Source organism: Moraxella sp. DOX410 (assembly GCF_032248735.1).
Classification (GTDB): domain Bacteria; phylum Pseudomonadota; class Gammaproteobacteria; order Pseudomonadales; family Moraxellaceae; genus Faucicola; species Faucicola tetraodonis.
Window position 1 is genome coordinate 862,678 of the sequence record NZ_CP135138.1, and the last position, 230,686, is coordinate 1,093,363.

The 230,686-nt window shown below is 43.0% G+C and carries 184 protein-coding genes, 3 tRNA genes, 2 other RNA genes and 2 pseudogenes (2 of these 191 running past the window's edge); 108 read left to right on the forward strand and 83 right to left on the reverse strand.

Features of this window, described 5'->3' with window-relative positions; all coding sequences use genetic code 11:
- Both RNZ41_RS03940 and RNZ41_RS03945 read left to right on the forward strand, forming a co-directional pair.
- Window positions 1–343: the final stretch of an AMP-binding protein gene (locus tag RNZ41_RS03940; RefSeq protein ID WP_314027625.1), read on the forward strand. The gene continues 1,352 nt to the left of window position 1, outside the view; the window shows 343 of its 1,695 coding nt (coding positions 1,353–1,695); its start codon lies beyond the left edge, outside the window; its stop codon occupies window positions 341–343.
- Window positions 344–429: 86 nt separating this feature from the next.
- Window positions 430–1,194, forward strand: coding sequence for an SDR family NAD(P)-dependent oxidoreductase (locus RNZ41_RS03945; RefSeq protein ID WP_314027626.1), 765 nt, complete (start codon window positions 430–432; stop codon window positions 1,192–1,194).
- Between the two features lie 134 nt (window positions 1,195–1,328).
- On the opposite strand, the gene hemP is transcribed toward RNZ41_RS03945, so the two are convergent.
- Window positions 1,329–1,493, reverse strand: coding sequence for a hemin uptake protein HemP (gene hemP, locus RNZ41_RS03950; protein WP_072092918.1), 165 nt, complete (start codon window positions 1,491–1,493; stop codon window positions 1,329–1,331).
- 152 nt (window positions 1,494–1,645) lie between these two features.
- On the opposite strand from hemP, the gene RNZ41_RS03955 reads away from it, so the two are divergent.
- The 4 genes from RNZ41_RS03955 (at window position 1,646) to obgE (ending at window position 6,282) form a co-directional block, all read left to right on the forward strand.
- Window positions 1,646–2,677 carry an NUDIX domain-containing protein gene (locus RNZ41_RS03955; RefSeq protein ID WP_314027627.1) on the forward strand — a complete coding sequence of 344 codons (1,032 nt, stop codon included), beginning with the start codon at window positions 1,646–1,648 and terminating at the stop codon, window positions 2,675–2,677.
- Between the two features lie 149 nt (window positions 2,678–2,826).
- Window positions 2,827–3,432 carry a lipocalin family protein gene (locus RNZ41_RS03960; protein WP_409950676.1) on the forward strand — a complete coding sequence of 202 codons (606 nt, stop codon included), beginning with the start codon at window positions 2,827–2,829 and terminating at the stop codon, window positions 3,430–3,432.
- Between the two features lie 126 nt (window positions 3,433–3,558).
- Window positions 3,559–4,911 carry a glyceraldehyde-3-phosphate dehydrogenase gene (locus RNZ41_RS03965; RefSeq protein WP_314027629.1) on the forward strand — a complete coding sequence of 451 codons (1,353 nt, stop codon included), beginning with the start codon at window positions 3,559–3,561 and terminating at the stop codon, window positions 4,909–4,911.
- A 150-nt stretch (window positions 4,912–5,061) separates the two neighbouring features.
- Window positions 5,062–6,282 carry a GTPase ObgE gene (gene obgE / locus RNZ41_RS03970; protein WP_159676474.1) on the forward strand — a complete coding sequence of 407 codons (1,221 nt, stop codon included), beginning with the start codon at window positions 5,062–5,064 and terminating at the stop codon, window positions 6,280–6,282.
- Window positions 6,283–6,356: 74 nt separating this feature from the next.
- On the opposite strand, the gene RNZ41_RS03975 is transcribed toward obgE, so the two are convergent.
- On the reverse strand, window positions 6,357–7,238 hold the full coding sequence (locus tag RNZ41_RS03975; RefSeq protein WP_314027630.1) for a DegV family protein: 882 nt from the start codon (window positions 7,236–7,238) through the stop codon (window positions 6,357–6,359).
- Between the two features lie 312 nt (window positions 7,239–7,550).
- On the opposite strand from RNZ41_RS03975, the gene proB reads away from it, so the two are divergent.
- The 6 genes from proB to clpA all read left to right on the forward strand — a co-directional run bounded on the left by proB (window position 7,551) and on the right by clpA (window position 15,595).
- Entirely contained in the window at window positions 7,551–8,699 is a 1,149-nt protein-coding gene (proB, locus tag RNZ41_RS03980) for a glutamate 5-kinase (RefSeq protein ID WP_314027631.1), read from the forward strand.
- 166 nt (window positions 8,700–8,865) lie between these two features.
- Window positions 8,866–9,975 carry a uroporphyrinogen decarboxylase gene (hemE, locus tag RNZ41_RS03985; RefSeq protein ID WP_096489109.1) on the forward strand — a complete coding sequence of 370 codons (1,110 nt, stop codon included), beginning with the start codon at window positions 8,866–8,868 and terminating at the stop codon, window positions 9,973–9,975.
- Window positions 9,976–9,996: 21 nt separating this feature from the next.
- Complete coding sequence (gene argC, locus RNZ41_RS03990; protein WP_007114971.1) at window positions 9,997–11,064, forward strand: N-acetyl-gamma-glutamyl-phosphate reductase; 1,068 nt, start codon at window positions 9,997–9,999, stop codon at window positions 11,062–11,064.
- A 289-nt stretch (window positions 11,065–11,353) separates the two neighbouring features.
- Complete coding sequence (locus RNZ41_RS03995) at window positions 11,354–12,214, forward strand: hypothetical protein (RefSeq protein ID WP_007114972.1); 861 nt, start codon at window positions 11,354–11,356, stop codon at window positions 12,212–12,214.
- 42 nt (window positions 12,215–12,256) lie between these two features.
- Window positions 12,257–12,742: an ATP-dependent Clp protease adaptor ClpS gene (locus tag RNZ41_RS04000; RefSeq protein ID WP_314027632.1), complete on the forward strand. Its 486-nt coding sequence runs from the start codon at window positions 12,257–12,259 to the stop codon at window positions 12,740–12,742.
- Between the two features lie 393 nt (window positions 12,743–13,135).
- On the forward strand, window positions 13,136–15,595 hold the full coding sequence (gene clpA, locus RNZ41_RS04005; protein ID WP_314027633.1) for an ATP-dependent Clp protease ATP-binding subunit ClpA: 2,460 nt from the start codon (window positions 13,136–13,138) through the stop codon (window positions 15,593–15,595).
- A 107-nt stretch (window positions 15,596–15,702) separates the two neighbouring features.
- Here the strand turns inward: clpA and RNZ41_RS04010 are convergent, their stop codons facing one another.
- From RNZ41_RS04010 to RNZ41_RS04040, 7 genes are all read right to left on the reverse strand, one after another.
- A complete protein-coding gene (locus RNZ41_RS04010) occupies window positions 15,703–16,854 on the reverse strand; it encodes an AAA family ATPase (RefSeq protein WP_007114975.1) in 1,152 nt (383 codons plus the stop codon).
- Between the two features lie 261 nt (window positions 16,855–17,115).
- Window positions 17,116–17,200, reverse strand: a tRNA-Leu gene (locus tag RNZ41_RS04015).
- A gap of 111 nt (window positions 17,201–17,311) precedes the next feature.
- Window positions 17,312–18,310: a serine/threonine-protein kinase gene (locus RNZ41_RS04020; protein WP_314027634.1), complete on the reverse strand. Its 999-nt coding sequence runs from the start codon at window positions 18,308–18,310 to the stop codon at window positions 17,312–17,314.
- A complete protein-coding gene (locus tag RNZ41_RS04025) occupies window positions 18,307–20,094 on the reverse strand; it encodes a sigma 54-interacting transcriptional regulator (RefSeq protein WP_314027635.1) in 1,788 nt (595 codons plus the stop codon). The genes RNZ41_RS04020 and RNZ41_RS04025 overlap by 4 nt, the downstream gene beginning before the upstream one ends.
- Before the next feature lie 108 nt (window positions 20,095–20,202).
- Window positions 20,203–21,459, reverse strand: coding sequence for a two-component system sensor histidine kinase NtrB (locus RNZ41_RS04030; protein WP_314027636.1), 1,257 nt, complete (start codon window positions 21,457–21,459; stop codon window positions 20,203–20,205).
- Window positions 21,460–21,753: 294 nt separating this feature from the next.
- Complete coding sequence (locus tag RNZ41_RS04035) at window positions 21,754–23,718, reverse strand: TonB-dependent receptor domain-containing protein (protein ID WP_314027637.1); 1,965 nt, start codon at window positions 23,716–23,718, stop codon at window positions 21,754–21,756.
- Between the two features lie 160 nt (window positions 23,719–23,878).
- Window positions 23,879–24,367: a hypothetical protein gene (locus RNZ41_RS04040; RefSeq protein ID WP_314027638.1), complete on the reverse strand. Its 489-nt coding sequence runs from the start codon at window positions 24,365–24,367 to the stop codon at window positions 23,879–23,881.
- 355 nt (window positions 24,368–24,722) lie between these two features.
- Between RNZ41_RS04040 and recJ the strand changes: the two genes are divergently transcribed.
- The 4 genes from recJ to RNZ41_RS04060 all read left to right on the forward strand — a co-directional run bounded on the left by recJ (window position 24,723) and on the right by RNZ41_RS04060 (window position 31,592).
- The gene (recJ, locus tag RNZ41_RS04045; RefSeq protein ID WP_314027639.1) at window positions 24,723–26,501 is read left to right on the forward strand and encodes a single-stranded-DNA-specific exonuclease RecJ; all 1,779 of its coding nucleotides are present in this window, start codon (window positions 24,723–24,725) and stop codon (window positions 26,499–26,501) included.
- Between the two features lie 291 nt (window positions 26,502–26,792).
- Window positions 26,793–27,863 carry a helix-turn-helix transcriptional regulator gene (locus tag RNZ41_RS04050; protein ID WP_314027640.1) on the forward strand — a complete coding sequence of 357 codons (1,071 nt, stop codon included), beginning with the start codon at window positions 26,793–26,795 and terminating at the stop codon, window positions 27,861–27,863.
- Window positions 27,864–27,915: 52 nt separating this feature from the next.
- On the forward strand, window positions 27,916–28,977 hold the full coding sequence (locus RNZ41_RS04055; protein WP_314027641.1) for a TerD family protein: 1,062 nt from the start codon (window positions 27,916–27,918) through the stop codon (window positions 28,975–28,977).
- Window positions 28,978–29,354: 377 nt separating this feature from the next.
- The gene (locus RNZ41_RS04060) at window positions 29,355–31,592 is read left to right on the forward strand and encodes an NADP-dependent isocitrate dehydrogenase (RefSeq protein WP_314027642.1); all 2,238 of its coding nucleotides are present in this window, start codon (window positions 29,355–29,357) and stop codon (window positions 31,590–31,592) included.
- Between the two features lie 142 nt (window positions 31,593–31,734).
- Here the strand turns inward: RNZ41_RS04060 and RNZ41_RS04065 are convergent, their stop codons facing one another.
- Together RNZ41_RS04065 and RNZ41_RS04070 are read right to left on the reverse strand one after the other, a co-directional pair.
- A complete protein-coding gene (locus RNZ41_RS04065; RefSeq protein ID WP_314027643.1) occupies window positions 31,735–33,084 on the reverse strand; it encodes an adenylate/guanylate cyclase domain-containing protein in 1,350 nt (449 codons plus the stop codon).
- Between the two features lie 32 nt (window positions 33,085–33,116).
- Complete coding sequence (locus RNZ41_RS04070; protein ID WP_138018008.1) at window positions 33,117–33,554, reverse strand: HIT domain-containing protein; 438 nt, start codon at window positions 33,552–33,554, stop codon at window positions 33,117–33,119.
- Between the two features lie 202 nt (window positions 33,555–33,756).
- Here RNZ41_RS04070 and RNZ41_RS04075 point away from each other — a divergent pair, with 202 nt between their 5' ends.
- Window positions 33,757–35,520 carry a mechanosensitive ion channel family protein gene (locus RNZ41_RS04075; protein WP_314027644.1) on the forward strand — a complete coding sequence of 588 codons (1,764 nt, stop codon included), beginning with the start codon at window positions 33,757–33,759 and terminating at the stop codon, window positions 35,518–35,520.
- Here the strand turns inward: RNZ41_RS04075 and RNZ41_RS04080 are convergent.
- Window positions 35,517–35,693, reverse strand: coding sequence for a hypothetical protein (locus RNZ41_RS04080; RefSeq protein ID WP_180949365.1), 177 nt, complete (start codon window positions 35,691–35,693; stop codon window positions 35,517–35,519). The genes RNZ41_RS04075 and RNZ41_RS04080 overlap by 4 nt on opposite strands.
- Before the next feature lie 197 nt (window positions 35,694–35,890).
- Window positions 35,891–38,179 (reverse strand): class 1a ribonucleoside-diphosphate reductase subunit alpha, encoded by a 2,289-nt coding sequence (nrdA, locus tag RNZ41_RS04085; protein ID WP_095356044.1) that lies wholly within the window; start codon window positions 38,177–38,179, stop codon window positions 35,891–35,893.
- 525 nt (window positions 38,180–38,704) lie between these two features.
- On the opposite strand from nrdA, the gene RNZ41_RS04090 reads away from it, so the two are divergent.
- The 3 genes from RNZ41_RS04090 (at window position 38,705) to tadA (ending at window position 40,594) form a co-directional block, all read left to right on the forward strand.
- On the forward strand, window positions 38,705–39,193 hold the full coding sequence (locus tag RNZ41_RS04090) for a MaoC/PaaZ C-terminal domain-containing protein (RefSeq protein ID WP_076774094.1): 489 nt from the start codon (window positions 38,705–38,707) through the stop codon (window positions 39,191–39,193).
- A 118-nt stretch (window positions 39,194–39,311) separates the two neighbouring features.
- A complete protein-coding gene (ung, locus tag RNZ41_RS04095) occupies window positions 39,312–40,028 on the forward strand; it encodes a uracil-DNA glycosylase (protein WP_065264178.1) in 717 nt (238 codons plus the stop codon).
- A gap of 17 nt (window positions 40,029–40,045) precedes the next feature.
- Complete coding sequence (tadA, locus tag RNZ41_RS04100) at window positions 40,046–40,594, forward strand: tRNA adenosine(34) deaminase TadA (protein ID WP_409950679.1); 549 nt, start codon at window positions 40,046–40,048, stop codon at window positions 40,592–40,594.
- Between the two features lie 124 nt (window positions 40,595–40,718).
- Here tadA and RNZ41_RS04105 read toward each other — a convergent pair whose 3' ends face one another.
- The 6 genes and pseudogenes from RNZ41_RS04105 to ilvD form a co-directional block, all read right to left on the reverse strand.
- Entirely contained in the window at window positions 40,719–41,093 is a 375-nt protein-coding gene (locus RNZ41_RS04105; protein WP_099808227.1) for a HopJ type III effector protein, read from the reverse strand.
- Window positions 41,094–41,368: 275 nt separating this feature from the next.
- Window positions 41,369–41,551 (reverse strand): annotated as a pseudogene (gene csrA / locus RNZ41_RS04110) (carbon storage regulator CsrA); the annotation flags it as partial.
- Between the two features lie 318 nt (window positions 41,552–41,869).
- Window positions 41,870–43,153 (reverse strand): aspartate kinase, encoded by a 1,284-nt coding sequence (locus RNZ41_RS04115; RefSeq protein WP_036601295.1) that lies wholly within the window; start codon window positions 43,151–43,153, stop codon window positions 41,870–41,872.
- A 228-nt stretch (window positions 43,154–43,381) separates the two neighbouring features.
- On the reverse strand, window positions 43,382–44,173 hold the full coding sequence (gene yghU, locus RNZ41_RS04120) for a glutathione-dependent disulfide-bond oxidoreductase (protein ID WP_309596052.1): 792 nt from the start codon (window positions 44,171–44,173) through the stop codon (window positions 43,382–43,384).
- Window positions 44,174–44,446: 273 nt separating this feature from the next.
- Window positions 44,447–47,119, reverse strand: a complete 2,673-nt coding sequence (alaS, locus tag RNZ41_RS04125; RefSeq protein ID WP_309596053.1) for an alanine--tRNA ligase — start codon at window positions 47,117–47,119, stop codon at window positions 44,447–44,449.
- Window positions 47,120–47,409: 290 nt separating this feature from the next.
- Window positions 47,410–49,311 (reverse strand): dihydroxy-acid dehydratase, encoded by a 1,902-nt coding sequence (gene ilvD / locus RNZ41_RS04130; protein WP_314027645.1) that lies wholly within the window; start codon window positions 49,309–49,311, stop codon window positions 47,410–47,412.
- A gap of 203 nt (window positions 49,312–49,514) precedes the next feature.
- On the opposite strand from ilvD, the gene RNZ41_RS04135 reads away from it, so the two are divergent.
- Complete coding sequence (locus RNZ41_RS04135; RefSeq protein WP_050325104.1) at window positions 49,515–50,057, forward strand: DUF6231 family protein; 543 nt, start codon at window positions 49,515–49,517, stop codon at window positions 50,055–50,057.
- Between the two features lie 249 nt (window positions 50,058–50,306).
- Window positions 50,307–50,825, forward strand: a complete 519-nt coding sequence (gene pal / locus RNZ41_RS04140) for a peptidoglycan-associated lipoprotein Pal (protein WP_050325105.1) — start codon at window positions 50,307–50,309, stop codon at window positions 50,823–50,825.
- Window positions 50,826–50,898: 73 nt separating this feature from the next.
- On the opposite strand, the gene RNZ41_RS04145 is transcribed toward pal, so the two are convergent.
- Window positions 50,899–51,708, reverse strand: a complete 810-nt coding sequence (locus tag RNZ41_RS04145) for an SIMPL domain-containing protein (RefSeq protein ID WP_314027646.1) — start codon at window positions 51,706–51,708, stop codon at window positions 50,899–50,901.
- 311 nt (window positions 51,709–52,019) lie between these two features.
- On the opposite strand from RNZ41_RS04145, the gene ffs reads away from it, so the two are divergent.
- Together ffs and RNZ41_RS04155 are read left to right on the forward strand one after the other, a co-directional pair.
- Window positions 52,020–52,116, forward strand: an RNA gene (gene ffs, locus RNZ41_RS04150) — signal recognition particle sRNA small type.
- Window positions 52,117–52,856: 740 nt separating this feature from the next.
- Window positions 52,857–54,236 (forward strand): annotated as a pseudogene (locus RNZ41_RS04155) (DEAD/DEAH box helicase); the annotation flags it as partial.
- Between the two features lie 850 nt (window positions 54,237–55,086).
- Here the strand turns inward: RNZ41_RS04155 and RNZ41_RS04160 are convergent.
- On the reverse strand, window positions 55,087–56,103 hold the full coding sequence (locus RNZ41_RS04160) for an alpha/beta hydrolase (protein ID WP_314027647.1): 1,017 nt from the start codon (window positions 56,101–56,103) through the stop codon (window positions 55,087–55,089).
- A gap of 515 nt (window positions 56,104–56,618) precedes the next feature.
- Between RNZ41_RS04160 and RNZ41_RS04165 the strand changes: the two genes are divergently transcribed.
- Window positions 56,619–57,758: an MFS transporter gene (locus tag RNZ41_RS04165; RefSeq protein ID WP_203172593.1), complete on the forward strand. Its 1,140-nt coding sequence runs from the start codon at window positions 56,619–56,621 to the stop codon at window positions 57,756–57,758.
- A gap of 88 nt (window positions 57,759–57,846) precedes the next feature.
- Here RNZ41_RS04165 and RNZ41_RS04170 read toward each other — a convergent pair whose 3' ends face one another.
- The 6 genes from RNZ41_RS04170 to RNZ41_RS04195 all read right to left on the reverse strand — a co-directional run bounded on the left by RNZ41_RS04170 (window position 57,847) and on the right by RNZ41_RS04195 (window position 64,812).
- The gene (locus RNZ41_RS04170) at window positions 57,847–59,340 is read right to left on the reverse strand and encodes an alanine/glycine:cation symporter family protein (RefSeq protein ID WP_314027648.1); all 1,494 of its coding nucleotides are present in this window, start codon (window positions 59,338–59,340) and stop codon (window positions 57,847–57,849) included.
- Between the two features lie 215 nt (window positions 59,341–59,555).
- Complete coding sequence (locus RNZ41_RS04175; protein WP_314027649.1) at window positions 59,556–60,254, reverse strand: VIT1/CCC1 transporter family protein; 699 nt, start codon at window positions 60,252–60,254, stop codon at window positions 59,556–59,558.
- A 168-nt stretch (window positions 60,255–60,422) separates the two neighbouring features.
- Window positions 60,423–61,967 (reverse strand): DUF3482 domain-containing protein, encoded by a 1,545-nt coding sequence (locus tag RNZ41_RS04180; protein ID WP_314027650.1) that lies wholly within the window; start codon window positions 61,965–61,967, stop codon window positions 60,423–60,425.
- Between the two features lie 31 nt (window positions 61,968–61,998).
- Window positions 61,999–62,553, reverse strand: coding sequence for a hypothetical protein (locus RNZ41_RS04185; RefSeq protein ID WP_314027651.1), 555 nt, complete (start codon window positions 62,551–62,553; stop codon window positions 61,999–62,001).
- A gap of 2 nt (window positions 62,554–62,555) precedes the next feature.
- The gene (locus RNZ41_RS04190; protein WP_314027652.1) at window positions 62,556–63,905 is read right to left on the reverse strand and encodes a DUF2868 domain-containing protein; all 1,350 of its coding nucleotides are present in this window, start codon (window positions 63,903–63,905) and stop codon (window positions 62,556–62,558) included.
- Between the two features lies 1 nt (window position 63,906).
- A complete protein-coding gene (locus RNZ41_RS04195) occupies window positions 63,907–64,812 on the reverse strand; it encodes an ATP-binding protein (RefSeq protein ID WP_065252837.1) in 906 nt (301 codons plus the stop codon).
- 228 nt (window positions 64,813–65,040) lie between these two features.
- On the opposite strand from RNZ41_RS04195, the gene RNZ41_RS04200 reads away from it, so the two are divergent.
- Entirely contained in the window at window positions 65,041–67,446 is a 2,406-nt protein-coding gene (locus RNZ41_RS04200; protein ID WP_314027653.1) for a hypothetical protein, read from the forward strand.
- A 121-nt stretch (window positions 67,447–67,567) separates the two neighbouring features.
- Here the strand turns inward: RNZ41_RS04200 and RNZ41_RS04205 are convergent, their stop codons facing one another.
- The 6 genes from RNZ41_RS04205 to RNZ41_RS04230 all read right to left on the reverse strand — a co-directional run bounded on the left by RNZ41_RS04205 (window position 67,568) and on the right by RNZ41_RS04230 (window position 73,621).
- Entirely contained in the window at window positions 67,568–67,912 is a 345-nt protein-coding gene (locus RNZ41_RS04205) for a YbeD family protein (protein ID WP_312384040.1), read from the reverse strand.
- A gap of 228 nt (window positions 67,913–68,140) precedes the next feature.
- On the reverse strand, window positions 68,141–70,045 hold the full coding sequence (gene rpoD, locus RNZ41_RS04210) for an RNA polymerase sigma factor RpoD (protein ID WP_314027654.1): 1,905 nt from the start codon (window positions 70,043–70,045) through the stop codon (window positions 68,141–68,143).
- 271 nt (window positions 70,046–70,316) lie between these two features.
- The gene (locus tag RNZ41_RS04215) at window positions 70,317–70,577 is read right to left on the reverse strand and encodes a 2Fe-2S iron-sulfur cluster-binding protein (RefSeq protein WP_309576837.1); all 261 of its coding nucleotides are present in this window, start codon (window positions 70,575–70,577) and stop codon (window positions 70,317–70,319) included.
- Window positions 70,578–70,617: 40 nt separating this feature from the next.
- Window positions 70,618–71,751 carry a class Ia ribonucleoside-diphosphate reductase subunit beta gene (gene nrdB, locus RNZ41_RS04220; RefSeq protein ID WP_060994288.1) on the reverse strand — a complete coding sequence of 378 codons (1,134 nt, stop codon included), beginning with the start codon at window positions 71,749–71,751 and terminating at the stop codon, window positions 70,618–70,620.
- A gap of 316 nt (window positions 71,752–72,067) precedes the next feature.
- Window positions 72,068–72,661 carry a Dps family protein gene (locus tag RNZ41_RS04225; RefSeq protein WP_409950681.1) on the reverse strand — a complete coding sequence of 198 codons (594 nt, stop codon included), beginning with the start codon at window positions 72,659–72,661 and terminating at the stop codon, window positions 72,068–72,070.
- Between the two features lie 273 nt (window positions 72,662–72,934).
- Window positions 72,935–73,621, reverse strand: coding sequence for a YcxB family protein (locus tag RNZ41_RS04230; RefSeq protein WP_248107992.1), 687 nt, complete (start codon window positions 73,619–73,621; stop codon window positions 72,935–72,937).
- A gap of 293 nt (window positions 73,622–73,914) precedes the next feature.
- Between RNZ41_RS04230 and serS the strand changes: the two genes are divergently transcribed.
- A complete protein-coding gene (serS, locus tag RNZ41_RS04235) occupies window positions 73,915–75,180 on the forward strand; it encodes a serine--tRNA ligase (RefSeq protein WP_314027655.1) in 1,266 nt (421 codons plus the stop codon).
- A 335-nt stretch (window positions 75,181–75,515) separates the two neighbouring features.
- Here the strand turns inward: serS and RNZ41_RS04240 are convergent, their stop codons facing one another.
- The 4 genes from RNZ41_RS04240 to prpB form a co-directional block, all read right to left on the reverse strand.
- Entirely contained in the window at window positions 75,516–76,295 is a 780-nt protein-coding gene (locus RNZ41_RS04240; protein WP_201666170.1) for a hypothetical protein, read from the reverse strand.
- A gap of 91 nt (window positions 76,296–76,386) precedes the next feature.
- A complete protein-coding gene (gene acnD, locus RNZ41_RS04245; RefSeq protein ID WP_314027656.1) occupies window positions 76,387–78,993 on the reverse strand; it encodes a Fe/S-dependent 2-methylisocitrate dehydratase AcnD in 2,607 nt (868 codons plus the stop codon).
- 98 nt (window positions 78,994–79,091) lie between these two features.
- Window positions 79,092–80,264 carry a bifunctional 2-methylcitrate synthase/citrate synthase gene (gene prpC, locus RNZ41_RS04250; protein ID WP_314027657.1) on the reverse strand — a complete coding sequence of 391 codons (1,173 nt, stop codon included), beginning with the start codon at window positions 80,262–80,264 and terminating at the stop codon, window positions 79,092–79,094.
- A 90-nt stretch (window positions 80,265–80,354) separates the two neighbouring features.
- Complete coding sequence (gene prpB / locus RNZ41_RS04255) at window positions 80,355–81,248, reverse strand: methylisocitrate lyase (RefSeq protein WP_173846721.1); 894 nt, start codon at window positions 81,246–81,248, stop codon at window positions 80,355–80,357.
- A gap of 373 nt (window positions 81,249–81,621) precedes the next feature.
- On the opposite strand from prpB, the gene RNZ41_RS04260 reads away from it, so the two are divergent.
- Window positions 81,622–81,981: a hypothetical protein gene (locus RNZ41_RS04260; protein WP_159676441.1), complete on the forward strand. Its 360-nt coding sequence runs from the start codon at window positions 81,622–81,624 to the stop codon at window positions 81,979–81,981.
- Between the two features lie 108 nt (window positions 81,982–82,089).
- On the opposite strand, the gene RNZ41_RS04265 is transcribed toward RNZ41_RS04260, so the two are convergent.
- Both RNZ41_RS04265 and metK read right to left on the reverse strand, forming a co-directional pair.
- Window positions 82,090–82,401 carry a DUF3144 domain-containing protein gene (locus tag RNZ41_RS04265; RefSeq protein WP_065263831.1) on the reverse strand — a complete coding sequence of 104 codons (312 nt, stop codon included), beginning with the start codon at window positions 82,399–82,401 and terminating at the stop codon, window positions 82,090–82,092.
- Between the two features lie 88 nt (window positions 82,402–82,489).
- Window positions 82,490–83,656 carry a methionine adenosyltransferase gene (gene metK, locus RNZ41_RS04270; RefSeq protein WP_095356014.1) on the reverse strand — a complete coding sequence of 389 codons (1,167 nt, stop codon included), beginning with the start codon at window positions 83,654–83,656 and terminating at the stop codon, window positions 82,490–82,492.
- 441 nt (window positions 83,657–84,097) lie between these two features.
- Here metK and uvrB point away from each other — a divergent pair, with 441 nt between their 5' ends.
- The gene (uvrB, locus tag RNZ41_RS04275) at window positions 84,098–86,215 is read left to right on the forward strand and encodes an excinuclease ABC subunit UvrB (protein ID WP_314027658.1); all 2,118 of its coding nucleotides are present in this window, start codon (window positions 84,098–84,100) and stop codon (window positions 86,213–86,215) included.
- Between the two features lie 93 nt (window positions 86,216–86,308).
- Here the strand turns inward: uvrB and RNZ41_RS04280 are convergent, their stop codons facing one another.
- Complete coding sequence (locus tag RNZ41_RS04280) at window positions 86,309–86,776, reverse strand: MgtC/SapB family protein (protein ID WP_072092957.1); 468 nt, start codon at window positions 86,774–86,776, stop codon at window positions 86,309–86,311.
- A gap of 201 nt (window positions 86,777–86,977) precedes the next feature.
- On the opposite strand from RNZ41_RS04280, the gene pepN reads away from it, so the two are divergent.
- The 6 genes from pepN (at window position 86,978) to nfsA (ending at window position 95,008) form a co-directional block, all read left to right on the forward strand.
- Entirely contained in the window at window positions 86,978–89,677 is a 2,700-nt protein-coding gene (gene pepN / locus RNZ41_RS04285; RefSeq protein WP_409950683.1) for an aminopeptidase N, read from the forward strand.
- Between the two features lie 55 nt (window positions 89,678–89,732).
- On the forward strand, window positions 89,733–91,001 hold the full coding sequence (locus tag RNZ41_RS04290) for a YbfB/YjiJ family MFS transporter (protein WP_314027659.1): 1,269 nt from the start codon (window positions 89,733–89,735) through the stop codon (window positions 90,999–91,001).
- Window positions 91,002–91,022: 21 nt separating this feature from the next.
- Window positions 91,023–91,793 (forward strand): nitroreductase family protein, encoded by a 771-nt coding sequence (locus tag RNZ41_RS04295; protein WP_007115726.1) that lies wholly within the window; start codon window positions 91,023–91,025, stop codon window positions 91,791–91,793.
- Between the two features lie 39 nt (window positions 91,794–91,832).
- Window positions 91,833–93,188: a solute carrier family 23 protein gene (locus RNZ41_RS04300; protein ID WP_314027660.1), complete on the forward strand. Its 1,356-nt coding sequence runs from the start codon at window positions 91,833–91,835 to the stop codon at window positions 93,186–93,188.
- Between the two features lie 124 nt (window positions 93,189–93,312).
- Window positions 93,313–94,176: an HpcH/HpaI aldolase/citrate lyase family protein gene (locus RNZ41_RS04305; protein ID WP_314027661.1), complete on the forward strand. Its 864-nt coding sequence runs from the start codon at window positions 93,313–93,315 to the stop codon at window positions 94,174–94,176.
- A 55-nt stretch (window positions 94,177–94,231) separates the two neighbouring features.
- On the forward strand, window positions 94,232–95,008 hold the full coding sequence (nfsA, locus tag RNZ41_RS04310) for an oxygen-insensitive NADPH nitroreductase (RefSeq protein WP_065252820.1): 777 nt from the start codon (window positions 94,232–94,234) through the stop codon (window positions 95,006–95,008).
- Window positions 95,009–95,129: 121 nt separating this feature from the next.
- On the opposite strand, the gene purB is transcribed toward nfsA, so the two are convergent.
- The 8 genes from purB to RNZ41_RS04350 all read right to left on the reverse strand — a co-directional run bounded on the left by purB (window position 95,130) and on the right by RNZ41_RS04350 (window position 102,205).
- Window positions 95,130–96,512, reverse strand: coding sequence for an adenylosuccinate lyase (gene purB, locus RNZ41_RS04315; RefSeq protein ID WP_314027662.1), 1,383 nt, complete (start codon window positions 96,510–96,512; stop codon window positions 95,130–95,132).
- An 80-nt stretch (window positions 96,513–96,592) separates the two neighbouring features.
- A complete protein-coding gene (locus tag RNZ41_RS04320; protein ID WP_156627536.1) occupies window positions 96,593–96,739 on the reverse strand; it encodes a hypothetical protein in 147 nt (48 codons plus the stop codon).
- A gap of 143 nt (window positions 96,740–96,882) precedes the next feature.
- Complete coding sequence (queE, locus tag RNZ41_RS04325) at window positions 96,883–97,605, reverse strand: 7-carboxy-7-deazaguanine synthase QueE (RefSeq protein WP_062330964.1); 723 nt, start codon at window positions 97,603–97,605, stop codon at window positions 96,883–96,885.
- 72 nt (window positions 97,606–97,677) lie between these two features.
- A complete protein-coding gene (locus RNZ41_RS04330; RefSeq protein WP_314027663.1) occupies window positions 97,678–98,073 on the reverse strand; it encodes a carboxymuconolactone decarboxylase family protein in 396 nt (131 codons plus the stop codon).
- A 38-nt stretch (window positions 98,074–98,111) separates the two neighbouring features.
- A complete protein-coding gene (locus tag RNZ41_RS04335; RefSeq protein ID WP_314027664.1) occupies window positions 98,112–99,932 on the reverse strand; it encodes an ATP-dependent nuclease in 1,821 nt (606 codons plus the stop codon).
- 87 nt (window positions 99,933–100,019) lie between these two features.
- Window positions 100,020–100,841: a 2,3,4,5-tetrahydropyridine-2,6-dicarboxylate N-succinyltransferase gene (gene dapD / locus RNZ41_RS04340; protein WP_314027665.1), complete on the reverse strand. Its 822-nt coding sequence runs from the start codon at window positions 100,839–100,841 to the stop codon at window positions 100,020–100,022.
- Window positions 100,842–100,988: 147 nt separating this feature from the next.
- Window positions 100,989–101,678: an LrgB family protein gene (locus tag RNZ41_RS04345; RefSeq protein ID WP_204155915.1), complete on the reverse strand. Its 690-nt coding sequence runs from the start codon at window positions 101,676–101,678 to the stop codon at window positions 100,989–100,991.
- Between the two features lie 35 nt (window positions 101,679–101,713).
- Window positions 101,714–102,205 (reverse strand): CidA/LrgA family protein, encoded by a 492-nt coding sequence (locus RNZ41_RS04350; protein WP_314027666.1) that lies wholly within the window; start codon window positions 102,203–102,205, stop codon window positions 101,714–101,716.
- Between the two features lie 161 nt (window positions 102,206–102,366).
- Between RNZ41_RS04350 and RNZ41_RS04355 the strand changes: the two genes are divergently transcribed.
- Window positions 102,367–103,266, forward strand: a complete 900-nt coding sequence (locus RNZ41_RS04355) for a LysR family transcriptional regulator (protein ID WP_314027667.1) — start codon at window positions 102,367–102,369, stop codon at window positions 103,264–103,266.
- Between the two features lie 223 nt (window positions 103,267–103,489).
- Window positions 103,490–104,506: a cysteine synthase A gene (gene cysK, locus RNZ41_RS04360; protein WP_314027668.1), complete on the forward strand. Its 1,017-nt coding sequence runs from the start codon at window positions 103,490–103,492 to the stop codon at window positions 104,504–104,506.
- Between the two features lie 251 nt (window positions 104,507–104,757).
- Here the strand turns inward: cysK and RNZ41_RS04365 are convergent, their stop codons facing one another.
- Window positions 104,758–106,128: an MATE family efflux transporter gene (locus RNZ41_RS04365; RefSeq protein WP_314027669.1), complete on the reverse strand. Its 1,371-nt coding sequence runs from the start codon at window positions 106,126–106,128 to the stop codon at window positions 104,758–104,760.
- A gap of 208 nt (window positions 106,129–106,336) precedes the next feature.
- The gene (locus tag RNZ41_RS04370; RefSeq protein ID WP_314027670.1) at window positions 106,337–107,377 is read right to left on the reverse strand and encodes a hypothetical protein; all 1,041 of its coding nucleotides are present in this window, start codon (window positions 107,375–107,377) and stop codon (window positions 106,337–106,339) included.
- Between the two features lie 193 nt (window positions 107,378–107,570).
- On the opposite strand from RNZ41_RS04370, the gene hemW reads away from it, so the two are divergent.
- The 8 genes from hemW (at window position 107,571) to RNZ41_RS04410 (ending at window position 115,308) form a co-directional block, all read left to right on the forward strand.
- Window positions 107,571–108,719, forward strand: a complete 1,149-nt coding sequence (hemW, locus tag RNZ41_RS04375) for a radical SAM family heme chaperone HemW (protein ID WP_314027671.1) — start codon at window positions 107,571–107,573, stop codon at window positions 108,717–108,719.
- Between the two features lie 79 nt (window positions 108,720–108,798).
- Window positions 108,799–109,584: a TatD family hydrolase gene (locus tag RNZ41_RS04380; RefSeq protein ID WP_314027672.1), complete on the forward strand. Its 786-nt coding sequence runs from the start codon at window positions 108,799–108,801 to the stop codon at window positions 109,582–109,584.
- 246 nt (window positions 109,585–109,830) lie between these two features.
- The gene (locus RNZ41_RS04385) at window positions 109,831–110,532 is read left to right on the forward strand and encodes a TetR/AcrR family transcriptional regulator (protein WP_159770824.1); all 702 of its coding nucleotides are present in this window, start codon (window positions 109,831–109,833) and stop codon (window positions 110,530–110,532) included.
- A gap of 97 nt (window positions 110,533–110,629) precedes the next feature.
- Window positions 110,630–111,292 carry a pilus assembly FimT family protein gene (locus RNZ41_RS04390; protein WP_314027673.1) on the forward strand — a complete coding sequence of 221 codons (663 nt, stop codon included), beginning with the start codon at window positions 110,630–110,632 and terminating at the stop codon, window positions 111,290–111,292.
- Window positions 111,289–111,711, forward strand: coding sequence for a type II secretion system minor pseudopilin GspI (gene gspI / locus RNZ41_RS04395; RefSeq protein ID WP_314027674.1), 423 nt, complete (start codon window positions 111,289–111,291; stop codon window positions 111,709–111,711). The genes RNZ41_RS04390 and gspI overlap by 4 nt, the downstream gene beginning before the upstream one ends.
- Complete coding sequence (gene gspJ / locus RNZ41_RS04400; protein WP_314027675.1) at window positions 111,708–112,520, forward strand: type II secretion system minor pseudopilin GspJ; 813 nt, start codon at window positions 111,708–111,710, stop codon at window positions 112,518–112,520. The genes gspI and gspJ overlap by 4 nt, the downstream gene beginning before the upstream one ends.
- A gap of 26 nt (window positions 112,521–112,546) precedes the next feature.
- The gene (gspK, locus tag RNZ41_RS04405; protein WP_314027676.1) at window positions 112,547–113,770 is read left to right on the forward strand and encodes a type II secretion system minor pseudopilin GspK; all 1,224 of its coding nucleotides are present in this window, start codon (window positions 112,547–112,549) and stop codon (window positions 113,768–113,770) included.
- Between the two features lie 239 nt (window positions 113,771–114,009).
- Window positions 114,010–115,308, forward strand: coding sequence for an NCS2 family permease (locus RNZ41_RS04410; protein ID WP_062330923.1), 1,299 nt, complete (start codon window positions 114,010–114,012; stop codon window positions 115,306–115,308).
- A gap of 59 nt (window positions 115,309–115,367) precedes the next feature.
- On the opposite strand, the gene ssrS is transcribed toward RNZ41_RS04410, so the two are convergent.
- Window positions 115,368–115,566, reverse strand: a non-coding RNA gene (gene ssrS / locus RNZ41_RS04415) — 6S RNA.
- 286 nt (window positions 115,567–115,852) lie between these two features.
- Between ssrS and gpmI the strand changes: the two genes are divergently transcribed.
- The gene (gene gpmI / locus RNZ41_RS04420; RefSeq protein WP_314027677.1) at window positions 115,853–117,475 is read left to right on the forward strand and encodes a 2,3-bisphosphoglycerate-independent phosphoglycerate mutase; all 1,623 of its coding nucleotides are present in this window, start codon (window positions 115,853–115,855) and stop codon (window positions 117,473–117,475) included.
- 23 nt (window positions 117,476–117,498) lie between these two features.
- Window positions 117,499–119,016 carry a S41 family peptidase gene (locus RNZ41_RS04425; protein ID WP_314027678.1) on the forward strand — a complete coding sequence of 506 codons (1,518 nt, stop codon included), beginning with the start codon at window positions 117,499–117,501 and terminating at the stop codon, window positions 119,014–119,016.
- Window positions 119,017–119,076: 60 nt separating this feature from the next.
- Here RNZ41_RS04425 and cysE read toward each other — a convergent pair whose 3' ends face one another.
- The 5 genes from cysE to dnaE all read right to left on the reverse strand — a co-directional run bounded on the left by cysE (window position 119,077) and on the right by dnaE (window position 126,251).
- The gene (cysE, locus tag RNZ41_RS04430; protein ID WP_314027679.1) at window positions 119,077–120,045 is read right to left on the reverse strand and encodes a serine O-acetyltransferase; all 969 of its coding nucleotides are present in this window, start codon (window positions 120,043–120,045) and stop codon (window positions 119,077–119,079) included.
- Window positions 120,046–120,115: 70 nt separating this feature from the next.
- The gene (locus RNZ41_RS04435; RefSeq protein WP_314027680.1) at window positions 120,116–121,264 is read right to left on the reverse strand and encodes an acyltransferase family protein; all 1,149 of its coding nucleotides are present in this window, start codon (window positions 121,262–121,264) and stop codon (window positions 120,116–120,118) included.
- A 48-nt stretch (window positions 121,265–121,312) separates the two neighbouring features.
- The gene (locus tag RNZ41_RS04440) at window positions 121,313–122,149 is read right to left on the reverse strand and encodes an RNA methyltransferase (RefSeq protein ID WP_314027681.1); all 837 of its coding nucleotides are present in this window, start codon (window positions 122,147–122,149) and stop codon (window positions 121,313–121,315) included.
- Window positions 122,150–122,173: 24 nt separating this feature from the next.
- A complete protein-coding gene (locus RNZ41_RS04445) occupies window positions 122,174–122,518 on the reverse strand; it encodes an Hpt domain-containing protein (protein WP_314027682.1) in 345 nt (114 codons plus the stop codon).
- A gap of 172 nt (window positions 122,519–122,690) precedes the next feature.
- Complete coding sequence (gene dnaE / locus RNZ41_RS04450) at window positions 122,691–126,251, reverse strand: DNA polymerase III subunit alpha (protein ID WP_314027683.1); 3,561 nt, start codon at window positions 126,249–126,251, stop codon at window positions 122,691–122,693.
- 148 nt (window positions 126,252–126,399) lie between these two features.
- Between dnaE and RNZ41_RS04455 the strand changes: the two genes are divergently transcribed.
- Window positions 126,400–126,475 (forward strand) — tRNA-Arg (locus RNZ41_RS04455).
- Between the two features lie 77 nt (window positions 126,476–126,552).
- On the opposite strand, the gene RNZ41_RS04460 is transcribed toward RNZ41_RS04455, so the two are convergent.
- Window positions 126,553–126,954: a hypothetical protein gene (locus RNZ41_RS04460; protein ID WP_060995430.1), complete on the reverse strand. Its 402-nt coding sequence runs from the start codon at window positions 126,952–126,954 to the stop codon at window positions 126,553–126,555.
- Window positions 126,955–127,273: 319 nt separating this feature from the next.
- Between RNZ41_RS04460 and pdxA the strand changes: the two genes are divergently transcribed.
- Entirely contained in the window at window positions 127,274–128,326 is a 1,053-nt protein-coding gene (gene pdxA, locus RNZ41_RS04465) for a 4-hydroxythreonine-4-phosphate dehydrogenase PdxA (protein ID WP_314027684.1), read from the forward strand.
- Between the two features lie 123 nt (window positions 128,327–128,449).
- Here the strand turns inward: pdxA and RNZ41_RS04470 are convergent, their stop codons facing one another.
- Both RNZ41_RS04470 and RNZ41_RS04475 read right to left on the reverse strand, forming a co-directional pair.
- Window positions 128,450–129,262 carry a peptidoglycan DD-metalloendopeptidase family protein gene (locus RNZ41_RS04470; protein ID WP_314027685.1) on the reverse strand — a complete coding sequence of 271 codons (813 nt, stop codon included), beginning with the start codon at window positions 129,260–129,262 and terminating at the stop codon, window positions 128,450–128,452.
- Window positions 129,263–129,542: 280 nt separating this feature from the next.
- Window positions 129,543–130,865, reverse strand: coding sequence for an MFS transporter (locus tag RNZ41_RS04475; protein ID WP_076774146.1), 1,323 nt, complete (start codon window positions 130,863–130,865; stop codon window positions 129,543–129,545).
- Between the two features lie 129 nt (window positions 130,866–130,994).
- On the opposite strand from RNZ41_RS04475, the gene RNZ41_RS04480 reads away from it, so the two are divergent.
- Together RNZ41_RS04480 and RNZ41_RS04485 are read left to right on the forward strand one after the other, a co-directional pair.
- Window positions 130,995–134,261, forward strand: coding sequence for an autotransporter assembly complex protein TamA (locus RNZ41_RS04480; RefSeq protein WP_314027686.1), 3,267 nt, complete (start codon window positions 130,995–130,997; stop codon window positions 134,259–134,261).
- 160 nt (window positions 134,262–134,421) lie between these two features.
- A complete protein-coding gene (locus tag RNZ41_RS04485) occupies window positions 134,422–139,176 on the forward strand; it encodes a translocation/assembly module TamB domain-containing protein (RefSeq protein ID WP_314027687.1) in 4,755 nt (1,584 codons plus the stop codon).
- Window positions 139,177–139,285: 109 nt separating this feature from the next.
- On the opposite strand, the gene RNZ41_RS04490 is transcribed toward RNZ41_RS04485, so the two are convergent.
- Window positions 139,286–139,909 (reverse strand): TetR family transcriptional regulator, encoded by a 624-nt coding sequence (locus RNZ41_RS04490; protein ID WP_159770785.1) that lies wholly within the window; start codon window positions 139,907–139,909, stop codon window positions 139,286–139,288.
- A gap of 115 nt (window positions 139,910–140,024) precedes the next feature.
- Entirely contained in the window at window positions 140,025–141,413 is a 1,389-nt protein-coding gene (locus tag RNZ41_RS04495) for a deoxyguanosinetriphosphate triphosphohydrolase (RefSeq protein ID WP_312385725.1), read from the reverse strand.
- Between the two features lie 386 nt (window positions 141,414–141,799).
- Between RNZ41_RS04495 and RNZ41_RS04500 the strand changes: the two genes are divergently transcribed.
- Window positions 141,800–142,039 (forward strand): hypothetical protein, encoded by a 240-nt coding sequence (locus RNZ41_RS04500; RefSeq protein WP_314027688.1) that lies wholly within the window; start codon window positions 141,800–141,802, stop codon window positions 142,037–142,039.
- A gap of 123 nt (window positions 142,040–142,162) precedes the next feature.
- Here the strand turns inward: RNZ41_RS04500 and rsmD are convergent, their stop codons facing one another.
- Both rsmD and mrdA read right to left on the reverse strand, forming a co-directional pair.
- Window positions 142,163–142,786, reverse strand: a complete 624-nt coding sequence (rsmD, locus tag RNZ41_RS04505) for a 16S rRNA (guanine(966)-N(2))-methyltransferase RsmD (protein ID WP_314027689.1) — start codon at window positions 142,784–142,786, stop codon at window positions 142,163–142,165.
- 35 nt (window positions 142,787–142,821) lie between these two features.
- The gene (gene mrdA, locus RNZ41_RS04510; RefSeq protein WP_314027690.1) at window positions 142,822–144,801 is read right to left on the reverse strand and encodes a penicillin-binding protein 2; all 1,980 of its coding nucleotides are present in this window, start codon (window positions 144,799–144,801) and stop codon (window positions 142,822–142,824) included.
- Between the two features lie 482 nt (window positions 144,802–145,283).
- On the opposite strand from mrdA, the gene RNZ41_RS04515 reads away from it, so the two are divergent.
- From RNZ41_RS04515 to adk, 6 genes are all read left to right on the forward strand, one after another.
- Window positions 145,284–146,594, forward strand: coding sequence for a DUF445 domain-containing protein (locus tag RNZ41_RS04515; protein WP_007115272.1), 1,311 nt, complete (start codon window positions 145,284–145,286; stop codon window positions 146,592–146,594).
- 66 nt (window positions 146,595–146,660) lie between these two features.
- Window positions 146,661–148,745, forward strand: a complete 2,085-nt coding sequence (locus RNZ41_RS04520; protein ID WP_314027691.1) for a heme lyase CcmF/NrfE family subunit — start codon at window positions 146,661–146,663, stop codon at window positions 148,743–148,745.
- Window positions 148,732–149,307 (forward strand): DsbE family thiol:disulfide interchange protein, encoded by a 576-nt coding sequence (locus RNZ41_RS04525; RefSeq protein ID WP_144917780.1) that lies wholly within the window; start codon window positions 148,732–148,734, stop codon window positions 149,305–149,307. The genes RNZ41_RS04520 and RNZ41_RS04525 overlap by 14 nt, the downstream gene beginning before the upstream one ends.
- A gap of 41 nt (window positions 149,308–149,348) precedes the next feature.
- Complete coding sequence (locus tag RNZ41_RS04530) at window positions 149,349–149,879, forward strand: cytochrome c-type biogenesis protein (RefSeq protein ID WP_472828581.1); 531 nt, start codon at window positions 149,349–149,351, stop codon at window positions 149,877–149,879.
- Complete coding sequence (ccmI, locus tag RNZ41_RS04535) at window positions 149,879–151,159, forward strand: c-type cytochrome biogenesis protein CcmI (protein ID WP_314027693.1); 1,281 nt, start codon at window positions 149,879–149,881, stop codon at window positions 151,157–151,159. Before RNZ41_RS04530 ends, ccmI begins: the two co-directional genes overlap by 1 nt.
- 260 nt (window positions 151,160–151,419) lie before the next feature.
- Window positions 151,420–152,076 (forward strand): adenylate kinase, encoded by a 657-nt coding sequence (gene adk / locus RNZ41_RS04540; RefSeq protein ID WP_096489041.1) that lies wholly within the window; start codon window positions 151,420–151,422, stop codon window positions 152,074–152,076.
- Between the two features lie 164 nt (window positions 152,077–152,240).
- Here adk and rpsT read toward each other — a convergent pair whose 3' ends face one another.
- A complete protein-coding gene (gene rpsT / locus RNZ41_RS04545; protein WP_007117302.1) occupies window positions 152,241–152,510 on the reverse strand; it encodes a 30S ribosomal protein S20 in 270 nt (89 codons plus the stop codon).
- A gap of 350 nt (window positions 152,511–152,860) precedes the next feature.
- On the opposite strand from rpsT, the gene RNZ41_RS04550 reads away from it, so the two are divergent.
- From RNZ41_RS04550 to RNZ41_RS04575, 6 genes are all read left to right on the forward strand, one after another.
- Window positions 152,861–153,574, forward strand: coding sequence for an NAD-dependent epimerase/dehydratase family protein (locus RNZ41_RS04550; protein ID WP_312386045.1), 714 nt, complete (start codon window positions 152,861–152,863; stop codon window positions 153,572–153,574).
- A gap of 43 nt (window positions 153,575–153,617) precedes the next feature.
- Complete coding sequence (gene rraA, locus RNZ41_RS04555; protein WP_201666241.1) at window positions 153,618–154,133, forward strand: ribonuclease E activity regulator RraA; 516 nt, start codon at window positions 153,618–153,620, stop codon at window positions 154,131–154,133.
- A 166-nt stretch (window positions 154,134–154,299) separates the two neighbouring features.
- Window positions 154,300–155,556, forward strand: coding sequence for an alanine racemase (gene alr / locus RNZ41_RS04560; protein WP_314027694.1), 1,257 nt, complete (start codon window positions 154,300–154,302; stop codon window positions 155,554–155,556).
- Between the two features lie 232 nt (window positions 155,557–155,788).
- Window positions 155,789–159,385, forward strand: coding sequence for a transcription-repair coupling factor (gene mfd, locus RNZ41_RS04565; RefSeq protein WP_314027695.1), 3,597 nt, complete (start codon window positions 155,789–155,791; stop codon window positions 159,383–159,385).
- Window positions 159,386–159,407: 22 nt separating this feature from the next.
- Window positions 159,408–160,190, forward strand: coding sequence for a hypothetical protein (locus tag RNZ41_RS04570; RefSeq protein WP_314027696.1), 783 nt, complete (start codon window positions 159,408–159,410; stop codon window positions 160,188–160,190).
- A 4-nt stretch (window positions 160,191–160,194) separates the two neighbouring features.
- Window positions 160,195–160,371, forward strand: coding sequence for an oxidoreductase-like domain-containing protein (locus tag RNZ41_RS04575; protein WP_314027697.1), 177 nt, complete (start codon window positions 160,195–160,197; stop codon window positions 160,369–160,371).
- A gap of 446 nt (window positions 160,372–160,817) precedes the next feature.
- On the opposite strand, the gene RNZ41_RS04580 is transcribed toward RNZ41_RS04575, so the two are convergent.
- Together RNZ41_RS04580 and ccoS are read right to left on the reverse strand one after the other, a co-directional pair.
- Window positions 160,818–161,747: a sulfite exporter TauE/SafE family protein gene (locus tag RNZ41_RS04580; RefSeq protein WP_314027698.1), complete on the reverse strand. Its 930-nt coding sequence runs from the start codon at window positions 161,745–161,747 to the stop codon at window positions 160,818–160,820.
- Between the two features lie 90 nt (window positions 161,748–161,837).
- On the reverse strand, window positions 161,838–162,068 hold the full coding sequence (gene ccoS / locus RNZ41_RS04585; protein WP_007117308.1) for a cbb3-type cytochrome oxidase assembly protein CcoS: 231 nt from the start codon (window positions 162,066–162,068) through the stop codon (window positions 161,838–161,840).
- Window positions 162,069–162,356: 288 nt separating this feature from the next.
- On the opposite strand from ccoS, the gene RNZ41_RS04590 reads away from it, so the two are divergent.
- Complete coding sequence (locus RNZ41_RS04590; RefSeq protein ID WP_239742555.1) at window positions 162,357–162,689, forward strand: rhodanese-like domain-containing protein; 333 nt, start codon at window positions 162,357–162,359, stop codon at window positions 162,687–162,689.
- A gap of 1 nt (window position 162,690) precedes the next feature.
- Here the strand turns inward: RNZ41_RS04590 and RNZ41_RS04595 are convergent, their stop codons facing one another.
- The 5 genes from RNZ41_RS04595 to lipA all read right to left on the reverse strand — a co-directional run bounded on the left by RNZ41_RS04595 (window position 162,691) and on the right by lipA (window position 167,282).
- On the reverse strand, window positions 162,691–163,368 hold the full coding sequence (locus RNZ41_RS04595; RefSeq protein WP_076774159.1) for a YdcF family protein: 678 nt from the start codon (window positions 163,366–163,368) through the stop codon (window positions 162,691–162,693).
- Window positions 163,343–164,452: a UDP-N-acetylmuramate dehydrogenase gene (murB, locus tag RNZ41_RS04600; RefSeq protein WP_314027699.1), complete on the reverse strand. Its 1,110-nt coding sequence runs from the start codon at window positions 164,450–164,452 to the stop codon at window positions 163,343–163,345. The genes RNZ41_RS04595 and murB overlap by 26 nt, the downstream gene beginning before the upstream one ends.
- A 125-nt stretch (window positions 164,453–164,577) precedes the next feature.
- Window positions 164,578–165,012 (reverse strand): RNA-binding S4 domain-containing protein, encoded by a 435-nt coding sequence (locus RNZ41_RS04605; protein WP_036598052.1) that lies wholly within the window; start codon window positions 165,010–165,012, stop codon window positions 164,578–164,580.
- Window positions 165,013–165,208: 196 nt separating this feature from the next.
- Window positions 165,209–166,096 (reverse strand): alpha/beta fold hydrolase, encoded by an 888-nt coding sequence (locus tag RNZ41_RS04610; RefSeq protein WP_060994729.1) that lies wholly within the window; start codon window positions 166,094–166,096, stop codon window positions 165,209–165,211.
- A 112-nt stretch (window positions 166,097–166,208) separates the two neighbouring features.
- Window positions 166,209–167,282, reverse strand: coding sequence for a lipoyl synthase (gene lipA / locus RNZ41_RS04615; RefSeq protein ID WP_260856316.1), 1,074 nt, complete (start codon window positions 167,280–167,282; stop codon window positions 166,209–166,211).
- A 390-nt stretch (window positions 167,283–167,672) separates the two neighbouring features.
- Between lipA and acnB the strand changes: the two genes are divergently transcribed.
- Entirely contained in the window at window positions 167,673–170,273 is a 2,601-nt protein-coding gene (gene acnB / locus RNZ41_RS04620; protein WP_314027700.1) for a bifunctional aconitate hydratase 2/2-methylisocitrate dehydratase, read from the forward strand.
- Window positions 170,274–170,436: 163 nt separating this feature from the next.
- Here the strand turns inward: acnB and dinB are convergent, their stop codons facing one another.
- Window positions 170,437–171,492 carry a DNA polymerase IV gene (gene dinB, locus RNZ41_RS04625; protein ID WP_314027701.1) on the reverse strand — a complete coding sequence of 352 codons (1,056 nt, stop codon included), beginning with the start codon at window positions 171,490–171,492 and terminating at the stop codon, window positions 170,437–170,439.
- Between the two features lie 435 nt (window positions 171,493–171,927).
- Between dinB and RNZ41_RS04630 the strand changes: the two genes are divergently transcribed.
- A complete protein-coding gene (locus RNZ41_RS04630) occupies window positions 171,928–172,899 on the forward strand; it encodes a TerC family protein (protein WP_314027813.1) in 972 nt (323 codons plus the stop codon).
- 63 nt (window positions 172,900–172,962) lie between these two features.
- Here the strand turns inward: RNZ41_RS04630 and RNZ41_RS04635 are convergent, their stop codons facing one another.
- The 3 genes from RNZ41_RS04635 to RNZ41_RS04645 all read right to left on the reverse strand — a co-directional run bounded on the left by RNZ41_RS04635 (window position 172,963) and on the right by RNZ41_RS04645 (window position 175,507).
- On the reverse strand, window positions 172,963–173,895 hold the full coding sequence (locus tag RNZ41_RS04635; protein ID WP_314027702.1) for a manganese-dependent inorganic pyrophosphatase: 933 nt from the start codon (window positions 173,893–173,895) through the stop codon (window positions 172,963–172,965).
- A gap of 121 nt (window positions 173,896–174,016) precedes the next feature.
- A complete protein-coding gene (locus RNZ41_RS04640) occupies window positions 174,017–175,201 on the reverse strand; it encodes an aspartate aminotransferase family protein (RefSeq protein WP_314027703.1) in 1,185 nt (394 codons plus the stop codon).
- 93 nt (window positions 175,202–175,294) lie between these two features.
- Window positions 175,295–175,507 (reverse strand): DNA gyrase inhibitor YacG, encoded by a 213-nt coding sequence (locus tag RNZ41_RS04645; RefSeq protein WP_314027814.1) that lies wholly within the window; start codon window positions 175,505–175,507, stop codon window positions 175,295–175,297.
- A gap of 90 nt (window positions 175,508–175,597) precedes the next feature.
- Between RNZ41_RS04645 and RNZ41_RS04650 the strand changes: the two genes are divergently transcribed.
- Window positions 175,598–176,236: a class I SAM-dependent methyltransferase gene (locus tag RNZ41_RS04650; RefSeq protein WP_314027704.1), complete on the forward strand. Its 639-nt coding sequence runs from the start codon at window positions 175,598–175,600 to the stop codon at window positions 176,234–176,236.
- On the opposite strand, the gene RNZ41_RS04655 is transcribed toward RNZ41_RS04650, so the two are convergent.
- Complete coding sequence (locus tag RNZ41_RS04655) at window positions 176,233–177,168, reverse strand: RDD family protein (protein ID WP_314027705.1); 936 nt, start codon at window positions 177,166–177,168, stop codon at window positions 176,233–176,235. The genes RNZ41_RS04650 and RNZ41_RS04655 overlap by 4 nt on opposite strands.
- 284 nt (window positions 177,169–177,452) lie before the next feature.
- Between RNZ41_RS04655 and RNZ41_RS04660 the strand changes: the two genes are divergently transcribed.
- The 4 genes from RNZ41_RS04660 (at window position 177,453) to RNZ41_RS04675 (ending at window position 181,949) form a co-directional block, all read left to right on the forward strand.
- A complete protein-coding gene (locus tag RNZ41_RS04660) occupies window positions 177,453–178,373 on the forward strand; it encodes a DUF3025 domain-containing protein (RefSeq protein WP_314027706.1) in 921 nt (306 codons plus the stop codon).
- Between the two features lie 173 nt (window positions 178,374–178,546).
- Window positions 178,547–178,831: a hypothetical protein gene (locus RNZ41_RS04665; RefSeq protein ID WP_159676396.1), complete on the forward strand. Its 285-nt coding sequence runs from the start codon at window positions 178,547–178,549 to the stop codon at window positions 178,829–178,831.
- A 191-nt stretch (window positions 178,832–179,022) separates the two neighbouring features.
- The gene (gene mnmG, locus RNZ41_RS04670; protein WP_314027707.1) at window positions 179,023–180,909 is read left to right on the forward strand and encodes a tRNA uridine-5-carboxymethylaminomethyl(34) synthesis enzyme MnmG; all 1,887 of its coding nucleotides are present in this window, start codon (window positions 179,023–179,025) and stop codon (window positions 180,907–180,909) included.
- Between the two features lie 83 nt (window positions 180,910–180,992).
- Window positions 180,993–181,949, forward strand: a complete 957-nt coding sequence (locus RNZ41_RS04675; protein WP_314027708.1) for an AEC family transporter — start codon at window positions 180,993–180,995, stop codon at window positions 181,947–181,949.
- Window positions 181,950–181,985: 36 nt separating this feature from the next.
- Here the strand turns inward: RNZ41_RS04675 and RNZ41_RS04680 are convergent, their stop codons facing one another.
- Window positions 181,986–184,013: an Lnb N-terminal periplasmic domain-containing protein gene (locus tag RNZ41_RS04680; RefSeq protein WP_314027709.1), complete on the reverse strand. Its 2,028-nt coding sequence runs from the start codon at window positions 184,011–184,013 to the stop codon at window positions 181,986–181,988.
- A 252-nt stretch (window positions 184,014–184,265) separates the two neighbouring features.
- Between RNZ41_RS04680 and RNZ41_RS04685 the strand changes: the two genes are divergently transcribed.
- Entirely contained in the window at window positions 184,266–184,556 is a 291-nt protein-coding gene (locus RNZ41_RS04685; RefSeq protein ID WP_036595824.1) for a YeaC family protein, read from the forward strand.
- 133 nt (window positions 184,557–184,689) lie between these two features.
- Here RNZ41_RS04685 and RNZ41_RS04690 read toward each other — a convergent pair whose 3' ends face one another.
- Window positions 184,690–186,003: an acetyl-CoA C-acetyltransferase gene (locus RNZ41_RS04690; RefSeq protein WP_314027710.1), complete on the reverse strand. Its 1,314-nt coding sequence runs from the start codon at window positions 186,001–186,003 to the stop codon at window positions 184,690–184,692.
- 348 nt (window positions 186,004–186,351) lie between these two features.
- Here RNZ41_RS04690 and RNZ41_RS04695 point away from each other — a divergent pair, with 348 nt between their 5' ends.
- From RNZ41_RS04695 to RNZ41_RS04710, 4 genes are all read left to right on the forward strand, one after another.
- Window positions 186,352–187,734 carry a 3-oxoacyl-ACP reductase gene (locus RNZ41_RS04695; protein WP_314027711.1) on the forward strand — a complete coding sequence of 461 codons (1,383 nt, stop codon included), beginning with the start codon at window positions 186,352–186,354 and terminating at the stop codon, window positions 187,732–187,734.
- 257 nt (window positions 187,735–187,991) lie between these two features.
- Window positions 187,992–188,888, forward strand: a complete 897-nt coding sequence (locus RNZ41_RS04700) for a MaoC family dehydratase (RefSeq protein WP_314027712.1) — start codon at window positions 187,992–187,994, stop codon at window positions 188,886–188,888.
- A gap of 106 nt (window positions 188,889–188,994) precedes the next feature.
- Window positions 188,995–190,341 (forward strand): serine hydrolase domain-containing protein, encoded by a 1,347-nt coding sequence (locus RNZ41_RS04705; protein ID WP_314027713.1) that lies wholly within the window; start codon window positions 188,995–188,997, stop codon window positions 190,339–190,341.
- A 70-nt stretch (window positions 190,342–190,411) separates the two neighbouring features.
- A complete protein-coding gene (locus RNZ41_RS04710; protein ID WP_314027714.1) occupies window positions 190,412–190,831 on the forward strand; it encodes an HIT family protein in 420 nt (139 codons plus the stop codon).
- Window positions 190,832–190,871: 40 nt separating this feature from the next.
- Here RNZ41_RS04710 and modA read toward each other — a convergent pair whose 3' ends face one another.
- A complete protein-coding gene (gene modA, locus RNZ41_RS04715) occupies window positions 190,872–191,813 on the reverse strand; it encodes a molybdate ABC transporter substrate-binding protein (protein ID WP_313421320.1) in 942 nt (313 codons plus the stop codon).
- 241 nt (window positions 191,814–192,054) lie between these two features.
- Here modA and RNZ41_RS04720 point away from each other — a divergent pair.
- From RNZ41_RS04720 to RNZ41_RS04855, 28 genes are all read left to right on the forward strand, one after another.
- Window positions 192,055–192,141 (forward strand) — tRNA-Leu (locus RNZ41_RS04720).
- 332 nt (window positions 192,142–192,473) lie between these two features.
- Entirely contained in the window at window positions 192,474–193,589 is a 1,116-nt protein-coding gene (locus tag RNZ41_RS04725; RefSeq protein ID WP_314027715.1) for a polysaccharide biosynthesis/export family protein, read from the forward strand.
- A 16-nt stretch (window positions 193,590–193,605) separates the two neighbouring features.
- Window positions 193,606–194,037, forward strand: coding sequence for a low molecular weight protein-tyrosine-phosphatase (locus RNZ41_RS04730; RefSeq protein ID WP_314027716.1), 432 nt, complete (start codon window positions 193,606–193,608; stop codon window positions 194,035–194,037).
- 100 nt (window positions 194,038–194,137) lie between these two features.
- Window positions 194,138–196,306 carry a polysaccharide biosynthesis tyrosine autokinase gene (locus tag RNZ41_RS04735; protein ID WP_314027717.1) on the forward strand — a complete coding sequence of 723 codons (2,169 nt, stop codon included), beginning with the start codon at window positions 194,138–194,140 and terminating at the stop codon, window positions 196,304–196,306.
- Window positions 196,307–196,350: 44 nt separating this feature from the next.
- Window positions 196,351–198,303, forward strand: a complete 1,953-nt coding sequence (locus RNZ41_RS04740) for a polysaccharide biosynthesis protein (RefSeq protein WP_314027718.1) — start codon at window positions 196,351–196,353, stop codon at window positions 198,301–198,303.
- A 19-nt stretch (window positions 198,304–198,322) separates the two neighbouring features.
- Entirely contained in the window at window positions 198,323–199,597 is a 1,275-nt protein-coding gene (gene tviB, locus RNZ41_RS04745; RefSeq protein ID WP_314027719.1) for a Vi polysaccharide biosynthesis UDP-N-acetylglucosamine C-6 dehydrogenase TviB, read from the forward strand.
- Window positions 199,598–199,626: 29 nt separating this feature from the next.
- Window positions 199,627–200,658, forward strand: a complete 1,032-nt coding sequence (locus RNZ41_RS04750) for an NAD-dependent epimerase/dehydratase family protein (protein ID WP_409950698.1) — start codon at window positions 199,627–199,629, stop codon at window positions 200,656–200,658.
- A gap of 1 nt (window position 200,659) precedes the next feature.
- A complete protein-coding gene (gene rfbB / locus RNZ41_RS04755; protein ID WP_314027720.1) occupies window positions 200,660–201,718 on the forward strand; it encodes a dTDP-glucose 4,6-dehydratase in 1,059 nt (352 codons plus the stop codon).
- Window positions 201,719–201,750: 32 nt separating this feature from the next.
- On the forward strand, window positions 201,751–202,665 hold the full coding sequence (rfbD, locus tag RNZ41_RS04760; protein WP_314027721.1) for a dTDP-4-dehydrorhamnose reductase: 915 nt from the start codon (window positions 201,751–201,753) through the stop codon (window positions 202,663–202,665).
- Between the two features lie 2 nt (window positions 202,666–202,667).
- Window positions 202,668–203,564 (forward strand): glucose-1-phosphate thymidylyltransferase RfbA, encoded by an 897-nt coding sequence (gene rfbA / locus RNZ41_RS04765; RefSeq protein ID WP_314027722.1) that lies wholly within the window; start codon window positions 202,668–202,670, stop codon window positions 203,562–203,564.
- Between the two features lie 9 nt (window positions 203,565–203,573).
- Entirely contained in the window at window positions 203,574–204,134 is a 561-nt protein-coding gene (rfbC, locus tag RNZ41_RS04770; protein WP_314027723.1) for a dTDP-4-dehydrorhamnose 3,5-epimerase, read from the forward strand.
- A 49-nt stretch (window positions 204,135–204,183) separates the two neighbouring features.
- Window positions 204,184–205,473 carry a flippase gene (locus tag RNZ41_RS04775; protein WP_314027724.1) on the forward strand — a complete coding sequence of 430 codons (1,290 nt, stop codon included), beginning with the start codon at window positions 204,184–204,186 and terminating at the stop codon, window positions 205,471–205,473.
- A 7-nt stretch (window positions 205,474–205,480) separates the two neighbouring features.
- The gene (gene glf / locus RNZ41_RS04780) at window positions 205,481–206,581 is read left to right on the forward strand and encodes a UDP-galactopyranose mutase (protein ID WP_065252757.1); all 1,101 of its coding nucleotides are present in this window, start codon (window positions 205,481–205,483) and stop codon (window positions 206,579–206,581) included.
- 12 nt (window positions 206,582–206,593) lie between these two features.
- Window positions 206,594–207,490 carry a glycosyltransferase family 2 protein gene (locus tag RNZ41_RS04785; RefSeq protein WP_314027725.1) on the forward strand — a complete coding sequence of 299 codons (897 nt, stop codon included), beginning with the start codon at window positions 206,594–206,596 and terminating at the stop codon, window positions 207,488–207,490.
- Window positions 207,491–207,561: 71 nt separating this feature from the next.
- Window positions 207,562–208,515, forward strand: a complete 954-nt coding sequence (locus RNZ41_RS04790; protein WP_314027726.1) for a glycosyltransferase family 2 protein — start codon at window positions 207,562–207,564, stop codon at window positions 208,513–208,515.
- Between the two features lie 4 nt (window positions 208,516–208,519).
- Window positions 208,520–209,488: a glycosyltransferase family 2 protein gene (locus RNZ41_RS04795; protein ID WP_314027727.1), complete on the forward strand. Its 969-nt coding sequence runs from the start codon at window positions 208,520–208,522 to the stop codon at window positions 209,486–209,488.
- Entirely contained in the window at window positions 209,485–210,567 is a 1,083-nt protein-coding gene (locus RNZ41_RS04800) for a glycosyltransferase family 4 protein (protein ID WP_309595115.1), read from the forward strand. Before RNZ41_RS04795 ends, RNZ41_RS04800 begins: the two co-directional genes overlap by 4 nt.
- A gap of 6 nt (window positions 210,568–210,573) precedes the next feature.
- Window positions 210,574–211,662: a glycosyltransferase gene (locus tag RNZ41_RS04805; protein WP_314027728.1), complete on the forward strand. Its 1,089-nt coding sequence runs from the start codon at window positions 210,574–210,576 to the stop codon at window positions 211,660–211,662.
- A gap of 518 nt (window positions 211,663–212,180) precedes the next feature.
- The gene (locus RNZ41_RS04810) at window positions 212,181–212,720 is read left to right on the forward strand and encodes a hypothetical protein (RefSeq protein ID WP_314027729.1); all 540 of its coding nucleotides are present in this window, start codon (window positions 212,181–212,183) and stop codon (window positions 212,718–212,720) included.
- On the forward strand, window positions 212,717–213,571 hold the full coding sequence (locus RNZ41_RS04815; RefSeq protein WP_314027730.1) for a glycosyltransferase family 4 protein: 855 nt from the start codon (window positions 212,717–212,719) through the stop codon (window positions 213,569–213,571). Before RNZ41_RS04810 ends, RNZ41_RS04815 begins: the two co-directional genes overlap by 4 nt.
- Complete coding sequence (locus tag RNZ41_RS04820; protein WP_314027731.1) at window positions 213,522–213,962, forward strand: glycosyltransferase; 441 nt, start codon at window positions 213,522–213,524, stop codon at window positions 213,960–213,962. The genes RNZ41_RS04815 and RNZ41_RS04820 overlap by 50 nt, the downstream gene beginning before the upstream one ends.
- A 72-nt stretch (window positions 213,963–214,034) precedes the next feature.
- Window positions 214,035–215,987 carry an asparagine synthase (glutamine-hydrolyzing) gene (gene asnB / locus RNZ41_RS04825; RefSeq protein WP_314027732.1) on the forward strand — a complete coding sequence of 651 codons (1,953 nt, stop codon included), beginning with the start codon at window positions 214,035–214,037 and terminating at the stop codon, window positions 215,985–215,987.
- A 132-nt stretch (window positions 215,988–216,119) separates the two neighbouring features.
- Window positions 216,120–217,271, forward strand: a complete 1,152-nt coding sequence (locus tag RNZ41_RS04830; RefSeq protein ID WP_314027733.1) for a hypothetical protein — start codon at window positions 216,120–216,122, stop codon at window positions 217,269–217,271.
- A complete protein-coding gene (locus RNZ41_RS04835; protein ID WP_314027734.1) occupies window positions 217,268–218,404 on the forward strand; it encodes a glycosyltransferase family 4 protein in 1,137 nt (378 codons plus the stop codon). The genes RNZ41_RS04830 and RNZ41_RS04835 overlap by 4 nt, the downstream gene beginning before the upstream one ends.
- A gap of 1 nt (window position 218,405) precedes the next feature.
- Window positions 218,406–219,005, forward strand: a complete 600-nt coding sequence (locus tag RNZ41_RS04840) for a sugar transferase (RefSeq protein WP_314027735.1) — start codon at window positions 218,406–218,408, stop codon at window positions 219,003–219,005.
- Window positions 219,006–219,007: 2 nt separating this feature from the next.
- Window positions 219,008–219,658: an acetyltransferase gene (locus tag RNZ41_RS04845; RefSeq protein ID WP_314027736.1), complete on the forward strand. Its 651-nt coding sequence runs from the start codon at window positions 219,008–219,010 to the stop codon at window positions 219,656–219,658.
- Window positions 219,659–219,702: 44 nt separating this feature from the next.
- A complete protein-coding gene (locus tag RNZ41_RS04850) occupies window positions 219,703–220,917 on the forward strand; it encodes a DegT/DnrJ/EryC1/StrS family aminotransferase (protein ID WP_314027737.1) in 1,215 nt (404 codons plus the stop codon).
- 14 nt (window positions 220,918–220,931) lie between these two features.
- Window positions 220,932–222,368, forward strand: coding sequence for a capsule assembly Wzi family protein (locus RNZ41_RS04855; RefSeq protein WP_314027738.1), 1,437 nt, complete (start codon window positions 220,932–220,934; stop codon window positions 222,366–222,368).
- Window positions 222,369–222,439: 71 nt separating this feature from the next.
- Here the strand turns inward: RNZ41_RS04855 and RNZ41_RS04860 are convergent, their stop codons facing one another.
- Complete coding sequence (locus tag RNZ41_RS04860) at window positions 222,440–223,216, reverse strand: ferredoxin--NADP reductase (protein WP_065252743.1); 777 nt, start codon at window positions 223,214–223,216, stop codon at window positions 222,440–222,442.
- Between the two features lie 177 nt (window positions 223,217–223,393).
- Between RNZ41_RS04860 and tsaA the strand changes: the two genes are divergently transcribed.
- The 3 genes from tsaA (at window position 223,394) to RNZ41_RS04875 (ending at window position 226,069) form a co-directional block, all read left to right on the forward strand.
- Window positions 223,394–224,125, forward strand: a complete 732-nt coding sequence (gene tsaA / locus RNZ41_RS04865) for a tRNA (N6-threonylcarbamoyladenosine(37)-N6)-methyltransferase TrmO (RefSeq protein WP_314027739.1) — start codon at window positions 223,394–223,396, stop codon at window positions 224,123–224,125.
- 188 nt (window positions 224,126–224,313) lie between these two features.
- Window positions 224,314–224,706, forward strand: a complete 393-nt coding sequence (locus tag RNZ41_RS04870; RefSeq protein WP_314027740.1) for an MCR_0457 family protein — start codon at window positions 224,314–224,316, stop codon at window positions 224,704–224,706.
- A 223-nt stretch (window positions 224,707–224,929) separates the two neighbouring features.
- Window positions 224,930–226,069 (forward strand): D-alanyl-D-alanine carboxypeptidase family protein, encoded by a 1,140-nt coding sequence (locus RNZ41_RS04875; RefSeq protein WP_314027816.1) that lies wholly within the window; start codon window positions 224,930–224,932, stop codon window positions 226,067–226,069.
- A gap of 67 nt (window positions 226,070–226,136) precedes the next feature.
- Here RNZ41_RS04875 and RNZ41_RS04880 read toward each other — a convergent pair whose 3' ends face one another.
- The 3 genes from RNZ41_RS04880 to bamB all read right to left on the reverse strand — a co-directional run.
- A complete protein-coding gene (locus tag RNZ41_RS04880) occupies window positions 226,137–227,987 on the reverse strand; it encodes a sensor histidine kinase (protein ID WP_314027741.1) in 1,851 nt (616 codons plus the stop codon).
- A gap of 34 nt (window positions 227,988–228,021) precedes the next feature.
- Entirely contained in the window at window positions 228,022–229,425 is a 1,404-nt protein-coding gene (gene der / locus RNZ41_RS04885; RefSeq protein ID WP_314027742.1) for a ribosome biogenesis GTPase Der, read from the reverse strand.
- A 201-nt stretch (window positions 229,426–229,626) separates the two neighbouring features.
- On the reverse strand, window positions 229,627–230,686 hold the 3' portion of the coding sequence (bamB, locus tag RNZ41_RS04890; protein ID WP_314027743.1) for an outer membrane protein assembly factor BamB. 182 nt of this gene lie beyond the right edge of the window; 1,060 of the gene's 1,242 nt are visible here — the last part of the coding sequence; the start codon falls outside the window, past its right edge — the gene reads right to left on this strand; the stop codon is at window positions 229,627–229,629.

Sequence of the window (230,686 nt, forward strand, 5' to 3'; positions counted from 1 at the left end):
TTTTTGGTTTGTCGGGCGTGATGACGATATTATTACTACTGCAGGATATCGCGTCGGTCCTACCGATGTCGAGAACACGGTAATGGAACACCCGTCGGTAGCCGAGACCGCGGCGATTGGCGTGCCAGATGACATACGCGGCCACATCATCAAATCCTATGTTGTGCTCAAAGACGGCTACACAGGTAATGACGAGTTAGCCAAAGACATCCAAAGCTTGGTGCATGCACGGTTATCTGCCCATGCGTATCCACGTATCGTTGAGTTTATCGATGCCTTGCCAAAAACCCCAAGTGGTAAAGTGCAACGTTTTATGCTGCGTAGCATGAGTGAGGCGCACTAACAAAAATTTTATCCCTATCCAAAAGAGTAGCTAGTGTTAGCTAGGCTTTTTTTATCAACAAAAAACAACAGGTTAACGGAAAAACAATGCAAGTACAAAATAATACATTTTTGGTCACAGGCGGTGCGTCAGGTCTAGGTGAAGCGACAACCCGTTATTTGGTGGCGCAAGGCGCAAATATTATCATCGCCGATCTCAACCAAGAAGCCGGTGAGAAATTAGTGGCGAAATTGGGCGACAACGTGATTTTTGCAAAATGTGACGTCACTAGCGAAGCGGATGTCAAGAACGCGATTGAAGCGGGTGTGACCAAATTTGGTAAATTATCAGGGTCAATCAACTGTGCCGGTATCGTGGTGGTGCAAAAATTACTGGACAAAGAAGGCAATCCAGCCGATTTAACCACCTTTGCCCGTGGTATCCAAATTAACCTCATCGGCACTTTCAATGTGGCGCGACTGGCGGCGGCGGCGATGGCAAAAAATACTGCAGACAGTAATGAAGATAAAGGTGTGATTATCAATACCGCTTCAATTGCCGCATTTGATGGTCAGGTGGGGCAGGGCAGTTACTCGTCATCCAAAGCAGGTGTGGTGGGCTTAACTTTACCACTCGCGCGTGAGCTGCAGCGCCATCAAATACGTATTATGACCATCGCACCAGGGGTGTTCGGCACACCGATGATGGCAAGCCTGCCAGAAGCTGCCCGTACCAGTCTTGAGCAAGCCGTGCCTTTTCCCAAACGTTTGGGCAATCCAGAAGAATTTGCTAAATTGGTGGTACACATCATTGAAAATAGCTATCTTAATGGCGACGTCATTCGTTTGGACGGGGCTATTCGCATGGGTTAATTCAGGTGATTGTTGCCAGTAACTGCGCACAGTGACTGGCAACAGAGACTATCAACTTAACCCTCTAAAAAAGCCACTCTGAGAAAGATTGGCTTTTTTTATTAACAATTTCACCGAGATTATTTGGTAAGTCACTATTTGGTGAGTATTAGGCGGTTATTACGGGTCAATCGAAGACGGTATTCTTCGCCGTCATGCTGAATGCGAATCTCTTTGGTCAGCGCAAATAAATGATTGGAATATAGCGTAGGCAAGGAACTTTGTTGGGTGAGATTAGCGCGATTTAATAAGTGTAGCATGGGATACTCCTTTTCTCTGTAAGATGGGCGAATAGTGTTTTTAATTGATAATGATTATCATTTATATTTAATGGGTCGTCAAGTGACTTTTTTCACTTTTTCATCAAATTTAATGCTTTATAATGGGTAATAATCAACAGTTTGAGAAAAATATGTCAAAAGTCGTTAATGTGGCAGTCGCGGTGATACATTTTAACAATCAATATCTACTGGGATTTCGCCATGTCAGTCAACACCAAGGCAATCGTTATGAATTTGTGGGCGGAAAAATTGAGCCAAATGAAACCCCAACACAAGGGTTAGTCCGTGAAGTCTATGAAGAGATTGGCTTGGATATCGTGCAAAATACCGCAGTCAAAATGGGGGTGATACGCCATGATTATGTTGATAAAACTGTGGCATTGCACGTTTTTAAAATTGAAGTGAGTCAAGCGCAGTTTGATGGTTTGCAAGAAGGTAAAGGCAAGGAAGGTCAAGCCGTCACATGGGTTCATCAGTCAGACTTGGTCGCCAATCAGTACGCGCTGCCCGATGCCAATGCCCGCATTTTAGAGTGGTTAAAATTGCCCAATGCGATTTATATCACGCAGCCCTTAGATCACTTCATTGGTGTGGATAAGTGGGTTGATTTTTATAGCCAAAAACTGCCCGACGATGCCCATTGTTATCTTCGCCCGCAAACCAGCGATGAAAATGCCACCGCTATGATTGATGGCTTACTAAGGATAAGGGCGGATATCACCCCGATTATTCAATATGCAACACTAGCGTGCTTATTTAAGTGCTTACCTGAGCGCTTATTTAAGCGTTTAGATGCGTGGTTAAAAAACGGCATGGTACATTTAAATCACCAACAACTCATGACGCTTGATTTCTCAAGCTTATCAAAAAATTATCGCTATTTTGCCAGTTGCCATGACCAACATAGCCTAAGCAGAATAAATACCTTGGCAACCTCGCATACTGTCATGGGCTGTTTTTTATCCCCGGTGAAAGCCACACCGACACACCCAGAAACCTTTCAAAATGGGGGCATGGGCTGGCAAGCGTTCGGCGAATTAGCAAAGCTTAGTGATGTGCCGGTGTTTGCGCTGGGCGGGGTGGGGCAGGCAGATTTAGCCACCGCCTATGAGCATGGGGCGATGGGAATCGCGGGTATTCGGTTATTGGTCGACAAGGTATAAAAACTAGCCAACAGGTTGACAATAGCGCATTCGTTGTAACAACTGGCTGACAAAAAATGCCCCAATAGTCACCGTTTGAGCGTTTATTTTGAGCTAAAATGAGTACTTTAATGCGCAGTAAGACTGAGTAAAATAAGGTGATATACACAATGAAACTGATGAGTAAAAAAACGCTAGCAGTGGCAGGTATTGCAGGGACATTGCTTGCGATGAGTGCTTGCTCCACCACCCCCACCAAAACTACCGCAACCAAAACAACCGCCAAGCCCACAGGCGTTGGCAAAGCTCAGGCGGTGCAAAGCGTCGATTTAAACCGTTATGCGGGCAAATGGTACGAAATCGCCCGTTTGCCGATGTTTTTTCAGCGTAACTGTGCCAGTGATGTCACCGCCACTTACACCCTACAACCGACTGGCAAGGTGGAAGTCAATAACCAATGTATGGGCAAAGATGGCAAACCCATGCAAAGCATTGGTGAAGCCACCAAAAATGGCGACAGTGGCAGTAAACTCAAAGTTACTTTCTTGCCGCAAGGACTGCGTTGGTTGCCTGTTGGTAAAGCCGATTATTGGGTGCTTGCTTTAGACCCCAATTATACTCATGCGTTGGTGGGTACGCCAAATCAGAAATACTTGTGGATTTTGTCACGCACGCCCACGATGGATGAAGACACTTATCAAACAATGGTTGCTACCGCAAAATCTCAAGGCTATGATGTTAGTAAATTGCAAAAAACCGTACAAAACAGCCGATAAGCTAGGTAGTTGAAACACCCTGCTTTAAAATTGCTAAAACGCCTAAATTCCGTTACAATTTAGGCGTTTATTTATTGCTGCATTTTCCACAGATTTTATTTTTCCTTCACAAAAAAAGGTCATACTATGTCTGCCAATCTTTACCAAGACCACCTCACTACTCGCAAAAATCAAGAAGCCCAAGCGGTTCAGTTGTTAGTTGAGCTAAATACCCTAGCCAATAAAGGCGTCGATGTGCTGTTTTTTGGCAACCGCATTGCGCTAAACCTTGTTGATATCATTGCCCATCATGACAAAAACGCCCTTAACATCGCTGATACACTCGCCTTTGCCACCGCGTTAAACGACCAAAATCTAAGCCATACCACGGTGGACTTGGGTCAAGCGCTAAAATCAGGCAAGCAAGCCGGCAGCTTTACCAGCGGTGACGAAGTGCCTGCGACAGATGTCGTGTTGTACGGTTTTGGTCGTATCGGTCGTATTTTGGCTCGGTTGCTGATGAGCCGTCCTGCCTCAGACAAAGGCTTACAATTAAAAGCCATCGTCGTCCGTCCAGCCGGTGAAGCCGATTTGGAAAAACGTGCAAGCTTGCTTGAGCGTGACTCGGTACATGGCTGGTTTGATGGCTCAGTGGTGGTGGATAAAGCAAACAGTGGTATCATCGCTAACGGTCGTTTTATCAAAGTCATTTATGCTTCTGACCCAAGCGAAATCGACTACACATCTTATGGTATCGACAATGCCTTAATCATCGACAACACCGGTAAATGGAAAGATGAAGCAGGTCTTGGCAAGCATTTACAGTCAAAAGGTGCCAAAAAAGTGCTATTGACTGCCCCAGCGTCGGGCGATATCAAAAACATCGTCTATAATGTCAATGATGACACCATCGGTAGTGATACCATCGTATCAGCGGCAAGCTGTACCACCAATGCGATTACCCCTACGCTTAAACTCTTAAACGATAAATACGGCATTGAAAACGGTCACATGGAAACCATCCATGCGTTCACCAATGACCAAAACTTGGTCGATAACCACCATAAAGCCGAGCGTCGTGGGCGTGCTGCAACCTTAAATATGGTGATGACTAGCACAGGCGCTGCCAAAGCGGTCAGTAAAGCGATTCCAGAATTAAAAGGCAAATTGTCAGGCAGCTCGGTACGTGTACCAACGCCAAACGTGAGCCTTGCGATTTTGAATTTGAATTTCAAAAACCCAGTCAATTCAAGCGATGAACTCAATGCCTTTATCAAAGAAGCCAGTCAGAGCGAACAATGGCAAGCGCAAATTGCTTACTCAGATTCTGATGAAGCCGTTTCTACCGACTTTGTTGGCTGTGAAAAAGTGGCGATTTGGGATGCCAAATCTACGCTTGCGCAAGACAACCGTGCAGTGATGTACCTATGGTATGACAACGAAATGGGCTATAGCACTCAAGTATTGCGAGTTGCTGAAACCATGGCAAAAAACGCCTAAGTGTTCCTAAGCGTTAAGGACGATGACAAAACCGCTCAATTTTGGGCGGTTTTTTATTGGATAAAATTTTAAACATCGATTGTTCAAATTTTTCTTGCTAAAATTCATGCTATAATATTTGGTTATTCAAGAATTTAAGGAAAGTCTTCAATGCGTTTTATCGATGAAGCAATCGTAACAGTCAAAGCAGGCGATGGCGGCAATGGTATCGTCAGTTTTCGCCGAGAAAAATACGTCCCCAAAGGTGGTCCCGATGGCGGTGATGGCGGCAAAGGCGGTGATGTGTACGTGGTGTGCGACGACAACACCAACACCCTCGTCGATTACCGGTTTACGCGTCGATATGATGCCAAACGCGGCGAAAATGGTGGTGCCAAAAACTGTTCAGGTCGTGGGGCAGATGATATCTATCTATCCGTACCCATCGGTACCACCGTGGTTGATACCGAAACAGGTGAGGTCTTAGCGGACTTGACCAAAAAAGGGCAAACGGCGAGGATTGCCAAAGGCGGTGACGGCGGGCAAGGCAATACCCATTTTAAAACCTCCACCAATCAAGCACCACGACGTGCCACCCCAGGTTTTCCAGGCGAATTAAAAGTCTTGAAGTTCGAGCTAAAAGTGGTGGCTGACGTGGGTCTTATTGGTCTGCCAAACGCGGGTAAATCCACCTTTATTCGTCAAGTCTCTGCTGCCAAACCCAAAGTTGCCAATTATCCGTTTACCACTTTGGTACCGAATCTAGGTGTCGTGGATGTGGGTAAACACCGCTCATTTGTCATGGCAGATATCCCAGGGCTGATTGAAGGGGCATCTGAAGGGGCTGGACTGGGTATCCGCTTTTTAAAACACGTCGCTCGTACCCGTCGATTATTGCATCTTGTCGATGTACAGCCCATTGATGGTAGCGACCCGGTGGCAAACGCCCAAGTGATTTTTAATGAGTTAGAAAAATTCTCGCCAGAGCTGTCAAAACTGCCACAGATTTTGATTTTGAACAAAATCGACCAAGTGCCTGAAGAGGCATTAAACCAACTTTGCACTCATATCGTGGCAGAGCTTGGTTGGACAGGGATGGTTTTTCGTACCTCCACGCTCACAGGGGAAGGGGTTGATGCCGTGGTTTGGCATTTGATGAACGAAATCGAGCAAGAGCGCGAGATGGAAGAAACCGATCCTGACTTTGCCGAAAGTCAGCGTTTGCGTTTTGAACGACTGGAAGCGGAAGTGCGCGCCAATACGGAAGAGCAAAAAGAAGCGTATCGTGCTAAACGTAAAGCTGAGCGTGAAGGTCGCGTATTGGATGAAGATGACTTTGATGACGACGACTACGATGACGATGATGGCGTGGAAGTGGTCTACGCACCTTAGCAGTAATTGAAATAGCTTTAAAAAGGTTAGCGCGGGCTAACCTTTTTTATTAGCTGAATGTAGATAAGAATAGGTCATTTTTTTAATGCTTTGACAATGTGGGGTAATTCACCATAAAACACCCCAATGCCTGTTCCCATCAAGCCATGATTGGCAAGCGAAATGGTCGACACGCGAATCACAGGCAAATCATGCCAACCAAAATGGGTCCCCAATATTTCTTTAAAAAATTCGGTACTTTCATGATGCCCCGTATCTGTCAAATAGATAAACGCGGGTTGATTTGCGCCAAGTTTTTCGACGGTTTTTCCCATGGTAGTCAGGGTTTTTTCAAGCTTTCGCACTTTTTCTACCGCGACAATCTCGCCAATTTGATTAATTTGCATAATCGGTTTGATATCAAATAAGTTGGCAACAAATGCAGCAGGGGAGGACAATTTTTTGTTGCGAATAATATAGTCCAAGTCGCTAAGGGTAAATAAAAATTCACTGCGACGTCGCAAATCGTCAAGTTTTTTTGCCACGTTTTCAAACGATTCACCTTGTTCAATCAACACTTTTGCCTCGTACGCCAGCGCCCCTTCAGCAATATTGAGTGTTTTGGTGTCATACACAAAGATGTGCAGACGATTGGCATAATGTACTTTGAGTTCTTCTAGCATGGGCAAGGTTTGGCTAAATTTGGACGAGATGCCGCAAACAAATACCTCAGTGACTCCGCGAGCAATCAAATCATTAAACAACAGATGCATTTCATGGATGGATGGCGGAAATGTACTCGCTACCGATTTGAGGTTGGTTTTCATGATGGTTGCTAGGCGCTCACTGGTGATATTTTTACCATCGATAAAATCAACGTTATTGATGTTTACGTGTAAGCGCAGAATGTCCATGCCTTGCGACAATCCGAGGGCTTCAAGACAAGATGAGGAAGTGGTGACAACAGCTCTTTTCATAATTTTGATAAACCCAGTAGCCCATGAAGATGAGCAAATTTATATAAAAGCAATGTTGATAGCAAGTTATCCTCATCTAAATTGAGAAAACCTCAAGTCGATATTTTTTAGTTGACAATGTCAATTTTTTTTTCGATGGTTGCTATTTAATTGGGATAAAAATGCGTATGGCAAAAACGTGTGATATTTAACGGCTACCGGCATCGATTAGCATTTATAAACCCAGTAAAAATTGTTACAATGCTCAGCCAAGCCATTATGGCATTTAATTTGATTAAAAAATTGCACTTGACTGATTATGACTATCAACTTATGACTGCCACCGCCTCACCTAACTCAACTAAAAAAGCCCTTAAGTCCAACACCATTGTGGTAAAAATTGGTTCATCGCTACTGACCAATAATGGTAAAGGCTTGGATCGCACCGCAATTTATGAATGGGCGAAGCAAATCGCCAAGCTGCATAATGAAGGCTACCAAGTATTGCTAGTGTCCTCAGGGGCAGTGGCGGAAGGGGTGGTGCGGATGAATTTGGAAGAACGCCCCAAAAAATTACAAGCCTTGCAAGCCTGCGCCGCCATTGGGCAGATGGGCTTGATTGAAACTTGGTGGTCGGCGTTGATTCAGTATGGTGTACAAAGTGCGCAGTTGCTACTGACACATGACGATCTTGCCAATCGAAATCGTTATCTCAATACCGCCAGTACGTTAAATCAGCTACTTGAATGGCGCGTGCTACCGGTCATTAATGAAAATGACACCGTGAGTGTCGATGAAATCAAATTTGGTGATAATGACAGTCTAGGTGCGATGGTGGCAGCCATGGTCAAAGCTGATTTATACATTATATTGACCGACCAGCAAGGCGTATTCACCGATAATCCTCGCACCAACCCGGATGCAAAGCTGATTAAGACTGAGCGGGCAATGGCAGATTATTTGTTTGACGTGGCGGGAGATGGCGGCAAATTGGGTCGTGGCGGGATGATTACCAAAATTCGCGCGGCAAGGCTTGCGGCAATGGGTGGTTGTCCCACCGTGATTGTCAGCGGCAGCATCGATAACGTGATTAATCGCGTGGTCAAAGGGGAATCCTTAGGTACGATGCTCACCACCAATGACGATGATAAACGCATTGCCAAAAAACAATGGTTAGCCGCGCATCTGCGTATGGCAGGTCGCTTGGTGATTGACGATGGCGCAGTGGATGCCATCATTAAAAATAACAAAAGCTTATTGCCTGTCGGCGTGATTGAAGTGCAAGGTGATTTTGATGAGGGCGATGTAGTGGAGTGCGTTGATAAAACAGGAGTGCGTATCGCGGTAGGTCAGGTGGATTTCTCATCAAGTGAAGCTAAGCGCATCGCTCGCAAACGCAATAGCGACATCGAAGCGATTTTGGGTAAAAATGAGGAACGCCACGTGATGGTACATCGTGATAATATGGCGATTATCGTATAATTTTCGACAATTTTTGATTGAAATTTAACTAATTTTAGACTGATTCAATAGTATTTTTACCCAATAGTATTTTTACCCAATAGTATGTTTACCCAATAGTATTTTTAGCCAAGATTATTTTTACCCAAGATTATTTTTACCCAAGATTATTTTTAAAGGCAACGACATGACCCATAATTTTCCGATGTTAAAAAATGACCGTATTTTAAGAGCCATGCGTTTTGAGTCAGTGGATGTGACCCCAGTGTGGATGATGCGACAAGCCGGTCGATATTTGCCTGAGTATAAAAAAACCCGTGCCCAAGCCGGTGATTTTCTATCCCTATGCAAAAATACCGATCTGGCGACGGAAGTCACCATTCAGCCATTTCGCCGTTTTGAGTTGGATGCGGCGATTTTGTTTAGTGATATTTTAACCATTCCTGATGCGCTCGGTTTGGGTCTATATTTTGAGGCAGGGGAAGGTCCAAAATTTCACAAAACTGTCAGAAGCATGGCAGAGGTTGAAGCTTTGCCAACCGTCGCGATGGCAGATGCACTCGACTATGTGATGAAAGCGGTGACCAGTATTCGTCATGCGCTGGCAGGTCGTGCGCCATTATTTGGCTTCTCGGGTAGTCCGTGGACGTTGGCGACCTATATGATTGAAGGCGGTAGTTCTAAAGAGTACCGCTATGCCAAAGCCATGTTGTATGGCGAGCCTGACACCTTGCATGCGCTGCTCGCTAAAATCACCGATGCCGTGATTGATTACTTGCTAGCGCAAATAGCAGCAGGCGCGCAGTTAGTACAAATTTTTGATAGTTGGGGCGGGGCATTGGCGCATCGCCAGTTTGTTGAATTCTCGCACCATTACAACACTAAAATTGTGGCGGCGATCAAAGCAACATACCCAGAGGTACCTGTGGTATTGTTTACCAAAGGTGGCGGATTGTGGTTAGATACCCAATGCCATAGTGGCGCGGATGCGCTAGGGCTTGATTGGACAATGCCACTAGATAGAGCCCGCAGCATCGTCTTTGAACAGCAAAAAGCATTGACCAAATTGCACAAAAAGCGGCATACAGGCATCGCGCTGCAAGGTAATCTTGACCCCGCGACATTATTTGCATCGCCTGAGCATATTCGCCAGCAGACGCATTTGATGTTACAGGACGCCTATAGCCTCGGTGACAAAACAGGCTATATAGCAAACTTAGGTCACGGTATTAACCAATGGGTTAATCCTGACCATGCCAAAGCTTTTATTGATGCGGTGCATGAATATAAACTTTAATAATAATATCAGGAGACGACCATGATCAAAGTAGGTATTGTCGGTGGCACAGGCTACACTGGCGTAGAGCTAATTCGACTATTGAGTCGTCATCCACAGGCACAAGTGACGATGCTGACATCGCGCTCAGAAGCGGGCAGACGCGTCGATGATATGTTTCCAAGTTTGCGGGGCGTGACCGATTTAACATTTTCGGATTTGGATGAAAAAAAATTAGCAGCATGTGATGTGGTATTCTTTGCTACGCCACATGGCGTCGCGATGAAGCATGCCAGATTTTTAACCGAAAATGGCACTAAAGTCATCGATTTGGCGGCAGATTTTCGTTTGCAGTCGCTACAAGATTTTGAAACTTGGTATAAGCTTGAACATGCTTGCCCCGATATTTTAAAAGACGCTGTGTATGGGTTACCTGAAGTCAATCGTGATGCCATTGCCAAAGCCAATGTCATTGGCAACCCAGGTTGTTATCCCACCACGGCGATTTTGGGGTTAAAACCGCTAATCGATGCCCAAAACAGCCAGCAGCAGGCATTGATTGAACCTTGGATTATTATTGATGCCAAATCAGGCGTCTCAGGTGCAGGTCGCCAAGCCAAAATGAATTTATTGTTTAGCGAGACCTCGGATAGTTTTAGTGCCTATGGCGTGGCAGGTCATCGTCACGCTCCAGAGATTACCCAAGGGATTGACCAAATATTGGGTCAAAGCAAACACTTTCAGTCGCATGATATCCGCTTTGTACCCCATTTAGTACCCATGATTCGCGGTATGTTTACCACCATTCATGTTCGGTTGACGGCGGCGGGTCAAGCGTTAGATTTACAATCCTTATATGAAACCAGCTATCAAAACGAATATTTTGTAGACGTCATGCCAAAAGGGATGTACCCAGATACCCGTAGTGTACGGGGTAGCAACTATTTAAGAATTGCGGTGCAAACACTAGAAAATAGCCCGATGGCGACGATTTTGGTGGTACAAGATAATTTGGTCAAAGGTGCGGCAGGACAAGCCGTGCAAAATATGAACGTGATGTTTGGGCTTGCAGAGCAAACAGGATTGGAATTGGTCGCCGTAGTGCCTTAAGGTATTTCTTTAATAAGTGGTTTTCTTAAGCTATTTATGGTCAGCCTATTTAGAAATATTAATGCCATAGCAAGCACTGCTTTATTTTTTTTAGCCAAAAAAATATGACGCTATGATGAAATGGGCTAACTTTATTATTTTTTCGGTCAATAAATTTAGCTGAATTCATTATAATTTTTGTTTATAATGGGATTCGCTTTAATGGATGTCATATTCATCAACCCTTTTTGAGCTATCATCAGTACTGTGATTATCCATGTTTTGATCGTTTTTCAATTTGAGTATCTCTATGGATTTGCCCGAAGATAATAACTCTTCTCAATCTTTGCCAGAAGCACAACGCAATTATATTACCCAACCCAACAAGGTCTCTGGGTGGTTGATTGCGTTTGGGGTGAGCTTGTTGTTAGTTGCCATCATTGCACTGGTGTTAGGTCAACGCATTGGTTATCATCGCGGCTTAAGCTTTGCGGCTGAAGAAGCGAAAAAAACCGCCGCAGGTCTTGAAATCTCAGCAGAAAACATCAAATCACTAAAGCTAAAATCTGATACGTTGCAAAGCCAATTAACCACCGCGCAGCAAGAGCGTGATATCAGCTTGGCGAACCTATCAGCACTACGTACCGATATTCAAGATCTAAAAGTCACCAACTTACAGCTTGAACAAGGTCAGCAATTCTTAACCACGTCGCTTGCCAAAAAAGGCGGTATGAGTTTACAAGTCATCGGGGCAAAAATCGCACCGTTGCCAGAAAATGCCTATGAATACCGCTTTGATGTCGGTATGGTCGATCCGTCAAATCAGCCAAAAAATCTGATTCCAAAATTGACCTTGCTCGATGAAGTTAATATGGTCGAAGTCCCATTGCAACCCAATAGTTATTCGATTCATGGGATTGCAAGAATTCGCGGGCGTTTTTTGATGCCCAAAAACTTTGTACCCAAACAAGTGAAACTTGAATTAACCGCCGGCAACCAAAAAACTGAGCAAGTGTATGATTGGCAACTCGGTCAACCGATTGATAACATGCCATATACGCTTGAAGAAACGCCTGAAGCGGATAAACGACCCGTGAGTTCGACCGACAGCACGCCAGTGGCAAGCACAGCCAATACGCAAAAACCTGCCGCAACGACTGCTGCAAAGTAGTATAATCAATGTTTAATTTAATCTTAGGTAAATGCTTAATTAATGATGCTTCAAACGCTTAATTTTTCTCGTCAATCAGTCGTATCGCAGCCAACCACCACGAATATGGATTGGCATCTGCCGGCATGGTTGCCAACACAACTACCTAAACAGCCCTCTAAACAGCTACCTAGCCAATCACCAAATTCATTGCCAGCGCGTTTGACCGACATAGAAGGCGAGCCAAATACCGACCCTGTCGAAGATGTGCTATTGGCTGACCCTGAACTAAAAAAACCACAGATGTATGCGGTGGTCATGTATAATGATGATTATACGCCGATGGAATTTGTGGTGGATGTTTTACAAAATCATTTTAAACATACGCTAGATTCAGCTATCAGTATTATGCTTGCCATTCATCACCAAGGCAAAGGAATTGCCGGTATATACCCTAAGGACATCGCAGAAACCAAAGCCCAAGCCGTCAACCGTGAAGCGCGTCAGGCAGGCTATCCGTTACTGAGTCAAATCGAACCACAAGGTTAGTGGCAGTTTGCTATTTAACCCCGTTTTATTTTTGGTGGCACCTCCTTTCTATTTTTTATTCATCATTGAATTTTTTGCCATTTTAAAACCCGCCATTAACTACGTTTTATCACTTGAATTTATTAGCAATGTCATTATATTAAACGTAATGATTTTGATTTTTCCCATTTTGTCATCTTTCATTTTTACTTCCTTTTAACCGAACTTAGCATGATTAGCCAGATATCCATAAGATATTTGGTGCTGAGGTGACGGCAAATGAAACTTGAGAAAACATCAACGCAAATAACCATCAACACCTATAACGACATCAAACCAATCAATTAGATAACGCATGATTTTTCAAGTAGGGCAAAATCAAAAACCGTCGGCGACACGTATTAAGGACATCTTATGTTAAGTTTAGAATTACAAAGCACGTTGCGGTTGGTAGTGACACTCGCAAAACAGCGTGCACACGAATATTTAACGGTCGAGCATTTGCTATTGGCACTGTTAGAGAATGAAAATGCGGTAGAAGCCTTGGTGGCTTGTGCAGTCAATGTGGATCAGCTTGGCAAAGATTTGACCCAGTATATTGATGAACATACCCCAACGGTCGATATCAACGAAGATTACTCGCCACAACCAACGCGCAGTTTTGACCGTATCTTGCAGCGTGCGATTTTTCATGTGCAATCGGTTGCCAGCAGCCGTTTGGTAGAAGGCTCAGATTTACTAGTGTCTATGTTCTCAGAGCATGACACCTACGCGGTGTATTTGCTTAAAAAACAAGGGGTGACGCGACTTGAGTTGACCCAGTATCTGTCGCATGGTCAAGACAAAAAAGTGCGCGACAAATTAACCAGTGTGGAAACTGAAGAAACGGGTGAAAAATCCAGCAAAGACCCATTGACTGAATTTACCATTAATCTCAATCAAAAAGCCTCTACGGGCGGCACTGATCCGTTAATTGGTCGCCAAGCAGAAATCGAGCGTACCGCGCAGATTTTATGCCGTCGCCGCAAAAATAATCCCCTACTGGTGGGTGACCCAGGGGTGGGTAAAACGTCGATTGCTGAAGGATTGGCATGGCTAATTGTCAATGACAAAGCACCGAAACCATTATCAGGCTGTGTGGTTTATAGTTTAGATATTGGTGCCCTGATTGCCGGTACAAAATACCGCGGTGATTTTGAAAAACGGATGAAAGCGCTATTAGATGCCTTAAAAGCTAAGCCCAATGCGATTTTATTTATTGATGAAATCCATATGATTATCGGCGCAGGCTCATCGATGAGCAGCAATATGGATGTGTCAAATTTAATCAAACCTGCGTTGGCATCAGGTGAGCTGCGTTGTATCGGCTCAACCACCTTTACCGAATACCGCCAAGTGTTTGAAAAAGACCATGCCTTAAGTCGTCGTTTCCAAAAAGTTGATGTTAACGAGCCATCGATTGATGAAACGATTGATATTCTACGCGGTCTGAAAAAACAATATGAGAAATTCCATAACGTAAGTTATACCGATCAGGCGCTACAAAGTGCTGTGCATTTGGCGGTAAAACACATTCACGAACGCTTTTTGCCTGACAAAGCCATTGATGTGATTGATGAAGCGGGTGCATTTGTTCGCCTGCAAAAACAAGCTGAAAATCAGGTTGAATCTAGTGTGGACAGCAATCAATCCGTTGATGCCGTCGCAAATGACAAGCTATCAAATCAGCCTGTGGTGGATGAAGACGCACTTGTCGATGATTTGGATGCTAGCCATGCAGCAGATGGTGTTGTCGAACCTGAAGCTATGTTAAGCGAAGCCGATAATAAAGTAATTGATGCGGCACAACAAGATGGCGAAGTGGTGATTGATGTCCCGCAAATTGAATACATTATCTCAAAAATTGCGCGCATCCCGCCAAAATCAGTCTCAACGGATGACAAATCGGTGCTACAAAATCTTGAAAGCAACCTAAAACATTTGGTGTTTGGTCAAGATGAAGCCATCAAAAACTTGGCAGATGCCATCAAGTTGTCACGTGCAGGCTTAAAACCCGATGATAAACCGATTGGTTCATTTATGTTTGCTGGTCCTACCGGTGTCGGTAAAACGGAAGTCAGTCGTCAGTTAGCGAATTTGTTAGGCATTGAGCTGGTTCGTTTTGATATGTCTGAGTATATGGAAGCACATACAGCGTCCCGCTTGATTGGGGCACCGCCAGGCTATGTGGGCTTTGATCAGGGTGGTTTATTGACCGAAAAAATCAATCAATTCCCGCATTGTGTACTATTGCTAGATGAGATTGAAAAAGCCCATCCTGATGTATTTAACTTGCTGCTCCAAGTGATGGATCATGGCTCGCTCACCGACAATAACGGTCGCACATCAAGCTTTAAGCAAGTGATACTGATCATGACCACCAATGTCGGTGCTGATAGCATCAGTCGCAACAGCATGGGCTTTACCAAACAAGACCATAGTCGCGACAATAGTGAGGCGATGAAACGGATGTTTACCCCAGAGTTTCGTAATCGTTTGGATGCCATCATTCAATTTAACCCATTGGATCAAAATGTCATTGTATCTGTGGTTGATAAATTCTTGGTTGAGCTGCAAGCCCAGCTTGATGACAAGAAAGTAGTGCTTGAAATTGATGATGAGGTCAGAAATTATCTGGCAGAAAAAGGTTACGATCGTCTCATGGGTGCACGCCCAATGAACCGCTTGATTCAAGATGAAATCAAAAAACCATTGGCAGAGCAAATATTATTTGGTGATTTGGTGAATGGCGGTACGGTGTCGATTCGTATGAATGCCGATAAAACAGCGATTGAGCTTGTGCCCATTGATGAAAAGCAAATCGACAATGTCTAGGTCTAGGTTTAGTAATGTCTAGTATAAAAAAAGGAGCCACTGAGCTCCTTCTTTTTTATGCCTAGTGATGATGTTTAATGACTATACTTAATAAATGGGCTTAATAATCATACAAAACCAAATTTGGGTTTTTCTGCTTGTTTCTCTCGATAGGACAGATGATCCATGTTGGTTAATTCTGCCAATGAGTGCGGTTTATTGACGGTGATAGCTTTATCAATCGATGCCAAAAACGCATTGGATTTTTCGACGGACAGTTCTTTGAATTTATACTCAGCTATTAATCGACCTTTACGCAGCAGCGCGGGGTCAATTTTCGAGATATCGGAGTTAAAGGTACAAATAAACTGACACTCTAACACATCCGACAGCATACCATCAGCAATGTTCAAAATCGCCGATACCACATCGGTATTAGCGTTATCAATGCTACGCTCGGCAATGTAGTTTTCACAGTCTTCAAGCACTAATACCGAGTTTTTATTATCCACCAATAGTGACATAAATTCAGGGTTAGTCAAATACCCAATCATGGTAGTGGGTACAAAGATGAATTTTTTATTAGGCACTTGGCTGGTTAGCCATTTGATATAGTTAGTTTTTCCTGAACCCGCCACGCCATGCAACAGTACCACGCCTTTACCATCATGATTGAGCGATTCTTTGATATGCTGATGCACGGGCAGAAAATCCTCGTGATACATGGTATCTAAATTGATGGGAAATGGCTTGATACGATGGGTTTTAAACACAAAACCATGGACTTCTTTAAGTAAAATCGATACTTTAGCCTCTTGCGAGACATACTTTTGCAAGTATTCATCAAACACGTTTTTGACACTTGCCGCCGAATGCGGATTGGTCGAAATATAGTAAATACTGACGACTTTTAACAAGCCTGACTCAAAGATGTATTCGTCATAGTCATTTGACAAATCTTCATTGGTGAGCATGAACACTTCATATTTGGGATGAAAATAACAAGCTTCACGCTCATACAATGTATTATTTTTATGCGAATAGGCGACGGTAGTAAAATCGGTGCAACGCTCAAAATCTTTAAGCTGCTCTTTACGAATCACCATATCATGGTTGCCAACATGTACCCCAGGGAAAATATCATCGAGTAGCGACTCAAAAGGGTTATATTTGCTAGCGTATTGGAGGTTGTCTTCAATAAGTTGAACAGTATAGGGCGGCTCAGAGGAGGCACTGAGCAGCTTTCGCGGTTGATAATAGGGCGATTGTAAAATTTTCATAGGAATATAGGCTTATAAAAGGCAGTAGAAAAATTAACATAGTTAGCAGTAAACAAGCTAACTATAGAGATGGGGCAGTTAATACTAGATGCAAGCTAAAAAGTAGCTAGTTGGCAATCAGTTAAAAAATTTTTAGCAACACAGTGAGCAACATACTGGCTAACAGTAAGCCAGTAAGCAATGGTGAGATAAGATAGACAGGAATTTTAGGCATAAAAAAACCTGCGAGAGGCAGGTTAATTTAACTAATACCGATTTGAGTGGTGGGGCTGAAGAGACTCGAACTCTTACACCTCGCGGCGCTGGAACCTAAATCCAGTGCGTCTACCAATTTCGCCACAGCCCCATGAGTTGCCTCAAAGTGTTGACTCAATATTTGTATCAGTGTCTTTGTGGTTGGCTATTATATAGAAAATTTTCGCTTTGGCAAGAGGTTTTTTAAAAAAATTGCATTTTTTTATTGGTTAAGTAAAATTTTTAGCGCATTGATAATATTTGCCAAGTCATTAATACGGTTTTCCACGCGTTTTGCCAGCAGCTTGTCGATAAAAGGCTGGCAAGCTTGGCAAGCAAATTCTGATAGCTGATGATTTGGGCATAAAAAAGGCACGGGCTGTTGGCAATGCGAAATTGCCCAACCAGGATAATCATTTGCCATAAAAGGTAGACATCCCATCAATAATTCGTACCATACTACCCCCAAGCTATAGTAGTCGCTAAATTTGTCAACAGGCTGTCCTGTGAGTTGCTCAGGACTCATGTAGGCAGGCGTACCAGCGGTGTGAGGTTTGCAGTTGAGTGAGTCATTTTTTGCCCTAGTATCACTAAGACCAAAATCACTGAAACCAATATCACTAAAACTAAAATCACTCAGACCAAAATCAATTAACACCACTTCAAGATTGGGTTTTACGATAAAGTTGGCGGGTTTGAGATCCAAATGCATCAGCCCAAATTGATGTAGACGGTTGACCACTTGGCAACTATGTAAAAAAATGGTCATTTTTTGCGGAAGATTAAGTATTGGCAATTTAGCATGCGCATATATCAAGGATTTTAACGTCTCGCCTGGATGATACGACATGATTAGACACGGACTAACAGATTGCTGCGGCTGCTGTTGATCAAAGATGAGGGTATCAGGTAGAAGGTTTGAAGCATACAGCGTAGGAATGCCGCTTGTCGCATGGGTGCCGTCAATCGCCAGGCTTTGGCAATGATGAAGGGCGTTGATTTCTTGCTCAAAATGGGCGAGATTGGTTGCATTAAAGTGAGGTAGTAATTGTTTAACGACAACGGCAGTAGGCGGGGAGTGAGTTGAATGCCATACCCCATACCAAAGCTCGGTATGGTTGAGTGGATTTGAAGGTGATAGTGGCTGTAAGTCAGTAACGAGCGACTGACAGCCATTTTTTATGATAACCAGTGCTGGGTGAGTTGACCTTGTCTCAATCATGATGGCTTAACGGGTCTGCCTTCAATCAACTGCTGATATTTTCGGGTCACGGTATTGCGCCCCCAACCGAGTAGGTCAGCCGCTTGTCCTTTATGCTGAGCAGTATGGGCGAGTGCCACTTCAAGCAAACATTTCTCAAACATCGGATAAGCGGTTTGCAATATGTCATACTGTCCTTCAGCCAGTGCTTGTTGTGCCCAGACTTGCAGCGGCGTGATCCAATCTGCGGTTGCGCCATTTTGTGAGGCGTGCAAGGTCGATATGACCGTCGTAGCGGGCAAAGGCGTTGGTAGCTCACTCGAATGGTCACTCAAATTAGAACTAGCACTGGGACTGTTACTCGCAGCTGGCAAAGATGACGGATGTTCGCTCGCAGGTGCCTCAAACTGAGTGTCGTGCTGATAGTTATGTGTCTTATGTGTCTTATGTATTTTGGGCTCACGTGTAGTTACAGGCGTGCTATCTTGCGATTCAAACGCTTGTAAAATCTCGGGTGGCAAATCACTGGGCTGAATGGTTTGCCCTGTTGTCATCACACTGAGCCAGCGGCAGGTATTTTCAAGTTGACGCACGTTGCCTTGCCAGGGATAGCTTTGCAAAATATGCATGGCAGACGGCGTGATGGTTTTGTTCGAGGTATGCATGCTTTTGGCAATATTTTGCATAAAAAAATCGATTAACAGCGGAATGTCTTCGCGGCGCTCACGTAGGGAAGGTAGCGCCAGTCGAATGACATTGAGCCGATAAAACAAATCTTCACGAAACTTGCCTTGCTGCACAAGGGTTTCTAAGTTTTGATGGGTCGCTGCGATGATACGTACATCGACTTTAATGGGTTTGAGACCACCGACACGGTAAAACTCACCATTTGCCAAGACGCGCAGCAAACGTGTCTGGGTCGGTAAAGGCATATCGCCGATTTCATCCAAAAACAAAGTGCCACCATGCGCCTGCTCAAAACGCCCTTGGCGCGTGGTAGTCGCACCCGTAAACGCGCCTTTTTCATGACCAAATAGTTCAGCTTCAATCAAATCATGCGGAATCGCCGCCATATTGAGCGCGATAAACGGTTTGGATTTGCGTGGCGAATGTTCGTGTAAGGCACTGGCAATCAGCTCTTTACCCGTCCCTGATTCGCCGGTGATGAGGACTGTCATCGGCATATGCGACAAGCGACCAATCGCACGAAAGACTTTTTGCATGGCAATCGATTGCCCGATGATGCCCGATGGGTTGGTGGGGGTTTTTTCTGGCGCGACCGCTACTTTTTGCGCTGGCGGCTGCTGTGCATCACGAATCAGAGAGTCGTTGTAGTTCTCAGACTTACTGCGCTTTTGTGTTTGGTTTGACTGGCTTTGCAGGCAAGCTTTTTTTACCATTGCAATGGCATCATCTAACTCAAACGGCTTGGGTAAGTAATCAAATGCGCCTGATTGATAGCTATCCACCGCAGACTGCACATCGGCATGCGCGGTCATGATGATGACAGGAATTTGTGCAAAGGCTTGTTTGATTTTACTGCTAAAGTCCAATCCGTTCATCATCGGCATTCGAATATCGGTGACGATGACACTTGGCAAGGGGGCGCTATTGTCACTCTTCGCTTGGCTGTCTTGCTCACTATCTTGTAATAGCCGCCACGCCGATTGCGCATTGCCAAAGGTTTGCACTTGAAATCCACTATCTGTCAGCGTATCTTCCAAAATCATACGTAACGCTTGGTCGTCATCGATTACCCAAACAATAGGCTCGGTGGTTGGCGTTTTATTATTGGTATAAGTCATATAAAAACCCTATATGGGAAACTGTATTGGTTTAAACATTATTGATTGAAAAATTCATAGCCGATCAGTCATGATGCTGTGGCGTATCAGGGTTAAACTATCAATTGGTCATTTGGTTATTTGTCGAATTTGCCAAGGTAAAAAGATCGTAAATAGGGTTTCACCTGGCTGAGAGGTCACACTGATTTGTCCTTGATGGCGCTGAATAATGTCATGAGCAAGTGCCAGTCCCAACCCCGTACCATTGGCGCGTCCTGTGACCAAAGGATAAAAAATTTGCGGTAACAACTCACTATCAATGCCCAAACCATTATCAATAAAATCGACCCGTAATACGCTTTTATGTCGTATATCGCCAATGGTTTGTTGGTGCTGAATACGGGTCTTTACCGTGATGATAGGCGACATAATGTCGTTTTCATTGAGCGCTTGTATCGCATTATTGACGATATTCATAAATACTTGTACGAGCTGGTCTTTATCAGCGGTGATTTCTGGCAACGATAAATCAAAGTCTCTGACTAGACTAATATTGGGGTTTTGTATTTCTGCCAATGTTAGTACATGCTGCAGGGGCTCATGCACGTTGATTACTTGCCAGTTGGGCAAATTTGGCGCACCCAGCAATTGGGTCACCAAGTTATTGAGTCGTCTGGTCTCATCCATGATGATACTGAGATAATTGGCGACCTTTTGCGCCTTGGTGTCATTAATATAGCGCACAATCCCATCAGACTTCATGATTTGATTAAAATTCTTCTCAAGCAGTTGGCTTGCCCCAAGGATGCCGGCTAAAGGGTTTTTGACCTCGTGTGCCATACTGCGAATCATTTGGCGGGTTATCAAATGTTGGTGATTTTGATATTGTTCTTGTTGAATACGACTTTCGCGATCTTTTGCCCAAATTTCAATCAAATAGAAAAACCCCGCCTCGGTTTCTAATGGGGAAACCCCATAATCGACCAATAATGGTGCACCAATCCCTTGGGTACTTAGCCCTAAAATGGTGCAATCATGATGGATAAAGGCTTGGTACATTTTTTTGGTATGTTCAAATTGGTTTTGCAGCGCCAATTTGACCTGCGCTTTGGTTTTTTTATGGGTGATCGGGTCATCATCGGTATGCGATTGCTCTGATGCTTGCGTTAGTAATTTTTCATAGTTTGCGGGGGTTAAAATATCGATAACATTTTTATGAAGTAAATGCTGCTGACTAACTGACAGAATCTGCTCAGCCGTTGCGTTGATATAGACGCACTCATAGCTGCTGTCAGCGACAATTAACCCCGATAATAGGTTGTTGAACATATCATCAAACAGGGTCTGGTTGGATTCGAGACTATGTAAAAAAGTAGGATGGGTCATTGGATAACTACCACAAATTTGAGCAATGGTTAAAGTGCAATTTAAATGCCAATACACTATTGGAGAATGTTTGGATGATTGTCACAACAGATAAATAATAGAACGATTGGCAGCAAATCAGTCATTGAATATAAAAAAATCACTCATTTATAGCAAGGTGCTAATCGTAGTATGATATATTTTGAACCAAAATAGTGCAAAAGTTAAAACCTAATTACTAAAAAAGAAGTATAAAAAAGACATATAAAAAAGGGCATAAAATCTATGCCCTTTGATGTACTGTAGCTATAAAAATTAGAACCATTGGTAGGTTAGTGAGATGAAGGAATTAATGCCTTTTTGGCGGTAGCCATAAACGGTCTCATAATCTTTATCTGTGAGGTTGTTAAGTCGGCTGCTGATAGTCAAATATGGGTTGATGTAATAATTACCAGTTAAGTTTAGAAGTGTATAGCTGTCTAGTACTTTATCGGTATAATAACCATCATGACGCTCATCTACATATTCAAGTTCACTGCGGATATCAAATTTTGGTTGTTTATAACCTAAATATATCAAACCCGTGTTTTTTGGAATCGTATTATCTGTTGTATATTCGCCTTGAGTTGCGTTACGACCTTCAACAGATTGGTTGGTATAGCTTAGACCAAATAGGGTATTATTCACTGTCCAATCTGATACTAAAGTAACACCTTTAACCTTTGTTTCTGCACGATTAGTGCGAGTTTTATCACCTGAGGCTAAGGTCAAAGGAATGATACCATCTTCAATTTTTGATTGAAAACCTGTTAAGCGAGTCGTTTGGTAGGCATTACTGTGCTCAATAAACGCTTCCCAATTTTTGCTCGTTTCAGCTTTTAGATTTTCATTCCCAACATAGCCTGGATAATAGACGCCATCCCAACTGGAGCCTTCTGAGTGTCCATATAAATCATTGAAACTAGGCATTCTAAAGCCAGTAGCGTAAGAAGCGCCGACACGAGTATTAGGTAATACGTGATAGGCACCCCCTAAATTATAGGTTGTCTTATTCCCATATTGGGTGTTCTTATCATATCGAATATTTGCTTGCGCATCATATTTGGGTTGCGAAACTTGATAGCCAAGAAAACCACTTTTAGTATTTCTGTCATGATTAGTATAGCTAGCATCGCCATCAAAATTTTGTTTGAGATATTCTGCGCCACCAATAATCTGACCTACAGGCAGTTGATAGCCTAATTGTAGATTGGTTTGCTTTTGTTTGGTATTAAATTCGCTTGGTGTGCTTGAAAAATAACTTTTTGATTCATCAATACTTTCACCGTATTTAAGACTGGCAGAAAATTTATCTTGTTGATAATTGATAAAACCATTAGCTGAGCCATTTTCTTGTTCAGCATGGATATCTTGATAATTGCCACCATCAAGGTCAGAATTTGATTTGGCTTTCATTCCTGTTATGCCAACTTCAATATTGTCGTTGTAGCGATGTTTAGCGACAAAACTAATATTTTTAGAATTAAACCCATCCTTATCGCTATCAATCGAAGAGGCATATGAATTGTTTGGACTACTGATATTAATCCCATTCGTTTTATCATAACCTGTGGATAAACTAATCGTAGTGCCATTATTAACATATTGACCCGTTAATTGACCTTTATAACTGTCCTCTGAACCTGCACCCAAGGTCAAGGCTATATTTGATTGTTGGGCATTTTGACCTTTGGTAAAAATTTGAATCACGCCGGCTGTCGCATCAGCACCATACAAGCTAGAACCACTTGCGCCATATAGAACTTCAATACGGTCAATTTGATCGGCGGGTAATAAAGCAAGCTCTGCATAGCCATTACTCAAAGATGTATAACGAATACCATCAATCAACACGGCAACATTTTTGGCAGATAAGCCACGAATACTAAAGTTACTTAATGTGCCATCGCCACCATTTTGCTTGATATAGAATCCCGCCTTACCTCGTAACACATCCAGTACGCTTTGACCGCGATAACGTTGTAATTGTTCTTCATCAATAACGGTGGTTTGGGCGATGGTATTCTTGACAAGCGTCGGCGTTTTGGTTGCTGTGGTGGTAAAAGTAAGGCTTGGCAAGGTGGATTCAGCTTCGCCATTAGCAGCTTCGCTAGTCGCTGCATGAGCGCTAACACCAGTCATGGACATGCCAATAATCACCAAAACGCTTTGCGTCATTGGATGGATATTAAAAAATGGCTTTTTGATAAAACGTGGTGATGTTTGACAGCTATAACGCATAACTTGACCCAAAAAATAGTTTAAAGACACATTGTAGAAAAATATCGTTACATAAGCTATTACTTTTGGTTGGTTATTGCTCATCAAAGCCTGAGGATTTTTCAATAAAAAACCCCTCTAGCAACTAAAGGGGTTTTGATACAAAATTTCGTATCAACAATTAGCTGGTTTGTTGCTGTAATTTTTTAGCTTTTTGGTAGCATTCATTGATGTGATTTTCAGCAATTTTTTTAAACATCAAATAACCGATGGTCCCTGCCACTAATTGACCGCCAAATGGTACAAATTTGGTCAGTTGCTTGGCGATAATACGGCTACCAAAACCTTGGAAAGTTTTTTTGGCAATACTGCGCGTGACCACTAGGCCTGCCAAATCCACCGCTTTATCTTTTAGTTGGTTGATTTGCGCACCGTTATTCAAGTCTACCGCCGCTTCAGGTTGTTTAATTAAACCAAATTTAGCAGAAATTTCAGGTAGCAATTTTGATAACAGCGTGGCATCCACCGCAACATCTAGCAGCGGCACAGGGACAACCGCGGCGGCTGCCGATATTTTGGCTTTACTTTTAATCATCGCCTCGCATTCGCGTTTGATTTTTTCTAAGTCAAGTTTTGGGTCGATGGTTTTGGTCGAATTTTCTGCTGACATAATTTTTCCTTCTAAAAAATTTCAATTATCAATAGTAAAGGTAGTATTGCAAAACGTTTACAACAAGAGATGATTATTCATTAATGATCGGTGATACTGTTTCATTAATGGTAAGTGATGACTCTGTGGTTTGATTATAACTGAGTATAAACGTATGAATTAGCATCTTTTTGCAAAAAAATGCTAATGGTTTGTAGTGGCATTATTACGATATGCAAAATTCACAAATAGCTATGAAAGCTGATGGGATGTTTTTACTGTTTCGCTGGTGTAATTTCGCTGTTGTAATTTTGCCTATTCACTCTCATTATGCTAGTTTATTCTCTCTACTTTATTTGACAACCATGATAAGTTTATGTTGACTGTGACTCCCCGTTTTATTGCGACCCATATTGATGATATTCCCCGTGATTTACAGCCCTTGGCGCAGACATCGATGACATTAGCACGCATTTTGGCTGGGCGAGGCGTGCAAGATGTGGCAAATTTAGACACCGCCTTCAATAAGATGTTACCTGCAAATTCGTTGACAGGCATTACCAAGGCGGTGGCGCTGCTTGATGAGGCGATTGATACGCAGCAAAAAATACTGATTGTGGGTGATTTTGATTGCGATGGCGCGACCAGCACGGCACTGATGGTAAGGGTGCTCCGTGAAATGGGCGCGCAGGTTGAGTTTTTGGTGCCCGATCGTTTTAAGTACGGTTATGGACTGACGCCAGAAATTGTTGCGCTAGGTATTGAAACCTATGATCCTAATGTGATTGTCACGGTTGATAATGGTATCTCCAGCCATGCGGGGGTCGAGCTTGCCAAAGCCAAAGGGCTAACGGTGATTATTACCGATCATCACCTGACAACGCAGGCGGCACCAAACGCCGATGCCGTGGTCAATCCCAATCAGCTGGGCTGTGCTTTTGCTAGTAAATCATTGGTAGGGGTTGGGGTGGCATTTTATGTGCTAGGCAATCTTGCCAAAGTCAGACGCCAAGCCAATAAATCCACCACCCAAGTGAGTCGCTATATTGATTTGGTGGCACTCGGCACGGTGGCGGATGTGGGTGTATTAGACCAAAATAATCGCATCTTGGTGCATCAAGGTATCCAAGCCATCAAGCAAGGTCGTTGCTGTGTGGGTATTTTGGCGTTGTTGGAGCAGGCGAGTCGGCAGGCAGCTGACATCACGGCTCAAGATTTTGGTTTTATTTTAGGACCCCGCATCAACGCCGCAGGTCGTATGGATAGTATGCGGATTGGCATTGACTGCTTACTCACCGATGATTGGGGGGAGGCACAGCGGCTTGCGCATCAGCTCGATAAACTCAATCAAGAGCGCCGCCAAGTCGAGCAGGGCATGCGGCAACAAGCCGATAGTGTATTAAGGACGCTTGATAATCCATCTGAGCAAAGTGCTATAAATCAAGTAACGCAGCGCAAACGCAGTATTATTTTGTATCAAGATGAGTGGCACCAAGGGGTGATTGGTATCGTCGCAGGCAGGCTAAAAGAAAGCTACCATGTGCCTGCTATCGTGTTTGCCCCTGCTGATACGGCGTTGATTGAAGATGACAATCCTATCAAAGGCTCCGCACGCTCCATTGAAGGCATTCATATCCGTGATGCCATTGAATCAGTCGCGCAAACCTACCCCGAACTTATTAGCCACTTTGGGGGGCATGCGATGGCGGCAGGTCTGACAATCAAACGAAAAAACTTTGAGCCGTTTTGTAAAGCATTTGATGAGGTAATTGCAGCGGTGGCTGATGAGGTATTTGCAGAGACGTTATATAGCGATGGTGAATTGACAGCCGGTGAATTCACGGTCGATTTTGTAGATAGCTTGCAGACGTTGGCTATTTGGGGACATGGTTTTGTGCCACCGATATTTGATGGGGTGTTTGTGGTGCAAGATTATCGGGTGTTAAAAGAGCGTCATTTAAAATTATGGTTATCGTATCCCGATGTCCCTTTTACGATTGAAGCGATTTGGTTTAATGCTGACTTTGACGCGATAGCTTTGTCTACCATCAATCGCAGTGTGTCAAAAGTGCATTTACTCTATGAGCTTGAGAAAAATTTATTTAATGGACAAACCAAATTGCAGTTAAGGGTAAAAAAGGGTGTACTCCTCTAAACAAGCGTTTTGCTGATTCATACACAATCTGATAACCATAACACCCAATAAAGATGATAAACGACATAAAATGACATGTTAATATAATTTATCACCTATACCGCCCCAATTTTTGCTAAATTATGCAAGGTGTCAAGGTGTTAATTTGTGGCGTTAATTTTTTAAAGTTTGAATAAAGCTTTGGCGCTTGGCTGGCTAGTATTTATTATTTAATCGCTTGTCTTTTAACCGTTTGTCTTTTAACTGGCTGTTTTTAACTATCTGTCTTTTACCTGTGTATGGAGAATTGCCATGAGTAAATCGCTTGCCAACAATGCAACCGCAACGACGGCTCGGCAATGGCAAATCCTCTCACAGCTGGATCGCAAACGTTGGCTCGGTACCACCCATATCAAAGAACAGCTTGATTTGATGGGGTTTGATATCAGTTTGCGAACCATTCAGCGAGATTTAAACGCCTTGGCAACGCGTTTTCCGATTGAAAAAAACAACACCAATCCACAAGGTTGGCGCTGGCGAGAAGACGCACCGATGCAAAGCTTGCCGCACATGAATTTGTCGCAAGCGGTGGCGTTTAGTATGATGCGCCATAATTTGACCCAGCTATTACCGCCGGCTATTTTGGATGAATTGATTCCGTGGTTTGACTTAGCGAATCGGCAACTCAAAGAAAGCAAAGTAGTAAACACTTGGCTAGATAGAGTGCGTATCTTGTCAGCCAATCAACCGCTCATCCCGCCATCGGTCAATCCAGCCGCCAAAGACGCAGTGTATGATGCATTGTTTCAAAATAAAAAACTCATCGCCTGTTATAAAGCGCGCGGGCGCGAGGAGGCGCAAAAATACACTTTAAATCCGCTAGCCATTGTGCAGCGTGGTGTGGTGATTTACTTGATTGCCTCGCGAACCGACAGAGCGTCTGACGATGTGCGCCAATTTGCTTTGCACCGTTTTGAAAGTGCGGAAGTGAGCGCAAGCGACGCGCAAACCCCGAAAGATTTTAATTTAGACAATTATATCAATACAGGCGCGATGGGGTTTAATTACCCGTTGTTCCAAAAACTCATGCCTGACAGCGAAAAAAACAACCACGAGCCCCCCATACAGCAAGTGCATTTATTGTTTCATCCGTTATCGGGGGCAAGTTTGCTTGAAAGCCCATTATCAACCGATCAGCAAAGCTGGGAGGATGACGAAGGATTGCATATCACAGCCACAGTCAGCATGACGTCGCAGCTAGTATGGTGGCTACGCGGTTTTGGTAAAGGGCTGCGAAAAATCGAGCCTGAGATTTTATCAATCGCCGTCTTTGAAACCCAAACGCCCAACCAAACACCCACCGCCCAAACAATAAGCGAATAATGAACAAACGCCCAAGTAAACTAACTACTTTGTCCGATTTTTCGAGAATCTTATGAAACATGATAATAATACCCTTGAATCCACTGCCAACGACACCAACTCACAGCAGCCTAGCAAGCCAAAAACCACGATTTTATACAGTGATTTGACGGATGATTCACCTATCACATCTGTCAAATCGCCTGATAATCTAACACCCAGCACTACTAAAGAGACGTACCAGATTATTTCGGCGCAGTTTGCCGACCCAATCCCAGCACCAACGGCTGAAATAATAGCGCCCGTCAATTCACCCAATTTGACCGATAAAAATACCAATGAGGCAGTAGTATCAAGCACCTCGCAGCTAGACCATTCGCTACACAAAACGCCAAAAATCAACTCAATGACTGATGACAAGATTTTGCAAAAAAGTCATCAGCTAGCAATCACCCAAGACGATCAGCTTGAAGATGATAAAACGGCGACAGGTATAGCCATCGAGCATATGGATGTGGTACTCAAGCAGTGGTATTTTAGCGTGCAATGGCAGCACACGCAGATGCCAAAAGCAGGGCTTTACAATAAATTTAAAAAACGCACGCAAGCCATAGATATAGACTTATCCTGCTTACTTTGTAACCGATATGGCGAGGTAATCGAAACCGTTTGGTTCAAAAATGTCCGTGATAAAGCGCAGTCCGTGCGTCATCAAGGTGATGAATTATTGGGCAAAAAGCCATTTGGCGCTATGGATGACCGCAAACAAGACCCTGACAACCATCAAAGCACAAAAATCAATGATGCCAACCTCAATCAAGAAAGTATGGTGCTTTTTTTAAGTAAGCTTCCCCCGCAAGTATTTCATGTGGTGATGATTGTGTCATCTTATCACGGCTATGCGCTTAGCAAAGCGAAACAAGCATCTTGTCAGCTCAGTGATGATGAAGGTAATGTGATTAGTGAGTTAGCTTTTACCAAACTGCCGACTGATACTAAGGCCTTATGGTTTGCTAGTCTTACCCGTTCTGCCGATAGCTGGCGCTATAACACCGAGCATCAACCTTTAGACAACAACAAGATGGCGCTAATTGAAAAAGAAGTGAGTGAAAAATTGGTACGTACGGCGAGATGACTTGAGTGTAAGCTTACGCTTTAATTATCGTGAGTGAAATCACCAAGCAATTTTAAAGCCAAAATTTTATAATTTTGACAATGGCGCCATCGCATCTGTCAGTGATTGGATATATTCGTCACTGTGATACTGTGGTACACTATGACAAAAAAAGGGATTGTCTTAATCGATAGGGATACATCGCATCTGCATTATTTTTCTCCTAAATATAGGTATTCCTAGATACATTATTGACTCATTATGCGGTAACCGTATACTTTGCGTTTAAAATGGTCAATCACATTTTATCCCCAATTAAATGCTTACTGTGAAATTTCTCACGCTGCTAGATGCATCATCTAGTGTCTCAATTAACATTCATATAAAAGAGGTTCTCTATGGCTAGTGGAAAGTCAAATATTATCTATACTTTAACTGACGAAGCACCGCTACTGGCGACTTATTCACTACTTCCTATCATTGAAACATTTACCAAGCCTGCTGGCGTTGAAATCACTAAAACCGATATTTCCGTTGCCGCACGTGTATTGGCAGAATTCTCCGACTACCTGACCCCAGAACAACAAGTGACCGATAATCTTGCTGAGCTTGGTCGGTTGACCCAAGACCCAGACACCAATATCATCAAATTGCCTAATATCAGTGCCTCAGTGGCTCAGCTACAAGAATGTATTGAAGAGTTACAAGCCAAAGGCTACAACATTCCCAATTACCCAGAAAACCCAACCACAGACGAAGAAAAAGCCATCAAAGCCCGTTATGGTAAATGTTTAGGTTCTGCGGTAAATCCCGTATTACGTGAAGGTAATTCCGATCGCCGTGCCCCAGCTGCCGTAAAAAACTATGCCAAAAAACACCCGCATTCAATGGGTGAATGGAAACAATGGTCAAAAACCCACGTCTCTCACATGGAAGAAGGGGACTTCTACCATGGCGAAAAATCAATGACCCTTGATAAAGCGCGTAAAGTCAAAATGGAACTCATCACCAACAGTGGCAAAGCTTTGGTGCTAAAACCTGAAGTTGCCCTACAAGACGGTGAAGTGATTGACTCGATGTTTATGAGCAAAAAAGCCTTAATCGAGTTTTATGAAAAAGAGCTAGAAGATTGCCGCGAAGGTAAAATCCTGTTCTCTCTACACGTCAAAGCCACGATGATGAAGGTATCACATCCTATCGTATTTGGTCACTGCGTGAGAGTGTATTACAAAGATGCATTCGAAAAATGGAACAAAACCTTTGAAGAGTTAGGTATTAATGTTAATAACGGTATGGCAGGACTATACGAAAAAATTGAAACCCTACCGACCACTATCCGTGAAGAAATCGTCCGTGACCTGCATGCCTGTCAAGAACATCGCCCAGCACTGGCAATGGTGGACTCAGCAAAGGGAATCGATAACTTCTATTCGCCAAATGACGTCATTGTAGATGCCTCAATGCCAGCGATGATTCGTAATGGTGGTAAAATGTGGGCAGCGGATGGCAAGCCTTACGACTGTAAAGCAGTGATGCCAGAATCGACCTTTGCCCGTATTTACCAAGAAGTCATCAACTTCTGTAAATGGCATGGCAACTTTGACCCAGCGACCATGGGTACCGTACCAAACGTAGGTTTGATGGCACAAAAAGCAGAAGAATACGGTTCTCACGACAAAACTTTTGAAATCCCAGAGGCAGGCGTTGCCAATATCACTGACATTGAGACAGGCGAAGTACTGATGTCGCAAAATGTTGAAGAAGGCGATATTTGGCGTATGTGTCAAGTCAAAGATGCGCCAATTCGTGACTGGGTAAAACTGGCAGTGACGCGTGCACGTAACTCAGGCATGCCAGCTATCTTCTGGCTTGACCCATACCGCCCACATGAAAATGAACTTATCAAAAAAGTTAAAAAATACTTACAAGAGCATGATACCGCAGGTCTAGATATCCAAATTATGTCTCAAGTTCGTGCGATGCGTTATACGCTTGAGCGTGTGGCGCGTGGTTTGGACACCATCTCAGTCACAGGTAACATCTTGCGTGACTACTTAACTGACTTGTTCCCAATCCTAGAATTAGGCACGTCAGCCAAAATGCTATCAATCGTCCCATTGATGCAAGGCGGTGGTCTTTATGAGACAGGGGCAGGCGGCTCAGCCCCAAAACATGTCGAGCAGTTGGTTGAAGAAAATCACCTGCGCTGGGATTCACTCGGCGAGATGCTGGCGCTTGCGGTATCTTTAGAAGACTTGGGGATTAAAGAAAACAACCCACGGATAAAATTACTGGCAAAAACTCTAGACTTGGCAACGGGTAAATTGTTGGATAACGACAAATCACCATCACGCCGTACCGGTGAGCTCGACAACCGTGGCAGCCATTATTATCTAGCCAAATACTGGGCAGAAGAATTGGCAAACCAAGAGGAAGATAGCGAGCTTAAAACCAAGTTTGCGCCGCTTGCTCAAGCGTTGTCAGAAAATGAAGACAAAATCGTTGCTGAATTAAATGATGTTCAAGGTCAAGGTGCAGATATTGGCGGTTACTATAAACCAGACCAACAAAAGCTAAGCCAAGTGATGCGCCCAAGTGCGACATTTAACCAAGCATTGGCTTCGTTTGATGCCTAATTCAATAGTATAAAAAAAGCCGAAGCTGGATGCTTCGGCTTTTTTAGTGCCTGGCTTTTTTAGTATCTGTAAATGGTTGAACATAGCTAAGCTAAGAGTATAGCTGAGCTAAAAAATGGGTAAGCCAAAACCGTCATCATCATTATTTTTGCTTTTCTTCAACGAGCGCCAATGCAGATTTTAGCTGGTTAGTAATATCATTTTTATCGTAATTACGAATATCATGAAAATTTAAATGTAGGTTAAACCCAGGCAAGCTAAAGTCCACCCAATCGGTTTGTTGCATTGATTCGCTTTTGGGTTCGAGCAATTCCCACACATTCATGGTATCTTGAAAGCCTTTAAATTTAAATTGCCCCACGGCTTGGCAATGATGGACATGACCAATTAAATTAAACGTACTTTCACTGATTAAAATTTGATTGTTTTGCGCGGCAGATTCAAGGCGAGAGGCAAAATTCGCTTCTTTTCCAACCACGGTATAGGTCATACGATTGCGGCTGCCAAAATTACCGACATAACAATACCCTGTATTGATACCCATACGTACGTGCAGCCCTTCAAAACCGAGTAATCGCCATTGGTGGCGCAGCACTTCCATCTCACGGCGCATCTCAATGGCCATACTGGCACAAGCAATCGCGTTATCACGGTCATTACCACCCATATCACCAAAATAGCACAATAAGCCATCTCCCAAAAATTTATCGAGGGTCGCCCCATATTTTTGGCTCACTTGGGTCATACGGTCAAGGTAAGTATTTAAAATATTGGCTAAATGGTCGGAGCTAATATGATCCGACAAATCGGTAAAGCCAACAATGTCCGAAAACAAAATAGTTAGCTTGCGACGTTGATTAATGACTTCAACCTTGGTGTTATTTTTGACAATGGGCTGCCAAATCTGGGGAGGCAAAAAACGGGTTAATTTATTGGTTACCTTGACTAAGGTATCAATCCGTGCCTGCTGCTGCGCAAGCATTTGATTTTTTTGGCGTAAGCGAACTACCATGGACCAAATATGATAACCAACAATCAAGATATCGGTAAATACAATGGCGAAATTTAAAATATCTTCTTGCTTGGCCGACAAACTAATGGCAGGTAATAAAAAATGCGCGAATATCAGACTAAGTAGACCTACTGCTACGGTTAATAATACCAACGAAACGGTGTATTTGGTATCTGAAAAAATCAGGCGAATCAAAATCAACAACCATAACGCAAGGCTTGGGATATAGTTAAACTGCAACATACCCGTTGCCAACGCCATCAGGGTTAATACACTGGCCGAAGTAATGTAGTGATGGGGCCGGATAACGCTCAAAGTGGTGACGATAACGCCTACTACCAACAGCAAGATACTGAGCATATGATAAATGGGCGGTACGTCAAGAGAGGTTAAGGTAAGCAATACAACAAAAAATGCCACCAACTCAATGAATTTCGGACTTTTTAGATTGGTCGAAAGACCTTGAATGGATTCACGCAATTTAGTTCGTCTACCTCATAGTAAAATTTTTTTTAGACGTTCATTTGCCAATCAAATGGCATATCACGATGACCCCGCAGTGCCATCATCAGTGTCTGCTGCATATGGCTGAGCACCTCAGGGGTATAGGGGATGGCTGGATTGCCCCATACCGGATTGGGCCAAGCAATGTCATTTTGGTAGCGCACGATATGATGAAAATGCAATTGCGGCACTTGGTTGCCAAGCGCGGCGATGTTCATTTTGTCGGCTTGAAAAGTTTTGGCAAGCTGACTGGATAGCCAGCTAGATTCACGTAAAAACTGGGCTTGGTCACTGGCGGACAGTTCATATAATTCTTTGATACCTGGGACACGCGGAATTAGAATCAACCAAGGAAATTGACAGTCGTTCATCAAGCGGCAAGTAGATAACGGAAATTCGCCCACCAAAAAAGTATCTTTTGCTAGTTTTGGATGTAAATTAAACATAATAACTCAATGCATTTAAAAGTGTTTTTGGAATTTAAAACTGATAAAATCAAATAATGCGCGTATTTTAGCAGTTATACCTACAAGACGAAATACTTTATTCAGAATAAGCGCATTGCAATTTAGGATTTCTTAAAACATAAATCAAGGTCGTTTATTTAGCCTAACTATGTCTGAGCGTTTTACAAATTTTGGGAAGTTTATGCAGTTGTCAAAGTCTCTTAACCAATGTCAGCGTCATGCTGATGCAATATCTTTATACCGCCGTTGTTTTATGATGGCATTGTTTGCCTTACTCATGGTTATCACCAGTGTCAAACCCACCGCTGTATGGGCGGCTGATAGCAGTAAATCAGCCAGTAGCGCCAGCGGCACGGCCACCCCACAAGACACCTTTGGGCGTGATACCCCGCGCGGCAGCGTGCAAGGCTTTATTCAAGCCTTGGCAAAAAGTGATTGGATGCTCGCGAGCCGTTATGTGGATTTAAGTTCTACCAGAGACCCCAGTGGCACGCTCGAATCTTTAAAATCGGCACTCGATAGCGGCGGACGCATCAACGAGCAGCTACAAATTAGCAATGACCCTACCGGCAATCTCGATGACAAACTAGCGCCCAATCTCGATAAGGTCGGGGAGATCAACAATCCCACCGCTGACAAAAAGAGTATCGATATCTTAATGCAGCGTGTCAAACAATCTAACGGCACCAATATTTGGCTGATTTCACAACAAACCTTGCAAGAAGTTGCGTCGTTATCACTCGTTACCCAGCCGACATTGGTAGAAAAGTACATTCCCAAACAATGGATTGAGAAAGATATTAAAGGCTATAGTCTTGGACACATTGCGGCAGTGATTGCGCTCATGATAGCGACTTATCTTGCCTGTCTATTGATTAGCCAAATCTTATATATGATTATCACGCGAATTTATCTAGCGACCCACCCAGATAAAGAAAAGCAATTTCCGATTGATGGGCGCGTGGTCGTACCTGCCGCAATGGTGCTGACGGCGCTGATTATCAAAGAAGCCATGATTTTGGTGGGTATTAATTTGGTTGTGCGCAATATGGCGTCCAACCTTGCCGATATTTTATCTTGGGTATCAATGGTATGGTTGATTTTACGAATTTTGGATTTGATTTTTAAACGTGCAGAAAACTATGCCAGTAATAACCATCATCCAGAGCGGCTATCGGTGCTAAATCTGCTGCGAAAAGTGGTAAAATTGATTTTGATTGCGGTTGCGACCATTGTGATTTTGGGTAATCTAGGCTACGACTTAACCACAGGTATTGCCGCATTGGGGATTGGTGGTGTGGCGTTGGCATTGGGTGCACAAAAAACGATTGAAAACTTGGTGGGCAGCGTATCGGTCGTTGCTGACCAGCCTGTCAATGTGGGCGACTACTGCCGCTTCGGCACGCAAGAGGGTACGGTTGAAGACATCGGTATCCGCTCCACCCGTCTGCGCACCACCGATCGTACAGTAGTGACGATTCCCAATGGTAACTTCTCATCAATGAGTATCGAAAACGTTAGCAAACGCGACATGTTTCATTTTTCGCAAGTGTTCTATATCTCGCGCGATAGCGACATCGATAAATTACGTGAATTTATGGAGCAAACACAAATTTATATCACCAATCATCCGGACACCAACAGTGTGTGGAATCAAGTGCGTATCTCTGGCACTCAGCAAGACGCTTATCTGGTTGAAGTGCGATGCTATCTCAATGTGAAAGGGGCGATGGATTTTAATCAAAAACAAACTGATATGATTTTAAAAATCGCGGAGATGATGAAAGAGGTGGGACTCAAAAATGCGTTACCGACCAGCCGTGTGATGATGGGCAAACCGATTGATGTTACCTATTCAAATTTTGCTAATACTGTACCCGTCAAAGATAAAGTAGCGGCGTCAGAAAAACTGGCACAATCGGATAAGCCTGATACCCAGCCTTAGTGACTCATAGTTTTGGCATTGGCTTTTGAATTTGAATTGGGCAGGGTGGTGGCAGGTGTGGCATCACCCAAGTCAACATAGACAGGAATCGGACTGTCGTATGTTTGCGGCAAAGAAGCACACGAGGTAAGGTTCATCACTAAAATGGCATAAACAATTAATGGGTTTTTCAAGTTCAAACATCCTATGTAATAAAAATCCATGCAATGAAAATTTCTAGGCTTTTAATCATAAAAGCCTAGATGTTACCTTAAAAATAATTTAGGTAATCAATTTAATGGGTTATGCCATTTTTATTTGTATTTACTGAACATAAATCACTGAATAAAAAACTAGGGATAATCCACCAGTATTATCCCTAAATACTCTCTTATAAAGTACAAGCCCCGCCAGCGCAGCCATTTTCAAGGTCGTCTTGGGCATCATTTGCGCCATCACGGGTGTTATGATAATACAGCGTCTTAACGCCCAATTTATACGCCATCAACAAGTCTTGAATCATCACCTTCATCGGGACACGGCTATCTTCAAACTTGGTTGGGTCGTAGTTGGTATTGGCTGAGATACTTTGGTCAATGAATTTTTGCATAATCGCTACTAGGCTTAAATAACCTTTGTTATTCGGCATTTGCCATAATAGCTCGTATTGATCTTTGAGCTTATCAATCTCAGGCACCACTTGTTTTAAAATACCGTCTTTTGACGCTTTCACAGATACCAGACCACGCGGTGGCTCAATGCCATTAGTTGCGTTAGCAATCTGGCTAGAGGTTTCTGATGGCATCAAGGCGGTCAAGGTTGAGTTGCGAAGACCGTGGGTTTTGATATCGTGACGCAGTGCTTCCCAGTCAAGTTGAAGCGGCTCATTACAAATCGCATCAATATCTGCTTTATACGTATCAATCGGTAAAATACCTTGTGAATACGTGGTATCGCCAAATGCAGGACAAGCACCTTGCTCTTTAGCCAGTTTATTGGACGCCACCAACAGATAATATTGTAGGGCTTCAAAAGTGCGATGGGTTAAACCGAGCGCCGTAGGATCTGAATATTTGGTACCGTTTTTGGCAAGATAATAGGCATAGTTGATGACACCAATACCCAGCGTGCGGCGTTTCATAGAGCCATTTTTAGCAGCGGTGACAGGGTAGTCTTGGTAGTCAAGCAAGGCATCTAGCGCACGCACGATGAGTTCCGCTGGCTCTTTGATGTCTTCTAATTGATTGATTTCACCCAAATTAATGCCTGATAACGTACAAAGGGCGATTTCACCGCTTTCATCATTGATGTTGTCAAGCGGTTGGGTCGGTAGCGCGATTTCCATACATAGGTTGGATTGGCGAATTGGCGCGACACTTGGGTCAAACGGACTGTGGGTGTTGCAATGGTCAACGTTTTGCACATAGATACGACCCGTGCTGGCACGCTCTTGCATCATCAGGCTAAACAACTCTTGCGCCGGCACACTGCGTTTGCGAATAGATTCATCTTGCTCATATTGCTCATACAAACGCTCAAACTCGGCCTGATCAGCAAAGAAAGCATCGTACAAACCTGGTACATCCGATGGTGAAAACAGGGTCACGTTTTGATTTTTAATCAATCGGGTATAGATGGTTTTATTGATTTGTACGCCATAATCCATATGGCGAACACGGTTGTCTTCCACGCCGCGGTTGTTTTTGAGCACCAGCAGATTTTCCACTTCCAAATGCCAAATCGGGTAGAACAAGGTCGCTGCACCACCGCGCACGCCACCTTGTGAACAGCATTTGACGGCAGTTTGGAATAGTTTGTAAAAAGGAATACAGCCGGTGTGCTGCGCTTCACCGCCACGAATTGGGCTACCTAATGCGCGAATACGACCCGCATTGACACCAATACCGGCACGCTGTGACACATACCGCACGATGGCACTGGTGGTGGCATTGATACTGTCTAAGCTATCATCACATTCAATTAGTACACATGAGCTAAACTGACGCGATGGGGTACGCACGCCCGACATGATTGGCGTTGGTAGTGAGATTTTGAAAGTGGACGTGGTGTCATAAAAGCGCTTGATATAATCTAATCGCGCCGCCTTATCATATTGTTTGTCGTAACTGGCAAACAGGCACATACCGACGAGCATATACAAGAATTGTGGGCTTTCAAAGACTTGTTTGCTGACGCGGTCTTGCACCAAATATTTGCCTTCCATTTGTTTGACAGCGGCATACGCAAAGCTCAAATCACGGTTGTGGTCAATATAGTCATTGAGTATATCAAATTCTTCTTTGCTAAAGTCTTGCAAAATATGCGTATCGTAACGACCTTCTTGGGTCAGTTTGGTGACATGGTCAAATAAATGCGGCGGCTCAAACTGACCAAATGCGATTTTGCGTAAATGAAAAATTGCCAATCGCGCTGCCAAATACTGATAATCAGGCGTTGCCGCAGAAATCAAATCTGCAGCTGATTTAATGATGGTTTCATGGATGCTTTTGGTGGTAATTTTGTCATAAAACTGGATATGTGAGCTGATTTCTACTTGTGAGACGGACACATTATCAAGCCCTTCTGCTGCCCACTCGATGACTCGGTGAATCTTATCCAAATCAATTTTTTCCAAACGCCCGTCGCGTTTTTGCACGAGGATGTCTTCAGTACGAGTCATAATACGTTCCTTTTTTTACCTGTTTATCAACGTCATATCTGTATGTATTAAAAAGGCGCTGAGTGAGAGGTGGTGAGATAAAAATGCCCAGTAAAACAGCTAACCGAAAGTATAGTGAGTGTGTGTGCCGCTTTTAAAAACCGCTTTTGAGCCAAAGCCACATCACTTATGTAGCATTGCAAAGTCATGGCCGTATTATTGCAAGGTTTTGCAAAAAACTACTATATCTAGGGGTTGTTTTATTATTTCGCACAATATAGCCTAAAAAAAATTGTAATTCTAGCTTGTATTTTTATCATTTTTTTGCCTATTTTTCTGCAAAAATCCTAGACGCTTGATTTTATTAGCAGTTCATCAAGTCAAGCAAAAAGATAAAAAATTTGTAATTGTTAAAGTTAGATGGGTTCATGAACGCGTAGTCATTGTCATAAAAATTTGCAAAATCTATGCTATAGTCAAACCATCAAAACGATTTTGTAATCGTGGTTTTTATGAAATTAATCAACAAAAACAAAAGGACGGAAAATGACAACTTTTAGTAATTTTACCTATGAGGAATTAACTATCGGGCAAACTGCCAGCATGACCCGCCAAGTGACCGCAGATGATGTCAAAGCATTTGCGCTTGTTACCCATGACTACAACCCAGCGCATCTCGATAATGAGTATGCCGAGCAGAGCCAGTTTAAAGGCGTGATTGCCCATGGTATGTGGACAGCCGGTCTATTATCAGCCTTGATTGGTACCAAATTTCCAGGCTTGGGGACAATTTATCTGAACCAAAGCTTGTCTTTCCGTCGTCCTGTGCATATCGATGATACTTTAACCGCTACCTTGACGGTGAAAAGTAAAGACGATAGCAAAAAATGGGTGGTGTTAGATTGCCAAGTGACCAATCAAGACGGTAAAGCGGTAGTGACAGGCGAAGCGCAAGTAATTCCACCCACTGAAAAAAGCAGCCGTGAAGCGGTCAAATTAGACGATTTTACCCTGCGTCAAACTTTTTCAGAGTAATTAGTGGGTATAAAATAGACAGCATCAAAGTGTTCCACTTATTGACGACAATTATTTGCTACAATAAAGCCAAGAGAGTCTTTGGGTTTTTTTATAAATTTTTGATAGCAGATAAACCATGAAAACATTAACGCCTGAACAACAACAAATTTTAGCCAATGTCAAAATGCCGGACGATTGGAAGCAAGCCTTGGCGACAGAACTAACCAGCAGCAATATGGATAAGATTCGCCAGTTTTTGCGAGATCAATATCATGCGCAAAAAGTGATTTATCCCTCGGGTAGTCAAATGTTCAATGCGTTTAATTTGACGCCTTTGTCGCAGGTTAAAGTAGTGATTTTGGGTCAAGACCCGTACCATGGCGCGGGACAAGCGATGGGGTTATCTTTTTCTGTGCCCAAAGCCATTCCCAAACCCCCAAGTCTTCAAAATATTTTACGAGAGCTTGCCGCCGATTTGGGTATCGCGCCGTCAAAACATGGCGATTTGACCCATTGGGCAACCCAAGGGGTGCTGCTACTCAACAGTATGTTATCCGTAGAAGCAGGGCAGGCGGGCAGTCATCAGCGTATTGGCTGGGAAACGTTCACTGATGCGGTGATTGAGGCTGTCAATCAGCACTGTGAGCACTGTGTCTTTATCCTATGGGGGAGTTACGCGCAGAAAAAAGGCCGTTTTATTGATACATCTAAGCATTTAATCATTACAGGGACGCATCCATCACCGCTTGGTGCCAATCGAGGTGGTTTTTTTGGCACGCGTCCTTTTTCCAAAGCCAATGATTATCTGATAGCGCATGGCAAAAGCCCGATAGATTGGCAATTGCCACAGTAGTTTGGGTGGTATCATAAATGAATGCTAGTGAACATAACTGTTGTGAAAGCGGCTTTTGTGACAGCGACTTTTGTGACACCGATTATGCCTTTATGCAAGCGGCGCTTGACGTTGCAGCCGAGGGCGGACAGCTGGGGGAAGTGCCAGTGGGCGCCGTGATTGTGCATCAAGGCACCATCATAGCCAAAGGCTACAATCAACCGATTTTAAGTCATGATGCCACTGCCCACGCCGAAATAGTGGCAATAAGGCGAGCATGTCAACATTTTGATAATTACCGTCTGCCAGCGGATTGTGAACTGTTTGTCACGCTTGAGCCTTGCACCATGTGTCTAGGAGCGATTATTCATGCCAGAGTATCGCGCTTGGTGTTTGCAGCGACAGAGCCGAAAGCAGGCATGATTGTCAGCCAGCAGGATTTTAGCCAAGTGACGTTCTATAATCATTTTTTGACCGTAGAACAGGGGCTAATGGCAGAGCAAAGTCGCGCGTTGTTGCAGGATTTTTTTCGCCATCGTCGTGAGCAAAAAAAACAACTGCGCCAGCAGTTAAGGGCAAACCAATAACCAATGAGTCTCTCAAAACCATTCTTTAAAATAAAAAATATTGGATAAAAAAAGGCAACCCATCGGCTGCCTTGTTTGACGCAAAAAACAGTTAGATTTTTAGACTAAAGCATGTTAGAGAATGTCATGACGCTTTTGGTGTTAATGCTTTTGGCGTTAAACAGTTACGCTGCATCAAAAAGCCTTGCCAGCCAAAAAAGCTAAAGTTACGGATATTGGCATGGTTCGTACCTTTCGGCTCTGCTTTAACACTGTCATAGTGCTCAGCAAACAGTTTTAGCGTATCTTGTTGGGTCAAATGGTTGAGTAGGGCAAAGCCAAACACTTTCGCACTGCCTTCATTTTCACCCGCCGCATTGTGCACTTCGCCATTGTTAAACTCAGTTGGTCGATAGTCATAGTAACTATCGATGATAGCTAGCACGGAAGCAAAATCTAGCGATTTGTTTTCTAGTTTAGCTAATAGTTTTGATAGTTCTAGCTTATCAATAGCGCTCATAGTTACTCCAAAAGTCAAAATAAATAAGGTGATTAACGGTTAAAATAATCGTCCTCAAACGGATCAAAAGCTGGGTTAAAATTATTGTTGGTCTGACCAAAACCGCGGTTTTCCACACGGTTTTCTAAATGACGCATTTGCTGACCGCTGTTACGCGGTTGAGAGGGTTTACTGCGCTCTTGGGGGAAGGCCTCATGACTGGCTGCCCCAAAACCACTGCGGTCTTGACCCATTCTATCATGGGCGGCAAAATCGACTGGGTGATTATCATAACCCATGCGTTCATGCCCAGTCCGTTCATGCAGAATTCTTTGATAAATCTCTTCACGGTGTACGGCAATGTCTTTTGGCGCATTGACGCCCAGTCTGACTTGATTACCTTTTACACCCAGTACGGTGACACTGACTTCGTCACCTATCATTAACGTTTCGCCAACACGGCGAGTCAAAATTAACATGCGTCACACTCCTTATGTCGCAACAAGTACCATCAATGTCCTATGATGATTCAACGATAAATTAGCTAAATTCGTCAAATATATTATCATGTATCATTGCCCAATGATACGTTAAAGACAGACTGCAAGGGCATAATTTAAGCGAACTCATCATGCTTGGCGGCTATTTGCCAACAGTCAAAATAGGCATTGAGGGGTCAGTTGCGTTTGTGCCCAATAAACGAGATGCCATTATAAACGAAATGTTTAAGTAAAAAAAAGGTTAACACCCGCAAAACGCGGATATTAACCTTGTTTTTGTGGAGAATTACAAATTTCTTATAATCCAGCAACCTTGCTTTCACCGTCTTCACGGTCAAGACCAAAAGCGGTATGTAACGCTTTAACCGCTTTTTCCAGTTGTTCTTCTTGAATCAGTACCGAGATTTTGATTTCGCTGGTAGAAATCATTTGGATATTGATGTTGTTTTCTGCCAGTGTTTCAAACATTTTGCTTGCCACGCCTGCATGTGAACGCATCCCAACACCCACGAGTGATACTTTAACCACTTTGTTATTGCTCACGATTTCTTTGCCGCCAATCTCAGCAAGATTGTCACCCAAAATCGCTAGAGTTTTATCAAAATCCCCACGATTAACAGTAAAGGTAAAGTCGGTCAATCCGTTTTCTGCGATATTTTGGATAATCATATCGATTTCGATATTGGCAGCACTGATTGGGCTTAAAATCGATGATGCAATACCAGGGCGATCAGGCACTGCTAAAATAGATACTTTAGCTTCGTCACGGTTAAAGGCGATGCCCGAAATAATTGGTTGTTCCATGCTGTCTCCCTCATCGGTGGTAATTAATGTACCTACATTCTTTTTAAAATCATCATCGAATTTACCATCGGCGTTTTCATCAAAACTGGATAAAACTCGCAGTGGTACTTGGTATTTGCCGGCAAATTCAACCGAGCGAATTTGCAATACTTTTGAGCCAAGGCTTGCCATTTCTAGCATTTCTTCAAAAGTAATTTTTGATAATTTTTTGGCTTTTGGTGTCACCCGTGGGTCGGTAGTATACACGCCGTCGACATCGGTATAGATTTGACATTCATCGGCAGATAGGGCAGCAGCCAGTGCAACCCCAGTGGTGTCCGAGCCACCCCGACCTAAGGTGTTAATGTCACCTTTTTCATCCACCCCTTGGAAACCCGCCACCACAACGACCATACCAGCATCGAGTGCGGCGCGAAGCTGACTATCATCGATATGTTGAATACGGGCTTTGGTATGACTATCATCGGTACGAATCGCCACTTGTCCGCCCGTCATTGACTTGGCGCTCACACCGATTTCATTTAATGCCATAGCAAGTAAAGAAATGGATACTTGCTCACCGGTTGACACCATTTGGTCGTATTCACGAGCATTCGGTTCTTTACTGATTTGACGTGCCAAATCAATCAAGCGATTGGTCTCGCCACTCATGGCAGAGACGACAACCACCACCTGATGACCATTGTCATGCCAACGTTTGACTCGCTGTGCCACATTTTTGATACGTTCGACACTACCCATCGACGTACCACCGTATTTTTGTACGATTAAAGCCATTGTCAATACACCCTATAATATCGCGCACATTGCTTGCCATCGCTATCCAAGACTTGCCATACCAAGTCCCTGATGGATTGCTTAGCAGATTGTTTACAATGTCACGAAACGTAAATTAAACGGTACTTTATACCATATTTCCCAATTTTGGGGCAAGGCAAAATTGCCAAAAATCCCCAAATGACTGGCTGAAAATTAGATAGGTACTTTGAACAAAAATTTATCAGTTTAGGCAATCGGTTGTAGCGGTAAAGCTACAGCGCGTTGCACGGCAGGACGGTCATGTAGGTTTTTTGCCCAGCGTTGTAGGTGGGTGTAGTCTTGCACTTGTAAAAACTCGCCAGCGTTATACAATTTGCCCAGTGCCAACTGACCATACCATGCCCAAATCGCGATATCCGCGATACTATAGTCATTACCTACCATAAACGTATGAGTCGCTAAGTGTTGGTCGAGTAAGTCCAGTTGGCGTTTGGTTTCCATGGTAAAGCGATTGATGGCATATTCAAACTTCTCTGGGGCATACGCATAAAAATGCCCAAAGCCGCCACCGACATACGGCGCAGCGCCCATTTGCCAAAACAACCATGACAAACATTCGGCACGTTTGGCGGTGTCTGCTGGGATAAACTGCCCAAATTTTTCGGCAAGGTATAGCAAAATAGCGCCTGATTCAAACAGTTTAATCGGTGGATTAACACTGTTATCCACCAGTGCAGGGATTTTAGAATTGGGATTGATGTCAATAAAATCTGAGCCAAATTGGTCGCCATTCATGATGTCGATTTTGTAGGCGTCATACTGTGCGCCTTCAACACCAAGCTCTGCCAATTCTTCGAGTAACATATTGATTTTGATACCGTTTGGGGTGTTAAGGCTGTAAAGCTGCAAAGGGTTGTTACCAATCGGTAAGTGTTGCTCATGGGTCGCTCCTGCGGTAGGGCGGTTAGTACTGGCAAATTTGCCACCGTTTTCGCTATCATTTGTCCAAATTTTTGGGGGCTGGTAATGATTATCCATGATGTTTCCTTATTGATTATGAGTATTTTAAAGCTATAAGTGTGTTTTAAAGCTTTTTTGGTTGATAAGATGTTAGATATGATTTTAGAAGATGCGATTATAGAAACGATTATACACAATGTGCTTTAGGCTTTATGATACCGAATGTTTGGCTAAAGTAAATGGCGCTTTGATTAAGCCTGATTAAACGCATGCCTTATATAGTCGCATAAAAAATAACCCCATAAAAAAAGCCGAATAAGTCATTCGGCGTTTTTTTAGGGTTAGTTTTAATTAGGCAAGTCGCTCAGCCAACCAATTTGGTAGCGCATCTAATACAGTTGGCAAGCCTGCGACATCAGTTGCGCCGCCTTGGGCAAAGTCAGGTTTACCGCCCCCTTTACCGCCAAGCTGCTCGCTTAAGTGTTTGATGATATCGCCCGCTTTGATTTTGCTGGTTAAGTCTTTGCCAACACTGGCAGTCAGCGCAATTTTATCGTCAGCCACGCCCGCGAGCACCACGATGCCATCATGCAATTTTGACTTCATGTCATCGGCAATCGTGCGTAATGCTTTACCATCCATGCCTTGTAAGCTTGCAATCAGCACTTTTTGCCCGTTGATGTCTTGCACGTTATTGATTAAGTCTTTGGCTTGGCTGCTGGCCAATTTTTGCTGTAAACGCTCAAGCTGTTTTTCAAGGTCACGTGTTTTGTCGGTCATTTGATTGACACGGTCGGCGATTTCGTCGCGTTTGGCTTTGAGCTGACTGGCAAGTTGATTGAGCTGTTTTTCACCTTGCTGCACATATTTGACTGCGCCCATGCCTGTCACTGCTTCGATACGGCGAATGCCTGCCGCAATGCCTTGCTCACTGACGATTTTGAATAAACCGATATCACCCGTGCGTTGTACATGCAGACCACCACATAGCTCGATGGAGAAAGGCTTGCCGTCTTTATCTATTGTACCCATCGACAGTACGCGAACCGTGTCACCATATTTTTCACCAAACAGTGCCATCGCGCCTTTGTCTTGCGCTTGCGTCATGCTGAGCATTTCTACAGTGGCAGGTTGGTTGGCAAGGATTTGTTGGTTGACGATGTTTTCAATGGTGATGATGTCTTGCTCAGTCAAGGCTTTGTCATACGAGAAGTCAAAACGTAACACCTCACTATTGACCAATGACCCTTTTTGGGTGACGCCTGTACCAAGATGCTCACGAAGGGCGGCGTGCAGTAGGTGAGTGGCGGAGTGGTTTTTGGCACTCATGGCGCGTACTTGGCTTGCCACGCGTGCTTCGCTTGATTGACCCTGGCGGATACTGCCCATTTTGACCACGCCATGATGAATGATGGCTTGACCAGATTTTTTGGTATCTTGAACTTCAAATACGCCGGTTTCGGTTTGGATGTCACCCAATTCACCTGCTTGACCACCGCCTTCAGCATAAAAAGGCGTTGCCGATAATACGATGACCCCTTCATCACCCTCCTGCAATTGTTCAGCCGATTTGCCCTCAAGGTATAAGTGGGTGATAGTGCTGCTGTGTTCTGCTTGGTCATACCCCAAAAATTCAGTGGCACTGTCAATTTGAATCAATTGGTTATAATCAACGCCAAATTTACCTGCTTCACGGGCGCGGGCGCGTTGCTGCGCCATGCCTTGTTCAAAACCGGCTTCATCAATGCTGATGTCGCGTTCGCGCACAATGTCCGCCGTCAAATCAGCAGGGAAACCGTACGTGTCATACAGTTTAAACACGGTTGCACCCGACAACGTATCGCCAGATTTTAAGCTATCTAATTCTTGGGATAGCAGTTTGAGACCTTGTGATAAGGTTTTGGCAAATTGTTCTTCTTCTTTTAAGATAGCTTGCTCAATATTGGCTTGCTGTTCACGAAGCTGTGGGTAGGCATCGCCCATGATTTGGGCAAGTGGTGCGACGAGCTTATAAAAGAAGTTGTCATTAGCACCTAATTTGTTGCCATGACGAACTGCGCGGCGGATGATACGACGCAGCACATAACCACGACCTTCATTGCTTGGCAGTACGCCATCTGCAATCAAAAAGGAAACCGAGCGGATATGGTCGGCAAGTACTTTGAGTGATGGCTCAGACTGTAAGTCGATATCGTTTGGCAAGCCAATCACTTGCGCCGCGTGTTGCATGAGATGGGTAAATATATCGATTTCATAGTTGCTATGCACGCCTTGCATGATGGCACTAATACGCTCTAAACCCATTCCCGTATCGACACTTGGCGCAGGCAGTTTTTCAAGAGTGCCATCTTTTTGGCGGTTAAACTGCATAAAGACGTTGTTCCAAATCTCGACAAAACGGTCGCCGTCTTCTTCAGGTGTACCTGGCAGACCGCCCCAAATATGCTCGCCGTGGTCATAAAATACTTCGGTACAAGGACCACAAGGACCTGTGTCACCCATTGCCCAAAAGTTATCCGATTGGTATTGACCGCCTTTATTATCACCAATACGGATGATACGCTCGGCAGGCAAGCCCACCACGTTATGCCAAATATCAAAGGCTTCATCATCGGTGTGATACACGGTGACATACAGCTTGTCTTTTGGCAGACCAAGCCATTTATCCGATGTCAAAAACTCCCAACAAAATGGGATGGCTTGTTGTTTAAAATAATCGCCAAACGAAAAGTTGCCGAGCATCTCAAAAAACGTATGGTGACGGGCGGTATAGCCGACATTGTCAAGGTCATTGTGTTTACCGCCTGCGCGCACACATTTTTGCGACGATACCGCACGTTTATAATCGCGTTTGTCTATCCCTAAGAACACATCTTTAAATTGGTTCATACCGGCATTGGTGAATAGCAAGGTAGGGTCATTATGTGGGACTAGGCTCGATGATGCCACTGGGGTATGACCATTTTCGGCAAAATAATTGATAAAAGCTTGACGTATATCGGCTGAAGAAAACGGACGGCTCACAGCGGCTCCTTAAGAGTTTTCAAAATTAAATTTGGCATATATTATCAAAAAAATGTAAACATTGTATTTTAGCAGAATTCATTCGATGTGGATAATGCTTTTATAAATCGCACCTTTTAAGAGCCACACCTTTTATAAAACGCACCTTTTAAAAACCGTACATGGCATCTAAAACCGTGGGCGTCAAGTATGAGGTTTGCAACGTTTTTCATGGGGATAAAAAAAAGACCGATATGCACCATCGATCTTTTTTGATAATTTTTTTATAGCAATGTCGTTGGGGGCAAAAATTACCGCTCTACTTGACTGACATCACGCACCGCGCCTGTATCCGCGCTAGTAGTCATCGCTGCATACGCCCGCAAGGCGGCTGACACTTGGCGCTCACGATTGACAGGTTTCCAAGCTTGGTTGCCACGGCTTACCATCGCTTCTCGGCGTTTTTCCAGTTCGGCAAAATCAACCGCCAAATGAATCGAGCGATTAGGGATATCAATCTCGATGGTATCGCCTTCATTCACCAAACCGATGGTACCACCTTCAGCGGCTTCTGGGCTGACGTGACCGATGGATAAACCTGACGTACCACCTGAGAAACGACCATCGGTAAGTAGCGCACAGGCTTTACCTAAACCTTTTGATTTTAGGTAAGAGGTGGGATACAACATCTCTTGCATACCAGGACCGCCTTTTGGACCTTCATAGCGAATCACCACGATATCACCGGCGACAATTTGGTCTGCCAAAATCGCTGCGACGGCATCGTCTTGACTTTCAAACACACGGGCACGACCGGTAAATTTTAGGATGCTGTCATCCACGCCCGCTGTTTTGACGACACAGCCACGTTCAGCGATATTACCAAACAATACCGCCAAACCACCGTCTTGCGAGTAGGCAAATTCTTTGCTGCGGATACAGCCAGATTCTCGGTTGACATCAAGATTGGACCATTCATTGTTTTGGCTAAAGGCTTTCGTGGTGCGTACCCCACCTGGGGCTGCAATATAACGCTCACGTGCCTCAGTATTATCAGGATTCATGATATCCCATTGGCTAAGCGCTGCTTTGAGTGAAGCACTATGAACGGTGGGGACATCGGTTTGCAGCAGGTTTGCGCGATCAAGCTCGGCTAAAATTGCCATTACACCCCCAGCGCGGTGAACATCTTCCATATGGTATTTTTGCGTCGCAGGGGCAACTTTTGATAGACAAGGCACACGGCGGCTTAGACGGTCAATATCCGCCATTTTAAAATCTACTTGGGCTTCATGGGCAGCGGCAAGCAAATGTAGAATTGTGTTGGTTGAGCCGCCCATGGCGATATCAAGGCTCATGGCGTTTTCAAATGCCGCTTTGGTCGCAATTGAGCGCGGCAACACGCTGGCGTCATCTTGCTCATAATAACGTTTGGCAAGTGCTACGATACGGCGACCTGCTTCTAAGAATAAATCTTTACGTTTGGCGTGAGTGGCAAGTAGCGAGCCATTACCAGGCAGGGATAAGCCTAAGGCTTCGGTCAAACAGTTCATCGAGTTGGCAGTGAACATGCCTGAGCATGAGCCACAAGTTGGGCAAGCAGAGCGCTCAGTTTGTGCCACATCTTCATCACTAATCAAGTCATCTGCCGCATCAATCATGGCGTCGACTAGGTCAAGTTTGCGAATTTTTTCACCCAATTCATTCATCACGGTTTCATGGGTGGTATGTCCATCGCCCAACGTGGATGCCAATACTTTGCCCGCTTCCATTGGACCGCCCGACACAAAAATCGTTGGGATATTGAGGCGCATCGCTGCCATCAGCATACCAGGGGTGATTTTATCGCAGTTGGAGATACAAACCAGCGCATCGGCGCAGTGGGCATTGACCATATACTCCACGCTATCAGCAATTAAATCACGGCTTGGCAAGCTATAGAGCATACCCAAGTGACCCATGGCGATACCATCATCCACCGCAATGGTGTTAAATTCTTTGGCAACACCCCCTGCCGCTTCAATCTCGCGGGCAACCAGCTGACCCAAGTCTTTTAGGTGTACGTGACCGGGTACAAACTGGGTAAACGAGTTGGCAATCGCGATAATCGGTTTGTTAAAATCCTCATCCGTCATACCGGTTGCACGCCAAAGTGCGCGTGCACCCGCCATGTTGCGGCCAGACGTGGAGGTTTTTGAGCGATATTGTGGCATGGTTGTTCCTTATTTGTAACAGTCAATACAAGTGATAAATTTAGCACTTAGTGTACTCTGTCTCGACCAAAAGGGCTAGTCATGGCTCATGATAGATAGTTATAATTGGTTTTAAATAATGGCATATTAGCCACCCTTATCATTGCTATATCACGGCTATCATTCAATCGTATCTGGTAAAAACTCATCAAAAGGATTTTATTTTGACCAATCCCACCTTAAGCATTACCGATGTCATCCGACAAAGTCTGGCATTTTTAAGTAAAGATAAAAATAACTCATCAATAAATCAACCGTTCACCGGGCTGATTATTGGTAATGACACGCAGTCGGTTTTTAGCCAAATTCAAGCCATTGATGAAGCTATTGATCAAGCCGTGAGTTGGGAAGCGTTTGATTATCAAGCGTTTATCGCGCATCGGTTTGCTAAGCGCTATGAGTTGGCAGTGATAATATTATCAAACGATAGCGCTATCGATACCCAAATCATTCAGCGCTGTCGCGACTTGTTTGCCAAGCATTGTTTGGTGGTGCAAAACTTATCCGAGCCAGCAACAGGTGTGGATGTGGTGAGCTTTGGCTTTAGCCGATTACATGAGCAGCCGATTGTGGAAAATGACCAAGATCATCATGCAACCAACTACCAAGTATGGCAATTTAATCTGTTTGACTATAAACATTTGCCAGATTGGTTTAATAGCAAGTTTTGGGCAAATCCTGAACTATGGAATAAATTTCGTTGGTAGCGGTTTTAGACAAAAATTTAAATATCACTGTTTTAGACATCTTGTTTCATTATCATCACTTATCTTATAACCGGTAAATTTTTTTAAGCTACTTGTTTAATCCAAAAATTAAACTGCTTTGAGAACTTTGAGAAAAAGTTGGCTAAAATTTACAGTAACACTGTTTACAAAAAGCGCGAGATTGATTTACTCTATCGAAAAGTAACAAAATAGGTAAACGCGTTAAATAATAATTTTTGAGGAAAGACTATGAAATTAACGATGCTAAAAGTAGTAAGCACTGCTGCAATGATGGCAACCATCGCCTTAACAGGGTGTTCTGCCAAACGTACCGACACATCTGAAGTAGTGGTTGCGCCGATGGGCGTTCCCGGTGGCGTAGGCTACTATAACGGGGGCGCTGTGGTAACAAACTCAACGTCAGTTATCACCGCCGCGGGTGCTAACCCAAATGCCGTGTATTTCGGCTTTGATAGCAGTGAAATCGACGCTCAAGGTCAAGCCGTGTTAAATCAACAAGCGCAATTCTTACAAGCCAATCCAAGCGCCCGTGTTGCTATTGCTGGTCACACCGATGAGCGTGGTAGCCGTGAATATAATCTGGCATTGGGTGAGCGCCGTGCCCAAGCCGCACAAGCCTACTTAGCTACGTCAGGGGTATCAGCTTCACGTATGGAAGCCATCAGCTATGGTGAAGACCAACCTGCCGATCCCGGTCATGACGAATCAGCATGGGCAAAAAACCGCCGTGCAGAAATTTCTTACTAAGTATTGCTTAGTGAGTAAAAGACAAACAAAAAAACCTGTTAATTCAACAGGTTTTTTTGTGGTTAAAATCGGTTTATTTGACCAGTTGAACGGTACCATTGGCAGTGACCGTAATGGTGCTATCGCCCGCTTGGAAGTTTTGGTCAGCGACTTTGGCACTGCTGGCTTCTAGCATCATTACACTGCCATACGCGCGCGGTGCACGATAATCGCCCCCTTGACTAAAATCCAACGAGACTAATTGATAGCCTTTTGCGCCCCACACAGGTAGCAGCGTTTGCGCTTGGCGCTGGAAGTTTTTGGAAGCTTCCATCATCAATTCTTGCTCGGTGGCTTTGCGCGCAGCATCAGACACGCTAAAGCCTAATCCATCAACCGTCATAAAACTTTGCAATTCAGCAATCAATTTGCTAGCGGCAACTGTATCGGTGCTTTTTAAATTCAAGCTTGCAGTCCCCGTCCAACCAATGATTTTTTGGTTTTTATCATATTGTGGATAGGTGGTTTGATTGCCCGTACTCACTTGCACTTGTGGGTATTTTTTGGCAATGGCAACCGCTTGGTTCAACGTGGTAGCGATTTGATTAGCCACCTCACTGCTTGATTTGTTTTGCACAGTTTTGCTAAGGGTAGCATTGATTTGGTCATTGCTGACTTTTTTACTTGCTGAGGCAGCAAAATTAAGCAAGCCGTAGTTTAAAGTATTGGTCATTGATGAGTTCGCAGGGGATGGATTCACAGGGTAGATAGTGGCTGAAACACTGGTAAAAGGTAATAGCGTCGCCATAGCAAGTAAGCTGGTTGCAATACCTTTGGTCATTGTATGATTGGCATGCGCTTTATGATTGGGATGGTTGGTAGTCGCGGTGCTTAAATGTGTCATAGTGTTTCCTATTGTTTTTTCCTAGTTTTTCTAGTGCTTTTTTATATGGGTTGGCATGAATCTGTTGCTGATTAAACTACTCTATTAGTTCATTCAATATGTTGTTGAATGGGCATTATAAAATATTTTGTAACATTTGCAGCGCAAGAATTGTAGAAAAAGGGTAAGAAATTCGACAAAAATTTACCTAAATGTTGCTTGGTGATGGTTTAGCGTGTGTAAAAGTGAAATAAATACAAAAATTTGGCGTATAGGATAAAAATAGTTTGCATTTGGTCGCCAAATTCTCTAGAATACCGCTTCGGTAACCCCATTGGTAGCTTCGCAACTAGCTGCTGTGAACCCCGCCAGGACCGGAAGGTAGCAACGGTAGCAGCCAGCCAGTGTGCCGAAGATGTGCTAGTGGGGTTATCACTTTTTTAAGTAGGTGTTTTTGATGCCTATTTCACTTGGTAAGTTTTTTAATTGCGAAAGAAAACTGACCAATAATGACTCATATACGCTACCTAAACGCTAAGAGCAACGTCAATTTTCCAATTAATCTAGCTTATCCATCTGCCTATATATCAAGCGCGCCATTGTAAGCGCTGATAATCTTCCGATGATAACCTAATATTTAGCATTGTATTTTTTTAAGCATTCTTATGAATGCCGCGATACGAACTTTTTGATGGTTTTACTGTTTCAAAAGTTTTGATAAGTCTGACAGTAGGTTTTGTCACTATTTTTATAGTGAAAATAAGTCTTACAGACACGATTACAATGCTTTAAAGCGATTAACACGATATTTGTGATTAATGATAGCTGATAATTTTGCCTATTCATTTTGCTTATCCATTTTGAAAGTGCAGTCAGCTTGAGGGCTTTTGCTTGTTGCGTGTTTTCAATCAAGGTTACCACCGACACTTTGATTAACTTATTTTTTAAGGACTTACATGACTGATTTTAATTCAACCACAGATTTTGCTGATAACTCAATCGATAATTTTTTTAGCCACAGCCAAGCCAACAGCAATCAGCCTACTGGCAACACCCCAGTTGATGACACAGAAGCAACTGCGACAACGGATGTTGTCGCGACTGATACTGTAGCAACAGATGCGCCAACGTCTGATGATGCTAACCCTAGCGAAAATGGTTTTACCGCATTGGGTATTTCAGGTTCATTACTAAAAAGTATTGTGGCAACGGGTTATACCACACCAACGCCTATCCAAGCGCGCGCGATTCCTGCTGCATTAGCGGGTCGTGATTTGCTATTATCCGCACAAACAGGTAGTGGTAAAACTGCCGCGTTTGTATTACCAATTTTGCATCAATTAAGCGAACTACAAGCTAAAGAAAAAGCGGCAGAAAAGACCGCAAGTGGCAAACGTGGTCGCCAACAGCCAAAAGTCGTACAAGCGTTGATTTTGACACCGACGCGTGAGCTGGCTAACCAAGTACAAGACAGTATCCGCAAATATGGCTCAGCCATGAAAGATTTGTACAGTGTGCCACTTGTGGGTGGTGCGGCATACAGTGGTCAAATCCGTGCGCTAAAAAAAGGCGTACAAATCATCGTAGCGACGCCGGGTCGTTTGCTAGATCATATCAACGCCCAGCGTGTAAATCTCTCTGATTTGACCATGTTGGTACTTGATGAAGCAGACCGTATGCTAGACATGGGCTTTGCCGATGATATCAATGCGATTTTGGAAGCCACACCCGCGCATCGCCAAACCATCATGTCATCTGCGACATGGGATGGTCCAGTCGGTAAAATCGCTGAAAGCTTTACCAAAGACCCAGAGCGTATCAACATCAAAGTTGAAACCGCACACATCGATGAAAAAGTGTACTTCTGTGACAACTTTGACCACAAAAATAAATTATTAGAGCACCTGATCTGTGACCCAGAGCGTGGTCAAGCGATTATCTTTACCGCGACCAAACGCAGCAGTGAAGAAGTCGCTGAGCGCCTACAACAATGGGAACACAAAGCCTGTTATCTGCATGGTGACTTGCCACAAAGCAAACGTAATCGTATCGTCTCAGATCTACGCAGTGGCAAATTTGACATCGTGGTAGCAACAGACGTGGCTGCACGTGGTCTTGATTTACCTAATATTACCCATGTATTCAACTATGATTTACCGCGCCAAGTAGAAGATTATGTGCATCGTATCGGTCGCTCAGGTCGTGCCGGTCGTACTGGTATTGCCATCAACCTATGTAGCCGCGATGACCGTCGTCAATTTGGCAATATCGCCCGTTACCTAAAACGTGATATCAATGAAGCGCAAGTTGAAGGCTTAGAACCGCGTTTTGTGGAAAAATTTGAAGGTCGTGGTAAGCCTAATGGTCGTGATGGTCGCGGTCGTGGTCGCAGCGGCAGTGATAGCCGTGGCGGTCGTGATGACCGTGGCAGTCGCTCACAACGTTTTGGTGGTTCAAGCGATAGAGCTTCAAGCGAGCGTCGTTTTGCGGACAAGCCACGTTTTGACAACCAAGAACGCTATGGCAAATCAGCGAGCAACGATAGTTCGGCAAGTTTTGAAAAACGCGAGCGTTTTGACAAAGGTCACCAAGGCAACAGCGATAGTCGTTTTGGTCGTGATGATGCGAGTGTGCCGCGTCGTCATCGTGATTCAGATAACCGTCATGGCAACAGTCAGGGCGATTTTCACCGCGCTGCTAAATCATCGGACAAACCAAACTTTGACCGTGATTCACGCCAAGGCAATCGTGAGCCTCGCCAAGGTGAGTATGCAGATCGTCGCCGCGATGATAACCGTAGCTTTAACAAAGATGGCTTTAAAGGTTATCAAGGTGATAAACCACGTTACAACACTGACCGTAACAGCAGTGAGCGTCATGGCGAGCGTCCTAACCGCTTTGAAAAAAATGACCGTTTTGGTGACAAACCTTTTGCCAAAAAAACCGAACGCTCTAGCGAGTTTCGTGGCGATGACCGCGCTCGCAAGCCACGTCCAATCGTAGAAGAAACCTTTGGTCAACCGCTTAAAAAACGTAGCGACAGACCGTATCCGGCAAAAGAGGGTCAACGTGCTGGCGATTCACGCTCAAATGGGTTTAAATCTGAGGGTTTCAGAAAGTCAGATAAACCATTTGCAGGTAAATCGTCAAGATCGGAAGGATTTAAGTCATCGTCTGACCGTTATGCCTCATCAAGCAAGCCATCCGCTAAACCGGCTGGCAAACAAGATGGTTGGGATGCGCCAAAACGTAGCCGTCGCAATAGCACGGGCAAACCGCTATAAGCTATGATCAGTAAAAAAAGCACCTAATTGGGTGCTTTTTTTTGGGTCGCTTATTTTGACTTGTTATCAGCCTGGGCAAATTTTATCCCGTTGTGTGGGTGTTTGGGTCGTTGTGTTATTGGCAAAATTCGCCAACGGTTTGATACAGTTGTTTGCATTGCTCAGGGCACAGATTTTCCATATTCAAAAACGCGTGCGGCATATCTGCAAAATGGACGAGTTGGGATGGCGCGCCTGCGGCTTGTAACACGTCATGATAGCCGATATCTTCATCACGCAGCGGACAATAACCAGCCGTTAGGTGCAGTGTCTTTGGGGCTTGATACGGCGAATGATGCAGTAGGGTAGCCACATCGGTCCAAAACGGTGAGCTCAGCTCACGGTCATCATATGCTGAAAAATAATTGTCAAAATACCAGCGGATTTTGCTGGATTCCAGTAAATAACCCGTGCTATTTTCCTTAATCGAGGGCTGTGACATGGTGTAGTCTAGACTGGCATAAATCAAAATTTGATGGGTGATAGCTAAGTCTGTGCTCACACGGTTGGCAAGCCAATCTTGCACCAAGGTGGCAGTAATTGCCCCGCCACCACTATCACCTGCTATGATAAGCTTGCCGTTACAGGCATAACCGACTTGCTGTAGGGTCGCTGTTAAATAGGTTAAAATCGCGTGGGCGTCATCAATCGCCGCAGGGTAGCGGTTTTCTGGCGCAAGGCGATATTCGGGCGCTACCACCACACAGCCTGTCGCTTCGGCCAATTTTTTATAGAGTTTATCATACACAGTGACACTACCTGCCATGCCACCACCGCCATGAAAATACACCATTACTGGCACGTCAGCCGTTGCTTGTTCATTTGGCAGGGGGCAGTTGCTCGGTACAAATAGCCTAAGTGGTACGTTGTAACCCCGAAAATTGCTTGGCGTCACTAGCACCGTATCGATGATTTTTGCCATGTTGGGTGCGTCAGTGACAAATGCGGTTGTCAAATTGGCTAACGCTTCACGTGCGTTGATGGCATTGGGCTTAACCCCTTGCGCTAACAGAGACGGAACAATCACTTGATGCAGCTGTGTCAAATACGCTTGCATGGCAGCGGGCATTGGCTGTTTTAAATTCTCTGGCATAATTCAATCCTATTGATTTTAAGGTTAACTTCCACAATGTGCTAAATATTACTGCAGTTTTGTCATGGCTGGATAGTCATGTTTTGAAAAATACTGATGTTTTGGCAAATAGTCATCTTTTAAAAATATTACACTCTAGGACGCCAAATTTGGCATTGAAAGCCTTTAAATACCTTTAATTCGCATGATTGGTTTGCAAAGTACGGCTTAGGGTTAAACTTCTTTTAACAATAAATACCGCGCTTTAGTGCTAGTATAGGCATTTCTTTGACTGGTACTACTCTGTAAAAAGGTCACCTATGACGTCTCAACCACAATATGCCACTGGGCATTTGGATTCTTCCAATCATTTCACTGACACCGATACTGATACTCACACACTAATATCTAGTAACTTAACTAACCGTAAACCACCCCATAGCCAACCGCAAAATCAACTGCCTTCTCAACAACCGCCCTCTCAACGACCGCATACCAAACCACCGACAACGCCACCCTCATTGATAGTCAAAATCATGATTGGCATGATTGGCGCGTTTGCATTTTTGCAAGTCTATTCGATTCAAGCGATTTTGCCGATTATGATGCAAGCATTCTCAGCGACCGAAACGCAAGTGGGCATGACAGTTGGGGCGACGGTGATTGCCATTGCCATCATGTCACCGTTTATGGGGATGTTGTCCGATGCCGTGGGTCGTAAAAATATCATTGTGGCATCCATTGCCTTTATGGCAATACCAACCATGATGATTGGGCTATCTGACTCACTCTCCAGTATCATTATTTGGCGATTTATGCAAGGGTTGGCGGTACCTGGCATTACAGTGGTGACGATTGCCTATGTCGGGGAAGAATACGCGGGCAAGGAGATGGCAAAAATGATGTCCTACTATGTCTCAGGTACAGTATTTGGGGGATTTTTAGGGCGCTTTATCTTGGGGCATTTAGAAGAGCTTATCGGCTGGGAAAAAGGCTTTGTGTTCATGGGCATGTTGACGGTGCTAGGCGCTGGCTTGGTGGCTTGGTTATTACCGCGCTCACGTCATTTTCATGCCAACCCAAATTTTACATCGGCGCTGCACATGCTGAGTAAACATGTGCGCAACCGTTATGTGGTGACCGCAGGACTGCTTGGCGCGTGCGTGTTGTTTTCATTAGTGGGCTGTTTTACCTATGTCAATTTGCACTTGGCAGACGCCCCCTACAATCTATCAAGTGCAGGGCTTGCTAACATTTTTGCGGTGTATTTGATTGGGGTCGTGGTCACACCGATTGCGAGTAGTTTAATTGCCAAATACGGCGCTGCCCGTATGGTGCGCGTGGCCGTGATGATTTCGATGATGGGCGTGCTGATGACACTGGCTGCGCCTATTTCTTTGGTTATTGTGGCGCTTGCGGTAATGTCAACTGGGGTATTTATTACCCAATCGGCGACCATTACTTATATCGCGGTGAATGTCAAAGAAGGGCGGTCACTGGCATCAGGTTTATATTATATGGCGTACTACATCGGTGGTAGTATCGGTGCGTGGGCGTGTGGTCTGGCATATGCACAAGGCAAATGGCTATATACAGTCTATACGCTGCTGGCTGTACAAGTCATCGCCTTACTGATTGCGTTTTTTGGATTAATTAAAATCCCAATCAAAAGATAATCATTCATCACAAAAATAAACCCCAGTCAATGGGGCTTATTTTTTAACGGCTGTTAAGTGCAAGCATTAAAGCAGTCACATATTAAAATTAGGGTACAAAGCGATCATGGTTAGGATGTTCACCAAATTCTTTACGGTATTTGGCTGAAATTTCATCCCAAATTGGCGCATTGTGTACACCATTGGCGCGCGCATCATAGATCGGATCTTTGCCTTGTTTGACCTGTGCTTCATAATCGCGCAGTGCTGCAAACGCAGGTTTTTGCAAGAATAAGATACCAATGATGTTGAGCCATGCCATCAAACCAACGCCCAAGTCACCCAGTGCCCATGCTAAGTCGGCGGTTTTTAGGCAGCTATAAATTACCACAAATAAAATCACTACTTTGAGTACAGGGATTGCCCAATTTAGCTTCATGCTACGAGTGAGATAACGGATATTGGTTTCTGCAATATAGTAGTAAGCCATGATGGTAGTGAAAGCAAAGAAGAATAGCGCAACCGCCACAAACACTGCGCCAAAACCTGGCATGATGTTTTCCATCGCAGTTTGAACGTAACCTGGACCTGCCGAAACGCCTTTAACCCCTTGATACAAGAAGGCTTCTTTGCTGGCAGGGTCTTGTACGTTATACATACCGGTAATGATTAGCATGAAACCTGTCGCCGAACAAACAAATAGCGTATCGACATACACTGAAAACGCTTGTACTAAGCCTTGTTTGGCTGGGTGTGATACATCAGCGGCTGCCGATGGGTGAGGACCTGTACCTTGACCTGCTTCATTTGAGTAAACGCCACGTTTCACACCCCATTGGATGGCAAGACCCAACACAGCACCAAACGTAGAATCCATACCAAACGCAGAGCGGAAAATCAACGCTAGCACATCAGGTAATTGACCGATATGCATGATGATAATAACAATCGCCACGATGATGTAGGCAAGTGCCATAAAAGGTACAATCAACTCAGCAGAGGAGGCAATACGCTTGACACCACCAAAGATGATAAAGCCTAGTAGTGCCGCAATTACCGCGGCTGAAATGCTAGGTGCGATACCCAGTGAATTGTTCATCGCTTCAGCAATCGAATTGGCCTGTACACCAGGTAACAATAAACCACAAGCGGCGATTGCCGATATCGCAAATAACACCGCGTACCATTTTTGACCCAGCGCTTTTTCAAAATAATAGGCTGGACCACCGATAAAAAAGCCTTTATCATCACGTTCTTTATAAATCTGCGCAAGCGTTGACTCAACGAATGCGGTACTTGCACCCAAGAACGCTACCATCCACATCCAAAATAATGCACCAGGACCACCAAAAGTAATCGCCGTTGCCACACCGGCAATATTGCCTGTACCTACACGACCTGCGAGTGACATAGCGAGTGCTTGGAATGAGGACACCCCCTGATCGCTGCTTTTGCCGTCCATCAGCAATCGAATCATGCGACCAAAATGGCGCACTTGTAAAAAACGACCACGAATTGAAAAATATAAACCAACCAATAAACATAGATAGATTAATGCGGGACTCCATACCCAATCATTAATCGCATTGACAAAATCTTGCATAACCTTATCTCCCACTACCGTAGAAAGCTAAAATCCCATAGGATTTTTGACTATTTGCCAACTGTTTAATTTATAGAAACGCTACTCTACCACCCAATAATAGTTTCTATAAACTTGCTGAATTATTACAGTTTTCTTATCTTATAAGAAACAATTGGTTTTGCAAATGGTAATGATAAAAATTGGCGATAAATAATGCGATAAAAAGTGATTGACTAACCTGTTTTTACCCCAAACATTTCACCGATAAAGTGGGTAGTAACCAACGCAACAACGCCCCAAATGACCACCCGTACAATGGCAGGGAAAATTTTGGCACCCCCCAAATACGCCGATAACCAGCCCAAAAATGCTAATCCTATCAAGGTCACTGTGCCCAAACCGCCGACCAAATATTGCTTTGGTAACAGCCAAATACATAGCACCGGTAGCAGCGCCCCTGTGATAAAGGATAAAGCCGATGCCACGGCTGCCTGTAGTGGATTAGCGGATGCGGTATCGGTAAGTCCAATTTCATAGCGTGCGTGCGCTTCTAGGGCATTGTGAGCAGTGAGTGCTACCGCAACATCATGTGCCATAGCAGGCGTTAAACCGCGCTGAACATAAATATGCGTCAGTTCTTTTAGCTCGCGGTCTGAATTGTGCTCAAGTTCATAGGCTTCTTTTGCCAAGTCGGCTTTTTCGGTATCCGCTTGCGAAGAGACGGAGACATATTCGCCCGCTGCCATACTAATTGCGCCAGCAATCAGCGATGCCACCCCTGTCAACAGCAAGGTGTGACTGTCCACTTGCGCTGCCGCAACCCCCATTAATAGACTAGCGGTGGAAATTAAACCATCGTTGGCGCCGAGCACGGTTGCGCGTAGCCAGTTGTTGCGATTACTAAAATGCGGTTCATGATGTGCTGAATACATGGTCTTGCCCTCAAAAACAAAAAATTGACATAGATTAAAAGATAGATTAAAAGGTAAACATAACAAAATTAGCTTAATAAATTCTTATAATGGGCTTAACAAATAATAGGCTTAATAAGGCTAAATAGTTTTTAGCCAAGTTTTTTATCATGGTTGTAGGTTGATAAGTCAGCGTCTTAGTTGGCGTGATAATTGCCAAGCTGCCTCATCGCGCAGCTCATGCGACTGCTTGGCAGATACAGTGGCTTGTCTACCTGTGTTGAGCGATGACCATTCGGGCTTACCACGCGCTTTTTTGAGCAAACTTGGCAATCTATCAACTGACCAAGGCGCGAGCGATTGGTTCGCCATGATGCTATCAGTCGCCGCATGACCACGATGGCGTAGCGCAGTCAGTAGGTCCATCGCTCGAGTCGCCAGTAAGGTCAGGGTAGCAGGGTCTATGTGCAGCCGTTTGACGCCACTGATTTTGTCGGCAATCGCGCTGGTATTTGACAGTAAGCCACCTGCCAAACCACCGAGCGCCGTACCCAGTCCCAGTGACGTGCCAAGGGTGGCGACATCAATACCCAGTCCAATCAGCGCGCCTGCCGCCGCACCGCCTGTGGTACGAATCCCATAACTGGCTAGTACGTCTTTATCAAACGGATCGCGGCGATATTCAGTCAGCTCAAGCGGTGTGGTGGTGACGGTATTGTCATAAAATTTATACAGGTTTAATAGTTCGTCTTGCATACTGCGTTCAGCTTGGCGTACTTTTTCTTGCATTTTTTGTAAGGTAGGCAGCGGATCATCCTCCTCGTGAATGGTTTCAACAAAGGCGGCAACGTTTAATAAAAAATGCGCAATGATAATATTGGCATCATCGTACAAATCATCCCAGTCGGCTTTACGACGCTCAATCAGTTGTTTGATAATTTCAGGTTGTATCAGCATGGTTTCTAAGTTTTGCCACAGTTTGATTTCATCATCAAACTCAAACGCCACTGAGTCAAACCGCGTAGATACATGCAAGTTGCGGCGCGCGAGCATCTGCTGCCATTCATTGATATTGCTATCTTGACCCTTAGTAAAGTTAAATACGGGCATGACGGGGATGGCTGACCATGACAGCACAGTTAACTCATCTTTATATTTGCCGAGCACAGGCTCACGCGCATCAATCACATAGACAGCCATGTCACTGGCAATCAGCTGACGAATGACCTTGGCTTCTTGGCTAAACTCGTCTTGTGCAGGTGCACTTGCCAAAAATTGCTGTAACCGCTCCACACCGTCACGGCGGGCGGCGGTATTGTCTTCTAACCAATCAAGTAGCCCTGACGCATCTTCTAGACCGGGCGTGTCATACAGTGCCACCAAGCCTTGACCCGTTTGGCTGTCATTGATCATGGCTTTTTCCACATGACGGGTAGTGGCAGGCGCATTTTTGACTTCGCCAAAGTACATATCACGCAACAGGGTGCGTAGTAGCGAAGTTTTACCGGTATTGGTATGTCCTACCACCGCCAATTTTAACGCTTCATTTTCGCCAATGCTGATTTTGCGGCTTGGATAGGGGTTTTGTTCTGCTTGGGCTAATGGATGGTTAGGCGATTGCGTGGCGATATCGGTGCTTGGATGGGTCGCACTGTCAGTAGCCGTCGCTGGCAAATAATCTTTGGTTAAATCAATTGTCAATTTTTCTTGGGTGGTTATGTCTTTGTTATCCATTATTTATTAACCTTTATGTATTCAGCGCGAGCTATTTTTGGCAAGTTCTTTTGGCAAGTTCTAGGGCATGAGTGACATGATTGAAGGCAGTTTGGGTCAGTGGATGTGCCAGCCAATCATCAAAACTATGCGCAACATCATCGGTGTTTTCGCTACTATCTTCTGCCAATTGGTCGTAATAATCCAAATAGCCTTCAGCGGTTAAAATCACCCAACCATCACTCACTGCAGATTTTTCTTCCATGGCTGTCAAAGATAGATAAAACCCAAGCATATCAAGCATCAGCAAAATCGCATCACTGGTGCTGTGTGGATAGCTATCGCCAGTAAACATGATGTCATCGAGCGCATTTAGCGCCTGTTCGATGCTAGCGGTTTGCCAAGTTTGCCTGTTTATGATGTCAAACAGGGCTTGATAGTGCGGTTTTTCACTGTCAAGTTCGTTGTCAAGCCAATCATCTGGTAAATTTTGAACAAATTGACGGAGGAGATTTTGCACAAAAGCGCTTTGCCCTGCGAGCGTAAGCTGTGAAGTAGTCTGGGCAATGCTATTAATCACATCGGCATAGCTTGTCGTGGCATTCATGGTTAATTTTCTCTTACTAGGGCAATTTGGCGTTCTGCCAACGCGGTTTCCCATTGTAGTTGACGGGCTTTGATGGTTTCAATTTCGCTCGGACTTGGCAGGTAGCCTTGATTGGCATCGAGCAGTTGCACAATCATACCGCCTTTTGCCGCGCTTGCGATATTATCGAGTTTTCGCAGGGTGCCACGGTCGGGGAGTGCGAGATTGGAGATACCGACGAGCACTTGAACAGGGTTGCTTTGAAGGTAGGCAATCAGTTTTTCCAAGTCATCACGATCATCGATACGACCAAAGTTTTGCGCCGCCATGCCGACGGTTTTGGCATACCATTGCGGGTTGGCTTGCGGGTATTCGAGCAACACGGCAAGTTTATTGGCTAGGCTGATTTGGGCAGTGGGCGCGATAGGTTTTTGCTCAGCAGGGCTGTCATCAGGGTCAATCACTTTGCGCTGCCAAAAATCGATAATTTTTTGATAATACGGCTGTTTGATATCAAGTTTCATACGACTTGAGCGCACCATCACCAGACAACATAGCCATGCGAGCAAACGTGGCACGATACCGTACATCAGTAGGCTACCGATTAATAACATCGCCCAGCGAAACGAAATCATCTGTGGCGTGGTTTCAGGATTCATCTGCGCGGTGATAATATCTTGTGCCGTTGGGGTAGGAAAGCCTACCCAATGCGGGAGCCAAGACATCAGCTTGACCACTTCTACCACGTTGCTGTCTTGTAGTAGGGTTGATTCCCACACAAAATTATAATTTTTGACCAATAACAATAGAATTAATGACACCAACATTCCCGATAGGCTGGCTAACCAAAACTGGTGGCTGATACGACTGACGTACCATTTGGTGCCAGCGTGATTAAGCTGGTCTTGATACAGTTCAACCGCCGTTTGGGTGACAATATCTTTGCCACGCACTAGGGTTGCCGGGGTAAAAAAAGTACCAAAAAAACTGGGTTTATTGCGCGGTGAGAACAGCATCCAACCGAGCCAAACCAGCAAGATAATGGTATTAAACCCTAATAAACTGGCTAGCACATAAAAAAAGTTCACCACCTGCGCTTGCATCAACCCAAATAACGCGACAAAGCCCAAAATAAACCACAGCACAGTCAATCCCCAAATCACGCCATTGACGCGGGTGTCAATAGTGGTAAGTAGCTGCGCAAGTTTGCCATCATTATCAATACGTGAGGCGCGGCGGCGCAATTTGCTCAGCGGTTCGCCCGACTCATGTTGCAGTTTTTCAGTGATAAGGATAGGGTCAGCGGCAAAAATATGCTGTTTTTCTTCCAGCCTGCGCACCAGTTCGGTCAGTTGGTCTTGAGATGTGTACATGTTAATTTTCCAACCCTTTCATCCCAATAAAATACCGACTAAACTGATAAGCCACGCGCCCAGAGCGTCCACCGCGTTCACTGGCAAAGCGCAAGGCAGCGGCTTTTGCTTCATCATCAAAGGGCAAACTTGCTTGCGTCAAATAATGCGCACAAATATCTAAATACACAGGTTGGGTCATCGGATGAAATGACAGCCACAGCCCAAAGCGGTCAGACAACGACACGGTTTCATCAATCGTCTCGTACGGATTGACTTCATCGGTTTGCCCATTATAAATGCTCACATTGTCTTTCATCAGTTGCGGTAGTAGATGACGGCGGTTACTGGTCGCATAGACCAGTAGTTTGTCTTGCTCGCTATCTAGCGCGCCATCGAGCACACTTTTGAGCGTGCGATAATTCTCATCTTGTCCATTGAACGCTAAGTCATCACAGTACACCACATAATGACAGCCATGATTGGGCTGGGTTGTATGAAGGTCTCGTACCGCTTGGCGAATCGGCTCTAACATCACCAAATCATCTCGTGACACTTCGATAATACGAAGACCATCCGCTTTGTATTGATTGAGCAATGCCCGAATGAGCGACGATTTACCTGCGCCACGTGTGCCTGTCATGAGTACATGATTGGCAGGTAAGCCTGATAAATACTGGCGCGTGTTTTGAATCAGTTTATTTTTTTGCCCATCAATGCCAAGCAAATCATCCAACGTCAATCGCAAATCTACGGTTAAAGGCACCAGTTCACCGCTGCCCGTGCGGCTATTGGATTGCCAGCGGTGGGCAAGCACGCTTGGGTCAAGTTGTATGGGCTTGGGCAGCTGTGCCTGTAAAAATTGGGTGAGTAAGTGTTCTAAATTAGCGGGTAAACTAAGATTAGCGGGTAGAGTGAGTTGCGACATACAAGGGTTCTTCTGAGTGGTTTTTAAGTGACTAGTTTTAAGTAATTGGTTTTTAAATGAGTAGTTTTTAAGCGTTTTTGCGGTATTTAGTTCGTATGATAGCAAAACTCCGTTAGATTACCCATTATCTTTGTAAACATTGCAGCATAACACTGGCTTTTTGTTTACAAAAAAATTCAATTCAGTTATAAAGATAGGCTTTATGATAAAATTTGTTAAGGAAGATCAATGAATGCGCAACAAGCCATCGCCTTTAGTATAAAACCTCTTACTTTTGCTATCGTCATGCTGGGGATTCATGGCTGTGCCACACAGCCTAGCGCGAGTCAACCGCTGTCTCAACGTGTGTTGCAAGCCAACCAACAGTTGGTCAGTCGCCAAAGCTATGCTTATGACTATCGAGTCAATGTGGTGCGCCCACCGCTGCGTGGTGCACAAGCGCTACCTGCAAGCCCTAATCGTTTAAAACTTATCCAGCAGCTTAGCACAGCACAGCACCTTGATGCTCGCCAACAAGCCTTGGTCACAGAAGGGGTCAATCACCAAACCCGTGAACAAAGCGAAGTGGGGCAAGTGATGGATATTTTAACCAAGCGCTTTGAGTTTGCCTCCACAGGTGTGGTAGATCTTCGCCGAGGGCAAATGTCAATCGTGCCTGAATTTCGCTATGTGCAGAACAATGCAGGGGCGTTTATTAAAGTGCCGCTTGCGGCTGATTTTGCGCGCTCCAAAGTATATGCTGACTTGTCGGGACTCTCTGAGTTTGCCACCGACCCGCAATATGATGGACGGTACATTGAGTATGACTATAGCAAACTGCTAAAAGATAAAAAGATAGATAAAAGAGCCTTATTCAAGGTATTTGAACAGATGTCACTGCTAAATGCCACCCTTGCCAAAGAAAGCGACTATCAGTCATTGGCTTTGACTAATGAAGATAAAGCCAAAGGTGTGAGCCAGCGCATTGGCTACCGAATTGGCTACAATCAAATGCTAGCGGAGTATTTGCTGTTTTTCCACGTTAATAAGCGCTACCTAAAATCATTCATCAATACAGCCGATTTTGTCAAAGATGATGAGCTAAAGCAGCTTGGTAGCCTTGCTGTTAGCCCACGGTATCTGATGAAAAAAGCCTTTGACAGCCATGAGTTGGCAAGCGTTGAGGAAAAAGCGTATGAATCTGCCATGCGCCTGTATGAAGCCATTGATAAAATGCGCTCGCAATCAGATGACAGCGCTGCTGACCCAGCCAGTGCCGATGCTGCAGAGGCAATGGACAGTTTAGAGACTCAAACAGCCACTGACGATTCAACCACTGATGAGTCAACCAGTGACGAATTGGGTCAAACCGCAAAAGCCTTAGCAGCCTTTGACAAATACCAATCAGACAAATTGGTCAGTGCCGCTGCCCTGGCAAAAATCATTGACGCCAATCCGCAAGCCTTTAAAGCGCTGCAAGCTGAGATAAGCAAAGAGGCAAATAGCAGCTTTATCTCAATGGATGACGACATCCGTATCAGCTATGGACTCAACCGCCAAAATCAACTCCTCAATATGGTGGCAATGAGTGATTTGCCAGCATTTGAAAAAACCACGCTGACTACCAATCAGCCTAAGACCCAAATGCGCACAGTGGTTAATTTTTATGATTATGGCAAAGCCCGCGTCAATCCTGATATCTTCAACAAGGCAATCACTTGGCAACAAGCATCAAAAGATAACAATCTATGGGCGGCGACAAAACAATCCAAAGTCTTTGACAGTGATAAGAATTTAGAAGCCTTGTCCTATAGCCTACTCAAACAAAACAAAGGGTTTGTCGAGACCTTTGTCACCCTTTATACTTACCAGTTTGTGCTGCAAAAAGATGAAGCAAGCCTGAGTGAAATAGATATGGCGGCGCTAAACGCCGCTGCAACCAAACTTGCAAAAATACATGCTGATAATTATGCGGTCATAAATACTGATATCCGTCAGCAAGAAGCGGTTACAGACACTGATGCGTATGTCGATGAGGAACTTGCTGAACATATCGCAGGGATTGTTGATAAAACCTATCGCAATCAACAATATTTGCAACAAATTGCCAAACTTAAAGCCCAAGGCAAATCTGACGCCCAGATATTTAGCCAGTTGTATCAAACTATCAGCGACAAACCGAGCGATGTAGCCAGCGATGTAGCCAGCGATGTAGAAAGTGCACCGGCAGTGGCGGCGGAAGCTGCAGCGGCAGTAGATATTGTAGAGGAAAGCGAAGAACAACAAGCTTGTTCGGTGCTGTTGGACACAGATAAACTTGATAAAACATCACGCACCCGCCTTGCCAAAATCTGTGAAAAAATCGACACAGCCACCGCCCAAGAGCACGCAGCCAGCCAGCAATCTAGCTACGCTGATACTGCATCTGCATCCACGGCTGTCGATATCGCCAAGCAAACGCAGGCGCTCGATAAGTTTAATCAATTACTCGGCGAAATCGCTATCGAAGACATGCAGACCCAAGCCAAGCATATCAGCCTATCTGATGAAGATGATGAGTTAATTGAAAAACTCAAACCTCACTTTGAAGCGAGCTATGATTTTGATTATGATGCCTACAAAGCTGCCTATCAGTTGTTACTTTTGAGCCAATAATCGGGCAAACGAAGCATCAACTGCTGATAACCCATATAAAACAGATAAAAAAAGCGGGATAACTGATGTATCCCGCTTTTTTGTACGTCAATCAATCGTGCCATTTTTAATCATGACAGGTTTATAATACGGTACGAATACTTGCCGCTTCATCCAGCATTTTATATAAGTTATTGACTTGCTCGGCTTCTGTCAAATATACATTGGCACGTACGGAGTGGAAACGACCGGTACGCGATGGATTAATAGTCAAACTTGCCAAATCAAATTCAGGAAATAAGCTACCCAAAATTAATTTTACTTCATCGAGTAGTGTCTCTTTGTGACCTTCATGACCGATGATACTTAACGGATAGTCCATCGGAAAATTCCACAATTCTGGGTGCTGGATATCCGTAGGTTTCGCCGCTCGCGTACTACATGCAGCGGCTTCCAAGTTATTAAGCGTAATTGTTTTATCGTTCATGGCATCACCTAAGGTTGTATAAATTTCTTTAGGGTCTAAATGAGGGTAAAACCGATAATTTCAAGACGTTGCAGTTTGGCGTTGAAAAAAGCCCCATCCATAAACCTATCCATAACCCCATTTATAACCCAATTCATAAAAAGCCACATTTATAGAAAAATCACATTCATAAATCCTCCCATAAAAAAACCGAGAACATTGTCTCGGCTTTTTTGGATGGATATAACATTAATCATTCTCTAGAAATGAACGTAGATGTTCAGAGCGAGAAGGGTGGCGCAGTTTACGCAGCGCTTTGGCTTCAATCTGACGAATACGCTCACGGGTGACATCAAATTGTTTACCCACTTCTTCTAAGGTATGGTCGGTAGACATATCAATACCAAAACGCATTTTAAGCACTTTGGCTTCACGTTCGGTGAGGTTGGCTAACACTTCACGGGTAGCTTCTTTTAACCCTTGTGCCGTTGCTTCATCCACTGGGCTTGAGATGCTCGAATCCTCAATAAAATCACCCAAGTGACTGTCCTCATCGTCCCCAATTGGGGTTTCCATTGAGATAGGCTCTTTGGCGATTTTGAGTACTTTACGGACTTTGACTTCGTCCATCTCTAAGCGTTCGCCCAACTCCTCAGGGGTAGGCTCGCGTCCCATTTCTTGTAATAGCTGGCGCGATACACGGTTGATTTTATTGATGGTCTCAATCATGTGTACAGGGATGCGGATGGTACGGGCTTGGTCAGCAATCGAGCGGGTGATGGCTTGGCGAATCCACCAAGTGGCATAGGTCGAGAATTTATAACCACGGCGATATTCAAATTTATCTACCGCTTTCATCAAGCCAATGTTACCTTCTTGAATCAAGTCAAGGAACTGCAAACCGCGGTTGGTATATTTTTTAGCAATCGAAATAACCAGACGTAAGTTCGCCTCGACCATTTCTTTTTTGGCGCGGCGGGCTTTGGCTTCACCCACAGACATGTTACGTGCGACCACTTTCATTTGGTCGATGTTCATGCCAAGATTTTGCTCATGCTGCTGGATACGACCTTGATACTGTAATACTTCATCAAGTACCCGCTCTAACGTGTCGGCAAAGGCAGGTTTGCCTGCGATACGGTTAGGGAGCCAGTCAAGGTTGGTTTCATTATGCGGAAAGGTTTTGCGAAACTCATCTTTTGGCATTTTACCGCGGCGAATCACCAGTTTCATGATGTGACGTTCGTTTTTACGCACGTCTTCATACACCTCGCGCATCATATCCATGATATTGTCAGAGACGCGGCTATTGAGCTTAAATAGCATAAAGCAGTTGGCAAGCTCATTCATCGCCGCTTTGACCACTTCGCTATCACGGTCATGGGTGGCTAATAAATCATTGACCTTGGTGAACAATTGCTCTAATTCTTCAAAGCGCAGACGCACTTCTTCAGGGTCAAGACCGCTGGCTTCTTCGGTATCGGCATCTTCACTGACGTCGCCATCGGCTTCTTCGATTTCATCGGCGTTTTCGGCTTCATCGTCGAGCTCATCCTCGGCTTTTTCGTCTTTGACTTTAGGTTTGATAATCGGTAACGCGATTTCTACCTCTTCGTCATCGGCAAGCGGGATGACATCAGCGGCTTCAGGGTCAAGAAAACCGGTAATAATATCCGAGACTTTCTTTTCACCTTCAAAGGTTTGGTGGTATTCATTAATGAGCATAGCCACGGTACCTGGCCAAAAGGTCATGGCATGTTGTACATCTCGAATACCATCTTCGATACGCTTAGCAATCGCAATCTCACCTTCACGGGTGAGTAGGTCAACCGTACCCATCTCACGCATATACATACGCACAGGGTCAGTGGTGCGACCTGGCTCAGATTCTACTGAGGCAAGTACCGCGGCGGCTTCATCGACAGCAATTTCGTCATCATCCGCATCATCGCTAAGCATAATGTCGTCTTCATCAGGCGCGGTCTCAAAAATCTTGATGCCAACGTCTGTGAGCATTTGAATAATATCATCAATCTGGTCACTTTCAGTTACCGATTCGGGGAGTTGGTCATTAATCTCAGCATAGGTGAGATAACCTTGCTCTTTACCTAATTGAATCAGCGTGGCTAATTGAGAAGTTGAATGTTCGCTCATGAGGGCTCGCTTTGATATTGGTTAAAAAAATAAATAATGTAATAGCACGACAAATAAGCTAATGACTGTATTTCTTCATTTTTATCAAGGGATACACCCTGCAAATGACAGTCGAGGACTAAATAAAGATTTAGTATGATTAAAAAGCGGTAGTCAACCTATTATTATAACGGATTATATGAGGTTCGCGGGGAGAAAATTAAAGGCAAAGCGGGTAAGTTTTCGCTTTATGCGGAATTTCGCGCAGTTTTTGGCGGGTTATTTTGGTAAATCAATCGATATCAAGCTCGATTGCCCCTCTGACTTGACAACAGCAGGGTAGGATTTCGTCATCGTCTAACATCACCAGTGGCTCATTGATGTATTCGATACGGGTGTCATGGTGGCGACGGCGGTATTTGAGCTTACAAGTACCGCAATAACCTTCAAGGCATTGATGATTGGCAGAGATTTTTGAGCGAAGCATGCCTTGTAGCAGCGTCTCAGCGTCATGCAAATAAAACTGCGTGTTGTTGGTAAAAATCCATGCCATAATCGATTATATTGCCTAAATAAAATAAGCGTATGACGAATTACAATTCAAAATCATCAAACGCATCATCACTCAGCTCTGCGTCAATTTGACCGACTAAGTAAGAGGTGATTTCTGACTCTTGGGGCGCGACTTGCACGTTGTCTGAGGACAGCCAAGCATTAATCCATGGAATTGGGTTGTTTTTAATCGCCGCAAAAATAGGGGGTAAGCCAATCGCATCCATACGTAGGTTGGTAATGTACTCAACGTATTGCACCAAGATATTTTCATTCAAGCCAATCATTGAGCCATCTTTAAACAAATATTTTGCCCAAGCTTTTTCTTGTTCAGCCGCGTCTTTGAAAATTTCAATGGCTTGCTGTTGGCAGTCTTGGGCGATTTCGACCATGTCAGGGTCATCTTTGCCCGATTGCATCAAATTAATCATATGCTGGGTGCCGTTTAGATGAAGCGCTTCGTCACGGGCAATCATTTTGATGATTTTGGCATTACCTTCCATCAGTTTGCGCTCAGCAAAGGCAAATGAACAAGCAAACGACACATAAAAACGAATCGCTTCTAGCACATTGATAGCCACCAAGCATAGATACAATTTGGTTTTAAGCAGACGTAAATTGACCTCGACGGGTTTGCCATCAATGACATGACGACCTTCACCGTATAGGTTATATAGCTGAGATAGTTGATACAGCTCGTCATAAAACTTGGCAATCCCTGTCGCGCGCTCTAGGATAAAAGGATTGTCAACGATATCGTCGAATACTTTGCTTGGGTCATTGACCACGTTACGAATAATATGGGTATAGCTGCGAGAATGGATGGTCTCAGAAAATGACCAAGTTTCAATCCAGGTTTCTAATTCAGGAATCGACACCAGCGGCAGTAGCACGGCATTGGGGCTACGACCTTGAATCGAATCAAGCAAGGTTTGGTACTTTAGGTTGCTTAAGAAGATATGTTGTTCATGCACTGACAAGTTGCTAAAATCCAAACGGTCTTTGGAGACGTCAATTTCTTCTGGACGCCAAAAAAACGACAATTGCTTTTCAATCAACTGCTCGAAAACAGGGAATTTTTGTTGGTCGTAACGTGCCACATTGACAGGCTGACCAAAAAACATCGGCTCAAGCAATGGGTCATTTTTGGTTTGGCAAAAGATGGAATATGACATAGCGGTGAATCTTCTTCAATCAAAGTTCAAGACAAGTGGCGTAGCAGTATCACTTAACAATAAGTCAGCTAACAAGTGCATCAACTGGCTAGTGTGCTTGGCTATTATAGATAACAACATATAGCAATTGCAATCCACCCAAGGATTTGATTTTTAAGGATAAAATTTATAACATATTGAAATATATAACTATTTGTATATCAAAAAATTAGTAATTAAATTTATTGACATTTGAAAATCTATATATTGTGTTTTTATTTTAGCACGCAATAAAAAAGACGACTGTCAAAGCCGTCTTTTTGGTCAGATGGGACGATTAGCCAAGATAGGCATTGTACATCCACACCAATTTTTCTTGTTCTTGCACATAGGCAGTCAATTGGTCGGCAGTGCCTTGATCGTCATCTTCATCCGCTAAGTCAATGATTTCGCGTTCTTTAGCGATGGTCATAGTCAGACCTGTTAAAATACCTTTCACACATGCCACACCGTCAGAGACGTTTTTGTCTTCTTTGATGCTTGAGATTTTTAAGAAATCGCTATAAGCATGTAGTGGTGTACCTTGTAAGGTCAAAATGCGCTCAGCAATTTCATCAATTTGGACTTGCAGCGCAGTATATAACTCTTCAAACTTCACATGGAGGGTAAAGAAATCTGAGCCACGCACGTTCCAGTGATAGCCACGCACATTAGTATAGAATATATGATAATTGGCTAATAAGGTATTTAATTGCTCAACAATGGCGCTCATGTCTGCAGCGGCTAGACTGATATCGCGTGTTTTACTTGAGGCAGATTTGGAAGCGGTAGATTTGGCGGTAGTCACTTTTTCACCTGATTTATCGTTATTGTCTAATTGTTCTGAGTCTTGTTTGGTTGCTGATTGTTTTGTAGTGGCTTGTTTTGCCATGTTGTTATCTCCTAAAATGATGATTTTTATTTGTTTAGGACTTAATTGTAAGCCTAAACAATGTGTTATTAAAATTAATCGTTTTTATCAGTACATTTAATTTTATCAATTAAAATGTACGGTATTACCCTAAAAATAATATCAAACATTTGGCATAGCTGTGTGCAAATTTGGTAAATAGTTTTGCTTGCCGCCATAAAAAAACTGCAGTTGCTTGGCTGCAGTTTTTGTGGTCATCGATAATTAGTTGTTGTCTTAATCTTAATCGTTGTCTTAATTGTTTTCTGGGAAGTATTTATCAGTCGGTTTGTCGGTTAAATCAAAACCTGCTTTTCCGATGTTTTGCTGTAAATGATGACGTAAGGTATCAATCGGGAATTTTTGGTGGGCAAGGCGTTTTGGTACGATTTGGCTGCCTTGTTGGCTTTCACCCGTTTTTGGATTTTTGACATCAAACATCATAAAGATATAATCAGGCGTTTCTTGCCAGTTGGTGACACTATCCCATTTGATAACCGCTTGCTGCATACCGCTACTACGCACCAAAGGCTGATTGTAGCCGCGTGGCATGGCGGGCATGTTGGGTGCAGGCATGGACATCACTACCCCATGCTGCTGTACGCCAAGCTTGATTTGTTGCATCTCTGGCGGCATACTTTGGCTTGCCATTTGTTTTTCAAATTCTCGTTTGACATACCATTTAAGACCGTAGGTACATGCCAGCAAATAAATCACCACACCCACGAGCATCAACCAAAAAATAATGGTGGAATAACCGCGCACAAAAATCAGACCTAAAATCGCTAGCACCACGATGACTGCCAAAATTGCCCAAGTTTTTGGGGTGATTTTGGTCAAAGTTTGGTTGTTGGCATCAAACAGCTGCAGCTGTGCTTGACGAAACTCGTCCTCGGTCAGATTCAAATCCACAGGTTGTAGGGTGTAAGGGTACAGCGCCATAAACAATTCACTCACTATCAAACGATAGTTACAAAACGATAAAAGAAGGCTTATCTTACCCAACCTTGACCCAAAAATAAACCTAACAACGCACTTTTTGATAAATTTTTGTTTTACTCCCAATGCAGCGAGGGGCGAACGCCGATAAGCGCATACCGATAAATCGTCAATTTGCCGTGTATTTCTAGTCGCTACCGTGAAAAATCGCTGCAATCTTGCTATCATACACGCTGATATCAACAGCCATTTTGCTGCTTTAACTCAAGTTTGAACAATTTAAGGAACTTATCGCCATGATCGACCCAAAATTACTACGTACAGAACTAGACACGGTCGCCGAAAAACTTGCCAAACGCGGCTATGAGCTTGATAAAGCATTTTGGCAGCAGGTCGAAGAACAGCGCAAATCCATTCAAGTCAAAACCGAAGAACTGCAAGCCAAAAAAAATGCGGGCGCCAAACAAATCGGCGTGATGAAACGCAATGGCGAAAATACTGACGCTTTGATGGCAGAAATGGCGACCATCAGTAGCGAGATGAAACAAGCAGAAGACGCGCTTAAAGCGTTGCAAGAGAAAATTCTAGCGGCAGCTTTAACCATCCCAAACTTGCCTGATGACAGCGTGCCAGCAGGTAAAGATGAAAACGACAATGTCGAAATGCGTCGATGGGGTGAGCCGCGCCAATTTGATTTTGAGGTCAAAGACCATAGCGACTTGGGCGAAAATTTGGGGTTACTTGACTTTGAAATGGCAGCCAAACTGACTGGCTCACGCTTTAGCGTGCTAAAAGGTCAACTCGCCAAACTCAACCGCGCCTTGATTGCCTTTATGCTTACTACCCATACCGACAAATACGGCTATACGGAAATGTATGTGCCGTATATGGTCAATGCCGACAGCCTGCTAGGTACAGGGCAATTGCCAAAGTTTGAAGAAGATTTGTTCAAATTGCGCGGTGAAAAAGAGTATTACTTAATCCCTACGTCAGAAGTGCCGCTTACCAATAGCGTGCGTGACAAAATCCTAGACCCTGAAGCGTTGCCCATCAAAGTGACTGCCCATACCCCCTGTTTTCGTAGTGAAGCGGGTAGTGCCGGGCGAGATACGCGCGGCTTGATTCGTCAGCATCAGTTTGAAAAAGTGGAAATGGTGCAAATTGTCCATCCTGAGACTTCAATGCAAGCGTTAGAGGACATGACAGGACAAGCGGAATATATCTTACAGCAGCTTGGTTTGCCGTATCGGGTGATTGTGCTGTGTGGCGGTGATATGGGCTTTGGCGCGGTGAAAACCTATGACATCGAGGTGTGGCTACCGTCTCAGAATACCTACCGTGAAATCTCTAGCTGCTCAAACTGTGGTGACTTCCAAGCGCGCCGTATACAAGCGCGTGTCAAAGACGGCAAAAAAACCGAGCTGGTGCATACGTTAAATGGCTCAGGTCTTGCGGTGGGTCGTACATTGCTTGCCATCATGGAAAATTACCAAAATGCGAATGGTACTATCACGGTGCCTGAAGTGCTGCGTCCGTATATGGGCGTTGATGTGATTGGTTAGTGGTAACAGTGAAAAAACAGCCAGTTGATTGATTGGCTGTTTTTATTTGGATTTAAAAAAATAGCTGAGAAAAGTAAAACGCTTGACCAGTTTTAGCTAACCCATTTTTGAAAAATGGTGTTTATTAAAACTGTCAATGCTAGGAAGGATTTTGTTAAACTAAAATCTATGAGAATTAAATTGTTATCAGTTTCAACCACTATTTAAAAATTTGGCTATTTCGGTATTCGCAAAAAGTGAGAGCTTTTTTATCAAAGTACTATAATTTTAACAAATGTTCAATAATCTGAGTAAAAAATTGATTAAATTTTATTTTCATTTTATTAAATATAACTTTAAATTTCTTGAGGCATCTCTACTTCTTTAAAGTCATGCCAAGGAACTTTACATTCGGAAATTGATTTATCTCCAAATTTTGTAGCAATCTCTTTAGCTAATACCCTGCAGTGATGAAAGTAAATAATAGATTCTTCTAAAGTTGGTTTGGTTGGTGAATGCTCGTGAGTTAACTCATTTCTACGTTCTGATAAAACTTTATAAATTTCAATCCATTTTTCGCCAATTTCATTTAAATCAAATTTTTTCCATAAATTTAATCTTTTTTCAACTGATTGTCGTTCATATTTTACTAGTTCTCTCTCAACTACCCCATTAATAAGCTTTTCAAAACCTCTCTCATTAAAATCTTTTAAACTGTATTTTTCATCAAAAAATAATTCTTGATTTTCATACATCTTTTGTTTCATTAAATCGAATTCGTAAGCTTCAAGTAGACAATAGTTATAAAGCATAACCTGTGTAGCAATAATTTCATTAGGTGAAATGAAAGTATCTACATGTCCAAAGTAAACGCCACCATTTTCCGAAAAAGTACAAGATTCAGGATTTCCTAAAATTAAATAAAGAGTTTTGCTAAGTTCTGTTGAAACACCTTGCACTAACGGTAAGCACATTTTAATATCTGGCATATTGCGTGCAGATGCTAAACAAGGCTCTTTATCCCATTCTTCACAATTCCAAAGCATTAACTTACTTGCGGATATAGCTAAATCAGAACATCTGACTGCAGATAAGGTGTATAAGTTCATTTTTTCTATTAGTTCTGAGAATTTCATATCATAAATTTATATCTAGAAAACCGAGCATTTATCATACTCGGCTTTTAATTTTAGAACAATATTTTAGACTTGTAATTTTAAATAAAACTTAAGCCACTTCACCTTTTAAGAAGTCTTGCGCGAATTTTTGCAATACGCCCCCAGCATTGTAAGTATCCACTTCCGCTTGGGTATCAAGACGGCAGGTCACAGGCACTTCAAGCGGCTGCGAGCCTTCTTTATTAATCACCAGCGTCAAATCACAACGTGGCGAAATGTCACCAATCACATCATACGTCTCAGTCCCATCTAGCCCTAGCGTGATACGCGTCGTCCCAGCTTTAAATTCAAGCGGCAGCACACCCATACCGATAAGGTTGGTACGGTGAATCCGCTCAAAACCTTCTGCCACAATCGCTTCCACCCCAGCTAGGCGCACACCTTTGGCAGCCCAGTCACGGCTAGAGCCTTGACCATAGTCCGCCCCGGCGATGATAATCAGCGGTTGCTTACGGTTCATGTAAGTCTCAATCGCTTCCCACATCCGCATCACTTGACCTTCAGGCTCAACGCGAGCGAGTGAGCCTTGTTTGGTACTGCCATCGTCATTTTTCACCATTTCATTGAACAGTTTTGGATTGGCAAAGGTCGCACGTTGCGCGGTTAAATGGTCGCCGCGGTGGGTAGCATAGCTGTTAAAGTCTTCTTCGGGCAAGCCCATTTTTGCCAAGTATTCGCCTGCTGCCGAGCTTGCCAAAATCGCATTGGACGGTGACAAGTGGTCGGTGGTGATATTGTCAGGCAAGATGGCGAGTGGACGCATACCTTTGAGGGTGCGTTCACCCGCTAGCGCGCCTTCCCAGTAGGGTGGACGGCGGATATAGGTTGACATGGGTCGCCAGTTATACAGTGGGCTGTCGGCTTTTTCGCTGCGGTCAAGGTTGAACATCGGGATATAGATTTGACGGAATTGTTCAGGTTTAACGTGTTTTGCCACAATCGCGTCAATCTCTTCATCCGATGGCCAAATGTCGATAAGGCGAATCTCTTTACCATTAACCACGCCAAGCACGTCTTTTTCGATGTCAAAACGAATCGTCCCTGCAATCGCATACGCGACGACCAACGGCGGGCTTGCCAAGAAGGCTTGTTTGGCATATGGATGAATACGTCCGTCAAAGTTACGGTTGCCTGACAACACCGCCGTGGCATACAGGTCACGGTCGATGATTTCTTGCTGAATCGCAGGATCTAACGCACCCGACATACCGTTACAGGTGGTACAGGCAAATGCCACGATACCAAAGCCCAGTTTTTCCAGTTCTGGCAATAGGTTAGCGTCTTGCAAGTACAGTTCAGCCACTTTTGAGCCCGGCGCGAATGATGATTTCACCCAAGGTTTACGGGTTAAGCCAAGTTCGTTGGCTTTTTTGGCAAGTAATGCCGCTGCCACCACGTTACGAGGGTTTGAGGTGTTGGTACATGAGGTGATAGCCGCGATAATCACCGCACCATCAGGCATTAAGCCATTCTCTGATTCAGGCACCGCTTCACCTTCTGCATGGGCAATGCCTTTAGCAGAAAGCTCAGAAGTCGATACACGCGCATGGGGATTTGAAGGACCTGCCATGTTACGGGTGACGAGTGACAAATCAAACTCAAGCACACGCTCATAGTCGGCATTGACGAGGTCAGATGACCATAGCCCTGCGGTTTTGGCATAGTTTTCCACCAGTTCGACTTGTTTGTTTTCACGACCGGTGAGGCGTAAATAGTCGATGGTTTGCCCATCAATATAAAATAACCCTGCGGTTGCGCCATATTCTGGGGTCATGTTGGCGATGGTGGCACGGTCACCGATGGATAGGCTGTCTGCGCCTTCACCGAAGAATTCCACATAGGCACCGACCACACGCTCTTTACGTAAGAACTCGGTCAGTGCTAGTACGATATCGGTGGCGGTGATGCCTGCTTGGCGTTTGCCTTTGAGGTGTACGCCCACGATATCAGGCAGGCGCATCATCGATGGGTGACCAAGCATAACGGTTTCCGCTTCAAGACCACCGACACCCACCGAAATCACCCCCAGCGCATCCACGTGTGGGGTGTGGCTGTCTGTGCCCATGCAAGTATCTGGGTAGGCGATACCGTTTTGTACTTGGATTACAGGCGACATTTTCTCCAGATTGATTTGGTGCATGATGCCGTTGCCTGCGGGAATCACATCCACGTTTTCAAAGGCAGTCTTTGTCCAGTTGATAAAGTGAAAACGGTCTTCGTTGCGGCGGTCTTCGATGGCGCGGTTTTTTTCAAACGCATCTGGGTCATAACCACCGCATTCCACAGCGAGCGAGTGGTCAACAATCAGCTGAGTTTGCACCACAGGGTTGACCTTGCTTGGGTCACCGCCTTGCTCAGCGATGGCATCACGCAAGCCTGCCAAGTCTACAAGGGCAGTTTGACCCAAGATGTCATGACACACCACACGGGCAGGGTACCAAGGAAAGTCTAACGTACGCTCACGGTTAATGAGCTGTTTGAGCGCAGCGGTCAGTTCGTTTGGGTCGCTGACTTTACGCACCAGTTGCTCAGCTAAAATACGCGAGGTGTAGGGAAGTTTGTCATACGCCTCTGGGGTGATATCATTCACCGCTTGGCGGGTATCGTAATATTCCAAATCAGAATTGGGTAAGGGTTTGCGGTATTGGCTTGTCATTTGGCTTAACCTTAAAATTAATAATCCATTAGAAAAAAAGCCCTTCAAATCAATGGGTAGGCTGACCTGAAAGGCTTTTTATACGATTAAAACGCTAATTATTGACGCTCATCCAGCGGCACAAATTTTTGGTCATCAGGTCCTGTATAATTGGCACTTGGACGGATGATTTTGCCATCGGCACGTTGCTCAAGCACATGCGCTGACCAGCCTGCGGTACGCGCAATCACAAATAATGGGGTAAACATCGCCGTTGGTACGCCAAGCTTGTGATAACTCACTGCCGAGAACCAATCCAGATTTGGGAACATTTTTTTGTTGTTCCACATCACGGTTTCTAAGCGTTCTGCCACGTCAAATAGGGTCATGTCGCCCGTTTCTTTGGACAAGTTACGAGCCACTTCTTTGATGACCACATTGCGTGGGTCGCTCACGGTATACACAGGGTGACCAAAGCCAATGATAACTTCTTTTTTCTCAAGACGTTCAAGAATGTCTTTTTCTGCATCGTCGGCATTGCGGTAGCGTTTTTGGATGTCATACGCCACTTCATTGGCGCCGCCATGTTTTGGACCTTTTAACGCACCGATTGCGCCGCTAATAGCGGAGTACATATCCGAGCCAGTCCCCGTAATCACGCGGCTGGTAAAGGTTGAAGCATTGAACTCATGCTCAGCGTATAAGATGAGTGAGATGTGCATGGCTTTGATATGCGATTCACTGGGTGCTTCACCTTGTAGTAGCTCAAGGAAGTGACCGCCAATGCTGTCTTGGTCGCTCTCAAGACTGATGACTTTGCCATTGTGGCTATAGTGGTACCAATACAACAGCATTGAGCCTAATGAGGCGATAAGCTTGTCGGCGATATCACGGGCTTCTGAGGTAGGTTGGCTTTCACGCTCAGGCAAGGTGCAGCCCAGTGCCGATACGCCGGTACGCATCACATCCATCGGGTGGGCGTGGGCAGGCAAGGCTTCAAGCACCGCCAGTACATTGACGGGCAAGTTACGCAGGGTTTTGAGTTTTTTCTTGTACGCCGCTAGCTCATGACGGTTTGGCAAATGACCATGAATCAGTAAGTGAGCAACTTCTTCAAACTCGCTGTCCTTTGCCAAATCCAAAATATCATAGCCACGATAGCTTAAGTCATTGCCTGTACGACCTACGGTACATAGGGCGGTGTTACCGGCGGGTACGCCTGATAGGGCAACGCTTTTTTTAGGTTTTGGCTTGTTGTCAGTCGCGTCTGTCACTGGGGTGTTTTTTGACATGGTAAAACTCCTTTTTAGCTTTATTAAATGTTTGGCATTCAGTGTTTAGCCTTAAGTGTTTGGCATTAAGTGTTGAGCATAGTTCGCCAATTATTTTTTTGATTTAAATAATGCGTCCAGTTTTTGCTCATATGAGTGGTAATTTAAGAAATCATACAATTCCATGCGGGTTTGCATGGTGTCGACCACGGAGGTTTGTACGCCTTCATCTTTTAATGCTTGGTAGACATTGAGGGCGGCTTTATTCATCGCACGAAACGCAGATAATGGATAAAGCACCATGTCAACACCCACGTCAAACAGCTCTTTAGTGCTGTAAAGGTCGGTTTGCCCAAACTCAGTCATGTTGGCAAGCACGGGAATGTCTAACACGTCGGTAAATTTGCGGTACATGGCGATATCGGTCAATGCTTCAGCAAAAATCATGTCTGCGCCTGCTTCTTGAAACGCCAACGCACGTTCGACCGCAGCATCCAAACCTTCCACTGACAGCGCATCGGTTCGTGCCATCACCACAAAATCTGGGTCAACTTTGGCATCCAGCGTAGCTTTTAGACGGTCAACCATTTCAGCGGTTGAGACGATTTCTTTGTTGGGGCGATGACCACAGCGTTTTTGCGCCACTTGGTCTTCGATATGGACCGCGGCAACGCCTGCTTTTTCCATCTGTTTGATGGTTTGGGCGATGTTAAATGCACCGCCCCAACCCGTGTCGATGTCAACCAATAATGGTGTGTCAACCGCATTGGTGATACGGGTGGCATCGGTCAATACATCGTTAAGGCTCGTCATACCGAGGTCAGGTAAACCAAATGAGGCGTTGGCAACACCGCCACCTGAGAGATAAATTGCTTTATGACCGACTTGGCTTGCCATCATGGCAGTATAGGCATTGATAGTGCCAACGATTTGAAGGGGACGACCTTCGGCTTTTTCAGACTCAATGGCGTCACGAAATTTGCGACCTGCAGAGATAGGTGCCATGTTGCTTCCTTTTTACATGATTGAAGGGGAAAATAGCAAAGTTAGGGTTAATCAGCCCTGCTTTAGGTTTTGGGCAGGTTATTTGCTGCTTTGCCTTAGTATATCCACAAGTATACGCACAAAAAAACTAGCTGTCAGTACGCCATTTTTAAAAAATAAGTTAAGTAAAAATAACATTATGTGAAAAATGAATAGTAAACTTCTATTTTTACATAATTAGTCACTATAACTTTTGAAAGGTGAATATTTTGCCAAAAGTTTGAAGCGTTTATTTACATTTATTTACAATAAACAGGCGCCCGTTGCTACATTCTTCTAAAATAAGTTTAACAAACTAGGCATCATATACGGGTAAAAATTTGAGGAATTACTTATGGCACAATCAACGTTACCGAGTCATATCAAACAACTGGTCGATAAAAAAAACTACGTCATCGCCATCAAAACCCACGCACAAGAGCAGGGGATTAGCTTAGACGAAGCAAAACAACAAATTGATGCGTATGAAAACCAAGCGTTAGCGGCAAACAGTCAAACGCCGCCTACTGCACATCCTGCGCCATCAGTAGAGACTAAAGAGCAAGGCTTTAGCACATTGACACAAGGATTAGATAATCATCTTAAACAAGAAAATATCACCCTACCGTTATTGCCAAGATGGGTGAAACGCGTGAGTGTGATTATCTTGGTCATCCTGATAATAGGTTGGTTGTTTTATCGATTGTTTAAATAATTAATTGTTTAAATAATCGATAGTTTAGATGATAGGCGCGGCAATAAAAAAAGCGTATGACGATTCAATACGCTTTTTTAATGAAACGCTAGTTTTATTGGACTGCAATTAATTGCCGATTTGCATGTATTTTTGGAAGTTTTCGGCATAATCATCGATATTATCCGACAGCATACGCTCAAAATTCTTGGTGAAATGTTCGATAATATCTTGCTTTTCTTTGGCATAATCAGCGCCTTTGACAAAGCCAGTGGCGGCTGTCCATGCGCTAAAACGCGCCACCGCATACAGCATTGAGGCATTGATTTTACCTGCGTGTATATCATCGGTGCGAAGGGTATTGGCAAGCTGGATAAACTCATCAGCGCGCTCATAAAACGCGTTCATTTCTTCGGTGATTTGGTTGGTGTTTTCGCTCATAACTTTTCTCTACAATTCTCTACCATCAATTAAACGTTAAAAAGGTGCGTAAAACGCACCCTACAAATCTTGTATTTCGTCAATAAAATTATAAACCTGCGTCTGCTTTAAGTAGTGCTGCGCGGTCAGTACGCTCCCAAGTAAAAGCGGTTTCAGTGCCTTGGCGACCAAAGTGACCATAGCTCGCTGTTTGCTCATACATGGGCTGGAGTAGGTTAAGCATACGCGTGATACCATACGGACGTAAATCAAAATGCTGACGAATAAAGTCGACAATCTTGTCATCGCTGATTTTGCCCGTGCCAAACGTGTTGACAGAGATAGAGGTTGGCTCTGCTACACCAATGGCATAACTTACTTGAATTTCACAGCGCTCCGCCAGTCCTGCCGCTACGATATTTTTGGCAACATAACGCCCTGCGTAGGCTGCACTGCGGTCAACCTTTGATGGATCTTTACCTGAGAACGCACCGCCGCCGTGACGCGCCATACCGCCATACGTGTCTACGATGATTTTACGACCCGTCAAACCTGCATCCCCCACAGGACCACCAATCACAAATAACCCCGTTGGGTTGATATGATACTTCGTGTCTTTGTGCAGCATCGCGGCTGGGATGACAGGCTTGATGATTTCTTCCATCACTGCCTCATGCAAATCTTTTTGCGAGATACTTGGATCGTGTTGGGTTGATAGTACCAGCGCATCAATAAACGCAGGTTTATCGCCATCATAGCGTACCGTGACTTGCGCTTTGGCATCGGGACGCAGCCACGCTAATGTGCCGTCTTTACGCAATTGCGCTTGCTTTTCCATCAAACGATGGGAAAACTGAATAGGGGCGGGCATCAACACATCCGTCTCATGGGTGGCATAACCAAACATCAAACCTTGGTCACCAGCACCTTGCTCTTCAGGGCGCGAGCGGTCAACGCCTTGGGCGATTTCGGGGGATTGTTTGCCAAGCATATTAATAACCGCGCAGGTTGCGCCATCAAAGCCCAATTCTGAGCTATTGTAGCCAACGCGCAGGACGGTATCACGCACGATTTTTTCAAAATCAACATTGGCGGTGGTGGAGATTTCACCTGCCAGCACCACGCCGCCTGTTTTGGTCAAGGTTTCGCATGCCACACGCGCATGAATGTCTTGCTCAAGGATGGCGTCAAGGATAGCATCAGAGATTTGGTCAGCGAGTTTGTCTGGGTGACCTTCACTGACAGATTCAGAGGTAAATAGTTGATATTCACGCATTTAATTTTCTCATTACATCAAGGGTGATAGAAAATTAATCGCTTTGCAAACCTATCTCTATTTTACATTTTAAAACGAGAACAAAGCAAAAATAGAAAGTCACGGACTGCGATACAGCACGAGCAAGTTTGCAAAATGATTAACGAAAAAATGATTAATATGACTAATAGCAAAATGACTCATACAAGTCATTGCCGCTACAGTGGAAAAAGTCAGGGGATATTATAAGGGATTTTGCCAAATTAACCTAATGCTTTTAAATGCCTAACTGGAATAGACTAATGGGGTAATTTTAACAAGTTTGATGATGGCTGGTTTGTTAATGGTTGGTCTTTTTTAATAAACCCAATCACTGATACAATATTTCGCGTTATTTTGCTTTAACTTCTCACCCATCAACCCCATTATTTACCCATCTGTGACTACGATAAAGACAATAAAATGCGACCACCTCAATCTTCCCGCTTCGAACGTGAACTTAGCCAACTTGCCCGCCAAATCCAAGATGATGCCCAAATCACAGGTGTCAATGCCAGTGGCACCCAAATCTCAAGTAAACCTTTTGAGATGGTGACCGAATTTGAACCCTCAGGCGACCAACCGCAAGCGATTGCCAAATTGGTTGATGGCATTGAGCGCGGCATGCACGGTCAGCTGCTCTTAGGGGTGACAGGCTCAGGTAAAACCTACACCATGGCAAAAGTGATTTCCCAATGCCAGCGTCCCACCATTATCATGGCACACAACAAAACCCTTGCCGCCCAGCTATATGGCGAGTTTAAGGCGTTCTTTCCGCACAATGCTGTGGAATATTTTGTCAGTTATTACGACTATTATCAGCCTGAAGCGTATGTACCTGCCAGCGATACCTTTATCGAAAAAGACAGCGCCATTAACGACCATATCGACCAAATGCGACTGTCTGCCACGCGTGCGCTACTCGAACGTCGTGATGCCATTATCATTGCATCGGTATCTTGTATCTATGGTCTCGGTGACCCAGAAAGCTACCTAAAAATGCTCCTCCACATCGTAGTGGGCGACAAAATCGATCGCACTGCCATGCTCAAACGCTTGGTGGAGCTGCAATATACCCGTAACGAGCTTGACTTTGGGCGAGGTACTTACCGCTTACGTGGCGAGGTGCTGGATATTTACCCGGCTGAGTCTGAACAGCTTGCAGTGCGTATCAGTATGTTTGATGATGAAGTGGAGAAAATCACTTGGTTTGACCCGTTGACAGGTAAGAACGTGCGCAGTGTGCCACGCATTACCATCTATCCAAAATCTCACTACGTGACCCCACGAGACAAGCTCGAAAGAGCCAGTGGCACTATCAAAGCTGAGCTTGAACAACGCCTTGAGTATTTTCGAGCGCATGACAAACTGATTGAAGCCCAGCGTATCAAAGAACGCACCACTTATGATTTGGAAATGATTCAACAGCTTGGCTACTGTAACGGCATTGAGAACTATTCGCGCCACTTATCGGGACGTCCTGCGGGTGAAGCACCGCCGACGTTATTTGACTATATTCCGCCCGATGCCTTGTTATTTATTGATGAAAGCCATGTAACCGTGCCACAAGTCGGCGCGATGTATAAAGGCGATAGAAGTCGTAAAGAAACCTTGGTCAATTACGGCTTTCGCCTGCCATCTGCGATGGATAACCGCCCGCTGATGTTTGAAGAATGGGAGCGTATTACCCCTGCGACCATTTTTGTGTCGGCGACCCCTGCCCAATACGAGCTTGAGCACAGCGAACAGGTCGTTGAGCAAGTGGTACGTCCGACCGGTCTAGTTGATCCACAGCTTGAGATTCGCCCTGTCTTGACACAAGTTGATGATGTGCTATCAGAAATCAACATTCGTAAAGCCAAAGATGAGCGAGTGCTGATTACCACGCTCACCAAACGCATGGCAGAAGATTTGACCAGTTATCTAAAAGAATACAATATCAAAGTCGCTTATTTGCACTCGGATATCGACACGGTGGAGCGGATGAAAATCATCCACGAACTGCGCACAGGTGTGCATGATGTGCTGGTCGGTATCAACCTGTTGCGTGAGGGCTTGGATATGCCTGAGGTGAGTCTGGTGGCGATTTTTGATGCGGATAAAGAAGGCTTTTTACGCTCGGAGCGTTCGCTCATTCAGACCATCGGTCGTGCCGCGCGCCATGTCAATGGTAAGGCGATTTTGTACGCTGACAGCATTACCCCAAGTATGCAAAAGGCGATTGAAGAAACCGAGCGTCGCCGTGCCAAACAGATGGCGTATAACGAAGAACATGGTATCACGCCGACATCCGCTCGTCGTCAGATTACCGACAAAATCGACACAGGCGAGGCAGAAGCCCCGAATGATAACCAAGCAATTGCGGTCACCCATGCGTTCCCCGATGTGGATATTTCGATTTTGCGTTCGCCTGATTTGCTTGCCAAAGAGATTGCACGGTTAGAAAAAGAGATGAAAGCCTTGTCGCGTGATTTGAAGTTTGAAGAAGCGGCGAAAGTGCGGGATAAAGTGGTAAGTTTACGTGAGTTTGTGCTGCAATGATAGTGGACGATGGGTGTTAAATGAGCGGTTTTACCCCAAGAAAAGTAATAGCTTTTCTTGGGGCAAGTTTAAGCTGTCATCCAACTTTTTACATTAAACATCATCATTTTCCTTACTAAGTTTTTGTTTTAACGGACTAACGAAATAAAAAATCCCTACCATAAACACACTAATCAATACCGCAATCTCTAGCCGCCCCATCGCCACTGCCACGCCCACACAGCCTGCCGCCCAAATCGCTGCCGCCGTTGAGGTGCCTTCAATACGGTCATCTTTTTGTAAAATCGCGCCGCCTCCCACAAAACCAATGCCAGTAATAATTCCGCCTAGCACTTCCCCCATTAGACTATCATCATCGCCATTTAATTCAAAACCCAACAAGGTAAAACAGCAACTTGCCAAACTCACCAAAGGAAAAGTGCGTAGCCCGATACTTTGTCGGCTGCTCTCACGGTTAAACCCAACCGGCAATACCAACCCAAACGCAAGCGCCATTTGAACGGTATGCGCTAACATGACGTCCCAATCAAAATCAAATAAACTCTCTAACATCCCTATCATGACACCACCAAATTTAACGATCGTAACAAAACATTATCACAATTAGCAGACAGTTTCGTTGCGCAAGGGTTATCAGAATCTATCCACTTGTGCTAAATAGACTGCAATTTTAGCAAGTTAGCACAGATTTTAAAATCCGCTGTTGAACTATGGCATAATAACCGCACATTGATACATTATGAGTAAAAAAAAGAGTTCACCATGACCAACGTCACCGAAACCAACCAAACCGAAAATCCCCAGCTATTAAACACCGAAATGCCCGATGTACCCATCAATATACCCACGCCAGACCCCAGTTTAAATAGTCACCAATTAAATAATAATCAACCGCAAAAAATCTATCTAAAAGACTACACGCCGCCGGTCTTTAGCGTCAATCACATTGACCTTAACATTGAGTTGTTTGATAGCGCTGATAAAAAGCAGGCAACCGTCACCGCCAATCTTGACATGACAAGAAACACGGCAGGCGATTTGGTACTCTTTGGACGAGAATTACAACTTGAATCAGTTACCTTAAACGGCAAAACTTTAAGCGAAAGCGACTACCAACTAGACCAAGAAAGCCTAACGATTGTTAACGCGCCAGACACCTGTCAGATTACCACCGTCGTCACCATCGTGCCGCAAACCAATACCAGTCTAGAAGGCTTATACCAAGCAGGGGAAGGGGCGGACAAAATGTTCTGTACCCAGTGTGAGCCAGAAGGGTTTCGTAAAATCACCTTTTATCCAGACCGTCCCGATGTGCTTGCTACCTTCACCACACGCATTGAAGCAGATAAAACTTACCCAACGCTGCTTGCCAATGGTAATTTAATCGACCAAGGGGAGCTTGCGGGCGACCGTCATTTTGCGGTGTGGCAAGACCCAACCAAAAAACCGAGTTATCTATTCGCTTGCGTGATGGCAGATTTGGACGTATTGACCGACCATTACACCACTAGCGAAGGGCGTGAGGTGCTGCTTGAATTATACGCCAAGCATGAAAACATCGAGCAGTGCCATGTCGGCATGCAAGCGTTAAAAGACTCAATGAAATGGGACGAAGACAACTACGGACGGGCGTATGACCTTGACCGCTATATGATTGTGGCGGTGAGCCAGTTTAATATGGGCGCGATGGAAAACAAGGGATTAAATATCTTTAATACCGCTTGCGTACTATCTAGCCCAGAGACCACCACCGATCGCCGTAACTTTAATGTCAAAGCGGTAATTGCCCATGAATACTTCCATAACTGGACGGGCAACCGCATTACCTGCCGTGACTGGTTTCAGCTGTGCCTAAAAGAAGGCTTTACCGTATTTCGTGACCAGTCTTTTTCCGAAAGTCTGCATTCCCCTGCGGTACAGCGGATTGATGATGTGGCAACATTGCGAGCGGCGCAGTTTCCTGAAGACGCTAGCCCATTGGCACACCCGCCACGTCCTAACCATTTTGTCGAGATTAATAATTTCTACACCGCCACAGTGTACGAGAAAGGCGCAGAAATCGTGCGTATGATTGCCAATACGCTTGGCAAAGAAAAATTCCGCCAAGGCACGGACGAATATTTTCGCCGTTATGACGGGCAAGCGGTCACGGTTGAAGACTTGTTATCTGCACTGAGCGTTGCAGACCCAAGTATTGAAACATTTATTGATTGGTACACCCAGCCAGGCACGCCTGTGTTGTCGGGGCATTTTGAAAAAACAGCTGACAAGCTTATCTTGACGCTAAGCCAACACACGCGCCCAGTGGCAGGCTATCCTGCGCCAAAAGCTTTGCCAATTCCTATCAAAATGGCGATTTTTAACCGTGCCAATGGGCAACTGGTACACGAAGATTTGGTATTACTGCGCGAAGATAGTCAGACGTTTAACTTTGACGGTTTGTTTACCACAGCGGATTTTGACCCTGTAGTGTCATTGCTTCGTGATTTTTCCGCGCCTGTTCAGCTCAATTTTGAGTATAGCAATGATGATTTGGCGTTTTTGATGCAGTATGAGACCAATGGCTTTAACCGTTGGCAAGCGGCACAGTTGTTGGTCAATCGTATTTTATTGCAAAATGCCGATACTGATGCCTATATCACGGCATTAAAAGCCAGTCTGCCAGCGCTATCAGAAACCGATCCCATGCTAGCGGCGCGGTTACTAGATATGCCAAGCGAGCGAGAGCTGGGTAGTGCGATTCAGACCGACTATGACCCTAGCCAAGTTCGTGCCCGTCATCAAGCGGTCAAAAAAGCCGTGGCGGTAGAGCTTAAAGACATTTGGCAAAGTGCGTATGCCAAACTGCCGATTAGCGCGTATGAAGATACAGCCGAAGCCATGGGCGTGCGGGCGTGGCGAAATGTGGTGCTGGATATGGCGTTATTGGCGGGCGTGAATGATGCCAAACACTGGGCGATTAGCCAGTACCAACAAGCGTCTTGTATGACAGAGCGTTTAGGCGCGTTAAATGCAGCGGTGGAGCATGGTTTGCCCCAAAAAGCCGAATGGCTTGCCGATTTTTACCAACGCTTTCATCATGATGCATTGGTGATGGATTTATGGTTTGGTGTCCAAGCCAATGACAGCCAGGCGAGCATTGCCGATATTTTTGCGTTAACCTCACATCAAGACTTTGATATCAATACCCCAAACCGGGTGCGGGCAGTGCTCGGTGGATTGCTTGCGCAGCCTACCAAAATTTGGACACAGCAGGGCGTTGAGCAGTATTTGAGTATGATGCAAGATTTGGATAAACGCAACCCACTGTTGGCGTCACGTTTGATACAAGGGTTATCAAATTGGAATGCCTTGGTAGCAGACAAAAAGTCAATGGTTAACGACGCTTTGATATTAAGCCAAGCTAATATGTCGTCCAAAAATGTGAAGGAAACCTTGCAAAGTATGCTCAATAATCTTTAAAATGCAAGCTTAAACGCTGACAAGCCGTGTCAATAAAATCAAGGGGTAATGCAAAATGTCACAATCTGAACGACAACAGATTATATTTTGCTTTATCCTAGCGATTACCGCGCTTGCGGTGGCAATGGGAATCGGGCGATTTGCCTTTACACCGATTTTGCCTTTGATGATACAAGAAGGCACGGTGCATCTTGCGCAAACGGCGTGGTTATCAAGTAGCAACTATATTGGCTATTTAGTCGGGGCGCTGTCACTGCTTAAAAGTAAGCGACACCCGCTTTTTGTCATGTTAGGTCTTACCTTAGTCACGCTTACCACTTGGCTGGCGTCGCTAAGCAGCTTTGCTTGGTTGCTTGTGCTACGCTTTTTGGCGGGCGTGGCAAGCGCTTGGGTGCTGGTATCTATCAGTGCGTTTGCAATCAATTGGTTGAAATCAAGACGGGTAGTCACTAGCGGCTTGATTTATACGGGTGTCGGTATCGGTATCACCTTCACAGGATTGATTTGTAGCTATTTTATTTTTCAATCAGCGACGGTGACTATCGCGGCTCAGTCATCATTCAGTCCATTATCGAGTCGATTATGGCAGTATCTAGGCGTGATTGCGCTGCTCGCCACCCTGCTTGTCACCTTTCTGCTGGCGAAAATCAACTCGCAGTTTGCCTCAACAGCTGCTGCCTCAATAGCCGCTGCCAAAACCAACCCTAGCAAAGCTGCTCATACCAATCCTACATCTTCTAGCATACCCCCACCTGCCAAGCTAAAATTAGCGAATGTATTAACTGCCTACGGCTTATTTGGGTTTGGCTATATTTTACCTGCGACTTTTTTGCCACAAATCGCCAAGCAATGGTTATCGGGGCAAAGTTATTTGCTGATTTGGCCATTTTTTGGGTTAGCGGCGGCTTTGTCGGTAGTATTGTCGCAGGGGTTACAACACCGTTATAACAATTTTTCTTTGCTCGGCGTTTGGCGAGTGTCACAAATCATCATGGCGGTTGGTACGTTATTGCCTGCGCTTTGGCATTCGTTGGCAGGTTTGATGTTGTCAGCGCTGATGGTGGGCGGCACCTTTATGGTGGTGACGATGGCAGGGCTGCAAGTGGCAGCAAGCCAAGTCACGCACTACCCTAAATACAACTTAAGTGCGATGATGACCGCAAGTTTTGCATTCGGGCAGCTTATCGGACCGTTAACTGCGCTAGTTGCAACAGGCAAAAATATTTGGCTTGCGTTGTTACCCGTCTCAGCTATTGTTTTGCTTATTGGGGTGGCGCTACTTTGGCGACCGTATCAACATCAACAATCATCAAATCATGTTTAAATCACTTCTAACGGGGCAACCATGAATAACCAAGCTACGAGTAATCAAACTGTGAGCAATCAAACCATTGAACTTTTACAAAATCATCGGGTGTATCGAGAATTTGACAGTAGCGCCACTGTGCCAGATTCGCAATTAAATGACATTATCAAATGCGCCCAGCAAGCGCCCAGTTGGCAAAACGGACAGCACTACAGCATTATCAACATCAGTGATAAGGCGTTACGTCAAAAAATCGTCGATTTGCAACCGCGCAACCCACAGATTGCCCAATGTAGCGTGTTTTTGGTATTTGTGATGGATGGTTATCGCTCTTATTTGAGCAGTGAAACGTATGATGGCAGCTTTGAGGGGTTTAAGGATAGTGATACATTGATTACGCTGGCTACCGATACGGCATTGGCGGCGCAAAATGCCACGGTGGCGGCAGAGAGTTTGGGTTATGCCACCTGTCCGATTGGCGGTTTGCGTATGATTGCCAATGACTTAATCGAACTGCTTCAGTTACCAAAATATACCTATCCAATTTTTGGCTTATGTATCGGTAAACCTAGCGTAGAAATGCGCCTAAAACCGCGTTTGCCAAAATCTGCGGTGTATTTTGAAAACCAATACAATACTGAAAACTTGCCGCAAATGCTCGCGGATTACGAGCAAACCATTTTGGCGTTTAATGAAGCGCGTGAGCGTAAGCCATACCGTCAAAAATTTGCCGATTACTATAGTCAACCGTATGTCGCTGCTGCAGAAGATTGGCTCAAAGCGCAGGGTTTTTTGACAAAACAAAAATAACGTGTAAAATTCGCGCAGTTGACAGATGAGAGCAAAGTTATGGCAAATTCGCAAAGACAACCCACCCATCAAAATACCGGTAATGATAGCGGCTGGTTCCCAAAATGGCAGCCTTACGATGGGCATTTAGATCATCATCCTGTGCGTATTCATGAGTATTTACCTGCTGATAAAAGTCTGTTACTTGGGCTGCAACATGCGTTTGCGATGTTTGGGGCAACTGTGCTTGCGCCGCTATTGATGGGATTTGATGCCAACCTTGCGATTTTGATGGCGGGGCTTAGTACGGTGCTGTTTTTCTTTTTGACGGGTGGGCGAGTACCCAGTTATTTAGGGTCAAGTTTTGCGTTTATCGCGCCTGTCATCACGGCAACGGCTTATACAGGGTCAGGCTTTAACGGTAATTTATCCGTGGCGCTCGGTGGTATTTTTGTCTGTGGTATTTTTTATGGCATGGTCGGATTACTGGTGATGAAAACAGGGGTTGGCTGGATTGAGAAACTCATGCCGCCTGTGGTAACCGGTGCGATTGTGATGATTATCGGGCTAAATTTGGCGCCAGTGACTATCAAAGGCGTGTCGGGGAACCAGTTTGATAGTTGGGTTGCGTTGATGACGATATTGTGTATCAGTGCGGTCGCTGTGTTTAGCCGCGGTATGCTGCGTCGTTTGTTGCTACTGATTGGATTGGTATTGGCGTATATGGCATATTTTGTGCTCACCAATGTGCTTGGGTATGGCAAGCCGATTGATTTTACCCCAGTTGCTCAAGCAGCTTGGGTCGGATTACCCAATTTTTATCATCCGACGTTTGATATCAACGCAATGATTTTGATTGCCCCGGTTGCCTTTATTTTAATCGCCGAAAATTTAGGCCATATCAAAGCGGTAGAAGCCATGACAGGACAAGCGGTATCGCCTTATATGGGACGAGCGTTTTTCGCCGATGGTCTGTGTACAGCGATGTCATCGAGCATGGGCGGTACGGGCGTGACAACCTATGCGGAAAATATCGGCGTGATGGCAGTGACCAAAGTATACTCGACCACGGTTTTTGTGGTGGCAGGCTTGATTGCTGTGCTACTGGGGCTGTCACCAAAATTTGGCGCGCTTATCCATACCATCCCAGCGCCATTATTGGGCGGTGCCTCGATCGTGGTGTTCGGGCTTATCACGGTAGCAGGGGTCAAAATTTGGCTGGATAATCACATTGATTTTAGCAAAAATGCTAATTTAATCATTGCTGCAGTGACCGTCATTATGGGCGCTGGGGATTTTAGCTTACATATTGGACAATTTAATTTGGGTGGTATCGGTACTGCGACAGTGGTCGCCATCGTGTTAAATTTACTGTTTAGCCGCAGTGAAAAATCCAAATTGACGGTTTTGAAATAAACTAAAAAAACGCGTTACTTTGGGTAGGGCGTTGTTGCTGGATAAGCTGTTTGATAAGCTGTTTGATAAGTTGTTTGCTAAAAAGGGCAATATCTCACCAAAAATTGACGAAAAAGGATGTCGCATGAGCGAAAACAATGTAGCAAAACATAAGGGATTGAGCGCAACCAGTTATTTGTTTGTACCCGCCATCAATATTGAGCGGGTGGAAAAAGCCTTTGCCCGTGGCGCAGATACGGTGATAATTGACTTAGAAGATGCGGTCAGTGATAGTGTCAAAATGCAATCACGTGACAATGTGGTCAATTATCTAAGCCGTGCCGATGCCCAGCCTGTTTGGGTGCGTATCAATGCCGCAAGTAGTAACCACCAAGCGGGCGATATTGATTTGCTAAAATCTTTGCCAGCGTCCGCAATCAACAACGTGATTGGGGTAGTGCTACCCAAAGTCGAGCACGCCATAGAGATTGACCGCGTCCGTCATGCGCTCGCCAAACCCATGATTGCCTTGATTGAGACGCCCAAAGGCATGGCAAATATACCCAACATCGCCGCTGCGGCAGGCTTGACTGCGCTCAGTTTTGGCTTTTTGGATATCTGTGAAAAATTGGGCGTGCGCGCAGACAGCGAGGCAGGTCAGATGGTTGCCAACCAAATCCGTTATCAGCTAAGCTTGCATAGTGCTATCAATGCGCTCACCCCACCGATTGAATGCGTATACCCGCCTTTTAATGATGATGACGGTTTGACCCAGCGTGTCAATGGGTGGCGCGATTTGGGTTTTTCAGGGATGCTATGTATTCATCCAAACCAAGTCGCTATTGTCAATGCACTGGCTAGACCCAGCCAAGCACAGCTTGCCTTTGCCAAAAAAGTGGCTGACCATTATGCACAGACAGGGCTTGCCGCATTTGCCATGGATGGACAGATGGTCGATACTCCGGTGATTGTGCAAGCGCAAAAGCTGATTCAAAAATACCAACCCTAAGGCTAATCAAACCCTAACCCAACTTATAACAACACAAACCATAACAAGGAAAATCATGACAACACATAGTGAGCATAATGACAGTAAACCCACCCTAGAGACGATACTCAATCATCGCTCGATTCGCAAATTCACCAATCAGCCAATAGATGCAGCAACGTTTGAGCAGCTTATCGAAGCGGGGATGGCAGGCTCATCATCGGGATTTCTGCAGTCGGCGAGCATCATTCGGGTGACAGATCCAAAGCAGCGCTATGACATCCGCCGTATTTGCGCCGATGCCCAGCAAGCCAAAGACGGGGAAAAATACGGTCATCCCTATGTGGAGCACTGTGCCGAGCTACTAATTTTTTGTATGGACAACCACCGCCACCAAACCCTTGTACCCAATGCGCAAATTGATTGGACTGAAGTCACCATTGTTGGGGCGGTTGATGCAGCCATTATGGCGCAAAATCTGCTGCTAGCGGCTGAGAGCATTGGATTGGGTGGTGTGTATTTGGGCAGCGTCCGCAATGACATCAGACGGATGGGCGACATACTCAAACTGCCACAAGGCGTGGTGCCGCTATTTGGCATGGCATTGGGTTATCCTGACCAAAACCCTGCCATGCGTCCACGTTTGCCAAAGGCCTTGGTAGTTTCCACCAACCAATATGAACCCGCTGACAAATCCGCATTAGACCAGTATAACCAAACCGTTGCAGATTATTATGCGGCGCGTGGTCAAGCAGGGTCGGATTGGGTGCAAACCATTGAAAGTTATTTGGATAAACCCGTACGTCCCGAGGTGCTGCCTTATCTTAACCAACAAGGCTATGCCAAAAAATAACCCAAAGTTTAATCAACAAACTCACCTAAAAAAAATTCTGTAAAAAACTCGATTTAAAAAAAAGTCACGTAAAAAAAGGACGCTTAGGCGTCCTTTTTGATTTTTGATGAGCGAAAAAGTCTTATTTTAATAAATTTTTCAAGTTTTTGGCTTGCTGTGCTGCATTACCTGTATAAGTGGCAGGGGTCAAATCAGCCAAACGTTGACGCTCAGCTTCTGGCACGGCTGCCAGCTCATCGCCATTGACAAAGTTGACCATCATCTCACGTGTCATGGCTTGACCGCGGGTCAAGGCTTTTAGTTTCTCATAAGGTTTTTCAACATTGTAGCGACGCATCACGGTTTGGATTGGCTCCGCCAACACTTCTTGGGCAAGGTCCAAGTCTTCATTGAGACGATTGGCGTTAAGCTCTAATTTGCCAATACCTTTTAAGCAGGCGTCAAAGGCAATCAGACTTTGGGCAAAACCTACCCCCATATTGCGAAGGACTGTCGAGTCAGTCAAGTCGCGCTGCATACGAGAAATCGGCAATTTTTCACCCAAATGCGCGAGCATGGCATTGGCAATACCCAGATTACCTTCTGAGTTTTCAAAGTCAATTGGGTTGACTTTATGAGGCATGGTGGATGAGCCCACTTCGCCATCTTTGAGTTTTTGTTTGAAATAACCCAAGGAGATATACGTCCATACATCACGGTTAAAATCAATCAAAATGGTATTGTAACGGCGCAGCGCGTCAAACAATTCGGCGATATAGTCATGTGGCTCAATTTGGGTGGTATAGGGATTAAAGGTCAACCCAAGACTGGTGACAAAGTGTTCGGCATTTTTTGCCCAGTCGATTTGTGGGTAGGCTGACAGGTGCGCGTTGTAGTTACCCACCGCACCATTGATTTTACCTAGCAACTCTACGTTATTAAATTGCTTGAGCTGGCGATGCAGACGGTATGCCACGTTTGCCATTTCTTTACCCAAAGTCGTTGGGCTTGCGGTTTGCCCATGCGTGCGTGACAGCATGGGTTGGTCGGCATGGGTTTCCGCGAGGGCGGCAATCTCATCAATGATTTTTTGCATCGTTTGCGCCAGTACGTCGCGACCTGATTTTAACATCAACGCGTGTGATAAGTTATTGATGTCTTCAGAGGTACAGGCAAAATGGATAAATTCACCCGCGTCTTTTAGCGCATCGATATCGGCAATTTTTTCTTTTAAAAAGTATTCAACGGCTTTGACATCATGGTTGGTGGTGCGTTCGATGTCTTTGATACGCATCGCGTCTGCTTCGCTAAAATTGGCTACAATCGCGTCTAAGCGCTCATTGGTCGCTGCCGAAAAAGGCTGAATTTCATGAATATCGGCATGATTGGCAAGGCTCTGTAACCAGCGCACTTCCACCGTCACACGGGCATGAATCAAGCCAAATTCTGACAGGTAAGGACGTAAACTATCCACTTTACTGGCATAGCGACCATCAATAGGTGAAAGAGCGGTCAAAGTATTCATCAAATAATCCTAATCGGTTAAATAAAGGGTTAACGTAAAAGTGCCTGCATTATAGCAAACTATGACAACCTGGACTACCGCTAGCGTTGCTTGGCAAACAGCCCAAGCCCAATAATCACCAGCGCAATCCCCACAAAACTTAAGCCTGATGGCATCGGCGTGTGCAGCAGTAAAATAAAAACCGACAACAACAGCCACATAAAAAACAGCGAAAACTTGCTGACCAAAACCAATGTCCGCCTTGTACACTCATCAATTGATACAGCACAAACGACGTGCTAAAAAAAGCCGACGCAATCAGCCCCCAAACAAGCATTTTTCCCATTGGCTTGATATTTCCCTAAGTTGTGTTTTAACGATTTGGCAGCGGCTATTTGCCTTTGGCATCTGCCCAAATGATTTTATGCAGTTGCAGTTGAAAACGCACCGGCAGCGCATCGGCAAGTATCCATTCTGCCAAGTCAGCGGCAAGGGTAGGTACATTGGCTTGACGTTCTTCCACATTAAACATCGGAGAAAACCACACCGTTGCGACTTTTTTATCCAGTTGGTAGTCTGATAGGATTTTTTTTGACCAGTCATAATCGTCGCGATTCATAATCACAAATTTGATTTGGTCATGGGCAGTTAAGTAGGGGAGGTTTTGCCACAGATTTTTATCGGCTTCTTGAGAGCTTGGGGTTTTGATATCCATAACTTTAGATACCGCCGTTGGCACCTCTGCCACGGACAGCGCGCCCGAAGTTTCAAGCGAAATTTCGTAGCCATGCGCCAGTAACAAGTTCATCAAAGCGATTGCATTGGGCTGGGCTAAAGGTTCGCCACCTGTCAAACAAATACGCTGGCACGGAAAGCTCTGACACACTGCCAAAATCCCCGCCAAACTCATGCGCTCGCCGCCGACAAAGGCATATTCGGTATCACAATACACGCAGCGCAGCGGGCAGCCTGTCAAGCGGATAAAAATCGTCGGCAAGCCTGCGGTCAAGGCTTCACCTTGCAGCGAGTAAAAAATCTCCGTAACTTTGAGTCCTGCTTCGGGGTCAGTGGTGGGAATGGCGGTATTGCGGATGGGTAGCGTTGAATTTGGCATAAATGTGATTAACTAATAAAAATTAGCGTTTATTTTATCAAATTTATGCCAATAAATCTTTGTGTTCAGCGGTTAAAGCAATTTCATTTCGGTTAACACGTCCACCGCAGCACGAAATGCTTCTTGCGCCGCGGGTGCACCGCAGTAAGGTAGGCTATGTAGTAGCACTTCTTGAATTTCTGCCACGCTTGCGCCGTTATTAATCGCCCCGCGAATATGACCTTTTAGTTCTGTTGGGGATTTTTGCGCGATTAAAAAGGCAATGGTCACCAGTGAGCGGGTTTTGCGGTCTATTCCTTTTCCATCAGTGCCGTCGCGTTGCCATGTTGAGCCCCAGGCATGTTCATTAATCCAGTCTTGCAGCGGCGCGGTAAATTCGGTGACTTGTGACATGGCACGCTCCACATGCGCTTCGCCCATGACTTGTTTGCGTACTGCAATGCCGTTGTCGTAGTCTTGTTGTGCCATCTTTAAACCTCTATTTTTCATATTCTCACTAAATTAATTTATGAGTTAATCATATCATCTAAGAATTCAATAAGTTCTCTTTCTAAAATTTCTAGCCATTCCTCTTTCGTAGTAGATTTAAAAATTTCATGATTGTTCTTAAATGAAAATCTGCTAATATTATTTGTTTGTTTAAATTGCTTTAAATACTCTTTAACATTTGAATTATCATCAAAAAAATCCAAAGTATTAGATTGTATCCCAACATTTGAATAAACTCTCTCCATTGCTCTTGGATGATAATAGTTTTCGATACAGCTTTTTTTCAAAACATATCCCTTAGCTTTGGTTTTGTTAGAAATGAATTTTTCAACCTGTTGATGTTGCCTTGCCTGTTCATCTTCACCATCTTTTAAGTCACTATCAAGTATTAGATAAAGATATCTGTTAGAGTTAGAAAAGTAATCGATATCAACAAAATTACTAACGTTAGTTTTTCCACCACATGGTAATACAAGTATTTTAGGATTGCCCAATAGATTACCTATCTCTAATTTTTTGCATATGCAATCAAAGAATAAGATGTCATTATTCCCTTCAACAAACACTATTTTTTCATGATTATCCATAAGATTAAAACTTGGTTTTATTCCAAGTTCATCAACTACTTTTTTCAAGAAAATATCTTCATTTGAATCATTTCGATATTCGTAATTTGATTGTTGGGTTTTAGTGCATAAAATTACTGAATCAAGAGCTGTTGAGCCAGTAAAAACTGGTGAATGAGTTGTAATAAAAATTTGATTTGTTTTAGATAAATCTTTGAAAGCCTCAATTAAATCTTGTTGCGCTGAAGGATGTAAAAAAGTCTCTGGCTCTTCAATCAAATAAATTATATTGCTTTGACGATTTTTTTCTGCCAAATAGCGAAATCTTGCTACCATAAAAATACGTCTATAGCCCGCTCCTTTGTGCGTCATAGGAATTAGTTTTTCATCATTATCGAACTTAAAGCTTACATCAACTGATTTAATGATATCTTTCCAAGAAATTAAAGGTCTGATTTCAACTTCAACCAAATTTGTCGCATATTCTTGCATGAAATGCTTAATAGCTTTTGCCTCTGATTGCATTTCAGTAAAAATTTCATTTTCAATTTTTTTTAATTTTGAATCTTCTAAACTATTTTCTCTATCAAAATAACTTAAAATTTCGCTGACAGATTGAGTTTTGAACTTTGTGTCTGCTTCTAAACCATAATCCGCTTTAAAAAACTCGACATCTGGAAGAAGGGTACTAATTTTAAATTCATCATTAACCCAATGGGCTCGAAATGGTTCATTAGCAAAATGGGATTTAATTTGTTTAATTTTTTCGTACTTGGAATTTCTGCCTTTTCCTGCTACAGGAACACTAATAGAGTTTTCAGCTAAAATTTTACTGATTTCTTCATCCGACTTAAAATAAATATTCTGTAAATCTTCTCTTTCAAAATCATTAAAATAGACCTTTTCTTCTGAAAATTTCGCTTGGTTAAAATTGATACTTTTACGATATTTTAGCGAATTATTATGTAAAAAAGATTCTACATATTCCTCTAAACCAGCTTCTTTTTTGAGTTTTGATTTTAGGCATTCTATCAGTTTGTCTTTCAGAAAATTATCTGTTAATTCTACTTCTATTTCTATGGGCTTATAAATATTGTTAAAATCATTATTACTTATGGGATAGTTCTTTAAGTCAAAAAAAGATGAAATAGCAGATAAAATTGAAGTTTTACCAGTGTCATTTTTACCTATTATAGAGTTGAAAGAGCCAAATTTAATTTCAGCTTCCTTAATACCTCTGTAGTTTTTTATTCTAATTGAGCTAATTAACATATCACTCCTCATATATTAATGAAAATTAAATAAAAAAACCGCTATTAAGCGGTTTAGTGTAGAAAGGAATGATATAAATGTCAAACATTAATCCATTCTTAACAAATCATTGATAGAGGTTTTAGAGCGGGTTTGCGCGTCTACTTTTTTCACGATGACCGCACAGTAAAGCGAGTGCGAGCCGTCTTTGCTTGGCAAACTGCCTGACACGACCACCGACCCTGCAGGAATACGGCCGTAACTGATTTCGCCTGTTTCGCGGTCTAGGATTTTGGTTGATTGACCGATATACACGCCCATCGAAATCACCGAGCCTTCTTCCACAATCACACCTTCAACGATTTCTGAGCGCGCACCGATAAAGCAGTTGTCTTCGATGATGGTTGGGTTGGCTTGTAGCGGCTCAAGGACGCCGCCAATGCCGACACCGCCTGATAAATGCACGTTTTTACCGATTTGGGCACATGACCCCACCGTCGCCCACGTATCGACCATTGTACCTTCATCGACATAGGCGCCGATATTGACGTAAGATGGCATCAAGATAGCGCCTTTGGCAATGTATGAGCCTTTACGCGCGACGGCAGGTGGCACCACGCGCACGCCCGCTCTGGCAAATTGTTCATCGCCCCAATCTGAAAATTTGGTTTCGACTTTATCAAAGAACTGCAGGTCACGACCGCCATTCATGATGCGGTTGTCGTTCAGACGAAAGGATAATAATACCGCTTTTTTGACCCATTGATTGACCATCCATTCCCCGTCTTTTTTTTCTGCCACACGCAAGGTACCCGCATCGAGCTGAGCGAGTACATCATTGACGGCGGCACGTACATCGTCGGTGGCATCATTGGGGTTGAGGTTGGCACGGTTTTCAAACGCATCTTCAATAATCTGTTGTAATGACATAATTTTTTCCTACAATCCAAAAAAAGGTAGGTCATTGTCGCTAATTTTATTTTGTTTGGCAAATATTAATACGTCATTTTGGCAAGTTTTCATGACTAGACAGCTTTGAGGTGTTGTAAAATCACAGCAGGTATTAAAAGGCATGGGTTAAATAGCCGTCATTAAATGAATCAGCGCAGGACCAAAAAACACCATAAATAACCCTGCCAATACCATCGTCAGACTGGCAATCACGCCTTCGCTTTCATGCCGCTGACTGGCTCTTGCGGTACCAAAACCATGTGACGCATTACCCAATGCCACGCCGTGGGCAAGATGGAAACGGATTTTTGACCAGGCCAGTACCATATCGCCAATCACCATGCCGACCACCCCAGTAATTAAAGTAAATAGCGATACGAGCGCCGCTGAACCATGAATCTGCTGCGCCAAATCAATCGCAAATGGGGTAGAAATTGACCGTGCCATCAAGCTGTAGGTGAGGGTGGCATCAAATTTAAACACGCGAGCAAACACCATAATGCTAGCAATACCCACCAACATGCCCACCACAATCGACACCGCAAGCACAGCAGCATAGCGATAAATCAATTGACGATACTGATAAATCGGTATGGCAAATGCCACGGTGGCAGGGCCCAACAACTCAACAATCCAAGCGGTATCGGCAAAATAGGTTTGGTAAGAAATCCCAAGCACAATCATCAATACAATCGTTACCGTCGCCACCGTGATGGCAGGATTGAGCCAAAATTTTGGGAAACGGGCATACACCCGTTTTGCTAACACATACGCCAAGATAGTCCAAAGTAAACAGCCGATAGAGATAATATTCATAGTAAATTACGATTGGTATGATTAATGGTATGTGATTATTGATGGGCATGGTGCTTGCGGCGATACAACGCGCGCTTGACACGATTGCCTAGCATAAAAGTGAGGGCAGAGCTCAGCATCACCAGTGCCGTACTCACGACAATGGTAATCATCAGCTGCCAACCTTTAGCAAAAAATAACTGCTGATATTGGGTAATCGACATCATCAGCGGAATAAATAACAGTACCAACTCGCCCAAGATAAACTTCGCGCCGACATTGACCCAGTTGAGTTTAATGACCCCAGTCAATAGTAATCCCAGCATCAAAAACAGCCCTACGATGCCAGATGACATAGGTAGGTTAAATAATTTTTTGAGGATGTCAGCTGTGCCCCATACCACACCAATGAGGGCGATTTGCAGTAAAATTTTGACCAGCGGCTGTTGTAACACACGGTCTATTTTTTGGGGTAACACTTTATGGCGTAGCAGTTTATGGGGCACCAGTTTATGGGGTAATAGCTGCTGAAAGGTTGGAAGATTCATAGCGCGTTTCATGGTAAACAAGTCATCAACAATGAAGATATCTAGTATAAAAAAACCATTAACAAAAAATATGAATAATATTTTTAAAATTATGCGTAAAATCTATAAAGCTACAAAACAAAGCTATAACGCTATAAAGCTATTTTGGGCAGTGCAAAAACATGATGACCTTAAAACAACTTCAATGCTTTATCACTGTAGTGAAGACCGGCGGATTTTCTCATGCTGCCGATACCTTGAGTTTGACGCAGCCAACAGTGACCAAAGCCATTTCTAATTTGGAAGATACGCTGGGCGTGGCGCTCTTTGATAAGCAACTGATGAGCCGCAAGCGGGATATTGCGCTGACCGAAATTGGTGCATTGGTATATGAGCAGGCGCAGACGGTGCTGCAACATGTCGGCTACCTTGAGCAGACGGTGACACAATATCAGCACATGGATCGCGGGCAGCTGCGGCTAGGGTTGTCACCGCTCGGGGGTGAGTTGTTGAGCGATGCGATTTTTGAGTTTTATCGAACCCATTGCCATATTGAGTTGTCGTTGCTAGAAGATGGCGCAGAGTCGTTAAAACAATCCTTGCTCGATGATACGCTTGATGTGTGTACCTTGATGCAACCGATTGAAGCGGACTTTGATTGCATCCCAGTATGCGATTATCCCATTATGATGGTGGCACACCGGCAGCATATGGGCAATACCATCAAACAAGTGACTTTAAAATCCTTAAAAAATGCGTCGTTGATGTTATTTGCGTCCCATTCGTCATTTACCTCAATGATTGTCGAAGAATGCCAAAAACTCGGCTTTGAACCCAATATCATTTGCCACACCAACCAATGGCAACTACTGACAACCTTGTTGAAAAAAAACATGGGGGTGACGCTACTGCCCAAATATTACACCGATAAGCTCGATGACAAACAGTTGGTTTGCCTGCCGCTCGTCCAGCCTAATTTAACTTGGCAAATGGTGATGGCATGGCGAAAACACCGACCGCTGACCCCAGCCATGCAAGCTTGGCTAAACATAGTACAGCGCCAGGCTAATAATAAAGTTTAATCAATAGGCTATAAATATTTGATAAACCTTTTTATAGCACTGTGTTACGGCTTTGTGTTACAGCCTTGTGTTATAGCCCCATGCGTTAACGCTTTTTGATATATAGAATTTACCAAATGGCGTTAGACACCGCGCAATCGCTGACGTAAAATTCTAAAGCTAATACTTAAAAAATTACTTGAACGACCACTAAAAAAATACAGCACAAAAAAAGGGAATGATTATGCTACAACAACCTGATGATCACTACACCGCACCCGCCAACCTTGGCACAGCGGTATATGCCAACAATGCCGATGCTATTGGTAACACACCGCTGGTGCGTCTTAACCATATCATGCCACAGGGGGTGACTGTGCTTGCCAAAATCGAAAGCCGTAACCCAGCGTTTTCGGTCAAATGCCGAATCGGTGCGGGCATGGTGCAAGCCGCTGAGCAAGCAGGGTTATTAAAGCCAGGTATGCAAATCATCGAGCCGACGAGCGGTAACACGGGGATTGCGCTGGCGTTTGTGGCAGCAGCCAAAGGGTATAAAATCACGCTGACCATGCCAGCTTCGATGAGTATGGAGCGCCGTAAAGTGCTGGCTGCGTTGGGCGCACACTTGGTGCTTACTGAGCCTTCGCTAGGTATGAAAGGCGCGGTGGAAGCTGCGCAAGAAATCCATGACAACCATCCTGGCGAATACTTTTTGCCCCAACAGTTTGATAACCCTGCCAACCCAGACACCCATGTCAAAACCACCGCACCTGAGATTTTTAATGCCACAGGGGGTAAGGTCGATGCGCTAGTGGCAGGCGTGGGTACAGGCGGGACGATTTCGGGTATCGCGCGTTATTTTAAACAAATCAAACATCAGCCGCTTTATACCGTCGCGGTTGAGCCTGCAGAATCACCGATTATTACCCAGACGCGTGAAGGTAAACCCATTACCCCAGGTCCGCATAAAATCCAAGGGATTGGCGCCAACTTTATCCCAAAAAATCTTGCGCTTGATTTGCTTGATGAAGTCATCACGGTAACTGGCGATGATGCGATTGCATGGGCAAGACGGGCAATGACCCAAGAAGGTATTTTATGTGGTATCTCTTGCGGTGCAGCGCTGCAGGCGACGTATCAACTAGCAAGCCGCCCTGAGATGCAAGGCAAAACCATTGTGGTTATTTTGCCAGACAGTGGTGAGCGTTATTTAACCAGTGTGCTATTTGATGGTATCTTCACTGGCGAAAACTTTAATTAACAAGCTTTCATGAACGATAAAAAGGGCTTTAGTTAGCCCTTTTTTAATTTATTTTTACTTTATTTTTTAATTTAAAATATCTATAAAATCATCGGTTGAATAACCCAAATATTGTCATCAACCCATGACCCATAACGAATAACTCACAATAAATAGCCTAAGCAAATTTTATAGTCATTGCCACTCATTTTTTCAAGTCGTTTTTATTGCCAAGCCATTTTATTTTTAGATTATTTTCTTTCTAGGTTATTCTATAGCCAAGCCATTTTTAAGCGTTTTTGCTGACGTAATAAACGCGTCCCTAACAGCAGTGACGCCAATCCCAGCGCTGCAACCAGCGCGATCCAAAATCCTTTAGCGCCCATATCGGTATGGCGCACCAAATAGGTACCCAGCGGAATCGCCACCACCCAATAGCAAAATAAGGTGATAAACATCGGCACTGTGGTATCTTGCATACCGCGCAAAATCCCCGCAAAATTGACCTGCCAAGCATCAAACAACTGATACACGGTGGCAAACCATAATAACAGCGCGGCTTGCTGAATCACTTGGGGATTTTCACTAAAGAAAGTTGGCAGGGTTTGACGAAAAATCGCAGTTAACAACATGCTAATCACCGCAAATGACGTGGCTACGGCAATGCCGATGAGCTTGATGCGTTTAAGCGCTCGGTAATCTTTGGCACCATAGCGATTTGACACCATGATGGTGAGCGCCATCGCGACTGAAAACGGGAACATAAATAACTGCGATGAAATCGTCAACGCTACCTGATGGCTTGCCACCGCGATTTCACCCAGTGGGCTGATGATAATGGAAGCTAGACTAAAGGCGCTTACTTCAAAAAAAATCGACATACCAATGGGAATGCCAATTGATAATTGCTGACGCAACTGAGCAAAATTCATACCGGCAAAATTGGCAAAAAAGCGCTGGTTGGCAAAATCTGACTGGGGGCTTAAAGTCAAATAGCTTACCAACATCAATAAATTTATCCATAACGCAATGCCAGAAGCAAAACCACAGCCTGCGCCGCCCATGGCAGGAATCAGCACAGTTTCACCGAGGGTGACGCCATGAATAAACGCATAGCTGAGCGGCACATTTAAAATCAAACCAATCAGGCTAATCACCATGACCACGGTGGGATGTTTTAAGCTTTCGGTGTAGCAGCGCAGCGAAGTGTATAGACAGACCGCAGGAAACCCAAAAGAGATACCAAACAAGAATTTTTGCGCGATGTGCTGAATATCCTTCGGTACCTTCATCCAATCAAACAAATAATGCAGCTGATTGACCAGCACAAACCCTATCATACCGATGATAAGCGCCAGCCACAGCGATTGTTGGGTAATAAACGGCACTTTTTGTAGTTGCTGCTGACCAATCGCTTCCCCAATCAATGGCGTGGTGGCAAGCAAAATACCAACTGCTAGCAAAAAAGTGGGCATCCAAATACCCGCGCCGATTGCCACGCCCGATAAATCTAGCGCGGAGACTTGCCCAGCGAGTAAGGTGTCGACCAAGGCGAGCCCTGACTGGCAAATCTGGGTGATTAAAATAGGTAAGGTCAAGACAAATAATTGTTTTAAGTCTTGACGAGCAATAGCTGACAGCATGTAATGACCAAATATTCGTTGAAAATTCAATAAAGGCGGCAGTTTAACAGATTTTACGGCATGATTTTTTATTGTTTAATTTATTGTTTAACAGGTCAGCAAATTAACAGGTCAAAAAAGTTAGCGTTTGATTGTAATAGCATCAACATAAAAAAGCCTTTATCAAATGTCGCTACAATTTGATAAAGGCTTTCTTCAACAGTAGCTTTTAAAGCGCTTTAATCATGGCTTGATAGCCTGTGAGTTTATTAGTCGCATCAAAGGTCTGTACCACAAACGCATAATTGGCTTTGGTGGCATCCACAAACGGTGTAAAAGTAGTGCCGTAGGTTAATTGGTTAGTGCGTACAAAACCCATACCGCGGTCAGTGGCTTTATCCAAGTTGATTTGGGTGACAAGCGTGCGAGCGGTGCTGGCAGGCGCAGTCCAATTGAGGTTTAGGGTACTACCTGTCCCCGTAATGTTAACGCCTAAATTGCCGATAGTAGCAGTGAGTGGCAATACTTTAAAATCGCCATCGCCGCCTAAGGTATAGTTGACATCACAGCCGTCTTTATTGTCAGATAATTCTCTGCCAAAATCGACACCGACCTGATAACTATATTGACCATCCCAATAATCACGCTTGCTATCATAATCGCCATTAAATGGCATGCCCGCCACAGAGGTTTTTAATTCGTCAAACTGTAAAAATTTAAGAACCGTATTATCAAATTTTGCTGCTGGGTCGAGTGTGCCAGACAGCACACCACCCATCGCTTCGTCAGTTTTAATAGAGATTTTTTCTGTGGTTAAGGTGTTTGGGTCTTGGCAAGTTTTTTGTTGATAGCTCATTTGACCATACACTGAGGCGGCATAATCATTGCCAATATCAAAATACACCACACCTAGGTCGCTATCATTGGGCTCGTTGTCGTTGTCTTCTACAAAATAGCCAACATACAACCCCCCTTTACCGCCTTCTGGGGTGATTTTATCCAAAAAATTATCTAAGCTGTCTTCGGGCAAAAAGATACTTTGTAAAATCTCTGCCATGCTTTTTTCTTTATTGGTTAATTTATCCTCGACTTTTTTGTAGGCATCGCGGACATCCGTTGCAATGTTTTTATAACTCTCATTGGCGTCGTTTAGGGCATTGTCGACAGTCTCACTACCTGAGCCACCACACGCAGATAGGGCGATGGTGAGCGCAGTTAGCATGCCTATTTTATAAGACGCTTTTTTATAAGACGCTTGGGTATATGACATAATGACAATCCTCGAGAATAAATAAAATAGCAATAAAAAATAGCGATAAATTATTAAATAAAATCAAAATAAAAATTTGGGCTATGCTACCATTGTTATTTTTTAAAGTATAGCCAAATAGTAACGATTATCATCAAAAAATTGTTGGCTATAGTGTGTTAAATTATCAATCAAATGAATTAGTTACTGATTAATGCCAAATCCAAACCTTATCCCTTTATCGCTTTATATTCATATTCCTTGGTGTGTAAAAAAGTGCCCGTATTGTGATTTTAATTCACATGAAAGCCGTACACCGATTGATTTTGTAGGCTATGTCGATGCCTTATTAGAGGATTTAAAAACCCAGCTAAGCTTGGTACAAGGACGCAAGATTGACACCATTTTTATTGGGGGCGGCACGCCATCGCTGCTGCCGATTGCGCAATATCGGCAGCTTTTTGCGGGTATCAATGCCCAGTTAACACTGACTGACGACTGTGAAATCACCATGGAAGCCAATCCTGCCACCGTGGAGCATGCGCCATTTCATGAGTATTTAGCGGTCGGTATCAATCGGTTGTCGCTCGGTGTGCAAAGTTTTCAAACCCAAAAACTTGCCGCCTTGGGACGGATTCATAACCCGCAGCAAGCGCTTTTAGCCATTGCCAATGCCCAGCAAGCAGGGTTTAAAAAGTTAAATGTCGACTTGATGCATGGCTTGCCCAACCAAACGCTAACAGACGCGCTGAACGATTTGCAGCAAGCGATTGATTTGGGTGTTTCGCATATTTCGTGGTATCAGCTCACCATTGAGCCCAATACCGTGTTTTATCGCAATACGCCGATTTTGCCCGATGACGAGATATTGGTGGATATTTTTGAGCAAGGCGCGCAGCTGTTGAAAGCCAATGGGTTTGTGCAATACGAAGTGTCGGCATGGTCAAGGCAGGCGGATTTTCAGCCCAGTCAGCATAATCTCAACTATTGGCAGTTTGGCGATTATCTGGCGATTGGGGCAGGCGCGCATGGTAAAGTCACGCGGCCTGATGGCATTTACCGGTTTAGCAAATCTCGCTTACCAAAAGATTATAGGGTTAATCAGTCGGCGATAGGTTGGCAAGCCATCGAGCCGTCTGATTTACCGTTTGAATTTATGATGAATGGGCTGAGGCTAAAAAATGGCGTGCCCAAACAGTTTTGGACACAGAGAACAGGCTTGGCATGGTCAGCCATTGAGCCGCAATTGATAAAACTACACAATCGTGGTTTGGTTGAGTTAAGCGGTGACCATATCCACTGCACAGCGCAAGGGTTTTTATTTTTAAACCAAGTGTTGCAAGAATTTTTACCCGATGACTAACGCTTTGATTGCGCATTTGATTGAATTTATGCACGGCAGCCTTATTTAATCGTCAATCAATTAAAAAAAAGAGAGTGATATGTTTACCGATACCCATGCGCATCTAAACCGTTTGGATTTAGAAAAATATCAAGGTGATATCCGTCAAGTCTTACAAGTCGCCAAGGATGCCAATGTGCAGCGGATTATGGCGATTATGTGTGAGCTGGATGAATACGATGCTATTTATGAGATTATCAATACGAAAATTGACGGGCTGACGTTGGGGATGAGTGTGGGCGTGCATCCCTGCGAAGACCTTGCCATGCTAAAAAGTGCCACAGTTGAGACACTCGTTGAAATGGCAAATCAGCCGCAGGTTTGGGCGATTGGCGAGACGGGGCTTGATTATTATTGGTCAACAGAAAACAGCGCCGAGCAAAAAGCCAGCTTTGTCCGCCATATCCATGCCAGCCAGCAGCTAAAAAAACCCATTATCGTCCATACCCGTGAGGCGAAACACGATACATTGGATGTATTAAAAGCAGAAAAAGCCGAGCATGGCATTATTCATTGCTTTACAGAAGACTATGAGACCGCCAAAAAAGCCTTGGACTTGGGTTTTTATATTTCTTTATCAGGGATTGTGACCTTTAAAAACGCCACTGAATTACAAGCAGTGGCGAAAAAACTGCCTAAAGATCGCATTTTGATTGAAACAGACAGCCCATATCTGGCGCCAGTGCCCAAACGCGGCAAATCTAACGAGCCTGCTTTTGTGCCCTATGTGGCGGATTTTCTCGCCAAGCATTATGACATGCCAGTGGATGAGTTCGCGCACTTAACCCATCAAAATTTTGATACATTATTACATCAGTATGCTTAAAAATAGTTAACGAAATCTTTATACTTTATTAAGTAAGTAATAAAATTTATGTGATAAACCATTTGGCAATGACTCATCAGTCATGTATCATACGTAACAACCTTGCTCCTATGTTACTAAGCGAGGTCAGTAAGCTAGGTTACTATGCAAGCATTTTTTTATCATTTAACAGTTGTGCGTAGATGGGTTGATGTAACGGGTCTCGTCAACAATAGGGGCTACTAGAACAGACTGATGGAGTAATCAATGAGTCGTCAACAACAATTCAAAAATCGTGAAGAAGTCATATTGGCAGTTGCTGAGCAGTTGCTATTAGAGTCTGGGGAAGGCGATATCACGCTAGATAGTTTAGCCGAGCAGCTAGACTTAGCCAAAGGTACGCTCTACAAGCATTTTACCAGCAAAGATGAATTGTTTTTACGCATCATTATCCGTCATGAGCAGCAACTACTTGCGCTAAGCGAAGTCGGCGATTGTCCTGCCGCAGGTGTGGCACGTCTTACGCTGTTTCAACTCATCAATCCGCAAAAAGCCATATTACTCAACCAAATCGAAGAACGCTTAGCCAATTCTGCTGTAGGGCTTAATAAGCTTTTTTCGCAGTTGTATGAAATTCGCCGTGAACGCATGAAGCGATTAATCAATACCACGGCTGAATACCTGCAATCGCTACACAGTACCATGAGTACCCGAGACTATCTGTCAACCATTTGGGCGATGGGTCAAGGTGGTGCAGGACTGCTGAATTCTAGTTTTTACCAACGCTATCTCGGTCGCCGCGATACTTTACGTTTTGCCTTGGTTCAGCATATTTTAGACATTCCCAAGCAATACCCTGCTGCGGTGCAATCAGTCGATGCGCCTACTGGCGCGAGTCAATCAAACGCTGCTACTCATACGGCAAATTCACAGACTGAGTCAAGCCTGACGCTGCGCAATGTCAAATAATAAGTGTCAAATAGTAGATGTCAAAGAATACTAGTTAACTATCATCACCCCCGGTTAAGCTTTATAAACTATCCCTGTTTTGTCTGAGTGCATGACGATGCGATTGCTATTTGGTCGGTCTTGTAAAACTTTCACTCCCGCACCCAGTGCGATGGGTGGGCAACAAGGGTTTACCTTAATCGAAATCATGGTGGTCATCGTCATTTTATCTATTTTTGCTGGGATGATGAGCCTATCGGTAGGGGGTAGTGAAAATCGTAGAAACACGGCGTTTCATGAGCGTTTGACCAGTAATCTTAATTATGTACGCTTGTTATCAACAGAACGCATGCAGCCTTATGGGCTGGCAATCAAACTGCCGCAAAATGACGCGCCCAATCAGCTAGTGGTGGTTAAATTAGAAAACGCTTTTACTAATTCTCAAAGCGCTGTTGGCAATGCCAATGCCGCAACAACCTCACAACCTGCGCCACCACAATGGGTGATAGAAAAACAAATCGCACCGCTGGATGTGCCAGACAACCTTGATGTCAAAATCCGCCCACTGGATAACCCATTTAATACCACAGCCGCCCAAAATACCCAACCCACCGCTAACTGGTTAAGCGGCAACGAGGCACCGCCTGTGGTATGGTTTGGGACAGGTGAGGCGACACCGGTGCAAATCAGCATCCAAAAAACCAATGCTGACAAACAAACCTTTGCGGTTGGCAATCCCATCATCGTCAACCAAGCTGGGGCAATCGAGGTGGCAAAATGACTATTGCCACCTTAAATAGACTGGCTATCAGACAGCATCAGCAAGGATTTACGTTACTTGAAGTCATGGTGGCATTAGCGATTTTGGCGGTGGTTGCGATGTCAGCCAGCCAAGCCAGTCGCAGTTATGTGCAATCCGTGGATAACATGAAAACACGAACCTTTGGCTATTATGTGGCACAAAACACGCTGGCAGAATTACGAGTACAAAAAACTTGGCTCACCGCATCCGATACTCGGCAAATCACCTCGCAAGGCCGTCAGTGGCAAGTGGTTATCTCACCGCAAACCATACAAACCAGTCAAGGCTTTGTCCAACCCATTCATATTCGCGTGGCACCTATTGTCGATGGCAGTCCAAAAAAAGACGTGGTGGATATTGATGCGGTGCTGGTAAAGGATATGGGGACAATGCCGTGACCCCTTTTTTTATTTATTGCTCTGCTGCAATAGCACCGCATAAAACATCCCAGCAAGGCTTTACCTTAATCGAATTGATGATTGCATTGGTAATTTTTGCGATGCTGGCATTGGCGGGATGGCAGATTATGGATAGTCTGACCAAAAGTCGCGAGCGCGGCTACCAACATCAAAAATCATTATCACAGCTTGATTATGCTTATTTACAGCTGTCGCAAGATTTGGCACAAACCAGCAATTATGTGGCGGTGCCAATCCTATCAGCGACTGACAATAATACGGCATCGACCAATAGTGCCGCTATGACACCAACTTTCGTATTAAATGCGTCACAAATGAGTTTTATCCGTTTTGCTGCGCCCGATCCGCGTTATCAGCCGTCACCTATGCTAGCAAAAATACAGTATTTGGTGGCGGGGGAAACACTGACAAAACGGCGTTTTTACCAGTTAGACGACAACAACGAAACCCCTGCAACCAGTGTGTTATTGACAGGTATCAAGGATGCCAGTTGGCGAGCATTGACGCCTGACGCGGTGAGTGTGTTTCCAGATGAAGCCACGCTGCAAAAGCTACAGCAAATACAAGCGCAAAAAAACACCAATCAAACGGCCAATGTTTCAACCGATCCGATTCCTAACACGCCTGATAACGCAACAGATCAAAATGGCAATTTGCAAAACAGTATAGATTTAACCCCTTATCAGCAGTTACCACGCGGCATCGAGCTTAATTTTAATTATCAAGGCGAGCCGATTACTTGGCGATTTGCGTTGCCAAACACACCGCCAAACGCACCCAACCCATAATGCAATCAAATTTTAGCAAATACACCATGCCAACAAACCGCACTCCGTCTAAAATTTTTGCAAATGTTGCCATAGCAAACCCGCCATATCGACATGGGCAACAAGGGATGGCGCTATTGACTATTTTGTTGTTGGTGGTGGCGATTACCATCGTGGCAGGCAGTATGCTTGCCAATCAAAAAGTGATGATTCGAGAATTTGAGCTGACCAAAGATCAAGGGCAGCTTAAAGAATATGCCTTGGCAGGGGAAGCTATGGCGACCAATTTGATCGCGCAAGACAGCCAAGTCAACCAAGTTGATAGTTTAGCAGACGCTTGGGCAAAACCGCTGGCAGAGCAAACCATCAATCAAGCCAAAGTCAGTATTAAAATCGACGATGATGCCAGCCGTTTTAATATTAACAACCTGTATCACGATGGCAAAGTGGATGATACGGCACTGGCTTTTTTTCAAGCGTTGTTACAAGCCAATGGCTTATCACCCAATATTGCGATGGCGGTGCTCGATTGGCAAGACCCAGACAGTGACACCCGTGCTGAGGGCGGTGCAGAAGCAGCCTATTATCAAAGTACGGGCAAAAAAATGGCGATGGGTATTGCCAACCAGCCGTTTATCTCAATCAATGAATTGCAATATGTGCGCGGTATGGATAGCGAAGCATTGCAAAAATTAGCGCCGTATCTGACCGCAGTGCCATATTATCTGCCCATGAATATCAACACAGTGAAGCCCGAACTATTAAGCGTACTGGTGAATTTACCCACCGCAACCAGTGGCAACCATCGGCAAGGCTCAAACCGTTCGGGAGGTGATGACGCCCCACAATCTGGGCAAGACACTAGCGCAGCTTCAAATGTGGCAGCTACCCACCAAATTGACGATACGGCAATCATCAATTGGGCAAATGCCCGAGAAAATAATCTGCCGGTGCAAAAATTGACTCAATTGTGGGCAGTACCAAGTTTTGCCCAGATTGACGAGCGTAACCAAGCACGCATCGCCAAGCTGTTATCCATCCAAAGCCAAAGTTTTCACGTCGTTGTCAGTGTCAAAAGTGACGACAAGCAGCTTTTTTTGCATAGTCAAATTGCTAAGATTTTACCCAAAGCTGACAATGACCCAGCAGCTGCTTCTGGTGTGTCAGCGACGCTCATGCCAGCACCAGTCAATACGCAAAATGGCACGCAAAATAACACGTCGCCGCAACTTATCACTTACAACCGCCAATTTTTACCCTTTGCCCAATAACGCAGCAGCGCAATAAATTGGCTTCAAAATTCTCAGTTATTTTGTGTTTATTTTAATCAGTTATTTGTTGCTGGCGTATTCTAGGGTAAAATAAGGGGTTTTTGTTGGGCGTTGTTGAATGACAATGGGGCAGAAAACGGGCACAAAAGCGTTGTCAACACAACGGATACAGATGTAACCTAGACATAACCTAGACATAACCTAGACATAACCTAGACGCATAAATTGGGTGAATATAGATGAATGTAATCGAGCGCTATTTTGGCATAGATGGTCGCAATACAACGATAAAAACTGAAATTCTGGCAGGTCTGACAACTTTTTTGACCATGGCTTATATTATCTTTGTCAATCCCGACATGCTGGCAAAGACAGGGATGGATAAAGGGGCGGTATTTGTAGCGACATGTCTAGCCTCAGCGCTGGGCTGTTTTTTGATGGGATTGATTGCGCGTTTGCCGGTGGCATTGGCACCTGGCATGGGTTTAAATGCGTTTTTTACCTTTACTGTCGTCTTGGGAATGGGTAAAAGCTGGCAAGTGGCGTTGGGGGCGGTGTTTATTTCAGGCTTGCTGTTTGTGCTGATTAGTGCCTTTAAACTGCGTGAATGGATTATCAACGCCATTCCCTATACGCTTAAACAAGGTATCGTCGCAGGGATTGGGGCGTTTTTAGCATTTATTGCGCTTAAAAGCTCGGGCATCATCGTGGCAAGTCCCGCCACGTTTGTGACGATGGGCAAACTCACCGATTTTGGCCCTGCGATGGCGATTTTAAGTTTTTTTCTGATTGTCGTATTTGTGCAGCGTAAAGTCCCTGCAGCAGTGATGTTGTCAATTTTAATTGTGACGGTGATTAGCTTGTTGGCAGGGGAAACCCATTACTCAGGGATTGTGTCAATGCCGCCATCGATTGCACCGACCTTTATGCAGTTAGATATTGCAGGCGCGCTTGATGTGAGTATGGTTAGCGTGATTTTTGCCTTTTTATTTGTGGTGTTATTTGATACATCAGGCACATTAATCGGTGTGACCAAAAAAGCCGGGTTAATGTCTACCGATGGTCAAATCCCGAACCTAGGTAAAGCTTTGTTTGCTGACTCAACGGCGGCTGTGGCAGGGTCATTGCTAGGGACTTCATCGGTAACGAGTTATGTAGAAAGCACAGCAGGCGTGGCAGCAGGTGGACGCACCGGTTTGACCGCGATTGTGGTGGGTGTGTTATTTTTATTGGCGTTATTTTTTGCGCCATTGGCTGGGATGATTCCTGCGTATGCAACGGCAGGTGCGATTTTTTATGTCGCGGTATTGATGTTATTTACGCTGCGTGAGATTGATTGGGATGACTTGACCGAAGCATCACCTGTCGCGGTAGTGCTGCTGTTGACGCCGCTTACCTTCTCAATTGCGGATGGGATTGCGTTAGGTTTTATCACCTATACCATTGCCAAATTGGTGAGTGGACGCTATAAAGAAGTGAGCCCTGCGGTTTGGGTGTTAACGGCGATTTTATTGGCAAAATTGATTTTTTTAAGTTAATCAATGGCTGAGCAAAAAAAACCATCTAGCCGAATTGGGTTAGATGGTTTTTTATTTAATTTTGGTCCAGAGTACCGCTGTCTATGTGAACCCATGAACTGTAACGTTCAGGGTGGGTATGGCAACCACTCTTAAGGCTTCCTGAATCATCGCAGCGTAGCTGGATGCAGGCTTGCACAACAAGTGAAAAGAACGCATACCCTTATATAAATTATCAGCTCAGGTAAAACCATAAACTGGCGAATACCCCAGATGCACGCATTGTAGCAGATTACCTAAGATGATGCAAAAGCTCGCTCGTTAATTCAATGATTGATTAAATTAATCAAACTTGACGGTCAAAATACCATTAAAACCTTCAAAACACATCACAAGGTTTTTGCTCTCATCATATCGCTTAGCAGTTAATAGTTAACAGGCTTTGCAGTTAACAGAATGATGCAAAATCTGGGTTAAAGAGATTAAGCGAGCTATGCTATAATTTTCAAAATTTTTTTAATACTAGTTTTGTATTTTCCTTATTTTAGCTTTTCTAGAGGCAACAATGAATCAAGCGTCTAACTCGGTTAACCATCAATCGACGGTTAAAAAAATCCCCCATGTGTTGATGATTTTAGATGGTTTTGGACATCGCGAAGATCAGCGTGATAATGCGATTGCCGCAGCGCATACCCCAAACCTTGATTATTTGTATCAGCATTATCCCCATGGTTTGATTTCAGGGTCAGGTGAAGACGTGGGTTTACCAGCAGGGCAATTTGGTAACTCTGAAGTCGGGCATATGAATTTGGGTGCAGGTCGTATTTTGTATCAAGACTCTACCCGTATTCACAAAGAAATCCGCGAACAGCAATTTTTTAGCAACCCTGCATTAACCGAAGCGGTGCAGCTTGCCAATCACCGACAAGCCAATGTGCATATCATGGGATTGTTATCCGATGGCGGGGTTCATTCGCATCAAGATCATATTGTCGCGATGGTCGAGCTGGCATTGCAGCAGGGTGCAAAACAGGTCTTTATCCATACATTTTTGGACGGTCGTGACACGCCGCCTAAAAGTGCGGACAATTATGTCGCACAATTAGAACAAGCGCTTGCCACGCTTAATGAGCAATATGAGGGCACGGCTTATTTGGTCAGTCTTATTGGTCGCTACTTTGCGATGGATCGGGATAAACGTTGGGATCGGGTACAGCAAGCGTATGATTTGCTGACCCAAGCCAAAGCAGAACGGGTGGTGCAATCAGGTGCTGAGGCGATTAGCGCAGCGTATGGCGCAGGTGAAAGTGATGAGTTCGTCAAACCGACTTGGGTACGTTATGCTAACCAAAACGCTGACTTTGGTACTATCCAAGACAATGACAGTGTGATTTTTATGAATTTTCGTGCCGACCGCGCTCGTGAAATCAGCCAAGCACTGGTGTCCGCTGATTTTGATGGCTTTTCGCGTGAAAAACTGCCAACGCTGTCAAAATTTGTGATGCTGACCAAATACTCCGATGAATTACAAAACAATGGCGTGACCAGTATCGCTTTTGAACCGACATCGCTGACCAACACCTTAGGTGAATATTTGCAGTCGCAAGGCAAAACCCAACTGCGCATTGCTGAAACCGAAAAATACGCGCACGTGACCTTCTTCTTTAGTGGTGGGCGTGAAGCAGAGTTTGAGGGAGAGCAGCGTATTTTGGTCAACTCGCCTTCGGTTGCTACTTATGATTTACAACCTGAAATGAGTGCGCCAGAAGTCACTGAAAAATTGACCGATGCCATCAATTCCGGTGCGTATGATGTACTGATTGTGAATTATGCCAATGGTGACATGGTAGGGCATACAGGTGTGTTCGATGCCGCTGTCAAAGCCGTCGAAACGTTGGATAACTGTGTAAAAACCATCGCCGATTGTGTGATTGCCAATCATGGGCATTTACTGATTACCGCTGACCATGGCAACGTGGAGCAAATGCAGGATTATGATAGCGGACAGGTGCACACCCAGCACACCACAGAGCTAGTACCATTTATTTATGTCAATGAGCAAGCGCCTAATACCGTGCACATTCGCACGGGTGGTAAGCTATCAGATGTGGCGCCAACCCTATTGGACTTAATGCACCTTGCCAAACCTGCCGAAATGACAGGTGAAAGCTTAATCGTAGCAAACTAACAGTTAATGGGTGCAACTATCCTATGGTAACGCAGCGTCTCAAACCATTATCTAACCCTACTTTCAAAAGACACGTTATCGCGCTGGCATTGTGGGGGATAGGTTCATTGGGTTATGCTGCTAACCGATCGACTGTCAGTTCGCCTGTCAAACCACCTGTTACTTCTGCTGCCTCAGTTGCGGCAAAAACCAATAAAACGATATTAAAACCTGCAATCACTCAGGCGATTGCGGGTGCCAATCCTACTGCCGTACCTGTTAGTGTGGTGAATGCACATGATGGTGTACCAGATGCCGCTGATGACGACAATTTGACGGATGATGGCGCTGACGATGGCGGGGAGGTGGATATTATATCAACCACGCCTATGGTGACTAATCCCGCCACTCAGCCAAATCCAGCGACTCAGCCCATCGCGTCAGCCTCTGGGCAAATCCAGCAAGTGGCGTTGGGGGCAGTATCACCTGTCACAGTCGAAAAATTTGTCAAAATGATTGATATCATCCGTCAAAACTATGTGACGAATGTCGATGATGAATCGCTGTTTGTCAATGCGATGGCAGGCACTTTAGCGGCGCTCGATCCTTATTCTGAATATCTGGATGCGAACGCGTTTGAAAACTTAAGGTTATTTACCGAAGGCGATATTGGCAGTATTGGTGTGAGTGTGAGTTTTCATGCTGATGTAGATAGCTGGGTGTTTGATGACGTACTGCCCAACTCGCCTGCTGCAAAAGCGGGTATTCAGCGCGGCAATTATTTGCATCAAATCAATGATAATAAGTTAGACAGCACGCGAACCTCGCAAGATGTCGATCAGCTACTAACAGGTATCGCAGGGACAACGGCTCGCTTGTTAGTCTCGGATAAAGGTCGTCGTAAACATCTGGTGGTGGTGCAAAGAACCTTGGTCCAACAACAAGCCATGAGTGCCAACATCATTAATGGTGTTGCGGTGGTACAAATCCCCGTGTTTCAAAACAATACCCAGCAGCAATTTTTAATGGCACTTACCAAATTAAATCAGCCCTTTAGCGTGCTGGTACTTGATTTGCGCAATAATCCAGGTGGCGTGTTGTCAGCTGCCAATGATATTGCAAGCTTATTTATGAACGATAAAGTGGTGGTGGAGATTAAAAATCGGCAGGGCATACAAGAGGTGATGCGCACGCACGGCAAAGCCCAGTTTGCCGACTTGCCGCTGGTCGTATTGCAAAATCGTTATTCTGCTTCGGCGGCTGAAGTATTAGCCAGCGCGCTACAAAACAACCAACGTGCCAAGGTGTATGGCGAAACCAGCTATGGTAAAGGCTCTATCCAAAGCATTGTACCCATCAATGACAGCGAAGCGGTAAAGCTAACGGTCGCGCATTATTACTCAAGTAAAGGTGAGAAAATTGATGGCGTAGGCGTCAAACCCGATGTGACTTTGACGGGCGCAGAAACGAGTTGGCAAGATCAGGTATTAGCGGATTTGCAAACCACCAAACGAAGCAACCAATTTTTACTTAAACCTATGCCAACGCCTCAGTCTTTTTAAGCTAATCACCTAAGCAGTCACCCAATAACCTCTCATATCTAACATCGGGTGGAATTTATTTTATAATTCATCTTCCATAAAAAATTGCGGATCAACGGCATCCAAATCACTCACATCAAGTTTGGTATAGTGTTTTTTGCAGAAAGTTGGATCCAATTTGCACATCGCACTTTGCAATTCATCAAGGCGCGCTTCAGACTGGCGAATGTGCTCGAGCATTTTGATAAAAGTCATTGCCACGGGGTCTGGGGTGTTTGGGTCAATCCCATATTGATGAAAAACACCCGCTTGCTCTAGCTTAATTTTATTGCAATCTTCCTCATTGGTAGCGGATGTGTTGATAGAGGTTTTCTCAACCGATTTTATCTGCTCAGCATCGGTTGTTTTTTCGATAATGGTTTTTTCGATATAGTCGTCAGCTGGGGTTACCCCATTATTTGCCAAGCTATCAAGCCCCATTTGCTCTGCTTTGGCTTTATCATGAATCAAACGCGCGGCACTGCCTACCATGGTCGCACCGGCAGGCACTTCTTTGACAACGACAGCATTGGAGCCGATTTTGGCATATTTACCCACGGTAAATCCGCCTAATACTTTGGCACCTGCACCGACAACCACGCCATCTTCCAGCGTGGGGTGGCGTTTTCCTTCATTTAATGATACCCCACCGAGCGTGACGCCATGATACAAGGTGACGTCATCACCGATCTCAGCAGTTTCACCAATGACCACGCCCATGCCATGGTCAATAAAGAATCGACGCCCAATTTTTGCTGCAGGGTGAATCTCAATCCCGGTCAAAAATCGATTACCAAAGGATACAAACCGTGCCAAGCCTTTGTTATTGTGTTGCCACATACTATGGGCGACGCGGTGAATCAATAGCGCATGGACGCCAGGATAAGTCAACAGCACTTCAAGGGTGTTACGTGCCGCAGGGTCACGGTCAAACACCGCTTGGATGTCCTCTTGTAATTCTGCTTTGATGGTCTGGGTTTTTTTGGATAAATTTTGGATGACGGACAACATACTGACTACCGATTTTAAAAATTTTAAGGGATTATGATATCACGAACTCATTAAGCTACGCTATGATTGGCTATGATTGCAATACTGTTGTCGCATCACGGCGATAGTTAGGTCGATGCATCAAAGGTTTTTCAATATAGTTGTAGCCTATAACAGCAAACATAACAACGAATACCAACACCAGCGGGTACGTCCACACATAGGCTGTCATCGATTGGCTAAAGTCATGCAAGTGTAATAAGTTAAACCATATATACATGACCAAACCATGGGTCAGATATAAGCTATAACTTAATTCACCCAAGACCTTTAGACCTTGTTGGTATAACACGCCAAAATACGTAAAACCGTTGGCAATAAAACAAAACAGTAAGCCACAAAGTAGCATTTGCCAATAAGAATACGCCGAAGTTTCAAATAAAATAAACAGGGTTAGTAGGCATAAAGCGATTGCAAAAACCACAGGAAATTTTGCCAATAAATTTTTAAAAAAATCTTCCAACCAAACTGCAAAAAAAGCCAACAAAAATAACCAATATAGCTTGAGAGTAGTATGTGTGAAAACATAATACAAAATAGGCAAACTTATCATCAACATCGCGATATTTTGCCAATGGTTTAGTTGTTTGGGATGCGCCAATAAAAATAGTAACGGTAGGCTAAAATAAAAACCCCACTCATAAAGTAGCGTCCAAGCCGCGCCCGCGACCAGCGGCCAAGCGTAAAAATTTTTAAGCGATTGATTGTTAAAGCTTAGCCAGCGCAGTGTCCATTGCTGCCACTCAGACAGAGGTAACGGCGGGTGTTGCTGGGTGAAATAGATAGCGACGATACAGATGCCCAAAAATAAATATAGCGGCACAATGCGCTGCAGCCGAGAGCGATAAAGGTATTGCCAATCCATCCGCGGCTGTCTGAGCTTACCAAAAAATAAATATCCGGTGATTAAAAAAAACAGCGATACCGGCACACTACCCAAGTTGGTAAAAAAATCAATATTGGGTGACTGCCAGCGCCCCGTCGTTTGAAAGAAATAATTTTTAAAAAAGTGATGAGTAAATACCGATAGCGCTAAAATGCCACGGATACCATCTAATGGGGAATGGCGATGGCTGGCATCAAACCCCCCAATCATCCGTTGGGGGAGTTGATTGAGTAGCCAAGTGACAAGCGTTAAGCTCAGCACAAACACAACAGCAAGCAAAACAGTGGCAGACATAAACTTTGAGCGCTTAACGGGTTAATAATTTATCGTTTGAGTAATGTTTTATCGTTTCAGTAATTTTGCGATGGTGGCTTGCAGTAACTGATATTCTTTGATATCAAGCTGTAACCTACTAAGGAGTCGATTAATACGCTGAGGCATCACTTTAGATTGGGCGGGATTGTAGATATCTAAATTCTCCAGCAATGCCAACAGCCTATTTTCTAGCTGTAAACGCTGCTCATTTGAGATAGGCGGCTCATCCCATTGTTGGCGAAAAGTCAAATCAATGGATTTTTCAGCCGCTGTTTTTGCCGTCAATGCTAACTCTGCAGTTTCGTAAAAAACGCTGGCAATCACTTGAACCGCAGCGGCCACATTTAACACCCCATACTGCGCATTGGCAGGAATTTGAATATGGTAGTCGGCCAATTGCAGCTCTTCATTTGTTAAACCCCGATCTTCACGACCAAACACAATGGCAAGTTGCCAATTGCGATGCGGAGAGTCTGTCATTAAATCGTCAAGGTTTTGAAAATTAGTGACCATCAATTCAGCCGCTTGTCGGGGCGATAACACGGGTCTTGGAATATGGCGTTGGCGACTACTGGTAGCAATTACCCAGTGGCAATCTTGCAGGGCTTGCTCAAGGGTGTCACAAATGGTCACAGCGTCTAAAATTGCTTTGGCACCTGCCGCATGGGCATAGGCATCTTCGTCAATCGGTAGTTTGGGCGCCACCACCGTGAGCTGCGTTAGACCCATGGTGTGCATGGCGCGCGCGGCAGAGCCAATGTTGGCAGGCAATGTGGTATTCACCATTACAATGCGAATACCGGCTAAAAATGCCGCAAGGGTTGAGAAGGGTTGCTGAGAAGCGTTAGTGTCAGTCGTTACCATGGGGTGTCAAATTTCAGCCAGTCGTTACGCAATAAGCGATTGTATTTGGTCATTCACTGCATGGCATTCCGCTTTGATTTCTTCAATCAATTGTGCATGTTGGTGGATATGACCTGTGCGGCAGATTTCTTGCAGTTTATAACAAAGTTCGGTCAGCTCGGTAGCGCCAAGGTTAGAGCTAGCGCCTTTTAAGCCGTGCGCTGCATTATACCCCAAACGGTTGTCTAAGTTGGCATAAGCTGTTTCCATTTCCGATAAACGTTGTAAGCTATCTTGCATATAAGTATGCATCAAATCAACAAAATCTTCGTCAAGTAACGCTCTTAATTCTTCGAACTGTGGCAAGTTGATATGGCAGGGTTGAGTCATATGAGTTTCCTGTTGATGGGGCATTAAATAAAACATCATTGATTAAATTTGATTGGCTTATTTTAGCCCATATCTCATTGAATTTTATCAAAACTTTGATGAAAGTCAGTTTAAGGGATACAAACGTTTATCGCATGATAGGTTTATCGTCCAAATTCACCAAAATCAGACGCTAACTAAAATGTAAATGCAAATTTTCCTCATTGACCAAGCTTTTGAGTTTGCCAAAATTCTCTTCTGTTGGCACAATTTGCCAATGCGTTGGCATATTAAGATGGGCGATCGCATAGTCGTTATACACACATAGGTTAATCGGTACCCCTAATTGACCCGATGCATTGGCGGTCTGACTGTCCGCAAATTGGGCATTGTCGGCAGAGTGATTAAATTGATGCGATAAATAGTGAATTGTTGAGTTATTGGCGGTCGCTAACAATTGTTGTATTTGTTCAAACAGTGCCATATCATGACCTGCAATTTTGATGCTGATTTTTTTTAGCCAGCGTTTGCGCGCATCGGTTAAAGTCATTACCTCTTGTAGGCTGGCATAAAACGTGCCATCGCGTTCACGAATAGAGCCGTCGATGATCACCACGGTTTCCACTTTAAGCTTGTCTTTGACGCGGGCAAAGCGCTCGGCATAACAACTCACTTCGATACGACCTGTGCCGTCATCGAGCGTAATCACTGAGCGATTACCAAAGTTTGCGACATCGAGTATCAAGCCTGCAAAAAATACGGTTTCGCCATAGCTGGTTTCGCTCAAATCGCCCAATGTCTTTGGCGTATAGCGTTTTAACTCATCGCGATAACTATCAATCGGGTGGCCGGTGAGATAAAGTCCTAGCGTGTCTTTTTCGCCTTTTAAGCGCTCAGCATCTGTCCAGACTGGCTCACGGGGCAATGGGGGCGGCGCAGTGACTTCTTGTATATCGCTAAATAAATCAATCATCCCTAGGCTGTCATTGCTACGCTGTTGCTCAGCTGCTTGTACCGCTTTTGGCAATTCGGCAAGTAACGCGCCACGGATGTGATAAGCTTCATCCGCAGGCAAATCAGGTCGTAATTTTGGCGCAAAACTATCAAAACAGCCTGCTTTAACCAATGCTTCAAGGGTGCGTTTATTGACTTTTCGCGTGTCAACACGGCGGCAAAAATCATACAAATCGGTAAACTCACCGCCCGCGTTTCGCGCTTCCACGATAGACTCTACGGCACCTTCACCTACGCCTTTAATGCCGCCTAACCCATACACAATGGTCGTCGGGTTAATCGGCACAAATGCCCAATTGGAGTGGTTAACGCTAGGGTTTTCTACTTTTAAACCAAAATTTTCGCGGCAATCATTGATAAAAAACACCACGCCATCGGTATTATTCATGTCCGAGGTGATGACCGCCGCCATAAATTCGGCAGGATAGTAGTGTTTTAAATAGGCGGTTTGATAGGCTAGCACGCCGTATGCCGCTGAGTGTGATTTGTTAAACCCGTAGCCGGCAAATTTTTCCATCAAATCAAACACGCCACCTGCAAGTTTATCATCGATGCCTTGATCAATTGCCCCTTCCACAAAAATACTGCGCTGTTTTGCCATTTCTTCGGGTTTTTTCTTACCCATCGCGCGGCGTAGCATATCGGCACCGCCTAGACTATAGCCTGCCATCGCTTGCGAAATTTGCATTACCTGTTCTTGATAGACAATGACCCCATAGGTATTTTCCAGTATCGGCTCAAGTCGGTCATGGTCATAGATGACCTCTTCGCGGCCGTGTTTACGGTCAATGTACATATCGACCATCCCGGCATCGAGTGGACCCGGGCGGTACAGCGCACACATGGCGATGACGTCTTCAATATTGGTCGGTTTAAGCTTGGCCAAATATTTTTTCATGCCGGTACTTTCAAGCTGGAATACAGCGGTGGTATGGGCATCTTGTAGCAGCGTATAGGTGGGCTTATCGTCTAACGGTAAAGTCTCAAGATCAAGCGGTGGCTTCTGTTCTTTAGCGCGGCGTGCATTGATATTTTTTACTGCCGCATTAATCACCGTTAGGTTTCGTAGACCCAGAAAGTCAAATTTTACTAAGCCAACTGCTTCCACATCGTCTTTATCAAACTGACTGACGGGATGACCCTCTTCATCACAATAGATTGCGCTATAATCGGTGATTTTGGTCGGCGCAATAAGTACGCCCCCTGCATGTTTACCAACGCCCCGGGTAATCCCTTCGAGCCGTACTGCCATTTCCCAAATCTCATTGGCATCTTCATAATCCATATTGTCAGGATTGTTAAGCAAATCTTTGAGCTGCGGTTCGGCTTCAACCGCGTCAGCGAGCGAAATACCTGGGGTTTTAGGGATGAGTTTAGAGATTTTATCAGCAAGACCATACGATTTACCTTGAACGCGCGCGACATCACGTACCACCGCTTTTGCCGCCATCGTACCAAAGGTGATGATTTGGGATACCGCTTCTCGTCCGTATTTTTGCGCCACATAATCAATGACGCGGTCGCGCCCTTCGATACAAAAATCGACGTCAAAGTCTGGCATGGATACCCGCTCAGGGTTCAAAAACCGTTCAAACAGTAGGTCATATTCTAGCGGGTCTAAGTCAGTGATATTGAGCGAATACGCCACTAACGACCCCGCGCCTGAGCCACGACCAGGACCTACAGGCACATCATTGGCTTTTGACCAGCGGATAAAGTCCATCACGATTAAGAAATAACCGGGGAAACCCATATTCAAAATCGTCGTGAGTTCAAACTCCAAACGCGCATCATACGGCTTGCGTTTTTCTACCCAGCTGTCGTCGCGTTTTTCGATGGGGTAGAGTTTTTCAAGGCGTTTTTCTAGACCTTCTTGGGCAGTGCGCCGAAAGAAAGTTTCAATGGTATCGCCTTCGGGAATGGGGAATTCGGGTAAATCGTGATGACCCATGTGAATAATGACGTTACAGCGTTTTGCCAAATCCAAGGTGTTGTCAATCACCGCTGGCATGTCGCTAAACAGGGCAGTCATCTTATCTTGGGTTTTTAAATATTGCTCAGGGGAATAATCACGTGGGCGATTGGGGTCGGCAAGCACTTGCGAATTGGCGATACACACCCGTGCTTCGTGCGCTTCAAAATCATCTTCTGTTAAAAAACGCACGTCATTATGGGCAATGATAGGCACATCAAAGGCATTTGACATGCGAATGGCTTGCTCGATAAAACGGTCTTCGTTGGCACGCTGGGTGCGTTTAATGGCAAAATAGACACGATCGGCAAATGTAGTTTGCCATTGTTGTAGTAGGCTATCGGCTTTTTCTGGGTGACCTGATAACATGGCTTGACCGACGTCTGATTTTTCGGTGAATAGCACAATCACGCCTTCACTGCGCTCAAAAATCCAGTCACGCTGAATAATCGGTTTGCCCACTACTTGACCATCGACAAAGCCTTTTGACACGATATTGGTCAAATTCTTGTAGCCGATTTGGTTGCTGGCAAGTAGCGTTACTGTCGTACTATCATTTTCAAGCCATACCTCAGAGCCGATAATCGGCTTGATACCGGCATCCAAGCAAGCTTTATAGAATTTGACCGTGGCATACAGGTTGGATAAATCACTAATAGCAAGCGCCAGTTGGTTGTCGGCTTTGGCAGCTTTGACCAACGCTTTGATGCGTACAATCGAGTCAGTGATAGAAAATTCGGTGTGAATACCAAAGTGTACAAATGCCATGTATTGCCTTTATCGCGGTTTATCTTTAGCCCGCTATTATACTATGAATTGCAAAACTGCGAACCTACAAAATCAGCAACAAAATGCCTAAAAAGTATCAGTGGACGCTAAGAATTTACGATTTAATATGATAAAATAGTAGACCTTTACGCCTATAGCTTAACTGGATAGAGCAGTTGCCTCCTAAGCGACCGACGTGGGTTCAAGTCCCGCTGGGCGTACCAGTTTTTTTGACATCAAAAACTTATAAAAATAAAAAACCCAATAAAAAATTATTGGGTTTGGTTGAAAAAAGTAAAACTTAGCTTAAACGTTTGGCATTAGCGGCCACGCGGCTATAGATAGGGTGCATCCCTTTTTCTAATACATGCAGCGCTTCTTGGTTAACAGCATAAAAGAAGTTTTGCAATGAAATCGGTTGACCCAAGCTTAATTTCATACAATTTGAAAACATTAATTGCCCAATATTTTGCTGCGCAACGAGCGCTTGCCAAGCCATTTGCGTCCAAGATTCAAAAAATGCGATGGGTTTTTCAGTCACCATACGCTCCATTTCTTTCATTTCTTTGGCATTGTTGAGGGGGTTTTGTTTCGCTATCATATAGATACGGCGCTGCATGACTTGTGGTACGCGAACTGAAAAATCTTCAGATTGCTGACACATTTTTTCAACTTTTTGGTTAATATGTTCGTAGGTAGCCATAAGGACTCCATTGATAACAACAGTAAAATACAGGATTGACAGTAAAGTGTAGTGCTATTATACACTGATTTAAATTAAGTTAATAATAGCAAACTCATTGGGTATACAATAGTTACTTAACATTACGCAAATAATTAGATTTCATTTAATCAAATCATTGGTGATCGCTAACCATAATCGATGTAATCAGGGTTTTAGTTGACGTCATGAACATGAAACTATTTTATCTTTATCAAGCTAACAATGCGCCCCATCATTGGTAATAAATTCATAAAATATTAACTGATAGCTTTATCAGTGTTTATCAAAAGGTATAAAAATGACCATTCAAAGTCTTCCCTTAGTGATTACTTCGGGCGAACCTGCGGGTATTGGCATGGATATCATACTGATGCTTGCTGACAGACAGCAATTAAATCTGCCCAATCGCGCTGTCATTGTGTTGGCAGATATCAACGCGCTGCAAGAAAGGTATAGTGAGCTCAAACAAAAAGGCGCTGTAAAAGACGGATTGATGATTCAACAATTAGCGACGCATGAGTTACATGAGTTAAAAGATTTACCGCAAATTGCGCAACCCTCAGCGCATGATACTATTTTGGTGGTGGATGTGCCGACAGCACAACCTGTGGTAGCAGGGCAGCTAAATCCGCATAACGCGCCAATGGTCATCGCACAGTTGCAACTGGCGCATAAGCTCGCCATCAGCAAACAAGTCGCTGCAATTGTCACCGCGCCACTGCAAAAATCGGTGATTATGACTGTGTTGCCAGATTTTATGGGACATACCGAATTTTTTATGCAGCAGTCGGGGCTGGATAAAGTGGTGATGATGCTCGCCAATAATCTGATGAAAGTGGCTTTAGTCACCACCCATTTGCCCCTGCGTGCGGTCGCCGATGCGATTTCCCACGAAGAAGTGGCAAAAACCGTTGATATTGTCATCCATGATTGTCAGCAAAAATTTGGTCTCACTCACCCAAAAATATTGGTCTGTGGACTCAATCCTCATGCCGGGGAAAGAGGCTATCTAGGCAGAGAAGAAATTGACATCATCAATCCTGTGTTACAGCACTATCGCGATCAAGGTATTGATATTAGTTTGGCGATGCCAGCCGATACCTTGTTTACCCAAAAGCATATCGCCACTGCCGATGCCATTATCGCCATGTATCACGATCAGGGACTTGCGCCGCTCAAATCACATGGGTTTGGCGAAACCGTGAATATCACTTTAGGGTTGCCTTATATTCGCACCTCAGTCGATCATGGCACAGCACTGGATTTGGCAGGGACAGGCAAAGCGAGTGCCGATAGTCTGTATCGTGCGATTGACTATGCCAATAACATGGCGACCGCGATTGCCCACTAATCATCCTCACCGATAATTATCCTCACCGATAATTAGGCTCACAAAAAAAGCCAATCGTCATGGATTGGCTTTTTTATTGCGATATTTTAAATAGATTTTTAACTATTTTAAGCAGCTATTTAATTATTTTAAATAACTGGCAGGGTTCACTGGCGTACCCCGATATCGGATTTGGAACTCTACGGCAGGTTGATTCAAATTATTGTCCGTCCCAACGGTACCGATGGTTTGACCTGCTTGCACCGTTTGGCGCTCTTGTACAGCAAAATTTCCCAAATGCGCATAGGCACTAATGTAGTCGCTGTTGTGCTGAATCAATATCAATTTGCCATATTCTGGCAAATCACTACCGACATACAGCACCGTACCTGGCTGGCTGGCGACAACATTTGCCCCTGCTTGTCCGCCAAACCACATACCTAACGTACCTGTTTGCTGGTTAAACGGCCGCAATAGATTGCCATTCGTAGGACGTAACCAACCTTGTGACAAGCTGCTGGTTGGCACGATGACTTGGTTTGGCATCGGTAACGGGGTTGATAAGTTATTGGCTTGTCTAGGTGGGTAATAAGTCGGGTTAGACGGGCGGGATGATTGATTGACCGTCACAGGGCGAATGGTCGTTGGGCGATAAGAAGTGGGACTACTTGCTGAGGTTAAAATCAAGCGTTGCCCTGGATAAATCGTATAGTTGCTATCGAGCCCGTTGAGCGCACCAACCCGACGATAATCCAATCCATAAGTGGCGGCGATTTTGCTTAAAGTATCGCCGTTTCTGACAATATAATAGTTGGGCACACCCCGTACATACACAGGGCGCTTATCCACGGTCGCGATCTTCTGTGAAGCGCAAGCGGTCATCAACACCGCCGTACAGGCTATCGCACTAATTTTTACCAGTTTGGGCGTGCACAGTGTTTTATAAGTGGCAAACATAACAGTCATTCCTAGCAAGTGATACAAAAAAAATTACAACAAGTCAGGGTATAGTAACTAACTTTTAACCACTTACAAAGTAACTGAAGTGAACAACAACGTTTCTTTGCCAAACGATAACAAATAGCAACATTTTGGACTCAAATGAAAACCTGGCGCAAAATCCCTTGTTTATCCATTGCTTACCATCCATCCGTTGCCTAGCATTCCTAAAAATTTGTACGGACTATTTAACTTAATAGGGCGATTAAATAGGCTGATTGAACAGGGCAATAGGGTGTTATTCATGGGTCATAATTGGCTTGGCAGGGCTGTATTTTTTTAGTTTTAAAAATAGCCAAATGCCTATGACCAAATTTATCACCCCGACAATCGCAAATAGCATCGGCAGGCTCACGTTAACTAGCGTCAAACAAACAATCGAAAAAATCGCCGAACCCACCATAAATACGGCATTTAAAATATTGTTGGCACCGATAATGCGAGCACGGCTTGTTTCAGGTGAATAAGCTTGCATATAAGCGTATAAAGGTACAATATAAATACCGCCTGAAAAACCCAATAAAAACAAATCGACAAACACACGAATAGCACCTTGCGTGGCAAAAATCATACCGATACTATAGTGCGCGCTGTTGGCGAGGGGCGGCAAATGCATCGCTGAAAGCGTGAAGTATAAGTCAATCGCAAAAATCGTCAATCCTGCAATCCCAAAGGGCAACAGCTTTAAACTCACTTGGTTTTTAGTCAACGTTTTACATAACAGTGAGCCGAGCGCCGTACCGACAGAAAACAGCGTCAATAAAAATATCACGACGCTTTCATCGCCTAGCAAAATAGACTTGCTAAATTCAGGTACTTGGGTCAAAAACGTGGCACCATAAAACCAAAACCAACTATTACCCAAAATGGTAAACCACATAATCGGTAAGCGATATAAATTGGCAATGGTTTGCCAGCTAGTACGAAAGATATTCCAGTCGATGGTCAAATCAGGCTGTGGCGCAGTCATGACGGGAATAAACCGAGAAGCCAAGTAGCCCATAATCGCCACAAAAACCGTCACCCCAGATATCCAAAACAGCGGACTGTCTAATTTCATCAATACGCCAGCCAGCATCATCCCTGTCAAAATAGCCAGTGACGTGCCCATTTGGAACAGCCCATTGGCTCCTACCAACTCATCGGTAGTCATGGCTTGGGGTAGATAAGCATATTTGATAGGACCAAAAAACGTCGAATGGGTACCCATCAAAAATAACGCCACAAATAATAGCGGATAAATCTCAAACACAAACCCAAATGCGGCAACTACCATGATGACGATTTCAAGGATTTTAATCAGCCTTGTCAGCCAAGATTTTTCATATTTATCAGCAATTTGACCCGCCAAGGCGGAAAACAAAAAAAACGGCAATACAAATAGCATCGCCGCCAGATTGTTGAGCAAACTGACACGCATCCCCAATTTTGCCGCTGCCATAAAGGTCAGTACTAGAATCAAACCTTGCTTAAATACATTGTCATTAAATGCCCCTAAAAACTGGGTAGCAAACATGGCGCTAAAGCGTTTGTATTTAAAAAGCGCAAATTGGGTACTCATGAGCAATCCTAGAAATGTCTGATGATGACTATCTTAACAAATATTTTACAAAGGGTTGCGAAAATGTTTGGTTAGTAAAATGTTTATGCTAAAATCGCCTAGTGCTCGCTCAAGGATTTGATTTTTATCATGAAACCAATAAATTTGCTACCCTATCGTCCGTCAATCGCATTGACCGATAACCCGTTTAGTTTTGTTCATGCCATTTCTCTACTATCGTCAAATCCTTATCAAAGCCCGACCCAATCTAGCGTATCAAACCATTCGCTGTTTCGCTTGACACCCATACGTTTGGCCATTGCTTTGGTTGGTATGGGTGTGGTGCCTGCTTGGGGGGCACAAACGCCAACAATAACAATGCCAGCTACTGTTAGTAGTTCAGCTAATAGCTCAGCAACGAATAGCACGCTAACCACGAACAGCGCAGCGCACACGACCGCCAATGACAGCAAGGGCACCACGGCAACGCAAAATACCACGCCTGCGGCAACTGGGCAAGATAGTATCACTACCGATGCCAACACCGCTCAGCCTTATCTGTATCAACTCAATCAGCAGCGTGTTGAAGATAAAATTGGACAACAACTCGATAATCAGACCTTGGCAGACTTTAATAATTTTAACCAACCTGTGGCGACGTTGAAACAAAACCAACCTAGTGTCGGCTACAGTAAAGCATTAGACCAAACAACGCCGCAGTCGGTTGCCAATCAAATCAACAATAGCAAGCCTGCACCCAGGGCAACCGTGAACACTCAGGCGCAAGCACAAATCACTGAGCAGCTAACCACCGAAAAACAGAATTTCGACGCGATTAATCAAAAGGTGAGCGAGCAAACCAATTTATCTAATCAAAATATCGCTAACCAAAATGTTGCTAATCAGAATGTTAGTAATCAAGGCGTTGCCAATGATGCCAGCAATATCAAATCCACCGACACCATCAATCCCAATGATTACTTGCCCGCCTATCAACAGCAAACAACGGCATTGACCACCCCACAAGCCAACTCAACCGTGACCGCAGAGTCGCAAGGCATCGTGGCGCGTTTGAAGAACAAAATCATTGGTCGCGGCGAAGGGCTCAACTATATTGATATCAGCTTTGCCAATGCAGATGCCAAACTTGAGCCTGCGCGCAATATCAAGGCAGCATTGGAAAAAGTGACCGTCGAATCGGTGTCGGATTTTAATGCCAGTGTGAACAAATTACGCCAAATTGCCAAAGATGCGGCAGAGGCGGTGGGTTTTTATGACACTAAAATCGCTTTCAAACATTTAGGCAAAGACAATATCCAAGTCAGCTTAGAGGTCGGCAAACCCGTCATCGTGCAAAATCGCATCATTGATATCCGTGGTGAAGGTGGGGAAGGCGATAACGCCCTGCCGGTGTATCCTGTGATAGAAAAAGAAATCCCGCCCAAAGAAGGGGATGTGTTCAGTCATGGTATCTATAAAGCCGCAAAGGCCACGATTGAAGGCGTCGCGCAGACCAATGGTTACTTCGATGCCAAATGGCTCAATAGTTCGGTGGATATTATTTTGCCGGACAATACCGCGGATGTTGACCTAATTTATGACACAAAGACTCGCTATCACTTTGATGATGTAAAAATATACAGCATTGATAAACAAGGCAATTTGACCGATGACCCCGATAAACTGCCTTTAAAGCCAAAGCTAATGAAAGCCTTAATGACGTACCAAAAAGGCGATGCCTACTATCAACCCTTTGTCAGCGAATTTACCAACAATTTGACAGCCACCCGTTATTTTAATGGGGTGGATGTGGATGTCATCATGCCATCGGACGAAGCAGCAAGCGATATCGCATTTGAACAATCTGGCTCGGCGACACTCAGCAATGCCAACACCAGTAATACGACAGCCGACAATACCGCGGACACTTCTGATACATCTGCCGGTATTTTACCTACCAAGTCAACCGATCAAAGTCTCGCATCTCAAAGTAATTTAGATCAAATCAACTCCGCTCAAAGTAACTCATCTGAACTTCAATCCGCAGGTACTGTCGATAGCACGACACAAAAAACCGTCAATCAGGTGCAAGACCCCAATGACATTGCGCCGATTCAATTTGAAGTCGATGACTCGACCGAACAACGTCTCAATGCCATCAGCCGAAAAGCCAAAAACTTATTGGCCGCACCCGAAGATATGGAGTTATCACCCGAGGCTGAAAATAAAAGTAAAAATCCGCTGGTGGTCATTGCCAATGTGGTCAGTAAAACGGCAAAAAAACTGGATAAAGACAAAGACTTACCCATTAAACCACGAGAAGACCAAGTCATACCAAAGCTCACGCCACAACAAGTGTATGAAACAAAGCAAATCCCAACCTATGTGGTACTCAATGCCACCAAGCCGCATGAGGCACAGTTGGGTTTGGGTTATGAAACGGACGTAGGCGTGCGCTTGACTGGTAAATATCAAAACAACTTGGTTAACCGAAGTGGTCTGCAGACTGGGGCATCAGTAGCATTATCTAAAGTCGATCAAGCGGTGGAATTTACTGCCAGTTTACCCTATAAGCATCCCCTCAACGATAAACTAACAGGCACAGTCGGCTATCAACACAAAGAAGTTGATGACCTAGTCAACACCTTTGAAGCGGACACGGTCTATGCCAGTATCGCCCGCAATATTTATCATGATAGTGGTTGGAATCGCACCTATTCGCTGCGCTACCGCGGCGATAAACTCACAGTCGATCCTGAAAAATATAGCACCGATAGCTTGCCTTATCCTTTTAACAACTACGCATCGGATTATACCCAACAAGCCTTGTTAGCGGGTTATGCAATTAATAAAACGGTAGCAGACAATATGCTGACGCCAATGTGGGGTTATAGCCAACGTTATTCGCTTGAAGTCGGTGCTAAAGGGGCACTGAGTGACACCAATATGGCCATTCTACGTGCGGGTGGTACTGGGATGTATACTTTTGGCAAAGATAACAAACAACAAGTGATTGGGCGACTGGATTTGGGTTATCTATATAGCGGTGATTTTTATGATGTGCCTTACCGTTCACGCTTTTTTGCCGGCGGTGATTCTAGTATCCGCGGCTACAACACCGATAGTTTAGGACCGACCTATGGTGGCGAAAATTTCTTAGTCGGCGGTGATGCGTTAGCAGTAGGGTCGGCAGAGTATAACTATGAGTTTAGACCGAGTTTTCGGGGCGCTGTGTTTACCGACTTTGGTAATGCGTATGATACGACTGGCGAATATGATAACGCAACGGCGGTCAGTATTGGTACAGGAATCCGCTGGCAATCACCGATAGGCTTGGTACGGCTCGATGTGGCAAAAGGTCTGACCGGGGATAACAACGATGTCCGTTTACATTTCTTTATCGGTTCACCGCTATAATAATTTGGCTAAAAATTATTGCATTATTTTGTGCAAGGTTTTTAGTTAAGATTTTTGGATAAAAGTTTGCTAGTATGTGAGGTTTATCCAATATACCGCCCATATACAGCGCATACAACCTGTGTTTTTGTAGTTAGCCAACGATTGATTTGCGATATTAATGAAAGACGATAATAACAACGACTCATTGCCCGAAGATGTCACCAAGCCTGATGATGAATCGTTGGTAGATAACAACCTAGACACTAAAAATCTAGACACTAAAAGTCCAGACGGTGAAGATTTAGACCCTGCAAAAAAAGAGGTGGGTTGGCTTCGGCACTGGTATCGGCAGGGTCTTGTCACTAAAATTGTTATTGTGTTAGCCGTTATTTTGATTGCAATTTTGTTAGGGGCTTATTATGCCGTCGGCACCCCGTGGGGTACACGGTTACTTATCAATGCCATCGTTCAAGAAACAGGTATCAGCCTAACATACGGCAAAGGCAATCTTCGCGATGGCATTTGGGTTTACGATCTTAAAATTCCTGATAAACCGCCAAAAAATTATGTTGAAGTCACCGTCGATAAAGCCTATGTCAAAATTGGCTGGCGCGCCCTTATCAATAAACAAGTGCATCTGCGTGAAGCCAACATCAATCGCATGGTCATCACCTACAAAAAACCACCTTCCAATAAACCCTTTGATTACCCACGCATTGCGCTGCCTGTTAACTTAACCTTAGATGACGTACAAGCGAATTTAGTGCGTTATCAGCAAGTGACCCGCGACCCCATCGATTTTAAACAAGCCCATATCCAAGATTTTACTTGGTATGATACCCAAATCACGGTTGGCGAAGGTAAATTGGCATATAACAATTTATTAAGCGTTGATAAAGTCAAAGGCAAAATTGACCTGCAGCATGATTATCCGCTGGATGTGACAGGACTGGTTATTGTCAATTCATTGTCAAAAGTGTATGTCGATGCGCTTGATACTCATGCCACAGGCAGTTTGAAATTTTTGACCGCGGATATAAAAAGTAAATACAATCAATCGGATGTTACTGGGCATTTAACGGCGCAGCCGATGGATAAAAATGCGCCATTTAATGCCAAACTTGAATGGAAAGATGTGTTATTACCCTATGCCACCAGTCAAAACATCCACCTAAAAAATGGACTAGCGACCGCGACAGGCGTGACCAATAATATCCAGCTGCGTATCAATACTGATTTGACTGCCAAAGATATCCCCGATGGGCATTATCAAGGCCGCGGCGTGATTGCCAATCAAAAACTCAGTATCGAATACCTCACGGCTAAGGTCGCGCAAGGCACATTGACCAGTCAAGGCACGATTGATTGGCATGACCGCACCCGTATTGCCCTGATGAATACGGGGAATGGCTTTAAGATTCGTCAGTTGTTGTCAAAAGACATCGCCCCCTATGCGCCAGAGACCTTAACAGGCAAATTAGGCATCGTCTATGATGTGGCAACCGATAAATTGCCGATGCAAGTACGGGCAAATCTGCGCCAAGATGATGGTGAAATTATCAATGCCGATATCCGACAAGCCAAAGGCAACCATAAACCTTATACTATCGATGCCAATTGGCAACAGCTGATACGTCACAATCTACCGAGCATTGGCGAGCTTAACAGTCCCAATGGCAAAGCGCACGTGATTTTTCAGCCGGCAGACGGCAAGCGACCCAGCAGTGTACAAGCCCAAGTCAATGCCAATATCCTAAAGCTCAATCAAGCCCCAAGCGGTCATTACCAAGTCAATGTCAACAAAACAGGTCAGATAGTTGATATCACTCAATTGCTGTATCAAGGCGTGGCAGGTAATTTGGCAGGCAATGGTAAAATCAAACTTGCCAGCGGCAATCAGCCGTTAGCTTGGCAAATCAATGCCAAAGCCAATCATTTAAATGCCCACAGCATTTTAAATAGCATCCCGCTGCAAGACTTGACGGGCAATGTGGTTGCCAGCGGTACCCTGCAACAGCTCCGCCAAGCCAATCGAGCAGTTGTGACCCGTCATGATGTCACTATCAACCAAATTGACATGACAGGGGATTTATTGGGCGCCAACAATAGCAAAAAACACTTAGCGTTAAAAGGCGCAGGCAAAGTACGTGCCGATCTACTGGGCAATAAGTTATCTTATATCGCCGCCAAATTTGATGGTAGCCTCAACGCGCCAAACGTACCCGCAGGCGTGTTTAAATTTGATATTGCAGGCACGCCACAACAGCTCAAAATTAATCAATTTAGCCATCAAGGTAAAGAAGGGTATATCAACGCCAACGGTAGCTTTGATATGAGCAATGGTGCCGGCTGGCATATCAATGCTGACATGAAAAATTTTGATGCCAGCTATTTTGTGCCAAGTCTGCCAAGCCAAATCACCGGCACCATCAATACCGATGGCTACTGGCGGGCAGGCGCTCAGTACATTCATATCGCCAATATGAATCTCACAGGCAGGCTAAAAAACCAACCGTTATTGGCGACAGGTCAATTGACCGCAAAACTGAATTTGCCAAAAGATCTAAGTAGTCTGCGTCAAGTCATTGAAAATAGCGCCAATAGTCAAAAATACGGACACATCCGCCGTCTTATTGAAAGTCTGCAAGCCAATAATCTATTGGTACAATGGGGTAGCAATCGTATCACCGCCAATGGTAACCAAAACCAACTGGTGACCAGTGTCGATATCAGCACACTCAATCAGCTCATGCCGCAGCTAAAAGGTATTGTTAAAGGTGGTATTGTCTTAACCCAAGATAACAACCAAGCACTGCCTAATATCTATGTGGATTTAGTCGGGCGTAACATTTCACTGCCAAACTTTGTGGTACTCGATGCCAAAATCACCGGCAAATTGGTCAATCTTGCCAAATCACCCAGTCAGTTGCAATTGACTGCAACGGGTATCAATATCGCTAATCAACCGCTGCGCTCTTTGCAACTGTATTTTAACGGTACCCAAGACAATCACACCTTGGATGTCAAAGCAGATAGTACCAAAGGACAAGTACAAGCGACGCTCAAAGGTCGTATCGATCTTGCCAAAAAACAGTGGTCGGGTATGCTCGGTAATGGACAAATTGGTACCAAATATGCCAAGTTGCAACAGCTACAACCCGCCCAAATGCTATTTGGCTGGCAAAACCTAAATGTACAAATGGCGGCACACTGCTGGAAAATGGTGGGTCAAAACGGCAGTCTGTGTCTAAAAAACAACCTTGTGGTCAGTAATGGGCAAGGCAATGTCGATGTCAGCTTGCAACAAATTGATAGCCAAATTTTCTCTGTGGTGATGCCGCGTGATATCGCTTGGTCAGGAAAACTCAACGGCACCGCACTCGTTCATTGGCAGAAAAACCAACGACCCAGTATCAATGCCAGCTTCTTTACCGATAACGGGGTATTTGGCACCGCCGCACAAACCCCTGAAGAAAATCCAACGACCATTGCCTATGAGCGTATCAGTGTCATCGCCCGTTCAACCGCAGAAGGGCCAAAACTTCGCGCAGATATCAAAACCGCCAATGGCGCGGGCAACGGGTATTTGGATGCCACTGTCAATCCCTACATACAGTCAAAACCGATTTCAGGCACTGTTGTTTTTCAAGATATTGACTTGGCGGTATTTAAACCTTTCTTCCCATCGTTTGAACGCTTGACAGGTAACGGTCTAGTGGCAGGTAAAATCAGCGGCTCATTAATGCAGCCCAAATTTGTTGGCGATATTGAGCTACAAGACGCCGGCCTTAGCATCACAGGCGTGCCGATGCGCTTTGATAAGATTAATGTGTTATCGCACGTGGCAGGCAATCAAGCCTCTATCAATGGGTCTTTTGCCAGTGCAGGCGATGGTCAAGGTACCATTACTGGTACAGTTGACTGGACACATGAGCTGCAGGCCAAGCTGAAGTTGCAAGGTAAAGCGCTGCAAGTGAGTCAGCCACCTGAAATTACTGCCATTATTAATCCAATTTTTGATGTGATTGTCAAACCTAGCCAGCGCTACGTGAATATCGTAGGCGTGGTTGATGTGCCTCGTGCCACCATTCGCCCACCTGAAACCACAAGCAATGTGGTGAGCAAATCCCCAGATGTTAACGTGATTGATAGACGCTTGATGGGTCAGATTGATGATGTGCTAAAAGTCACTCAACCCTGGAGCATCAACGCAGATGTGGGTGTGGATCTCGGCGAGCGCGTAAGCTTCCAAGGTTTTGGGGCACGCTTGCCATTGGCGGGTGCACTGCATATTACCCAGCGCGGTCAAGGCACCATGAAAGCAGAAGGGGTGGTACAAGTATCACGCCGCTCAAAAGTCGAAGTATTTGGGCAAAGCTTGACTCTAAACTTTGCGCAAGTTCGGTTCAATGGTGAAGTGATGAAACCACTGCTAAACGTAGAGGCAGTAAAAGACGTGCAAGGCGTACAAGTGGGTGTCAAAGTCAAAGGCAGCACCAGTGCGCCAAATATTACCGTGTTTAATAATGGCGGACTCAGTGAACAGCAGGCGATGAATGCGTGGGTGACAGGTAGTCTAAATAACAATTCAGGTCAAAATACCAACGAACAAGACTTTAGAAACCGCGTTAACAATACCATTGCCGCAGCAGGGTTAAGTTATGGCTTAAGCGGGACGCGCCAATTTACCAACCAAATTGGTCGGGCGTTTGGGTTGCAGCGTTTAACGTTAGATGCCAATGGCTCGGGCAATGACACCTTGGTCAGTCTAACGGGGTATATCACCCCAGACTTGTTTATACGTTATGGGGTAGGCGTGTTCACCTCGCAGCCTGAGCTCAGTATGCGTTATCAATTAACAAGACGCTTGTATATTGAGTCTAAATCTGCCATCAATAACTCTGTCGATTTGATTTATAACTGGCGCTATTAATGGGTTGATAAACAGTAAAAAGGCTGAGTTAATGCTCAGCCTTTTTTGGTTTCACTGTTTGTTGGTTTCACGGTTTGTTGGTTTTACTGTTTTTTAGCTTAAGTTTTGGTTAAGGACACCAATTACGCACACCATAAAACAGCACTTGCGCCTGTTTGATACAGCGATTGAGATAATCTTGTTTACCTTGTACCTCGGTGGGGTCAAATTTGAGCCATTGATACACCCAAGAAAAATACATATTCACGCCCATATCCGCAATCAGCAGGCGCACTTCTTGATTTAAATGTCCAAAGGCAGGTTGCATCGCCAAATCATCGGTCATGATTTGCGCAAACAAGCTGATTTGCTCATCAAGTGCATTTTGCACAGCTTGGTTGCCACCATAGCGCTCAGAGACAATAAAGTGCCAGTGCAATGACGCGTGCTCCACACTTTCTAAAAAGAAACGCACGCTTGAGGCAATTTGCCCTTCATGCGTTCGGGTGCGACCCAGCTGCAAATGATCGCGCAGACTTTGCAGCGTGTGACCGAGTTCTTCATTGACTAAGCAGGTGCCAAGCTCATCGATATCCTGAAAATGTCGATAAAAAGCCGTTGGCACTACGCCCACTTCGCGGCTAATCTGGCGAAGTGAAATCGACGAAAACGCATGCCCTGACCTCGATAACTGAAGCACCGATTGAAAAAAGGCTTGACGGGTTTGGCGTTTTTGCAAGTCACGGCTAGTCATTAGGTATCCAATCAGCGGGTTAAATAAGGAAAAATATTCTAAGCCGAAAACGCCAAATATACAATCGTTGACGATTGACGATTGACGATTGATGATTGAAGCTCAGCGATGAGGTTTAAATATTCACCGACCAATTGCCCTTTAACGCTTGCGCGAGCCGATAGGCTTCATGATCATTCATGCCAGTCAGCATGTCTAAAATACACAATATATTTTGATAAACATCATCCCCTAATTGCCGACTAACATTGCTTAAATGGGCATTTAATAGATTAAGCAGTCGTAATTGCTCAAACTGAGCAATACTGTCTGCTGAATTACCCGTCAACGCGAGCGGCATAAACGCATCAAGTAGCGTATGTAAACAGCGGTTTGACATGATTTCAACGCGTACTTTGCTTGGATGTTGAAAAATACGGGTATGGGCTAGGCTTTTGGCTTCACTGATACTACTGCGTACATTATTCGGGCAGTAGTCAAATAAGCTGCCCGTCAGCTCACCTGCCAATAAAGCAGCTTGGTTGGCAACAAAGGCATCAGTGACTTTGTCTACCAATCGCCGCATTGCTCGACCCCGTAGCGCGGCTAATTTTTGGCTGATAGGCGCATTGGTCATGACTTCAGGCGGTACGCCAAGCCGTTTACCGACGAGTTTGAGCAGTAGTGGCTCAACTTCATGATACTCTAACATACCTAGTAAAATCCCATCTTCCAAATCAATCAGCGCATAACAGATATCATCGGCGGCTTCTAGCAAATAAGCCAATGGATGCCGCGCATAACCCCTTTGGGTTTTGGGTAATTGCAGCTGCTCTGCCAAATCATGCAAAAACGGCGCTTCACTTTCAAAGCAGCCAAATTTCTTGAGCGTTAAGGGCGAGGGCAGTGCGTCACTGTCACTGACTGGGTTGATAGGGGTGGAAAGATAAGGGTATTTCATAAAAGCGCCCAGCGTTGCCGCTGTCAAGCGCATGCCACCTGCATCAGGATGATGCTCGTTACGGGTCAGCAGTCGAAAGCCTTGCGCATTGCCTTCATACGCTAATAAATCTATTCGCTGGCGTGGGGTAAGCCGCCTTAGATACTGGCGCTGGGCAGGCTGAAAAAACCAATCTCGAATCGCCTGTTCACCCGCATGCCCAAACGGGGGATTACCGATGTCATGTGCCAAACAAGCTGCCTGCACAATGACTCCCATGTCCGAAATCGTAAAGCCGCTTGGCAAGTCATTACCGAGTTTCTCCGCGCTCATCATCCCTAGTGAGCGCCCAATACAAGATACTTCAAGCGAATGGGTTAAGCGGGTATGAATACCCATCTCATGGGTTAACGGATGCACTTGGGTTTTTTGATTCAATTGGCGAAAAGATTGCGAAAAAACCAGCCTGTCATAGTCCTTATGAAATGCCGTCCTTGACATCTTGGATTGGGTAAACTGATTGCTATGATAGATAGGTTTGGCAGATAACAGCGCTTGCCATTGCTTGTGTGTATTTTTTTTCATTATTATTTTCAGTCTTACAGAAAAATGGGGTGGATGGGATTAACTAACTAGCTAATTGATTCTAGCTAGATAATTGATTATTAACCAGTTTGGATGAATATTTTTTCAAAAGTTTGATGACACTATACCATTTATCGCAAAAAAATGACCAAATAGGAATTTTTCTGATAAAACAATTGTGTAATTTTTTATTATTGTTATAATTTAGTAACAAATACATTGTAGAATGTAATCACCATAAGATAAATGTAATATTTGATTACCTTTGTAAATTGCTTTTGTAGCCCTACCACGCATAGTTTTCGGTCTATGTCGTATATGGATAGTTGCTAAGTAACACGATGAAATTTAATCGGTTAAATTTCAAATTTTTTAGGACATAAGTTATGATCCATCAAGTGAACGATACTAAAGGCACCGATGATAGTGTAGAAATGACGCGCCATCACTCCAAAATCAACATTCATAGTGTTGTACTGGTAATTATGTTAGCGCTCGTGGTGACATTTTTGATGGTGGTGGGGGTCAGTTATCTGTATGAAGCTAACAACTTAAAAGGACAGTCATCAAAATATTTTTGTCCGTCAGCGTCTGCCGTACAAGTGGGTATATGCATTAAAAGCTAATAGTGGGTTTGCTATTAGGCGTGAATGGTTATTATATCTGCCGACTGGGTTAATCCAGTCGGTTTTTTAATGGCTAAATTAAAACGCTTTGAATTAAAATGCTTTTAATTGATATGCTTTGAATTAAAGCGTTTTGAGCTGATAAATGCCGGCAAAAATTTGCCCCATTTTTTTATATTTAAGTGGCTCAAGTGACGCGGTAAAAGATTCTAACAGGTGGCTATGATCTTGATCGCTTTCGATATACAGTAATGTCTGTGAATGGATTAACTGATGGTTGATTAACCCATGCAAAATTGTCCCCCATAACGCTAGTTGATAAGGCGGGTCGATAAACACCACATCAAACGGCTCGGTGTTTGCCAGTTGGGGCAAAGCTTGTTGTATCGTAGCTTCCATTGTCACAATTTTTGTATCAGCAATACCTAACAGGGATTGGGTGGCTTTAATGTGCCTACATTGCTCATGGTTAGGCTCGATAGAAGTTAACTGCTTGGCACCCCGCGACAAGGCTTCAAAACCGAGCACCCCACTACCAGCACAGCAATCTAGTACCTTGGCATTGACTAAATCATCGGCAAGCCAGTTAAATATTGTCTCTCGGACACGGTCGGGGGTTGGTCGCAACCCATCGGCATCGATAAACGCTACCAAACGCCGACGATACTCGCCGCCGATAATACGCACGTGAGAAACTGGCGGGGATTTGGTCGCTTTATTGGGTCGTTTGCTAATTTTGGACATCATAGTTCGGACATCATAGTTTGGACAGCTGCATTACGTCAGTCAGCGCCACCCACTGCAGTGAGTTTGGCGGTATTGGGTTTTGCGATAATAGGTTTACCTGACAAAACTAACGCTGCCCGTTGCAATTTGGCAGCTTGTTTTTCGGCATTGATTTTGACAAGTTCTTCAGGGGACGGTGGCACAATCGGTTTTTTGATTTTATCAATGAGCCAGTAATCCATCATTTTACGCACAATTGGCGCTACCCAGCCACCATGGCGCCCATTTTCTACGATAACGGCAATGGCAATTTGCGGGTTTTCTACTGGGGCAAAACCAACAAACCAGCCATGATCCCAGTGACGCGAGTCAAGCGCGGCTTCGTTATAGCGTTTACCTTGTGCGATAGATTTGACCTGCGCTGTGCCTGTTTTGCCAGCGATGCGATAAGTTGGCGTGTAAATATTATGCGCTGTGCCTTTTTTGACCACATCTTCCATCGCTAGGTGCATACGCTGCCAATCATTGGGGTTACCGTTGTATTGAATTTTACCATCGGGCTTTTCAATAGGGGTGACATGTTCGGCACCGGTGGATTTTTTAAGCAGATGGGGGGTTAAATGCTGTCCATCACCGGCTAGCATGGCGATACCATTGGCAATCTGTAAGGGTGTCGCCAAAAAATACCCTTGCCCAATACTCACAGAAATGGTTTCCCCAGGCAACCAGGCTTTTTTGTAAGTTTTCATTTTCCATTCAGTAGAAGGGTAGACGCCGGTTTTCTCTCCCGGCAAATCAATCCCTGTTTTACTACCAAAATTAAAACGCGTCATCCAATCATGAAGCCGGTCAATACCGAGTTGATAAGACAGCTTGTAGTAGTAGGTATCGACAGATTCGACCACGGATTTATGCAAATTGACGTTACCATGCCCTGATTTTTTCCAGTCACGAAATTTATGGCTATCGCCAGGCAGACTAAAATAACCCGGATCATAAATACTACTGTCCCATCCCATCATGCCGTAATGAATCCCTGCCAAACCCTCAATCGGTTTGATAGAAGAACCCGGGGGATATTGTCCTTGCAGCGCGCGATTGTACAGTGGCATGTCGGGGTCTTGTTGCAGCGCCTTGTATTCTCTGCTACTAATCCCAGTGATAAAGGGGTTGGGGTCAAAACTTGGGTTACTGACAAAGGCTAAAATCTCGCCAGTGTTGGGGTCAATTGCCACTGCCGCGCCGCGTTTGCCATTTAACAAATCGCTGGTCAATTTTTGCAAGCCATAATCAAGGCTTAGATAAATATCATTGCCGGGAATGGGCGGTTTGGTATCGAGTTTTTTGATGATATCACCATAAGCATTGGTTTCAATTGACTGATAACCGGGTTTGCCCAGTAGCAGCGGCTCGTAATATTTTTCAATCCCTGTTTTACCAATCAAGTCGGTGCCTGCATACAGCTTTTTATCCAGCTTTTTACTGTCGTTGTCGCTGATACGCCCAACATAGCCAATCACATGGGCAAACAAATCACTGTAGGGATAGGTGCGCGTGAGTTTACTTTGAATCGTCACGCCTTTAAAAAACGGTTTACGTTCACTAAACTGGGCAACTTGCTGTTCGGTAAGTCCAATTTTAATGGTGACAGGTTCGTTTTTACTTTTTTTAAGGGCTTTTGAAGCTTCACTGATTTCTTCAGGTGTCAACTGAAAAATCGGGGTGAGTAGTGCCAAGGTATTATCAGGATTGTCAATCTCATCAGGACTGATGACAGCGGTAAAAACAGGCTGGTTATCTGCCAAAATCACGCCGTTACGATCATAAATGTAGCCGCGACTGGGCGGCGCAGAAACCAGCTTGATACGATTATTGTCAGACTGGGTGACGTACTGGTCGTGGGTATAAATTTGTAGATAAGCATAGCGTACAATCAAGCCAACCAAGCCCAAAAAAACAAACACCGATGCCAAAATTACCCGGCGGCGAAAGATAAGATTTTCACGTTGCATATCTGAAGAATGGGGTGGTTTCATAAGCGGGTAACAGCAATTAGAACGGTTTTAAAAAGGGTCGCGGTGCGATGAATGTTTAGCTTAATGCAAATATAGGGATATCACCCAGCTACTAAGCTCCTATATGGGTGGCTTAAGTATGGGTGGCTTAAATCTGATGGCTTAAGTCAAAATTTAAGAGCGATATACTAGCATAAAATATGGCAAATAAGCATGCCCAAATCCTGCCAAAATCGCAAATAACTAACGGCTGCCGTCAAAACAACTGTATCAAATTATGATAGCCGCATTGACGGCAATATGGATGATAACATACGGACTCAAAACCGCTAAAAATACAACTTCTTCAGGTAAAATATATCTTTCTGTGCTAAAATCTAGCAGTTTGAACGCACCCATATTCACGCACCCATACTACAGACGTTGTCAAGCAAACCTTGTAATGTCATCTCGGTTTTATGGTCCTTTGATTTTAGCTTTTTCACCATGTGAGCTTTTTTGATATGTTTGCAGAAATTTGGCACAAGCTTGCAACCCATCCGCAATTTTTCGCCATGCTGACCATTCCATTTGTGACAGCAATCGTGACTTGGGCGCATGTATGGATGGCGCTCAAGATGCTATTTTATCCCATTCATTTTTGGGGGATTAAGATTCAAGGCTTCCCAGGCGGCGGTATCGGCTGGCAGGGCATTGTGCCACGCAAAGCGGGTAAAATATCTGGGATTATCGTTGACCAAACTTTATCCAAGCTTGGCTCGCTCGATGAGTTTTTCCAAGCCATGCACCCTGAAGAAGTGGCGGATTTTATCAGCCAAACCATGAACCAAAACTTGGATTTGCTGATTGATGAAATCATGAATGAGCGCTCGGCAACGCTGTGGGCGAATTTGCCTTTTGCTGTCAAACGCCGTATCTATGCGTATGGACACGAGCAATTGCCAGCTATCATGAAAAATCTGGTGCTCGACTTGACCTACAATGTCGAAAACTTGGTTGATATGCGCGAGATGATTGTCAACAAGATGGAAAGCGACCGTGCGCTGATGGTGCGGATGTTTCTCAAAGTAGGTCAAAAAGAGATTAATTTTATTTGGCATATCAGTGCGCTGATTGGGTTTGTATTTGGTATTTTGCAGATGGCGATTTTTTGGTTTGTGCCGCAGCATTGGACGGTGCCGTTTTTTGCCGCGATTTGGGGGCTATTGACCAACTGGATTGCCATTTGGATGGTGTTTAATCCGATTGAGCCGCATTATTATCGCTATCCCAAATTTTTTAGTTTTAGCAAATCGCTGCCATTTATTCGCTTTGAAAAACCGCACATGGGACAATTTAACTGGCAAGGTGGTTTTATGAAACGCCAACCTGAGGTCTCTGAGGTGTTTGCTGAGATTGTGGTCAAAGATTTGGTCACGCTCAAAAACATCATGCATGAAATGATGTATGGCAGCCGTGCGATGCAAACGCGTGAGCTGATTAAAAAACACCTAAACCCAATTTTGGAATCACAGGTGATTCAAACAAGCTTGAAATTTGGTTTGGGTCGTAAAGAGTTTGGTCAGCTCAGACACGTGATTATTGATAAGTCAATTGCAGCGACTATGGTGCCGATGAGTAATCCTGAGCTAAACCTTAGCCGCGCAGAAAAAATCTTTGGGCTGTTTCGAGACCGTATTCGCGCATTGACGCCCAATGAATTTCAAAATCTGTTGCGTCCTGCCTTTCGTGAAGATGAATTAACACTGATTATTTTGGGCGGTGTGACAGGGTTTTTGGCGGGCTGGATACATTTGATATTGGTGTTTTATTAATTTGACCCATTTTTTTGGTGAAAATTCTACAGTGTGATAACCACTACAGCGATAGGAGCAGTGGGTATGTTAATTACTGAATTGGGCTATTTTGCGCTTATTTCAGCCTTGGTGATTGCCATTTTACAGGTTATTTTGCCAGCAGTCGGGGTGTTTAAACACCAACCTGCTTGGCAACGACTGGCGGGAAGTTTTGCCATTGCGCAGTTTTTGGCAACCGGTACGTCATTTTTGTGCCTGATGTATGGGTTTTATGCCAATGATTTTACGTTGATTTATGTCGCCAATCAGTCAAATTCTCTGCTACCTTGGTACTATCGCCTATCCGCCACGTGGGGCGGGCATGAAGGCTCACTGTTACTATGGGTCACCATTTTGGCGACTTGGGGCGCGGCGGTGGCCGTTTTTAGTCGAAGCTTGCCGCTTGCCATGCGCGCACGCGTGTTGGTGATTATAGCCTTTGTGCAAATGATGATGCTAAGCATGGTGATTTTTGTGTCGTCACCTTTTAATCGCAGTCTACCCAGCATCCCAGTGGATGGCAAAGATTTGAATCCATTACTGCAAGACCCCGGATTAATTTTTCACCCGCCGATGCTGTATATGGGCTATGTGGGCGCGGTAGTACCGTTTGCCTTTGCCATGGCAGCATTGTGGGCAGGTCGGTTAGATGCGGTATGGACACGTTGGTCGCGTCCTTGGACACTAGCGGCTTGGTGCTGTTTGACACTGGGCATCGTGTTTGGCTCGATGTGGGCATACAACGAGCTTGGCTGGGGCGGCTGGTGGTTCTGGGACCCTGTGGAAAACGCGTCCTTTATGCCTTGGCTCGGTGGGGTGGCATTATTACACTCATTGGCAGTCACCGAAAAGCGCGGCGTGTTCAAAGCGTGGACGATTATGTTGGCGATTTTCACTTTTGCCTTGAGTTTATTGGGTACGTTTTTGGTACGTTCGGGGGTCATTACCTCGGTTCACTCATTTGCCGCAGATCCCACCCGCGGTCTGTTTATCCTAGTGATTTTGGGCGTAGTCATCGGTGGCGGCCTGGCGATGTTTGCGTGGCGCGGTTGGCGCTTGACCCAAGAAAGCCATTATCAGCTCAAATCTCGTGAGACGTTATTGGTCATCAATAACATTATTATATTAGTCGCAACCATCGTGGTGGTCATTGGCACACTTTACCCAATGCTGGCGGATGCGTTAAAACTGGGTCAAGTATCGGTGGGTGCGCCTTACTTTAATGCGTTATTTGTGCCGTTAACTTGGTTATTGTTGTTGTTTTTAGCCATTGGACCTGTCAGCCGTTGGAAAAAAGACACCCGTCCATTGTTGGGTATAGGCTTGGCGATTTTAGCCAGCTGTTTTGTGTTAGCCGGGGTTTTAAGCTATTTCTTGGTGAGTAGCATTAACATCAACATCTTTATGTCAGCGGCATTGTGTTTATGGGTGTTGGTATGGATGGTGATTGATATCAAAGACAAAACCCGTAACGCGCGCTCGCTGGGCGCTGGGCTGAAACGTCTGCACATGGGCTATTGGGGAATGCAGCTGGCGCATTTGGGTATTTTGTTATCGGTGATGGGCATTGCCATTACCACAAGCCTAAGTATCGAAAAAGACATTGCCATGCAAAAAAACCAATCGGTTGAAGTACAGGGCTATCAGTTCACGATGGATGAGCTAAAAAAAATCCGCGGCGCCAACTTTGATGCTACCCAAGCGGTCGTCAGTGTTCGTAAAAACAACCAAGTGGTCGCGACCCTTTATCCAGAAAAACGCCATTATGTGGTCAGTCAAATGCCCATGACCGAAGCTTCTATCCAGTACAACCCATTAAGAGATATCTATATGGCAATGGGTGAGCCGATTTTAGGTGTTAATCAAAGCGAAGCCGATGCCACTAAATGGGCGGTGCGTATCTATATCAAACCTGGCGTACGCTGGGTGTGGTGGGGTGGTTTTGTGCTGTCGCTCGGTGCGATTTTAAGTATGTTTGATAAACGCTATCGTAAACTGCCGAGACTTGCTGATATGAGTGATGACAAGTCAGGAAATTTGGCAGCGGTTAACAGAGCAGCGGTAAACGCCACCGTGTTAGTAAAAAGTGACAGTGAGTTAGGTCAGGAGAGTGCTCATGGCAATGCGTAAAAGACAACTGTGGTTTTTGATTCCTTTGGTGCTTTTTTTGATTATCATTGCGCTGTTTTATACGCGTTTGGGCAAAGATACCACAGTAGTGACCAACACCTCGCTCAATCGCGCTTTGCCAAGCTTTAGCTTACCATCTTTGGGTAATCCATCACAAATGATTACCCAAGCGCAGTTACCCAAACAGCCATTTTTACTCAATGTATGGGCGTCTTGGTGTGTGACTTGTAAAGTTGAACACCCATTTTTATTGCAAATGTCAAAAGCCGGCGTACCGATTGTTGGGATCAATTATAAAGATGAAACCAAAGACGCGCTCGATTATCTTAACACCCATGAAGACCCATTTACCCTTAATGTGCAAGATAAAGAAGGGAATTTTGGCATTGATTTGGGTCTAACGGGTGTGCCAGAGTCATTTGTGGTTGATGGCAAGGGCAATGTGCGCCAGCATATCTTGGGTGAAATCAACGAAGAGCGCTACAATAAGCAAGTATTGCCTTGTATGACTGCGCTGCGTGAACAAGCCGCCGATGATAAAATCCGTGAGGTGTGCCAATGAGTATTACATTTGCAAAAATTCTTCATTTGATAGTTAGGGCGATGGCGATGGTGTTGCTAGTCGCAGGGTTATCCATGTCGGCTTGGGCAAATATTGATACCTACCAATTTGACAACCCGCGCCAAGAAGCCCAGTATCGTGCGCTCATTGAAGAATTTCGTTGTCCAAAATGTCAAAATCAAAACTTGGCAGGTTCCGATGCGCCAATTGCACAAGATTTAAAACAAAAGACTTATGACATGGTCAAAGACGGTCGTTCCGACGCCGAAATTCGCCAGTATATGAATGAGCGCTACGGTGATTTTATTAGCTACAAACCCCCTGTGCGCCCATCTACCTGGATTTTATGGTTTTTTCCGCCTGTGCTGTTGGTGTTTGTAATGCTGGCTTGGTTTATTCGTAACCGTAATTCGTCAAAACGTGCCGCTGTCATCGCTAATCCCATAGAAGACGGCTATGCGCCACTTTCAGCCGCCGAACAACAGCGGTTACAAGACTTGTTAAACGCCAATGATAATGCTGCCAGTGCTAAAACTAGTGAAATCAATCAAGCAGTGGCTAAGGAAAATTAATGTCAACGCTAATTATTTTTATCATTGTCGCGCTTTTGTTTGCTATCACGCTTGCGGTATTTATTTTGTTACCTTGGTTGCAAACCGAAAGCCATCACGCCATCGCCAATCGCGCTGATAATCAGCTACTAACGCTCAATATTGAAGTATTTAAACAACGGTTGGTAGAACTTGATGCCGATTTTGGTGAGGGTCAAATCGATGAGGCGACTTATCAAACCCAAAAACTGGCGTTAGAGCGTCAATTACTAGACATCAGTGACAATCAAGATACCAGCCATTTTACCCCCAATTGGAAAAGCCGTCTGATAGTTATCATTTGGATTCCGCTGTTATCTGCGATGGCTTATGTGATGATTGCCGACCGCACGCCCGTCTATCAATTATGGGATGCACAAAATCGCTTGGGAAAAGTCGCGGATGATTTGCTGACCGCAAAAATCGATACGCCACCTGAATGGGCGACCAAAGACAGCGTGGGACTGATTAGTGCCATGCAAACCAATGTGCATCATCATGCCACCGATCCGCTACGTTGGTTTCGTCTGTCTGAAGTGTTTGTAGCCTTGCAAGCACCCGAGCAAGCAATTGAAGCCTTGGCAAGGGCGTATCGTCTCAATCCTGATGATGAAAAAGTCGCCATCACCTACGCGCAAACGAGCTTTTTTACCCAAGGCGGGGTAATGGATGACAAAACGCGTCAAGTGGTTGAGCATATTCTAGCCAAAAGTCCCAAACACCAAGGCGCACAAATGCTGATGGCAATGGGCGAAATGCGAGCGGGCAACTACGCGCAGTCTCGAAAATGGGTAGAATTGCTACGCACCGAAATCCAAGCGCGTCCTGGCGATCATACCCAAGCTTTAAACAGCTTATCTGAACTTGAGCAGACCATCAATCAGCGAGAAGCCCAAGGCGAACAGGCGATTACCGTCAATGTCAAAGTCACCCCTGAAATATTAGGACGGGTGAAAAAAGGCGAAAGCTTATTTGTTAATGTGCGTAAGATGGCAGGTGGTCCCCCTGTTGCTGCCAAAAAACTGTCAGCAGATACCTTAACTATCAACGGTATGGCAATTAACATCAGCGATAACGATAGCATCATGCCGACGATGACCTTAAGTTCGGCCATTAGCACGAATGAGGCATTGGTGATTACCGCCCGGGTTAGTGCTTCAGGTGACGCCATGCCGCAAAGCGGTGACTTGACGAGTAACACCGTACCGCTAGAGAAAACGGCTGACTCGACAACGGTATTGATTGATAAAATCGTGCCTTAAATCATGATAAAAATCCCTTGATTGAATAGGGGCTTAATTGAATAGGGGGTGGGTTAAATTTTGCCACATTTTTATTTTTAATACCCCTATCAATTTAAATTATTTTGCAAAAATTGCTTGAGATTTTAGCGGTTAACGAGTATTGTTAACCCAGTATTTCAAAACTGTTAGTTATTCGAACACACCATTTGTGGGTCTTTTTTGCTATTGCAGTAATGAGATAGGGCGATTTTAATAATTTCGACTTAAGGAATAGGTTTATGAAGCGTATTATTCTTTTAGGGCCACCTGGCGCTGGTAAGGGTACCCAAGCACAAATCATCACCAAGGAATTTAATATTCCACAAATTTCAACAGGTGATATGCTACGTGCCGCTATCAAAGAAGGTACTGAGCTTGGCAAACAAGCCAAAAGTATCATGGATGCCGGTGGACTTGTCTCAGATGATTTAATTATCAACCTAGTTAAAGCCCGTATTGCGCAGCCAGATTGCGCCAATGGCTGTATTTTTGATGGCTTTCCGCGTACGATTCCACAAGCGCAGGCGTTAGCCGATGCAGGCGTACACATCGATAACGTGGTAGAAATTGCAGTACCTGATGAAGACATCGTGTCTCGTTTGTCAGGTCGTCGCTCTCATCCTGCTTCAGGTCGCGTGTACCATGTGGTTTATAATCCACCCAAAGTGGAAGGTAAAGATGACGAAACCGGTGAAGATTTGGTTCAGCGTGATGATGATAAAGAAGATACCATCCGTGATCGTTTAGCGACTTATCATAACCAAACAGAAGCTTTGGTTGGTTTTTATCAAGACTTGGCAAAATCGGGTCAAAACGCGCCACGCTATGCCAAATTTGATGGTACACAAGCGATTGATAAAGTCAGTGAACAAGTCCTTGCTGAGTTAAAAGCATAATTAAAACCATGATGAAACGCATCAATGGGCTTTAGGTAAGCTAAATAAAAAAAGCTGAAATTTCGATTTCAGCTTTTTTTATAATTAAATCAATTTTATAGCTAAATCAGTCTCAATAAAAAAGCCAATTCAATATGAATTGGCTTTTTTAATGAAACAAACAATTAAGCAGTTTTAAGGGCTTTAATTGCTTTGTTTAAGCGGCTTTTATGACGTGCTGCTTTGTTTTTGTGAATCACGCCTTTATCAGCAATACGGTCAATCACTGGAACTGCTTTTTTGTAAGCTTCAGTCGCTGCTTCGTAGTTTTTATCTTCAACGGCTTTTACCACATGTTTGATGAAAGTACGAACCATAGAACGTTGTGATGCTTTTAATTGACGACGTTTAACGTTTTGACGAGCGCGTTTGCGAGCTTGTGCAGAATTTGCCACGTAAATCTCCTTGGATTTGCAATATAAATCGATCTGTTAGTAAGTGAGCAGCCATTCGCTTATTACAGACACGGGTAGTTAGGGTTGCTTGAATCCTTGAATCACTAGACACGGAAACACAATTAACGATATCAAGCGGATTTAAAGCCCGCTATTTTAGCAAACTCACGCTACAATGACAACTTATTCGGCAGATTATTCAGCGTATTTCGTCTGTTGACCAAAAAACCATCGCGCAATGCCCACCAACGCTGAAAAAAACGTATTTGTAGGTGAAAGTTTTGATTATCTGTGATTAAATAAAATGACATTAAAAACTCATAAAATATTCATACTGAGGTCATTGTTTTATGCAGCGCACAGCATTAATTATCGGTGCAACCGGGTTGGTAGGCAATTCATTACTCACTCAGCTTGGCAGTCTCTATCAAAAAGTCATTATCATTGCGCGCTCTCAGCCAAAAGGGTTGAGTGATTCGATGCATTTTTACCAGCTTAAAGATTTTAATCAAATGCATGAATTTGTGTCTGCGCTGTCGATTGGTAAAGACACCGATGCTTTTAGCTGTCTGGGTACCACCATTAAGGAAGCGGGTAGTGAAGCGGCTTTTCGACAAATCGACTTTACCTATAATGTCGAATTTGCAAAAGCTTGCAAACAAAAAGGCGTAGAGCGGTTTTTTTTGTTATCGGCAATGGGCGCCAATGCCGACAGTCGCTTTTTTTATAACCGTGTCAAAGGTGAGCTTGAGACGGCGATTGGTAATTTAGGCTTTCAAGAATTGGCAATTTTTCGTCCCTCTTTGCTGCTTGGCAAACACGATGACCGTAAACTTGAAACCATCGCGCAGACGGCGTATAAACTCATCAAACCTATTGTGCCTAAAAAACTGCCTGTCCGTCCCATAGAAGCCGATAGGGTAGCGATGGCAATGGCGCTGGTGAGCAACAATTGGCACATCAAACATACCTATGAAAAATGTGCTAATAGCGTCGATACCGCCAAGAAAACCCAAGTTATCAGTAACGGTGAAATGCTAGCGATGACGCGGTTTAGAAACTAACCTTCCCAAAAAACGATTGACTTAAGGAGCCATGATGAGCGACATGACGTTACAAAATTTTATTACCTGCGATTTATTAGATGATAATCCAGAATGTCAGGTTTGTGCACCCAACATGGAAGGCAAACGCTTTTTTAGCTATGGCGGTAACACAAAATTTGGCGGTGAAGTGGTAACCGTCAAATGCTTTGAAGACAATAGCCGTGTTAAAGAGCTGTTAGCCACGTATGGCAAAGATGAGAAAGGCAATGGCAAAGTTTTGGTGGTAGACGGTGGAGCATCAATGCGCTGTGCCTTGCTGGGTGATATGATTGCACAAAGTGCGGTTGATAATGGCTGGGCTGGCGTGATTGTTTATGGCTGTGTGCGAGATGTAGATGATATGGGCAAAATGCCAATTGGCGTACAAGCGCTCGGCGCCATTCCCCGCAAATCTAATCGCAAGGGTGTGGGCGAGACGGATATCGAAATCAGCTTTGGCGGTCTAACTATCAACTCTGGCATGTATGTGTATGCAGATAATAATGGCATGATTGTGAGTACGACATCATTGCTTTAATGAGCTAAGTTAAGCTACTAAACTAAAAAGTAGACTATGTGGGTTAAAAACCCGCATCAAGTGTTGATATATTAACTGTTTATGTGGCTTGACTGCGTTAATATCAGCGCATGAAAGCACGTACTTTTTCTGATTTTTTTATTGTCATATCATTTTGGGAATTATTATGAAACTACATCAAACTCTGCTATCGCTTGCCATCGCCACCGTTATGTATCACGCTGCGCCCGCGCAAGCCGCGCCCGCGCTAACGTATGCTGGCGATAATCCTCATATCGTTAATCTTGCCAATACCAATGCTTGGCTTGAAATAGATACTGAGGCGTACGGGCATAATATTGAAGCGATGCGCGCGCATTTAGGCGGTAAATCCCAAATCTGTGCGATTTTAAAAGCCGATGCTTATGGCTTTGGCATTGATAATTTGATGCCTACCGTGATTGCACATCAAGTGCCTTGTATCGGCATTGCCAGTAACGAAGAAGCCCGTATCGCCCGCAAACACGGCTACAAAGGACGAGTGATGCGGGTGCGTACGGCGACCAACCAAGAAATTGAAGACGGCTTAAAATACAATGTCGAAGAGTTATTTGGTACCCTTAAACAAGCCCAAACTGCCAGTGATATCGCACGAGCAGCGGGCGTGGTCATTAATTTTCATATGGCACTCAACGACGGTGGCATGGACCGTAACGGCTTAGATTTGAGCATTGAGAAATCTAGACAAGACGCTTTGGCAATTACCAAGCTTAAAAATCTCCACATCGTCGGTATCATGACCCATTTTCCTGTTGAAGATAAAGCCGATGTACAAAAAGGGTTGGCTAGTTTTAAACAAAACACCGATTGGCTGATTAAAACCGCCAAACTCGACCGTAAAAAACTCACCATCCATGCGGCGAACTCATTTGTGTCACTGAACGTGCCAGAAGGTTGGTTTGATATGGTGCGTCCAGGAGGGATTTTGTTTGGCGAGCCTTACTATGAACGTCCAGATTTCAACTACATTATGTCGTTCAAAAGCCGTGTGGCTAGCGTCAATTTCTATCCTAAAGGCTCAACTGTTGGCTATGACCGTACTTATACCTTGACACGAGATAGCTATTTGGCAAACTTACCATTCGGTTATTCAGACGGCTACCGTCGCGCCTTTACCAACAAAGGTCATGTCTTAATTAATGGTCATAAAGTCCCTGCATTGGGCAAAATCTCGATGAATACCACTATGGTCGATGTCACCGATTACCCCGATGTCAAGGCAGGGGATGAGGTGGTTATCTTTGGTAAACAAGGCAATGTCGAAATCACCCAGTCGGAAATCGAAGATATTACAGGTACACTCTTTACCGAAATCTACGCCAACTGGGGTAACTCAAATCCCAAATTTGTTAAAGCCCAAATCACCAAATGGCTCAAAAAATAACGTCAGCTTGACAAAAAAGCACCGTCAAATTGGCGGTGTTTTTTTGCATATCACTTTGGTAAAAGAAGCTAGATTGCTGCATTACAGGGATAAAGTGTTAAAGTGTTATTGCCAAAAAGTCTGCTAAAACACTGCTATTTTAGCTTTAATTTTTCGGCAAAAACCCCCACAATAACGTCATTATTTTTCGCCTTTTTAACTCAAAAGACTTATAACCAAAAGACCGATAACAATGACGAATGCTACGCACCCACTGTCTCATCTTTCCTTTCGCCTTAACCAATCGTTGTTTGACAATGCCAAGCATGACAAAAAATGGCTGGGCAACTTACAAGGCATGACCCAAGCCTTATGGCTTGCCAGCCTCACCAACAGCGATAGCGGTCAGCAAAACCGCCTAAAAGTGGTCGTGACCCGTGACCAAAATCAGCTCAATCAGCTTGAAACAGAGTTGGCATTTAGTGGGGTTGATGCCCATGTGTTTCCTGATTGGGAAACGCTTACCTATGACGAGTTGTCACCGCACCATGACATTGTCTCTGAGCGGATTCATTTACTTACCCATATGCCAACTGATGGTATTTTACTGATTTCGGTGCAGACCTTAATGCACCGTGTCGCCCCTGCATCATGGCTATTGGGGCAACACTTTGATTTGTCAGTGGGTGACACCTTTGATGTGGCAACCGAACGTCGAAAACTGGCGACTGCGGGCTATCATGCGGTAGATAATGTCTTTGAGCCTGGGGAATTTGCTGTGCGTGGTAGCGTGATTGATTTGTTTGCCATTGGTCAGCCGTTTCCAGTCCGCATTGATTTGTTTGATGATGAGATTGAGAGTATCCGTTTTTTTAACCCACAAACCCAGCGTAGCTTGACCCAAGCGGATTTGGACGAGTTAAAAGACAGTGACCCCCATCAATATGTCAAGTTTATCAATAGTCAAAAAAAATCGGGTGAAACCATCGGTAAAATCACCAGTTTTCAGATTTTGCCGGCGCGAGAATTTCCCCTGGATGAAGGTAAAGAAACGTTTCGCGCCAATTTTGCCAGCACCTTTGCCAACACATCCGCCCGCCGTTTTGAGCTGTTTAACGATGTGATGAACGGTATTGCACCCGCGGGGGTGGAGTATTATCAGCCGTTATTCTTTGACACAGATACTTGGCAAAATGGGTCGGATTTTTTTAGTTATTTGCCCAAAGATAGCTTGTTTATCGTCGATAACCAAATAGAGACGGCTTACCAAAATTTTTGGCAACAAATCCAAACTCGTTACAATGACCGCAGGCACGATATTGAAAAACCGATTGTGGCACCGCAAGATTTGTACCTGGCAGAACATATCTTTAACGAAAAAATTGCCCAATATCCCCGCATTATCACCAGCGAACAACCAATTGATGACACCAAAGCAGGGACAATCAATGCATTGGTTGACACCCCACCTGATTTAACCGTTGACCATAAACTTGCTGAGCCACTGCAAAGACTGATGGCATTTCGCGAGCAGTTTGCTAAACCGATATTATTGGTTGCCGAAACTGCGGGTCGCCGTGAGATTTTATCGGAGCTGTTGCAAAAACGCTTTAATTTACAAAGTGTTTCAGGATTGACCGATTTTCTTGCAAACATGGATGAGGCGCATAGCACTACGATTGCCTTGACCATTGCACCGATTGAACGAGGCGCGTTACTCCCCGATAAGTTTGCGATTCTCTCAGAAACCCAGTTGTTTGGACGGCAGGTGTTACAGACTCGCCGCCGTCGCCAAAGCGATGTGTCTGATGAATTTTTGGTTAAATCGGTCAGTGAGCTCAATATCGGCGACCCTGTGGTGCATATTGATTTTGGTATTGGGCGTTATCAAGGCTTGATTACGCTTGATATTGATAGACAACTGCAAGAGTTCATTCACCTTACCTATGCTGATGATGCCAGTGTGTATGTGCCTGTGGCAAATCTGCAGCTTATCAGCCGTTATGCTGGCGGCGACTCGGCAACCGCACCGCTTCATACCATAGGTAGCGGTAAATGGGATAAAGCTAAAGCCAAAGCACTCAGCCAAATTCATGATGTGGCGGCAGAACTGCTCAACGTGCAAGCCCGCCGTGATGCCAAAGTGGGCATTAACTTCCCAATTGACCAAATCCAGTATGACCTATTTGCCAGTCAATTTGCGTTTGAAGAAACGCCCGACCAAGCCAATGCCATTGAAGCGGTTAAGTTTGATATGAAGCAAAATAAGCCAATGGATAGGCTGGTGTGTGGCGATGTCGGTTTTGGTAAAACCGAAGTGGCAATGCGTGCCGCTTTTATTGCGGTGCAAGCAGGGTATCAAGTGGCAGTGCTAGTACCAACGACGCTGCTTGCTGGGCAACACGAAGACAACTTTTTGGATCGATTTGCCGATTGGCCAATCCGCATTGAAAGCCTGTCTCGCTTTGGCACCAAAAAACAACACGATGCGATTCTCAAAGGCTTAGCCGAAGGTAAAATTGATATCGTTATCGGTACCCACCGTATTTTGCAAGAAGATGTCAAGTTTGCCAACTTAGGTCTGATGATTGTCGATGAGGAGCACCGTTTTGGCGTCCGAGATAAAGAGCGTATCAAAGCCATGCAATCGGATGTTGACGTACTATCGATGACCGCGACACCCATTCCGCGCACGCTGAACATGGCGTTATCGGGTATGCGCAACATGTCGATTATTGCCACGCCCCCGGCAAGGCGGTTGGCAATTAAAACCTTTGTCATGCAAAAGTCTGATAACTTACTCAAAGAAGCGATTTTGCGTGAATTATTGCGTGGCGGACAGGTGTTTTTACTGCATAACGATGTGGCGAGCATTGAGCGCATGGCAGAAACCGTGCGAGAGCTTGTGCCCGAATCTCGGGTGGCAGTGGCTCACGGTCAGATGAAAGAACGAGAGCTTGAGCAAATCATGCAATCGTTTTACCACAAAAGACACAATGTGCTAGTGTGTACCACCATTATCGAAACAGGCATTGATATCCCCAATGCCAATACCATTATCATTAACCGTGCCGATAAATTCGGGCTAGCCCAGCTTCACCAGCTTCGTGGGCGTGTTGGTCGCAGTCACCACCAAGCTTACTGTTATCTACTTGTGCCGTCTATTAAAGGCTTGACCAGCGATGCACAAAAGCGGCTTGATGCCATCAGCCGTGCCAATACATTGGGGGCAGGCTTTATGCTTGCCAGTGAAGACCTTGAGATTCGGGGCGCAGGCGAGCTGCTGGGCAAAAACCAAAGCGGCAATATGCAAGCGGTTGGTTTTAACCTGTATATGGATATGCTAAACCGTGCCACCAAAGCCATCAAAGCAGGCAAACAACCTGATTTAAACACCCCCTTATCGCTAACCAGTGACATTAATCTGCATTTGTCGGCACTCATTCCTGAAGATTATCTGGGAGATGTCCATCAGCGGCTATTGTTTTATAAAAAAATTGCCAATGCTGAAGACTATGACAGCCTAATTAGCATCCGCAGCGAAATGCTAGACCGTTTTGGCAGTTTGCCGGAGCCGACCAAAAATTTATTTGCCATTCACCAAATCCGCTTAATGGCTGAAGCGCTGGAGATAAGTAAGATTGATGGCAATGAGCGGCAAGTCACCTTTGAGTTTTCACCAAGCACCGCTGTGCAAGCCATTACCATTATTGGGCTTATTCAATCGAATCCGAAAAAATTTAAAATGAATGGCGCGACAGGGCTAAAAATGATGGATGACAAAGCCCTTGCCACACCAGAAGGGCGGATTGACGCGGTGAAAAATTTATTGGAAATTTTAAGTAAATAAATATTTTAAAGGGTAATTTTTTATGAACGAAATTATGACAAATCCAATAGGAGTAAGTTTGGGGTTGTTGGGAATTATCTTGTCATTTTACTTTTATTTCAAAGGAACTAATAAATCTCGCCCTTTGTATGGTTTAAGAGAAATGACAGTTAATAGAGTTGCACATCCCAGTATTCAAATTTACTTTGAAAATGAAAGAATTGATAATTTTAATATTTTAAGATGGACAGTTTGGAATGGAGGAAAAAGAACTATTTTAAATGGAGAGATTCCAAACGATGACAAACTAAAACCAAGAGTTGTTTTAGATTCTTCATACAAAGTTTTAGAATTAAAATCTTATAATGTAATTGATAATCAAGTTTTAGAGAAAGAATTGAGATTTGAAAATAATATAATTTATCTTGATTTTGAATATCTAAAGAAAAATGACGGAGTTTGTGGTGAGGTTTATTTTTCACAAGTTGATGAAGAAAAACATGATGTTAAACTTTTAGGGAATTTTAAAAATGATGATGAAAAAATTCAAAAGGGAGACATTGAAAATACATCCAGATTTGAAGATTTATTTCACTTATTCACAGTTTTGATGGTGATATTTATTATTCCATTTATGCTATCTGATTTGTTTAAGCTAACTCAGGCAAAAAATTTGTTTAATTACTTCATATTTGGATTTGTTAGTTTTGTTAGTTTATTTCTTTATTATTCTATCTTCAAAATTGCAATTCCCCAATTAGTAACTGGTTGGACTAAGAAAATGCCAAAAGTATTTATTCATTTTCTAGATACAGGAAATTTATAGAAAAATGACACAACAACTGACGAACGGCGAAAAACTCATCCAAGAACCCACATACCCTGAAGACTGGGAATGTTGCAACAATGGCTGCGAAGAACTGTGCGTGTATGAAATTTACCGCGTTCAAAAACAAGCCTATGATGAACAGCAACAGCGACTCAAAAACATCCCTAAAACTACTTAGCGACACTGACAAACCTTTACGGTAGCTAGATTGTGCTTCAATAAAAGTAATTTTTTGTAAATTTATATTCCTGTTACAGGAATTTCATGCTACTGTCATCAAACTCACGTTAAATATCATAACGTTATGAAGTTGCATTGATAACGTAAAATAGGAAGTAAACAACTAAAAAATGGCAAAAGCCTTAAAATGAATAAAAAATCCATAATCATTGGATAAAGAAGGATAGGAGTAAACAATGTTAGATATGTTAAATGAAGCGTTTGAATATGAAACCGATATCATCTATCTTGACGAAGGCGATGACGCGGTAGAAATGTAAACTGCAAGTTAAGCGTAAAACGTAAAAATTCGCAACCGATAACCTCTTAATATACCGATTAAGAGGTTTGTTTTTTTTGGCAATATAAATGAATGATTAGTGACTAGTGACTAGTAACTAGTGATTAGGGACTGGTACTGGCAGGCATCGCCACCTCATGGTGCTTATCCATATCCTGCATATTGTGCATGTCGTGATTCATGTTATGGCTCATATTGTGGTTCATATCATCATTCATATTATGGTTCATAGGCATACTAGTAGTCGGCATGGTAGTCGAAGCTGTCACAGAAGCAGGATTAGACGCAGAATGATTCATTGTCGACATATCATGGTGCATACTCGTCTCATTCATGCTATGACTGGCATTACTGTGTGAACCATGATTATGGTGCATCATCATCGGAATAAAAATCACCGCAAGCCCAGACAACATCATAATCACCCCATTAATTTGGCGAAGGCGAAAGTGTTTAATACTCGACTGTAGCATTCCCACAGTTTTTTGCGTGGCAATCAACATCGGCATCGTACCCAGTCCAAATACAAACATCAGAGCTGCCCCTGTAGCGATGTCGTTGCCAGCAATCGACATCATCAAAGCACCATATACCAAGCCACACGGCAAAAATCCCCAAAGCAGGCCAGCAAACAAGGCTTTACCAAAGCTATCAATCGGAAACACTTTTTTGCGTAGCGGGGCAAGCGATTGCCAAAAGCGCATCCCAACTTTTTCTAACTGATTAAACAGTGGTAACCCAAACATCGCAAGCCCAATCAACACCAATACCGCACCCAGTACAATTCTTGGCGCACTGTTACTCATAATGGACTGAAAGATTGCCACCCCAATAACACTTGCAATCAATCCAAGCAATGAATAACTGATGAGGCGTCCCAAATGATACGTCAAAATCAAGCCATTTTTTTTGCTGTCCGATACATGCTGCATAGACAGCCCAAAAGCCGTCACAATGCCACCGCACATCCCCAGACAGTGCGGTGAGCCAAACAATCCCATGCTAAACGCTGCCAAAAATAATGCCCAGGTCATAAAATGCTCCAAAAAAGTCTAAAAATTTTTCAAAAAAAGTAAATAAATCAATAGAAAGAAATCAGCAGGAAGAAAGATAACACCAACGCGTTATTTTTGCTCGTCAGTAGGGTCTTGTATTTTTGGGGGATGAGAAGATGAAGGCTTGGCGGGATTTTGCCCCAATTGTTCGCGGCGAAATTGTCTGTCATCCAAAATGACCCGCTGAGATTCATTGTCCAAATCATCAAATTGGCGTGATTTGATGGCGTAATAAATCGCAAAAATACCCAATACAAATAGCACTAGACTAATAGGAATCAAAAAATACATGCTTTGCATCGTGCATCCCCATTACTTGGCGTAACAAACGAATTAAGTTAAAAAAACCATTATACGCTTATTTTGGCATAAATAAATGCGGCAAAATGTCGCAGCGTGGCCTGAGTAATTCATGAGTAATCAAAGAGTCATCCAATAGCCGAATGTATGCTTACAAAACAAACACATGGGTTGCAAATCAAAGCAACTCAGTGATTTGAGTGCGAACAATGAATGCTATAATCATAGTGGGTTAAACATTGAGGTTTAACTTGGTTTTAAAACTCAAAATTCTACAAGGAAATTATGATGTTGATGCCTAAAATCTTTAAGCCTTCCCTTAAACTTTCAAAAAAACAGTTGCTTGCCTTAGGCGCGGCTGTTATGGTGGGCGCATTATTGATGCCAACAGCAAACGCGGCGACAGTAGTCATTGATGTGCGTACCCCAGAAGAATATTCTGTGAATCATCCCGCAGGTGCTATTAATATTCCACACAGTGAATTACTTGCCAAAATAACGGCGCAAGGGATTGCAAAATCAGATACCATTAAAGTGTATAGCCGTGGTGGCGGTCGTGCCCAACAAGCCAAATCTGCCTTGCAGTCAGCTGGCTACACCAATGTAGAGATTCAAAAATAAGTTATTTATTGGTCGGTTGGCAGTCGTATTGGGGTTTTACAAGATCGCGAGCGAATGCCAATAATTCATATAAGGCACGTCTTGAATGCTGCAGATTCTGATCAAAATGCTGCCAATCATTTGCCTTTGGTAATGGGGCGATACTTGGAATAGTAGACACTCCATTGATGGCAAACTGCCGTCTTGAACGGTTCATGTGATAAGCGTCTGTTACCAAAATCACCTGTTTGACATTGAACATTTCTGCGGTGTATTTTGCATTTTGACAGGTGTTAAAGCTGTTTTTTTCTGCCACTATCCACATAATGCCTTTTTTTTGCAGCCACTTTGCCATCCATGGCGCCTCCTTACCACTGATAATGATGGGTAAGCCAGTCTGCTGATACACTTGGCTTGCTTTAATCAATCGACTTTCGGTGAATTGGTTAATCACAATCTCATTTTGCTGGTTATTGGTTAATCCGCCACCTAACACTACAATCGCTGTTGCAGGATTGACGCTCACCGCCGATTCTGGCAGGCGATAGCAATCTAAGATAAACAACACAATGGTAGAAAACAGCGGTGTGAAAAAACTGAGCGTAACCAAACACCCCACCAATACAACAACGGTCAAAATCCGTTTGATGGTTGAAAAAAATCGCTCAAGATAACTAATGAGCTTGGCGAATGCTACCATCAGATTCAATCCAAACCGGTTCAGCTTCCAATTTTATCCCAAATTTCTCAAGCACTGTATTTTGTATAAATTGCATACTTTTGGCAACATCACGTTGCGTTGCAATTTTTGGCGCATGGTTAGTCAATACTAGGGCTTGTTTTACATGCGTTAAAATTGGGGCAATGCCTTTGCCTTTAAGCCCTGATTGGTCAATAAGCCAGCCCGCTGCAACTTTACAGTAATCGGTCAAATTGCCTTGGGCATCTTTGACAGGATAATGCACTAGATTGGGATGGCTCTGTAGTAACTGGTCAACTTGAGATTTGGCGACGATGGGGTTTTTAAAAAAGCTACCACAATTGGGCAAGTCATTGGTATCGGGCAGTTTACTTTGACGAATGTCGATGATGGCATTCATGGTATCCACGGGTGTGACTTCATCGCGACCTGCTTGGCTTGCATAATGCTGTGCAACTTTTGCCACATCCCCATACTGGGTATTGGGTTTGGCGGTTTTACTGAGGGTAAAAATGACGCTGGTAATGAGCCATTGCCCGGCTTGCTGTTTAAACAGGCTGTCACGGTAGCTAAATTGGCAATCAGATTTGCTTAGATGATGCCACGTTAAACTCGGTATATGAAACGCTTTTACACTGTCTATCACATCTTCAGCTTGTACCCCGTACGCACCGATGTTTTGCACGGGACTGCCACCGACCCAGCTTGGGATTAACGCCAAATTCTCCAATCCATACCAACCTTGATGGACCGTGTCTACCACTAGCCTATGCCAATCCTCGCCAGCCATCACATCAAGGGTTATGGTTTGGCTATCTTCAGACAGGATAGTTTTACCTTTAAGACTAGGTGACACGACAACCGCGTCCAACACTTCAGGCAAAATGATATTACTGCCATTAGATAGCACCACAAACGCTTGTTGATGGGCTGCCAGTTGCTTAAAAGTCGGCTCAATATCAGACAGATGAGTTAAACGAATGAATTGTTTGGCTTGACAGGCTAATGCCATGGTATTGTATGCGCTAATATCCACATAGCTAGCATTAGCCTGCACAGGGTTAGGTTCAAAAAAATTGGTCATAAAATATCGTTAATAATTGGCAGAGTTGCTCATCGCCAGTGCAATGACTAGTGCAATGATAAAGTGCTTATTATAACGAAATATGACAGGGAAAATCGGGATTTTTATGACCCCATAACAAGCAATTAAAAACCTTCTTCATCACTGCCAAAATGGTTAATATCCCTAAAACGGCTTAACTGACGACGCTGTTTTTTATTTGGCCGATGATCGGGGCGGGCAAGATTGGCAAGTTTTTTTTGTTCGGTGAAAAATTCTCGTTGGCTGATACTGGCATCGGTCTCTTGATAAAGCACACTGGCAGCAGTGGCATTACCACGCACTTCAGACAGCGCCAGCACCTTGACCGTCTTTTGGGTGTAATGATTGGCTGACCCTTGGCGAATCGTCAATTCATCGCCCACCGCTATTTCTTTACTGACCTTCACGCGATTGCCAAAATGGTGGACCCGTCCCGATTCAATCGCTTCCTTGGCTAGGGTGCGAGTTTTATAAAACCTTGCTGCCCATAGCCATTTATCTAAACGCACTTTAATTTTATCAGTTGTACTCAATGACATTTCCTATAGCTTAACTCCATGAATAACTTTAGATTAAATGGTTGTTTTTTCGAATCTTTCAATACGCCACATTGATATTTCTAACAAGCAACTGCCGTGTCAAAACGCGGCTAATAGTCTATTCATCATGACAGTTATAAAACGCTGCTTAAACACTCAACAGTCACACTCATTAGTAAGACTCAGGGATTTTAAGCTAATTGATATGGTGAGTAAGCCAAGCCAAAATATCGTCATACACTTGTTGGTGATTAGGCTCTAGCAAGATTTCGTGACGCATCGCTTCATATTGCTGCACGCTCACCGAAGTAAAATTGTTTTGTTGCAAACGTTTGACAATACGCGGAATGCCTTTTCCCATCTGCCCAACAGGGTCATCTTTTCCGCTGACAAATAGCAGCGGTAACTGCCTGGGTACTTGTTGATACCAATGCTTATTGGTGCCTGCTTGCATCAACGACATGAGCGCAAAATAGCCATTGTTGGTAAACTGAAAGCCGCAAAGCTTGTCATCAAGGTAGGCTTTTACTTGCTTAGGATCTGAATTCAACCAATTAAACCCTTGTAAATCGGGTTCTTTTCTAAAGGGTAGATTATTAAATTGGTTTAAAATTTTATCTAATACCGGATTGGTGCGGCGCGTGGTGAAGTGATTGAGATTTTTGGTTACAGGCACAAACAAGTTTGCCAATGGATTAAAATCTGAGGTACCCATAATTATTGCCCCGTCAAATCGTTCACCATAGCGCTGCAGAATACAGCGAACGATAAATGACCCCATACTATGACCCAAGATAAAATGGGGGATATCAGGGTATTTTTCAGCGATTAACTGCGCATGGTCCATCACATTGTCAATCATCAGCTCAGCAGGATTGGGGTTACCCATATAGCCTAAGCAACCATTGTCATAGGCTTGCTGTCCATGACCTAAATGGTCAAAGGTTAACACCGCAATATCATGATTTGCTAAGAATTGCGCAAAGGGTTGGTAGCGCCCTTGGTGTTCTGCCATGCCATGTACAATTAGTAACGTAGCAACAGGCGTCACCTTAGGCAGATAGAATGTGTAGTTGTTATTCATCGCAAATTTCCTGTGAGTTATTTTATAATTAGGGTAGCATAAAAAAGCCGTCTAATGACGGCTTTAAATCAACGCACAAATTCACAAATCAATGCACATATCAACGCACAAATCAACAGCCTGATTTTTTCATGTCCGCTTCTGATAACGGATTGGCACCACGGGTAGGGCGCGGGCAAGGCTCACCATAATATTGTCGATCGGCAAAATAGCTTGAGCGCACCATCGGACCTGCCCAAATATTTGCAAAGCCCAATTTTTTACCGTGTGCCGTATAACGGTCGAATTCATCAGGATGCACAAATCTATCAACTGGGGCATGCGATTTGCTTGGCTGCAAATATTGACCGATGGTAATTAAATCAACATCATGCGCCTTTAAATCATTGAGTAAAGCATAAACCTCTTCTTCAGTCTCGCCAAGACCCACCATAAAACCACATTTGGTGACGATATCCGGGCGACGCGCTTTGTAATCTTTTAACAGCTGTAATGAATGCTGATAATCTGACCCTGGACGAAACGCTTTATATAAACGTGGCACGGTTTCAATATTGTGGTTAAATACGTCAGGGGCTGTGTCACTTAAGATATCAAGTGCCACTTGTTCACGACCCCGAAAATCAGGGACTAAAATCTCAATCAAGCAATTAGGGCTTAACTGACGAGATTCTTTAATGACATTGGCAAAATGTTCCGCGCCGCCGTCACGCAAATCATCTCGGTCAACCGAGGTAATCACCGCATATTTTAACCCTAGACCCGCAATGGTCTCAGCGGTGTGAATCGGCTCAAGCTCATCGAGCGCATTGGGGCGACCATGCGCCACATCGCAAAATGGGCAGCGACGGGTACAAATATCTCCCATAATCATAAAGGTCGCGGTGCCATCACCAAAACATTGGGGCAGGTTAGGGCAAGCCGCTTCTTCACAAACCGTATACAGCTTTTGTTCACGCAAGGTTGACTTGATGCGCGCCACTTCACTCGGCGATGACAGCTTGACGCGAATCCAGTCAGGTTTTTTTGGGGTTTCTACCGTTGGAATGATTTTAATCGGAATACGGGCAACTTTATCATGGCCACGTAGTTTTTCACCCACTTCAGGACGTTTTGGCTTTTCACGAGCGATGGGTCTATCGGTGTGCGGCGTTGAAGGGGCAAAAGTTTGTACAGTGTCGGTCATTGCTATGATTAATCCTTGAATTCATTTAGCAGATTTTAGGGGGTTATTATAACAGAAATCTATGCTGACGAATTTAAACTATTTTGGGATAAGCTTTGTTGTTTAAAGTACACAGCCAAAGTTATTTTTCATCCTAGTAAAAAAAGCGACAATCGGCTCAAACGCATTTATTAAAAATTATTGGGCTATTTTTTTAAAAAATAATGGCTATGTTAACAAAAACGTATTTTCTCATTAACATTTCATCACATTTCAAGTATATTAGAAGGGTTAAATTTTTTAGCCAAAGCCATGCTGGCTAGTAGCCATTTCAAAATTCAACTGTGTTGTGAAGAGGGCTTGCAGACGCATGGTTAACACAATAATCTTACATGACTATGAGGACGATTCATGCTAGAGAACTATCGTAAACACGTCGAAAATCGTGCGGCACAGGGTATTGTGCCACAGCCACTTAACGAACAGCAAACGGCTGATTTGGTTGAACTATTAAAAAATCCACCAGCGGGTGAAGAAGAAACACTTGTAGACTTATTAGAAAACCGTATTCCACCTGGGGTTGACCAAGCAGCGTATGTTAAAGCGGCATTTCTAGCGGCCATCGTTAAAGGCGAAACCACTTCGCCGCTGATTTCAAAACAAAAAGCGATTGAATTATTGGGTCATATGCAAGGTGGCTACAACGTAGAACCATTAATCCAAGCATTAGATGATAAAGAATTGGCCAAAGGTGCGGGCGACGCGCTGAAAAAAACCTTATTGGTATTTGATGCCTTTAATGATGTCACTGAAAAAGCGGAAGCGGGCAATGAAGTGGCCAAAGAGGTGTTACAATCTTGGGCAAACGCCGAATGGTTCACCAGCCGTCCAGAAGTACCAAAAAAAGCCACTTACAAAACCTTCAAAGTCACCGGTGAAACCAATACCGATGATTTGTCACCTGCCCAAGATGCATGGTCACGTCCAGACATCCCACTGCACGCATTAGCCATGCTAAAAAATGCGCGTGAAGGCATTGTGCCAGACCAAGACGGCGTGATTGGTCCGATGAAACAAATCGAAGAGATGAAAAAAGACGGTATTCCATTGGCATATGTGGGTGATGTGGTCGGTACCGGTTCAAGCCGTAAATCAGCGACCAACTCAGTGTTATGGTTAATGGGTGATGACATCAAAGGCGTGCCAAACAAACGTGCCGGCGGTCTTGTATTGGGTGGTAAAATCGCACCGATTTTCTTTAACACCATGGAAGATGCTGGCTCATTACCTATCGAAGTAGATGTTAGCAAACTTAACATGGGTGATGTATTTGATATCTACCCACATGACGGCAAAATCACCAAACATGATTCTGATGAAGTGATTGCAACTTTTGAATTAAAATCACCAACGCTGCTCGATGAAGTGCGTGCCGGTGGTCGTATTCCATTGATTGTAGGTCGTGGCTTGACCAACAAAGCCCGTGAATATCTAGGTTTGGGCGCGTCTGACACTTTTGCAAAACCCGAACAACCTGTCGACACTGGTAAAGGCTATACTTTAGCGCAAAAAATGGTCGGTAAAGCTTGTGGCGTAGAAGGTATCCGTCCTGGTGCCTACTGTGAACCAAAAATGACCACCGTGGGTTCGCAAGATACCACAGGTCCTATGACCCGTGACGAATTAAAAGACTTGGCTTGTTTAGGCTTCTCTGCAGATTTGGTCATGCAATCATTCTGTCATACGGCAGCTTATCCAAAACCAATCGATGTAGAAACTCAGCACACACTCCCTGACTTCATCATGAATCGTGGCGGTGTATCATTACGTCCAGGTGATGGTATTATTCACTCATGGTTAAACCGTATGCTATTGCCTGATACCGTTGGTACGGGTGGTGACTCACATACCCGCTTCCCAATGGGTATTTCGTTCCCAGCAGGTTCAGGTCTAGTGGCGTTTGCTGCAGCAACCGGTGTGATGCCATTAGATATGCCAGAATCAGTTCGTGTACGTTTTGTCGGTGAAATGCAGCCTGGTATCACCTTGCGTGACTTGGTACATGCGATTCCTTACCAAGCCATTAAAGAAGGTTTATTGACCGTTGAGAAAGCCGGTAAGAAAAACGTATTTAACGGCCGTATCTTAGAAATCGAAGGTTTAGAAGACTTAACCGTTGAACAAGCATTCGAATTATCAGATGCCTCTGCCGAACGTTCAGCCGCAGGTTGTACTATCACCCTGTCTGAAGAATCAGTAAAAGAATACCTAACGTCAAACATCACCTTACTCAAATGGATGATTTCTGAAGGTTATGGCGATGCCCGTACGATTGCACGCCGTATCAAAGGTATGGAATGCTGGCTTGCCAACCCAACATTATTACGCGCTGATGCAGATGCAGAATATGCTGCTGACATCACTATCGATATGAGCGCAATCAAAGAACCGATTCTTTGCTGTCCAAACGACCCAGATGACGCCAAAACCTTGGCAGACGTTGCCGGCGACAAGATTGATGAAGTGTTCATCGGTTCATGTATGACCAACATCGGTCACTTCCGTGCAGCGGGCGCGTTGCTCAAAGAAGTACCTGCGGGTAGCTTGACCACGCGTCTATGGATTGCACCACCCACAAAAATGGATGCGCGCCAATTGATGGATGAAGGTCTATACAATGTCTATGCACAAGCGGGCGCACGGACTGAAATGCCGGGTTGTTCACTGTGTATGGGTAACCAAGCGCGTATCGCACCAAAATCAACCGCCGTATCAACTTCGACACGTAACTTCCCGAACCGTTTAGGTCAAGGTGCCAACGTGTACTTGGCTTCTGCCGAGTTGGCGTCGGTGGCGGCGGTACTTGGTAGACTTCCTACCAACGAAGAATACCAACAATATGCTGGTAAGCTTAACAGCATGTCAGCCGATATCTACAAATACTTAAACTTCGACCGTATGAGCGAGTATACTGAAGAAGCAAACAAAATTAACGTAGCACAGCTTACCTAACCATCGTTAGATTAAAGTTAGACTCATCTAATTTTAATTAAGTAGGATAACAATAAAGTAAGACCCTGCAATATAGCAGGGTTTTACTGTTGTTAGCATTTACATAAAAATTATTTAAACGTTTAGCTAAAAAATATATTGGCAAAATTTGGCTTATAGTGGCTTATAATAATGGCATCTGTGGTGAGGCTTCAGCTTGCAGCAAATTTGAATAAGTCACCCCAACCAAACGTACGGGTAAAAGTTTTGGGGTATGGTCGTATAGCCATTGAATCCAATAATGGGCATCGGATTCTTGTTCAAAGTGGGAAGAAATACTATGAGAGCGGGTAATCACACTAAAATCGCTGTATTTGATTTTAATGGTGATGGTGCGAGCGTAACGCTGCTTTTTTTGTAAATCTTTAAACGCTTGGCTATTTTCGCGATATAGGGCAGCCACAATGACTTTATCATCCATGGTATTGTGTACAAACGTTGTCTCAGAACCGACAGATTTATGTTTGCGCTCAGCTTTAACCTCTCTATTATCAATACCGTGGGCAATTTGGTGAAAGAAATCACCCCGTTTGCCAAAGCGTTGTTTTAATACGTCCGCTGGCGTATTGCGTAAATCCAATCCTGTAAATATACCCATGTCATGCAACATTTTGACGGTGGCTTTGCCAATCCCATGAAATTTTTTTACCGGTAAATTGGCGATGAAGTCCAATCCTTGCTCAGGTGTGATAACCGCAATTCCGTTGGGTTTATTTAAATCTGACGCGATTTTGGCAAGCATTTTGTTATAAGACACCCCGGCTGAAGCGGTCAGCTGCGTTTGTCGCAAAATCTGTTGGCGAATGCGATTGGCGATTAGTGTCGCAGAATTTTTTTCATGCGGGCTATTGGTCACATCTAGATACGCCTCATCCAGTGATAAAGGTTCGACCAGTGGCGTATATTGGTACATAATGGCACGAATTTGCTCACTAACTTCATGATACACCTCAAAGCGTGGTTTGACAAAAATTGCTTGTGGACATAGCTGACGCGCTCGATAGCATGACATGGCAGAATGCACACCGAACTTGCGTATCTCATAACTTGCTGCTGCGACGACACCGCGCCCATTGGGATCACCGCCAACGACCAAAGGTTTACCTTGTAACTCAGGATTATCCCGTTGCTCAACACTGGCAAAGAACGCATCCATATCGATATGAATAATTTTACGCATGGGTGTTAGTTTACCATCCTAACTGTATGGGAAAAGTATTTAATTGACTGGTTAAGCTGTAAACACGCTACTAACATAACCAATAAATTCAAAATTTACTGATTGGTAAATTCAATTGATAAGTCGTCGTTTATCTGCTACATTATCGCTATCAAGGGGAGTAACTTCTCACTTTAACAGTTTGTGATTTATCGTCATTACGTAAGTAGCCGCTTACCGGTAAATCAGCTATTTTTTAGCCATATATTGCGCTAATTATCAAATAGTAAGCCAGACCTTGACTTAACACAACCACATATTTGGTCGGTGTGAGTCAAAGTTTTTTTGTGCTTAGCGTTTTTCCAAAATCCTTTGACTTATTGCCAGCCATAGTTTGTAAATGCATACTAAGGAGCGATAATGTTACTTGCAGCAGTAAATCAAATGACAGAACCCATGAGCATTGGCAGTCCCATGCTATATGCCGTGTTCTTTGCTATCGTAGCGATACTGTTATTGGTTGATTTGTTTACTTTTAAAACCCCAAAAAATGGTGAAGCGGTTTCGATGAAACAGGCAGGGATTTGGAGTGCCATTTGGGTGGGCGTGTCTGTGTTGTTTGCAGGCGGTCTATGGTGGTATCTATCACAAAATTTTGGCAGTGCTATCGCCACTCAAAAAGTAGGGGAGTTTTTTACAGGATATTTACTGGAAAAATCGCTCGCCATTGATAACGTCTTTGTATGGTTGATGATTTTTGCGGCGTTTGCGGTGTCACCTGCGATGCAACGGAAGATTTTATTGTACGGGGTGATTGGTGCGATTGTCATGCGCACGGTGATGATTTTTGCAGGGGCTTGGCTGGTCGCTGAGTTTAGCTGGATTTTATATATTTTTGGCGCATTTTTGCTGTACACGGGTATAAAAATGTGGCAAAACCACGATGAGCAAGAAGACCCGAAGCAGTCAGGCTTATATAAATTTTTACAAAAACATCTGAAAATCAGCGATGACAGCCATGATGCATCAGGTCAAGAGCGGTTTGTGTTGGTGAAAAATGGCGTTAAGTATTTTACCCCGTTAGCGGTGGTGCTTATTTTGGTTGAATTGTCGGATGTGATTTTTGCGGTAGATTCGATTCCTGCAATTTTTGCGGTCACTACCGACCCGTTTATTGTTTTGACGGCAAACTTGTTGGCTATTTTGGGTCTGCGGGCGATGTTCTTTTTGTTATCGGGTTTGGCGGATAAATTCCATTTATTGCCTTATGCGCTTAGTGTCATCTTGGTGTTTATTGGCGCAAAAATGCTACTGCTTGATGTGTTCCATGTGCCGATGGCTATCTCGTTAGGCTTTATTGCTACCGTACTAACAGTGACAGCGATTTTATCGGTAAAGTTTCCGAATTTGGGTAAAGTTAAAGCATAAAAAATATTTTTGAATAAAAAAAAGGGCTAACAATTTAGCCCTTTTTTGTGAATTAAAAACTGACTATTTGGCATAAAATGCTTCTAAAGTAGGCACAAATTGTTTTTTTCGGCTGACTAAGTGACCCAAATCAAGCAATTTATCATTGAGTCTGGTATTAAATGCTTGCTCAATGATTTCATTTTGTGCATCGTTGCTACCAACCGCCCAAGATTGCTGTTTTAAAATATCAACAATAATAACTAGCATATAATCCAAGCCATCTCTTTGGCGGATTAGTTCACTGGCTTGTTGGATGCCATCGGTGCGCGACAACACCACGTCAGGTTTGACAGTTTCGATACAGGCGATTGCCCATTTTTTATTTGAGAAAATAAACTGTTTATAATCGGTAGTGACTAACGCATCATCCGTTAAGTCGCTGATATTGCTTTTTGCATCAAATAATTGATTGGCAAAGCTGTTTGTATCGTGAATCCCTGCAAGGTGAATTAAGGCATCTAAAGCTTGCTTGTCACTGTCTGTAGTGGTAGGACCTGTCAGATTAAGCGTATCAGAAATGATTGCACCTGCCATCAATGTTGCCATTTGCTGAGAAATCAGCAAACTCTTTTCCATGAACATATGGTATAAAATGGTGCTGGTAGAGCCGACAGGTTCAAATCGAATATAGGCTGGTTCGGCAGTGGTTAAATCACCGAGTTTATGATGGTCGACAAGGTAACAAATACGGGCGTCTGCTAGATTGGCAATCGATTGCTGGCTTTCGTTATGATCGACTAAAGCAGCGAGTTGGTCAGGCTCAAGATGGGTGAGTAATTCTGGTAATCGGACTTTAGCAAGTTCAATTAAAAATTTGGTTTCTTGATTGATATCATCTAAGCGGTAACTTTTGGCATCTATACCTTGTTGATTGAGCCAATAGGCCATGACGATGGCGGATACGATAGCATCGGTATCCGGTTTTTTGTGCCCAAAAACAGCAATGGTTGTCATAAAATTACCCCGATATAAAAAATAGCTATTATATCATCTTGTCAAAATCAAACGGTTGACTGGCAAGTTTGCGATGAAAAAGCCGATATTGACTAATCGGCTAACTTTACCATCAAAAAAACTACAGGGCTGATTGGATAAGTGAAATAATGCGTTCACCGATTTGACTGGTTTCATCGGCGCTCATGTTGAGCGGTGGCAATAAACGAATGGCATTACCGCCTGCGACATTAATGATTAGATGATGATTGTCACGCGCTTTATCGACCAAGCTATCAAATGCAATGCCGCGATTTTGTGGCATCACCACCCCTAGCATCATGCCTTTTCCCCGTACAGTAACCCCTTGGCTACCCAGCTCGCTGGTGATTTGCTCAATCAATGCTGCGCTATTGCTAAGGGTAGTTGCCATCATATTCTCATCATCAATGACATCAATCACTTCGCTAACCACACGGCAAGCAAGCGGTGTACCACCATACGTTGAGCCGTGCGAGCCAAAGCTAAAAATATCATTGGCTTTTGCGCTGGTCATGCACGCACCCACAGGAAAACCATTCCCCAACCCTTTTGCTGTGGTCAAAATATCTGGTTTGATGGATGAATATTGATAAGCAAAGTATCGCCCCGTACGACCATTGCCCGTTTGCACCTCATCTAAAATCATTAATAAGTCATGGTCATCGCAAACTTTGCGAACTTGGCTTAAAAAATCAAAGCCATTGGCAGCGGTATTGACGCCACTTTCACCTTGGATAGGCTCAAGCATCACAGCGCAAACATTGTCGTTATCGGCAATCGCTTGGCTAATCGCTTCAATATCCCCAAAAGGCACGCGAATAAAATCATCATCTAAGGTAAAAAATCCTGCTCTAGCCATTGGATTTGCGGTGGCGGATACGGTCAGTAAGGTGCGTCCATGAAAGGATTTTTCCATCACAATCACTTTGGCTTGGGTTTGCCCACGATTTGATGCAAACAGTCGCGCCATTTTTAATGCCGCTTCGTTGGCTTCGGCGCCGCTATTGGCAAAAAATACTTTATCCATGCCTGCAACTTGGCATAACTTTTCACCCGCGCGCTCTTGCCAATCAATACCAAAAAGATTGCTGGTATGCACAAGCGTCGCTGCTTGATCGGCAATCGCTGCAGTGATACGCGGATGACAATGACCCAGTCCACAGACAGCAATCCCTGTTAACGCATCCAAATACGGCGTTCCGTCAGCGGTATAAAGGTAACTACCTTGACCTTTGACAAAGCTAATGGGCTGGCGTTTATAGGTGGGGAGTAAATAAGAGCTCATGGGGATTCCTTTAATCATAGTCAGCGAATCATAGTCAGCGAATCATAGTTAGCAAATCATCGCTAGCGCAATCACTAACCAATCAAATCTACGTTATTTAAAAGCGTCTAATTCGTCACTAAACGGGGTGTCTTCTGCACCGACTTTATAGTCCTCATTCGCCCATGCCCCTAAGTCAATGAGCTTACAGCGCGCACTGCAAAATGGCTTGGTGGGATTATTTGCCCAAACGGTGGGTTTGCCGCAGCGCGGACAGGGATAAGTTTTGACAGGTGCATTTGATGGGGTGGGCTCGGTTTTAGACATAAACAAAAGGTATTCTGAAAAATGGTGTATCGGATTATTTGCCATAGTATACTATAAATCCTTTTTTTTGGGCGAATCAAGCGACTGTTCATGCTAAGTCATCAATTTACCAGACCGTTTCAACCCGATCGTATCCGTCATCCCAGAGATTTTCAGCCACTTAACGCAACATTTTGGCAGCAGCCCGCCATTTTTGTTGAAATCGGTGCAGGTAAAGGCAAGCATGCCTTGAGTTTTGCCAGCGATAATGCCAATGCCCATCTCATTGCGATTGAACGTACCGCAGAAAAATATCAAGCCATGCAAAAAATGGCGAATCAAGCGCAGTTGTCTAATTTAACGACTATTCATGCCGATGCCATTGCTTGGGTCACCCATGCTGTACCCGCGCAAAGCTTGTCAGGGGTGTTTATTCTTTACCCCAATCCAGAGCCGCATAATCCCAACCAACGCTGGCTTAACATGCCTTTTTTTGAATGGTTGCTGTCTCGGTTAAAACCGGGTGGCAAGCTTATACTTGCCAGTAATATTGAAAGTTATATTGATGAAGCCGAGCATAAAGCACAGACGGTTTGGCAAGTACCGGTGGAGAAAACCCAAGTACCCAATCATAGTGAACGCACGCATTTTGAGGTGAAATACCTAGCGCGTGGCGAGGCGTGTTGGCAATTGACCATAAAAAAACCGCATGGTTATACCACACGGTTTGATGATTTTAATTTACTCTAATCAGGTTTTAACGCAAGGGGCGTGGTTTGGGTGTCATCGGCACGTACCACATAAGTTTTGGCGATTTTATCATGTAGGCTTAATCGCTCTTTGCTGGTGAGCATCATGACCAAATCAATGACTAACACAACCAAACCAAAAATCGATAAAGAATAAGCCAATGTGGTAAATAACCCACGCATAATGATTAAGTTAAAAAATCCAGGAATGGCATTGGACTTGCGATCCAAAATACGTATGCCCATTATCATCTTACCGATGCTCTGACCACGGCGCATCAATAATAGGACTTGCGCAATGATTAAGCCCCATACCAAAATATTGGTTAGCAGCAATATATGCTCAGGTAACGCTGACATGAGTTCCATCTGCTGGGCAGACGTCAATCGGGTTTGTCCTGCTTCTGCCCATTTGAGTAATTTATCAAAATTTGGGCTGTTATACAGGGCGATGAATAGCGGCGACGACGCCAATACCATAAGCAGGGTATCTACTAATTTTGCGGCGATACGACTACCGATGCTGGCAAGGTCTAACTGTTTTTTGGCATGGGCAATGTCTTGCTTGGAGCCAAGTTTTTTGGTCAATGTGACCTTGGTAGGGTTAGGGGATTTGTGCGGGTTATTCGCTGAATACCGATCCCACACATTCTCAGCGTCTTCTGAAGGCGTGGGCGTGTTGTTAATAATATAATCTGCTTCATCAGAAGCGGGCTGCTCACGTTGGTGGGTATCGACTGGCAGGCTTTCATCTATCGTTGGACGGTAAAAAAATTGCCCATCCGTCATTGCATTGACTGTGTTCCAGTTATCCATCCCTTGATGCCACATCAAATCAGTGAGTAACACTTGCCCTGTGGCAAGCATTTGATTGAGTTGTTCAAGGGTATATGGGCCGGCTTGCACACCATTGCGAGCTAGAAAAATATGCATGTAATAACTCTACTTCTACTGGGTGGTAAAATTTGAATGACTGTATCTTATTATATGATGTTTTGCAACATCGTGCTAAAAATCGCTTATTATACAAAAGTTATACAAACATCCCATTCAAAAAATCGCGATATCCTTATGGATTGAAGCCAACAGTATCTAAACCATTAGCTATGCTTGGCTGGTAATGATTGGCTGGTAATTATCTGTCATGGGCTTAACCAAAAGTGTGCTAATATTTTTGGTTCAGCCTACGATTCTTCTTATATTGTCAGATTGTATTTATGTCAGTAACTCATCCCACCAACGCCCTCATTGATTTTAATCAACCTTGGTATCACTATTTGACTTATTTTGCTGAGCTTGACGCAAAACACAGTCAGGCAACACACAGTTATGCCCCTGCTATCAATGCCATCAATATTGTTGAAAATTTGAACGCTTGTTTGGATAAATTTGAGGATGTAAACGCCAGCCGTATAGCCAATTTTGAAAAATTACCCATTCGCTTTGTTGAGCAAGCGTGTTTGCCTGAGAGTGAGGCTTATGAGAGTTTTATTGCCAACACAGGTAAAATTCCAACCCGTGACAATCACCATGATTTGCTGAACGGTTTAATTTGGCTGAATTTTCCGCAGGCTAAAGCGGTATTTAACGAACTCCATGCCAAAGATATTTTGCAACATGGTATTCATAACGCCAGAACAGCCCTGCGTAATGCGTTAACCGTATTTGATGAAAATGGCGGCATTGTGGTGAGTTCAGATAGACTATTGCTTGAACAGTTACAAGCATTTAAATGGCAAGCAGCTTTGGTCACGCATAGAGCCAATTGGTTGGCTCAATATCGTACCATTGCCTTTTTTCCATTTGGTCATGCCCTGCTTGAAAAATTGATTGAGCCAAGAAAAAATATCACCAGTCATACCTTGCTTATTTTAGTAGATGAGGGTTGGTTTGAGCAATCTATCGCCAGTCAGAGAAACCAGCTTGATACGGCAATCGCTAAGCTATTCCACCAAATGGCAATGCCAGATTTGGCGGATAATGCCGTTAAGCTATCATCCAAAAGCTTTCAACCGTTACCTGTAATGGGTATTCCTGGCTACAGTGATGACAATGTGATACCCGCATTTTATCAAGATGAGGCTGTTTTTAGGCGTCCCAGAGCGTTCAGCGCGCCTATTTTTTCATTAAATGACTGATAAGTGACCAGAAAATTTATAGCAGTCGCTAGAGTGGTTGGGGTGATTGCCCAGTCTATGAATGTTGCTTGATAAAAGCCGGTTAATCCGTTAGCATTAAAGCAATCTCTAGTTCATCCAGTCCATTTATTGATGAAACTCATAATTACTAATAAAAATATTGGAGCATCGGCATGACCACCAAAGTCGTCAAAATTGATAATAAAGTTCGTATGATTACAGGTAAATTAGCCCCTCATCTTGAAATTCAATGGGAACATTATACCTTAGTAGAATTGCAATCATTGCTTGAGACGGTGGTTCGTTTTGAAATTGAGCACAACTTTCGTCGTCACAAAGATTATAAAGATAGCAAAGGCGCTAATATCCAAGTGTTTAATGATGGCAACGAACTTAAAGTCACAAGTCTAAAAGACGAATTACTAATCATCCGCGATAGCCAAATCGATTCACAATAACTATAAATCCGCGAATCAATCAAAATCCAAGCCGAATAACTTGGATTTTTTTCGTCATGTTGTTGGTAATTATTAAAGCAAAGTATCACCCTAAACGCTCAATGATTGGCATTGATAAAAAAATAATCGATAGCCATCTAAGCATGGTATAATTGTCAGTTTTTATTGACAAGCGAATCATGGGTGACACGATGAAATACCCTAAAATCTACGACGTAATTGTGATTGGTGGCGGTCATGCTGGCACAGAAGCGGCGCTAGCTGCTGCACGCATGGGTCAGCAGACGCTTCTACTTACGCATAATATTGAAACCTTGGGACAGATGAGCTGTAATCCTGCGATAGGCGGGATTGGCAAGTCGCATTTGGTGCGTGAAGTCGATGCGTTGGGCGGCGCTATGGCGCTTGCCACGGACAAAGCAGGGATTCAGTTTCGTGTGTTAAATAGCCGTAAAGGTGCCGCTGTCCGTGCCACACGCGCGCAAGCAGACCGTATTTTATATAAAGCGGCGATTAGATATACTTTAGAGAATCAGCCAAACTTGGATATTTTCCAACAAGCGGCGGATGATATTTTGGTTGAAAACGGCAAAGCCGTAGCCGTTGTTACCCAATCAGGGATTGAATTTGCTTGCGGCGCAGTGGTATTAACCTCTGGCACTTTTTTAGGTGGTACTATTCATATTGGGTTAGAAAACCACAAAGGTGGACGTGCAGGTGATCCGCCTTCTATCCGTTTGGCGGATAGATTGCGTGAACTCAAGCTGCCGGTTGGACGCCTCAAAACTGGCACGCCACCACGCATTGATGCGCGTACGGTAGATTTTAGTGTCATGACCGTGCAGCCAGGGGATACACCACTGCCAGTCATGTCGTATTTGGGTGATGTGTCCATGCATCCGCGCCAAATCAACTGCTATATCACCCATACCAATGAACGCACCCACGACATTATCCGCAGCGGGCTGGATCGCTCACCCATGTATTCAGGCGTAATTGAAGGCATTGGTCCCCGTTATTGCCCATCGATTGAAGATAAAATTCATCGGTTTGCTGATAAAGATAGCCATCAGATTTTTATTGAGCCTGAAGGGTTGACCACCCATGAACTTTATCCCAATGGGATTTCAACAAGTTTACCATTTGATATTCAGTTGGCTTTAGTCCGCTCCATGAAAGGACTGGAAAATGCGCACATCTTGCGTCCTGGCTACGCGATTGAATACGATTATTTTGACCCACAAAATCTTAAACCAAGCCTTGAGACCAAATCCATTGATAACCTATTTTTCGCCGGTCAAATCAATGGAACGACAGGGTATGAAGAAGCCGCTGCGCAAGGTATCTTAGCTGGCTTAAATGCCGCGCGTCGCACCCAAGGACTGGATGCTTGGACACCGCGCCGTGACCAAGCCTATATCGGTGTGTTGGTAGATGATCTCATCACCAATGGCACCAAAGAGCCGTATCGTATGTTTACCAGTCGTGCCGAATACCGTCTACTGCTGCGTGAAGACAATGCCGATCAACGCTTGACAGAAATTGGGCGTGACTTAGGACTGGTGGACGATGCGCGCTGGCAAGTGTATAGCGATAAAATGACAGCGATTGAGCAAGAAACTGCACGTTTACGCTCGCTTTGGGCAACGCCCACTAATACGCTGGGTCAATCATTTATCGATAAAACCGGCGAAGTGCTGACCAAAGAGAATAACGCGCTTGATTTGTTAAAACGTCCAAACGTGTCATTTGATGATATTAGCGAATTGACCGAATCGCCCGTGTCTGCTGAAGTGGGTGAGCAAATAGAAATTGGTGTCAAATACGCCGGTTATATCGATCGTCAGCAAGTTGAAATCGGTCAGATGAAAAAACTTGAACACACGCTGATTCCAGACGATTTTACTTATCATGATATCTCTGGGCTTTCCAATGAAATCGTGCAAAAACTTGAAAAAGTGCGACCAACGACGCTTGCCCAAGCCAGTCGCATTAGCGGCGTCACGCCAGCTGCGGTACAGCTTTTGGCTATGATGATTAAAAAAAGCAAAAAAGCGCGTGAAGTGCTAAGCTCTTAACTTTAAGACATGCTACATAAGTCCCATGGTATTGGTATGTGCCATACTTGGGACTTTTTTATTTTCTACTCAAAAAAATTATTATGCTAACTGCTTTTCTCTTTGCGCTAAAAATTACCTTGCCCAATATCTTGCTGATGTTATTGGGGGTGATGATGCAAAAAAAACAAACCATCAACCAGTCGTTTGTTGAAATCGCCTCTGATATGGTCTTTAATTATTGCCTGCCATGTTTACTGTTTTTTAGTATTCTAAAAAGTGACATTCATTTTGCTGAGCAGGTCGATTTGATTAAATCGGGATTGATGGTCACTTTTGGGCTATTTTTTCTCGGTGAGCTATTTGCCTATTTTTTTGTCAAAGATAGCCGCGATAAAGGTGTGTTTGTGCAAGGTGTCTTTCGCAGTAACATGGCGATTATGGGGTTGGCGACTGTGACCAACGCCTATGGTAGTCAAGGCGTCAGTATCGGTGCGGTTTATATGGGTCTGTTAACCATTGTGTATAATGTGTTGTCTGTGATTAGCCTAAGCAGAAATGACAACAACAGCCAAGGCGTGGTTAAAAAAGCCATCACCATGACCAAAAAAATCGGGCAAAATCCGTTAATTATCGCATTGGTATCAGCGTTTGCTTATAAGTTATCGCAGCTGCCGATGCCGCCTGAATTTATCGTCAAAACAGGCGAGTTATTGGCGGCGGTAGCGTTACCGTTGGCTTTGATTTGTGCAGGCGCGACACTCGATATCAAGTCGATGCTCAATATGACAGGCGTGTCTATGCAGGCTAGCATCGGTCGAATTATTGTAGCGCCTATCACCGCGGTTGTAGTGGGTGTATTGATGCAATTATCACCGATACAAATGGGCGTGATGTTTATTATGGTTACATCGCCCGTTGCTGCTGCCAGTTATGTGATGGCTCGCAGCATGGGCGGCAATGAAATATTAGCGGCCAATATTTTAGGATTTACCACCGTGTTTTCTATGTTTAGTCTAGCCATCGGCATGGCGTTGTTGCGCCATTTTGGCTTGGCGTAGCACAAAATTGGCTAGGCGTAGATTATTCAAAATAGATTATTCAAAATAGTGTAGCCATTTTAACGCAACCTCATCAACGTTATCGATATTGTCAGACTTTGGCAACCATTCACGGCTAGCGGTAACCCGAATCGCATTGGTTTGATTGATATCATATTGACTACCAATACTGAGTTTGGGCTGCCAATAGCTTTCATTATCGCTATCGCCACTTATCCAAAATGGCAGTGTTAATTCTGATATCGCACGCCAATTTGGACGCAATTCTGCATTGCACCCAATATTGACGCCAAGCCCAGCACGATAACCATGATATAGGCCCTTACCAAACTGCGCTGCAATGGTGCCCAAGCCATAGCAAATATTGGCGGGCATATCGCCTGTGTTTGGGGCGGCGCTACCTAGTGCCACGCTTTTACCAAATTCACCGCTGATATTTGCGACCAAATGATTGTCTGTAGCGCTGTGGTCATCTTTGTTAATAGCCTTGATACCCTCAAAGACTCGCTGTAAGCCAATATTACCACCCCATGAAATACCCTTTTTTGCGCTATTAATCGGATGCAATGAGCGCACATCAAATAATCCTAGCTGCTCAAGTTGCACGCTATCTTGCTGGTCGGCGTTGTCATGGATGCTAAGACCCATACTCAATGCCGTCAGTTGTGAGCCTATGGGATAGCCATCAATTTTATCCAACGCATCGCGGTACACCATGCGGTAATTTAACGTGATAGCCTGATTACTCTCTAATTTAGGTCGTCCATTCACCCTATCAAACGACTGCTGGCTGACGCCGATATCAAATCGACTTAAAGGATTGGCCAGTACGGGATTGTCGCGGCTAGGCAATATTTGAGGACTTGACGCCCGATTTTGTTGGGGATTGTTAAAAGCTTTGGGGTGATCTGCCGCGTTGCGGGCGTTTAATTGCGCTTGCACAACAGTCGGTGTTGAAGGACTAAAACTGGTAGAGCGAATCAAATTTTCGCGGTTTAACATGCGTACCACTTGGGCAGGGGAAACCATTGGGGAGTCAGTCACTAAAAAATTTTTATCGGGAAAAATAGAATTTAGTAACACCAAAATTTCAGAGGCGCAGTTATCGGATAACAGATAATAGGGCAAATTTTGGTCTTTAATTTCCCAAGTCCGATAGGCAAGTTGTTTAACTTGTTTATCGGCGAGATTGAGCTGATATTGCCATACATTGCGCCCATTATCTTGCAAATATTCTTTGATACCTTGCTGATAATTGGTCATGGTAAATTCGCCTGCATTGCCACCGATACTGGATTTGTAAGCAAATTTTAAAAAATGCTCACCGTCGGTGACTTTCGGCGTGAAGTTCAAATAGTACTGATTGCTAAGGTCGGCATTATCAAATCGCAAAAAACTATGGGCAAATGCAGACGGTGGGCTATCTAAATACTCACTGGCAAAAATTAATGAGACGGATTGGGGATTGATTTTTTGTAGCCATGAATCGAGCGTATCACAATGTTGATGGGGTAGGCTTGAGGTATCGATGGCTAAGTTTTCAATGAGCCACTGTGTACGAGCGGGAAAGCGACATTGGACAGAGGCATTATTTTTTTTGGTAGGGTGAAATAACTGTGTGAGCATTTCATCAAGTTCTGCTTGGGGATTTTTGGCACCTTGCGCGCTGGCAAAAAATTGTCGTTGGCTCGCTTGTGGGTTAAAACGATTGTTGACCCGACTTTCAAAGGGCTGTTTTCTGGTGACTGTTTCAGGATAATACAATAATCGCAGCCACGCTTTTTGCGCAGCTAAATTTTGCTCATGGGCTGATGTCAATGCCGTTTGCAGTGCTTGGGTAGTGGTAATAGGCGTCGGCGTAGATAGGGCTGTATCTGACGAAAATTGCTGAGCGGGCGCAGGTGATACATGTGACACAGGCGCTGCGAACGCATAATGTTGAGCGGATATTAGGCTCAATACAAAGACTGCTTTAGCTAACTGCTTTTGAGTAAAAGCTGTTTTCTTTTGATTAAAAACACGGGTTACAGCGTGTTGATGATAGCTGTATTTGAGAGAGTTCATAGGGGTGCTCTTTTTTTATAAGGTAAATTTTTATAAGGTAAGTTTTCACAACTTTTGATAAGCAAAGCATATAATATCTGTGTGCAAATTAACATTGCCCAATTTGTAATCACGCCATTGTAGGCAGCTAGCCGGCTATAAGACAACTTGCCAAATAGATTTTATCCGCTTAATTTGCTATAATTTTTTAATTATTTAGCAAAATTTTTTAAACTATTGTGATTTATTCAAGGGTATAAGGACAATTGGGTCATGGATAAACAAGCGATTTTATCAGCGTTAACGCCTGAAATTGTTGAAAAATTTCGTCAGGCGATTTCGCTTGGCAAATGGGAAGATGGTCGAAAGTTGACGGAAGAACAGCGTCAAACTTGTATGCAAGCGGTGATGGTGTGGGAGCATGAATTTTTGGGTGTAGAAGAGCGCACTGGCTACATTCATCGTCCCAAAAAAGCGGCAGAAGACTGTGATATCGGTCATGATCATCACTACCCAAATAAACCGCAGGACGAGGATGGCGAGAAACCGATTAAATTTAGCTAAGCGATAAAAAAAGGCGAGTGCATCATCTCGCCTTTTTTACACTATTTTTTTAAGTACTTATTTATCAGTTATTTGAATACTAAGTACTTAAATATAAGTACTTAAGTATAGGTACTTAGTATTAGCTAGTTGATTATTTTTCTAAAATGGCGACCACACCTTGTCCGCCCGCCGCACAGATAGAAATCAGCGCACGACCTGACCCTTTTTGATCCAGTAATTTAGCGGTGCTGGCAAGAATGCGACCACCGGTTGCGGCAAACGGATGCCCTGCAGCAAGTGATGAGCCATTTACGTTAAGTTTACTGCGGTCAATCGCACCAAGTGGCTTATCAAGACCTAAGCGCTCTTTGCAAAAACTTTCGTCTTCCCACGCAGCAAGCGTAGACAATACCTGTGATGCAAATGCTTCATGAATTTCATAATAATCAAAATCTTGCAGCGTCAATCCGGCACGTTCCAACATACGTGGGACAGCATAGGCAGGTGCCATCAATAAGCCTTCTTTAACGCCTTTTTTACCTGTAAAATCAACTGCAGCAGTTTCTTGGTGGGTGAGATAAGCAAGCGGTTTTAATCCATTCGCTGCTGCCCACTCATCTGTGCCTAATAACACACAAGACGCGCCATCGGTCAGCGGCGTTGAGTTGCCAGCCGTCATGGTTGGGTTGGCATTTTTCTTACCAAATACAGGTTTTAATGATGCCAATTTTTCTAACGAAATATCAGGACGTAGATTATTGTCGCGTGTTAAACCCTTAAATGGCGTGATTAAATCATCAAAAAACCCCTCATCGTACGCACGTGCCAAGTTCTTATGGCTATTAAAGGTAAACTCATCTTGTGCTTCACGGGTGATCGCCCATTCAAGTGCGGTGATGGCTTGGTGGTCACCCATCGATAATTTGGTACGAGGTTCACCATTTTGCGGTGCATCAATCAAGTCTTTTGGATTAATGCTTAATAACGCTTGCAAGCGATCTTTATTGGTTTTGGCATTATTAAGTTTTAACAGTGCTTTACGCAGCCCATCACCAATGCCTAAAGGGGCATCAGAGGTGGTGTCAACACCGCCTGCAATCCCCGAATCAATCAGCCCCAAGGCGATTTTATTGCTCACCGCGAAAGCCGCTTGTAGTCCAGTGCCACACGCTTGTGACACATCATAAGCAGGTGTCTGCGGACTTAACGCCGTGCTTAACACACATTCACGGGTGAGATTGATGTCACGGCTTAATTTAATGACTGCGCCTGCCACCACTTCACCCAAGCGTTTATCTTGTAAGTTATAGCGTTCCACCAAGCCGTTAAGCGCAGCAGTCAACATTTCAGAGTTGCTGACATTGGCGTATTGGCCATTTGAGCGGGCGAACGGAATACGGTTGCCACCTAAAATAGCGACCTTTTTGCCAGCAGGCTGGTGAGTGGGCTGTTGAAAATTGTCCATAGAAAAGTCCTTTTGAGCAATCAATTAAATAATTGAGATAAACTTAAACCAAATAACTTTTTAAAAATAACTAAACTTTTTAAAAATAACTAAACTTTTTAAGTTGCAGTGATGTTACCATAAAACGCAGACAAAAATATCCATTAAAGGTATATATATAACAATAATTTATATAAATTGATAATACCAATAAAATTTTATTTGATATGACTGTTCAATGTTGTTTGATTGGTATAGAATTTAGACAGGAACTATTTTTAAATTAGTGTTTTACTCAGTGTTGAACTTAGTATTTAATTGAGCCTTATCTAATAGCCTAAGCAAAACTAACTATTCAAAGGAGTCCTTATGTCAGACCATTATTCCGAATTCGTTCAAAATCCATTGGGACGTAAGATTGCCCAAAACTTGGGTCTACCAATGCCAATTAGTCTTGAACGTTATAAAGACGGTCAAGCACCTATTACCGGTAGTGTTATTTTTGGGGCCAGTGAGAACGCCGTGATGGCAAATGACATTGCCAAAGTATTGGCGAATGTGCAAGCAGATGTCTATCTAGACGCCAATGAGTCAGCGCGTGATGCTTTGCAGAATGCGACGATTGACGCCGAGCAGTTTGGCGCGAATCAATATTTTAAAGTGGCTATTTTCGATGCTTCAGGTATCAACACAACCCATGAGCTGAAACAAGTTTACAACTTCTTTCATCCGATTGCGCGTTCGATTGACCGCTCAGGTCGCGTTATCGTCATTGGCTTGCCACCTGAAAAATGCACCAGTATTGCACAGGCAGCAGCCCAGCGTGCTTTAGAAGGATTTGTTAAATCCGTCGGTAAAGAATTTAAGCGCGGTATCACAAGCCAGCTGATCTATGTAGACCCAAATGCGGCTCAAAACCTTGAATCTACTTTACGTTTTTTTGCCTCACCGCGGTCTGCGTATGTCTCAGGGCAAGTGGTGAGAGTTGGCGAAGGCAACCCAGTCACGGTTGATTGGCAAAAGCCTTTAAAAGGTAAAACACTGGTAGTGACTGGCGCGAGCCGAGGTATTGGCGAAGCCATCGCGAAAGTATTATCGCGTGATGGCGCACATGTCATCTGTGTCGATGTGGCTGCGCAGCAATCAGACTTGCAAAAAGTAGCAGGTGAGATAGGCGGTTCTACCTTAACATTAGATATCACCGCCGACGATGCTGGCGAAAAAATAGCCGCAGCGGCAGCCAAACGTGGCGGCTTAGATGGTATTGTCCACAATGCAGGCATAACCCGTGACAAGACATTGGCAAAAATGGATGATAACATGTGGGATGCCGTCATGAACGTCAATCTCAATGCGGAAGAAAAAATCGATGATTATTTACTTAGTCATGACAGTTTCAATGAAAACGCCAGAATTGTATGTGTATCATCCATTAGCGGTATTGCCGGCAATTTGGGACAGACCAATTATGCCATGAGCAAAGCTGGCGTGATTGGCGCGGTACAAGCGACTGCACCTACGTTAAACAACGGTATTACCATCAACGCGGTAGCGCCAGGATTTATCGAAACCCAAATGACCGCTGCCATACCTTTTGCGATTCGAGAAGCAGGTCGCAGGATGAACTCAATGAGCCAAGGCGGTTTGCCGATTGATGTGGCTGAGACCATTGCTTGGCTGGCTTGCCCTGCATCGGGCGGCGTCAATGGCAACATTGTCCGCGTCTGTGGTCAAAGTGTGTTGGGTGCGTAATTATTGAAGGGCTGAAAAAATCAGTATCGAAAATATCGCTACTGATTTTTTTTCATCATTTTTTCTAAGTCAAACTTAAACTAAGCTTTATGCAAAAAATCAACAATTAGATTGTGACATTCGATTATAATAAGTTAAGTTCTCAGATTTTGAGATCTGACGGTAATGAAAAGTAATGGAATATACCCGAACACTATCTAATCAAATAGCCATTTTTTGGCTCAAGCTTAAAAAGTAAAAAAGTAAGGACAGTCTGTATGTCAGACCAAAATTTTAGTCGTTTGCCAAAGCCGCACACCACCTATGCCAATATTATCAAAAGTTTTTTACCCATTGGCGACCAAGAAAAATCAGCTAATGCGGTGTTGCCCAATGCTACTTATAGCGTCAATACGCTTGAAATCGACCATGATAACTTAGCCGATTACCGCAGGATTTGTGGTTTTGAAAATAATAGCTACGTGCCGCCGACGTATTTTGCGGTGCTGTCGCAGTCGTTACAGATGAACATGATGGTCAAAGAGCCATTTCCCTTTGCCATGCTAGGCTTGATTCATGTGCAAAACAGTGTTACCCAATATCGGCGCATTAAAGATAGCGCAATTTTTAAAATGGCAGTAAGCTTTGCTAACCTGCGCGACCACGATCGTGGTAAGCAATTTGATTTTGTGACTAAAGTTTTTGAAAAAGATGAGCTGGTTTGGGAAGGGACTTCGACGTATTTAGCACGCCAAAAACGTCAAAAAACGACTCAAAAACCATCGACGACGCAAGTAGAAGCCAAGCCCACACTTGATAGTAATGATATGCATGAATTTTGGGAAATTCCTGAAGATATTGGGCGTCGCTATGCGTTTATTTCTGGGGATTTTAATCTGATTCATTTGCATCCTTTATCTGCCAAGGCATTTGGTTTTCCAAAAGCCATTGCCCATGGTATGTGGACAAAAGCAAAATGTTTGGGTGCGTTGGGTGATTTGCCAGAGAGCTTTACCTGTGATGTGACGTTTAAGTTGCCGATTTTTTTGCCCTCTGAAGTAGAGTTTATCGCAAAATTTGATAACCGTGACGAGCAGGTGGATTTTGGTGTGTATGATGCCACTACACCAAAAGCCAATTTGATAGGGAAAATCACCCAAGCGCAGGCTAAATAATAGCGATAAAAAAGCGGCAAAAAAATTTAAAAAGTTCAATGCTAAGCTGATAGATTTTTTAGCAGGATGTTTTTGTATGGTGTTTTTTTAGGATGCTATTGAAGCAATGAAGGATTTAATGGATTATCAAGCGCTCAATCAACACCTAGCCCAACTATTATCACGATTTGATCTTAATCAAAAGGTAGGTGGCTGCAGTCTGGTCATTTTTCATCAAGGTAAAGCGGTCACTCAACTGGCTCATGGCGTAGCAAATATTGATAAAACTAACCAGCAAGTTACCCCTTGGCAGCCATCCACCCTGTCGCTGAATTTTTCGACAGGCAAGGGAATACTGGTTACGTTGATTCATATTTTAGTGAGTCAAAACCTTTTAGCGTATGACAAAACCCTTGCTAGTTATTGGCCAGCGTTTGCCCAAAATGGCAAAGATAGCGTCACTTTGCGTGATATGCTAACCCACGAGTCGGGATTATTTAATATTGTCAGTATTACTGAACATGCCAAAGACATGCTAGATTGGCAATTGATGCTCAGTAATGTTGAGCAAATGGCATTAAATAGTCCAACTAATACGCAGAGTTCAGGTAATAGTTCAGCTAATAATAAGCAGCCTGTTAATCAATCAACCGAATCCAATGCGGATTCTAGTGCGGCTTATAGTGCCTTGGTATCCGGCTGGGTATTGGGTGGGCTGATTGAAAAAGTAACCCAATTGCCCCTGCAGCAAGCCCTAGAATATTATTTATTGGAACCGCTCGATTTGGTCGGTCAAGCTTACTTTGGGGTACCCAAAGACAAAGTTGAACAGGTGGCAGGTCAAATACGTGCCAAAGAGACTCAAGCTAAACCTTTACTCACTCAAGATGCTGACTCAACGCTACAATTTTATCAATCCTTGCCTTTTTACCCCGAGTGGTTAACATTGTCTCAATCGGGCTCTCCTTTGACAACGCAGGCCATTAACGCGCTGTATTTTCAACCTGCTAATATCAATATCGAAGACTATAAATCTGCGCTGGTACCCATCGGTAGCAGACAATTTAATTATTATCACCCTGTCACACTGCAGGCGAAAATTCCTGCCGCAAATGGAGTAGCCAGTGCGATAGCACTGGCAACAGTCTATGCTATGCTTGCAAATCGCGGTATTTGGCAAGGTAAAACGCTAATCAATTCTGCTGTTTTTAAGGCGCTTTCAACCATTCACAATGAGCAATTTGACAAAATCATGCCAGCGGTAATGGCGTGGCGACTCGGTTATCATCGTGTGTTTAGTCTGTTCCATGATGTGTCTGATGCATTTGGACATATGGGGTATAATGGGTCTATGGCCTGGTGTGATCCCAGTCGCGCATTAGCAGTGAGCTTTGTACATAATTATGATGTCACTATGCTGGGTGATGATCGCCAATTTATCTTGAATGAAACCATATTAGATTTTTTTGCTTAGCCTAATTGCTAAGGCTTTTTTCTTAGTCTTGTTTCTTAGCCCCATTTAAACAGTAAAAGGAATGTAATCAATGCCGTATGACACTCAAAATATTTTTGCCAAAATTCTTCGTGGTGAGATTCCTAGCCATAAAGTTTATGAAGATGACAAAACGCTTGCCTTCATGGATATCATGCCGATGGCAGAAGGGCATGTTTTAGTGATTCCAAAATGTGAGGCCGTTGAATTGTCGGATATGCCAGCAGATTACATTGCGGCAGTGTTTAGCACCGCGCAAAAAGTCATGGCAGCGCAGCGCAAGGTATTTAATCGCCAAGGTATTGTGCAGATGCAGTTAAATAATGCTGAGGCAGGACAATCGGTATTTCATTACCACGTTCATTTGATTCCAAGCAGTATTTATCATCTTGGATTGCATGAAAATCGTCAAGGCGATCATGAGCGTCTAGCAGCGCTGGCTAATCAATTAAAATCAGCGATTGCAAATTAATTCGCGACTTGCAAGTAGCGGATAATTAACACCCAACCCCCTATTTGCAAGCAGGTAAGATAGTTGTCGAGGTACAAATCGGTAAAAACCCCGCATCGGTTAAAACATCTTGTGCTTTTACCGACTTTAGATAATCCACAAAAATTTGACTGGTGTCAGGTTGATTCAAAATAATGCCATCTTGCAGAATTGGCGGATAACTATTTTTAGGCAGTATCAAGTAGTTATTGCTTAGTGTATTCACATTTTGCAGGGCAATGTTATTGGGTTTATTCAATACTTGCGAGAGGCTTACAAATCCAAAATCTGCTTTCCCACTATCCGTTAACGCAAAAGTTTCATCTAGGGTATTGGTATAAATAATCTTGGGCTTGATATTATTATAAAGGTTTTGATTGACCAACCAGGCTTCTGCTGCCACCCCATAAGCTAAATTCTCTGGATTGGCTATCGCTAAACTAAAGGGTTTATTGTCGAGCATCAACTGATCGAGCGTGGTAGTAGGGCTAATGTCCATAGGGTATTTATGACTATAAAGCACTAACTGACCACGGGTATAAGTAAAAGGCGAAGATTTAACGCCCTTAACATTGGCAAGCATTCGCTTTGGGTAAGTCTGGTTACCCGATAAATAAATATCAAAGTTTTGTGGATTGGCATTTACCGTATTATAAAGCGCAGTATTAGGCGCAAAAGTAATTTGAATCTTTATATTCGGGTAATTATGGTTAAAATCTGATACCAAAATAGGCAATACCATGCGAAGATTGGAAAAAGCGGCAATACGTAGAGTTTCAGTCGCTTTGGGTGAAGAGGCAACAGGCGCATTGGTTGAAATAGCTTTGGCAGGTTCTTTGCGAGATTGGTTATTGGCCGCCGTTGAATTTTGATTGTTATTTGAAGAATTACAACCCGCCATTAATGCTGTGACAATAAATAGCATCCTATTGAAAAAGTTCGAGGCAGGTTGATTAAAAGTCATAAATTAACAAATTTTACCCTAGTTTTAGCGATATTATGATTAAGTGGCGGGCAAGAATACTATACAAAGTAGTAAGTAAGTGTGTAAAAAACGTATCGATTTTATTGAAAAATTATTTTTTACGTATTTCTCATTCTGAGGGAAAAATAATTGAAAAAGTTGTTGCAAAAAAAAATAAAGTTGCTAAAATACCACCCCACATAGCCGATTAGAGATAAGCTAAAAAGCTATAGCCATCCATGCCAGTGTGGTGAAATTGGTAGACACGACGGATTCAAAATCCGTTGCCTTTAAAAGCGTGTCGGTTCGAGTCCGACCACTGGTACCAAATTAAAGCTCCTGATAACAGGGGCTTTTTTTTTGAACGAAAGTTTCTGCATAAAAAATTGCTGTACAAATCATTAAGATGTTATGTTTAATTGTTTATCAAGCAAATCTATAATGCTATAATGCTATAATGCTATAAGGGATTACATGTTATTCAGTTGCAGTACTAATACTTTTGTTAGAGGCTAATAAAAATAATTAATTGGTGATGACGGTCAGATCGCTTACTTAAATTTACAAAATTTACAAGCGTGTAGCATTCAACTTTGATTACAATTACGCACTATATTGGTTTACTGTTAGATTTTGCCTTTTATCTTACGAGATTGTCACATGTTAGCAAAGCTCATAAAACTATCGCCTTTATTATTAGTTATATCTATTAGCGCCTGTAGTTCTAAAACCGCTATTACTAGTGGAATGTATTCGGGTAAACTGCCAGAAGTCTTGACGCCAGATCAACCTGTTTCATTTGTTGCAGATAATGGTATACGATTTAATGTGGCTGAGTTAACTGTAAACAATATACCTGCTCCTGATATTTTTGCTAAAAGAACGGTTTCTTTTCCTCCATTGACAAGAGGCGGGGGTGTATATAATCGTATTGCTAAAGGAGATGTATTAGGAATTAATCTTCCAGGATATCCTGAAGTTGTCGGTACTAGTTCAGCAGCAGGTAATAGCATTTACGGTAATGGCTTTTTAGTTGATCAAAGCGGTTATATTCAATTTCCAATGATAGGACGAATAAAGGCAGAGGGGCTTACAGTAGCTGAACTCACTAGTCAATTAACTATTCGTTTATCACGTTATCTTAAACATCCAGATCCACAAGTTCGTGTACTTTCCTACCGCGGTAATAAATTTTATGTTGATGGGCAAGTAAAATCGCCTGGGCAATATGACATTGCAGATCAGCCTATCAATCTTTATACCGCTATCAGTATGGCAGGTGGTACGAGTGAAAAATCTGATACAAATAATATCCAGCTGATTAGAGCTGGAAGAACCTATAACTTTGGTTTCAAGTCACTGCAAAATGCTGGGTATTCTCCTAACCAAGTGATAATTCGTAATGGTGATACAATCAAAATTGGTGATTTGACCGAAAATAAAATTACTGTCATGGGCGAGTTTAATAAAATCAGTAACATTGAAATTCCTGAAAACGGTATGAGTCTGGCGGGCGTCATAGGGGAGGCGAATGGATTAATTGGTACTACTGCAAATGCTAAAAAAGTTTACGTATTACGTGAAAATTCGTCGAATAATGCTAATATCTATTATGTTGATATGACTTCCCTAACAAATTTTTCTTTAGCAAATCGCTTTAAAATGCAGCCGGGTGATGTGGTGTATGTAGACCCAACTGGTTTAACACGCTGGAATCGTATTCTTAGTCAAATCCTTCCTTCAGCGGCATTACCTGGAGTTGTAAGACAATTTTAATAGCTAGGTTTTTATTATGTCATTTGAAAAAATTTTAGTTGTATGCGTCGGTAATATCTGCCGCAGCCCTATCGGTGAAGCGCTATTACAGAAACAACATCCCAATCTAATCGTTAAATCAGCGGGCTTAAGCGCACTAGTGGGCGAAGGGGCCGATGAAAAAGCCATTCAAGTTATGGATGAATGGAATATTGATATTCGTAGTCATCGCGCCCAGCAGCTTACCCAAGAATTGATGCAAACCTTTGATTTAGTACTGTGTATGTCCAAAGATCAAGAGAATTGGATGAAACAAAATTACTCAAGCCAACGTGGAAAAGTATATCGGATTGGTCATTGGATAAATGAAAATGTAGCCGATCCTTATAAACTGCCTATTGAGAAATTTTATGAAAGCCGCGCATTGCTCAATAAAGCCGTAGAAAGCTGGAAGGATAAATTAGCGTAAATTCTGACGCTAGCCAGTTTTTCGAAATTATAAGAAAGATTTATTTATTCTGTAACAATTAAAGTGTATTTTATCGTAGTTTAGCATCAAGTGAGTAAGCATGGATCAGAAAGTGAATGATGATGAAATTGATTTAAGAGCGTTAATCGCAGTTTTGTTAAATCATTGGAAATTAATTTTATCAATGCTGTTACTTGGTTTATTAGGCGGTCTCTATTATGCTCAATCGGCAACGCCAATCTATAAAACAAACTCATTGATCCAAGTTGACAAAAAATCTTCAGGCGTATCTGCTTTAGGGGAGGACGTTGTAGGTCTTCTAAACGCTCAAGATGGCTCTGCGCAAACAGAAGTAGAAATCATCAATTCTCGCATGATTCTGTGGCCTGTCATTAATCAATTGCGTTTAGATTTAACTGTCAATCAACTTCAAGACAGTTTTTTAGACAAATTACTCATCAAGAAAAGTGTTCTAGTTAGTCATACAGACAATGGTGTGGGTAACTTAAAGGTGGGGCTTTGGATAGCTGAATTTAATGTACCATTAGCTTATCAAAACAAGAATTTCGTGTTGACAGCAATTGACAGCCAAAATTTTAAACTGATTTCGCCTGATGGCGCTGAATTTACCGGTAAAGTTGCAACGGCATCGCGTTTTAAAACGAGTGCGGGTAATATAGATATTCAAGTCACCTCATTAGCCCCGGGTTATTCTTATAACTTGAGTAAACTTACACCAGCTAGGGCGATAGATAACCTTAGAGCAAATCTTGCGGTGGCTGAAAAAGGTACACAAACAGGCATTTTAGACGCTTCACTTACAGGCGCTAATCAAGATGAAATCACCCATACGTTAACGCGCATCGTTAAAATGTATGAAACGCAAAATCTTGATAAAAGTAGCGCGGAAACGACAAAAACTCTGGCATTTATGCAAGAGCAACTGCCTAAATTAAAAACAAAACTTGCCGAAGCGGAAGCAAAATTTAATAATTTCCGTGAGCAAAATGCGACAGTTGATATAGATAAAGAAGCGGAATTGGCGGTCACACAAAGAGCGACAATTGAAACTAATCTACGTGAGCTTGAGCTAAAACGAGCAGAATTATCCGAGCGTTACACGGATGAATACCCAGTATTAAAGCAATTAAATATGCAAATACAGGAGCTAAGAGACAAAGAAGAAGCGCTTAAACAAAATATTACGCGTATTCCAGAGGTTCAGCGGCAATTTTTGGAATTATCAAGTGATGTTAAGATTAGCAATGAGATTTATTTAAATATGCTCAAAAATTATGAGCAGCTTCAAATTGTCAAATCTGGACAGCTTGGCAATGTACGCATCATCGATTTACCCATTAACACCTATGAACCAATTGCCCCTAAAAAAGCGCAAATTGTTTTAATCGCGACCCTTTTAGGGTTAATGCTAGGCATCGGACTGGCCTTCTTAAAGTCATTGCTATTCGCGGGCGTGAAAAATTTGGAAGAATTAGAGAACAATACTGATGTTCCGGTGATTGGTGTCATTCCTCATTCGCCTCGATTAACGCGGTTGTTGAAAAGTAAATCAACTAAAATTCCTTTGGTTGAAAAAATTGAACCTGAAGGTATTGTTAGTGAAGGCTTTAAGTCCATTCGCACTCATTTATTGTTTAATGCAACAAAAACCGAGGGCAATACGTTGTTAGTGACCAGTGCAGGTCCTGGTATTGGTAAGTCATTTATTGCCGCCAACCTTGCCGTGGCAATGGCAATGACAGGCAAACGTGTCCTGTTAATTGATGCGGATGCTAGGTTAGGTCATCTGCAAGATCGATTTAATTTGCCAAATATCAATGGATTGGTTGATTATTTGGTTGATGATAAGATTGATGCGGCTAATAGCAGCTATATGATTCAAACCACACTATACGAAAATCTGCATTTTATACCTAGGGGCAAAGGCCATAGCCACGCTTCAGAATTATTATTAAATGGAAAAATGAAAGCGCTTCTAGATTTTTATCGTCAGTTCTATGATTACATCATTATCGATACGTCACCTGTAATGGGCACTTCAGATGCGCTATCGATAGGGCAGTTGGTGGATTCAGTCTTATTTGTCGTAAGATATGAGGTATCAAACCTAAAACAGGTAAATTATGCAATCGAAAAACTACAACGTGCGAATGTGAAAGTAGAAGGAATTATTTTCAATGATGCTAAGCAGTCTTTAATTGGCGCTTATAATTATCACTATGGTTATGAATATAAATCAAAAAATTAACGATATAAAGATAAATCATAGCCATATCATTTACTAGGTTTTATATGAGTAATACAACCAACGCTACTAAAGCGCCTTTAGCTTTTACCGTATTATCTAATGCGATTGAGCAGCCTCGCTGGCTAAAAGTAGTAAGTCTGTTTGTGATAGATTATATTGCATCTATTATTACTTTGATTTTAGCGATTGCCCTAAGGTATGCGAAATTTGACTTTCATACCAATATCTTGTCAATTATGCTACTTGGCGCTTTACCTGTTATCTTTTTAGCGGCTACTAAGTTTTACTCGCATGTTATCCGCGTTTTTCAAGATGAGAGTATGCGCTGGGCGCTCGTAGTTTTGCTAGGTTATCTATTAATTAGTCAAATACTGATTTTTTTAGGGGTAACGCCTGATATCCCTAGAGCAGCGACCGCTATCCATGTTTTCTTACTTTATTTATGGATATGGAATAGCCGTATTGTTTTGCAATTTTTTATTTCAAGAACCTTGCATCCTGAATTTTATACACAAAAAAAAGAAAATGTATTAATTTACGGTGTGGGTCACATCACCAAAGATTTGATGCATGTACTGCATCAAACTCACCAATTTAAAATAGTTGGGATTATCGATGTCAATGATAATTTCATTGGTGCTAGGGTATTAGGGGTTAAAGTCTACCCTAAAGATAACCTTGAGTCTTTAATTACAGAATTAGAAGTTAATCATGTGTTTTTTGTATTACCTAGTCATCAGCGTCATATCCAAGAGCGTATTGTCAAGCAATTAGAAAACGTACCAGTTAAAATTAGTGAAATTCCAAGTTTGGAAGAAATCACCAGTGGTCGAATTAAATTATCAGATATTAAACCTGTCGATGTGCTAGATGTGCTACAACGAAATACGGTTAAACCGGACACATCGCTGCTTGCCAAAAATATCAAAGATAAAGTTGTGATGGTCACAGGAGCGGGCGGTTCAATTGGTAGTGAATTATGTCGCCAAATATTAAAGCAGCAACCAAAAGCCTTGGTATTACTTGAACTGTCGGAATATGCACTTTATGCCATACATGGTGAACTACAAAAACTTGCCAAAAATATACAGCAGGAAAGACAACTACCAACTGTGACGCCGCTCTATGTTCATCTAGGCAGTGTTACCAATCAAAAACTTATTGAACTGCTATGCAACCAGTACGACGTTCAAACCATCTACCATGCAGCCGCTTATAAACATGTCCCTATCGTCGAAAGTAACGAATACGAGGGTGTAATCAATAATTTTGTTGGCACTTACAATACTTTAAAAGGCGCAGTCAGTGCGGGTGTAGAAACCTTTGTTGCGATTTCAACGGACAAAGCCGTTAGACCAACTAATGTCATGGGTGCGACCAAACGTATGGCAGAGTTGGCGTGTCAAGCGATGGCTGCAGACCAATCAACAACCACTATCAGTATGGTTAGATTTGGTAACGTATTAGGGTCATCGGGTTCTGTCGTACCGCTGTTTAATAAGCAAATTGCAGCTGGCGGGCCTATCACCCTGACGCATCCAGATGTGACAAGGTATTTCATGACGATTCCTGAAGCAGCTCAGCTGGTTATCCAAGCAGGTGCGATGGCGCATGGTGGCGAAGTTTTTGTGCTTGATATGGGTGAGCCTGTTAAAATAATGGATCTTGCGAAACGCATGATTACGTTGAGTGGACTTAAAGTTAAAGACCAAAATAATCCGAATGGTGATATTGAAATTGTCATTGCGGGTTTACGCCCCGGTGAAAAATTGTATGAAGAGTTAATCATCGATGGGGATAATATAGAACTGACTAAGCATCCATTGATTATGCAGGCAAGAGAACATCAGTTTGATAAATCAAAAATTGAGAGCTTTAAGAATCAAGTTATTACGCAATATACAGCATCACAAGATACGCAATGGTTAAGAAGTCAATTTGACTATTTTGTTGAAGGTTACAAAGATAGACCAAAACATGAAAATAATACATCTTAAATCAGAATAAGGTAACTATATGAAGTTAGATGACTTAAAAATCGCGGTAATTGGTCTGGGCTATGTTGGTTTGCCATTAGCCGTGGAGTTTGGTAAAAAAGTTAATACGTTGGGATTTGATATTAATGAGGTTCGTATTAATGAGCTTAAATCTGGTCAGGATCATACCCTTGAAGTTTCTCCAGAGGAATTGGCCCAAGCCAAGTATTTGCAATTTTCGGCAAGTCTTGATGAACTCGTGGCGAGTAACTTTTATATTGTCACGGTGCCAACACCGATTGACGAATATAATCAACCTGACTTGACTCCTTTAATTAAAGCATCTACGTCAATTGGTAAAGTGCTCAAGAAAGACGATATTGTGGTATATGAATCTACAGTTTATCCGGGGGCCACGGAAGAGGTGTGTGTACCGATTCTTGAAGAAGTATCGGGACTTGTCTTTAATAAGGATTTCTTTGTCGGATATAGTCCTGAGCGTATTAACCCGGGTGATAAAGAGCACCGTGTTAATAATATTTTGAAAATTACATCGGGTTCGACACAGCCCATAGCAGATTATATTGATGATGTTTATCGATTAATCATTGATGCAGGTACGCATAAGGCATCAAGTATTAAAGTCGCTGAAGCTGCTAAAGTCATTGAGAATACTCAACGAGACGTGAATATTGCGCTTATCAATGAGCTTGCGTTAATTTTTAATAAAATGGGCATAGATACAGAGGATGTGCTAAAAGCTGCTGGGACAAAATGGAACTTTTTACCATTTCGTCCTGGATTAGTGGGCGGACACTGTATTGGCGTTGATCCTTATTATTTAACTTATAAAGCCCAAGCCATTGGTTATCATCCAGAAATTATCTTGGCGGGTCGCCGTCTCAACGATAATATGGCAAGTTATGTAGCAACGAACTTGGTCAAGGCAATGATCCAAAAAGACATTAAGATTAAAGATGCTAATATATTGATATTGGGATTGACCTTTAAAGAAAACTGTCCAGATATTCGTAATACAAAAGTAGTAGACATGGTTAAAGAATTAAAAGATTATAAAGCGAATGTCGATGTGTATGACCCTTGGATCAATGAGACTGAATCACAGCATGAGTATGGTATTATCCCGGTTAGCGAGCTTGTTGAGCAGAAGTATGATGCGATTGTACTAGCAGTAGCGCATCATCAATTCAAAGAATTAGGGGCGGATAATATTCGTAAGCTAGGCAAGAAAGATGTCGTTATCTATGACTTAAAATATGTTTTAGATAAGCAGAATGTGGATATCCGTCTTTAAATCCTTTGCTAGCTAATAGGTAAACTATCATGACGTATGAACAAGTAAAAGACCAATTATTACAGTCACCCAAAGTATGGTTAATCACGGGCGTTGCAGGATTTATTGGTTCTAATTTATTAGAGACTTTATTAAGACTCAACCAACAAGTGGTTGGTTTGGACAACTTTGCGACAGGTTATCAAAAAAATTTAGATGAAGTGCAAAGCCTTGTTACACCAGAACAATGGCAAAATTTTCACTTTATCGAAGGTGATATTCGTGACTTTGACACCTGTACCAAGGCTTGCACAGAGGTGGATTATGTACTGCACCAAGCTGCTCTCGGCTCGGTACCACGCTCGATCAATGACCCGATTACTACCAATAGTGTAAATATTTCGGGGTTTCTTAATATGCTGACTGCAGCACGTGATGCCAATGTCAAAAGCTTTACCTATGCCGCAAGTAGCTCTACCTATGGTGACCATCCTGCCTTGCCGAAGGTGGAGGAAAATATTGGCAAACCGTTATCACCTTATGCGGTGACCAAGTACGTCAATGAGCTTTATGCAGATGTGTTCGCTCGTACGTATGGCTTTAGGGTGATTGGATTACGATATTTTAATGTCTTTGGTCCACGCCAAGATCCGAATGGGGCGTATGCTGCAGTGATTCCAAAGTGGACGGCAGCGATGATTGCCGGTGATGATGTGTTCATTAATGGGGATGGCGAGACAAGCCGAGATTTTTGTTTTATCGATAATACAGTGCAAGCCAATATTTTGGCGGCGACAACACAGGATGATGATGCCAAAAATCAAGTGTATAACGTAGCAGTGGGTGACAGAACAACGCTTAATAATTTATTTGATGCCATTAAAATTGCATTGAATGAAAATGGAATGCCATATAACAAAGAGCCTGTATATCGCGATTTTCGCGCTGGGGATGTACGGCATAGCCAAGCGGATATTTCTAAAATTTTTACACTATTGGGATATCAACCTATGTATCGTATTGCACAGGGTATCAGTATTGCGATGCCTTGGTATTGCCATAATAAGAAAATGGAGATCTAAGATGAATATATTAGTGACAGGTGGTGCAGGGTTTATTGGGTCAGCGGTTATTCGCTATTTAATCAATGAAACTAACAATAACGTCTTAAATGTTGATAAATTGACCTATGCAGGCAACTTAGAATCTCTTGACACTATCAGTAACAATTCACGCTATCAATTTTTGCAAGCTGATATCTGTGATAAAGTAGCTATGACCAAGGCGTTTGCTGACTTTGAGCCCGATATTGTCATGCACTTAGCTGCCGAATCACACGTTGACCGCTCGATTGATGGCCCGATGGATTTTATTCACACCAATATTTTGGGCACTTATACGCTACTAGAAGTCGCCAGAGTCTATTATCAAGGCCTATCTGATGATAAAAAGCACAGTTTTAAGTTTCATCATATTTCGACTGATGAAGTGTATGGCGACTTAGAAGGTACAGACGATTTATTTACTGAATCCACGCCTTATAGCCCAAGTTCACCCTATTCAGCCAGTAAGGCAAGTTCAGATCATTTGGTACGGGCTTGGCATCGTACTTATGGGTTGCCCGTAGTCGTCACTAATTGCTCAAATAATTACGGCCCTTATCATTTTCCCGAAAAACTGATTCCCTTGGTGATTTTAAATGCCTTAGATGGCAAGCCGTTACCAGTATATGGTGATGGCAAGCAAATTCGTGATTGGCTTTATGTTGAAGATCATGCCAGAGCTTTATATCTTGTTGCCACAACCGCTAAAGTTGGTGAAACTTACAATATCGGTGGCCATAACGAAAAACAGAATATTGAAGTTGTTAAAAAAATCTGTCAAATTCTTGATGATTTAAAGCCCCGTGAAGATGGTGACAAGTACGAGTCGTTAATCACGTTTGTTAAAGACCGCCCTGGACATGATTTACGCTATGCCATTGATGCCAGAAAAATTCAGCAAGAACTCAATTGGCAACCGCAAGAAACATTCGAATCTGGAATACAAAAGACAGTTGAATGGTATTTATCAAACCAAGGCTGGGTTAATCATGTAAAATCTGGTAAGTATCAACACTGGGTCGAAAAACAATACCAATAGTAAGATTAAATTCGATATAAAGGTAAGTGAAGATGAAAATCTTATTGTTAGGTAAAAATGGTCAGGTTGGTTGGGAGCTACAGCGTGCTTTACAGCCATTGGGTGAAGTGATTGCATTAGACCGTCATATCAATAACCAAGGTGATTGTGGCGATGTCAGTAATTTTGAGCAAATCAATCAAACAATTGCCCGCACACAGCCCAATATTGTTATCAATGCGGCGGCTTATACCGCTGTTGATAAAGCAGAAAGTGAGCGACTGCAAAATGACTTAATCAACCATTTAGCCGTTAAAAATTTGGCAGAGCAGTGCCAACAGATAGATGCCTTATTGGTGCATTATTCAACCGATTATGTATTTGACGGTACAGGTGATGCAGCGTTGCAAGAAGATGATAACACCGCGCCAGTCAATAGCTATGGTCAAGCAAAAAGAGATGGCGAAATTGCCATTGAAAAAACGGGTGTAAAATTTTTAAATTTTCGTACCTCTTGGGTTTATGCCAGTCGCGGCAAAAACTTTATCAAAACTATGCTCATGTTAGCAAAATCTAAAGAACAGTTAACAATCATTAATGATCAAGTTGGTACGCCGACATCTGCATCATTAATTGCCGATGTTACCGCTCAAGCGTTACGCTACTATTTGTTGGCAAACGATGCAGAAAAAATACAATTGCTAGGGCATTATCATCTTGTACCGACAGGTGTCACGACTTGGTATGAATATGCCCAGTTCATTTTTGATTTGGCCAAAAAACGGGGTGAAACTTTAATGATAAAAGAGGTCTTACCAACGACCACCGATAATTATCCCACACCCGCAAAACGACCCTTAAACTCTCGACTTAACAACCAAAAAATTCAGACCAATTTTCAACTACACTTACCCGAATGGCAACAAGGCGTTGAACAGACGGTGATAGAACTATTAGAGAGGGCATAAAAATGACACAAAAATCTCGTAAAGGTATTATTTTGGCAGGTGGTTCAGGCACTCGGTTGTACCCGATTACTATGGGAACATCCAAACAGCTTTTACCTATTTATGATAAACCGATGATTTATTATCCGTTGTCAGTGTTAATGCTGGCGGGTGTCAGAGAGATTTTAATTATCTCGACTCCCGAAGACTTGCCTAATTTTGAAAAATTACTGGGTGGTGGCAAAGAAATTGGGATTAAATTATCTTACAAAGTACAACCCTCACCTGATGGTTTAGCACAAGCCTTTATTTTGGGTGAAGAGTTTATCAGCGATGATGATGTTTGTTTGATTTTGGGTGATAATATCTATTATGGTCAAGGTTTTAGTGAAAAGTTAAAACGTGCGAGTGGGCAACAAGCAGGCGCAACGGTTTTTGGTTATTATGTCAATGACCCAGAGCGCTTTGGCGTGGTGGAATTTGATAACTCAGGTAAAGCGTTAAGCATTGAAGAAAAACCCGAGAAGCCTAAGTCCAATTATGCGGTAACAGGACTGTACTTCTATGATAACCGAGTAGTTGAGATCGCCAAAAATATCAAGCCTTCACACCGTGGTGAGTTAGAAATCACCGATGTTAATAATGTGTATTTGCAACAAGGTGGGCTTAATGTTGAGTTGCTAGGTCGCGGCTTTGCTTGGCTCGATACAGGCACGCATGACTCTTTGATTGAGGCGAGCCAGTTTGTGCAAACCATTGAACATCGCCAAGGTCTTAAGGTAGCTTGTCTTGAAGAAATCGCCTTTAATAATGGTTGGATTTCAACAGAGCAACTTAAGGAACGTGGCGAGTTTTTCAAAAAAACAGGGTACGGGCAATATTTGCTAAAGCTGTATCAAGAAAAAACGACAAAAAATTAGAGTATAGCAATGAACATTATCGAAACCAAAATCCATGGTTTATTAATTATTGAGCCCAAAGTCTTTAGCGATGAACGTGGTTGGTTTATGGAAAGCTTTAATGAGCAAAAATTTGCCGAAGCTTTGACAGAGCGTGGGTTACCCGTGCCAAAATTTGTACAAGATAATCACTCAATGTCAAAAAAAGGCGTATTACGTGGGCTGCACTTCCAAATCCCACCCCATGCACAAGGCAAACTTGTACGCGTGGTTCAAGGTAAAGCATGGGATGTTGCCGTAGATATCCGTAAAGAATCACCTACCTATGGACACTGGGTAGGGGTGGAACTTAGTGGTGACAATCATAAACAGTTTTGGATACCGGAAGGTTTTGCTCATGGGTTTGTCGCTTTAGAAAATAACACTCAGTTTCTTTATAAAACCACTGATTATTATGCCAAAGAGTTTGAAAGGGCGATTGTGTGGGATGACAGAACCTTAAATATCCAATGGCTAACTAATGAACTGGATGAAGTTCTCGTTTCGGATAAAGATAAAATTGCTGATAATTTCAAATTGTCGGGAAGATAAATATGGTCGGACTGAAAATTAATCATCTAAATTTCATAGCGAATGAGTAATGTCAAAAAAAATATTTAAAAACGCAAGTTATTTGGGAATTGTTCAACTGGTTAATTATGTTTTCCCTTTGATTACTGTGCCTTATGTGTCTAGGATAATAGGACCTGAAGGATACGGTATTATTAACTATGCGACAACCTTCGTTGGATATTTTTCATTACTTATTGCCTATGGCTTTGATTTGACAGGTACTAGAAGAATTGTCAAGCACCTAGAACAGCCATCGCAAATCAGTCAGATTGTATCTGAGATTTTGACAGCTAGAATATTGCTTTTTATTATATCGATATTTCTATTTATATTGGCTTTAATATACTTCAAACCAATTCAAGATGATATTGGCGTTGCAGTTATCCTATTCATTGGATGTATTGCAACCGTGATTTCACCACAGTTTATTTTTCAAGCCTTTGAGGAACTTACAATTTTTGCGAAGTTAAATTTTTTCCGTGGGCTTCTTAATATTGTTTTGGTATTTTTACTCGTTAAGGAAGCTAAAGATTATACTATATTGGCTATATTATCGAGCATATTTATGATAGCAATTAATAGTCTATTATGTTGGTTGACTATTCGTAAGTTTGGCATAAGCTATAACCTAGTGAAATTACAACGAGCTATTAAGCTACTTAATGAAGAAAAAATGGTTTTTTTTTCAACCGTTGTGATTAGCTTATATACGACCACAAATGTTATTATTTTAGGCTGGTTTGCTAGTAAAGCAGAAGTCGGTTACTATACAGTTAGTCAAACTTTGTTAGGCATGGCAGTAAGTGTTATATCTGCCCCAATTTCTTTAGCAATTTATCCACATATTGGTAAGTCTTTTGCCATCTCTCGAGAACACGGGATAGAAACGGTAAAGCAAATATTACCTATCGTTTTTTATATTACATTTGGGGTTTCTTTGGTGTTGTTGCTATTTGCTCCTATAGTAATACACTTATTGTACGGTAAGGCATTTGATAATGCGATTGCTGTGATGCAAATATTGTCTTTTCAACCTTTGATTATTGGAATGTCTAATGTTTTCGGTATTCAAGTAATGTTAAACATGGGATTAGATAAACTATTCTTTCGTTCTACATTTATCGCTAGCGTTTTAGGGGTGATATTAAGTATTTATATGAGCAAATATTATAGCTATATAGGTACAGCATGGAATAGTGTCATTGTTGAATGTTTTGTCACGTTATTAATGTATACTGTGTTGAAAAGAAATAACATTCACATATTAGAGTTAAAATATTTTAAGCCCAAAGAAATTAAATCTTTTTTTGCTAAGTAGGTTAAGTATGAAAAAATATCTTATTGTTGGTGCAGGGTTTTCGGGTGCAGTCGTAGCCGAACAATTAAGTAAAAATCCAAATAATCAAATTTTAGTTATAGATGAGAGAAGTCATATCGGCGGTAACTGCTATACTGAGAGAGATACAGAAACCAACGTTATGGTTCATAAATACGGACCCCACATTTTTAATACTGATAATGTGGAAGTGTGGAATTATATACAACAGTTTTGCGAGATGAAGCCTTTTATTAATCGTGTAAAGTCGGTTTATAACGGTCAAGTTTATTCAATGCCAATCAATTTACATACGATTAATCAATTTTTTGGTAAAACGTTATCACCAAACGAAGCAAAAGATTTTATCAATCAGATAGCGGATACGAGTATCGACACGCCAGCCAATTTTGAAGAGCAGGCTATGAAGTTTATTGGTAAAGATTTATATGAAGCATTTTTTTATGGTTATACCAAAAAGCAATGGGGATGTGAACCTACCGAATTACCAGCGAGTATTTTAAAAAGACTACCTGTCCGTTTCAACTATAATGATAATTACTATGCAAATCCTTACCAAGGCATTCCTAAAGATGGTTACACGGCTATCTTTGAGCGGATGTTAGACGCACCGAATATAGAGATTAGATTAGATACCAAGTTCGATAATACTTGGGATTTGTCAGAATATGACCATGTCTTTTATACAGGTCCAATTGATGCTTTTTTTGATTATAAGCATGGCAAGTTGTCATATAGAACAGTATATTTTGATAAAGGGGTTACAGATGGCGATTATCAAGGTAATGCTGTGATTAATTATGCTGACCCTGATATCCCATATACTCGTGTTCATGAACATAAACATTTTACGCCTTGGGAGAGTCATGATAAGACGGTGTATTTTAAAGAGTATAGTAAAGAGACAACTGAGAATGATGTACCTTATTATCCTAAGCGATTAGCTAAAGATATGGAGAAGTTAGCTCTGTACGAAGCAGAAGTTAAAAAGTTAGAGAAAATCACTTTTTTAGGTAGATTGGCAACCTATCGTTATATGGATATGCATCATGTGATTGCTGAAGCTTTGGATCTAGCGAAAAATATTTAAGGAAAACTTAATATGGAAAAAATCTGTTGTGTAATAGTGACTTTTAATAGATTATCACTACTTAAAGAATGTATACAAGCTGTGTTAAATCAAACAAGGTCTATAGATAAAATTATCATAGTGGATAATGGTTCTTCAGATGGTACTAAAGAATACCTATCTAATCTCAAAGGTGAAAATATTCAAATCATATATCAAGAAAATTTAGGTGGAGCAGGAGGTTTCCATACTGGACTCAAAGCAGCTTATGAGCAAGAATATGATTGGATTTGGTTAATGGATGATGATGTTGAGGTTGCATCAGATTGTTTAGAAAATCTTTTAAAATATTCAAATATATCAAAATGTTTACATCCAAACAAATATTATATTGATAATGTCAACTTTAAATGGGAACAGTGGTATGATCCATTTAGAGGAGTTACTTATTCTTTACATAATACATCATTCAAAAATAATAAAGACATATGTTTTGTAAATGTTGGGTGTTTTGAGGGTATGTTAATCTCTAGAGAAATAGTAAATAAAATTGGATTTCCCAATAAGAATTATTTTATTGTTGGTGACGATTTAGAATATGGATTTTTAGCAAGTAACTATACTAATGTTTCTTATGTAAAAAATGCCAAAATAATTAGAAAGAAGAAGTCATATGAAGAATTACCTTCTTTAAACGCAATGTATTATTCGATTCGTAATCGACATTTAATGAAAAATATACCAAATATAGCTAATTTAAATTTTAATACTAACTATGTGTATGAGTTATATACATTTAAAACATATATTGGTTTTATGAGATACATAATTAGGAGTGAGAAAAATATTAGTAATAAGTTTAAAAAATTAAAAATTATTACTAAAGGTTACAAAGATTATTTTTTTAAGGTAGTTGGCAAAATGTCTTAAAAATCCCGAAAATATTTTCGTTGTATTTTTTTTAAAAAACTTTCGAAAAATTTATTTAACAAGAGTTCTTTATGAGATTTAGTATTATTGTACCAGTTTACAATGTTGAAGACTATCTTGATACATGCTTAAAGTCAATTTTAGCACAAAGTTTTACTGACTATGAAGTTATAGTTGTTAACGATGGTTCGACTGACAGTTCAAAAAAAATCTGCGAGTATTATACTCATAAATATTCACACATTAAACTTATTGATAAAACTAATGGTGGATTATCAGATGCAAGAAACTACGGTATTGATAATGCCCAAGGGGAATATCTAATATTTTTAGATAGTGATGATTTCTGGAATTATGATCTTGCTCTAGAAGAAATAAATAAAATTATAAATCAAAATAAAGAATTAGATCTCATAATTTTTGGGCATACTCAATTTGATGATGGAGAAGTTAATATCAAAGAAACAGTTTTTCCAACATTACAAATCAAAAGTGGAGAATTTGAAGCTGATCTAGATTATCTGATTGAAAAGAAAATTTATAAAGCTGCTGCATGGGATAAAGTAGTTAAAAAGTCGATCTTAGTAAACAATCAAATTTATTTTCCTATTAATAAAATACATGAGGATGCAGTGTTCTTATCTTCATTGGTACTTAGATTAGATAACATTTATTTTTCTGATAAAAAAATTTATAACTATAGATATAATATGAATGGCAGCCTACTTTCAGCTTCTTCGAAGAATGTTCAGAAAAATATTAATAGCTATAAATTTATAATAAATTATTTTTATAATGAAATAAGAAACAATAATTTTTATTCTATATCTTATGTAATTTCATTACAAACTTATTTAGCATACTTAAAAGATAAAAAAGGTATTTTTGCAATGATAAAAGCATATTATGAGTTTTTTGATTATCATAAATATGTGAACAAAAAATTACTGTTAAATAGAGGCAATTTATTATTTTATAAATTTGGTGTTTTTTTTCTTATTTTTCTAAGTATTTTTAGGAAGTAATTATATGGTTAATTTAAGTTTAATTGTTCCTGTTTATAATGTGGAAAATTATATTATTGAATGCTTAAATTCAATTGTAAAGATTATTCCTAGTGATGGTTCAACTGAGGTAATTATTATTAACGATGGTAGTCCAGATAATTCTATTAATTTGATAGAAAATTATATCTTAAATTTAAATGATAATATAAAAAATAATTTTCATATTTTTAGTCAAGAGAATAGAGGTCTTAGTGGCGCTCGTAATACAGGAATAAATATTGCTAAAGGTCGATATTTAGCGTTTCTTGACTCTGATGATGTACTTCAAGGTGATTTTTTTAATGATATTTTGGCTATAATAAACAGACATAATCCGGATATTGTTGAGTTTAGAGCTTTTCGCTTTGATGATAAGGGAAATACATCAAATCCTTTCCCAAAATTGTTTGATGATGGTCTTTATAGTTTAGATCAAAAGATATGGGAAAAACTGTGTAATAGATCTGCATGGTTCTCATGTTTAAGAGTTTATAATAAAAATTTATTTGATGATATTAAATTTCCTGAAGGAAAGAACTATGAGGATGCTTATACTACGCCTTATATTTATTTAAAGGCAAAAAATATTTATTTTTGTAATAATGAATATTTAGGTTATAGAATTAATCCGAATGGAATTACTGCCACTAAATCTATAAAAAATATAAATGATATAGGGGGAGCTGCTGAGAAGCTAATAGGCTTTTTTAACTATAGGCCCGAATTGAGCTCAAGTTTTATATCTTTAGCGCAATACTATATAGCTAATAGCTATGAAACGGAGGGCTTTTTTGTAGCCAATAAGAGATGGAAAGTGTTAAAAGAGCAATTATATACATCATCATTTGATAAAAAATATATAGTAAATCGCGGGAATAAATTTTTTTTTCTATTTGGAATATATTTTATCAGTGCAATTTTTTATTCAAGAAAATTTGGTATTAAAAAATGAAAAAAATTTGTTTCCTTATTGGTAATTTAAACAACTCTGGCGGCACCGAAAGGGTAACAACACTAATCGCCAATGCATTAGCCCAAAAAGACTTTCAAGTATCTATTTTAAGTCTTGCGGATGGAAAGCAGCCTTTTTTTGAGCTAGCGCCGAGTATTAAGACATATTCACTTTATACCAAAAAAATTTCATTCAAAAAAAACTTTTTTGGTGCTGTATGGCGCATTCGAAAGTTTGTTACACAGCATCAGATAGATACTTTGGTAGTCGTAGATAGTATTTCCTGTATTTTTACAGTACCAGCCTTATTTGGGTTGAATATAAAGCATATCTGTTGGGAGCATTTTAATTTTAATGTCAATCTCGGAGTAAAGTATCGTGATATCGGACGCAAATGGGCAGCTAAATGTTGTGATAAGATAGTGGTTTTAACTAATAGAGATAAAGAACTATGGTTAGAGGGTATTAAGAAAAATAATATAAATTCAAAGTTAGTGACAATTCCAAATCCCAATCCTTATGAAAATACTAATATTGACCGTTATTCAACACGAGAAAAAGTTATAGTTGCTGCAGGTCGATTAACTGAGCAGAAAGGCTTTGACTTACTTATAAAAGCTTGGGCTAAAATATCAAATCACCATACTGAATGGGTATTAAAGATAATTGGAAGCGGAGAAGACAAAGAAAGCCTTGAATTGCTTGCTAAAAATGAAAATGTCGATTCAAGTGTTGAATTAATTCCTGCTACAAAAAACATAGAGATATTTTATAAACAAGCTTCAATATTTTGCTTAAGTTCTCGTTATGAAGGTTTTGGTATGGTAATTTTAGAAGCACAGGCTTTTGGTTTGCCTGTAGTAAGTTTCGAATGTGATTGTGGTCCTTCTGATCTAATTCAACATGGAAAAAATGGTTATTTAGTGCCAAGGGAAGACATTGATGCATTGAGTAAGAGTCTTTCTAAAATGATGTCTTTATCAAAAGATGATTATATTGAGTATTCATACAATGCATATTTGAATGCTAATAAATTTAATGTGAAAAATTTATTAAATCTTTGGCTTGAAATTGTGTAGGTTTTAATGAAAATTTTATATGTAATTACCGGACTAGGTCAAGGCGGAGCAGAACGTGTAGTTTGTGATTTAGCAGATAAAATGTATGAAAAAGGGAATGATGTTAAAATTGCTTATCTGACGGGAGATATTTTAACAAAGCCTCGTTACCAAGAAATTGAATTAATCAAAATTAATTTAAATAGTTTGCGGTTATTTCCTCTTGCTTATATTAAACTTTCTAAAATAATTAAGAATTTTGAACCAGATGTTGTTCATTCCCATATGGTACACGCTAATATTTTTACGCGCCTTGTTCGAATCACTACTTCTATAAAGAAACTTATTTGTACTGCACATAATAGTGATGAAGGTGGGGGATTGAGAATGCTTGCGTACAGGTTTACACATAATATAGCTGATCTAACTACTAATGTTAGTAATGAAGCAGTACAAGCATTTATCAAAAAAAAAGCAGTGCCACACTCAGATATCATCACAACATATAATGGAATAGATCTGAGTAGGTTTTTTTATAACTCGGAAGCCAAAAATAAAATTCTGAATGAACTTAATATAAATACAAATTCTTATTTGATTCTAGCAGTAGGACGTTTTAGTGAGCAGAAGGATTATCCAAATTTATTGCATGCTTTTAAAACTTTAAAAAATAAGAGTCTTGGAGATATTAAATTAATTGTTGCTGGGGATGGGGAACTACGTTCAGAAATTGAAAAAATTATTGATGAATTGGGTTTAAAGCAAGATATTCATTTATTAGGAAGACGCAGTGATATCCCAGATTTAATGAGTGCTGCAGATTTATTTGTATTATCATCTAAGTATGAAGGATTCGGTTTGGTTGTTGCTGAGGCAATGGCATGTAAGACATTAGTCGTTGCTACAGATTGTGGTGGAGTTGCTGAAGTTTTAAATAATAATCAATTTTTAGTACCTCCATCAAACTCAAATGTATTAGCAGAAAAAATGTATTATGCCTTGACCCTCTCTCAGGAAGAAAAAAATAAGAATATTATAAAAAACCTATGTCATATAGAAAAAAATTTTTCATTAGAAAAAATAATTGAAAAATGGATATATATATATGATAAATAATATTTTAAAAAGAGTATCAAATAAAGCTTTGTTTTTGTGTATTGTTTACTTGGTTTTTTTAAAGGTTTTTTTTATTTTTTAATAAAAAATGATTATATCTCTTTTAGGTTGGGTGGCGGTAACGACGCAGATTATTATCATGATTACGTCGTAGGTCATGTTGATGTTGCAGTAAATATTTGGCCTGTCATTCTAAGGTTTTTTAATGATATGGGTTTCTATTCTCGTGATGGAATTTCGTATTTATTTTTATTGATAAATTTATTTTTAATTCCTTTTTTAGTGGGTAAATTATCTGGTCTTAATTTCCAAAAAAGTCAGAAGTATTACCTTTATAGTTTTCTAGTGTGTCTAATCTATCCTACACTTTTTTTCTATACATTCGATGTCTACCGTGATGTATTTATGGTGCTCACCTTTTTGGTGGGGTGCTTAATTGTTAAAAAGTCTTTAAATAGTGACAACTTTATTGTTTTTTCATTTTTTTATATACTTGCTATTTTAATGGGATTTTTTTAATGGCTTTGCGTCCTTATTTAGGGTACGCATTTTTACTGGCTTTAGTTTTATGGAAAATTAAGCTCACAAAAAAACGTATTTTTTTATTTGCTATTTTATATTTCTTTGCATTATTTATAGCAAACTATATGGGCATTCTTGAAAGATTAACAGAATATCGTTCTGGTTTTGAGGAAATTAAGGGCGGCTCTACATTAGGTTTAGACTTCTCTAATCCCGTAATGTTTATCCCTAATTTTATTCTAAGTACATTAGGGCAACTTTTCGGCTTATATATTACTAACCCCTTGGCTATAATTTTGCTTTTGATAGAAACTTTCCCTTTTTTTATGATGCTGAAATATGTAATTAAAAATATTAAAATGGCAGATAGTTTTATACGATTTTTGTTAATATTTTTTGTAATTTATGGAAGTGTTTGGTTAATTGGTAATGACAATTTAGGTACAGCCGTAAGACTACGTATGTATAATTATTTTGCTATTTACATCAGCTTTTTTTATATTTTGAATTTGAAAAAACAACAAGGGATTAAGTGAAAATTATTATTATTGGTACTGTTGCCTCTAGTCTTTACACTTTTCGTAAAGATTTAATTTTATCTTTAATTGATAGAGGCTGTAAAGTTTACGCCTTCACTTCGGATAGTGATGAAAAAGAACTTACTAAAATTTCATTATTAGGTGCGATCCCTGTATTTTATAAACTGAGTCGTGGCGGTCTTAATCCTTATGAAGATTTATCTAACACGATAAGTCTTTATAAAAAAATCAAAAAAATCCAGCCTGATATTGTCCTTAGCTATTTTATCAAACCTGTCATCTATGGCACGCTCGCTGCCAAGCTTGCTAAAGTACCTAAAAAAATCGCCATGATAGAAGGCTTGGGTTTTGCCTTTACCGAGCAGCCAGAAGGTTACTCAAAAAAAGCCAAAATTGTACAGCGAGTACAAGTCTCTTTATTTAAACTGGCTTTACCATTCGCCGATAAAATTATTTTCCTTAATCCTGATGATGTTAAGGATTTACTATACACACACAGTATTCCTGTTCGACATTATGAGGTATTGGGTGGAATTGGGTTAAAATTAGACGACTATCCTTATCAGCCTGTTAACCCAAAAAATGGTAAAATAAACTTCTTATTTATCGGTCGTTTGCTCAAAGAAAAAGGGATTTTTGATTTTATTGAAGCGGCAAAAATTGTCAAGCAGCGATATCCAAATACCAAATTTACTGTACTTGGTAGGACAGATGCTGATAATCCAGGGGCATTACACGCTGACCAAGTGCAGGAGTTAGTAGCCACTGGACTGATTGATTACCCAGGGCAAGTGTCGAATGTCGTGGATTGGCTCGCCAAGTACAGTCAAGTATTTAGAAACTATTAAAGAGCCTTTACAGCAACTGGCAAAAAAAATTGAATATAAACTTCGTGTAATTGGAGCCGAATTCAATTTACCTGATGTACAAGTTGAAGGTTTACCTTGGTCTGAAGCCACTGAAGTAGAAAATATTGCCAATGCTGATATTGGCATAATGCCTTTGCTAGACTCCCCATGGGAGCGAGGTAAGTGTGGTTATAAGCTAATTCAGTATATGGCTTGTAGTTTACCTGTTATAGCAAGCCCTATTGGAGTTAATAATGAAATCGTTGAAGATGGTATTAATGGTTATTTAGCGAATAATGCTTTGCAATGGCTCGAACAATTAGAGTCCTTGTTGCTGGATGCTAATTTGCGCCAACAAATGGGATTAAAAGGTCGCGAAAAAGTTGAATAAAATTATAGCTTACAAGTAACAGCACCAAAATTGGCAATCTGGCTGAAAGAAGCCGCTCTAGGAAATTAATGTATGTGTGGATTAGCGGGGTTTTTAACGTTAAGTGGAGCATTAGAGAGTGATGAATTTAAGTCAATTCTCAAATGCATGACGGATACTATCATCCAAAGAGGACCTGATGCAGAGGGTTATTGGATAAATGAAGAACAGGGAATTGCTCTAGGGCACCGAAGACTATCTATTTTAGAATTGTCTAAAGCCGGGGCACAGCCAATGCAATCAGCTTGTGGACGTTACGTAATCGTCTACAATGGAGAAATATATAATCATTTGGCACTACGTAACGAGTTAAAAACTACTAGTCAATGGCGGGGTAATTCTGATACTGAAACCTTGTTAGAAGCTATTAGTCAATGGGGGGTGAGTAGAGCACTCCAACGCTCAAATGGCATGTTTGCATTTGCGCTATGGGATAAAAAGGAGAAAAAACTCATTTTAGCTCGTGACCGTATGGGGGAAAAACCATTATATTATGGTTGGCAAGGAGAGGGAAAGTATATAACTTTTTTATTTGGTTCGGATTTGGCAGCTTTAAAACGTCATCCAACTTTTATTAATGAAGTCAATAGAGATGCTTTAGCTCTTTATATGCGACATAATTGTATACCAGCACCTTATTCAATTTATAAGAATATCTATAAGCTACCGCCCGCTAGCATATTGGAGGTATCCTTACAAGATCGACAACCAAAAATCCAAAATTATTGGTCATTGCTGGAAGTGGCGGAAAATGGTGTTAAAAATCCTTTTAATGGAACAGAAACGGAAGCTGTAGATGAGCTTGAAGCAGTTCTTAAAAAAGCAGTTAATCAACAAATGCTATCAGATGTTCCTTTAGGAGCATTTTTATCTGGTGGTATAGATTCATCAACTATAGTTTCTTTGATGCAAAGTCAAAGTTCGCGACCAGTTAAAACGTTTACTATCGGGTTTAACAATGATGACTATAATGAGGCTGAGCATGCTAAAGCAGTGGCTAAACATTTAGGAACAGAACATACTGAGTTATATGTGACCCCACAGCAAGCTTTAGACGTAATTCCAAAGCTACCTAAACTGTATAGTGAGCCATTTGCCGATTCTTCACAAATTCCAACTTTTTTGGTCAGCCAACTAGCTCGCCAACATGTGACGGTTTCTCTATCTGGAGATGCAGGTGATGAATTATTTGCTGGTTATAATCGTTATATTCAAACACATAACCAATGGAATAAACTATCCTATCTACCATTGCCTTTACGTAAAACATTAAGTAAGTGTATTCATGGTATTGCACCAAAGCAGTGGAATACCTTAATTAATCCCTTACAAAAGACACTACCTCAATCATTACAACTATCAAATTTTGGGGAAAAGATACATAAGGCAGCAGGAGTTTTATCATCCAAAGATATCGAGGAAGTATATTTAAAATTAGTAACCCATTGGCAACCTAACGAAATTGTTTTAGGCGCGACAGAGCCAAATACGTATCTATCAGGTAATATGCCCAATATAGACCGATTGAATTCAGTAGAACGTATGATGTTTTTAGATTCAATTACTTACTTACCAGATGATATTTTAGTTAAAGTGGATCGTGCTGCCATGGGTGTATCTCTTGAAACTAGAACTCCTTTTTTGGATCATCAAGTGATTAATTTTGCTTGGCAACTACCATTTGAGTTAAAGCTGAAAAATGGAGTAGGGAAATGGGCTTTAAGAGAAGTTTTGTACCGATATGTTCCAAAAGAATTGATAGAACGCCCAAAAATGGGATTTGGTGTACCTATAGATACTTGGCTTAGAGGTCCATTGAAAGATTGGGCAGAGGAATTGTTAGATGAAAATCAGCTACGTCAACAAGGTTTTTTTGACCCTCTACCTATAAGGCAAAAGTGGCTTGAGCATTTAAGTGGAAGACGTAATTGGCAACATCATCTATGGGATGTATTAATGTTTCAAGCTTGGTTGGAACAGCAATAATTTTTTAAATTTACAAAAACAAGCTCTAAAAATTATTGTTAGTCTAATCCAATACGTTAATTTGGGTAAAAGATTTATGAAATATAGAATCACAGTGATACTATATAAAACGCTTTTTTCGAGAGTTTTAAAATGTTGTCTAGTTCTCCTTTTCAAATTATTGGCGCCTTTCTAGTTTTCTTATTTGGTCTATTTATAATATGGGGCATACGAACTTATTTTAAATCTACTTTAACACGTTCTTCTCTGGTTTATATCTGGCATACTTTATTATGTTTGGTTTATTTTTGGTATGTTTTTGAGAAAGGGGGCGATGCAATTGGTTATTTTGTCAGAGCGACAGTGTATGGTTACGATAATAAAATTGGCTTTGGAACAGTAGGCGTTGATTATTTGACGACTTTATTGGTACAAGGGTTAGGATTATCATTTCTTGGATGCTTCTTAGTATTCAATATTTTTGGTGCAATCGGGCTCTTGGCATTTGATTCAATTTTGCGTCAAACAACAAAAGACAGCTCTTTACGTATTAAACGTTTAGCATCTTTAATTATTTTTTTACCATCAGTAAGCTTCTGGTCATCTGCAGTAGGTAAAGACAGTATTTCTTTTATGGCCACTTGTCTTGCATTATGGGCAGCAATTAATTTTAAGAGACATATATTCTTATTTATGTTTTCAGTGTTAGCCATGGTATTAGTCCGTCCTCATATCGGGGGAATTATGATTGCTGCTTTTGCTTTAGCCTTTATATTTGATAAACATGCTTCCATCTTTCAACGAATATCAATAGGTAGTATAGCTGTTATAGCCACTGGCATTGCAATCCCATTTGCCCTTCAGTATGCTGGATTAGGTGGGGCTGGAAATACAGCCGATGTTCAAGCTTATATTGAAGGACGGCAAGGTTATAATACGGAAGGGGGTGGTGGTGTTGATATTCGCTCCATGAGCTTACCAATGCAAATGTTTACTTACTTGTTTAGACCTTTGCCTTTTGAAGCTAATAGCGTTTTTGCGTTAGCTGCTTCAATTGATAACATTATTTTACTATATTTGTTTATTATCGGTAGTAGGGCGTTACTCAAGAAGGCGAAACCTTCTTTGCAAGTGAATCGTGCTTTTTTATGGATTTATGCGTTCATGACGTTAATCATTCTCTCGATGACTACAGCAAATTTAGGTATTGCGATGCGGCAAAAATGGATGTTTGCACCAATGTTTATATTTTTACTAATTAGTGTAATTGGAAGTCATTCAATGAAAGATAAGGATAGACTATGAAATTTTTACTTATTTGTAGTTTTTTACCCTCCATTATCAACTTTCGAGGCAAACTCCTTGAAGCCATCGCCGCTAAAGGCTACGAAATACATATTTTAGCCCCTGACACCGACCAATTCCAAGAAGATTTCCAGACACTTACCCAACTTGGCTATCACATACACAACATCCCAATGCAACGAGCCGGGACAAACCCAATAGCTGATGCCAAAACTCTAAAAGTTTTATATACCACTATTAAAGCCATTAAACCCGATTATGTACTCAGCTACACCATCAAACCAGTGATTTATGGCACACTCGCCGCTAGAATGGCAAAAGTGCCACATATTTTCGCCATGATTACTGGCCTGGGTTATGCGTTCCAAACGGCAGACAATCAAGCACCATCAACAACCCAAAAACTGATTTACTCACTCTACAAAAAAGCCTTGCCAAATTGTGAAAAAATCATCTTTCAAAATCCCGATGATTTAGCGCTGTTTAGACATTTACGACTCATGCCCAACAATTTCCCAACAGTTCTAGTCAATGGCTCTGGCGTTAACCTAACACATTTTGAGGTCATAGACTTACCACGTGATCAACAAGGGAATGTTAAAATCTCATTCTTACTTATTGCTAGACTGCTTAAAGATAAAGGCGTGGTAGAATATATTGAAGCTGCTAAAATTATCAAGCAACAATATCCCAACATTGAATTTCACCTTGTAGGTTGGATGGACGAAAACCCAAACGCCATCACGCAGGCACAACTTGATGACTGGGTCAGCCAAGGCATCGTCAAGTTTTGGGGCAAGCTTGCCGATGTCCGTCCTTCCCTTGCTGAATGTTCTGTTTATGTACTACCATCCTACAGAGAAGGAACGCCACGTACAGTCTTAGAAGCGATGGCAATGGGTCGAACTATCATTACAACGAATGCTCCAGGTTGTAAAGAAACCGTTGTTGATGGTGTGAATGGATTTTTAGTGCCCGTTAAAGCAGTGAAACAACTTGCTGATGCTATGGAAAAATTCATATTAGAGCCTAATTTAGTTATAGAAATGGGTAAAGCCTCTCGTAAGATAGTGGTTGAAAAATTTGATGTTAATAAAGTGAATCAAACTATGCTAATCGAAATGGGATTATGACATGCTAAAACGTGCCTTTGATATCGCTGCTTCTACTTCTGCGCTTGTGGTGCTATCGCCTGTACTCGCTATTACGGCGTATAAAGTCAAAAAAGAACTGGGCTCGCCTGTGCTATTTCGCCAAACTCGTCCAGGCTTGCATGGCAAGCCGTTTGAGATGATTAAATTTCGTACTATGAAAGATGCGACTGATAAAGAAGGTAACGCGCTGCCAGATAGTGAGCGCCTGACTGACTTTGGTAAAAGACTGCGTGCCAGTAGCCTTGATGAGTTGCCCGAACTTTGGAATGTGCTAAAAGGGGATATGAGTTTGGTTGGTCCTAGACCTTTACTCATGGAATATTTACCTTTATATAGCGCTGAACAAGCCAAACGTCACAACGTGCGTCCAGGGGTAACAGGTTACGCACAAGTCAATGGTCGCAATAGCTTGAATTGGGAAGATAAGTTCAAGCTTGATACCTGGTATGTTGAGCATCAATCATTGTGGTTAGATATGAAAATCTTGCTAAAAACCGTCAAAAAAGTCATTATCAAAGACGGTATTAGTGCCGAGGGTGAAGCAACGATGACAAAGTTTACAGGTTCACGGGTGATTTGACGATGTCACAATTAATTGGTATCTATGGTGCAAGCGGTTTTGGCAAAGAAGTCATGCCATTAGTTAGACAACAATACCCGCAACTCAACCAAGAAAATTTCGTGTATGTTGATGATGGCGACAAGCTTGACAAGCTTGATGATTATAAAGTATTAAATTATCAACAGTTTTTGCAACACTCTGCAACTAAAAAGTGCATAACCATCGCAATCGCTAATAGCCATGTCCGTGAAAAACTGAATGCCAAACTTGTACAAGATAATATTGAAATTATTAATGTAATAGCCAATAACGCTCTACAATATGACAACATCACTATGGGTAAAGGCAGTATTATTTGTGGTTTTGTTCACCTGACGTCCAATATCAAAATTGGAAAAGGTTTTCATGCTAATATTTATAGTTATATTGCCCATGATTGTGTAATTGGTGATTTTGTTACTTTTGCGCCACGGGTTAGTTGCAATGGTAATGTGCATATTCATGATCATGCTTATATTGGAACAGGCGCCGTGCTACGTCAAGGCACACCAGATAAGCCATTAATAATTGGTAAAGGCGCTATCGTTGGCATGGGTGCCGTCGTCACTAAAGATGTACCCGCTGGCGTAACTGTCGTCGGCAACCCTGCAAGACCTTTGATTAAAAACTAAAAAAAATCGTTAACTTCATTTTCAAAAATATGAGAATATAAAACATGTTAAACACCCAATTTTCCCCTTGGCCTAGCTTTAGTCAAGAAGAAGCCGATGCCGTGTCACAGGTGCTATTATCCAATAAAGTCAACTACTGGACGGGCACAGAATGTCGAGAGTTCGAAAAAGAATTTGCCGTATGGGTAGGGACAGATTACGCAGTGGCATTGGCAAATGGCACATTGGCACTCGATGTTGCGTTACAAGCCATGGGTATTGGCGAGGGTGATGAAGTGATTGTCACGCCACGTAGTTTTATCGCCAGTGTTTCAACCGTGGTTAATGCTGGCGCGATGCCGGTGTTTGCAGATGTAGATAACAATACGGGTAATGTTTCTGCCACGACAATTGCACCAAAAATCACCGACAAGACCAAAGCCATCATTTGCGTGCATCTAGCTGGCTGGCCTTGCGATATGGATGAGATTATGGCACTTGCCAAGCAGCATAACCTATGGGTCATCGAAGACTGTGCCCAAGCGCATGGCGCCAAGTACAAAGGTAAACCAGTGGGTAGTATTGGTCACGTTGGTGCTTGGAGTTTTTGTCAAGATAAAATCATGACCACAGGCGGCGAAGGTGGCATGGTCACGACCAATGACAAAGCATTATGGCAAAAAATGTGGGAGTATAAAGACCACGGTAAAAACTACGATAGCATTTATCATAAACAACATCCACCGGGTTTTCGCTGGTTGCATGACAGCTTTGGCACCAATTGGCGCATGATGGAAATGCAAGCGGTGATTGGTCGTATTCAGCTTAAAAAAATGGCTGAGTGGACCAACATTCGTACACAAAACGCCAAGATTTTGCGTGATGCTCTAACACAGTTTGCAGGTGGGCAACAATTTTTACGCATACCAGATATAGAATTTCACCAAGTCATGGGTAGCGATTCTGTCCATGCGTATTATAAATACTATGTGTATGTGAGACCTGAAAACTTGCCAGAGAATATCAATCGAGATAGTATTTTAAATGCGCTTAACGAGAAAAAAATTCCTTGTTTCTCTGGCTCTTGTTCAGAAATTTATTTAGAAAAAGCATTTGACAATCATCCATCGCGTCCCAACGCGCGGTTGACAGTTGCTAAAGAATTAGGGGAAACCAGCTTGATGTTTTTAATCCACCCGACATTGACAACAAATGAAATGCAAACGATTGCGACTACCACGGTTGATGTACTAACCAGTCTATTCAATGCCAATACATAAACTGCGAGTCTCATATGACAAATAAAACGGTTAAATATCTCTCATTGGGCGTACTACTTGGACTTTCGCAATTAAGTCAGGCAGGTCAATTAGTTCAAATTGATAGTGAGCTACGCCAAACACTTGAGATTTTGAAACTCAATGGTGTGCTAAATGTTGATATATCAACTTGGCCGATTAGTTCAGAAGCCATACAGACCGCCTTAAGCCAAGCACAGCCCAAATCAGACAATGATAAACTGTTATTGAATCAAGTTAAACAAAAGCTTGCAGCCAACGATGTATCCAAGCTACAAATAGTGAGCAACGTGAATGGTGACGAGCGGGCTGTGTTCAGTGGATTTAATACAGAAGGCAATACGGTGACGCCTTTGGGTGTTAGTATTTCTCATAGTCATGCAGGCGATAACATTGATTACAAAATTCAAGGCACCTTAAATGTCGAAGATGATGAGCCTAGCAAATTATCTAATCTTGATGGCAGCTATATCGGCACGAAATTAGGCAATCATCGCCTTGCCTTTGGTAGTATTCCGGTATGGTGGGGCAACGGCGTTGATGGCAGTTTAATTCGCAGTGATGCGGCTAGACCTGTCACGGGCTTTTTAATGCAGCGCGCCAATAATAGCCCCATTAATTTTCCTGTATTATCGAAACTGGGTAATTTTAATTACCAAATTACTGCCGGTCAATTACAAGACTATAAAGCAGAGCCTCACACTAAATTGATTGGCATGCGGGCGAGTTTTGAGCCGCATGAAGCGTTTCAAATCGGCGCTTCGCGTTCCTTGATGTGGGGTGGCGATAATAAGTCTGAAAGCCTAAAGTCTTTAGGTAAGGCTTTAATCGGTAAATATGATAATGGCGGCGAAGATGAAGATCCTTCAAACCAAATCGCAGGCATCGATGCACAGCTAAATTTAAAACCGTTGGTAAACCTGCCGGTGAGTATCTATGGTGAATTTATTGGGGAAGATGAAGCAGGGGGTTTGCCAAGTAAAAAGGCGTATTTGGCAGGTTTAAAAGGTACGATTCCGCTGTTGCAGCAACCTTGGCTCTGGCATGCAGAATGGGCGAATACTTATTATGATTTAGACAAAACCAATATTATTTATGGTCACTCAATATATACAGATGGTTATTATCAAAAGGGCTTGCCGCTAGGTCATCCGATTGGTGGGGATGGTGAAATCATTAGTGTGGGGCTATCAGGTAATATTAACGCTAACAACCAGCTCGGGTTAAAATACGCCAACGCCAAAGTCAATCAATCTAATCAAGTGATTAATTCAGCCTTTGCCACCAAGCAGGACTTGGATATTGTCGAAGCCGATTGGAAACATAAATATAATGACAAAACCTCGGTTAAACTGGGTATTTGGGGTAAAAAAGACAGCATCAGCGATGATAAAGATGCGGGTGGTAATTTGGTGTTAGAGTATAGCTATTAATTTTTAGTCATAAAAAAGAGCCGTAAGGCTCTTTTTTATGATTTTACTGTTCAAATTCTATTGCTCAACTTTTACTGTTCAACAAAGGCGCGTTCAACCACATAATCACCCGTACCACCCATACGAGGCGATGGTTTAAGACCAAATTCATCGAGTAGTGCTGCCACGTCTTTATTCATAGATGGACTACCACAAATCATTGCGCGGTCATCGTTTGCATTGATGGGTGGTAATCCGATGTCTTGGAATAACTTGCCTGATTTCATTAAATCGGTCATACGCCCTTCATTGCGAAACGGCTCACGCGTGACGGTGGGGTAATAGATGAGTTTATCTTTAACGTATTCACCCAGTAGCTCATCTTCAAACAAGTCTTTTTCAAACATCTCACGGTAGCCTAGCTCACTCACATAACGTACGCCATGCACCACGATAACTTTCTCAAAACGCTCATACACTTCTGGGTCACGGGCAAGGGACAAAAATGGTGCCAACCCTGTACCCGTTGCTAGCATATACAAATGCTTGCCAGGATTTAGGTCATCAAGCACCAGGGTGCCAGTGGGTTTTTTACTCACCAATAATTTATCACCCACTTTGATATGCTGTAAAATAGACGTCAAAGGACCATCTTGGACTTTGATAGAATAAAATTCGAGCTCTTCATCATAGTTGGTGCTGGCAATTGAGTAGGCACGCATCAAAGGTTTTCCATTGACTTCCAGACCAATCATGGCAAATTCACCATTCCTAAAACGTAAACCTGCATTACGGGTAGTTTTTAGGGTAAATAATGTGTCATTCCAATGATGCACATAGGTAACGGTTTCTTCATAAAATTTTGACATAGCGCCCAACCTTGTATTGGTCATAAATAAAAATAAAACTGGATAAAGAATAAAAATAGCGGGTTAATATTGACATTCTGGGGCGATATGATAGCAAATTTTTGATGATTTAGTCGAATTTGGGCGTAAAAAAATGGCATAATCATAGTTTAAAATATCATATTTTAACGACCCATTATGTTACCACAACAAATTACCCTGCCGATTATCGGCATTGTGAACTCCCCGCTTAAGCAAAAGTTTGGCACGCCTCGCCAGCCCAATCTTGTCGATATCAACGCTACTATTAGCATGTTGCCGCCCTATAATGTGCTCAGTGCTTTTGAAGGCATTGCGCAATTTAGTCATCTTTGGATTATATGGCAATTTCATCAAAATCGAATCAATCCCAATCAGTCAAATTTTCAGCCAACAGTCCGTCCACCGAGACTTGGTGGCAACCAAAAGATAGGGGTTTTTGCCAGTCGAAGTATGTATCGACCGGCAAATATTGGATTATCAGTGGTCAAATTTTCGCATATTGAAAACACTGAGGCGGGTTTGAGGCTGCATATCATCGGCGGTGATATGGTAGATGGCACACCAGTCATTGATATCAAACCGTATTTGCCTTATAGCGATAGTATCGATGATGCGATTGCTGGGTATGCCAGCCAAAAACCCATCATCAAGTCGGTGCATTGGCATCCAGATTTATTGCAAGGTTTATCGCATATTGCAGTAAAAGGTCAGCTCAAGCCAACAGATTGGCAAACCATCGAGCAACTCATTGCCCAAGACCCTAGACCTGCGTATCGACAACAAGCGCTTAATACCCCATTTGTCATGCGTTATCAGAATGTTGATGTTCATTTTAGCCAGATAGCAGAGAGTGTTTTGCAAATTCAAGCGATTGAGCTATTAAACTAGGCCGTGTAAACTAGGCCGTAACATGGATAATGCCGAATTTTTTACCTAGTAGTATATTGCTACACTGTTTCAAAAAAATTTACTTGTTCACAAAATACTGACTATATAGCGTGATTATTCGCTATATTTTTTTTGATTATTTAGTATGATATGGGCTGTATTTTACTTAGATAACGTTAGGACACCGTATGATTAAACTGGGCAACATCAGTCAAGCTATGATAGGCATGCTGTTAATGGGCGTCACCGTGAGTGGTATCGCTGAAGATAAAAATAACGATACTATCGCAATCGATATGTCAGAATTATCGACCACCAAAGAAGAAGTGGCGGTTTTACAAGTGTTGTCAGAAATCTGCCCACCCATGCTTAATAAATCACAAGAAACAGGGTTTAACACCGCTTATAATGTCGAGCTAAAAAAATTAATGCCGACCATCAGCGATCCTCGTTTAGCGGTGCAGTACTTATCCTCTCAGCAAGATTACAAGCAAATTTTGAATGAAACTCGCCAATGGACACTCAGTTATCCAAAAGCGGAGAATCTTGAACTGTGCAAAGACCTTGCCAACAGTAACTAATAATTTAAGTCAACCTAGGCTATCCACCCCCTAACTGGTTTAGGGGGTTTTATGTATGATAAATCGTTGATTTTTAGACCGAATACAGTGTTGAATCATGATATTTTTTGCTAATATAGGCAATTTGTTTTACCAAGCGTCCAAGCAAACAGGTCGCATTTGATTTGAGCCAAGAGTGAGTGAGATGAAAGCAATCGTAATACCGCAATATACCCAACGTCTGATGGTCGGCACCTTTGTCGCCGCCAGCTTTTTTGCCACAACTGTACAGGCAAATGCTGCCATACAACAGCCTGAACTAGACAATTCTGCTTTTATCCTAATTGACTATGATACGGGTACGGTATTGGCTCAAAAAAATGCCGCTCAGCCATTCCCACCCGCATCATTGACCAAGATGATGACCAGTTATATCATTGAGCAGCGGCTGCTATCAGGGGCATTAAAAGAAAACGAACCCATCCTCATGACCCCAGAAGCGTGGTGTAAAGGCTCAAGTGAAGAGTCTTGTATGTATGTCCCTGTCAATACAACCGCCCCTGTGATTGATATGTTAAAAGGTATTATTATCCAATCGGGTAATGATGCGTCAAAAGCGATGGCACAGCACATTGGCGGTAGCGAAACCACGTTTGCAGATTTGATGAATGAAGAAGCCAAAAAAATTGGCATGACCCATACCCATTTTATGAATGCGACCGGTATGCCACAAGAAGGCCATCAAGCGTCTGCCGAAGATTTGGCGAAGCTAGCTCAAGCGATTATTAAGAACAGCAAAAAGTATTATCCCATCTATAGCCAAAAACAATTTACTTATAACGGCATCACCCAGGGCAACCGCAATGCGCTGTTGTTCACTGATCCAACGGTAGACGGCCTAAAAACAGGACATACCGACGAAGCAGGTTACTGCCTAGTAGCATCGAGTAAACGCGGTGATATGCGTCTGATTTCAGTGATTATGGGTACTAAAAGCGTGCAAGAGCGCGCAGACCAATCGCGCAACTTACTCAACTGGGGATTTAGTAACTTTGCTACTAAAATTGCCGCCCCTGCCCAAAAAAGCTACGGCAGCGTGCCAGTCAACTTCGGTGCTGTCGATAAAGTCAACGTCGTCAGCAAAGGCAATTTACAAGTACTAGTGCCAAAACTGGATCAAGAAAAAATCAGTACTGTGGTCAATTTGCCAGCCGATGTTAAAGCGCCGTTAGCGCAAGGTCAAGAAGTGGGTAAACTGGTTGCTATGCTCAATGGTAAACCTGTGGCTTCTGTCCCATTGGTCGCTGAAACCCAAGTTCAAGAAGCTGGAATTTTTAAACGTATGTGGCAACATATCGTGGTGTTTTTTAAAGGTTTATTTTAATTTACAAAAAAAATTACAAAGAGAAAAACCCTTCACATGAAACGAAGGGTTTTTTTTAACTCAAATTTTAACTCAAAATATGGGACAGCTCTTTAATATATTGATCGAGTCGCTCGTCTATTACTTCTTTTTTGACAAAATAATCAACCCCCGCTATTTTTAGCAGTTCAATGGTATGCGGATTTAACGCTTTGCTGTCATAAACACAAATAATGGTGACTCTGCCTTTTTGTTCAAGCTCACGAAATTTGCTGACAAAGTCTAATATCACTTGATAATGAATATTTCGGGAGATAAACAGCGCATCCACCGTATGAGAGGACAAATAATCTTCAAGAAGTTCGCTACTGGTAAACGTCTCAACTTTAGCACCGGCATTTTCCATGCGTTTGGCTTTTTCGAATAAATCTTCATAGTGATACCAAACAACAATATGTTTATTTATCAATAAATTGCGCTCATAATTGTGTTTCCAATCTTTTAGCAGTAACGATACCTGAAAATTGCTACCCACATCAGGTTCGCTAGTAACTGTGATGCTGCCTTTCATCAGTGCTAACAGTTTTTTCACCAAAAATAATCCCGCAGAATTATTTGAGGAGGTATGCTTTATTTCAGGATTAATTTGGAAAAAAGGTTCAAAAATCTGCTCTAAATGTTCCTTGGCAATGCCTATACCGGTATCTTCAATCTGCAACGTCCACCGTACTTGCGTTTGTAAATGTTGCAACTGCGAGGTGATTGTTATGCTGCCTTTATCGGTAAATTTAATCGCGTTTTCTACCAATGAACTAATAATTAGGGTGATTTTTTGAACATCGCCTTCTAGGACATAGTCGGCATGATAAGGCTTTGCCTTTAACGTAATATTTTTCTCGGCAGCCAGAGGCTGATAATCATTGACAATTTGGGTGATTAACCCCGTTGGACTAAATTGGTAGGCACTGACGCCTGTTTGACCTTTATCGATACGGTTAATTTGGATGATTTGATCAAGCTTAGCATTTAAATCATCTTTGCCCAAAGTAATAATTTCAACGGCATCTTTTTGCTCAGCGCTGATATATTGATTGTGTAATAGCTGTAGACCCGATTCGATACGACTCACGGAGGATTTGAATTCATGAATCAAAATATTTTCAAATTTTGAGCTATGCTCAAGCTGCTTATATTGGCTGTCTTCAAGGGCATTTTTTTCTTGGCGAAGGGTGTTGATTTGGGCAATTTGTGCCTTGCGCTTGTTGAGCAAATACATCAAGGCTTTTTCAAACACCCAAGCCTCATTACTTTTTGGTAGCTGATACGCCTCTACCTGTGAAAACTCATCTTGCAAAATTTGATGGCTTAAATTTTCAAGTTTCGGCAAACGATTGGTTAAATTTTGCACCTTCTGCAACACAAACCACAAATTTAGCAGCGCAATAAATGATAGCACCAGTACTAACGGTAAATGTTGCCAAAACCATTGCTGGCGAATAGTTTGTAGGTCAAGGGTAAGATTACTATAGCCAATTAGCTGGTCGACTTTAGTGTTTCTTTGATTGGGCGTTAATTTTAACAAATTGATTTTAACAGGTTCGCTCAATCCGTAATAGCGCTCAAAAAGCACTTCAGTGACTTTAATCGGACGGGTGGTCGGATGCTGCTGCTGATCAAATGGAAAAAACACAATGCTTTCGTACTGCGGCATTTCGCTTAACAGTTTGTCAATGCTAGCGGTTGTCACACTGTTAGGACTGCTGGCAATAGACTGGGCAAGTAGATAATTTATCTTACTGGCCTGTTTGATTTCAGATTGCACGGTTTGGGTCAAGTCGACTAAGGTATAAATCGCAAGGCAAATAAATAAAACCAATAAAAAGGGTATCGCAATGATACGCTTTACCCCAATTTGATAACCTAAAGTGTTCTGTACCATTCACTCATCCCTTAAAACGCCAACTAACATCGCCTTAACGTTTTTTGCCGCGTTTTTTGAATTTTTGCACCTCTCGACGTTTACGTTCTTTTTGCGCATCCGTCATGGTATTGGTGCGACCTGCGTAAGGGTTGGCGTTTTGTTTAAACTCAACCCGAATCGGGGTGCCTTCAAGCTTGAATACTTTGCGAAATTCGTTTTCTAGGTAGCGACGATAACTGTTTGGCACCTGGCTGGTTTGATTGCCATGAATCACAATAATTGGTGGATTATGACCGCCTAAATGCGCAAAGCGAAGTTTAATGCGTCGCCCACCTATCATAGGGGGCTGGTGTGCAGTAACCGCATCTTGCAGAATTTGGGTCAAGCGACTGGTGGAAATATCAAACATCGCCGCATCATAGGCACGGTGAATCGATGGGTAAAGATTGCCAACGCCTGTCCCATGAAGCGCCGAGATTAAATGAACCTTTACATAAGGGATAAAGTTAAAGCGTCGATCCATTTCAATTTTGACAAAATTCTTTTGGTCTTGGTCAAGCCCGTCCCATTTATTGATGGCAAGTACCATCGCGCGACCTGCTTCTAAGGCGTAGCCCAACAAGTTCAAATCCTGATCGGTAATGCCTTCTTGCGCATCAATGACCACGATGACCACATGGGCATCTTTGATGGCTTGCAAGGTTTTTACCACAGAAAATTTTTCAACTTTTTCATCAATACGTCCACGGCGACGCACGCCCGCGGTATCAATCAACACATAATGTCTGTTGTCACGCTCGTAAGGTATATAGATACTATCGCGCGTGGTACCTGGCATATCAAAAACCACCACACGTTCTTCACCGAGCAAGCGATTGACAAGCGTAGATTTGCCGACGTTGGGTCTGCCAATGATGGCGATACGTAAGCCATCAGGTGCTTGTTCTTCTTGGTCATCGGTGGGCATATTAGCAGTGACGGCTTCTAATAAATTGCCCACCCCACGTCCGTGACTGGCTGCCATAGAAAATGGCTCACCAAAACCTAACGCATAAAATTCATGAATCGCCGCTTCATGGACGCCATCCATTTTATTGGCGGCTAAAAACACCGGCTTGCCAAGGGTATGAAGTTGTTTGGCAATAACTTCATCAGCGCCCGTGATACCCACGCGGCTATCAACCACAAATACGATGATATCGGCTTCATGGATAGCGGTATGCGATTGGTGCGACATATAATCATCAATGGTGCCGTCACCTTCATCCACTTCGCCAATACCACCGGTATCGATGACGATAAAGGATTTTTCTTCAAAGGTTGCGTCGCCATATTGACGGTCGCGGGTAAGACCTGCCAAATCAGCAACCAAGGCTTGACGACTGCGGGTCAACTGATTAAATAGGGTGGACTTGCCAACGTTCGGACGGCCAATCAAGGCAACAACTGGTTTCATAAATTTAATTTCCAAAATTTTCAAAAAGCAAGATTTTCAACAAGCAAGATTTTAAACACGCTTGAAAAATTCATTATTTCTATAACTTAACAAACCCAACATCGCGCTGCAATGCTGGGTTGTCATTTAAACTCACACTTTTATCAGTCTGGGCTGCTCATCCACTCGCCAAAACTGCCAAATGCGTGAACAGTTTAACAATTAACGATTTACTTGCCAAACACTAAGTGCGCCATTTGCGCTTTGGGCAATCAAACGGTTATTGATAAACTGTAATACCGCCACGTCGGATTTGGCTTGTTTTCTGTCAACCAGTGCCCCTGAGGTGCGGTCATACACATGCAAATAACCCATAGCATCACCAACCACCACGTAGTTGCCGATACTCACCGCGTTACTTAAGCCACGATAAGACAAATTATCGGTTTGCCAATTAACCGTGCCTGTCATTTTATCCATCGCTACCAATTCGCCATCAAGCGAAGTGGCGTAAACTTGACTAGCATCTGTGCCGACTGATTTTAGGCTCGCCAACTCTTTGACAAAACTTAGCTGCTGTGAAGCCATATCGGCAGCGACTAACTGACCGCTATAAGACACAACGTACAGCATATTGCCATCTAGTACGGGGGTGGCATCCACATCAGAAATTTTTTCGATATCACTACTGCCTTTGCTAATACCAAAACGTTTTGACCAAATAGGTACGCCATTATCGATATTTAAGGCATGGATACGACCATCGGCTGTCGACACCAGTACCGTATTGCGATTGAATAAAATCGGCGTGGCACTACCGCGAACGCTTAAATTTGGATTTTGGGTGTTAAAATTCCAAATAGGCGCGCCAGACTCTAGCGACAGCGCACTAATTTTACCATCATTGCCAAGGGTAATGACACGGTTTTGGCTGATTAGCGCAGGGGATAGGGTTACGGTGTCTAAAGGCGTTTGCCAAATAACTTTGCCAGTCATTCTGTCTAACGCAATGATGACCCCTTTGCTGTCACTAACCACGGCTACGCGAGATTGTTCATCTAGCGCCACCCCTGACATTAAGCCTTGTTTGAGTTTGGTACTCCAAAGCACTTTGCCTTGCCCATCAAACGCTTGCACGCTACCGTCTGCTAACGCATTCACATAGCCATTGTTGTCATACGCCACGCGAAAGGCGGTAGGTTGCTGGCTGATGGTGGTTTTATTGCGCAAACTGCCAAAGCGTTTGCTAACTTTTGTATTACTGCCTTGACTAAACAGTGGG

Bases quoted from the DNA above. Each gene is read 5' to 3' on its own strand.
- RNZ41_RS03945 (WP_314027626.1), top strand. From the start codon at position 430: ATGCAAGTACAAAATAATACATTTTTGGTCACAGGCGGTGCGTCAGGT.
- hemP (WP_072092918.1), bottom strand. From the start codon at position 1,493: ATGCTACACTTATTAAATCGCGCTAATCTCACCCAACAAAGTTCCTTG.
- RNZ41_RS03955 (WP_314027627.1), top strand. From the start codon at position 1,646: ATGTCAAAAGTCGTTAATGTGGCAGTCGCGGTGATACATTTTAACAAT.
- RNZ41_RS03960 (WP_409950676.1), top strand. From the start codon at position 2,827: ATGAAACTGATGAGTAAAAAAACGCTAGCAGTGGCAGGTATTGCAGGG.
- RNZ41_RS03965 (WP_314027629.1), top strand. From the start codon at position 3,559: ATGTCTGCCAATCTTTACCAAGACCACCTCACTACTCGCAAAAATCAA.
- obgE (WP_159676474.1), top strand. From the start codon at position 5,062: ATGCGTTTTATCGATGAAGCAATCGTAACAGTCAAAGCAGGCGATGGC.
- RNZ41_RS03975 (WP_314027630.1), bottom strand. From the start codon at position 7,238: ATGAAAAGAGCTGTTGTCACCACTTCCTCATCTTGTCTTGAAGCCCTC.
- proB (WP_314027631.1), top strand. From the start codon at position 7,551: ATGACTGCCACCGCCTCACCTAACTCAACTAAAAAAGCCCTTAAGTCC.
- hemE (WP_096489109.1), top strand. From the start codon at position 8,866: ATGACCCATAATTTTCCGATGTTAAAAAATGACCGTATTTTAAGAGCC.
- argC (WP_007114971.1), top strand. From the start codon at position 9,997: ATGATCAAAGTAGGTATTGTCGGTGGCACAGGCTACACTGGCGTAGAG.
- RNZ41_RS03995 (WP_007114972.1), top strand. From the start codon at position 11,354: ATGGATTTGCCCGAAGATAATAACTCTTCTCAATCTTTGCCAGAAGCA.
- RNZ41_RS04000 (WP_314027632.1), top strand. From the start codon at position 12,257: ATGATGCTTCAAACGCTTAATTTTTCTCGTCAATCAGTCGTATCGCAG.
- clpA (WP_314027633.1), top strand. From the start codon at position 13,136: ATGTTAAGTTTAGAATTACAAAGCACGTTGCGGTTGGTAGTGACACTC.
- RNZ41_RS04010 (WP_007114975.1), bottom strand. From the start codon at position 16,854: ATGAAAATTTTACAATCGCCCTATTATCAACCGCGAAAGCTGCTCAGT.
- RNZ41_RS04020 (WP_314027634.1), bottom strand. From the start codon at position 18,310: ATGATTGAGACAAGGTCAACTCACCCAGCACTGGTTATCATAAAAAAT.
- RNZ41_RS04025 (WP_314027635.1), bottom strand. From the start codon at position 20,094: ATGACTTATACCAATAATAAAACGCCAACCACCGAGCCTATTGTTTGG.
- RNZ41_RS04030 (WP_314027636.1), bottom strand. From the start codon at position 21,459: ATGACCCATCCTACTTTTTTACATAGTCTCGAATCCAACCAGACCCTG.
- RNZ41_RS04035 (WP_314027637.1), bottom strand. From the start codon at position 23,718: ATGCGTTATAGCTGTCAAACATCACCACGTTTTATCAAAAAGCCATTT.
- RNZ41_RS04040 (WP_314027638.1), bottom strand. From the start codon at position 24,367: ATGTCAGCAGAAAATTCGACCAAAACCATCGACCCAAAACTTGACTTA.
- recJ (WP_314027639.1), top strand. From the start codon at position 24,723: ATGTTGACTGTGACTCCCCGTTTTATTGCGACCCATATTGATGATATT.
- RNZ41_RS04050 (WP_314027640.1), top strand. From the start codon at position 26,793: ATGAGTAAATCGCTTGCCAACAATGCAACCGCAACGACGGCTCGGCAA.
- RNZ41_RS04055 (WP_314027641.1), top strand. From the start codon at position 27,916: ATGAAACATGATAATAATACCCTTGAATCCACTGCCAACGACACCAAC.
- RNZ41_RS04060 (WP_314027642.1), top strand. From the start codon at position 29,355: ATGGCTAGTGGAAAGTCAAATATTATCTATACTTTAACTGACGAAGCA.
- RNZ41_RS04070 (WP_138018008.1), bottom strand. From the start codon at position 33,554: ATGTTTAATTTACATCCAAAACTAGCAAAAGATACTTTTTTGGTGGGC.
- RNZ41_RS04075 (WP_314027644.1), top strand. From the start codon at position 33,757: ATGCAGTTGTCAAAGTCTCTTAACCAATGTCAGCGTCATGCTGATGCA.
- nrdA (WP_095356044.1), bottom strand. From the start codon at position 38,179: ATGACTCGTACTGAAGACATCCTCGTGCAAAAACGCGACGGGCGTTTG.
- RNZ41_RS04090 (WP_076774094.1), top strand. From the start codon at position 38,705: ATGACAACTTTTAGTAATTTTACCTATGAGGAATTAACTATCGGGCAA.
- ung (WP_065264178.1), top strand. From the start codon at position 39,312: ATGAAAACATTAACGCCTGAACAACAACAAATTTTAGCCAATGTCAAA.
- tadA (WP_409950679.1), top strand. From the start codon at position 40,046: ATGAATGCTAGTGAACATAACTGTTGTGAAAGCGGCTTTTGTGACAGC.
- RNZ41_RS04105 (WP_099808227.1), bottom strand. From the start codon at position 41,093: ATGAGCGCTATTGATAAGCTAGAACTATCAAAACTATTAGCTAAACTA.
- RNZ41_RS04115 (WP_036601295.1), bottom strand. From the start codon at position 43,153: ATGGCTTTAATCGTACAAAAATACGGTGGTACGTCGATGGGTAGTGTC.
- yghU (WP_309596052.1), bottom strand. From the start codon at position 44,173: ATGGATAATCATTACCAGCCCCCAAAAATTTGGACAAATGATAGCGAA.
- ilvD (WP_314027645.1), bottom strand. From the start codon at position 49,311: ATGCCACAATATCGCTCAAAAACCTCCACGTCTGGCCGCAACATGGCG.
- pal (WP_050325105.1), top strand. From the start codon at position 50,307: ATGAAATTAACGATGCTAAAAGTAGTAAGCACTGCTGCAATGATGGCA.
- RNZ41_RS04145 (WP_314027646.1), bottom strand. From the start codon at position 51,708: ATGACACATTTAAGCACCGCGACTACCAACCATCCCAATCATAAAGCG.
- RNZ41_RS04160 (WP_314027647.1), bottom strand. From the start codon at position 56,103: ATGCCAGAGAATTTAAAACAGCCAATGCCCGCTGCCATGCAAGCGTAT.
- RNZ41_RS04165 (WP_203172593.1), top strand. From the start codon at position 56,619: ATGATTGGCATGATTGGCGCGTTTGCATTTTTGCAAGTCTATTCGATT.
- RNZ41_RS04170 (WP_314027648.1), bottom strand. From the start codon at position 59,340: ATGCAAGATTTTGTCAATGCGATTAATGATTGGGTATGGAGTCCCGCA.
- RNZ41_RS04175 (WP_314027649.1), bottom strand. From the start codon at position 60,254: ATGTATTCAGCACATCATGAACCGCATTTTAGTAATCGCAACAACTGG.
- RNZ41_RS04180 (WP_314027650.1), bottom strand. From the start codon at position 61,967: ATGGATAACAAAGACATAACCACCCAAGAAAAATTGACAATTGATTTA.
- RNZ41_RS04185 (WP_314027651.1), bottom strand. From the start codon at position 62,553: ATGAATGCCACGACAAGCTATGCCGATGTGATTAATAGCATTGCCCAG.
- RNZ41_RS04190 (WP_314027652.1), bottom strand. From the start codon at position 63,905: ATGTACACATCTCAAGACCAACTGACCGAACTGGTGCGCAGGCTGGAA.
- RNZ41_RS04195 (WP_065252837.1), bottom strand. From the start codon at position 64,812: ATGTCGCAACTCACTCTACCCGCTAATCTTAGTTTACCCGCTAATTTA.
- RNZ41_RS04200 (WP_314027653.1), top strand. From the start codon at position 65,041: ATGAATGCGCAACAAGCCATCGCCTTTAGTATAAAACCTCTTACTTTT.
- RNZ41_RS04205 (WP_312384040.1), bottom strand. From the start codon at position 67,912: ATGAACGATAAAACAATTACGCTTAATAACTTGGAAGCCGCTGCATGT.
- rpoD (WP_314027654.1), bottom strand. From the start codon at position 70,045: ATGAGCGAACATTCAACTTCTCAATTAGCCACGCTGATTCAATTAGGT.
- RNZ41_RS04215 (WP_309576837.1), bottom strand. From the start codon at position 70,577: ATGGCATGGATTTTTACCAACAACACGCAGTTTTATTTGCATGACGCT.
- nrdB (WP_060994288.1), bottom strand. From the start codon at position 71,751: ATGTCATATTCCATCTTTTGCCAAACCAAAAATGACCCATTGCTTGAG.
- RNZ41_RS04225 (WP_409950681.1), bottom strand. From the start codon at position 72,661: ATGGCAAAACAAGCCACTACAAAACAATCAGCAACCAAACAAGACTCA.
- RNZ41_RS04230 (WP_248107992.1), bottom strand. From the start codon at position 73,621: ATGGCGCTGTACCCTTACACCCTACAACCTGTGGATTTGAATCTGACC.
- serS (WP_314027655.1), top strand. From the start codon at position 73,915: ATGATCGACCCAAAATTACTACGTACAGAACTAGACACGGTCGCCGAA.
- RNZ41_RS04240 (WP_201666170.1), bottom strand. From the start codon at position 76,295: ATGAAATTCTCAGAACTAATAGAAAAAATGAACTTATACACCTTATCT.
- acnD (WP_314027656.1), bottom strand. From the start codon at position 78,993: ATGACAAGCCAATACCGCAAACCCTTACCCAATTCTGATTTGGAATAT.
- prpC (WP_314027657.1), bottom strand. From the start codon at position 80,264: ATGTCAAAAAACACCCCAGTGACAGACGCGACTGACAACAAGCCAAAA.
- prpB (WP_173846721.1), bottom strand. From the start codon at position 81,248: ATGGCACCTATCTCTGCAGGTCGCAAATTTCGTGACGCCATTGAGTCT.
- RNZ41_RS04260 (WP_159676441.1), top strand. From the start codon at position 81,622: ATGGCACAATCAACGTTACCGAGTCATATCAAACAACTGGTCGATAAA.
- RNZ41_RS04265 (WP_065263831.1), bottom strand. From the start codon at position 82,401: ATGAGCGAAAACACCAACCAAATCACCGAAGAAATGAACGCGTTTTAT.
- metK (WP_095356014.1), bottom strand. From the start codon at position 83,656: ATGCGTGAATATCAACTATTTACCTCTGAATCTGTCAGTGAAGGTCAC.
- uvrB (WP_314027658.1), top strand. From the start codon at position 84,098: ATGCGACCACCTCAATCTTCCCGCTTCGAACGTGAACTTAGCCAACTT.
- RNZ41_RS04280 (WP_072092957.1), bottom strand. From the start codon at position 86,776: ATGATAGGGATGTTAGAGAGTTTATTTGATTTTGATTGGGACGTCATG.
- pepN (WP_409950683.1), top strand. From the start codon at position 86,978: ATGACCAACGTCACCGAAACCAACCAAACCGAAAATCCCCAGCTATTA.
- RNZ41_RS04290 (WP_314027659.1), top strand. From the start codon at position 89,733: ATGTCACAATCTGAACGACAACAGATTATATTTTGCTTTATCCTAGCG.
- RNZ41_RS04295 (WP_007115726.1), top strand. From the start codon at position 91,023: ATGAATAACCAAGCTACGAGTAATCAAACTGTGAGCAATCAAACCATT.
- RNZ41_RS04300 (WP_314027660.1), top strand. From the start codon at position 91,833: ATGGCAAATTCGCAAAGACAACCCACCCATCAAAATACCGGTAATGAT.
- RNZ41_RS04305 (WP_314027661.1), top strand. From the start codon at position 93,313: ATGAGCGAAAACAATGTAGCAAAACATAAGGGATTGAGCGCAACCAGT.
- nfsA (WP_065252820.1), top strand. From the start codon at position 94,232: ATGACAACACATAGTGAGCATAATGACAGTAAACCCACCCTAGAGACG.
- purB (WP_314027662.1), bottom strand. From the start codon at position 96,512: ATGAATACTTTGACCGCTCTTTCACCTATTGATGGTCGCTATGCCAGT.
- queE (WP_062330964.1), bottom strand. From the start codon at position 97,605: ATGCCAAATTCAACGCTACCCATCCGCAATACCGCCATTCCCACCACT.
- RNZ41_RS04330 (WP_314027663.1), bottom strand. From the start codon at position 98,073: ATGGCACAACAAGACTACGACAACGGCATTGCAGTACGCAAACAAGTC.
- RNZ41_RS04335 (WP_314027664.1), bottom strand. From the start codon at position 99,932: ATGTTAATTAGCTCAATTAGAATAAAAAACTACAGAGGTATTAAGGAA.
- dapD (WP_314027665.1), bottom strand. From the start codon at position 100,841: ATGTCATTACAACAGATTATTGAAGATGCGTTTGAAAACCGTGCCAAC.
- RNZ41_RS04345 (WP_204155915.1), bottom strand. From the start codon at position 101,678: ATGAATATTATCTCTATCGGCTGTTTACTTTGGACTATCTTGGCGTAT.
- RNZ41_RS04350 (WP_314027666.1), bottom strand. From the start codon at position 102,205: ATGAATCTTCCAACCTTTCAGCAGCTATTACCCCATAAACTGGTGCCC.
- RNZ41_RS04355 (WP_314027667.1), top strand. From the start codon at position 102,367: ATGATGACCTTAAAACAACTTCAATGCTTTATCACTGTAGTGAAGACC.
- cysK (WP_314027668.1), top strand. From the start codon at position 103,490: ATGCTACAACAACCTGATGATCACTACACCGCACCCGCCAACCTTGGC.
- RNZ41_RS04365 (WP_314027669.1), bottom strand. From the start codon at position 106,128: ATGCTGTCAGCTATTGCTCGTCAAGACTTAAAACAATTATTTGTCTTG.
- RNZ41_RS04370 (WP_314027670.1), bottom strand. From the start codon at position 107,377: ATGTCATATACCCAAGCGTCTTATAAAAAAGCGTCTTATAAAATAGGC.
- hemW (WP_314027671.1), top strand. From the start codon at position 107,571: ATGCCAAATCCAAACCTTATCCCTTTATCGCTTTATATTCATATTCCT.
- RNZ41_RS04380 (WP_314027672.1), top strand. From the start codon at position 108,799: ATGTTTACCGATACCCATGCGCATCTAAACCGTTTGGATTTAGAAAAA.
- RNZ41_RS04385 (WP_159770824.1), top strand. From the start codon at position 109,831: ATGAGTCGTCAACAACAATTCAAAAATCGTGAAGAAGTCATATTGGCA.
- RNZ41_RS04390 (WP_314027673.1), top strand. From the start codon at position 110,630: ATGCGATTGCTATTTGGTCGGTCTTGTAAAACTTTCACTCCCGCACCC.
- gspI (WP_314027674.1), top strand. From the start codon at position 111,289: ATGACTATTGCCACCTTAAATAGACTGGCTATCAGACAGCATCAGCAA.
- gspK (WP_314027676.1), top strand. From the start codon at position 112,547: ATGCCAACAAACCGCACTCCGTCTAAAATTTTTGCAAATGTTGCCATA.
- RNZ41_RS04410 (WP_062330923.1), top strand. From the start codon at position 114,010: ATGAATGTAATCGAGCGCTATTTTGGCATAGATGGTCGCAATACAACG.
- gpmI (WP_314027677.1), top strand. From the start codon at position 115,853: ATGAATCAAGCGTCTAACTCGGTTAACCATCAATCGACGGTTAAAAAA.
- RNZ41_RS04425 (WP_314027678.1), top strand. From the start codon at position 117,499: ATGGTAACGCAGCGTCTCAAACCATTATCTAACCCTACTTTCAAAAGA.
- cysE (WP_314027679.1), bottom strand. From the start codon at position 120,045: ATGTTGTCCGTCATCCAAAATTTATCCAAAAAAACCCAGACCATCAAA.
- RNZ41_RS04435 (WP_314027680.1), bottom strand. From the start codon at position 121,264: ATGTCTGCCACTGTTTTGCTTGCTGTTGTGTTTGTGCTGAGCTTAACG.
- RNZ41_RS04440 (WP_314027681.1), bottom strand. From the start codon at position 122,149: ATGGTAACGACTGACACTAACGCTTCTCAGCAACCCTTCTCAACCCTT.
- RNZ41_RS04445 (WP_314027682.1), bottom strand. From the start codon at position 122,518: ATGACTCAACCCTGCCATATCAACTTGCCACAGTTCGAAGAATTAAGA.
- dnaE (WP_314027683.1), bottom strand. From the start codon at position 126,251: ATGGCATTTGTACACTTTGGTATTCACACCGAATTTTCTATCACTGAC.
- RNZ41_RS04460 (WP_060995430.1), bottom strand. From the start codon at position 126,954: ATGGCTACCTACGAACATATTAACCAAAAAGTTGAAAAAATGTGTCAG.
- pdxA (WP_314027684.1), top strand. From the start codon at position 127,274: ATGACCATTCAAAGTCTTCCCTTAGTGATTACTTCGGGCGAACCTGCG.
- RNZ41_RS04470 (WP_314027685.1), bottom strand. From the start codon at position 129,262: ATGTTTGCCACTTATAAAACACTGTGCACGCCCAAACTGGTAAAAATT.
- RNZ41_RS04475 (WP_076774146.1), bottom strand. From the start codon at position 130,865: ATGAGTACCCAATTTGCGCTTTTTAAATACAAACGCTTTAGCGCCATG.
- RNZ41_RS04480 (WP_314027686.1), top strand. From the start codon at position 130,995: ATGAAACCAATAAATTTGCTACCCTATCGTCCGTCAATCGCATTGACC.
- RNZ41_RS04485 (WP_314027687.1), top strand. From the start codon at position 134,422: ATGAAAGACGATAATAACAACGACTCATTGCCCGAAGATGTCACCAAG.
- RNZ41_RS04490 (WP_159770785.1), bottom strand. From the start codon at position 139,909: ATGACTAGCCGTGACTTGCAAAAACGCCAAACCCGTCAAGCCTTTTTT.
- RNZ41_RS04495 (WP_312385725.1), bottom strand. From the start codon at position 141,413: ATGAAAAAAAATACACACAAGCAATGGCAAGCGCTGTTATCTGCCAAA.
- RNZ41_RS04500 (WP_314027688.1), top strand. From the start codon at position 141,800: ATGATCCATCAAGTGAACGATACTAAAGGCACCGATGATAGTGTAGAA.
- rsmD (WP_314027689.1), bottom strand. From the start codon at position 142,786: ATGATGTCCAAAATTAGCAAACGACCCAATAAAGCGACCAAATCCCCG.
- mrdA (WP_314027690.1), bottom strand. From the start codon at position 144,801: ATGAAACCACCCCATTCTTCAGATATGCAACGTGAAAATCTTATCTTT.
- RNZ41_RS04515 (WP_007115272.1), top strand. From the start codon at position 145,284: ATGTTTGCAGAAATTTGGCACAAGCTTGCAACCCATCCGCAATTTTTC.
- RNZ41_RS04520 (WP_314027691.1), top strand. From the start codon at position 146,661: ATGTTAATTACTGAATTGGGCTATTTTGCGCTTATTTCAGCCTTGGTG.
- RNZ41_RS04525 (WP_144917780.1), top strand. From the start codon at position 148,732: ATGGCAATGCGTAAAAGACAACTGTGGTTTTTGATTCCTTTGGTGCTT.
- RNZ41_RS04530 (WP_472828581.1), top strand. From the start codon at position 149,349: ATGGCGATGGTGTTGCTAGTCGCAGGGTTATCCATGTCGGCTTGGGCA.
- ccmI (WP_314027693.1), top strand. From the start codon at position 149,879: ATGTCAACGCTAATTATTTTTATCATTGTCGCGCTTTTGTTTGCTATC.
- adk (WP_096489041.1), top strand. From the start codon at position 151,420: ATGAAGCGTATTATTCTTTTAGGGCCACCTGGCGCTGGTAAGGGTACC.
- RNZ41_RS04550 (WP_312386045.1), top strand. From the start codon at position 152,861: ATGCAGCGCACAGCATTAATTATCGGTGCAACCGGGTTGGTAGGCAAT.
- rraA (WP_201666241.1), top strand. From the start codon at position 153,618: ATGACGTTACAAAATTTTATTACCTGCGATTTATTAGATGATAATCCA.
- alr (WP_314027694.1), top strand. From the start codon at position 154,300: ATGAAACTACATCAAACTCTGCTATCGCTTGCCATCGCCACCGTTATG.
- mfd (WP_314027695.1), top strand. From the start codon at position 155,789: ATGACGAATGCTACGCACCCACTGTCTCATCTTTCCTTTCGCCTTAAC.
- RNZ41_RS04570 (WP_314027696.1), top strand. From the start codon at position 159,408: ATGAACGAAATTATGACAAATCCAATAGGAGTAAGTTTGGGGTTGTTG.
- RNZ41_RS04575 (WP_314027697.1), top strand. From the start codon at position 160,195: ATGACACAACAACTGACGAACGGCGAAAAACTCATCCAAGAACCCACA.
- RNZ41_RS04580 (WP_314027698.1), bottom strand. From the start codon at position 161,747: ATGACCTGGGCATTATTTTTGGCAGCGTTTAGCATGGGATTGTTTGGC.
- ccoS (WP_007117308.1), bottom strand. From the start codon at position 162,068: ATGCAAAGCATGTATTTTTTGATTCCTATTAGTCTAGTGCTATTTGTA.
- RNZ41_RS04590 (WP_239742555.1), top strand. From the start codon at position 162,357: ATGTTGATGCCTAAAATCTTTAAGCCTTCCCTTAAACTTTCAAAAAAA.
- RNZ41_RS04595 (WP_076774159.1), bottom strand. From the start codon at position 163,368: ATGGTAGCATTCGCCAAGCTCATTAGTTATCTTGAGCGATTTTTTTCA.
- murB (WP_314027699.1), bottom strand. From the start codon at position 164,452: ATGACCAATTTTTTTGAACCTAACCCTGTGCAGGCTAATGCTAGCTAT.
- RNZ41_RS04605 (WP_036598052.1), bottom strand. From the start codon at position 165,012: ATGTCATTGAGTACAACTGATAAAATTAAAGTGCGTTTAGATAAATGG.
- RNZ41_RS04610 (WP_060994729.1), bottom strand. From the start codon at position 166,096: ATGAATAACAACTACACATTCTATCTGCCTAAGGTGACGCCTGTTGCT.
- lipA (WP_260856316.1), bottom strand. From the start codon at position 167,282: ATGACCGACACTGTACAAACTTTTGCCCCTTCAACGCCGCACACCGAT.
- acnB (WP_314027700.1), top strand. From the start codon at position 167,673: ATGCTAGAGAACTATCGTAAACACGTCGAAAATCGTGCGGCACAGGGT.
- dinB (WP_314027701.1), bottom strand. From the start codon at position 171,492: ATGCGTAAAATTATTCATATCGATATGGATGCGTTCTTTGCCAGTGTT.
- RNZ41_RS04630 (WP_314027813.1), top strand. From the start codon at position 171,928: ATGAGCATTGGCAGTCCCATGCTATATGCCGTGTTCTTTGCTATCGTA.
- RNZ41_RS04635 (WP_314027702.1), bottom strand. From the start codon at position 173,895: ATGACAACCATTGCTGTTTTTGGGCACAAAAAACCGGATACCGATGCT.
- RNZ41_RS04640 (WP_314027703.1), bottom strand. From the start codon at position 175,201: ATGAGCTCTTATTTACTCCCCACCTATAAACGCCAGCCCATTAGCTTT.
- RNZ41_RS04645 (WP_314027814.1), bottom strand. From the start codon at position 175,507: ATGTCTAAAACCGAGCCCACCCCATCAAATGCACCTGTCAAAACTTAT.
- RNZ41_RS04650 (WP_314027704.1), top strand. From the start codon at position 175,598: ATGCTAAGTCATCAATTTACCAGACCGTTTCAACCCGATCGTATCCGT.
- RNZ41_RS04655 (WP_314027705.1), bottom strand. From the start codon at position 177,168: ATGCATATTTTTCTAGCTCGCAATGGTGTGCAAGCCGGCCCATATACC.
- RNZ41_RS04660 (WP_314027706.1), top strand. From the start codon at position 177,453: ATGTCAGTAACTCATCCCACCAACGCCCTCATTGATTTTAATCAACCT.
- RNZ41_RS04665 (WP_159676396.1), top strand. From the start codon at position 178,547: ATGACCACCAAAGTCGTCAAAATTGATAATAAAGTTCGTATGATTACA.
- mnmG (WP_314027707.1), top strand. From the start codon at position 179,023: ATGAAATACCCTAAAATCTACGACGTAATTGTGATTGGTGGCGGTCAT.
- RNZ41_RS04675 (WP_314027708.1), top strand. From the start codon at position 180,993: ATGCTAACTGCTTTTCTCTTTGCGCTAAAAATTACCTTGCCCAATATC.
- RNZ41_RS04680 (WP_314027709.1), bottom strand. From the start codon at position 184,013: ATGAACTCTCTCAAATACAGCTATCATCAACACGCTGTAACCCGTGTT.
- RNZ41_RS04685 (WP_036595824.1), top strand. From the start codon at position 184,266: ATGGATAAACAAGCGATTTTATCAGCGTTAACGCCTGAAATTGTTGAA.
- RNZ41_RS04690 (WP_314027710.1), bottom strand. From the start codon at position 186,003: ATGGACAATTTTCAACAGCCCACTCACCAGCCTGCTGGCAAAAAGGTC.
- RNZ41_RS04695 (WP_314027711.1), top strand. From the start codon at position 186,352: ATGTCAGACCATTATTCCGAATTCGTTCAAAATCCATTGGGACGTAAG.
- RNZ41_RS04700 (WP_314027712.1), top strand. From the start codon at position 187,992: ATGTCAGACCAAAATTTTAGTCGTTTGCCAAAGCCGCACACCACCTAT.
- RNZ41_RS04705 (WP_314027713.1), top strand. From the start codon at position 188,995: ATGAAGGATTTAATGGATTATCAAGCGCTCAATCAACACCTAGCCCAA.
- RNZ41_RS04710 (WP_314027714.1), top strand. From the start codon at position 190,412: ATGCCGTATGACACTCAAAATATTTTTGCCAAAATTCTTCGTGGTGAG.
- modA (WP_313421320.1), bottom strand. From the start codon at position 191,813: ATGACTTTTAATCAACCTGCCTCGAACTTTTTCAATAGGATGCTATTT.
- RNZ41_RS04725 (WP_314027715.1), top strand. From the start codon at position 192,474: ATGTTAGCAAAGCTCATAAAACTATCGCCTTTATTATTAGTTATATCT.
- RNZ41_RS04730 (WP_314027716.1), top strand. From the start codon at position 193,606: ATGTCATTTGAAAAAATTTTAGTTGTATGCGTCGGTAATATCTGCCGC.
- RNZ41_RS04735 (WP_314027717.1), top strand. From the start codon at position 194,138: ATGGATCAGAAAGTGAATGATGATGAAATTGATTTAAGAGCGTTAATC.
- RNZ41_RS04740 (WP_314027718.1), top strand. From the start codon at position 196,351: ATGAGTAATACAACCAACGCTACTAAAGCGCCTTTAGCTTTTACCGTA.
- tviB (WP_314027719.1), top strand. From the start codon at position 198,323: ATGAAGTTAGATGACTTAAAAATCGCGGTAATTGGTCTGGGCTATGTT.
- RNZ41_RS04750 (WP_409950698.1), top strand. From the start codon at position 199,627: ATGACGTATGAACAAGTAAAAGACCAATTATTACAGTCACCCAAAGTA.
- rfbB (WP_314027720.1), top strand. From the start codon at position 200,660: ATGAATATATTAGTGACAGGTGGTGCAGGGTTTATTGGGTCAGCGGTT.
- rfbD (WP_314027721.1), top strand. From the start codon at position 201,751: ATGAAAATCTTATTGTTAGGTAAAAATGGTCAGGTTGGTTGGGAGCTA.
- rfbA (WP_314027722.1), top strand. From the start codon at position 202,668: ATGACACAAAAATCTCGTAAAGGTATTATTTTGGCAGGTGGTTCAGGC.
- rfbC (WP_314027723.1), top strand. From the start codon at position 203,574: ATGAACATTATCGAAACCAAAATCCATGGTTTATTAATTATTGAGCCC.
- RNZ41_RS04775 (WP_314027724.1), top strand. From the start codon at position 204,184: ATGTCAAAAAAAATATTTAAAAACGCAAGTTATTTGGGAATTGTTCAA.
- glf (WP_065252757.1), top strand. From the start codon at position 205,481: ATGAAAAAATATCTTATTGTTGGTGCAGGGTTTTCGGGTGCAGTCGTA.
- RNZ41_RS04785 (WP_314027725.1), top strand. From the start codon at position 206,594: ATGGAAAAAATCTGTTGTGTAATAGTGACTTTTAATAGATTATCACTA.
- RNZ41_RS04790 (WP_314027726.1), top strand. From the start codon at position 207,562: ATGAGATTTAGTATTATTGTACCAGTTTACAATGTTGAAGACTATCTT.
- RNZ41_RS04795 (WP_314027727.1), top strand. From the start codon at position 208,520: ATGGTTAATTTAAGTTTAATTGTTCCTGTTTATAATGTGGAAAATTAT.
- RNZ41_RS04800 (WP_309595115.1), top strand. From the start codon at position 209,485: ATGAAAAAAATTTGTTTCCTTATTGGTAATTTAAACAACTCTGGCGGC.
- RNZ41_RS04805 (WP_314027728.1), top strand. From the start codon at position 210,574: ATGAAAATTTTATATGTAATTACCGGACTAGGTCAAGGCGGAGCAGAA.
- RNZ41_RS04810 (WP_314027729.1), top strand. From the start codon at position 212,181: ATGGCTTTGCGTCCTTATTTAGGGTACGCATTTTTACTGGCTTTAGTT.
- RNZ41_RS04820 (WP_314027731.1), top strand. From the start codon at position 213,522: ATGTCGTGGATTGGCTCGCCAAGTACAGTCAAGTATTTAGAAACTATT.
- asnB (WP_314027732.1), top strand. From the start codon at position 214,035: ATGTGTGGATTAGCGGGGTTTTTAACGTTAAGTGGAGCATTAGAGAGT.
- RNZ41_RS04830 (WP_314027733.1), top strand. From the start codon at position 216,120: ATGTTGTCTAGTTCTCCTTTTCAAATTATTGGCGCCTTTCTAGTTTTC.
- RNZ41_RS04835 (WP_314027734.1), top strand. From the start codon at position 217,268: ATGAAATTTTTACTTATTTGTAGTTTTTTACCCTCCATTATCAACTTT.
- RNZ41_RS04840 (WP_314027735.1), top strand. From the start codon at position 218,406: ATGCTAAAACGTGCCTTTGATATCGCTGCTTCTACTTCTGCGCTTGTG.
- RNZ41_RS04845 (WP_314027736.1), top strand. From the start codon at position 219,008: ATGTCACAATTAATTGGTATCTATGGTGCAAGCGGTTTTGGCAAAGAA.
- RNZ41_RS04850 (WP_314027737.1), top strand. From the start codon at position 219,703: ATGTTAAACACCCAATTTTCCCCTTGGCCTAGCTTTAGTCAAGAAGAA.
- RNZ41_RS04855 (WP_314027738.1), top strand. From the start codon at position 220,932: ATGACAAATAAAACGGTTAAATATCTCTCATTGGGCGTACTACTTGGA.
- RNZ41_RS04860 (WP_065252743.1), bottom strand. From the start codon at position 223,216: ATGTCAAAATTTTATGAAGAAACCGTTACCTATGTGCATCATTGGAAT.
- tsaA (WP_314027739.1), top strand. From the start codon at position 223,394: ATGTTACCACAACAAATTACCCTGCCGATTATCGGCATTGTGAACTCC.
- RNZ41_RS04870 (WP_314027740.1), top strand. From the start codon at position 224,314: ATGATTAAACTGGGCAACATCAGTCAAGCTATGATAGGCATGCTGTTA.
- RNZ41_RS04875 (WP_314027816.1), top strand. From the start codon at position 224,930: ATGGTCGGCACCTTTGTCGCCGCCAGCTTTTTTGCCACAACTGTACAG.
- RNZ41_RS04880 (WP_314027741.1), bottom strand. From the start codon at position 227,987: ATGGTACAGAACACTTTAGGTTATCAAATTGGGGTAAAGCGTATCATT.
- der (WP_314027742.1), bottom strand. From the start codon at position 229,425: ATGAAACCAGTTGTTGCCTTGATTGGCCGTCCGAACGTTGGCAAGTCC.